Here is a 230686-nt window from a genome sequence, read left to right as displayed (position 1 = left end):
GCCATTCAAGCGAATCGAGCACGCTCGAACCCGGCCCTCCAGCGGCGTTGGCGGCCCGGACTGGGTTGGCGCCGGCCAGCAAAAGGCCGGCGATCACGATGACGGGGCAAAGCGCATGGCGTTTCAACATGGGGCGTCTCCCGCGGCGGAATGGCGACATCGTTTGGCAAGGGTAGGGCGGGCGAGCGGTGGCGTGCCGCATCGCCCCTCACAGGGTGAGCTTCACGCCGGTATACCAGGTGCGTCCTGCCGCCGGCTCCAGTCCCGTCTGCCACACCCGGCTGTAATACTGCCGATCGGTGAGATTGCTGACACCCGCCAGCAGCTTGACGGTGCGATTGAGCTGCCAGTCGCTCGCGAGATCCAGCACGGTATAGGCGGGAATTCGCGCCGGCAGATAAGTGTTGCCGCTGCCCAGCGGCTGATTGGAATCCTGCCAATACTGCGCGGCCGAGGACACCGCCGTCAGACTGAGCTTGACGCGCTCCTCGACGCGCCAGGTCACGCCGGCCTTCAGCAGATAGCGCGGCGCGTAGGCGGGTATCTTGCCGACCTGTCCCGGGATGGCGCTGGCGGTGAAACGGGCATTCAACAGGCTGGCATTGAGGAAGCCCTCCAGGTGCTCACCGCGATCAGCCAGCGTGGTACGCGCGAAGAAGTCGTAGTTGAGCTGCCCCTCCAAGCCGCGGCTGCGGGTGTCGCCGGTATTCACCTCGATCACGTCGGTGGCGTTGATGTGCTGCGCCTCGATGCGGTTCTTGAAGTCGATCCAGAACACGCTCACGTCGTAGTAGAGGCCGGTGACGGGCACGCCGTGTACGCCGGCTTCCCAGGACAGCGATTTGGACGGGTCAGGCGCATGCCCCGGCACGATATTGGCGAACGGCGAGGCCATGTCGAAGTAGCGCAGCGGCCGCCAGCCCTGCGACACGTTGAAATAGGTCTCGTTGCCGTGGCCAAAATCGTTGCCGATGCCCAGCCCGAACAGCGGCACCGTGCGCGCATCCGCCTCGTTGATCAGCGGACGGCGGAGGAAGGGCGGCTTGACGGTTTCCTCCACTGCTACCCGTTCGTGCTCCAGTCGCACCGAGGGGACGATATGGAAGCGGTGCGGCAAACGGAACACGTTCTCGGCGAACACCGAGGCGTAATGCGAGCTGCGCGCCTGCACCAGCCGTGGCGTGCCGCTGCGGTCGTCGCGGTCGACGTAGAGGTCCGTGCTGGTCCACTGCCGGAACGGATCGTCGCCGTCGAACAAGGTGGTGCCGACGGTGAAGGCATTGCCCTGGCCCCAGCGCTTGCGCAGGCGCAGATCCACGCCGCTGCTGCGGAATTGCTCGTCCTGGAGCGTGGTGGTGGACGGTGGCGGCTGAGGCGGCAGCGCGCCGTTGGCCGCACGACTGGCGAGGTCCTGATAGGCGAACCACAGCTTGCCGGTGAACAGCCAGCCATCGCCGAACTCGCGACTATGCCCCAGCACCAGTTGGTCGCGATCGACCCAGTCCCGGTTGTATGGCGTAGGCGTCGCCCGCGGGTTGGCCTGCCATTGCGGATAGCTCAGCCGCCCGGCATCGCCGGAGGCCGCATCGATCACGTGCAGGTCCAGCCACCACTGCTGCTGCGCAGTCGGGCGGTAGGCGAGGTAGAGATCCGCCTGGCGCATCTGCGAGTCCGCGTTGGGACGGGTGCCGTCGCTGCCGACATAGCCGGCGTCGACGCGGTAGCTCCAGCGCCCGCTGCTGCCTTCGAGCACGTTGTAGGTCGAGTACAAGCCGCGGTTGCCCACCACTTGCTCGGTCGTGAACGACAACGGCGCGTCGGCAGCCGGGCGGCGCGACACCAGGTTGAGCACGGGTGCGGGTTCGGGCCCATACAACAGGCTGGAGCCGCCACGGATCAGCTCCACCGAGGCCAGGCCCTGGGTAAGCGGCATGGCATACAGGGTAGGGAAGCCGATCCAGTCGCTTTCCAACGGAATGCCGTCCTGCATCACCAGCACGTATTCGGATTCTTGCGGATTGCCGAGGCCCCGATAGCTCAGGTTGAACTGGGTCGGGGTGGGCTGCTGGGATACCTGGATGCCGGGACTGCGTGCCAGCAGCTGATCGAGGTTATTGCCTATCACCGTGGGCTGCTGGTCCAGGTGCGTCACCGTGGTCTTCTTGGTCACGGTGATCAGGGTGCCGTCGACTTCGGCCAGCATGTGCTCGAGCTTGGCCTTGAGGGTCTGTCGCCAGCTCTGGGCTTTGACTTCGACGGCCGGAAGATTGGTCGCCGGCTTCGGCGAGCCCTGGGCATGCTCGACGGGCGTATCGGGCGCCTGTTGCGCCAGTGCGGTCATGGAAGCCAGGGACAGGGCCAGGACCAGCGGCCGGGCGGTGTGATGAGGCATCGACAAGGGCTACCCAGGGTGACGAGGCAAAGCGCTCTTTATCTTGCATCGGCAAGCGCACTGCCATAGGCCAAGCGTTTAGTTCCATGACTTCTGTCCCATCGTGCGGCTACTGTGACCTGTGTAGTGTCAGAGTCAGCGGCGCCACCAGGGGATCGGCGCCAGTCTTGCATCTGTCTCCTTGGCCGGTCGCGCTGCGATCGGGTGTGGGCAGTTGGCGCAGGCTTCATCAGCGGGAGGGTTGGTTTCATGCCTACACGATCGTTGTTCCTGGTGGCCGGGCTGTTGCTCATGGCCACGTCGGCGCACGCCTTGACCGCCGATGAGCTGGTGGCCAAGAACGTCGACGCCCGCGGCGGGCTCGACAAGATCCACGCCATCAAGTCGATCAAGCTCGACGGCAAGCTGCGCGTCGGTGGCCAGTTCGAGCTGGCCCTCGCCCAGTACAAGAAGGCGCCCGATTCGGTGCGCACCGAGGCCACCATCCAGGGCCTAACGCAGATCCAGGCCTGGGACGGCAAGAGCGCCTGGCAGATCTCCCCCTTCGAAGGGCGCCGGGACCCCGAGGCGATATCCGGTGACGATGCCAAGAGCCTGTCCGACGACGCGGCGATAGGCGGGCCGCTGGTGGACTGGCAAACCCAGGGCAACAGGCTCGAATACCTCGGCACCGAAGACATCGACGGTACCGAGGCGCACAAACTCAAGGTCACGCTGAAAAACGGCGATATCGAATACGTCTATCTCGATCCGGATCACTACCTCGAGATACGCACGATCGCCGACCAGGTCGTGCGCGGCACCCACGTCGAGACCGTGACCGACTACGGTGACTATGAACAGGTCGACGGGGTGTATTTCCCGTTCTCCATTTCCTCCTCGACCAAGGAGGCCGGCCCGTTCGCCAAGCAACAGATCACGATCGAGAAGGCCGTAGCCAACGTGGCGATGGACGACACCCTCTTCGCTTTTCCGCACGCTAACGGGGCCGCGCACGCCGCCGCAGGAGCGAAGCCATGAGACATCTTCCGTGCAAGCTCGCGGCGCTGCCCGCTATCGTCCTGCTCTCGTCATTTTCGTACGCTGCGGCGGCGCAAGCGACAGCACCCGACGCAGCGAAAACGCCGGCCAAATTCGACGCTGGCGTGATCTCCGGCCTTGGCGCACGCAACATCGGCTCGGCCGCCATGAGCGGACGTATCTCCGCGCTCGCGGCCGTGCCGGAGAAGGATGGCAAGCTGACCGTCTACGTCGGTGCGGCGAGCGGTGGCGTGTGGAAATCCAGCGACGGCGGCACCACCTACAAGCCGGTGTTCGACAAGCAGGCGGTGCAGTCGATCGGTGATATCGCGATCGATCCGTCCAACCACGAAACGATCTGGGTCGGTACCGGCGAGTCGTGGACGCGCAACTCCGTATCGATCGGCGACGGCATCTACAAGTCCACCGATGGCGGCGAAACGTGGACCAACATGGGCCTGAAGGGCTCCGAACGTATCGCCAAGATCCTGATCGACCCCAAGGACAGCAATACCGTCTATGCCTGTGCTCCGGGCAAGTTATGGAGCGATTCGTCCGATCGCGGCCTGTACAAGACCAGCGATGGCGGCAAGCACTGGAAGCTGGTGCTGACCGGCAAGAATCTTTCCACGGGCTGTGCCTCGATCTCGATGGATCCCAAGGACCCGAGCGTGATCTTTGCCGGCCTGTGGGACTTCCGCCGCAAGGGCTGGACCTTCCGTTCCGGCGGCGAATCACCGGCCGCACCGTCCGGCAGCGGCCTGTTCCGCTCCGCCAATGGCGGCCAGTCATGGACCGAAGTCACCGCCACGGCCAACCAGGGTTTCCCGAAGCAACCGTTTGGCCGTATCGCGGTGACGGTGGCGCCTTCGAACCCAGCCATCGTCTACGCGCTGGTCGAGTCGACGGATTCGGCGCTGTACCGCTCCGACGATGGCGGCAAGACCTGGCAGCAGCGCGACAAGAGCCAGCTGATGGTATGGCGGCCCTTCTACTTCGCCAGCCTGATCGTCGATCCGAACAATCCGGATCGCGTGTTCAAGCCCGATCTCAGGCTGATCCAGAGCCTCGACGGCGGCAAGAGTTTCTCCAATGTCGGTGGCGGCGCCCACGGTGATTCGCATGTGCTGTGGATCGACCCGCGCAATACCCAGCATGCCATCGTCGGCGACGACGGCGGACTGTGGTATTCGACGGATGGCGGCAACAAATGGTGGAAAGGCAACAACCTGCCGGTATCGCAGTTCTACCACGTGAGCGTGGATGACGCCGATCCCTACCGTGTCTATGGCGGTATACAAGACAACGCCTGCTGGGCAGGCGATTCCGCCTATCCCGGTGGGATCACCAACCAGCAGTGGACGAACTATTGCGGTGGCGATGGTTTCTGGATGTTCGCCGATCCGGCCGATCCCGATTACATCTACATGGAGACGCAAGGCGGCAGCATCACGCGCGTCAACCGCCATACCCATGAAGCGCGCGATATCCAGCCCAAGGCGAACTACCACGAGAAGCTGCGCTGGAACTGGAATACGCCGATCGCGTTGAGCCCGAACGAGAAGGGCACGATCTACATGGGCGCGCAGTTCCTGTTCCGCTCGCGCGACCATGGACAGAGTTGGCAGCGCATCTCGCCGGATCTGACCACCAACGATCCGAAAAAGCAGGAGCAGGAGAAGTCCGGCGGCGTCACGGTGGACAACTCCGCGGCGGAAACCTATACGACGATCTATTCGATCAGCGAATCGCCGAAGCAGGCCGGCCTGATCTGGGTCGGCACGGATGATGGCAATCTGCAGCTCACCCGCGATGACGGCAAGAGCTGGACCAAGATAAGCGGGATCAAGGGCCAGCCTGCCGACACCTGGGTGTCATGGGTGGAGGCGAGTCCGCATGAGGCCGGCACCGCCTATGCAGCGTTCGATCGCCACAGCTTCGGCGACATGAACCCGTATATCTACAAGACCACCAACTACGGCCAATCGTGGACTCCCCTGGTGACAGGGCAGGACAGCAAGGGCCTGCGAGGCTATGTACACGTCATCCGGCAGGATCCGCTCAAGCCGAACCTGTTGTTTGCCGGCACCGAGTTCGGCCTGTGGATCTCGATCGATGGCGGCGCCAGCTGGGCGCAGTTCAAGGGCGGGGACTTCCCGGCCGTGGCCGTGCGCGATATCGCCATCCAGCCGCGCGATGGCGACCTGGTGCTGGCCACCCACGGCCGTGGCATCTGGATCGTCGATGACATCACGCCATTGCGTGCGCTCGATCCCAAGATCCTCGGCAGCGAAGCGACGTTCTTGCCCTCGCGGCCGATCCAGCAACGCATCGATGCGTTTGGCGGCTGGCCGGGCGGAGACGCCGGTTTCGTCGGCCAGAATCCGCCGGAGGGCGCGGTCATCACCTACTACCAGCGCGATCGTCATCTGTTTGGCAAGCTCAAGATCGACGTGCTGGATAGCAAGGGCAACCTGGTCGACACCATTCCGGCCAGTGTGCGTCGCGGCATCAACCGGGTCCAATGGTCGATGCAGACCAAGGCGCCACGCGTGCCGCCGGCTGCGCAGATCGCTGGCAACTCGATCCAGGGACCACGCGTGCCGCCGGGCACCTATACGGTGCGCATGACCAAGGGCAAGGACGTGTTCGAGAGCAAGATCGAGGTCGGCCTCGATCGTCGTAACAAGTTCAGCGTGGCCGATCGCCAGGCACAGTTCGACGCCGCCAACCGGGTCAAGCAGCTGTTTGGTGACATGAGCGACGTCGTGGCTCGGATCAACTCGGTGCGCCACGACGCCGAGGCCGAAGCCGCCACGTTGCCCGCCGAGGATGCGACCCGCAAACAGCTCGCCGATCTCGGCGACAAGGCAAACGATATTCGCAAGAAGATCGTGGCGACCACCGAAGGCGGGGCGATCACGGGTGAGTTGCGCCTGCGCGAACACACCGACGAACTGTACGGAGCGATCATGTCGTACGAGGGCCGACCGTCGGACTACCAGCTGGCTTCGCTCGACGCGCTCAAGCGCGAGCTCGGTGATGTGCAGAAGGCCTATGCCGACTTCACCGCCAACGACCTGCGCAAGACCAACGCCGTGCTCAGCGCGAAGCACCTCAAGGAAATCACTGTGCCGGAGACGACGCCGGAGGAGGAGGGTGCAGCAGGCGGCGGCAAGGCGGCGCTCGAGGCGGCCATGCGTGGCCTGGAGCAAGAGCGCGATTGAAGACGGCTCACCGTGAAAGTCGAAAGACGGCAAGAATCGGGGCGCCCTCGGCGCCCTGATTCATTGCGACCTGGCCAGCGGTTGTCAGCGTCGCCTTAACCCTTTGACTCGTTTTGTACCAAGGAATTGCCCATGCTCTTGCGTCGCCAGCTTGCGCTTCTTGCCCTTGGGATCTCCACAGCGCTCAGCGCGCATGCGGCCGTTGATCCTTCGTTGTACCAGGATCTGCACTGGCGCCTGATCGGGCCATTCCGCGGCGGCCGTGTGCTGACGGTCGCCGGCATTCCCGGGGACAGCCGCCACTTCTATTTTGGCGCGGTCAATGGTGGCGTATGGGCGACCCAGGACGCAGGACGCACGTGGCAGCCGATCTTCGACGGGCAGCAGGTTGGATCGATTGGCGCGTTGGCCTTGGCGCCATCCGACCCGCACACGATCTACGTCGGCTCGGGCGAAGCCGACATGCGCTCGGACATCGCCCATGGCGATGGCATGTACAAGTCGACGGATGCCGGCAAGCACTGGACCCATATTGGCCTGGAAGACACACGGCAGATCGCCAGCGTGCTGGTGGATCCACGTAACCCCAAGGTGGTGTTCACCGCCGCACTTGGCCACGCCTACGGCCCCAATGCCGAGCGCGGCGTATTCCGCACGACCGACGGCGGCAAGCATTGGGACAAGGTGCTGTTCAAGGATGCCGACACCGGCGCGATCGACCTGGCCTTCAGGCCCGGCGACCCCGACACGATCTACGCGGCGCTGTGGCAAACGCGACGCCCACCATGGAGCGTGTATCCACCGTCGAACGGACCGGGAAGCGGGCTGTATGTATCGCACGACGGCGGCAATCACTGGAGCCAGCTGCAGGGCAACGGCTTTCCTGCGCACCCGGGTCGCATTGGCATCGCACTGGCGCCGAGCCAGCCCCATCGCGTGTATGCCCTGGTCGACGCGACGGAGGGCGAGGGCGGACTGTACCGATCCGATGACGACGGCGCACACTGGAAGCACCTCTCCGACGATGAGCGCATCTGGAAGCGAGGCTGGTACTTCTCGCGCCTGACGGTCGATCCGAAAGACGCCGATCGCGTCTACGTGATGAATACGATCGTGTTGCGCTCCGACGACGGTGGAAAGCAGTTCATCGCCATGAAGGGCGATCCCACCGGCGACGATTTCCACCAGATGTGGATCGACCCGACCGAGCCGTCGCGACAGATCCTGGGCGTCGATCAGGGCGCCGTGATCACGCTCAATGGCGGCAAGACCTGGAGCACCTGGTTCAACCAGCCGACGGCGCAGATCTATCACGTCAGCACGGACAACCGCTTCCCATACTGGGTTTACGGTGCGCAACAGGATTCCGGCGCCGTGGCGCTACCCAGCCGCGGCGGCGGCGATGGGATCACCATGGCGCAGTTCCACGAGATCACGCCCGGCGGCGAGAGCGGCATGATCGCCCCTGATCCCGACGATCCGGACATCGTCTACGGCGGCACGGTCGACAAGCTCGACACGCATAGCGGGCAGACGCGTGACGTCGATCCCACGCTGGCCTATCCGGCCGCGCACTATCGTGGCGCGTGGACGCTGCCGCTGACGTTCTCCAAGCGTGATACGAAGGTGCTGTACTTCGCGAACCAGCGACTGTTCCGCACCGCCGATGGTGGCGATCACTGGACGCCGATCAGCCCCGATTTGACCCGCGAGGACGCCGGCATACCGTCCAATCTCGATGCGGCCACGGCGGCCGACGACAATCACATCGATGCGCGCCGTGGCGTGATCTACACCATCGCACCCTCGCCACTCAGCGCCAACACGCTGTGGGTGGGCACGGACGACGGACTGGTCTGGCGTAGCGACGACGACGGCGGACATTGGCGTCAGGTGACGCCCGACGCGCTGACGCCATGGTCCAAGGTCGGCGGCATCGAACCGTCCCACTTCGACGCCAAGGTTGCCTATCTGGCCGTTGATCGCCATCGATTGGACGACGATACGCCGTACATCTACCGCACCGGTGACGGCGGCAGCAGTTGGACACGCATCGACGCCGGACTTCCCGCTGGCAGCTTCGTCAACGTCGTGCGCGAGGATCCCGCAAAACGTGGCCAGTTGTACGCCGGTACCGAAAAGGGCATCTATGTGTCCTTCGACGATGGCGCGCATTGGCAGCCGCTACAGCAAAACCTGCCGATGACTTCGGTGCGCGACATCGACGTGCATGGCAACGACCTGGTCATCGCCACGCACGGTCGCGGCTTCTGGATCATGGACAATGTCACGGCGCTGCAGCAGCTCAACGACGTGCACGCCGGCGCGGTCACCTTGTTCAAGCCGGCCGACGCGATCCGCGTGCGACCGCCCGGCTTCACCGGCACGCCGTTCCCCAAGGACGAGCCGATGGCGGCGAACCCGCCCGATGGTGCCGTCATCGACTACGCACTACCCAAAGGTATCAAGGGCAGCGTGACGCTGACCGTGTTCGACGCACAGGGCAACAAAGTGCGCAGCTTCAGCAGCGCCGACGCGGTGACACCGCCGGATGCGAGCAAGCTCAAGGCCGCGCCGGAATGGATGCCCGAACCGATACGCCTTTCCACGAGCGCCGGCATGCACCGCTTCGTGTGGGATCTGCACTATCCGAAGCCGGCGGACGCCACGCCGGACCCCGAGCAGGAAAGCCTGGGCGTGTGGGCGCCACCCGGCAACTATACCGTCGAGCTCAATGTCGATGGCCAGCGCTATCGACAGCCATTGCGGCTGCTTGTCGATCCCCGCGTGAAGGTTTCCGACGCCGCCTTGCAGCGCGAATTTGCGCTGGCACGCAAGGTCGAGGAGGCTGCCGAACAAACGGGGGCGGCTACGGCCGAGGCCACCCGCTTGCTCAAGGAGCTGGATGCACGGCAGGCGCACGCCGACAACACGCTGCATACCCAGATCGCGAGCCTGCTGGACAAGACCAAGGACCTGTCCGGCGTCGAGCTGCATCCCGATCCGCGCAACAGCATGGGCGCACCACCTCGGCGCACCGATAGCCTGAGTGCGCTCTCGATCAACCTGGGCAAGCTCAAACAGGCGGTCGATGGCGCCGATGCCGATCCCAGCAAGGATGCCCTGGCGTCGTACGCTGCATTGACGCAGACACTGACCGCCACGCTCGACGCATGGAAGCATTTGAAGGATGCCGATCTGGCGGCGATCAACGCACGGCTCAAGGCGGCCGGGCAAAAACAGATCGCCTTGTGAATGCATCCAAGGCCACGCGCTTGCGGGCGCGTGGCCTACCAACTTGAGAAGCCGTCTGAATATGTCCTTGGCTCGTCAATAGACGCAAGCGGCACGTGCCTTTCGGCCTGTGTTTGTCGACGCGCCGCAACGTGTTGGCGCTGGAGTCATCGGCCCCGGGAGCAATGAGCGGAAAACCGCGAGACGCTATGTACCGCGTCCCCTATCGTTAGTCTTCGGTGCAGCATGGGAGCGGCATCAATGACGCCGAAGGCTTGTTGATCGTCCTCTACGAGCCTGGAGCGCAACCTCTTGCGGCAACCAACGAGTGGCTCGGGGAGGTAGGGAGGGTAGTGCGAAGCAAGAAGGGCGCGGCGCTCGCCAAGCGCACGGGGCGAGTAAACTAATCCGCGCACCGTCCGGTTTGCCTGCTTCCCTGGAGTATGGCCATGAGCGCGGAAGACCTTGATGCAGGTATGGCACCGCCGATGCCCATGGCGGTCACGGCGTCGCGCAAGGTGATCTATCGGCATCCGTTGCCGATTCGGATCATGCACTGGATCAACGTGGTCGCGCTGACGCTGATGTTCCTCAGCGGGCTGCAGATATTCAACGCGCACCCAAGCCTGTATTGGGGCAATCGGTCCGACGACGGCACTGAAATCCTGTCCCTCGGTGCACGACAGGACGCGGCGGGAAACCTGGTCGGCGTAACGCGCATCGGTCGGCACGAGTTCACCACGACTGGCGTCCTGGGCGTATCGAAGGGGAGGGACGGTGTCCCCCAGGTGCGCGGGTTCCCATCCTGGCTGACCGTGCCTGGTCCGCAATGGCTGGCGATGGGGCGCCGCTGGCATTTCTTCTTCGCCTGGGTGTTCGTGCTGAACGGGCTTTGCTATGTCGGCTACGCCCTTGCCACCCGGCACCTGCAGCGCGACCTGTGGCCCACAGGCACGGACTGGCGCGGGATAGGGCGCTCCATTGTCGATCACCTGCGCTTCAAGCATCCGCATGGCGAGGAGGCGCTGCGCTACAACATCCTGCAGCGACTCGCCTACCTGACCGTCATCTTCGTGTTCGGCGTGGGTATCGTATTGATGGGCCTGGCCATGTCGCCACGCATGGATGCCGTGCTTTCGCCCATGGTCGAAGCCGTCGGTGGGCGGCAGTCTGCACGAGCCATCCATTTCATCATCGCCTGGGGCTTCGTTGCCTTTGTGCTGATCCACCTTTTCGAAGTGCTGATCACGGGCGTATTCAACCAGCTGAGGGGCATGATCACCGGCTACTACGCCATCGATGTCACTCCCGTCGATGAAGACGTTCCCGGCCAAGACCTTCCCAATGAATCCGTGCCGCCGGAGGAACGCCCCCATGACTGATCGCCGATCGTTCCTGCACATGACCCTCGTGGGTGCGGCGGGCATCCTGGTTGCCGGATGCGACCGCATTTCGCAGACGATGTGGGGACCGGATGTGCTTGGCAAGGCCGAGGGTTTGAACCGCCGCGTGCAAGCCTTGCTGTCGCCATCGAGCAGCATGGCCAAGGAATACACCGAAGCCGACATATCGCCGACGTTCCATCCCAATGGCACCACCATGCCCACGACGCCGGCCTATCGGGCCTTGATGGCCAACGATTTTCGCGACTACAGGCTTCAGGTGGGCGGAATGGTGAATCGACCGGCGATGCTTTCGATGGACGACCTCAAGCGCCTCGACCTGCGCACACAGATCACCCGGCACGACTGCGTGGAGGGCTGGAGCGCCATCGGGAAATGGCAGGGAACGGCACTATCGGCCGTGCTGGACCATGTCGGCGTCGACCCGAAGGCCCGATACGTGATGTTCCATTGTTTTGACGAGATGGACGAAGACACGCCTTACTACGAGAGCATCGACATCACCGAGGCCAGGCATCCGCAGACCTTGCTGGCCTTCGCCTTGAACGACAAGCCGCTGCCTGTGCCGAACGGCGCGCCTTTGCGTTTACGGATTGGACGCCAGCTCGGTTACAAACAGGCCAAGTATCTCGCGCGTATCGAGCTGGTCAGTTCGTTCGAGGATATCGGCGACGGCCAGGGCGGCTATTGGGAAGATCAGGGCTATGAGTGGTATGCCGGCATCTGACCCGAGGTGCGTAATTGCGCATAATGTATAGACGTCGCACTATTTGAGACGTCCGCACGCGCGGTGATGGTCTCGGCGTGAGCCGGGTAGAGGCCGACCGCTAGCGTGATCGCCGCAGCCATTTGCGCAAGTCGAAGCCACACCTTCTTGTCTTCTGGCGTGCGTGCGCGCTCGGCCTCGATTAACGGCAGCCAGTGGGCCACCTGCTCGCCCGTTGCCTCGCACATGCGCGCAACGCTCTTCGCGTCGGGGTGGGCGCGACCATTGCGCCAGTTGCTGACCGCGCTCTTCGTGACGCGCAGCTTGACAGCCAAATCCTTATCCTGAGCGATGGAGCAGGCTTTGCAGTATTTGTCAAGCAAAATATTTGAGGCGTTCACGGTTCAAGACCCTTGACTTGGACAGTTCAAGGGTACTCTACTGCGGCCTGAGTTGAGGAGTCTTGAACTCGATAAGGGGCCTCTGATGACCATTCTGTTCGCGCTGTGCGTTCTTCCCCCCGTCGTCTGGACGTGGTGCCGCTTGAAACCCCTCCTTGATCGTGATGCCGCCCTGCGGTCAGAGGGCTGGCTGTGAACGTCATCACACCTGAGCAGTTTGGCGAGGTGGTTCTCGTCTGCTGGAAGGCCTTCTTCTTTGGCGCCGTTGTGGCGGTCTGGGTGGGCAAGCTTTTTGCCGACGCGACGGTTTCCTTGATCTTTGAGTTTCTCTGGCGCTGGCCGCGTTGGCGTCGCTTTCGTCGCGCTGCGCGCAAGGTGATGGCATGAGCAACGTTTCGCGCTGGTACGGCATCTGCGCGCGTCGCGCTGCTCTGCGAATCGGCGAGGAAGTGTTGACCTACTTGGGTTGCGCTTTTCTGTTGGGCGCGTTCATTGGTGGCGTCGCTGCGGGCTTCAAGGTCGTTTGCCACTTCGCGGGAGTCGAGTGATGGGCAGCGGACTGGCGGCTGTCTATCTGCTGGTGGTGGCCGCTGCGCTGGTGGGCATTTTGCTTGCTCAGCGGGATAGCCGGCGATGAGCGGCCCGGTGCGCTCCATCTCGGAATCCGCGACGGCATTCGACCGTCGTCTCTGCATGCACGTCGGGCGCATGAGCCAGGGCGAATGTGTGACGCGCGATGCCTCGGTTATCTACGCCGAAGGTGTCGTTTCCGGTCTGTCTCTCGGCGTTGCTGCGCTTCAGCGCAAAGAACGGCTTATCGATTATCTGCGCCGCTGGGAACACCAGTTGCGTCTGCGCGTGGAGCGCGATCATGGCTGACAGGGACGTGAGCGAGCACATTGCCGCGATGAAGTCGCGCGCTGACAGTTACGCATTGATGGGGCGGGATCATCTCGCGGGCGCCTACTCTGCGTGTGCAGTGATGCTGCTCGATGCCGCGCTTGAGGATGGCATTGAACTCGACACCGAGTTGCTCGGTGATGCCTTTGGGGTTGCCTATGATTGCTGACGGCGCAGCCCCGTGCCTCTACACAATGCGCGACGGGCAGGGCGGTAGCTCTCTCGATCTGGCGCCGCCTGCCATGTCACGGCGCACACGTGCATGGGCGAATCCAGCCATGCACGCGTTCCGTGGCTTCACCGCTGACGCAGTGCGCGAGCGCGCGGCTCAACAGGACGCGATGGATGCGCCATTCAAAGAGATGGCGCGCACTAAGTTTTTTGAAGGCGTGGCTGTTGAAGACGGCGGCGACCGGCGCGACGCGCGTCAGCGCGGCGCGCAGGGCGCGGACGGCTTTACGGAACTTGACCCATATAAAACAAAGGGAGCAAGGCCCCGCGAAGTCTTGGAAATAGACGTCTATTCCTCCCGTGTGCGAAAGCTTCAGAAGGCGGTGCGCAACTCGGCGCACATTCTGGACTCGGCCGCGCACGTGGATGAGCAGGGCGTGCGCTGGCGTCGCCTGTTCGTGACGCTGACCTATGCCGAAGATGGCGCGTGGAAGCCTGGGCATGTGGGTGACTTCCGGCGCGGCGTGCGCGACTGGTTCAAGCGCAGCTGCCAAGGCACGCGCATGCGCATGGTGTGGGTGATGGAACTCACGAAGCGCGGTCGTCCGCATTATCACTGCATGATCTGGGTGAGGGCACGTGACTACTTCCCCAACCCGCATAAGGCCGGCTGGTGGCCGCACGGCTTTGCGCACGTGTTGAGCAGCAAGGTCCATATCAATCGCCCGGTCGCCTACATGGCGAAGTACGCGAGCAAGTTCACGGCGGAGCAGGCGAAGCATGTTCCGAAGGGCGCGCGCCTGTATGGCGTGTGCGGTGCGACGGAAGAGGGCAAGCGTGTCATTCGCTGGTGGCGTGCGCCGATCTTCGCTCGCGATGCCATGGGCGGGGCTGCGGATATTCGCAAGGTCGCGGGCGGTTACCTCAACCGCGTGACCGGCGAGTTTTTGGCTTCCGAGTGGAAGGTAACGATTACGCCAAGTGGGCGTGTATTTGCATGGCGGTACATACCGCCTCTAACGGAGACGATTCAATGAACGGTTTGACTTTCAATGTGCTTCCGCGTGAGCCGGAAGCGGCGAAGTTTGAGCGCGACGGTGTGGTGCGCCACTACTTCAACCAGTGGGCAACGGTCGAGATCGACGGTCTGCCGCAGTCGTTCCAGTTTTCCAGTGATGAGCCGCTGCCTGCTGGTCCGGCCACGCTCGATCCCAAGTCGTTCGGCACGATGAACGGCAAGCTCGCGCTCGGTCGCGTGAAGCTGGTCCCGCTCAAGAAGTCGGCGCCTGCGCCGGCTGCGCAGCCGAAGTAAGGGGCTGTCATGTCTTACCTGTACTGCCCTGACGAAGCGATCGATCAGACGACAGGGCAGTGCTCGGACCCGCATTGGGTTCAAGTACCCGGGGGGATGCCGCCCCTCTCCGCTACTCAAGGCGCAGCCATTGCCGCAGCAATTGCGACGGCGTGGGCCTTGGGTTACTGCGGGCGGCTTATTCGAAACGCAATGAGAGGTAGAGCATGAATCTGAAGTCCAAGGGTCTGGCCGTTGTTTCCGTGCTGTCGGGCGGCTTCATTGCCGCGCCGGCATTCGCCGCTGACGACATGAGCACGGCAGTGGTTACCGCGATCTCGGGCGTCAACCCGCAGATCATCGCGGTGGTGGGTGCGGTTGCTGGTGCGCTCGTGCTGATCGTGGCATGGCAGCTGATCAAGAAGGCCATGCACTAATCCAGGGTAACGGCGTGACACGGCGGCGGGGTAACTCGCCGCCTTCTTCTTGGGAGCCGGTGATGACGATTGCTGACTACGCAGGCTACTTCGTGCTGATTGCGTTCTTGGGGGCGGTGTGGCTCACCTTTTCGGGCGACTGACGTTTGCGCTTTTTGCGCTTTTTCTCGCTCTGCCGTCTTTTGCGGCGAACACGTGTGGCGCAATTTATGACACGTCGAATCAGGCTTATCAGCAGTGCCTGATTAATAAATCTTTTAACCAAGGGCCGGGCTGGACGTGTCAGGACCGCACGATGTCTTCCACTGTCCATTACTGGACAGTTGTGACGCCGCAGGGCGTCGATTCAACGCAGGTCCTTTCGTATTGCTTTAACCCGAGTGCTGATTGCAAGGCTCGCCCTCCGCTGCATCAGGCTTTCGACGGTGTAAACACGACCGTTGTTAATGCAGGCTGCAAGTATTCGCTGAAGACCGATGATGACTCAGCGGTGAAGGTGTGCGGCGTTTGGAGCGGCAAGCAGTACTGCACAGGTTCCGCTACTTGGACGCCGACTGGCGATTACACAGGGTCACCAGCACCGGTTCCTGATCCTCCACCTACCGCACCGAAGGTGTGTAGCGGCGGCTCGTGCTATGACCCTGCGAGCAATCAATATTGCGCGGGGACTACATCAGGGCAGGTATGTGTGCCGGCGCCTAACTCGACCAGTTCGGGCGCGTGTTCATCGTCTTCCGGCACGACTCTTTGCGCTGGCTCGCCGGCGCCGACGCCGCCAAATCCACCGATCTCCGACCCCGCATCGCAAATCGCGGCGTCAGATAAGTATTCAAACCAGTCGGGCAGCGGGCCGATCAGTAACGTTACGGTCAACAATTACAACGGCTCTGGGTCGGGCGCTAAGAATGGTGCCGGCACTGGCGATACGGGCGCTCCCGCGTCGAGTAGTACAGCGCCAACGCCTCCAGGTGATGGCACGTCGGCCGGTGGCGGTGGCGATTGCAATACGCCGCCGATGGTGGAGGGCAGCCCTGCGCTTGGCATGATCGCGCGGCAAACGTGGTTGGTGCGCTGCGCGGAAGCGGGGCAGGTGACGGATGACAGCAACACCACGGTCCCGGGTCTGGATTCGATTCCGAATCAGCCGGACGCGTCGATCAACAAGGAAATCACCGTTACCGATAAGCTCGATTTCTCGGGCTTCGGCGGTGGCGGTCAGTGCCCGAAGCTACCGAATGTCGATCTCGGCATGTTCGGTCACTACGACTTGCAGTCGGATTGGTGGTGCGATTTCTTGAACAAGCTGAGCTTCGTGATGGTGCTGCTTGGCGTGTGGCGGGCGCTGGTTATCCTCGGAGTTAAGTAACATGTTCGATGGCTTGAAGGCATGGCTGTGGACGCACTTGAAAATGCTGACCGGCATTTTCATTAGCACGATGCTGCTTAAATCGGGCGGCATCATCGGCAAGATTTTCGGCACGCTTGGGCTGGCGTTCGTTACCTACAAGTACGTGATGCCCGAAGTGAAAGGCCTGTTGTTGCAGTACGCGTCGGGGCTGAGCACGGAGGTATACAACCTCATCACCTACACGAAATTCGACGTGTTCATGTGCCTCATCATCTCGGCCGTGGCGACCAAGCTTGCGTCTAACCTGATGGTCGGCAAGGTGGGCACGTAATGGCGATCACGCTGGTTACCGGCCAGCCTGGGCACGGCAAGAGCCTCTACGCGATCTGGCGCGGCCTTCAGTACGTCAAGGAAGGTCGCGAGGTCTATGCATCCGGCTTCAAGGGGTTGGATTACGAAAAGACCGGTTTTAAGCCGCTTCCGCATGACTTCCGCGAGTTCGATACAGCGGATAGGGACGATCAGGGTCGCGTGATGCCGAAGTGGCAGCTGTTGCCGCATGGCTCGGTGATCCTGCTGGATGAGTGCTACGACTACATGCCCGCGCGGGCGAATGGGTCGAAGGTGCCGCCGCACGTGGATGCGTTGGCGAGGCATCGCCACCATGGCTATGACATTCTGCTGGTGTGTCAGAAGCACGACCAGCTAGATAGTTTTGTCAAGGGTCTGCTGGATCCGCACATTCACGTGCGGCGCAAGTTCGGGTTCAACGTCGCGATTTTGAAGACATGGGATCGCTACGAATCGAACTGCGCAAAGGACACCAGTCCGCTGACGGCTCCGTCGTGGCGCTATCCGAAAGACGTGTTCGGGCTTTACACCAGCGCGACCATGCATACGGTCAAAAAGAAGCTGCCGTGGTATTTCTTCGCGCCGTTTGTGCTGTTGCCGTTGATTGGTGGCGCCGCGTGGTACGCGAAGCATTCCTTCGCGACCATGGGCCATCCTGACGGTGCGCCTGCGTCGGCGAGCAACGTTGTGCATGGCGATACGGCCGCGCCATCGGGTGAGGTGAAAGACGCTGACGACGGGCTTCGCCGTCGCGATTTTGTGGCGTGGCTGAAGCCGCGCGTGCCTGGGCAACCATGGACCGCGCCGGCCTATGATCAACTCCAGGTGCAGGGCGTTCCCGATCTGTTCTGCATCGCAGTGGATGATGGCCGCTGCACGTGCCACACGGAGCAAGGTACGAAATACGAGGTCAACGCCGGCGTGTGTCGTGCCATTGCTCGCGATGGCGTGTACAACCCCTTCCGTAAGCCACTGGAGCGTGCCGTAAGGCCGAACGAGCGTGAGCGCGAGCCGAGCAAGGGGAAAGAGCAGGGCGCGGCCGTGGTGGCGGCGGATGGTGCTGGAGGCGGCTACTGGCCGAAAGACACCATTCCGCAGGCCTACAGCCCGCCTCAACATCAAATTGCCACGGGGATGAACTGATGCCGATTGTTGCGTTGCTTGCTGATCTAGGCTTGATCCCTGAGGCTGTGGCCGCAGTGTGTGGCGCTATAGCTGGTGTTGTAGCTATCACGCATGCGTGGAAGTCATTCGCGGCACGTTCTCAAAGGGGGCGGCCTGAGGGGTGTAGGGGTGTAACCCCTACGGATACGCTTTCGGGCGAATGACCCGGCTGAAACCGTTGCTGCGCAAGGCTTGCGAATGATCACCGATCGAGGAAACCCCTTCCCGCCAAACCTGTTTTTGGTAGGCTTCCACCCACAGGGAGGAAGCCATGACTAGGCAAGATGCTGGGTACTACGTGCTCGCCGCGCTGTTGTTTGCGGCGTCGATCCCGCTTTACCGGATCATCCTTGAGCACGCTCACGCCGGCGATCAGCCAGCACAATCACCTCCGCGCGCCGTCGTGGAGCGTATGCCGTCTCCGGCGATGGCTCGGGCGCCGTTTGTGGCGTCACGGGAATTTCCACAGGTGGAGTGCATCCATGGGAGGCTGTATCGGCGGGACTCGTCGGGCGCGGCGTATGCTGGGGAGTGTCCAGAGGTAGTTGGGCCTGCTGACCCTCAAAACTCGCCAACCAGCGGCGATAGCCAAGCGCGTTCGATGCGGTGATGTTGGAGCCGCGGTACGTACCACCAGGTGCGATGAGGACGTGGCCACGCATTCGCCAGCCGGACCAAGGGCCGCTGAAATCGAAGTGGCAGCTGACGTGATCCTGTAGAAGTTGCGCAATTTCGCGCAGCGTCACCACGCGCCCCGAAGGTGTGGTGAACTGCTGTAAGTCGTTGTCGTAGAGCCAATTTAGGCGAGAGCGGCTGCGTGGCACTGGCGCTTTCCATGCGTCAAAGAAAGCAGCCATGCTAGGGCTGTGCCAAGGCGGATGCGTCGGCGCAGGACCATCCAGAATTTCGCATAATGTATATTATGTAAAATTATGAAACACCCATCAGATCTCGATAATGCCGCGCTTCACTGCCGTCACTACGGCGTGAGTGCGGTCGTTGGCGTCCAGCTTCGAGAAGATGCTTTTCAGGTGGGCTTTGACGGTGTCGGCGCTGACGTTGAGTTCGGTGGCGATTCTCTTGTTGCCGTAACCCAGGGCAACTGCGCGCAGGACTTCCAGCTCGCGCTGGGAAAGCATGTCGCCACCGATATGTGCCGCCACGTCGGATGCCGCTTCGGGCGAAAGTACGCGGCGTCCGGCATACACGGCGCGGATCGCATCGCGCAGTTCTTTCCGGAGCGATGCCTTGAGCAGGAAACCGCTGGCGCCCCTTCGCATCGCGTTGGTGACCTGGGCGTCGCCTCGGTACGTCGTCAGAACCAGAACGCGGGCTTCCGGAAACTCCGCCCGTATGGCGCACATCGCGTCGACACCGCTCATGTCGGGCAGCTGCAGATCCATCAAAGTCACATCGGGCCGATGCTCGCGGAAAGCTTCAATGGCCGACCGGCCGTCTGTGGCATTCGCCACGATGCGCATGTCGGGCTCGCCGGAAAGCGCGTATGCGACACCATCCCGCAGCAATGGGTGATCGTCGACGACAAGCACGGTAATGATCTCGGGTTCGCTGGCTGCCATCGGCGTCTCATGCATCTTCATGATCCCACGCCCTTACCTTCGAGCCGCGGCTGGCGAACATCATACGGAGAACTGCCATGAAACGGCGCCATCCGCTTTTGGGGCGACGAAATGCGATGGAAGCCGGCACCGACAACTCAACGGCCGTGCCGGCGCCTGGTCGGCTCGAGAGCGTCAATCGCGCTCGCAGGCTTGCGGCGCGTTCGTGCATGCCTTTCAAACCCCAGTGTCCCGCCGACTCTTCTTTGGCGACCGCATCCACGTCGAAGCCGGCGCCATCGTCAACGACGCTGAGCGTCAGCCGCTTTCGCTCGTAAGCGACGCTGACGTCGATACGGCCGGGTTGCGCATGGCGAAACGCATTCGCCATGGACTCGCGTGCAATCTGCAGTACTTCATCGCCGACGGCGGGATGGAGCGGTCGTGGCAGGCCCTCCACCGTGAGCCTGAAGACAACGCGCCCGTCGTGAGCCATCGCCTCCCCCATCTGGCGAAGCGCACTCTCCAGATGGGTTCCCTGCTCCATCGCTCGCAAATTCGCCACGCGATCCCGGCCTTCGATAATGACTTCGTCCGCGTGGTCCAGGGCTTTTTCCATGAGTTCACGAGCGGGTTCCGAGGGCGGTATACGCTCCATGGCGAACTGAAAGCGAAGCATCAAGCCCTGCACGGCCTGCAAGAGCGTGTCGTGCAGTTCGCGCGCAATGCGCTCACGTTCGGCGTGCCTTTCCTCGAAGATGGTGCGCAGTTGAGCCTTGACGTGGGTCACGCGCAACGCGAAAAGCAGCCACAGCACCAATGCGGCTGCGGCGACGACAAGGAACATGAACCCGTTGGTCTGATAGAACGCGGGGCGTACGGTGAAATTCAATGTCGCCGTTTCTTTCCACGTGTTGTCGCCACTGTCCGCGGCGACGTGAAAGCCATATGCACCAGGCGGCAGGTCCGTGTAGAAGGCCTGGCGACGCTGCCCCGCATCCACCCAGTCCTCATCATGGCCATCGAGACGGTAGCGGAAGCGAACGTGTTGAGGGACGGCAAGGCCGATCGCCGTGTAGTCAAGTTGGATGTCTCGGGTCAATGCCGGCAAGGCGAGCTCGCCAGTGAGCCCATAGGCCTTGCGGTCCGCCGTCAAGCTTTCGATGTGGACAGGCAGCGCGCGGCCGCCGGCCAGGCCCTTGCGCGGATCCAATGCCTGAAGATCGACGCCATTGGCGAACCACAACGTGCCGTCCGGGGCACGCGCGATCTTTTTCTGGAACGGCGCGCGGCCGGGGCGCACGCCGTCCAACATATCCAGAACGCCGGCCTCGACCCCGTGCGCCGGATCGCGAACCGCGTTCTCGACATCCGCAAGCGCGAGCTTGACCAGTCCGCAACCGGTAAAGAGCCACAGCGCGCCGTCCTCATCATCGATCACGCCATTCACCGAGTCACACGGAAGTCCGTCCTTGACGGAAAGGACGCGAGGCGCCCCGTTCTTGAAGGCAACCAGACCCTTGCTCGTCGCCCCAAGCACAAGGCCGTCTCCCGTGATGGCGAGGTCGATGATTGGCGTATTCAACTGCGTCGATATCCGCTCTCCGTTCGGTCGAGCCAGGTCGCCGTTCTGAAGCCCAAGCCATACGGCGCCGGCGCGGTCCGACGCCAGGGATCGCACTGACAGATACTTTGGGGTGGCGAATTCATCGACGACCTTGTCGCCCACAATCCGCACGAGCCGGGACGGATGACCACGCAGCGTCGCCCATAGGGCGCCGCGCGCATCTTGCGCCAGCGCAAATACCATCCCGCGCAGGGGTTTGTCGCCCCGGTCGAGAACAGCTGAAAACTTGCCGTCCGCATAGATCCAGAGGCTCTCGTCAAGGCCCACCCAAAGGCGCCCTGCCTTGTCTTCGAACAGCGACGTGACCTGAGTGCCTGGCAGTTCCTTGCCGGCGCGGAGCGAATGGAACTGGCCATGATCGAGGACATCCAGGCTGTTGGCGGTGCCCGCCCAGACCCTCCCTTCCCTGTCGGCGAGCACGGCGTCCACTTCATCGACGGCCAAGCCCTCCCGGGTGGTGTAGCTCCACGCCTTGAAGTCGCGGAATTGGTCGATACCCGCCGACGTCGTCACCCACATGTTCCCTTCCCCGTCTTCGAAGAAGGAATAGATACCGTCGCTGGTAAGGCCGTCTTTACTGCCAAAGTGTTCCACTCGGCCCGACACGATACGGTAGATGCCGTGATCGATGGTTCCTATCCATAGCGCGCCCTCGCGATCGCGGAACAGGGCCTGGACAGCGATGGAACTTCCTTCCATATCCGGCACGCGGAAGGAACGCCATTGATCGCCCTCCAGGCGCTGGAGGCCAAGACCCGAGCCGGTGATGGGCAGCCCCGCCCATATCTCGTTGCCGGGCTCGCGCGCGAGGACGAGCATCCCGGGCGTGCCCGCCTTGATCTTTGCATCGATGGGAAACGACTTGGATGGCGTGTGTTCGCGCCATCGCACCAGCGATATGTCCGAGCCCATCCAGAACGTGCCGCGGCCGTCGGTGACCATCCGGTCGCAACACGCATCCGTGACGTCCAGGCCGTCCTCCTTGCCATGGCACGACACGCCATTCCCCGAAACCTCACACAGCGGCTTGAGGTGCTGGTTTGCCGCCAGCAACCAGATCTTCCCGCGCTCGTCTTCGGCCAACGCAGACACGGTGCCTTCGATTCCCGCGTAATCCGTCAGCTTGCCGTCTTTCCATCGGCTCAGGCCGCCCGGCGTGCCGATCCACAAGCTGCCATCCCTGGCGCCGAGCAGCGCAATGACAAAGGGATTGACCAGACGGCTCTTTGTCAGGGTATCGAGCGGCACGAAACGCGCGCCGTCGTATCGAACGACGCCCGCCTGGGTACCGATCCACACGTACCCGTCGGCCGTCTGGGCCATGGGAAAGGCAGGTGCGGGAAGCTGCCCATCCTGCAGCCGCCACGCCGTGTGTCCGTATTGCGACAGCAGGCGACTGGCGTCGACGGCGCGAGCGAGCTCGCTGGCCCCAGGCATCAACGCCAGAAACAGCACGACCCCGCGCCCAAGCCAGCGAGAGACGTGGCGGCGCCAGCCGAGCCTTCTTTCAAATCGGTGCGCCACACCTTTTTTCACTGAATAGGCAAACATGGCGGCGATCTTCGCCGAAGATGTCACGATTGCAAGTCCTTGCGGACTATCTGCCTGCGTTGCGGCCTCACGCCATGACCCGAAAGGGTGATCTCGGCTTTCCTCCAAGTGGGGAAGATGCTTCGAGAGAAGCCGCCTAGGCTGTTGTCATGCAGCGCATATTCTCCATGTTTCCCGTCGGCCTGCCCGGTGTCGGCCTCGTTTGCCTGCGCCTCACCGCAGCACTTTCGCTATGCCTGGCGACCCAGGGGATGCGGGCGGAGTTTCCGGCGATGGCGTGGCTACAGGAAATCCTTTGCTTGCTGATGATCATCGGCTTCGCCACGCCGGTGCTCGCGACACTGTGCGCGCTGATGGGGATCTATGCGCTGATCAGCACGGGCGGCGCGGCGTGGAACTGCGCGGGGATATCGATTCCCGTCGCCCTGGCGCTTGCACTGCTGGGGCCGGGTGGCTACTCGGTCGACGCCCGACTGTTCGGACGCCGAAGCGTCGTGATCAATGACCCGAACGAGCCACCGGAACGAAAGCACTGAACGCCAGGCCGCACGCGATGCGGCAGGCAACGCCTGACACCTCATCCACTTCAACAAGGCAGGATCAGCCATGAAGCGCAAGATGAAACTGTTGATTGCGGGATCGCTTTTGATGGCCGGTACGCTGGTTGGCACCGCCCTCGCCGTAGCCACCCAGGACAAATACGCCTTGAAGGTGCCGGGAGGCCTCGCATTCTCCGAGTTCAGGGGATACGAGGGCTGGCAGGTGGTTTCCGTCAGTGAAGACGGCGGGCTGCTCGCGGTGGTCATGGCCAATCCCACCATGATCGACGCCTTCAAGTCCGGCATACCCGGCAATGGCAAGCCGTTCCCCGACGGCTCGAAGATGGCCAAGGTCCACTGGAACACCAAGAAGCTGGAAACCTTCCCGGCGGCGACCGTACCGGCGACGCAACACGACGTCGACTTCATGGTGAAGGACAGCAAGCGGTTCGCGGACAGCGGCGGCTGGGGTTACGCCGTATTCGACCACGACGTGGCAACGGGCACGTTCGCGCCTGGCACCAAGGCGAGCAATCCGCCGCAGGACAACGATGCGAAATGCGGATACGCCTGCCACACCCTCGTGAAAGGTCGTGACTACGTGTTCACCGAGTTCGCCAAAAGGTAATCGCACGGGTCGCGGATCGTGTGGCGCCGTGTTGCGCCCCGTACTTCGAGGCGAACCATGTGACCTCGCGGCACCGGCAGCCATCAGCCATGCCTTTCCCGACCTTGCCCTCATGAATCACTTCCTCATCGGAGCGCCCACATGCACGTGAAAACGAACTTCTCGGGTCGCGGCTTGCTGCGCATCGCGCTTGCCGCCGCGCTGGTCACCCAGATTGGCCTGCCGGGCCATGCGCAGTCAGCACCTAGCACGCCGGTGGCCAAAGCTGATGCCTGGGGCCCGCTCAAGCATGTCCACGCCGGCGTGCTCGATGTCGCCTATGCGGAAATGGGGCCGGCGGACGGCCCCGTGGTCATCCTGCTGCATGGCTGGCCCTATGACATTCACAGCTATGACCAGGTGGCGCCTGCGCTGGCAGCCAAGGGGTATCGGGTGCTGGTGCCCTACGCGCGCGGTTATGGCGATACGCATTTTCTGTCCGCCGATACGGTGCGCAATGGCGAGCCTGCCGCGCTCGCGCAGGACGTCATCGACTTCATGGATGCGCTTCGCATCAAGCGCGCCGTGTTTGGCGGTTTCGACTGGGGCGCCCGCTCCGCGGACATCGTCGCGGCACTTTGGCCGGAGCGCGTGAAAGCACTGGTCAGCGTCAGCGGCTACTTGATCGGAACGCAGGCCGCCGGCAAGGCGCCGTTGCCGCCCAAGGCCGAATATCAGTGGTGGTATCAGTTCTACTTCGCCACCGATCGCGGCCAGGAAGGTTACGCAAAGAACCGCCGCGACTTCGCCAAGCTGATCTGGCAGCTGGCGTCACCCAAGTGGAACTTCGACGACGCCACCTTTGAGCGCAGCGCCGCGGCGTTCGACAACCCGGACCACGTTGCGATCACCATCCACAACTATCGCTGGCGCCTGGATCTGGCCAAGGGCGAAACCAGGTACGCCCCACTCGAAACTCGCCTGGCGCAACTCCCGAAGATCTCGGTGCCCACCATCACCATGGAAGGCGATGCCAACGGCGCACCGCATCCGGCACCGGAAGCGTACGCCAAGCAGTTCACGGGCAAGTACCAGTTTCGCCTGATCGAAGGAGGCATCGGCCACAACCTGCCGCAGGAAGCGCCACAGGCGTTTACGCAGGCCGTGATCGACGCCGACCACCTTTGACCGGATGAGGGACACCTCCATGAGCGCCATGCACGCTTCACTGCTTGCTGCGGCTGCCGGCTCCCTTGCGCTGGCCGCCGTGGCATTCGCTGCGGAGTCACACGACAAGGGCCTGGTATCGCCGATCTATGGCGTCTCCTTGCCGGAAGGTTATCGCCACTGGGAAGTGATCGCTCCCGCGATGGAAGCGGCGCCGCTCGATGAGCTGCGCGTGGTGGTTGGCAATGCGACCGCGATCAAGGCCTATCGAAACCAGACGTTGCCGTTTCCGGACGGCAGCGTGCTGGTGAAGCTGGCGTGGAAACAAAAACCTTCGCCGGAGTTTGCGCCGGCAACGATCCCGGGTGCAGCGACCACGGTACAGGTGATGGTCAAGGATTCCAGGCGATACGCGGCGACGGGCGGCTGGGGCTTTGGCCGCTTCATCGATGGCAAGCCGGCGGACGAGGCGCAGCACCGCACCTGTTTCGCGTGCCATCAGGCCAAGGTGAATGGTCACGATTTCGTGTTCACCCGCTTCGCGCCATAGCTCGCGTCGCCACGCGCACAGGAGCACCTCATGTCTCAACGATGGTTGATTACCGGATGTTCGCGCGGTCTCGGGCGCACCCTGGCAGAGGCTGTATTGCAGGCAGGACATCGCCTCGTGGCAACCGCACGTGATCCTCGGCAACTGGATGAGATCGTGCAGCGCTACGGTGACGCCGTACGGGCAGTGGCGTTGGACGTGGTCGACGAAGCCGCCGCCAAAGCAGCCGTCCAGGTGGCGATGGATGCCTTCGGTGGCCTCGACGTGCTGGTGAACAATGCCGGCTACGGCAATATCAACGCGATAGAAGACACATCGATCGAGGAATTTCGCCGGCAGGTCGACACCAACCTGTTCGGCACGATCATTGTGACCAAGGCAGCCATACCCCTCATGCGCGAACAGCGCAGCGGCCACATCATCCAGTTTTCCTCGGTGGGTGGCCGCATCGGCGCGCCGGGGCGGGCGCCCTATTCCGCGGCTAAGTGGGCTGTCGAAGGCTTTTCGGAGGTGCTCGCGCGCGAAATGGCGCTGGTCGGGGTGAAGGTGACGGTGATCGAGCCGGGCGGCTTTCGCACCGATTTCGCCGGCGCATCGACCGTGCTGAAGGAAGGGCGCTCCGAATACGACGCTGTCGTCGGTGCAGCAGCGCGCATGCAGCGCGACTACAACGGACGACAACCCGGCGACCCCGTGCGCGCGGCACAAGCCATCCTCAAGGTGGCAGCCGTGGCGCAACCGCCGCTGCGGCTGGCGCTGGGCAGTGATGCCGTGGCTGCGATTGCCGGCGCAGACCAGGCTCGGCTCGCCGAACTCGAGCGATGGCGTGAACTGAGCATTTCCACCGATTTTCCCGCCTAGCTGCGCGTACTCAAGCGTGGCGCGATGCAAGGCTTCGCGTTCATTCCGGCCGGCCTCCCTGCCCGGCCACCACCTCAGGAGATCAACATGAGAAAGATAGTCGCCGCGCTCGTCATGGGCATCGCCACCACGCTGGCCATGAATGCGTCCGCGCAGATGTCGAAGCCGATGCAGAAACCGGTCATCGTGCTGGTGCATGGTGCCTTCGCCGACGCATCGAGCTGGAATGGTGTTGTGAACGTGCTTAAGAAGGACGGCTATTTCGTGATCGCCGCGGCCAATCCGTTGCGTGGCGCGAAGAGCGATGGCGCGTACATCGGCAGCCTGGTGTCCGATCTCAAAACGCCCGTGGTGCTCGTCGGCCATTCGTACGGTGGCAACGTGATCACCGAGGCCGCCAACGGACGCTCCAACGTCAAGGCACTGGTCTACGTCAGTGCGTTCGCGCCCGAGACGGGCGAGACGCTGGGCGAGCTGACGGGCAAATTCCCTGGCAGCACGCTCGGCCAGGCGCTCGCACCCGCGGCCGACCTCGCCGATGGCGGCAAGGATCTGTATATCCAGCAGGATAAATTCCACGCGCAGTTCGCCGCGGATGTGCCGACCGCCGAAGCCACGTTGATGGCTGCCACGCAACGCCCGCTGCTGCAGAGGGCGCTCGATGAAAAGGCTGGCGCGGCGGCGTGGAAAACCATCCCGTCGTGGTGGATCTATGGCGACGCGGACAAGAACATCCCGCCGCAGGCCATGGCTTTCATGGCCAAGCGCGCGGCAGCCAAGGATGTCGTGGTGGTCAAGGGCGCATCGCATGTCGTGATGGTGTCGCATCCGGACGCCGTGGCGCGGCTGATCGAAAAGGCGGCTGCAGCGAATTGAGATAGCCGTGCCGTTAACACGGCCGAGTCCGGGGCGGGAACGATGGATCGCCCCGGACTGTCGCGCGCCTTATGGCGATGACTGGCGCAGCGAAATCCACTTCCAGCTTACGCACCGTCCGATCCGGTCACGCGCAGTGCGTTCGCGAAGATCCGAACGCGGACATGGCGGCAGGAGCATCCGTGGTGCTTATGCGTTCCGAAACGATGCCTCGGTGACATGTCGTCTCGCCAGTTGCGACGCGACGTCCGCTTTGCGGCGAACGCCTGCGGAAAGGCCATGCAGTCCGAACTCACTCATCCGATTGCGTATGCACTCTCGATCAGCCGGGCTCTTTGGGAGTTCGCCAACGATGCCGTGAACGACGGCGAATGGCCGAAGCCCTTGGCCGCCGCCATGTCCGGCAGGGCCAGCATGGCGGCCGTCCGGCTAGGGCAGTTCCTTGCTGCCGGCCCTTGTCCGGCAGATGATTGCGCCCGCGGACTCAGGCGCGCCATGGTCAACCTGAAGGCCATGTCTCGTCTGGCCGAAACAGTGGTCGAGCAGGACATGACATCGCCAAATACGGCGCGCATCGCGAGGATGGTCCGATGCACCGCGTTCCAGACGACGATGCGACTCAAGCACATAGACCACGCGCTGGATCTCTAGAGCGGCCCGGCTCCGGGCCATACAAGGACCGCATGCATCGCGCCCTTCCCTGACCCACTCAAGGCCGATCATGTGTCGGTATGTTTTTTCACATCCAACGAGCCGCCAACGTAGGCAGCGAGTTCGTCCGGCGTGCCCTTCGGGAAGGCCTCGCGGAGATAGTCCAGAAAGGCCGACACACGAGCGCTGAGCAGTCGGCGCGTGGGATAAAGCGCCCAAAGTTCGATCTCGGGACCCTGCACGTCCGCCCATAGCACCAGCGTGCCCGTGGCCAGATCGGGACTGACCAGCGACAGGGGAAGACGCGCAGCCCCGACACCCATGCGCACCGCATCGCGAACCATGACCAGCGACGAAAGGCTGAGCACCGGCGTGACCGCCATCGTCGATGCCCCCGAAGGGGTCGTCACCGACCAGGCCTCGGATTGCTTCATGGATCCGCGGGTCACTGCGGGCATGGGTGCATCGTTCTTCGGCTGCGCCAGCTCAGGGCTCGCCACCACCACCAGGCGATCACGAAGAAAAATGCGCCCGATGAGGGTGGCATCGGGTTCCGGATTGACGCGAATGACCAGGTCATAGGCTTCCTCGATCATGTCCACGGCGCGGTCTTCCGCGGTGATCTCCAGCCGTACCTGCGGATAGCGCCTCGCGAATCCGGCCGCGAGCTTGCCCATGGCGGTCTGCGAGAACAGCAGCGGCGCGCTGATGCGCAATCGGCCACGGGCGACGCGGCCGCCGGAAGCGATGGCGGTAGCCGTTTCCTCCAACTCGGTCAGCAAGAGACCGGTGCGTTCGTAGAGGGCCCGCCCCTCCTCCGTGAGCTTGAGGGATCGCGCTCCTCGTTCGAACAGGCGAAGGTCGAGGCTGGTCTCCAGCTCGGCCACGCGCCGGGACAGCGTGGCCTTGGGTCGGCCAGCCTCGCGGGCGGCCCTGCCGAACCCGCCGTGGCGGGCAACCAAGTTGAAGTCGGCCAGTGCGAGCAGGTCCATGTGTTCCACTCATGAGACGGAGCGTCCAACTTTAGCGGCTATGCCAGCGAATTTGGATCAATAACATGCCGGGTGTGTTCTCAACCCACCCGGAGTCATTGCCATGACCATCCTCGTTACTGGTGCCACCGGCCGCGTCGGCCGCCATGTCGTCGACCAGCTCGTCAAGCGCGGCGCCGCCGTGCGCGTGCTTACCCGCGACCCTTCGAAAGCCTCCTTCCCCGCCGGCGTCGATGTGGCCCGGGGCGACCTGCTCGATATCGACGCGCTGCGGGCCGCCTTCGATGGCGTCCGCACGCTGTTCCTGCTCAACGCCGTCACCGGCGACGAATTCACCCAGGCGATCCTCACGCTCAACGTCGCCCGCGAGGCGGGGGTGAAGCGCGTGGTCTATCTCTCGGTGATCCACGCCGACCGCTTCGTCAATGTGCCGCACTTCGCGGTGAAGTTCGGTGCCGAGCGCATGCTGCAACAGATGGGTTTCAGCGCCACGATCCTGCGGCCGACCTACTTCATCGACAACGAGCACATGATCAAGGACGTGGTGGTCAACCACGGCGTCTACCCGGTGCCGATCGGCAGCAAAGGCGCCGCCCTGGTCGACACCCGCGACATCGGCGAAGTCGCTGCCATTGAATTGATCCGCCGCGACCAGGCCGCCGATACCTTGCCCGTCGAAACCATCAACCTCGTCGGTCCGGATGCACTGACGGGTACGGAAGTGGCAGCGATCTGGTCGGACGCGCTGCAGCGCCCCGTGGTGTACGGCGGCGATGACCCGACAGCTTTCGAGCAGAACCTCGCCAGCTTCATGCCGACATGGATGGCCTACGAAATGCGCCTGATGGTCGAGCGCTATGTCGCCGACGGCATGATTCCCGAAGCTGGCGACATCGAACGACTCACCGGACTGCTGGGCCGGCCGCTGCGCTCTTATCGCGGCTTCGTGCAGAAAATCACGGCCGCTTCCTGAGCGAGGCTCCGAAAGCCAGCCGTTCACCGATTGCCGCGGCCACCAGCGCGGTGCCATGCGGGGTCGCGAAGAGGCGATTCGCGGCGACCGAAACAGAGGCGGCGATGTCCTGTCGCCGCCTCATTATGTCCACCCTTTTGCGCGACACGTAAATAACGGAATTTCTCCTCGCTCGAGGATCGCGCTGCCACTGCGGGCGGCGAAGCGAGCCGAACAGCACGCTCTATTCAACGATGCATGGCGCTTTGCCCTCGCACCCACCGCCCAGACCACGGTCAAGGCGTACCCATCCACAGGCCTGTCACCTGATGATCGGCACATTGCGAAGCGCCCATCGCATGGCCTGGCCAACGGTGGAGTTCGATGGCGATCAGAGTGGCCGGCATGGATCAACAGCAAATAGGACGCGAAAAGGGGAAAGACACGACGTGGCGCGAACTGCTGGCGTCAACAGAACCCCTCGTTCTGCCAGCCGCACACGATGCGCTCACCGCGCGCCTGGTGGAGCGAGCTGGATTCAAGGCCTATCAGGTAGGCGGCTTCGCGCTTGATGGAAGCCATTACGGTTTTCCGGACATCGACCTGACGCACTTCGGCGAGAAGTCGGCCGTGATCCGGCAAACCATAGGCGCCTCCTCGCTGCCGGTGCTGGTGGATGGCGACAACGGCTACGGCGACGTCAAGAACGTCACCCGGACGGTGCGCGGCTACGAAGCGATGGGCGCGTCGGCCATCTTCATAGAAGACCAGGTATCACCCAAGAGTTGCGGCCAGGAAGGGAAGAAAGAAGTCATCCCGGCCGAAGAAATGATCGGTAAGGTCAAAGCCGCCGTGGCGGCTTGCCGGGTGTCGAGCACGTTCATCCTGATTCGCACCGATGCCCGCAGCGCTATCGGGCTCGATGAAGCCATTCGCCGCGGTGAACTCTATCGGGACGCCGGGGCGCACGACTTGTATATCGAAGGCCTGGAAAGCGCGGCGGAGCTGGAAAAGGTCGGCAAGGCGCTTGCCGGCACGCCGCTGGCCACCACCATGATGGAGGGCGGCGGCAAGCTGCCTTGGTTGTCTCCGCAGGAAATCGGCAGCTACGGCTTTTCGATGATCCTTTATCCGACGACGGTGCTTTTCCGCATGACGCGTGCGATCGAACGTGCATTGGCGGATCTGCATGCCGGGCGCCCCATGCCGCAGCAGGAAGCCGTAGACCACGCCACTTTCGATGACATCGTGGGCAAAGACGCCTGGGCACGCATCGAGGACGAATTCAAATAGCGGCCAAGGTTGAAAGCGCGTCGGGTGGAACGGACCCGGGCGCCCAGGGAATGGCACGGGTTCGCCTCGCTCGTATAGGGTCAACCCGCAACGATGGCGCCGCCAAAATCAGCATGGCACGTGCAGCCCACCTTACAAGTCGATCGACCAGGTCTGTCCGACCAGGTCTTTGCCAAAGCTGTGGTGAGCCTCTTCTTCGATGAGTTGGAATCCGGCCTTCTCATAGATCCGACGTGCATCGACCAGCACGCTGTTGGTCCAGAGCATCATCTTTTTGTAGCCCGCCTGGCGGGCGAAGCGCAGGCATTCGTCGACGAGGCGGCGGCCGATGCCGAGGCCGCGCGCGTTGGCGTCTACATAGAGAAGGCGCAACTTTGCCGTGGTCTCGTCCTGGCGGACGACGAAGACCGAGCCCACGACCTGGCCGTCCTTTTCGGCGATCCAGCATCGATCGGAGCGTGGATCGAACTGCTGGACGTATTTCGCGACGATGTCGGCGACGAGGGCCTCGAATTCGGCGTCCCAACCGTACTCCTGGAAATACAGCAGGCCCTGGCGATGGACAATCCAGCCCATGTCGCCGGGCCGCGGATCACGCAGCACGTAACTGGGCGTTGCCTGGTCGCCCAGCAGCCCGTGGATCTGCCCCATGGCGTGGACGAGTTGTTCCTGTTGCGGTTCGGACAACTGACGAAGCATGGCCATGACTTCTTCGCGCGAGGCGTCATTGAGCGGCTGGAACGTCCGGCGGCCGTGGTCCGTGAGCTTCAGCCGGGTCGCGCGGGCATCCTCGTTCGACCGGCTTTTCGCCAGCAGGCCTTTCTTCTCGAAACCGCCGATCACCCGGCTGACATAGCCCGCGTTGAGGCCAAGCATCCGGCAAAGATCTGCGCTGGTAAGCGTGGGATGGCTTGCAAGCTCGTAGAGCATGCGCACCTCGGTCAGCGAATACTCGCTTTCCAGCAGGTGTTCGTGCAGGACGCCGATGCGACGGGTATAGAAGCGATTGAATTGGCGGACTTTTTCCGCCTTTTCTTGCAGTGGAGTCATGGGCACGCCCTGCTCTTCATTTGCCTGAGGCAATCTTATAGTTGCCTTAAGCAAATATGTAAACAGGTGACCTTGCCTGCTGCACGGGGTATTGCGTTCCAGGCTCTACCGGATTCGCTGCCATCCACAAAGCCAGGCAGGGTCGCGCCGGTCGAAATATCTGAACCATGCACCTCGTCCGCGATGGCGACGCTACCGATGCGCGACGTTCATGACGGCCACCAGCGAATAGCCGTGTGCGTGAGCTTGGTCGTGAGCGGTTGTGATCGACGGACGTCATGCCTCGTCGCGCGCTGATCGACGCGTGGATGGCACGCCGTCTTTCAGGGCGGCACGCTGAGCCTGTTGGCCTCGCGCGAAAGTGGATATTCCCGACGCCGAGCTCATCGCCTCGGTCACTCCGGCCGGGATCGGTGGACGGCTTCACCTCGCAACGCGCATGCGGCCCACCACCCTAAAGACCGCCGTGGCTCCTCGATCGGTGGCAGGCGACGCACTTCCATGTCGTATAGCCGATCATGAGCACCAGCCCGGCACCTACGGCACTCACCGAACCCGTACTGGCAAGTCCCCGTGGAGCGAACGCCCACAGCAGCGACCACACGAGAAACGCCAGGGTCATCGACCAACCGCCAACGCGCCCGATGGACTGCGCCAGCGTGGCGTGCTGAACGCTTCGCGGCGATCCATGCAGCCGCTTCGGCATCGCATTGCAAAAGACTGCGAGGGCGAGCCCGATGACGACGTTATGCCCGCGCACGACCTGTTCCTGGTCGATCCAGCCCAGCCTGTGCGCCAGTGCGAGCAGCGACGCGCCGGCGAGCATGGCGGCCGCGAGCTTGAGGCCGAAGAGGATCTCCCTCTTCGCGCGAAGAAGATGGATGTTCTCGCTCATGTGCGGATTCCTTTGCGGGTTCCCTTGGGTCGTGCCTTGCGGGCGGGCCGAGCAGTCGCGCGACCGCCCTCCCCGATGCCGAACAACTGCGTGAAGGTGAGCAAGGCGTCTTCCAGCACCGAAAGCTTCAGCTGATAGATGATGCTGGTGCCGACCTTGCTGGCCTCGATCAGGTCCGCCTCGCGCAGCACCGCAAAATGCGCCGACATGGTCGGTCGCGATACCGGAAAATGATCCGACAACTCCCCCGCCGTCATCGCGCCCTGGCGCAACAGCTCAAGCACCTTGCGACGGGTGGGGTCGGCCAGCGCTTTGAATACGGCGTTCATCGCTACTATTTAGCCGATCATCTAATTAGAGGCAAGTAAAATTTCGATGATTGGCTAAATTAGACGGCGCCAACCCAGGGGAGGCCGTCAGATTTGCCGGGCCCTGCTTTTTCCGTCGCTCATGCCCGTATCGGAGCACACGTTTCGTTCGCATGTTCCGTGCCGATGCGCTCCTTCCACTTCGCGACATGGACGCCCTTGATGAGCAACCACAGGCAAAAGGATGTTTCGCCGATCAGCGCGGGAAGGAGGATGGCTGGCGTTATCGAATCGGCGAAGGTCGGGGCAAGCAGTGCGGCGAAACAGGCGATCAGGTAGCTCAGGCCCGCGAGCTGCATCAGCAAACCAATCAGCTTGGGCAGGTAGCGGGACTTGATGATCAGATAGCCGTCCACCAGGCAACCCAGCCCGAAGAAGATCAGGGCGATATTGAACGCGATGTCATGCAGGACCAGCGAGAGATGGGCAAGCGCCGGCGCCTGCAGTGGCTCGAACGCGCCGGGATGATGGCCGCCCGTGAGGATGGGCATCACCGCCAGCAGGAACAATTTGCTGACAGCCTCGACAGACAGCGACACCAGCATGAGGAACACGGAAAGCAACACGAGCTGCCTGTTCACCGGCCTCAGCAACAGATAGAAGATCCAGGTCTGCGCCACCGCAAGCACCGGCACCAGCAGATTGCCTGCGACGCTCAGGTTCCACAGCCCCGGCGAAGCCAGGATGTTGTGCGCCGTAGCAGCGGCGTCACCTGCAACCACGAGGCTGTTCATCACGAATCCCTCGGCGAAGCCGCCGAACACGATGATGAGCAGGTACAGCAGGCCGGCCGATCGTGCATAAAGCTGTGGCGAGGTCTCTATCGTTGTCATGGCACGACTTCCTTGATGGGCACCAGCCGAGCGTGCCCGCTTCCGAACCAAAGGGAAAGTACGGCCTGCAAGCCTTTCGCCGGGCCTTCACGCCTGGCCGGCAGCCACCCGAGCTATCTTCCAGCCACCGGAATGGAGGTCTTTCCATGGCGAAGTTCGTTTTCGGATTGAACATGTCCCTGGATGGCTACATCGACCACCAGGCGTTCGCACCCGGGCGCGCGCTCTTTCGCCACTTCATCGAACAGGTGCGCGAAGCGGCGGGCATGGTGTACGGCCGGCGCATGTACGAGGTCATGCGTTACTGGGATGACGACACGCATGAATGGGATGCGGACGAGCGCGAGTATGCGATGGCCTGGCGAAGCAAACCGAAGTGGGTCGTGTCGCACTCGCTGAGCTCCGTTGGCCCGAACGCCACGCTGGTCGCCGATGGCGTCGAAGCGGCGATGCGGAAACTGAAGGCCGATCTCGCAGGCGACATCGACGTCGCTGGACCAGGGCTGGCGCAAAGCCTGGGTGACCTCGGGCTCATCGACGAATATCGGCTCTACCTCCACCCCGTCGTGCTCGGCCACGGCAAGCCCTTCTTCGCGGGACCGCGACCGCCGCTGCGCCTTGTCGCCAGCGACGAGGTCGACAAGAACGTGATTCGACTGACCTACGTTACCGCCTGACTGCAGGACGCGCGCAACCGGCTACGGGCGTCGAGCTGCCGCCGTATCGACGGGATGCGCCCGCGCCATGGGTAGTCGAAGCGTGGCGAGCAACCCCGCTCCTTGGCACGTCAGCGTGAAACTAGCCTTCATGGTGCGCGCCGCATCGGACACGATGGCCAGGCCAAGCCCACTGCCGGTTGCTCCCGAGGCCTGACCCCGGAAGAACGGTTCGCATGCCCTGGCCAGTTCGTCCGGCGTCATGCCCGGGCCATTGTCCTGGACGTCGACACGCAGTTCATCTCCATCACGCTCGACGCGTATATCCACCCGCCCTCCCCTTGGCGCATAGCGGATGGCCGCCGCGTCGGCCGCATCGGCGTGGCGACGGCCGAGCTCTATCCGCAGTTCTCGCTCGATGCATCGTTGGGATTGGCGAGCTTCACCGCGAGCGACTTCTTCAACCGGCAGAGCGCGCTGTGGTCCGTCGGCCCCGCTTTCAGCTGGCCGGTGTTCCGGCATGGACAGATCAAATCCATGATCCGCGTGCGTGACGAACAGGCGCAGCAGGCCTTGATCGCCTATCGGCAGTCCATTCTCACCGCCACGCAGGAGGTCGAGGACGCGCTGGCCGCCAATGAGGAGGAACACAAGCGCCAGGCCATGCTCGCCGCCTCCCATGCCGCCCAGTTGCGCGCACTGGACCACGCCCGCGCGTTGTACAAGGGCGGCATGACGGATTTCCGCGCCATACTGGACCAGCAACAGCGCGCACTGCAGGCCGAAAGCGCGGTGGACCAGAGCATGGCGAAGCAGCGCCTTGATCGCATCGCCCTGTACAAGGCACTCGGCGGCGGCTGGAACGGAGAGATGCGCTGATGTTCCGCCTCGCGATCCGCATGTTGCTGGGTGACCGTGCAAAGTACGCCGGCCTGATCTTCGGCATCACGTTCACGTCGTTCCTGGTGACGTTCGCGCTGTGCTGCTTCAGCGGCTTCATGACGTGGGGTTTCGCGCTGATCTCGGAGCATCCTTACGCGGACGTATGGGTCATGGACCCGTCGGTGGCCTCGGTGGAGCAGACCGCCAACCTGCCCGATGCCGCGCTTTATCGCGTGCGCAGCGTGGAAGGCGTCCGTGGCGCCGTGCCGATGACGCTGGGCAACGTGGACATCCATTTTCCCAACGGCAGCTTCCAGTCCTATCAACTCATCGGCCTGGACGATGCCTCGCTCGCCGGCGTGCCGGCGACGACGCGGTTCGCCACGGCCCTGCTCCGGACGCCCGATGGAGTGCTGGTCAGTGCCGGCGGCACCGACGACAAACTCAATACGCCCTCTCGCGCCCGGGACCAGTGGCCCTACGGCCGCGTGCACCTCGACGTGCCCATACGCGAACTGCGCGCCGGCGATACGTTGCAGATCAACGACCGGCGGGCGCTGGTGGTGGACAACGTGCAGGCGCTTCCGCGTTACCCGGCACGCCCCCTGCTCTACACCACGATAGCCAACGCCAGCCGCTTTCTTCCGGCGGAACGCCATCGCCTGACCTTCGTGCTCGCCAGCGCGGCGCCCGGCACGGACCCGCGCGTGCTGGCACGTCGCATCGAGGCACGCACGGGCTTGCGTGCGCGTACCGCCGCCGAGTTCAAGAGCGATACCGTGTACTGGTTTCTGCTCAACTCGGAAGACGTGGGCGATGTCGCCACCATGCTTTGCCTGGCGATGATCGTGGGCTTCGGCGTCACCGGCGTGATGCTCTACATCTTCACCAGCGAAAACCTGCGGCAGTACGCCGTGCTGGGCGCCATGGGCGCCACCTCCAGGCAACTGGTGCACATGCTGTTCGCGCAGGCAGGCGTGTGCGCCTTGCTGGGTACCGGGCTGGGCCTCGGGCTGTGCAGCGTCGCGGGCAGGTTTTTGGGCACGCTGGACTATCCGTTCCGCATGATGTGGTTCACGCCCATCTTCGGCATGGCCATGGTGACCGTGGTGAGCCTGGTCGCGGCGCTGCTGAGCGTGCGCCCCGTGTTGAAGCTGTCACCGGCGGTCGTATTCGCCGGACGCTGATGTCGGGTCAGCGGTCGGCGAGCCGCCTCATGCCGTATTCGCCAACATCTTCTGCGCCATCTCCGCCACGTATTCCAGGAAGCGTGTCTGCACGCCGCTGAGGGGGCTGTCGGGGCGATACACGACGTACAGGACGACGTCCATTTCCAGTTTCAGGGGGCGCTTCTGCACGGGCTCCCGGCTGCATTGCGCGGTGAACGGATCCACGAGGGCCAGGCCACCGCCCCGTGCGACCAGCGAGCATGCCAGCTGGTAGGTCTGCACCCAGACACGCGTCACGGGTGCGGGGTCGACCTTGGTGAGATGGTTCTGCAGCATCGCGCCCAGCGCATCCTGCACGGTGATGCCGATCATCGGCTGGCCTGCCAGCGCCTTGATCGGCAAGGGGCGGTCGAGTTCGCGCGCCGGCCACCAGCCGGGCGGTGCGACCACCTTGATGTTGCCGCGGCACAGCGGCTGCTGCACGAGGCCGTGGTGATTGATGTCCTGCAGGGTGAGGCCGATGTCCGCTTCGCGCAGCATCAGCGATTCGCACATCACCGCCGAGTGCTGCGTGAACAGCTCGACGATGGTTTCCGGGTAGATCTCGCCCAGCCGCGCGATGACGTCTGGCACCAGCACCTGCGCGAGCGCGGGTGTGCAGGTAACGCGCAGCGGATGGCTTTCCGGACGGGTGATGTTCACGGCCAGGCGTCGCAGGTCGTACAGATCGCGCATGAGCTTGTCGATCTGGTGACGCATCAGCAGCGCCTGCGGCGTTGGCTGCAGGCGGCCACGCACGCGGCTGAACAACGGGAAGCCCAGGTGGCTCTCGGCCTGCTGCAGCGCCTTGCTGGCGGCAGGTTGCGAGACGTTCAACAGGCTGGCTGCGCCGGTGAGGCTGCCCGTGCTAAGGACAGCATGGAACAGCTCGATGTAACGCAGACGCATAGCCCGCTCCCCACCTGGTCCACTGCGGCGACCGCCCCGCTTTCAGTGCAGCACATTACCCAGTGACGGACAAATCCGGCGGTGCCAGAAGGCATGGCGTAGTCCGCGACGCACGGCACCCACAACCGCCGGTTATGCCTCGTGCCCATCTTTTCATTGGCTGCGCGCTCGGGCCTTTGACTATGCTCGCCCCCGGCACGGATGCGCCGACGCGCGATGGCCGCGTGCCGCAGGCCCGCTGCAGCCGTCGCAACAAGCCGACCTGTGCCGCCCCATGCAGGGAGCGTCTACGCGACCGTCGCGCATGGGCTTTCCACGAACGGAACGATCTGCCCGCAAGGAGGAGCCGCCGATGTCCGCTCAAGGCGTAGAAGTCGCCCCGTGGGGACCGCCATACCTGCTGTACCTGGGCAGCGCCCCCGATGACCTGTCGATCAAGACGGCGCGCGGGCTCGCGTATTGGCGGCCACAATGGTGCCTTGGCCAGCACCGCCGCGACGACTGCGCGGTAACCCTGGGCCTGCCGGATGTCGGCCTGGCGCAGAGCCGGGACAACGGCGCCGATACGATGGTGATCGGTGTGGCCAATGCCGGCGGCGTGATGAGTCCGGAGATGGTGGCCGACACCATCGCTGCGCTGGAGGCGGGACTCAACGTGGTATCGGGCCTGCATCACCGGCTGAACGACCAGGCGGAGATCGTGGCTGCCGCGCGCGCCAATGGCCGCGCGTTGTTCGATGCGCGCGCGCCGCAGCCGGGCCTGCCGGTGGGCACGGGTAAGCCGCGCGCGGGCCGGCGGCTGCTGACGGTGGGCACGGACTGCTCGGTGGGCAAGATGTATACCGCGCTCGCGCTGGAACGCTCGTTGCGTCAACGCGGGTGCCCGGCGGACTTCCGCGCGACCGGGCAGACCGGCATCCTCGTCGCGGGCGCAGGCATTCCGATCGATGCGGTGGTGGCGGATTTCATCTCCGGCGCAGCGGAAGCGATTTCGCCGGCCCGCGGCGACCACGGCTGGGACCTGATCGAAGGCCAGGGCTCGCTGTTCCATCCTTCGTTCGCCGGCGTTTCGCTGGGCCTGCTGCATGGCTCGCAGCCCGATGCGCTGGTGCTCTGCCATGAACCGACGCGACGCCACATGCGCGGACTGGCCGATTACCCCATTCCGGATCTCATGGCCTGCATGGAGGCCAACCTCGCTGCGGCCCGGCTCACCAACCCCGCGGTGAAACCGGTGGGCATCGCGCTCAATACGTCCAACCTGCCCGCGGACGAAGCGCAGGCCGCCTGCGAACGCATCGGCGCCCTGTTCGGCCTGCCCTGCCAGGATCCGGTGTCCATGGGCGTGGAAGCCATCACCGACCACCTCATCGCCAGCTTCGGGAACTGACATACTCACCCTCGCTGTCGACCTGGGTAACGCGCGTGCTGACACTCGATTCGATACAGACCCTGGCCTGCGGCGGCCTGCTGCTGCTCGTCGGCTATGGCATCCGCCGGCGCGTGCCGTTGCTGGCGCGCTTCAGCATCCCGGCGCCGGTGATCGGCGGCTTGCTGGTGGCGCTGGCGATGCTCGCATGCCGCCACTGGAGCATCACGCCGATACGCTTCGACACCGGCTTCGAGCAGCCGTTGATGATCGCCTTTTTCACCGGCATCGGCTTCAACGCGAGCACCACGCTGCTGAAGATCGGCGGACGGCAGATCCTGTTGTTCCTTGGGCTGGCCAGCGCGCTGGCGGTGATCCAGAACCTGCTTGGCGTCGGCATGGCCAAGGCGTTCGGACTGCCGCCGCTGTTCGGTGTGGTGACCGGCTCGGCCACGCTGGCCGGAGGCCCCGCGACCGGGCTGGCGTTTGCGCCGCTGTTCGCCAGTGCCGGCGTGCAAGGCGCCAAGAGCGTAGCGCTGGCCAATGCGATGGCCGGCATCGTCTGCGGCTCCATCCTGGGCGCGCCGCTGGCGGCGCTGCTGATCGAGCGGCTCAAGCTTTATCCCGCCAATGCCGCGCCTGCCGAGGACGAATTGCCCGCGATCACAGTGCCGCCGAAGCGCCGTTTCGTGGACCCGGCCTATGCAGGACTCAAGAGCCTCGTATTCATGCTGATCGCCATGGGCATCGGCGCATGGATCAGCGCGGGGCTGGGCATGCTGGGCCTCACCCTTCCCGCCTATATCGGCGCGATGCTGGCGGGCGCGGTCATCCGCAACATCGACGACCGCCTCGGCTGGTTCGGCCTGTCGGCAGGCAGCATGGAGCTGATCGGCAACATCAGCCTCTCGCTGTTCCTCGTCATGGCACTGATGGACCTGCACCTGTGGGATCTCTCGGGCATGGCCGCGCCGCTGCTGGTGAACCTGGCGCTGCAAACCGTCCTTGTGGTGGCCCTGTGTTGCTGGCCGCTGCTGCAGCTGATGGGTCGCGACTACGATGCCGCCGTGATGGCCAGCGGTTTTACCGGCTTCATGCTCGGCACCACGGCCAATGCGATGGCTTGCATGAGCTCGTTGACCGAGCGCTTCGGTCCTGCACCGCGTGCGTTCCTGGTGGCGCCGGTGGTGGGCGCCTTCCTCATCGACTTCACCAACGCCGTGATCATCACGGTGTTCGTCAACGTCTGGAAGTAGTTCAAGGTCGACGTACTGCAGGTGCACGCATGATTCGCTGTCCGCGCGTCGACTGATCCGCGCCCTTTGGACGCTGCAACACGTCTCAGGCATGCCCGCGCCGATGCGGCCTCCCCGTGGAAACACGCGGCCCAGGACGTCGCGCCGTCGTCCAACCACGAACGCCGCGATCTCCATAACCCCCAGTTATGGTGAGCCGATGTTTTTTCATTGGCGGCTCGCGCCTGCCGGAGACTACGCTCCTTCACGCACTAGTGGGCTGGTTGGGGAGAGCCGCTCGCAGCGCATGCCAACACAACGCAGGATCTGTCCGCGGGCCGATCCATGTCGTGATGTCGTGCCGCGCTGTTGCCGCCTGTTTGCCCGGTCATGCCTGGGTTTCGTCTGCCGAGCCGCGTGGCTCGCATGACTTTCGTTGCCGCGAAGCCACCCGCGTCCTGTTGCAGTCGTGAAGACGGACGCACGCTCCTCGGCTTGAAGACGCAGTACGGGCGTATCAACAGAGTGGAGTGCACATCGTCATGAAGGGCAAATCTTTGCGTACGTTGCGTCCCCAGCATGTACTCAAGAACAAGGCACTACCGTTTGCCATTGGCTCGATCCTCTTCGGCGTCGCCGGCGGCGCATGGGCACAGGCGACCAGCGGCACCATCTACGGCACGGTGCCCGCGGTGGCCGGCGAGTCCGTCCAGATCACCGGCGGCTCGGGCTTCAACCGCACCATCGACGTGGGCACATCCGGCAAATATTCGGTGACGCTGCCGGTGGGCACGTACACCGTGTCGCTGCTGCAGAACGGCCAGGTCGTGGATTCGCGCAGCGGCGTAAGCCCGGCGGCCGCCGGCGCGGTGGCCGTCGATTTCGCCGCCCCGGGCGCGACCACGGGAGCGCGTACGCTCGGCACCATCAGCGTCACGGGCAATGCGCTTCCGCCGATCGACGTAAGCACCACCAACCAGGTGACCACCATCACGGCAAAGCAGTTGCAGCAGCTGCCGTTGCAGCGCACCGCCGAGGACATCGCCCTGCTGGCGCCGGGCGTCAACCTGGGTTCGCCCGAAATCGGCACCGGCCCGCTGGGCACGCCGAACCTGGTGTTCGGCGGCGCATCGACGGCCGAGAACGCGTACTACCTCGATGGCATGAACACCACCGAGCTGCTCAACAACCAGGGCGGCATCTCCCTGCCCTATGGCGCGATCGAGCAGCAGCAGACCTTCATCAGCGGTTACGACGCGCGCTATGGACGCTCCATCGGCGGCGTGATCAACCAGATCGGCAAGAGCGGCGACAACGAGTGGCATTTCGGCGCCCGCGCCCTGTGGCAGCCGGGCAGCCTGCGCAACGATCCCGACAACTACTACTACGCCAACAAGCTGGTGAGCAGCCAGGGCAACCGGCCTGGCGATCTCGCCGTCTATCGCAACAACAACGACAGCAGCGAGACGATCTACGACGCCTACATCAGCGGCCCGCTGATCAAGGACAAGCTGTTCTTCTACATCGGCCTGGAGCAGGACGACTCCCACTACCGCACCACGTCGGAGTTCAGCAGCACCGCCACGACCGAAACGTGGAAGGTGCACGATCCGAAGTTCTATACGAAGTTCAACTGGAACATCAACGACAGCAACGTGCTGAGCGCGAGCTACGTGCAGAACTCGCACAAGACCGCCGGCACCATCTACGACTTCGACTACGACACCCTGAAGCCGGGCGACTTCAACAGCCTCGACCAGATCAAGCGGACCACCTTCAAGGTCTGGGTGGCCAATTACACCTCGTACCTCACCGACAACCTGACCCTGAACGCCATGGTCGGCAAGATGCACGGCTCGTACTACACGAGCCAGCCGGGCTACGAGGGCTTTGACCCGTTGCTGCCGCACATCGCCAGCAGTTCGGTGCAGGATCCGGCGTTCGTGCCGCCTGGCGGCATCTCCAACTCGCAGATCAACTCGACGATCACCGACCCCAACCACAAGGAGTCGGTAACCAACTACCGGCTTGACCTCGACTACAAACTGGGCGACCACGATTTCCAGGTCGGCATCGACAACATCAACTCCAGGGACATCAACGACGGCTCGGTGAATCCGGGCCCGGGATACCAGTGGATCTACGGGCAGAGCGACCCCGGCTCGCCGGTGTTCGGCGTGGACCCGAACGTTCCGCCCTACGTGGCGCCATCGACCCAGTGCCATCCGGATTCCACGGGCACCGTTCGCTGCTATTACGTGCAGCAGCACACCGACATCAGCGTGGCGTCCGTGCGCGTCGCGCAACGTGCGCAGTACATCATGGACAACTGGCAGGTGACGCCCAACCTGCTATTGAACCTGGGCATTCGCAACGACCAGTTCACCAACTACGACGCCTCGGGCGTGCCGTACATCCGCCTGACCAAGCCGCAGTGGGCGCCGCGCCTGGGCTTCAGCTGGGACGTGCACGGCGACTCCTCGCTGAAGGTGTTCGGCAATGCGGGCCGCTATTACCTCGCGCTGCCGGAACAGGTGGCGCTGTCCATCGCCGCGCCGGTGACGAACGCCGGTGTGTATGGCACCTACACCGGCATCGATCCCGCCACCGGCGCGCCGACCGGCTTCACGCCGCTGCCGCAGAATCCGTCGACGGGCGTATCGATCGACAGCGAATACGGCCAGGCCAAGGATCCGCGCGTGTCCGCCTCGCGCAACATCAAGGCCGAGTACTCGGACAACTACGTGCTGGGCCTGCAGCAGCAGTTCGAGATGCTGGGGACGCCGTGGGTGTTCGGCGCGACCGGCACGTACCAGCGCATGAACCGAATCATCGACGACTTCGACGACATCCAGATCGAATGCGCGGCCGGGCGTGCCCAAGGCTATGCCTACATGACGCCCGACACCTGCAGCCAGTGGGCGCAGAGCCTGGTGCTGATCAACCCGGGCGAGACCAGCAACCTGTGGATGCAGTCGCCCACCGGCGCGCTCGTGCCGGTGACGCTCAGCGCCAAGGACCAGGGCTTCCCGAAGGGACCGACGCGCCGCTACTACTCGCTCGACCTCTCGCTGGAACACGCGTGGGACGGCAAGTGGTTCGCCAAGTTCGACTACATGTTCTCCCGCACCTGGGGTAACGACGAAGGCCCGGTCAGCACGTATTCGCAGCAGGGCGGCTCGTACGAATCGCTCACCACCGGCTGGGACTTCCCCGAGCGCATGGAGTACTCCTCCGGCGTGCTGCCCAACGATCGCAGGCACCAGTTCAAGATCTACGGCGCCTATCAGGTCGCTCCGGACTGGACGCTGGGCGCCAACCTCTACATTGCCTCCGGCACGCCGGTGCTTTGCCGCGGTGGCTACGGCCCGAACCAGCTGGCGCTGCATGGCTCGCACACGTATTACTGGTGCGGCGGCGAACCGGTTCCGCCGGGTTCGCTGGGACGCCTGCCGTGGACGCATCAGGTGGGCCTCAACGTGGATTACAAACCGGGCTGGGCCGATCACAAGCTCGATTTCAACCTCGCGGTGTTCAACCTGCTCGATCAGCAGACGCCGGTTTTCTACAACGACTTCTTCGGCACCACCTCCAGCCCCAATCCCGACTTCGGCCGGGTGCAGGACACGCTCTCGCCACGCTATGTCAGGTTCTCGGTGGCCTACGATTTTTGACGACCCGCAGACCTCCCTTCCCCGCGCCGGGCCCTGCCCGGCGTTTTTTTGCGGCGCTTGCGCGACTTGTATAGTCTGCTGAATCGATTCTTGCCGGTGACGACATGACAGAACCTCGGTCAGCGCACGACATGCCGCGGCAACCGCTTTCCGCGCAGGCCGAGCGCATGCTGGCGCAGGCGCGCGAAGCATGGTCGCGCCATGCCTTCGATGCGGCGGAGCGATCCCTGATCGGCGTGCTCGCCCTCGTGCCGAACGAGCCCACTGCCACCCGCATGCTGGGCATGGTGTCCCAGCGCCGCGGCAATCACACGCAGGCCATCGACTGTTTCCAGCGCGTGCTGCCGGTGTGGCCCCACGATTCCGACCTGCATGTCTGCCTCGGCATCGCATTGTTCGAGCGCGGCAGCATCGACCAGGCCCTGGCGCATATGCGGCAGGCGTGCGAACTGCAGCCGCAATCGGCCCCGGCCTGGTTCAACTTCGGTGAAGCACTGGCCAGGGTGACACGCACCGCCGAGGCGGTTGCCGCCCTGCACCGCGCACTCGAACTCGATCCGGCGCACGTGCCGGCCCGACTGTCGTTGTCCAAGGCGCAGGCTAGCCTCGGCGAGATCGATCACGCCGTGGCGGGTTTTCGCGAGGTGTTGCGAAGGGATCCGGTCAACGCCGAAGGATGGTTCGGCCTGTCGAATCTCAACACCGTGCGTTTCGACGCAACGGACGCGGCCAGCCTCCAGCGCGCGCTGGCTCGTGAAGGCTTGCCGGCGCGTCATCGCGAACTGCTCGGCTTTACCCTGGCGAAAGCGCAAGAAGATCAGGGCGACTATCGCGAAGCATTCGAGACGTTCCGGCGCGCCAATGCCTCGCGCCGCGAACGGGTGACGTGGGACGCCGCGGGAGAACGCCGGCGCGTGGACGCGATCCAGCGCATCTTCGCCAACGACATGCCGGCGCCGCTGGATCCCGGGCTGGGCCGCGAAGTCATCTTCATCGTCAGCATCCCGCGTTCCGGCTCGACGCTGGTCGAGCAGATCCTCGCGTCGCATCCGGACGTCGAGGGCGCGAACGAGATCAAGGACATGCCGGAGGTGATCGACGCGGAAACGCGCCGCCGCCATTCGGCCTTCCCGTTGTGGGCGCCCGACGCCAGCGCCGGTGACTGGCAACGGCTGGGCCGCGAGTATCTCGTGCGCACCGCTTTGTGGCGCAAGGTCAAACCGCGCTTCACCGACAAGAGCCTGGTGACCTGGTACCTCGTGGGAGCGGCACTGACGATGCTACCGGCCGCGCGCGTGGTCATCGTTCGCCGGGATCCGGTCGAGACCTGCCTGGCGTGCTATCGCCAATGCTTCACCGAGCAGACCGGCTTCACCTGCGATCTCGACGAGATGGCCGACTACTGCATCGACTTCACGCGCCTTACCCGCTTCTGGCTGCAGCGATATCCCGACCGCGTGCTCGATCTTCCCTACGAATCGCTGGTGGATGAGCCCGAGCCCGTCATCCGGCGACTGCTGGACTTCTGCGACCTGCCGTTCGACCCCGCCTGCCTCGCCTTCCACAAGACGGCGCGCACCGTATTGAGCGCACCGAGCGCCGCGCAGGTGCGCCAGCCGCTGCGCCGTGACACGGCACGCAGCGCACGGTACGGCGACAAGCTGGATGGCCTGCGCCAACGCCTGCGCGATGCGGGACTGCCGCTGGAGTAGACGCATCGATGAGCAGGCAGCTCTGGCGAAATGGCATCGGTACGATGCCGTTCCACGGAGCGGAGTTCTCTCGTGCACGCGATGCGCCAGCGGTCATGCATCGAAAGTCGCGGCAGGACACCGGCATGGGCGTCGCGATGGCGGCTTCCGCGTCCACGCAAATCATCCATGAGCATCCTGTCGCACAGCGAACTGAAGCATTCGTTCCCCTCAAGACTCGCCCATGAGTAGCGAGTGGTGGACTTTTGCAATGCAGCAAGCATTGCAGCACCGAAGAGGGTTAGAGTTGCGCGGAGGCATGATCGCCAAGTATCCGAACGCCGGGTCCATGACGTGATGGCCTTTTTTTAGGTATCTAATTTAGATCGATCTAAATGCCGTTGAAACAGGGGAAGTCGTCGGCCGCCCATGGTGGATGGCCGGCGATGAAGGGTTTCACTGCGCTTTTGGGATAGCCGTCTAGACGGCCCCATGCGTGCACGCTTCCAGGCCGGATCACCGCCCACGCTCCGGCCGTGGACTGAGGGGCAATGCCGCCCCATCCCCTCGTGGGTATCCGAAAGGAGCGCTTCCGATCATGAATCTCGAAGCCTTGCATATACGAGTCCGGACATTGCTCGCCGCGGCCAGCCTGATGGTCGTGGCTGCCGCCTTCCCTGCGGCGGCAGCCGACCTCGCCTCTCCCGACAGTCCGCGAGCAGACGGCTCGACCGCCGTCGCCCGCGCCAGGGTCGCGGCGGACGTGCTGATGGGGTCCTACGATCCCAACAAGGCATGGTTTCCCTCCAGCTGGTGGAATTCGGCGGTCGCACTGCAGACCATCGGCGACTACATGCGGCGCACCGGCGACCGCCGCTATCTCGGCGAGCTGGACAACACCTTCGAAAAAGACAAAGGGGCGTTTCCCGGAGGCGTATTGTCGGGCGACCCGCTGCTGGGCAACTTCACCAGCCGGGCGATCGACGATTCCGAATGGTGGGGCCTGACCTGGGTGCAGGCCTATGACCTGACCAGGAACCCGAAGTACCTGGACATGGCCGTGACCATCGCCAACTACGTCGACGGATTCTGGGACACCAGCACGTGCAGTGGTGGCGTGTGGTGGAACGCCGAGCGCACCTACAAGAACGCGGTCACCAACGGCCTGTGGATTCGCCTCACCGCCGAACTGCATAACCGCATCCCGGGCGACACGGTATGGCTGAGCCGTTCACGCACGGCATGGTCGTGGTTCCAGAACAGCGGCATGATCAATGCCAATGGCCTGGTGAACGATGGCCTCACCAATGCCTGCACCAACAACGGGCAGAACGTGTGGAGCTACAACCAGGGCCTGGCCATCGGCGCAGGACTCGAGCTGTGGCGCGCCACGCGCGATCCCGGCATCCTGGCGAGCGTGCGGCAACTGGCGGATGCGGCCATCGGGCCCAACGCGCTGGTGACCAACGGCGTCCTCAGCGAAGCCTGCGACGTGATCACCCAGACCTGCGACGACAATGCCAAGCAGTTCAAGGGCATTTTCATGCGCTACTGGACCGACCTGGTCGACACCACCCACAATCCGCGCTATGCGGCGTTCCTCGCCCAGCAGGCCGAAGGCATCTGGAACAACGACCGCGACGCCGCCGGCCGGCTCGGCACGCGCTGGTCCGGCGCCACCGGCAACGACCATCCCAACGTGTTCGACTGGCGCACGCAGGCCAGCGCACTCAGTGCCCTCGTCGGCAACGTGCCGATCGTGACGCCGCAGGAGTCGCTGGCGGCGACGATGTCCCCGGCACAACCGGTGATCATGCCGGCCGCATCGGGCATCACGACGATCGCCATCGACCTCGGCGCATCGGCGACCGGCTTCTTCCCGCTGCAGGCGCTCGCTTCCATCGATGTTCCGGCCGGCTGGAACGTCACGCCGCGCGCCACCATGCTGCGCCTGCAGCCGCATGGCAATGCCATGCCGGTCAGCAGTACGGCCCCGTTGACCGTCACGGTGCCCAGCTCCGCCACGGATGGCCATCACATGGTCACCGCGAACGTCGCCGCGGCCGGGCTTTACTTCAACACCCAGGCCGACGTGCTGGTCGCGCACAAGATCGATTTCGATACGGGTACGGTGGATGAGGTTCCGTGGCTGTTCGATCCCGATGGATCGCAGAGCAACGGCGTGCAGAACCGCTTTGCCGACGGCAATGCGCACTTCACCTATCGGTTCCCCCTGCCGGCCGATACGACGTCAGCGCAGGTCACGCTGACCATCGACGCCGAGTTCGTGGTGCAGGTCAGCAGCGACAACGCGCACTGGACGACCGTGCTGCAGGAGACCCGTCGCATCACTGATGGCTCGAACAAGGCCGATCGCACCATCGACCTGACGCCGTACCTCGGCGCCGCATCGAACGGCGCCAAGCCGGTCTACGTGAAAGTGTCGGATGCCTTCCCCGATGATGGCTGGGGTGGGCGCGTGTACCACGTCACGGCGAACATCGTCGAGTAAACCCCGTGGCGCCTCCGTCCTCGCTCATGCGGGAAGGAGGCGCCAACCTCGTGCGGGTACACGCACGACCCGTCGGCTCCCTTTGGCCTGCCGGTTGGCGGACGCCTGGACGTCCATTCGCGAGCACGGCGCCCAACCGATGACGCCGGCAAGGAGTGCCAGGTATTCGTTGGCAGACTCAGCCATGCGGCGCCTCGCGTTCCGCGTGTTCGGCGCTTCGTGCCGCCGCCATGACCTGTCCGATGGGCGTCCGCGATACGCCGGGCACCGCAGCGCATGGATGCCGACAGTGCTTCCTTGACGACCGATCCCTCCCACACACCCCTGCCCGGCATCCCCTGCCAGGCCCATCCCCACCCATGTTGCGCCACCGCTTGACACCGGTGTCAACAAGGCTCCAACCTGATGACAGTTCCAATGCGGGGGCGCTCGGGACGTGGCCACGGACTTTCCGGATCGACTGGCGGGGATAGCAGCCGTGCCGTTTCTGGCGGCCGACATCGGCGGCACGCACGGTCGTGTCGCATGGATGCGCGTCTCGCATGACGCGCCACGCGGCATCGAGACGCTGGCCTACCGTGTGTTCGCATGCGCGGCGTTTCCGTCGCTTTCGACGCTTCTAAAAGCCTTCATCGACGCCGAAGTGCGGGCTCCGGTGAAGCACTGCGTGCTGGCCTGCGCGGGTCAGATCGTCGGCGACGAGGTCGCCAACGACAACCTGCCCTGGCCCATCCAGTTGACCCCATTGCGTCACGCACTTGGCCTGGATGACGTCGCGGTGCTCAACGATTTCGAAGCACTGGCCTATGCCCTCGATGGTCCGCTCGCTGATGGCGGGCGCCACTTGTGCGGGCCGGACGCGCAGCTCGGCGGACCCACCCTGGTGATCGGGCCGGGCACGGGCCTGGGCGCCGCCGTCCACATCCCCGGTGCGGCCGGCGGCGTCGTGCTCGCGACGGAAGCGGGCCAGATGGATTTCGCGCCGAACTCGGTGCGCGAACGCGAAGTGCTCGCGCATCTGGCACCCGATGGCGGATACGTGCCGTTCGAACACCTCGTGTCAGGGCCAGGCCTCCTGACCATCTATGCCACGCTGTGCGCGCTGCAGGGCGAAACGCCGAAACTGGCAACGCCCGAGGCAGTCACCGCGGCCGCCGTCGCGTGCACGGATGCCCTCGCCGTGGAAGCCGTGGAGATGTTCTGCGCGGCACTGGGCAGCTTTACCGGCAACCTCGCGATGGCATTCATGGCGAGCGGCGGCGTCTATCTCGCCGGCGGCTTCCTGTCATCACTGTTCGATCTGCTCAAGCGCAGCGCCTTCGCCGTACGGTTCCTGCATGGACGAAGCGCGCGCACGCTGCTGGCGCAGGTGCCGGTGTGGGTGACGGAACACGGCCAGCACGGCGTGCATGGCGCGGCGCAGTGGTACCTGAGGCATCGCATGCAGGCATCGCTGCGCCAAGCCGCGGAAGGAGGCGTCAGCGCATGAGCCGCGTCGCGACAGCCCGCCTGCTCCGCTGTGCCGCCGTCGCCTGGCTGGTGGTGTGCGGCGCGGCCATGGCGTCGCCCGTCACGCCTGCATGGTCTCTGCTGCCACAGCCGGCCATGGCCAAAGCGGCCGGATCGGGTGTGGTCCAGGTCGCGGATGGCGCCATCGTTCGCGTGCACGGCCCGGATCAGCCGGAGGTGCAACGCATCGCCGAGCGACTGGTGCAGCGGCTGGCCGACACCCATGCGCTGCACTTGCGGACGACGACGACGGATGCGGCGCACCCGACGATTACGTTCGAGATGGACGCGGGTGCCGATATCGCGGACGCATCCGGCTACCGCATCACCGTGGATGACGAAGGCATCCGGGTGACGGCGCGAACGCCGCGCGGCGCGTTCTACGGCAGCGTCACCCTGTGGCAGCTGCTCACGCCGCCCGGATGGGCGCGAGGCAAACCCGTCGACGTAGCGTACGGCGTCATCGACGATCATCCACGGTTCGCATGGCGTGCCCTGCTGCTCGATTCCGGGCGGCATTTCCAGAGCGTGGCCGACATCAAGAAGCTGATCGACTGGATGTCGCTCAACAAGTTGAACGTGCTGCTGTGGCATCTGACCGAAGATCAGGGCTGGCGCCTCGAGATTCCCAAGTACCCTGCACTGACGACGATCGGCGCATGCCGCAAGGCAGTCGGCCTCGACGCCGAACTCACCGGCTCGACTGAACAACCCTATTGCGGCTACTACACCGAAGCGCAGGCGCGCGACGTCGTGCGTTATGCCGCCGAGCGCTACGTGGACGTCGTGCCGGAGTTCGACCTGCCCGGACATTCCCAGGCGGCCATCGCCGCCTATCCATCGCTTGGCGTCACCGGCGCGCGTCCGCCCGTGTGGACCGACTGGGGTGTCAGCCCCTGGCTGCTCAAGCCCGATGAAAAGACCCTGCAGTTCGTCGATGACGTGCTCGACGAGATGATGCAGCTGTTTCCCTCGCGCTACATCTCCATCGGCGGCGACGAAGCCGACAAGCAGCAATGGAACGCATCGGCCGAAACGCGTGCGCGGATGCAGCGGCTCGGCCTGGCGAACATGGATGAGCTGCAAGCCTGGTTCATGCAGCAGGTAGCGGAGCATCTGCTCAAGCATGGGCGCATACCGGTGGGCTGGGACGACGAGCTGGCGGCCGGCGTGACGCTGCCGCAGTCGCAGGTGGTGATGTCGTGGCATGGCGACCACAACGAGCGCGTGGCGCTCGCCGCCCTCAAGCAGGGCCACGACGTGATCATGACGCCACAGGAATCGCTGTACTTCGATCACATCCAGTCCGACCTGCCCGACGAGTGGGCAGGCCCGCCTCCGGCGGTGACGTTGCAGCAGGCCTATGACACGGCCGTCGTCCCGCAGGGCGCGAGCGCGGACGAAGCCAGGCACATCATCGGCGTGCAGGCCGGACTCTGGGCCGAGCAGATGCGCAGCTTCGCGCATGACCAGCATGCGGTGTTCCCACGCATCGCGGCGCTGGCAGAGCTTGGCTGGTCGCCCGCCGAGGCGCACGACTGGAACGGCTTCCTTCAGCGCATGCCGGCCGAGCTGGCACGTTACCGCGCGCTCGGCATCGACTATGCCGACAGCGCGTTCGCGCCCTCCTTCCAGGTATCCGCGGCATCTCGCGGCACACTCCGCGTCGAGCTGTTCAACCAGTCGCATTTCGGAACGATTCGCTACACGACGGATGGATCCGATCCCACCAACCAGTCCACGCGGTACACGCAAGCCCTCACGCTGACGGGCCCCGTGACCCTGCGCGCCGCCACCTTCGCATCGGACGGTTTCGAGCTTGCCGCGCCACGTACGCAGGTGGTGGACGAAACCGCCTTGCAGGCTCGTGACGGCAGCGCGCTTGAAACCTGCTCCCACCAGCCCGGCTCGCGCCTCGATGGCAGCAAGCCGGCGAAGGGACCACGGCCGACCTACAGCGTGGACATCGGCAATGCGTGCTGGTCATGGCCTCAGGCGCCGGTGGGCGGCGTCACGCATGTCTCGCTGCTGGTCGAACGCATCGCGTGGCGCTTTGGCGACGAAGCCAGGGACGCCGTGGTCCGCAACAAGGCAGGCGCAGCCGGCGAGTTCGAGATCCATGGCGATTCGTGCACGGGTCCGCTGCTCGCGCGCCTGCCGCTGGATGGCGTGACACACGCCCAGGGACAGCACCGTCTTGATGCCAAGGTCGCCATGCCGCCGGGGAGCGACGTGCGTGACCTTTGCATTTTCGCCACTGGCGATCCACGCGATGGCCAGTGGGCATTGGCACGCGTGACGTTATCGAAATAGCGGGTCGCGGAGCAGGCGCTCCGCGAAGTAGTGGCAGGAGCAGCCCGGGCGCACGACGTCCGGACTGGGGAGGCAGACACATCGCATCACGGTGGCGTGCCGACGGCACCGTCGCGCGGTACGCATTTCGGATTACCCACGGAGCAGTTGAGGTTCGACAGGCAACACCAACGAGGTCAAAGCCCATGTCCACCGTACTTCGCAAGCATCCTTTGTCTTTTGCCATCACCGTGTCGCTGTTCGCTGCCGTATCGGCATCGGCCTCGGCCTCGACCTTCGCCGACATGCAGCCCGACGGCCCGGCGCCGCAGGCCACCACGCCACAGACCACGCCCGCGCCGGCAACGCCATCTCCCGACGCCAAGAAGACCGACAAGAAGGAAAGCGATGCCGAGAAGAGCGCGGCGACATTGGCGACGGTGAACGTATCGGGCGTGCGCGCGTCGCAGATGCGTGCCATCGACCTCAAGCGTGAGGCGCCCAACATCCAGGACAGCATCACCGCGGAGAACATCGGCGCCCTGCCCGATACCACCATTACCGACTCCCTGCAGCGCGTTACCGGCGTGCAGATCAATCGCGACGCCGGTGTCGGCACCTCGGTGGATGTGCGCGGCCTGCCCCAGGTCGGCACCATGCTGAACGGCGAAGTGTTCATCACCGCCGACCAGATCGATTCGCAGCAGCCGGACTTCACCATGCTGCCGTCGACGCTGTTCCATGGCGTGGACGTGATCAAGTCGACCACCGCCAGCACCACGGACGGCGGCATCAGCGGCGCCATCGACCTGCACACGTATCGACCGTGGGATCTGCCCAGCGGGTTCACCTACAGCTACTCCGCCAATGGCGAACGCGGCAGCACCACCGAGCATACGGGACCCGAAGCCAACGGCCTGATTTCCTACAATGACAACGGCCATTGGGGCCTGCTGGTTTCCGCGGACTACTCCGACACCCGCCGCATGAACGCCACCGAAGGCCTCGACCAGTACGGCGTCGTGTTCAATGGCGAGAACGCGGCCAGCGCAGGCGGCTACAACGGCTTCCTGACGCCGTGGAATGGCGCCCCCATTCCGTCGAAGATCGTGCAGAACGCGGACGGCAGCGTGGACGTCAACGGTGATGGCAAGTCCAATGGCGTCTTCATGGGCAGCCAGGACATCGGCCTCAACGACATCATCACCCAGCGCAAGCGCAAGTCGGCCAACGCGTCGTTCCAGATGGATCTTGGCAGCGGCTTCACCGCGACCAGCGACTTCTTCTACTCGCAGCAGCACGAGTACAACCGCAACTTCGGCATCCAGTTCAACTCCACCAACTGGCAGGGCGCAACGTATGTGCCGCTGCAGTCGCGCAACACCGGCAGCCCGGCCCTGGGCTCCTACGGCACCCCCGAACCAGGCTGGGAGGGTTCGCAGATCTACACCACGCAGGTTTACCAGAAGTGGCCGGGCGACGTGGAGTCGTACTCGTCGATGATCCAGAAGGATTCCATCGCGAAGAACTTCAATCTCCAGCTGGATTACGACAACGGCGGGCCATTCACGGCCAGCGTGCGCGGCATCCACGATACGGCCTCCCAGTCGTACCAGGAAACCGACATCAACATCTCCGATTCCGATGGCGCGTTATGGCCCAACGTGCTGATGGATGGCGTCGATCCGAACTCGGTGCCGCCGGGCACCATGGTCTATCCGGCACAACTGGGCGGCAACCGCGTATTCAATGCCAACGGCATTCCGCAGAACACGGTGCCTATCGTCGCCAACTTCAATGGCCGCTATATCACCGTCAGCGTGCCTTCCTCGCTGGCGGCGAATTTCGCCAACCCCAGCGACTGGACGATGAAGACACTGGAGTCTTCCGGCGATTACGACCGCAAGGTGGCGTTGAACGCGTTGCGCTTCGACGGCAAGTACGATTTCCAGGATGGCTTCAAGCTCGAGTTCGGCCTGCGCAACAGCATCCGCAGCGCCGACAACAATGGCTGGACGCTGGAAACGCCGGTTTATGCGGGCATGGGTGCGAGCGATCCCAACGGTTGCCTGGTGCGCTATGTCGGCGCCGACGTGGTGCTCAACAGTGGCGACTGCACGGCGGGTAACGACGTGGGCTACTTCCGCGCGGGCCCGCTGTCCGCGGTATCGATGCCCAACACCGCGGCGCCACTGGCCAACAACTTCAAGCAATACACCAACCTGCTGGGCTCGGGCATCAACTTCTGGGCGATCGATCCATCGGCCCTGAAAGATCCCGTGTCGTACTGGAAATCGCTCTACCCCGATACCGTGAAGGTGGCCGAGCCTGGAACGACCTGGGCCGTACGACTGAAGGAGCTCACCGGCTACCTGCAGGGCGACTTCAACGGCACCCTGTGGGACATGCCATACAGCGGCAACCTCGGTGTGCGCCTGATTCGCACCCATCTTGACGTGACCCAGCACCTGACGGGAGCCCCCGGCTCGTACGGCGACGAACCGATCGACGCCGGCACGGCCCTCACCAAGCGCAGCTACCAGGATGTGCTGCCCTCCTTCAATTTCTCGCTGGATATCACCGACAGCCTGAAGTTCCGCCTCGCCTACTCCAAGAACATGATGCCGCTGGACCTCAGCACCTGGGGCGGCGGCCTGCAGCTGAACTACTCGCTGGCCGAAACGCCGCAAGGCCCGATCTTCCGCGTCTCCAATGGCACGTCGACCGGCAACCCGGACCTCAACCCCTGGCGCTCCACCAACTACGGCGCATCACTGGAGTACTACATCAATCCCACCAGCATGCTCAGCCTGGCCCTGTTCCGCATCAACGTGGACAGCTTCATCAAGAACGGCAGCGTGACCAACTGCGACCTGCCGGACGAGGACGGCGTCGTCCGCAACCATTGCATCGTGATCACCCAGCCCGTGCAGGGCACCGGCAACAGCATTCACGGCGCGGAGTTCGACTACCGCCAGGGTTTCACCTTCCTGCCGGGCTTCCTGTCCAAGACGGGCATGGAGATCAACGCCACCTATGCGCCGAGCAACTCGGGCGAGAAGGACCTCGCCGGCAAGGAGATCCCTTTCCAGGACAACTCCACCAAGTCCGGCAACCTCATCCTGTGGTACCAGGACGATCACTTCCAGGCCCGCGTCGCGTACAACTACCGCTCGCGGCGCGCGGTGATGGACAGCGTGGGCGGCATCACCGGCATGGAGATGTACGAGGCGCCGCAGAAGTACCTCGATGCGTCGATCTCGTACAAGTTCAGCAAGTACGCCGAGGTGTTCCTGGACGGCACCAACCTCACCAACGAGTACCAGCGCTACTACCTGGTGTGGCCAGATCAGCCGGGGCACTCGACGTTCTCCGAGCGCATGTTCATGTTGGGCGTACGCGGCCAGTGGTAACGAAGGCCATGCCCTCTTCGGCGCGTGCCTGCCGGCGACTTCTTCCCACCCGGGAGCGATGTCGCCGACGGGCACGCTGAATGCTTCGTAGCACCACCATCGCCACTGGGGCACCGACATCGACACTTCACTCGCCAACCACGACAAGGCCCGCATGAAGGATTCCAGCGCGCAGCCGCCTGTTCGCGACAACGCCTTTCACCGTTCGATTGGCTTGTTCGCGGGCACCGCGATCAACATGACGCAGATGTGCGGCGTCGGGCCGTTCATTACCATCCCCATCATGGTCGCCGCCATGGGCGGGCCGCAGGCCGTCATCGGCTGGATCGCAGGCGCCATCCTGGCGATGGCCGACGGCCTGGTCTGGGCCGAACTCGGTGCAGCCATGCCGGGTTCCGGCGGCACCTACGTCTACCTGCGCGAAGCGTTCCAGTACCGCACCGGCAAGCTGATGCCGTTCCTGTTCATCTGGACGATGCTGCTGGCGATTCCGCTGCTGATGTCCACGGGCATCATCGGCATGGCGGAATACCTGGGCTTCTTCTTCCCCAACCTGGGATGGTGGCCGGTGCACCTGGTGAGCGTGGCCGCGACCGCGCTCGTCACCTGGATGCTGTACCGGCGCATTGAATCGGTGCGGGCGATCACGATTGCGCTGTGGATCGTCATGCTGGTGTCGGTGATCGGCGTAGCCGCGGCGGGCTTCTCGCATTTCAACCCGAGGTTCGCCTTCACCTATCCACCCGACATGTTCGGCAGCCACTTCTTCGTGGGGCTCGGCGCAGGGCTGATCATCGGCATCTACGACTATCTCGGCTACAACACCACCGCCTACATCGGCGACGAGCTGCGCGATCCGGGCCGGACCATGCCGGGATCCATCATCATCTCGGTCATCGCGATGATGTTCGTCTATCTCCTGCTCAACATCAGCGTGCTCGGCGTGGCGCCGTGGCAGGACATCGCCCAGTCCAAGTCCGTGGCATCGCTGGTGGTGGAGCGCAGCTGGGGCCACGTTGCCGCCGCCGTCATGACCGTCCTCATCATCGTCACGGCATTTGCCTCGGTGTTCACCGGCCTGCTGGGCGGCTCGCGCGTGCCGTTCCAGGCGGCGCAGGACAAGGTGTTCCTCTCGGTGTTCGGCCATCTGCATGCGCGGCACGGTTTCCCTCACGTGGCGTTGCTCACGATGGGCGTGGTGACGGCGATCGGCACCTTCCTCGACCTCACCGAGGTCATCAACATGCTGCTGGCCGCGACCATCATCGTGCAGTCCATCGCGCAGATCGCGGCATTGGTCGTGCTGCGCAAGCGGCAACCGAAGCTCGCGCGTCCCTACAGGCAGTGGCTCTACCCGGTGCCCTGCGTGATCGCGCTGCTGGGCTGGGCCTATGTGTACATATCCGCTTCCACCTTGTCGCTGGTCCTGTCGGGCGTGTGGATCGTCGCCGGCCTCGTGGTCTTCGCGATCTGGGCCAGGGTCAACCGGTCCTGGCCGTTCGCACCCGTTGAAGTGCACGAAACCTATCTCGGGAAACAGTAACGCCATGCAGACTTCGACCAGGCTGGCACTTTGCATGATGGGCGCGCTGGCGTGCGCGATCGCACCCGCCGCCCACGCCCAGGCGAGCCGGGAGCCCATCCGGCTCGCTGCCGACGCCGGCGTGGTCACGCCCGTCGATCGTTGGCAGATACAGGACAGCGCGAAGGCACAGCAAGGCGGCGCGGACATCTCGTTGCCCGGCTATTCCACCAAGGAGTGGTATCCGGTGAGCGGTCACGCGACGGTGATGGCCGGGCTGCTCGAAAACGATGCATTCAAGCATGACGTGTTCTACAGCGACAACCTGCGCGCGGTACAGGTGCCGGAAGCGAGCGGGAATCTTTTCGTGACCCCATGGTGGTACCGCACCGAGTTCACGCTGCCCAAGGCACCGGCGGGACGACACACGCTGTTGCGCACCAACGGCATGATCGCCAGCGCGGATGTGTGGGTGAACGGCCATCAGGTCGCCGACCATGCCGACCTGGCCGGCGCCTATCCCGTGCATGAGTTCGACGTGACGCGCTGGCTGCACGCGGACACCAACGTGCTCGCCATGCGCGTGTACCCCGGCGATCCGCGGATGAGCCTGTCGATGGGCTGGGTGGACTGGAACCCCACCCCGCCGGACAACAACATGGGTCCGTGGCGCGGCGTGGACATCGTGCAGACCGGACCGGTCCAGCTGAGCTTTCCGCACGTGCTGTCGACGTTGTCGCTGCCGGATCTCTCGCGTGCGGCGTTGACGGTGAAAGTGACGGCAAAGAATCTCGATACGGCCGCCCATGATGCGACCATCAGCGGTACCGTGGCCGGCGTCGCCGTGCAACAGACCGTGCATCTGGCGCCCGGGCAAACCCAGGTAGTGTCGTTCTCGCCCAGCACGACGCCGGGGCTCGCCCTCGATCATCCGAACATCTGGTGGCCCATCGGCATGGGCGATCACCCCTTGTATCCGCTTGAACTGACCGCAGCCGTGGATGGCGCCACCTCCGACAAGACGGAGGCGACGTTTGGCATACGCAGTGCCAGCTCGAAGCTGACCAAGCAAGGGTATCGCCAGTTCTTCATCAACGGCAGACCGCTCTTGATCCGCGGCGGTGGCTGGGCTCCGGACATGTTCCTGCGCGACGACCCTGCCCGCATGGAAGCCGAATTCAGCTATATCGCCAACCTTGGCCTCAATACCATTCGCAGCGAAGGCAAGCTGGAGAACCAGCGCTTCTACGATCTGGCCGACCGTCATGGCATCCTGATTCTGGCCGGCTGGGAGTGTTGCGACAAATGGGAGTCGGCCGCCAAGACCGGTGGCGCGCCCTGGACCGATGCCGACATGAAGGTGGCGAAAGACTCCATGGCCAGCGAAGCGCGCCTGCTCCGCAACCATCCTTCGGTCATCGGCTTCTTCATCGGTAGCGACAACGCGCCGCCGCCAGCCATTGCCAGGATGTACGCCGATACGCTGCGCGAAGAGGATTGGCAGCTGCCCGTCATCTCCGCCGCCGTGCCCCAGGCGACGGCCGAGGCTGGCCCTTCGGGCATGAAGATGGCCGGGCCGTACGACTGGATACCGCCATCCTATTGGTATGCAGACAAGCTGGGCGGAGCCTTCGGCTTCGACTCCGAGGTCAGCGCGGGCGCGGATATTCCGCGCATGGAAGACCTGACGCGCATGCTGTCACCGCAGGAGCAGGAAGCGCTCTGGAAGTATCCGCAGGCGCGGCAGTTTCACGCGTCCGCCGACTGGTCCACGTTCGCCGTGCTGACCCCATTCGACGACGCGCTGGCGCATCGCTACGGTGCACCCACCAGCCTCGCCGACTACGTCGCCAAGGCCCAGCTCGACAACTACGACAACGTCCGCGCGCAGTTCGAAGCCTTCAACGCACGCATGGATGCCGCCAAGCCGGCGACCGGCGTCATCTACTGGATGCTCAACAACGCGTGGCCATCCCTGCACTGGCATCTGTACGACTACTACATGAACCCGGCGGGTGCCTATTTCGGCGCGAAGAAGGCCAACGAGCCGGTGCATATCCAGTACTCGTACGACACGCGCGACATCGTGCTGGTGAACCACACGCTGGAGGACGTCCGCGGGCTCAAGGCCCATGTCCGCGTGCGCAACCTGGACGGCGACGTGCGCTTCGACAAGCAACTGCAGGACATCGATCTGGGAGGCAACCGCACACGAACGGTGGCGAGACTGCCCGTCATCGCCGGCTTGTCCACGGCGTATTTCGTCGAACTGGATCTCACTGGCGCCGATGGCACGCCGGTCAGCCGCAATGTCTACTGGCTCTCCACGCGACCGGACGTGCTCGATTGGGCGAACTCGAACTGGTACCTCACGCCGTTGACGCAGTACGCCGACCTTACGGCGCTGCGCTCGCTGCCAGTCGCGACGAGCGACATCCACGCCACGACGCGGCATGAAGGACATGACGAAGTCACGACGGTCACGCTGTCGGTACCGGCAGCGTCGAAAGCCGTCGCCCTGTTCCAGCATGTCTCGATCCATCGCGGCGCCCACGGCGATCTTGCGCTGCCGATACGCTGGACCGACAATGACGTGACGCTCTGGCCCGGGGAGTCGATCACGCTCACGGCGCGTTACGCCATGCAGGGAACCGCCGAACCCGTGGTCGAAGTGAGTGGATGGAACGTTCCCGCCCGAACCGTCCCGGCAGCCGTCACGCAGGACACCGTCCATTGAAGATGCAAAGGCTTCCATGTCTCGCGTGACCATCAACGACGTCGCCCGCGCGTCGAGCACCTCGAAGAAGACCGTGTCGCGGGTGCTCAACAACGAGCCGAACGTGCGCGATGAGGTGCGCGACCGCGTGCTTGCGGCGGTGGCGGAGCTCAACTACCGGCCACTGACCTCGGCGCGCAGCCTGGCGACGAATCGTTCCTTTTCGATCGGCCTGCTCTACGACAATCTTTCGCCAAGCTACATCATGGAAGTCCAGGCTGGCGTACTGGAGGCGTGCGAAGCGAACCAGTACAGCATGATGGTGCAGCCGCTGGTCTCGACGGCGCCGGATTTCGTGGAACGCGTCGAGGGCATCCTGTCACGGCACCGACCCGACGGTTTGATTCTCACGCCCCCCATCACCGACCACGCGAAACTGCTCGAGCACCTGCGCAAGAACGATCTTCCCTTCGCCTCCATCGCACCGCGCCAACCCAAGGGCTGCATCGGCGTGATGCTGCGGGAACGCGAAGCGGCCGCGGCGATGGTGGACCACCTCGCCGCGCTGGGTCATCGCCGCATCGCCCACATCATCGGCGACCCCAAGCACGGCGCAGGCATCTGGCGCCTCGCCGGCTATCGCGACGGCCTCAAGCGTGCGGGGCTCAAGGAAGACCCCGCCTACATGGTGCAGGGCCAGTTTTCCTTCGAATCGGGGGTGGCCGCGGCTCGCCGGCTGCTCGCGCTGAAACGCCGGCCGACCGCCATCTTCGCGGCCGACGACGACATGGCCGTCGGCGCCATCTGGGCCGCCGCGGAAGCGGGTGTATCCGTTCCGGCCGAGATATCCATTTGCGGCTTCGACGACACCACCATCGCGACGCAGGTGTGGCCGCCACTGACCACCGTGCACCAGCCCGTCCGCGACATGGGCCGGCGCGCCACCGACGAGCTGCTGGTGCGCATACTCGGCAAGGGCGAGGCGCGCATGGTCGAAGTGGGTTATGAAATGCGCATGCGGGCGTCCACGGCACCTGCGCCCTGAGCTTCGCGCCTACCGCCATCCACGTCACCGAACGAGAGGAGCTGCCCCATGCCAGACGCCAGCACGCCGCTGAGGAAATTCCATTTCATTTCCGGGCTGCCGCGCTCCGGCACCACGCTGCTGGCCGCCATCCTCAACCAGAACCCGCGTTTTCGCGCCGGCATGACCAGTCCGCTCGCGGACATCATGGGCGTGGTGATCGCCGAGGCGAGCAGCAAGAACGATTTTTCCTTCGACGTGTCCGACGAGCAACGCATTGCCCTGCTGCGCGGCCTGGTGGAGAACTTCTATTCCGTCGGAGCCGCTGCCGACGTGGTATTCGACACCAGCCGGCTGTGGTGCAGCCGGATGCAATTGCTCGACACGCTGTTCCCGGGCGTGAAGGTCATTGCCTGCGTGCGCCACCTGGCCTGGGTGCTGGACAGCATGGAACGACTCGTGCGCCGGCAGCCGGTGAGCGTCAGCAAGGTGTTTCGTTTCGACACCAATACGACGGTGTATTCGCGCGTCGAGGCCATGACCGATCCACGCGGCATGGTGGGGTTCGCCTACCAGGCCACCAAGGAAGCCTTCTATGGTCCGTACGCGCAAGACCACCTGCTGATGCTGACCTACGAAAGCCTGGTGAGCGATCCGGCGAAGGCTGTGCGCGCGGTCTATCAGTTCCTCGGCGAGCCATGGTTCGAACACGATTTCGACCACATCGAATACCACGCGGATGAATTCGATGCGCGCGTAGGCATGCCCGGCCTGCATTCGGTGCGACCGAAGGTGGAGGCCGTCGACCGCCAACCGATCCTGCCGCGCGAGATCTTCGGGCGCTTTGCGAACGAAGCGTTCTGGATGGATCCCAAGAACAACGTCAACCAGGTTCGCATCGTGTAACGACAGGACGAGATGAGAGGCTGCATGCGTGGCCTTTCCTTGTCCCCGCGTGACAGGCGCCTGCTTTCGTTCGACGGCTTGCCGGCATCAACCTTTGGCTACCGGGCCGGAGACGTAGCGACTGTTCGGCACCCGCCAACGCCACGGCAGATCGACGCCCACCCGGATCCCGATGCGGGGCGTGCCACTCACGCCCGCCGGCGGCGCGACGCCATCGTCCAGGATCGCAAAACCATCGAGCGCGCGTATCAGGTCGATGCCGTTCTGCGCGCCGGTAATGCCCAGCGCCTGGGTCAGGCGTCCTGGCCCGCGGCATAGATCGCGATGCGCCGTGCCCCCGGGTCGCGCTTCCTGCATCAGTTCCAGGCCATGCATGGGCTCGAGCGCACGGATAAGCACGCCCTCACCTGCCGGACTGCATACGCAGTTGCAGCACCAATGCATGCCGTAGGTGAAATAGACGTACAAATGCCCGGGAGGGCCAAACATCACGGCGTTTCTCGTGGTCTTGCCGCGAAAGGTATGCGCCGCGGGATCAATGGAGCCGGCATACGCCTCGACCTCCACGATCCTTCCCGCCCGGCCGTCCGCCCGGGCCAGGATCTTGTTGAGCAATTGAGGCGCAACCGCGATGGAAGGCCGCTCGAAGAACGACCTCGCCACCGGCGTGCCCGGCCAGGAGATTCGTCGATGGGCATGGCACGGCATCGCGGCTTCTTCCTGTCGATTCCCCGCGCAGCTACCGTCGACCACTCAGGGCTGCGCACCCGCCCGTATCGTCGCCTCATTGATCGCGCGCACCTGGGCTTCATCCACTTTCTCTACCTTGCGGTCGTAAGTGTAGAGGCCGTTGTGCTCGCCTTCGACATCGGTGATCTGCGTGTACACGCTGCCCGACATGCCCTTGGGTACGCCCTTGTCGCGCAGTACGGCGGTATTGGCGACGTAACCGGCATTCAAGGCGTCGCGGTCCTTCACCGCACCATAGGGGTTGATCGGCGTATTGGGCCATACGTGGCCCTCGACGCCCAACGTCAGGCCGCCGTGCTCGCCGTCGATGGCCGCGCGCGTCGCGTCTGGACTCGGCAAGCCGGGGCCCTGGTAGTCGTGCACGTCGATGACGTCGCCGGCATGTGGGTCGCCCTTGGTGTCGCAGCAGTTCGCGCCGCTGCGGGCGTCCACCAGGCGCGAAGGATCGAGCTGCTTGATCTGTGCTGCCAGCTCGGCCGCGGCCGGAATGCTCCACTGGCCCCAGCCCTCGTTGAACGGAATCCAGCCGATGATCGACGTTTCACCCTTGAGCTGCTCGACGATCGCCGACACATCCGAGCGGAAGCCGGCCTTGTCGGCGTCGCTGAGCTTTTCGTTGTGGCCGTTCGGCAGCGCAGGCATGTCCTGCCACACCATCAGGCCGATGCGATCGGCCCAGTAATACCAGCGCGCCGGTTCCACCTTGATGTGCTTGCGGATGGTGTTGAAACCCAGGTCCTTGGTCTTCTGGATGTCGAACTTGAGCGCGGCATCGGTAGGCGCGGTGTAGATGCCGTCCGGCCAATAGCCCTGGTCGAGCGTGGCGAGCAGGAAGGTCGGCTTGCCGTTCAGTACGATGCGGTTGCGCCCGCCCACCTTGGCGATGGCGATGGTGCGAAGGCCCGCATAGCTGGTCACCTCATCGCGTTGATCGCCGTGCGTAAGCGTGGCCTTGAACGTGTACAGGAAAGGATCCTCGGGGCTCCACGTATGCGGATGCGCAATGGCCAGGTGCAGCGGCTGACCTGCCGGCCCGCTTGCCTCGCCCACCGCCTTGCCATCGGCGTAGGCCGTGACATGCAGCGTGGCGCCATCGCGATGGCCGTCTATCTTCGACGTGACCGTGAACGCATCCAGGCTGCGCGCTGCCGTGAAATCCAGCTGCGCGATGCTCGTGGCCGCCACCGGTTCCAGCCACACGGACTGCCAGATGCCGGAAGCGGCGGTGTAGAAGATGCCTTCAGGCTTCAACCGCTGCTTGCCGACCATCACGTTGGCGCCATCCACCGGCGCGTGCACCGCGACCACGATCTCCTGCGGTCCCTGCGGTCGCAGCGCCGAGGTAATGTCCGCACCGAAGGACGTATAGCCGCCTGAATGATGCGCCACCTGCGTGCCATTGACGTAGACCGTCGCGTCCTGCGCCACCGCACCGAAGTTCAGGCGCACATGCTGGCCGTGCGAGACGAACGCAGCGGGCACGTCCACCAGTCGACGATAGAGCATGAAGTCCGAATGCTTCTGCACGCCCGAGAGCACCGACTCGACCGGATACGGCACCAGCACCTGGCCCTTCAGCGCCTGGCCGAACGGTGGCATGCCGAGGCTGTCGCTGGAGGCGAATTGCCACAAGCCGTTGAGGCTCATCCACTGCGGATGCTCCAACGACGGTCGCGCCAGTTGTGGCCGTGGGTAATCGGGCAACGCGTGCTCGGGCGACACGTCGGCTGTCCATGGCGTCGCCAATGGCGCCGCCTTGCCATTCCAGACGGCCGCCTGATCCGGCGCCGCCATCGCCATCGCGGCGAAGCCCATGGCGCCAGCCATGGCCATCCAAACGCCCGCATTCCGAACCTTGATCCCCGTCATCCGCCCTTCCCTCATCGGCCTCGCGAGTGGCGGTTTGTTCACCGCCGTTCTTTTAGGTTGTCCGATTGTCAGACAAATATGCAAGCCCATCGAAGCGATTCCGTGACGCGTACGCGGGCCATCGATGAAGTGGACGAATGCGGCTCGTCCTGTCCGGGCGACCTCCATGAAAACGCCCTGGTCCACCGCACACGTGAAGTGGTTCCGGCCGACGAACGAGGCGCGGCTACGCACTTCTGGACGGGAAGGACGAGCCCGCTTACCTCCCCTACAGCCAACCGCCGCTAAAGAAGCCGGCGATCACGGCGTGCATTTTGGGAGCGCCACCGATGCGAAGCCCATGCGATAGAAGCCGCGTTATTGCGGCGCAGCGTGACAGCTTGCGCGTTCGGCGTCTTAATTTGCGCCGAAGGGGTTTAGATCGATCCAAACCCAGGGTGAAAACAAGCACCCGGGCGGGAGGGATCTAAAGGATCGTACGAGGCAGAGCACGGAGCACGCGCAAGCGCTGCACCGGTCTCGCCGCTTCGTGCCGGACAGGTTGATGTGGAGTTGGGAAGCCGCCGCATGAAACCAAAACTCGCCCGCGTTCCATTCATCGTGCATCCTCGCGCGGCACGCGCAGCCACGTCTGTGGGGACTGGCGTGCGCTGCCGCGCGGGGTCTTGCCGCCCCGGCAGTACGGCCAGCCCTGCAGCGAGCGAAAGCAAATGGAAACCGGGCTTGTCGCGCGCCCGGCCATCGCAACATCGATCGCACCGCTCGCCTCGACATTCGGCCCACGCGCCCGCCAGGTGCAACAGCGTCCCGTCGAAGCGCAATACCTATCACGCCGCCACTCACGGACGGCGCGCATCCCATCTCTTCGCGACAGCACCTCCGGGCCATTGAGCGTTCACCAACGAGCGCGCAAGGCCTTTCGTTCACCACGAATTTAGATCGATCCAAGTTAGGGACAGGAGGACGCCTTCGGCATGAATACGAAGCAGTGATCAAACGGGGGATCACCGCGCCGACCGTAGAAGGGCGCACATCAAAAGTATGGGGAGAACCAAATGACTTACCTGCCACACGTATCGCGCAAGCCGTTGTATGCCGCCCTCACCATGGCCATCCTCGGCGGTTGCCTTGGAATGCCGGCGGTCGCCTTCGCCCAGCAGACGCCTGCTGCAGCTCCGACGGCGACGTCGGGCCAGGCATCCGACACCACCAAGTCGACCAAGCCGGCGGACCAGAAGAGCGCCAAGGACAAGGCCGATGAAGCCAAGACCCTGGGCACCGTGGTCGTCACGAGCTTCCGCCAGTCGGTCGACCAGAACATGCAGGACAAGCGCGATTCCAATTCCATCGTCGAGGTGATCAACGCGCAGAACATCGCGCAGTTCCCGGCGAAGAACATCGCTGATGCGCTCGCGCACGTGCCTGGCGTGGTCATTACCCGCGAATCGGGCGAAGGCAAGACGGTCAGCATCCGCGGCCTCGCGCCCGAACTGACGCTCACCGAGTTGAACGGCAACTACGTCGCCTCGGCCGATACCTCGGCCAGCCTGACGCGCTCGTTCAACTACACGCTGATGCCCGCCAACATGTTCTCGGACATCAAGCTCTACAAGAGCCTCGAAGCACGCCTGGACGAAGGCGGCATCGGCGGCAACGTCGACCTGCGCACGCGCCGTCCGCTGGAAATGAAGGCGAACGACGGCTTCGTATCCATCAATGCCGCAGGCTCGGACAACAGCAGCAAGATCACGCCGCAGGGCTCCGCGCTGTGGTCGTGGAAGAACAAGGACGAGACCTTCGGCGTCCTCGTCGCCGGTTCGTACCAGAAGCGCCGCGATGTCGACTACACCGCCAATGCGTCGAGCTGGCACTGGTGGTCCAACGACTGCACCGACCACGCGACGTGTACCGCCCCGCCGACGGATGTGCACGGCAGGCCGTATAGCGCGGACGTAGCGCCGAACATCGACCTCTGGTCCGGCGGCGGCGTGGTCGACCAGGGTGGCAACAGCCATTCGGGCTACTGGATGCCGCAGCAGTTCGCCACCAGCCGCAACCAGCTGGATTTGAAGACCAAGGGCGCGCAGGCGACCATGCAGTTCAAGCCCAGCGACCACTTCCTGCTGACGGGCAACTACTTCCGCTTCCAGCGGCAGCAGACACAGATCACCAACACGCTCGAAGTTCCCGAGTGGGGCCTGCCCACCGGCAGCTATGCCGACCAGCAGGGCCGACTGCTCGCTTCCAACGGCCTGACGTTCGACCCGTCGCACACGGTCGTTACCGGCGCGAACTATGTGCTTCCGCCGGCGGGCACCGGATGCAATTCGATCACCAACCCGGTGACCGGCGCGACACGTCAGCCGGTCGATGTGTGCTCCACGGAAATCCCCTGGCTCAACGGCAACTACTCCGTCGAAAAGGCCACCTCGCAGACGATCAACCTCGAAGGCGAGTGGGACAACGGCGGCAACCTCAGCGGTTCGTTCAACGTCGGCCGCACCTGGGCGACCGGTGGTCCGTCGATCGAACTGGGCATGGCCGCCAAGCCGCGCAACTTCGTCAATGGCCAGTGGGTGGACGGCAGCAACGGCGCCGCGTGGACGCTCAATGGCAAGCCGACCCTCACCGCTTCGCCGCAAGTGTTGCAGAACATGCTCGCCGGCGCGGGACAGGTGGACCTGGGCTCGACCGGTTCCAACATGGTCAACACCTCCAACTCGCAGAACTTCGCGCAGCTGGACTTCACCTGGGCCTTCGACAACAGCTGGCTGCAGTCGCTGCAGTTCGGCGCGAAGTACCGCGACAACCACGCCGAACAGCAGCAGAACGAGCTGCGCTGGTACTGCAAGGGCACCACCTCGCAGTTCCAGACCTGCGATCCCAATGCCGGCCAGCTGCCGGCGGGCTTCCTGCTGCCGAGCATGCTCGATGGCAGCAACGAGGCGTACAACGACAGCGTCTTCCCGGCGATCAACTTCCCGGCGTACTACAACCACCTCAACTCCACGTATGACCGGGTGGTCTACAACCATCCGGAAGACAAGTCGACGATCCAGGAAAAGATCTCGGCCGCCTACGTGCAGGCGAACTTCGCCACGGAATCGCTGCGCGGCAACGTGGGCCTGCGCTTCGTCAGCACGCAGCAGGACCTCACCGTCGCCGACCAGATCACCACCAACAACGCGGTGTACTACCACGACGCGAACGGCAACATCCTCATCTGCCCTGCCAGCGGCGTGAACGCCGGCGGCGGCGCGTGCGCACCGGGCGACTTCCAGTATCTGCCGCGCGAGCAGTCGGTGATCCAGACGTACTCCAACGCGTCGACGTCCAAGCGCTACAACAAGCTCCTGCCGAGCTTCAACATCGCGTGGACGTTTGCCGACGACTTCGTGCTGCGCGCCGCCGGCTCGCAGGCGATGGCCCGCGCCAACTACACCGACCTCGCCCAGCTGGGCAACCTCACCAACAACACCCAGGCCTACTACAACGACCGCAAGCAGTTCGGCGCTCCCCTGCCCGGCTGGTACGGCAGCGGTGCCAACGCTGACCTGAAGCCGTTCACGGCGACGCAGTTCGACCTGGCGGGCGAGTGGTACTACGCGCCCGAGTCGGTGGTCGGCCTCGACCTGTTCGAAAAGAAGGTGAAGAACTTCGTCGTCCCGGTCACCGTCAACAACATCACGGTGAACGTCGGCGGCACCCAGGAGAACTTCATGCAGTACAGCACCAACGCCAACGGCCGTTCCGGCACGTCCAAGGGCGTGGAGCTCTACACGCAGCACACCTTCAACTCGGGCTTCGGCTACATCGCCAACTACACGCTCAACAAGACCAACGAAACGCCGGTCTCGCTCGGCGACACCATGGTGGGCAAGTCGGAGCTGATCGGCAGCGCCAAGTACGCGGCGAACGTGTCGCTGTTCTATGAAAAGAACGGGCTGCTGCTGCGCGCAACCAGCAACTGGACGGGTCGCACCATGCAGGGCCTCGCTGCCGGCCTGCCGATCTACACGGAGCCGTACAACCAGATCGACCTGAACGGCGACTACGAGTTCAACAAGCACCTGATGGTGACCGCGTCGATCATCAACGTCACCAAGTCGTTGCCTCGCCAGTACCTGGGTGGCGACACGACGGCGCGCCTGTACCAGCTCGAATACGCCGGGCGCCAGTACTACGTGGGCCTGACGTACAAGTTCGGTGATGGCGGTTAAGCAAGAAAGCGTGCGTGGGGCCGGGTTTCCTGCCCGGCCCCACGATCGATCCGTCTTCTGGAAGAGCCCATGAAACCATCGTTATACCGACTTCGTCGTCGCACATTGGCACTGACGATCGTCGCGCTCGGCAGCATCGGCGCGGCGTATGCCACGAAGGGCGATGCGCCTTCCGCGACGTCGAGCATCGATCTCGCCAATCCGTTGGTCGGCACTGCACCGCTGGACCGGCAGGAATTCATCGGCAATTCGCCACCTCCCGGCGAGCCGCTCTATTCGGGCATGACGTCCCCAGGCGCGACGCTGCCGCAAAGCTCCACCGAAGCGACACCGGTCAACCTCAACGTCGACCTCAGCTATCCCGCAGGCGTCGGCATGTCGTACTACTACCCGAGGCCGACGATGATCGGCTTCACCGGTGGCGGCTCGACCTACGGCGGCCGCGCTTCGCCGATGATCATGCCGGTGGTGGGCGACTGGACCGTGCCACCCGACTACGCGCAATCGACCTACGACAAGGCCAGCGAGAAGGCTTCGCCGGGCTATTACGCGGTGGATCTCGCCACTTTCCGCACCAAGGTGGAACTCACCGCGACGCAGCGCACCAGCCTGATGCGCTTCACCTTTCCCGAGAGCCACCGCTCGAACGTCGTGATCAACCTGCGCCGCTCCGGCGGTGACGTGGAAGTCGTTGGCGATCGCACCATTCGCGGCGTCTCCAAGATGGGGCGCCCGGAGCGCGATTCGGACGGCGATTGGTTCGTGGCCGAATTCTCGCGGCCGTTCGCCGCCTTCGGCACCTTCCGTGCTGACCACGACCATGAAGGCTATGGCATCGGCGATGCCGACGTGCAGCCCGCACGCCGCACGGTGTCCGGCAGCTATGCGGGCGCCTACGTCACCTTCGATACGAAGGCCGGCGAGCAGGTGCTGGTGAAGGTCGCCCATGGCCATAGCGCCGAGGAAGCCGAGCAGCGGCTGCGCAACGAGGATCCCGATGGGAACTTCGAGCGCGTGCATGCACAGGCGCGGGCGGCATGGCAGAAACTGTTCGACCGCGTCGAAGTCACCGGCGGCACGTCGAAGCAGCGCATGCTGTTCTACTCGACGCTGTACCACTCGTTTGCCAGCCCGCGCCTGCTCGCGCGCAAGGGCGAGCACTTCACCGGCACCGACGGCAAGGCGCAGGTGGCCAGTTACGACCGCTATGGCCCCGTGCCCTTCTGGGATACCGGCCGCAACCAGATCACGCTGCTGATGCTGCTCGAGCCGGATGTCGTGCAGAACATCATGCATTCGGAACTGGACCGCGCCCGCGAACGCGGCTACATGGACACCTCGTTCCATGGCGACCATGCCGTGTTCCTCTACGACGGCGCCTGGCAGCGCGGCATTCCATTCGACTATGCGGCCGCGTACGAATACCTGCGCAAGAACGCCACCGACCCCAAGGGTCCGCGGGGCTATCTGGCCGAATACATGAAGAACTGCTGGATCTCCGACATCGTGCCTCCGGGCAATCCCAGTCCGCCCTATGCAGGCGGCAAGGCCGGCGCCGCCACCACGCTCGAATACGCCTGGGATGACCATGCGCTGGCCGATGTCGCCCAACGGCTTGGCAAGGCGGAAGACGCGCAGATGTTCCTGCGCCGCGCCGGCAACTACCGCAACGTGTTTGATCCGTCGGTCGGCTTCGTGCGTGGGCGCACCGAGGACGGCAAGTGGATTTCGCCATTCGACCCGGGCGAGCCCTACTACAACTTCATGATGAAGGAAGCCTCGGGCTGGTCCACGCTGTGGCTGGTGCCGCACGACGTGCAGGGCTTGATGGATCTGCTGGGCGGGCGTGACGCGTTCAACGCCAAGCTCGATGCGTTCTTCTCCACGCCGTATACGGCCAAGGGTATCTGTCGCGATTGCACGGGCCTGATCGGCCAGTACGTGCAGGGCAACCAGCCCGACCAGCAGGCGGCGTACCTGTACGCATGGGGCGGCCAGCCCTGGAAGACGCAGGCGCTGACACGCCGCATCCTCGACGAGATGTACGGCAGTGACGCCAGCGGCTACGGCTACCCCGGCATGGACGACCAGGGTTCGACGTCGTCTTGGTATGTGCTGAGTGCGATGGGTTTCTATCCGGTGGATCCGTCGACTCCCGACTACATCCTCGGCAGCCCGATCTTCGATCGCGTTCGCCTGCATCTGGGCAACGGCAAGGTCTTCGAGATCGTCGCGCGCAACAACTCGGCGAAGAACATGTACATCCAGTCGGCCACGCTCAACGGCAAGCCGTGGACCAAGCCCTGGTTCAGTCATGCCGATATCGCGGACGGCGCCACCTTGGTGCTCACCATGGGCCCCGAGCCGAACAAGCGCTGGGGCGCCGACCCGCACGACGCGCCGCACTCGATGTCGGCGAGCAAACCCTAGTCCACGCGCATGACGCCCTTTTCCGCGAGGGAGAGGGCCAAGGTTCGATCATGAGCGAGGCAGCCTGGCATTGATCCACCCCTCCCCGTGCCAGGTCTGCCTCGCTCATTCCTTTCCATGCCTGCCGAGATGCCTGCGATGCCGAAGCACCGCTAAGATGCAGCGGAGCATTCGACGGGTACAGGCATGCCAAAGTCGCGCCACTCCAAACCGACCAAGCCGGCAGTCGCCACGGAAGCGACGACGCGGCGCAAGCGTGGCCGTCCGGCGCAGGACGCCAACGAAGGTTTGCGCAGGGAGCTGATCGAGCAGTCGGCGCGACTGTTTCGCGAGAAGGGTTACGGCAACACCACCGTGCGTGACATCGCCGCCGCGGCCGGCGTGCATGCGGGCAGCTGGTTCTACTACTTCAAGACCAAGCAGGACATCCTGCAGGCGGTGATCGAGCACGGCCTGACCGTGGCGCTCGCCGATATCGAGGCGATCGCTGCCGACAGCCTGCCACCGCGTGAAGCACTGCGGCAGCTCGTGCGGGCGCATCTCTATACTCTGCTCGCGCCGAACCAGGACTTCATCCCGGTCATGCTGTACGAGTGGCGCTCGCTGGACACCTCGGCGCAGGCGCACATCATCGCGCTCAAGGATCGCTACGAAGCCATCTGGGCGCGCGTGATCGAACGCCTCCACGCCTCGGGCGAGTGGGCACAGCCCACGCGGGTGGACCGACTGCTGATGTTCGGCGCGCTCAACTGGACGGCCCAGTGGTACCAGGAAGGTGCGGGCATCAGCATCGACGCACTGGCCGACCAGGCCGTGCGGTTCATCCTTCGCACGCCATCCTGAGCCTGCTCAGGCCGCGGCGATTTCCATCAACACGCCGCCGGGCGCGACCTGCGCCCCGACCTGCGCGTAGATCCCGGTGACGGCGCCGGCGAACGGCGCCGCGATGCTGTGCTCCATCTTCATCGCCTCGACCACCAGCAAGGGTTGCCCCGCGACCACGGCGTCACCCTCGGAAACATGCAGCGCGACGATACGGCCATTCATCGGGGTGCTGATGCGGCCGCTGCCTGACAGCGCGACCCGGCGCTCGGGCGCCGCGTATGTCGTGTCGATGGCAAGGTGTTCCACGCCGTCGAGCACGAACCAGCAACCTGAGTCGACGGCGGCATAGTCGATCGCATGCGGCGCCTCGCCCAATCGGATCACCACGTGATCCGCCGCCTCGGCAAGGACCTCCGCATCGATCGACATGGCGCCCGAGACGAGACGCCAGCGTCGCGCGGCGAGCGTGTGGACACGCATCTCCATGGGCGCGCCATCGAGCGTGAACCGGCAGGTCGCAGGATACGCACGACTGCTATGCCAGCCCCGCAGCTCTGCGGGGTAACGCACGCCCGAAGCCTCGCGAAGATAGGTGAGCAGGACGGCGGACACCTGGCTCGCCGAGGCCGAAGGTTGGCTCCGCTGCCGCGCGGCCGCAGGAATGTGCTCATCGATGAACGACGTCGACACCTCGCCCGACAGGAACGAAGGATGCGTGATGCACTGCCTGAGGAAAGCGCGATTGGTGGGAAGACCGAGCAGCAGGCAGTCTTCCAGCGCCTTCGCGAGGCGCCGGCAGGCATCCGGGCGATCGCTGCCATGCGCCACGATCTTGGCGAGCATCGAATCGTAGAATGGCGACACCACCAGCCCATCGGCCAGGGCGTGATCGGTACGTACCTCGCGCGGTGCGCGCCAGCGCGCAATCGTTCCGCTCTGCGGGAGGAAATCCTGTTGAGGGTCTTCCGCGCACAGGCGGACTTCGATGGCATGGCCACCGCGTGAGCGGCGGGCATCGATCTCGCCCTGCGTCATCGGCAAGGCCTCGCCCATGGCCACGCGCAACTGCCATTCCACCAGGTCGATGCCAAGCACCGCCTCGGTCACCGCGTGCTCGACCTGCAGGCGCGTGTTCATCTCCATGAAGTAGAACGCGCCGTCCGGGGCCAGCAGGAATTCCAGCGTGCCCGCACCCACGTAGCCGATCGCGCGCGCCGCCGCCGTCGCGACGGCGCCCATGCGCTCACGCAGTTCGGGCGATACCGCGGGCGATGGCGATTCTTCGATCAGTTTCTGGTGCCGGCGTTGCACCGAACAGTCGCGCTCGCCCAGGTGAACCACGTTGCCGTGCTGGTCGGCGAACACCTGGATCTCGATGTGGCGCGGCTCGATGATGGCTTTTTCGAGGATCAGTTCGCCGGACGCAAACGCATGTTCCGCTTCCGAGCGTGCGGATCGCAGCGCTGCGGAAAAGTGCTCCGGCTGATCGACACGCCGCATGCCGCGGCCGCCACCGCCAGCGGCGGCCTTGATCATCACCGGATAGCCGATGCGCGCCGCCTCCTGCGCCATGCGGCTTTCCGATGAATCGCCGCCCTCATAGCCCGGCACGCACGGCACGCCAGCCGCCTGCATCAATCGCTTGGCGCCGGCCTTGCTGCCCATCGAGCGGATGGTCGCGGCCGCCGGCCCGATGAAGACCAGGCCGGCATCGACGCAGGCAGCCGCAAAGGCCTCGTTTTCCGCCAGGAAGCCATAGCCGGGATGCAGGGCTTCCGCCCCGGATCGTCGCGCGGCATCCAGCAGCGCGGCGATGTTCAGATACGAAGCCTGCGGCTGCGATGCGCCGATCGGCATTGCGACATCTGCCGCGCGGCAATGCGGCGCATCACGATCGGCCTCCGCATACACGGCGATGGTGCGCATGCCCAGACGCCGCGCCGTGCGCTGGATGCGCAACGCAATTTCACCGCGATTGGCGATCAGCACCGAACGAAAGGCATGCGGCGTGGCCATCGCTCAGTCCTTCCTGCCCGGCAGCGTGTTCATGTACTTGCAGATGATGCCGAGCATCACCTCGTCCGCGCCGCCGCCGATGGACGCGAGGCGGCCGTCACGATAAAAACGCGAGACCGGGTTGTCCCAGGTGTAACCCATGCCGCCCCAGAACTGCAGGCAGGTATCGGGCACGATGCGGGCGAGCCGGCCCGCCTTGAGCTTGGCCATGGAAGCCAGCTCCGTCACGTCCTGGCCGCTGACGTAGAGTTCGCAGGCGCGATAGGTCAGCGCACGCAGCGCCTCCACTTCGGTCTTGAGTTCCGCCAGCTTGAAATGCACCCATTGGTTGTCCAGCACGCTGGCGCCGAACAGCTTGCGTTCACGCGCATATTCGATGGTGGTATCGATGCATGCCGTCAGCATCTGCAGGTTGCTCGCCGCCGCCCACATGCGCTCTTCCTGGAACTGCAGCATCTGGTAGGTGAAGCCCCTACCCTCGTCGCCGATGCGGTAACGCTGCGGCACACGCACGTCGTCGAAGTAGATCAGGCCGGTATCCGACGCGTTCATGCCGATCTTGCGGATCTTCTTGCCAACCGACACGCCCCTGGTGTCCATCGGCACGATGATCAGCGACTTGTTGCGGTGCGCGGCGTCATCCGACGTATTGGCCAGCAGGCACATCCAGTCGGCCTGCAGGCTGTTGGTGATCCACATCTTGCTGCCGTTGATGATGTAGTCGCCGCCATCCTTGCGCGCGTGGGTCTTGATCGCCGCGACGTCGGATCCCGCGCCCTGCTCCGACACGCCGATGCATGCGACGGCGTCGCCGCTGATCGCGGGCGCGAGGAACTGCTTGCGCAGCTCGTCCGAGCCGAAGCGCGCCAGCGCCGGCGTCGCCATGTCGGTCTGCACGCCGATCGCCATGGGCACGCCGGCGCAGTGGATGTGGCCGAGTGTTTCAGCCATCGCGACGGCATACGAATAATCGAGCCCGAGGCCACCAAACGAGGTCGGCTTGGCGATGCCGAGAAAACCCAGCGCCCCCATCTTCTTGAACAATTCCTTGGCGGGAAACATCTCGGCCGCCTCCCATGCATCGACGTGCGGATTGATCTCGCTGTCGATGAAGCGCTTGAGGCTGCGCTGCAGCTCCTGGTGCTCGTGGGTGAACTGCATGGTGTCTCGCTCCGATGAGCCTGGGCCAATGGATAAGGGACTTACGGTCGAGCGACGGCGAACTGGATGGGGCGTACCACGCGGCGACGCGCTTCATCGCAGACGGCCAGCGCACAGGCCAGTACCTTGCGCGTGTCGCGCGGATCGATCACGCCGTCATCCAGCAGGCGGCCCGAGAGCGTGAAGGCGTCGGATTGCCGCTCGAAGGTTTCGATCACCCTGGCTCGCATCGCCTCGATGGCTGCATGGTCCACGGCCTGTTCCTTGCGCTGCATGCCGGCCGCCATGACCGTGGCCATGGTGTCCGCCGCCTGCTCGGCGCCCATCACGGCCGTCCTGGCGTTGGGCCAGCTGAAGCAGAAATCCGGGAAGAAGCCGCGCCCCGACATGCCGTAATTGCCCGCGCCGAACGAGGCGCCGCAATGCACGGTGATGCGCGGCACCGTGGCGTTGGACATCGCCTGGATCATCTTCGATCCGTGCTTGATCATGCCGCCCTGCTCCGAGGCCTTGCCCACGATGAAGCCCGTGGTGTTCTGCAGGTACACCAGCGGCAGATCGGATTGGCAGCACGCCTGGATGAAGTGCGTCGCCTTGGCGGCACCCGCCGGATCCAGCGGCCCGTTGTTGGTGATGATGCCCACGCGCATGCCGCAGATGGCCGCATGCCCGGTGACCGTGGCCGGCCCATAATCGGGCTTGAATTCGAGGAACACCGAGCCATCTGCGATGCGTGCGATCACTTCACGCATGTCGAGCGGCTTGCGGTGGTCGGCGGGCGCGATGCCGAGCATTTCGTCCGCGCTGAAGCGCGGTGGCGCATAGGAGCGCGTCGGCGATGGCAGGTCGCGGTTCCAGTCCAGCGCCGCAAGCAGTTCGCGCGTGATGCGCAACGCGTCCGCATCGTCTTCGGCCAGGTATTCGGCCTGGCCCGATACGGTGGCGTGCATCTCGGCGCCGCCGAGTTCTTCTTCCGTGGCGACTTCGCCGGTGGCGGCCTTGAGCAGGGGCGGCCCCGCCAGGAAGGCGCGGGCCCGCTCGCGCACCATCACCACGTAATCCGACAACCCGGGCATGTAGGCGCCACCCGCCGTGCTGGAACCATGCACCACGCTGATCACCGGAATGCCGGCTGCCGAGAGCCGCGAAAGCCAGTAGAAGATGCTGCCACCGTTGACGAAGGTCTCCACGCGATAGGCCAGCAGGTTGGCGCCCGCTGATTCGACCAGATGGATGAACGGCAGTTTCTGCGCGAGCGCGATGGCCTGCGCACGCTGGAATTTCTCGATGCCCATCGGCTGCACCGCGCCCGCATCGATGCCTGAGTCGTCCACCACGATCATGGCGCGCACGCCGCTCACCCAGCCAATGCCGGCCATGAAGCCAGCGCCCGGCACGGAGCGCTCCGGATCAGGGTGGTCGAGGCAGAAGCCGGCCAGCGTGGAGAGCTCCAGGAACGGCGCGCCCGCGTCGAGCAGCCGACCCAGCCGGTCGGCCGGCAGCAATTGTCCGCGTCGCTCGAAGCGCTCGCGAGAGGCTTCGGATTTGTCTCGCGTGCGCGCTTCCAGTGCACGCAGGCGATCGACCAGGTCGCTCACCGCGGCATGGTTCTGCCGATAGGCTTCGCTCTCCGGAACGATGCGCGATTCAAGCGCCGGCATCGGCAACCCCCTGATCAAAGTGGCGACACGAGCCCGGCGCGCAGGTCGTCCGGACGTTCGATCATCATCGCGTTGTCTCCAGACGTTGCCGCGGGATGATCTGCCGGAACTCGCACAGGCATCGAAAGCAGTACCTGGGCCATGCCCTTGCCCAGCGGATCGTTGCGCAAGGACGCCATGCCGCCACCACCCAGCGCCTGCTCGCAGGTGAAGTTGAGCGCATGGATGCCTGGCAGCTCGTAGCGTGTCACGCGGCCCTTGACCAGATGCGCGAGATAGGCGGCGACGAGGCCCTCGGTCAATTGCGCCTTCAGCCAGGGAAAATCCTCCGGCCGACGCGCGATCACGCCGATATTGGAGAGGTCTCCCTTGTCGCCGCTGCGCGCATATGCAAGCGTGATGAGCGGTACCTCGCACGCAGGCTCGGGCACGGATACGGTCGCCTCGCGCCCGCGTGGCGCAGGCGGCACGTCGCGAGGCGCTCCCGCAGGGACGCCCACCGTGATGCGCTCGCCTGCCGGCAACGTCACGCCCGGTTGCATGCGTGACTTGTCGAGCAGGAAGGCGAACTGCTTGATTGCAGGCACCACGCCGGGGCGCCCGCTCGCACCGGTCGTGCCGGGCGCCCACGACGTGGCGGCCGGCGCAATCTCGCGGGCGAAGATCTCAAGCGCCGCCTTGTGCGCATGCGCCACGGCAAGCCACATCACCGATTCGAAACGCGGCGCGCGCGGCTGATGCGGACCAAACGCATGCGCCGAACCCAGCGTCTCGATATGCGTCGCGCTGTAGTCGGGCAAGCCCAGCCTGCGAAACAGTTCGCGCGTGCGCTCCAGGATCGCCTCGGCCGTGCGTCGCGCCTTCCTGTCGGCATCGAAACCCACCACGGTGAGCTGGCCGGTGGCGCGATAGCCATCGGCATAGGTGGCACTGACCTTGTAATCGGGCGTCGGCGCGCGACCGCGGGCGCCCCGTACCTCCACGCGATGCTCGCCGGCCTGCGTCATCGTCACGCCGGTGAAATCGCAGACGACGTCCGGCAGCAGGTAGCTCGCCGGGTCGCCGATTTCATACAGCATCTGCTCGCCTACCGTGGCAGGCGTAACCAGGCCACCCGTGCCCTCGGGCTTGGTCACGATGAAGCGGCCATCGGCGTGGCATTCGACCATGGGATAGCCGCTGTGCGCCCAATCGGGCACGGCTTCCCAATCGGTGTGCAACCCGCCCGCACCCTGGCAGCCGCACTCGATGATGTGCCCGGCAAGGCTGCCGGCCGCGAGGCGGTCATAGTCGTCCACGGCCCAATCGAAGCCGTGCATCAGCGCGCCGAGCGTGACGGCGCTGTCGACGCAACGCCCGGTGATCACCACCTGGGCACCGGCGTCGAGCGCGGCCTTGATCGGCAAGGCGCCGAGATACGCGTTGGCGCTGAGGATCTTTTCCGGCAGTGCCTCTCCGGTCTGCATCTCGCGCACCGCTTCGTCACGCAACGCGGGCAGCAGCGGCATCACATCGTCGCCCTCCACCACCGCTATACGCACATCGACGCCGAGCTCGCTGGCCAGCGCCTGCAAGGCTGTCGCGCAAGCCTGCGGGTTGACGCCACCGGCATTGCTGATGATGCGGATGTTCTGCGCCAGCGCATCCTTCAGCACCGCACGCATTGCCACGCTGACGAAGTCGGTGGCGTAACCCTGCGAAGCGTCCTTCTGGCGCGCCGATGCCAGCAGCGACATGGTCAACTCGGCGAGATAGTCGAACACCAGGAAGTCGAGGCGGCCCGAGGCGACCAGTTGCATGGGACCGACGACGCTGTCGCCCCAGAAACCGCTTGCGCCACCGATGACGATGGATTCCTTCGGCATGTCAGCGCCCCATCATGCGATGGCGGCCCGCGGCCGATGATGGAAACCGTCCGTGACGGCCAACAAGGAGTTCCAGACCCGTGTTCACGCGATGCCGCCTCGCCAGGAAGAGTCGACCGATCAGCTTGCCGGGCAATACTAAATCATTTGCTTGAATAAATAACCATGCACCTCCGCCAGCATCCGAGGCTTGGGCGTTCTCAACCCTTTCCGGGCTGTACGGCACGACCTGCTTCGCCTGGGCAGGCCCGTGCCCACTAGGCCGACAGCATCATGGAGCTTCTGTCCGGCCCGGCGCGACAAGCTCAACCTCGGCGGCCCGGGCCACCGTGTTGACGCGTCCGGGATAGGCAAGCCAGCGCATGGCTGCATTCAGTTCGGTCACGATATCGCGCGCCGCGATCACACGATCCTCGGAGAGGCGAAGGTCCTGCGTCGTATGCGCATCCTGAAGCAAGGTCAGGTCATAGCCGCGATCGAGGGCGGCATGCGCGGTGGACCGGATGCACCAGTTGCTCATGGCGCCGGCAAGCACGATGCGCGTGACGCCCAGCCGGTCGAGCTCGCCTTCGAGATCGGTCTGCTCGAAAGCGGAATTGAAATGCTTGTGGATCAGCGGCTCGTCGCTGGGCGGCCGCAGCTCGTCGACCCACTGCCAGGCGGCCGAATCCCGTGGCAGCTCGTCATCATGGTGCTGCACCCAGATGACCGGCACGCCCACCTGGCGTGCGCGCGAAACCACATGGGCAAGCTGGGCGATCACCTTCTCCCTGTTCCATGCCGACGCCATGATGCCGACCTGTACATCGACGACGAGGAGCGCGGTTCGGTTTCCGGAACGGACGGTTGCCATGACGGGAAGCTCGCAGGAGTGAGGTACGCGACCGGCATGCGTGATCGGTGATCGATACGCGAGGAAGGCCCGGAACCGCCGGGCCATCTTCGCATATCACCGTCGGCCGACAACGCGACCGACCCGCAGGCATCCTCAGGACGCGCCGGCCGGCCTCAGGTCCTGCAGCGTCGTCGGCAGCAGCTCCGCGACCGTCGGGTGGATGTGCACGGCGTGCGTTACCGTCTGGTAAGGAGCCTTGGCATACATGGTGTCCAGCAGGCAGTGGATGGCTTCGTCGCCGTTGACGCCGAGAATCGCCGCGCCAAGCAGCTGGTTGCTGCGGCCGTCCACGATCACCTTCATGAAGCCCAGCGTTTCGCCCCGCTCGATGGCCCTGCCCACGCGCGCCATCGGTCGCACGCCGACGCGCACGTCGTGACCCCTGCGCAAGGCTTCCTGTTCGGTGAGCCCCGCCCGCGCGAGCGGCGGATCGATGAACAGTGCGTAGGTCGCGATGCGATCGGATATGCGTCGCGGCTCGTTGTCGAGCACGTTCGCGGCGACGATTTCGTAGTCGTTGTACGAGGTGTGGGTGAACGCGCCCTTGCCATTGCAATCACCCATCGCCCAGATACCCGGGACATTGGTGCGGCAGGCATCATCCACCACGATGTAGCCGTGCTCGTCGGTCGCCACGCCCGCCTTGTCCAGGCCCAGCGTGTCGGTGTTGGGGCGCCGCCCGACGGCCAGCAGCAGATGCGTGCCGCGCACTTCCATGCGCGGGTCCGCGCATCGGGCCACGATGGCCACGTCGCCGGCGCAGCCCTGAAGCTCGATGCATTCGGCGCCCAGGTGCAGCGCGATGCCTTCGCGCTGCAGGATGTCCACGATGGCAGCGGATACCTCGGGGTCTTCGCGCGGCAGCAGTCGCTCGCTGCGTTCGACGATGGTCACGTCGGAACCGAATCGCCGGAACATCTGCCCGAATTCCAGCCCGATGTAGCTGCCGCCCACGATGATGAGATGACGCGGCAGTTCGCGCAGATCCATGATGCCGACGTTGGTGAGGTACGGCACGCTGTCGACGCCGGGAAAATCCGGCTTGACCGCGCGGCCGCCGACATTCAGGAAGATCTCGTTCGCCTCGATCACGTCATCGCCCACCCGCAGGCGGCGTGGCGATTCGAACGTCGCGTGGCCACGCAGCAGCGTGACATTCGGCATGCCGCCCAGCCAGGATTCGACGTTGCCGCGGGAACGGTCGGAAATGCCCCGGGTGCGTTTCCACACCTGCGCCATGTCCACGCGGACGCTCCCGCCGTGATGCACGCCGTATTCCTCGCCGCGCCGCGCCAGTTGCGCGGCGTACGCGCTCGCCACCATGGTCTTGGTAGGGATGCAGCCGGTGTTGACGCAGGTGCCGCCTACCAGCTTGCGTTCGATCACTGCCACCTTGCGGCCCGACTTGCCCAGGCGCTCGGCCAAGGACGGCCCGGCCTGCCCGGTTCCGACGACCACGGCATCGAAGTGCTGGTTCATGAGGTGCGCCTAAGCATCGACAAGGCCTTGAGCGTCGCATCCGGCGCTTTAAGGAACCGTCAATGCAGGCAGGTGCGCGGGCTAGCGACGTTTGATCAATGCGTACAGCGGCGTTGAAATCAGCAACACCAGCAGCGCCTTGCGATCGAGCTCGGCCGACTGCCCCAGCACCACGCTCAGGCAATACAGGCACGCCACCAGGCCCACCACGATGAAGAGCTGCATCTTGCCCGTGGCCATGTGCAACGTGCGGTTGAGTCGCCACATCGCCACCACGGAGTAGATATAGGGCACCGACATCAGGATCACGGTAGCGTCGGTGATATGGGCGAACTGCGTGGCGACGTCCGGCGATGTCGACACCAGCAGCGTCACCATCATCATCAGCCCGGTGACCACCAGGTTCTGCACCGGCATGCCATGGCGGTTGGTCAGTGCAAAGCGTTCGGGAAACATGCCGTCGTTGGCGGCCGCCTGCGCCGACTGCGCGACGATGAGGATCCAGCCGACCAGCGAGCCGGCCGCCTTCAGGATGGCGGCCAGCGAGATGCCGATGGCGGCCCATGGCCCCAGCATCATGCGGGCGGCCTCGGCGAACGGCGCACCGGAAATGCGCAGCTCCTTGCCGGGAATGACCCCCATCAGCACGGTGCAGCATGAAATGTAGATCACCGTGGAGACCAGCAGGCCGATGATCGTGGCGAGCGGAACATTGCGCTTCGGGTTCTCGATCACGCCGGCCGATACGGCCGCGCTCTCCACGCCCAGGAACGCCCACAGGGCGATCGAAGCGCTGCGCTCGATCGCCGAATGCAGTGGCGCATCGCCCGGATTCCAGCTCTCCATGAACACCTGCGGCTGGAACCAGAACCACCCGAACAGGCCCACGAACGCAATCGGCACGATGCCGGCGATGGTGCTGACGGTGGTGAACCCGCCCACCAGTTTCGCGTCACGGGTATTGACCCACACGAACAGCCAGATGATGGCGGCCGTACAGCCGTTGGCGATCCACGGGTGTTTCAGTGACGGGAAGAAAATGGCGAGATATCCCGTCACGGAAACCGCGATGGCCACATTGCCGATCACGTTCGCAAACCAGTACAGCAGATTGGTCTGGAACGCCGGGAACCGCCCGACGTGATCGCGCGCGTAGGCGTACGGACCTCCCGCCTTCGGCTCGACCATCGCCAGGTGCGCGAACACCAGGCCCAGCGCACTAGCGCCGACCGCCGCGACCACCCAGCCCAGGATCGAGACGCTACCGACACTGGCCAGGCTGGAGGGCAGCAGGAACAGGCCGGTTCCGACCATGTTGGCGACCACCAGGGAGGAGGCGCCAACCAGGCCCATCTTCTTGCCGCCCCCTGTCACCATGGCAAGGGCTCCTCAGGACTTCAGGCACTGCACGTAATACTCCCCGCCCTCCGCCTCCACGCCGTGCGTGTCGTGCCCGAACCCGGGGAAAGCGTGGTCCCAGCTCTGCAGTGCCTTGAGGTAACCGATATAAGGGCCGTCCGCAGGGCCGGCCGCCTCGCCCGGCATCAGCATCGGGATGCCGGGTGGATACGGCACCACGCTCGTGGCGAGGGTGCGATTCGCCAGGTTGCCGAGCGCGACGCGCTCGACCTTGCCACGGATGAGCTCCTGGTATGCATCCGCCGGCGACAAGCGGATCTCGGGCAGGTTCGAATACGCGCTCTGCAGATGGCGCGTCTGCCCGGTCTTCTTCAGTTCGGCGAACATCTGGTCGCCCAGGTCGCGCAGGCCGAGGCCGGCATAGCGTTCCGGATGGCTCGCGACCAGATTGGGCATCACCCGCTCCAGCGCCCTGTTTTCGTCGTAATCGCGCTTGAAGTCGAGCATGGCGGTGACCAGCGTGCTCCACTTGGCCTTGGTGATGCCGATGGAGAACAGGAACAGCACGGCGAAGTCGCTGGTCTTTTCCACCTCGATGCCGCGTGCATCCAGGTACGCCGTCAGCAGCGTGGCCGGGAACCCCTGGTCGGCGAACGACTCGTCGTCCTGAACGCCCGGCGTCAGCACCGAGACCTTGATCGGGTCGAGCATGCAATAGCCGTCTTCCAGATGGCCGAAGCCGTGCCAGTTCTCACCCGGATGCAGCACCCAAGCGTTGGCGTCGGTTGCGAGCCATTCCGGCGACGCATCCGCAAACGCGACCCGCTTGCCGGATTCGTCGGTCACCTCCTCCGGGTTCCAGGTGCGGAAGAACCATTCGCCCTTCTTCGCGAAGTCGCGATGCAGGCGCCCCACGATCTGGCGGAAATTGATGGCCTCGTCGATGCTTTCGCGGGTCAGCGAAAGGCCGCCCACGCCATCCATCATCGAGGCAGCCACCTCGTTGGAGGCGATGATCGGATAGAACGGCGACGTGGAGCCGTGCATCATGAACGATTCGTTGAAGCGCGCATGCGGAATCGCGCTTCGCCCGTCGCGCACATGGATATACGACGCCTGCGAGAACGCAGCGAGCAGCTTGTGCGTGGAATGCGTGGTGAACACCGTCGGGCCATTGGGGTCGTGCTCGGACGAGGGGCCGTGCATGGCCAGTCTTCCGGAGTACAGCGGGTTGAAGCGCGCGTAGCCGTACCAGGCCTCGTCGAAGTGCACGCGATCGACCCAGCCACCCACTTCCTCCAGCACGCGCCTGGTGTTGTAGCAAAGCCCGTCATAAGTGGAGTTGGTGACCACCACGAATACCGGCTGCTGGTCGGACAGATCCCTGGACAGGCTGTTGCGGGCGACCGCATCCCGCACGCTGGCCTCGACGAACTTGTCCGGATAGATCGGGCCGATCAGTCCGTAGCGGTTGCGCGACGGCACGAGGTAATGCGGCACGCCGCCCGTCATGGTCAGTCCGTGCTCGATCGACTTGTGGCAATTGCGGTCGCACAGCACCACCTGGTCGCGACCGACGCATGCCATGAAGATGATGCGATTGGATGTCGACGACCCGTTGGTCACGGTGTAGCTACGATGCGAGCCGAAGATGCGCGAGATGTACTTCTCGCTCTCGCCGATGGGCCCCGTGTGGTCCAGCAATGATCCGATCTCGCCGACGCTGATCGAGAGATCGGTGCGGAACACATGCTCGCCGTAGAAATCGTAGAACGCGCGTCCGGTCGGATGCTTGAGGAACGCCGTACCACCCGTGTGCCCCGGCGTATGCCACGAATATTCGTGGACCTGGTTGAAGTTGGCCAGCGCCGTGGTGAGCGGGCCGAGCAGCGCGGCAAGATAAATCTTCATGGCTGCCTGCACGCGACCGGCCACGAACGTGGCCGAATCCTGCGAGATCCATACCAGCTCGTTGATCGCCTGCACGATTTCCACGTTCAGCGTGCGCGCCTTGCCGGGCTCCGTCATCAGGAAGATCGGCACGTTCTCGTTGCGCGAGCGCACCGTATGGATGAGGTCGATGGCGGCGCCGTTGTCGCTGTCGCGGCCATCCGAGCCTGGCAGCGACCAGTCGATCAGCATCGCGTGCAGCGCCGTATCGGCCATGATCATCGAACGGCCGTCGTCCACGTTGGCTGCCACCACCGTTTCGATGTTCCGGTCCGCGAATTCATTGGCGAGCGTACGGCAGGCCCGCCCGCCTGCGCTTTCCGTGCCGACATGGGAATGGACCAGCAGCACGCGGAATTTCTGGCGCAGGTTTCGACGTTCGAGCATGACGATTCTCCTGGTTGGCAAGCCTGAAAGGCGATCGATGGTTGGGCGTGGATGCGTCTACGTCAGGCGTTCAGCGGCGCCTCGTCATGAAGGGATGCGCCGGGACGCGGACCACGCGACCAGGCATCCCCGGGGCTGGCTCAATGCTTCTTCTTGGGGTCCTTGGCCTTCTTGGCGGGCGCGCCCTTCTCTGCAATGACGCGCACCCACATGTCGCCGTTGCCGTCCGCGTGCACGTTCTGCACTTCGCGGCCGAAGCCCGGGAACCTCTTTCCATAGGCTTCGACGGCCTTGAGGAAATTGACGATGGTGCCGCCCTTGGGATCGACGCGCTCGCCCGGCATCAGCACGGGAATGCCAGGCGGATACGGCACGATCATCAGCGCTGCCACGCGACCGGCCAGCTCGGTGATGCGCACTTCCTCGGTATCGCCGTGGATCAGGTGCTGGTACGCCTCCGCGGGCGTCATGGCCTGTTCCGACAGCACCTCGCCGGCCTGGTTCGCCATGGCCTGCAGATCCAGTTCGCTCATGACGGCGTGCATTTCGTCGCACAGCTGCGGAAGCGTCATCTCGCGGTAGCGCTCGGGATAGGCCTGCACGAGATCGGGCAGCGCCTCCTCCAGCATGGCTTTCCGGTCGAACAGGCGCTTGAACGACATCAACGTCTCAAGCAGCGTGCCCCACTTGCCCTGCGTGGTGCCGACGGAGAACAGCACGAGCACGGTGTAGTCACCGGTGCGCGCGATCGCCTGCCGGCGCGCATCGAGGAACTTGGCGAGGATCGCGCCGGGAACGCCGTGCTTCGACAGCTTGCCCTTCGCATCCGTGCCCGGGCAAAGGATGGTCACCTTGGTCGGGTCGAGCATGCAGAAGTCGTCTTTCACGACATCGTCGGGAAGGCCGTGCCAGGCCTCGCCAGCCCTCAGCGTCCAGCATTCCGGCGAGGACGCCAGCACCTCGAGCGGCGCTTCGTGGAAGGCGACCTGCTTGCCCTTGATGGTGACCTTCGGCGGCTGGAACAAGGTGAAAAACCATTCGCCCTCGTCCTTGAACCGCTGATTCGCGATGGCGACCGCACGCCGGAACGCCACCGCAAGACTCACCGTTTCGCGCAGCAGGGCCGGGCCCGACGGCTCGTCCATCATCGCCGTGGCGATGTCCAGCGACGCGATCAGCGGGTAATACGGCGAGGTCGTGCCGTGCATCATGAAGGCTTCCTTGATCGGCGACCACGCGATCTTGCCGCGCTCGCTGTTGCTCACATGGATGTAGGACGCCATCGAGAACGCCGGCAGCATCTTGTGCGTCGACTGCACCGCCACCACGGTGGGCCGGTTCTTCATGTCCCGTGGCACGCCCATCGCGTAACGATGCTGGTAGATGGGATGGAACTTGCCGTACGCGTACCAGGCCTCGTCGAAATGCACGCGCGGCACGCTGGCCGACAGCAGCTCGGTGACCTTGTCGACGTTGTAGAGCAGGCCGTCATACGTGGGGTTGGTGACCACCGCGTACACCGGCTCCCTGGACTTCGCGCCCGCAGTGAGCGGCGACTCCTCGATCAGGCCCTGGATATGCGCGCGCGAGAAGCGCTTGGGCGGGATCAGCCCGATCATGCCGTAGCCGTTGCGGCTCGGCTGGAAGTACACCGGCCGCGAACCGGCCAGCGTCATCGCATGGTTGAGCGACTTGTGGCAGTTGCGATCGGCGATGACCATCTCGTCGCGCCCGACGGCCGCCTGCACCACGATGCGGTTGGACGCCGACGAACCGGCCAGCACGTAGAAGGTCCAGTCGGCGCCGAACACGCGCGCCGCCATGCGCTGCGATTCCGCCGGCGGCCCTTCGATATCCAGCCACGAGCCCAGCTCGGCATTGGAGATGCCGATATCGGCGCGCATGATGTTTTCGCCGAAGAACTCGTGGAACTCCGCGCCTGCCGGATGCTTGAGGTAGGCCGCGCCGCCCATGTGGCCTGGCGCATCCCACTGGTAGGCACCCTCTTCCGTGAGTTTCTTCAGCGCCTTGAAATACGGCGGAAGCAGGCCGCTGTGGTAATCGTCGATGGCGAAGTGCAGGCGCCGGGCAAAGAACTCGGGCGTCTCGCTGCCGATGTTGACGTATTCCCGCACTTCGCGGATCAGGCTCAACGGAACATCGGGCGCTTCCACGCTGCGCGTGATCAGGAAGATCGGCACCCGCAGGGATTTCTCGCGCACCGCCCGCACGATCGACATCACCGGCCCCTCGGACATGTCGGCGGTTTCGCCCAGGTTCCAGTCGATCGCCACCGCGGAAAACGAAGGCTTGCCGCGCGCCACCGCGAGGCCATCTTCGCAGCTCAACGCCTGGACCACCTCGATGCCTCGTTGCCGAATGGCGTCGCCGAGTCGCGTCAGCGCCAATCGAAGCACCGACCCCTCGTCCGGCAAGTCGCTGGTGACGTACAGAATCCACGGGCGGTTCATCGACATGAGCAAATCCTCTCGTGAAGGACGCCGGCCTGTCGGGCCGGCGTGGAGGGCGCATCGGCATCAGGGGTTGAGGTCGTATCGCAAGGTGGTCTGAATGCGCTGGCCCTGCCCCCGCGCATCCGTCAAGTCGATGTTCTGTCCCCACAGGTATTCCACACCGAACATCGCGCGCTCGCTGAACTGCCAGGCCAGGTTGAGCGAGGCGAACTTGGTGCTCTTGGGCATGGTCGAGTCGATCAGCAGGTTCGACTGCGGGCTGATGCGCAAGTAGCCGTAGGACATGCTGGACGTGAGGTTATCGAGCCATGCGTGCGTGTAGCCCGCGCCATAGCCGCGCGCGCGGATCGCGCGAAGATCGCCCTGCGGATTGAACGCCGCATCCAGCCCCAGCCCGGAAATGTCCTGCAGGAAGTTGGCGAACCCCTTGCCGTAGCTGAACCACCCTTGGATGCTGTCGTGCTCGAACAGCTTCGTCGTGCCGGTGAGCTGCGTGGCATAGCCGGTCGTGCTCCGCGTGCGCGCATCGGCGTTCTCGACGCGCAGGTCTCGGAACAGGTTCGCCCATTGGATGTGCCAGTCGGGCGCCTGCCAACGCAGACCGAGCGTGATGTCCGGACGACGCGAATAGGTCTGGTATTCGGCAAGCACGGGAACGCCGGGCACGGTGATATCCGCGTTCGGTTTTTCCAGCGACATGGGCAGGGTCAGCACGCTTTCGCCGCTCCTGTAGAGGATGGGCGCGAAGCGGATCTGCGGCCCGTACTTGAAGGTGAAGGAGTTCGGGCCTTCATAGTCCAGCGTGTTGGGGAACACGTCGATGTCGGTGAAGGCGGAAATGTTGTAGCCGGCCAACAGCGTGTAATGCTCGTTGTCCAACTCGCCGTAGAACGCCTGCAGGTTGTACGGCATGTCGCCGCTGCCGCTGCCGAAGAAGTTGTTCTTGTAGACGATCTTGAGCGTGCCGTAGTCGGTGTCACGCCGGTAGTCCATGCGGAAGATGCTCTGCTTGGCGCTCATTTCCGAGCGCCTTCCACTGTCGTAGAACGGCTGTCCGCGCACCGGAATCGACGAGGGCACGAACAGATCGGGCGCTCCCATGTAGGTGCTGTCGGCCATCGCATCGAGCTGCGCGACGAGATCGACCTTCAGCAGGTTGCCGGTATCGCCGAGGCGGATGTAACCCTCCGGCAAGGGCTCGGACGCACCGGCCATCGCCGAAGGCGGCCGATACGCAGGCGGGCCCGATGGCGCCCGTGCCGACGCCGCACTCACCAGTGGAGCCGCCGGCGCCGCGGCCGGCTTTGCCGCAGCCTGCTCGCGCTCCTTCGCCTCCAGTTCGTCCAGGCGCGATTGCATTTTCTGCATCACCTGTTGTTGCGCCTGCATCTGCGCCCTCACCTGTTCGAGCTGCGCCTTGAGTTCGGCGGTCTCGGACGATTGCGCATGCACGCCGGGGCTTGCCGCAACGACACCGCAAAGCAGGAGGGGCGCCAGCGTGCGCGCACCTCTCGACGAGGAACCGGAATGCTTCCCGTACATGACGACACCCCTCAGATCGATTGACAGGAAATGACATGCGATCAGCTTCGATCACTTCCGGATTCACCTTGCCGGAATGACTGCGTGATAGCCGTGGAGTCGACGACCTTCCCTCAAGGTCGTGCAAGAAGAAATGCCGTTGCGTAGATACACCAGAGGATGTGTAGACGCGTTGAAAACAGCGCTTTTTTGCAGGCATCCGACGAACTACGTAGCAGCATCGCCACTGCCCTGACGAACTACCTACGTAGAACTACGGAGTGTTTTTCGTGGATGGAAAATTCGTGTCGACGTTCGCGTCTCACGCGCGGTTTTTCACGACGCTTCCATGGAAAAGGCCCATGGCGGAGCAGACAATGACCTGCAGGAAACACGATGGTTCCGACGTTGCCGTTGGCCCGCCATCGACCGAGAAGGAAGCGCCGAACCATCCATCACGGCGCGACCGCCATGGACACAAGCACGGGGACGACCATCAACGCTTAGGGGGCCTTATGTCTTCATCGCGCTTTGCATTGCCGGCATGCGTTACCTGCCTGGTTCTGGCTTCGACGCCCGCGCTCGCCGACGACCACCCCATGCTCGATTATTTCTCGGTGAGCGGCGGCGTGTTCGCCAACAGCTTTTCCGGCAGCCTGCGCGCGGACGGGAGTCTGAAGAATTCAGGGACGACGCTCAGCTTTTCGCGTGACCTTGGCGAGGGCGGCACGCGCTACCTGCCGTTCTTGAACGTGTCCTGGCGCCCCTGGGACCGCCACGAGTTCGAGTTCGACTACTACCACGACTCTTCCAACCATTCCCGCACGCTCAACCGCTCGCTGGAATTCAACGACCAGACCTTGCTCGTCGGCACGACGCTCAAGTCGGATTTCACGTTGGACGCCTACGGGCTTACCTACCGCTACTGGGCCTGGATAGGCGACCAGGGGGCATTTGCCGTCGCCGGTGGCCTGCAGGCCTACAGCTTCGATCTCAAGCTCACCGGGACCGTGTCGGCGAACGGCTCGGGCGCGAGCGGATCGGTATCGCGCGAGGGGCATGCCAAGGCGTCGACCAACCTGCCCGACCCTTCGATCGGCGTGTCGTACCGTTACCAGTTCGAGCCGTGGGCGCGCCTGGTCACCGACGCCGGGGCCTTCAAGGCGAACATCGGCAGCGTGGATGCCACTCTGTACAACTTCCGCCTGGGCGTGGAGTTCTACCCCTGGGAGAACTGGGCCGTCATCACGCAGTACTCCTACAACAAGATCGACGCGGACGTGGACAAGGACCGCTTCCATGGCAATGCCACTTTCAGGTTCAGCGGCGGACAGGTACTGCTGAAATATCGCTTCTAGTCGCCGCATGGCCAACGATATGACGACTCGACCCGCCATGGCGCAGCCGACGCCATGACCGGCCCGCATGTGTCGCTCATGTCATGGTTGCGCGGATGCGAGCGCGCATGGGTGCGAAGCGACCTGCTGGCCGGCATCACGGCTGCTGCGATCGTGCTGCCCAAGGCGCTGGCGTATGCCACGGTGGCCGGCCTGCCGATACAGGTGGGCCTGTACACCTGTTTCGTGCCGATGCTGGTTTACGCGCTGCTGGGCACGTCGCGGCCGCTCAGCGTGAGTACGACGACCACGCTGGCGATTCTCACCGGCACGGCGTTGGCGCAAGCGGTTCCGGATGGTGATCCGGTTGCGCTCGCGAAGGCCACGGCCACGCTGTGCCTGTTGACGGGCAGCATGCTGATCGCCGCGGCGGTCCTGCGCCTGGGTTTTGTCGCCAATTTCATCTCGGCGCCGGTGCTGACCGGATTCAAGGCAGGCGTGGCGGTGGTGATCGTCGTTGACCAGCTGCCCAAGCTGCTCGGCCTGCACATCGCCAAAAGCGGCTTCATCCGCGACCTTGGCGCACTCGCGGCGGCGTTGCCGCATCTCTCGGTGGCCACCGCAGCCGTGGGCTTGCTCGCCATCCTGCTGCTGGTCGCCATGGAGCACATGGCGCCCAAGGCGCCCGCACCACTCGTGGCCGTGGCGCTGGGCATTGTCGCGATGCCACTGCTGCATCTGGGCGTGCACGGCGTCACCGTGGTGGGACATGTGCCGACGGGCTTTGCTTCGCTCACGCTGCCGGACCTGTCGCTGGCCGGCGCACTGTGGCCGGCCGCCGCCGGCATCGCACTGATGAGCTTCACCGAGTCGATCGCCGCTGGGCGCGCCTTCGTTGCACCCGGCGAGTCCTATCCGCAACCCAACGGCGAACTGTGGGCGACCGGATTGGGCAACGTGGCAAGCGCCCCCTTCGGATGCATGCCGTCGGGCGGCGGCACCAGCCAGACCGCCGTCAACCGCCTCGCCGGCGCAAAAACCCAACTCGCAGGCCTGGTGACGTCGCTGGTGGCGCTGGCGACCATGCTGCTTCTGGCGCCCTTCATCGGCATGATGCCCAACACGATTCTCGCGGCCATCGTCATCGTCTACTCGATCGGCCTGTTCAAGCCGGCGGACTTCGTGGCGATCCGTTCGATTCGCCGCACCGAATTCTGGTGGGCAGTGGCGGCGCTGCTGGGCGTGGTCTTGCTCGGCACGCTCAAGGGCATCCTCGTGGCGATCGTGGTGTCGCTGATGTCGCTGTCGTACCAGTCGCTCAATCCGCCGCTGTACGTGCTGCGGCGCAAACCCGGCACGCGGGTGTTCCGCCCCGTCTCCGATCGCCATCCGGACGATGAAGACACGACCGGGCTGCTCATCCTGCGGCCCGAGGGCCGGCTGTTCTTCGGCAATGCCGATCACTTCGGGCAGCGCATCCAGCCCATGCTGGCGGAGCAGCGGCCACGCGTCCTCGTGCTCGATATGAGCGCCGTCTTCGATGTCGAATACACCGCCCTGATCGCCCTGATCGACGCCGAGGAAAAGCAGCGCCTGGCGGGCACGGAGCTTTGGCTGACTGGCGTCAGCCCGGGCGTGCTGGCCACGCTGCGCAAATCGCCTCTCTACGACACACTGGGCAAGCGACGGATGTTCTATACGGTGGCCGATGCCTATGCGGCGTGGCTGGAGCGCGCGTCACCCTGAGGGCTGGCATCAACCGCAACAACAGCCGTCACGCAAAATGGAGCTAATGGTTCTGCGCTTCCGCGACGGCATCCTGCCCGGTAGGCCAACCGTAGCCCAGCGCCTTGTACACGTTGATCACTTCGATCAGCCGTTGCGCCTGCAGGCCCGACTGGGTGAGCTGCGCATTGAACAGGCTACGCTCGGCGTCCAGCACTTCGAGATAGCTGGTGTAGCCACCTTCGTAAAGATCGCGCGCCAGCGACGCGTACTTGTGCAACGAGGTCACCTGGCTGTCGGTAAAGGCCAGTTGCTCCTTGGTGCGCTGCTCGCCGACCAGTGCATTGTCGACGTCCGCAAACGCACTCTGGATGGCCGACTGGTAAGCCAGCAAGGCCTGCTGCTGGCGTGCCTCGGCCTGCTTCACCGAACCGGAGATGGCGCCACCCGTGAAGATCGGCTGCGAGATGGCTGCGGCGTAGGACCAGGTTCGAGCCGGCCCTTTCCACAACGAGTCGAGGCCGGTGCTGGCTTGTCCAAACAATCCGGTGAGACTGATGGACGGGAAGTACTGCGCCTTCGCCGCACCGATCAATGCATTGGCAGATACCAGTGCCTGCTCGGCTTCGCGGATATCGGGGCGCTGGTTGAGCAGGTCCGACGGCAGGCCCGCGGGAATCGATGGCACCGCAATCTGGTCGATCGGCTTGCCGCGCGGGATCGGCCCCGGATTCTGGCCCAGCAACAACGACAGCGCATCCTCCTGCTGGGCGATCTGCTGTGCAATGGCGGCCTCGGAGGTCTTGGCGACTGCGTACTCCGACTCGGCCTGCGAAAGCTGTACCTGGGACACCACGCCTCCCTGGAAGCGTTCCTGGAACAGATGCAGCGCGTCTTCGCGTGTGGCGACCGTGGCCTGGGCTATCACCAGCCGCTGGTCGAGATCGCGCAATGTGATATAGCCGGAGGCCACGCTGGCCTCCAGCGACACCAGCGTGGCCTGCCGTGCGTATTCCGTGCCCAGCAGGTCGGCCTTGGCCGACTCGCGCAGCCGGCGCAGCTTGCCGAACAGGTCGATCTCCCACGACATCGCCGCATTCACCTGCACCTGCGAGGTTTCGTACGACGGCGTCAGCGGCGTCTGCGCGATGCGCTCACGGCCTGCGCCGGCGTTCGCACCCATCTGCGGAAACAGCGCCGAACTCGTGGTGGTGACACGCCCGCGGAATTCCTCGATGCGGGCGACGGCGATGGCCAGGTCCTTGTTCTGGGCGATGGCCTTGTTGACCAGGTCGTCCAGCACGGGGTCGTTGAATTGCGACCACCAGCTGGCGTTGAAGCTGCTGGTCGCGTTCTGGTCCGCGAAACGGTAACCCAGCGGAACATCCACGTCGGGACGATGGTAGTCCGGACCCATCAGGCAACCGGCCAGGGCGAAGCCAAGCAAGGAAGGCAGCAGCAAGCGACGAAGCGGATGCATGATCAACCCTCCTGCCCCGGCGATGCCAGCCCGTCCGCAGGCTTGGCATGCGAATCCTCCGGCGTGCCCTCCTTCTTCGCCGCCTTCCGGCCGGACATCACTTCCAGGCCCCAATAGAACATCGGTATGAAGAACACGGCGATCACCGTGGCGCCCAGCATGCCGAAGATCACACCGGTACCCAGCGAACGACGGCTCGCGGACGACGCGCCGCTGGCGATGGCCAACGGAATACAACCAAGCACGAAAGCCAGCGAGGTCATGATGATCGGGCGCAGGCGCAGCTTGGCCGCGTGCAAGGCCGCCTCATACGGTGACATGCCTTCCTTCTCGCGCATCTCCACCGCGAACTCGAAGATCAGGATCGCGTTCTTGGCCGCCAGCGCGATCAGCACGGTGAGGCCGATCTGGAAGTAGACATCGTTCTCCATGCCGCGTATCAGGATGCCGATCAGTGCACCGAACAATGCAAACGGCACGGCCATGATCACGCCCACCGGCAACGACCACTTCTCGTACTGCGCCGCCAGGATCAGGAACACCATGAGGATGGCGAAGCCGAACACCGCCGCGGCGGTCGAGCCGGCGCTCTTTTCCTCATACGCCTGGCCGCTCCACCCATAGCTGTAACCGGAACCCAGCACCTCCTGCGCCGTCTCTTCCATCGCAGTGAGCGCCTGGCCGGAGCTGTAGCCTTCGGCGGCATCACCGGTGATCTTCGCGGCCGGGAAATTGTTGAAGCGCGTGACGATGTCGGCGCCGGGCACATAGCGCGTGGTGATCATCGACTTGATGGGCACCATGTCGCCGGCCTTGTTGCGCACGTACAGGTCCATCAGGTCGTCGGGCTTCATGCGGTTGGCCGGTTCGGCCTGCAGGATCACCTGGAACAGGCGGCTGCTGCGGGGGAACTGGCTGACATACAGCGACCCGAACATGGTCTGCATGGCCGTGTAGACATCCTGCACGGCCACGCCCTGCGATTCGGCGCGTTCCCTGTCCACATCCACCAGCAGTTGGCGCGAACGGGTATTGATGGTGGTGTTGACGCCGCGCAGCTCGGGTCGCTGCCGCGCCTTGGCAAGGAACTCGCGCACCTTGCCTTCCAGTTGCTGGTAGCTCGCATTGCCCGTGCTCTGCAGCCAGAACTCGAAGCCGCCGGTGGTGCCCAGGCCCGGAATGGAAGGCGGATTGATCGGCACCACCACGCCATCGGTATAGCTTCTGAAGGCCTTGCTGCCCTCGCGTATCAGGTCGGCGGCGGTCTGGCCTTCGCCGCGATCGGCAAAGCCCTTCAAGGTGACGAACAAGGTGCCCGCGTTGGTCTTGTTCTGCGAATCGATCAGGCTGTAGCCGACCGGGGCCGCCACCGACTTCACGCCGGGCTGCTTGAGGAACCACTCCTCGGCACGCTTGGACAGCTCACCGGTGCGATCGAGACTGGCCGAATCTGGCAGCACCACGGCGCCAAACAGGTAGCCCTGGTCTTCCACCGGAAGGAACGATGTCGGGATGGATCGGAACAACCCGATCGTGATCACGATCATGCCGAGGATCAGCAGCAGCGAAGCGGTAACGCGCTTGATCGACAGCTGGACGCCACGCCCGTAACTGTTGGTCATGGCGTCGAACTTGGTGTTGAACCAGGTGAAGAAGCGGTTCTTCTTGTGGCTACCCGGCTTGAGGATGATCGCGGCGAGCGCGGGCGACAGCGTCAACGCAACAACGCCCGACAGCACTACCGAAATGGCGATCGTCACGGCGAACTGCTTGTACAGCTGCCCGGTAATGCCCGACAGGAACGCCACGGGAATGAATACCGCAAGCAGCACCAGCACGATCGCCACCACCGGTCCACTGACCTCGTCCATCGCCCGCTTGGCCGCCTCCTTCGGCGGCAGATGGAATTCGGTCATGTTTCGTTCGACGTTTTCTATCACCACGATCGCATCGTCGACCACGATGCCGATGGCGAGCACCATGCCGAACAGCGTGAGCATGTTGATGGAGAAACCGAACGCGCTCATGCCGATGAACGCACCGATGATGGACACCGGCACGGCCAGCAGCGGCACCAGGGTGGCGCGCATGCTCTGCAGGAAGATGTAGACCACCACGATGACGAGGACTACCGCTTCGAGCAGCGTATGCACCACCTCGTTGATCGACTCGTGCACGAACTCGGTCGTATCCAGCGCCACTTCGTATTCCAGCCCCGGCGGGAAACTCTTCTTGAGCTCCGCGAGCGTCTTGTTCACCTGGGTCGCCACGTCCAGCGCATTGGCGCCGGGCTGCTGGTAGACCGCCATGAGAGTGGCCGTCTTGCCGTTGTAGCGGCCACGCAGCGCGTATTCCTTGGAACCCAGCTCGGCGCGGCCGATGTCCTTGATGCGCACGAGCGCGGCCGCATCGTTGGTGCCGCCGCGGAGAATGATGTTCTCGAACTCCCTGGGCTCGGTCATCCGGCCTTTCGTGGCGATCGGAAAGGTCTGCTGCACCGGGCCGGGCGTCGGTGCCGCGCCGATGCGGCCCGCGGAAAACTGCTGGTTCTGGTTGGCAACCGCCTGCTGGACATCACCCACCGTGATGCCGAGCTTGGCCATGCGATCGGGCTTGAGCCATATGCGCATCGCGTAGTCGGCCGAACCGAAGATGGATGCCTGGTTGGCGCCGGGAATGCGCTTGATCGCGTCGAGCACGTAGACGTTGGCGTAGTTGGCAACATAGGCCGGGTCGAGCGAGTTGTCGGGCGAATAGATGGCTATCACCATCATGAACGCCGACGACCGCTTCTGCACCGATACGCCTTGCGCGGTCACCTCGCTGGGCAGGAACGGCAGCGCCAGGTTCACGCGGTTCTGCACGTCCACCTGCGCCAGCGACGGGTCCGTGCCGATCTTGAAGTACACGGTGAGCGTCATGTTGCCGGTCGATGAACTCGTGGAGTTCATGTACATCATGTTGTCGGCGCCGTTCACCTGCTGCTCGATGGGCGCGGCGACGTTCTGCGCGATGATGTCGGAACTCGCGCCTGGGTAGGTGGCCGATACCGTGATCTGCGGCGGCGCGATTTCCGGAAACTGCGCAATGGGCAGGTTCAACATCGCCACCCCACCCGCCACGGTGATGATGATGGAAATGACCGAGGCGAAGATGGGGCGGTCAATGAAGAACCGTGACATGCTCATTGGGCGCCTCCGGTGGGCGCCGCCTTGGCGGTGGTGGGCGCCGCGGCAGGCGTGTACGGATGCGGGTTCACCGGCATGTCGGGCGCCAGCTTGACCAGGTTCTCCACGATGACGCGGTCGCCCGGCCGCAATCCCGAATTGATAACCCACTCGTTACCGTTCCAGCCGCCGGTTTCCACGGCGCGCTGCTTGGCCTTGCCCTGGTCGTCGACGGTCCACACGAAGGCGCCGCGATCACCCTGCTGCACCGCTTCCTGCGGCACGGCCAAGGTGCTGGACAGGCTTGCGCCGCGCACCTTGACGCGCACGAACTGGCCCGGGCGCAACACGTCGTCCGGATTGGCGAATTCCGCACGCACCAGATACGTGCCCGTTTCGTTGTTGAGCGCCGCATCGGAGAACGAGATGCGTCCGTGCTTGCCGTACTGGCTGCCATCGGCCAGCACGATGTCGATCTCCAACCCGCCCTCCTTGGGCATCTTCAGCTGACCGGATTGCGACTGCGCACGAAACTGCAGGAACTCGTTTTCAGACAGGCTGAAGTTCACCCACATCGGGTCCAGCTTCGCCACGTAGGTGAGCAGGCTGTTGCTCGCGTCGATGTACGAGCCATCCTGCTTCTTGGCGAAACTGGAGAGCCCGTCGACGGGAGAGGTAATGGTCGTGTAGCCGAGATTGAGTTCGGCGGTGGTGACATCGGCGCGCGCCTGTTCCACTGCGGCCGCCGCGGCCTGCTGCTGGCCGGTGGCGTCATCGAGGTCTTTCTGGCTCAACGCATTCTTGGCAGCCAGCGGCTTGACGCGATTCAAGTTCGCCTGCGCCGTATCCAGCCGCGCCTTCTGCTGCCGGTACTCGGCTTGCGCCGCATCCAGCGCCGCCTTGAAGGGCTTGGCATCCATGCGGAACAAGACGTCTCCGGCATGCACCATCGCGCCCTCGTGATAGACGCGATGATCGAGGAAGCCGTTGACGCGCGCGCGGATCTCGACCTCCTGCGAGCTCTGCGTCTGTCCCACGAACTCGAACACCACCGGCACATCCGCCTTGCTGACGGTGATGATGCCCACCGGCAGTGCCGCGGCACCCTCGGGCGCCGTCTTGTCGCCCTTGCACGCCACCAGCGCGACAAGCGCCAGGATACAAACCACGCCAATACCCCGAAATCCCGTCTTCACGCTGCCCTCCCCCCAATGACGGGTCGGTTTGACAGTCACGCTCGGGGCTTGCGCTGCTTGCCGCGCGGCCAGGCGTTGCTACGCCCGGCGTCACGCCCCTTGCGCCACAAGAGGCAGGTGCGACCCTGCCCCATCCCTTTACCTGTGCAGCGCGCTCGTGGTCCGCTATTGCGGTACGGCCGTCCTGCGGAACCAGTCCTGCGCCGCTTTGTCCGGCTTGCCGAGATACTGCTCGTAGATGCCGCTGATCTTCCCCGAGCGATACAGCTCGCTCAGGGCGGTGTCGACAGCCAACCTGAAATCCGCATCGTCGCGACTCAGCGCGAGCGCCAGCGGTTCATAGTCGAAGACCCGGTTGAGCACGACGAGCTTGCCCGAGGTGTCGCGCTTGGCGAGATCGAGCAACACGTTGCGCTCGGCGACGAAGGCATCCGACTTGCCGTCCTGCAACTGCTTGAGGCCTGTGGCCAGGTCCGGCACCAGCGAGATCACGCTGTTGACGTTCAGTTCTTCGCGGCGGTTCTTGAGCAGCTGCTCCTGCAGCGAACCGGAGATCACCGAAAACGTACGCTGCTGCAAGGCGCTCAGCATGGGCGAACCGCGCCATATGGGATGCCCCGCGGTCTGGCCTGTTTCCAGCAGCTCGCGGAATGCCACCGGTGCATCCTTCCTCACCATCACGCCCGTGCCGCTGCCGAGGATCGGTATGGAAAAGCTGACGGTGACCCGATTGCTCAAGGTCGGCACGGCGGGGCCGCACAGCAGGTCGATGCGCCCATCCTTGACCGCGTTGAATCGCTCGGCCGCATCGACGGCAACGAATTGCGTCGACAGGTTCGGCAGCTTCAGCTCTTCCTGGACGGCGGTGGCCACGGCGCGGCACAGCGCGATGGCATAGCCGTCCGGCGATCCTGACGATCCCTGGTAGGTGAACGGCTGGGCTTCGTTGTAATAGCCCATCGTGATCTTGCCGTTCGCCCGGATGCGATCGAGTGTGCCCGACTGGCCTTGGGCCAACGCTGCCTGCACCGGAACAAGGCATGCAGCCAGAAGCACCCAGTGAAGCAGATGGTTTCGCATTGCGACACCCTTCATGCGTGACATGTGTTCTCTCCTGAGACCGGGGTTTCGTCCACCACGTGACTAACCGCGCACCGGTTCGGTAACCACCGGCGAGGGGAACCGCGGAGCCAGGAAACCGTAGATCAGGATCGTGAGCGCCAGGACGATGGTGCCGCCCAGCACGGCCTCCATGCCCGAGGCATAGATGGCGTAGGTGCTGTAGAGCATCGCTACCGTCGCGACGAACGTGTTGAGCTTGTACGTGTGATCTGGAACGCCTGCCCTGCGCATCATCACCATCAGGGACGAGAGTGCGATGATGTACGGGATGACGTTGGTCACCACCGCAAGGTTGACCAGCACCGCGAACTGTTCGCCCAGGCTGGGCGATGCCGTGGAAAACGCCAGCAGGGTCTGCACCACGCCCATGACGATCATGCCGATCACCGGCGCGGTCATCTTGTTGACCCTGGCGAAGAAGCGCGGGAACAGATGGTCTTCCGCCGCCGTCTTCGCCGTCTGCGCGATGGTGAACTGCCAGCCGAGCAGCGAACCGAGGCAGGCCAGGATGGCCAGCGCGCGGATCACCGAACCCACGGCGGGGCTGAACATCTGCGAGTACGCCAGCGCGAACGGACCGGTGGATTCAGCCAGCTCCTTGTTCGGCACGATGCCCTGGATCACGGTGGTGGACAGCACGTAGATCACAGCCGCACCGAGCGTGCCCAACATGCAGGCCATGGGCACGTCGCGCTTGGGGTTCTCCACCGCATCGGAGTTCTGCGCCGCCGACTCCATGCCGAGGAAGGCCCACAAGGTCAGCGCGATGCTCGAATCCATGCCCTTCATCAGGCTCATGCCCTGCGGATTCCAGGCTTCGGCAAAGGTGGAACTCTTGAACCAGAACCAGCCGATGAGCGACAAGCCCGCCACCGGCACGATCACGCCCCACACGGTAATGGCGCCGATGCGGCCGGTGATGCGTGGCCCGCCGAAGTTGGCGGCGGTGGTGATCCAGATGAGCAGGATCACGCCGATGCAGGTGGACATCGGCGAGGACGACAGCCAGGGGAAGAACGCGGCGAGGTAGCCCACCGCCGAAATCGCGATGGCGACGTTGCCGATCGCCAGCGAGAGGAAATAGAGGAAGAACGTGAGGAAGTAGCCGCCCTTGCCGTACGCATCCTCGGCGTAGGCCGCCATGCCGCCCGTTCGCTGGTTGAGCAGGCCGGCCTGTGCAAAGCCGTAAGCGATAGCCATCGACCCCAGAGCCGTCACGATCCATGAAAGGAGCGATATCGCGCCGACCTTCGCCATGTTGGCCGGAAGCATGATGATGCCGGACCCCATCATGTTGACCGCCACCAGCACGGTCAGCTGCATCATGCTCATCTTCTTCGTGCCGTCCATCAGTGCCTCCAGTGCGTGGTTCCGGAGCCTGAGCGGATGGCAACGCGAGCATGCGCAACCAGCCGACCAAACGACTGACACTCATCATCAAGAAAACCTGCATCCCCCAACTTCAACGGGTATTGCACCCGCGGCAAAGAATGGTCGCGCCCGGATCAAGGCGACGTGAATCGTTTGCGCCGAAAATACCGAAAAATTTCGGTGTTTCCCGCGTGTAACGACGAGCACTTGGAGTTGCACGAAAACCCTTGTTTAAAGGGGTTTTCACTTTAATGGCAAACATCATTCGATGTGAAATGTACTTAAGTAATCGTCGCACTAGGTTTACGCCGCCATCGACTCCGTTGACGAAAACGATGCTTTCGACGGCAATCCATTTGGACGCCCATTTGACGATTTGCGACGATCGATGCGTCGCCGAGACGCAGAGACGACAGCGAGAAGTTTCAGCCGCCGCCTGCTCAGCGGCAGATCAGCACGGGAACGTCGGTGCTCACCAACAGCTTGCTCGCCTGGCTCCCCAACCGAAGCCTGTCAAGGCCGGTTCTTCCGTGCGAACCCATCACGATGAGGTCGCACTGTTGCTTGCGGGCGGCGGCCATGATGGCCATGTAGGGGCGCAGGTCGAACTCGTAGCCGCTATGGCATTGCACGTGCGCCGCCTCGGCCCGCTGGCGCACTTCATCGAGATAGGCCGTCGCCCGGCGCGTGACCTTCATTGCGCGCTCGTCTTCCTGCAGGACGAGCATGTCCGACAGGTGCTGCACGCCCGGCGGCGGCTTGATCACGTGGAGCGCAAAGACGCTGGCACCATGGCTGACGGCGATGCTGATACCCATATCCACGGCTCGCAGGGAGAGCTCGGAGCCATCCGTAGGCAACAAGATATGCTTGAACATGTCGCTCACCGCAGGTCAGCAAGACATTCCCCGGGAATCCGCCCACCCCTCGCAGGAAAGCAGCGATCGCCACTCGGGCGTCGCCAGGCGGAAAGCCACCATCGCGATGTCGCAGAGCGTCCCGCCTCGCCCCGGCAGAACGGACGCTCATGTCTCACCGTGCGCAGGATCATGCCAGTTCATTTGCGAAGACCATGCATGCACCCCGCGTCTTCGCCAGGCTGTTTCAGGGCTGGCACACCCGACAGCGTCGTTGGCCAGGCCCGCCCACGCAACTCAATGAAAATCCCTGGAGCGGCTATCCAGATCACCCAGGAAGGAACTGAAATCGATCAGGCGATGCGCGATGAGATGGCTGACACCATCCACCTGCTCCCAACGCCCCTCCACCCCCATCAGGCGAGCCTCGAGATAGATGCGGCGCTGTCGCGCGGCCACATGGCTCCATACCACCACGTTGATCGGTCCGAATTCGTCTTCGAGCGTGATGAAGGTGACGCCGCTCGCCGTCTGCGGGCGCTGGCGCTGAGTGACGAGGCCCGCCGCACGCACGTGGCTGGCATGCGGCCGATACCGCAGCGCGCGCGAATCCACGCAGCGCACTGCCTGCAGTCGGCCGCGGATCTGGCGAACCGGATGCGGCCCGAGGCTCAAGCCGGTACGCGCATAGTCGGCCAGCGTGTTCTCCGCCTGGGTCGGCGGCGGCAACGAGACATCCTCTTCTTCAGGGCTGGCATGACCGAACAGCGGAAGCTGCGCCTCGATGCCGGCGATGGCCCAGCGGGCACGATGGCGATGGCCCGCGATGCCGCGCAAGGCGCCTGCCTCGGCCAAGGCTTCCTGGTGACGCGCATCCAGTCCGGCACGCGCGCATAGATCGGCCACATCGGCAAACGGCATGCGATCACGCACTTCCGCGAGGCGCAGCGCCACATCCTCGCGACAGCCACGCACCTGGCGAAAACCCAGGCGTATCGCATAGCCGCCGTTGGACGTTGCATCGGGCTCCAGCAGGTTGTCCCAATGGCTGGATCGCACGTCGACCGGGCGCACGTGCACGCCATGGCGCTGCGCGTCCTGCACCAGCTGCGACGGCGCGTAGAAACCCATGGGCTGCGCGTTGAGCAAGGCGCACAGGAAGGCGCCGGGGTAATGGCACTTCAGCCAGCTGCTGACGTAGGCGATCTGCGCGAAGCTGGCGGCATGGCTCTCGGGAAAACCATAGGAACCAAAACCCTTGATCTGCTCGAAGATGCGCTCGGCGAACTCGCGCGTGTAGTTCTTTTCCAGCATGCGTCCGATCAGCTTGTCGCGATGCTTTTCCAGGCCGCCGTGCCGTTTCCATGCGGCCATGGCGCGGCGCAGTTCGTCCGCTTCGCCGCCCGTGTATTCCGCGGCCACCATGGCCAGCTTCATCACCTGTTCCTGAAACAGTGGCACGCCAAGCGTGCGCTCGAACACGCCTCTCAATTCCTCGGATGGATAGGTGACCTCTTCTTCCTTGCGCTTGCGCCGCAGATACGGATGCACCATGTCGCCCTGAATGGGCCCCGGTCGCACGATCGCCACCTGGATCACCAGGTCGTAGAACTTCTCCGGCCGATGTCGCGGCAGCATGGCCATCTGCGCGCGGCTTTCGATCTGGAACACGCCGATGGTGTCGGCGTTCTGGATCATCTCGTAGGTATCTTTGTCGGTAGGGTCTGCGCCGATCTTCGCCATGCTGAGGTCGCGCCCATGGTGCGAGCGAAGGAGATCCAGGCATTTGCGCACGCAGGTCAGCATGCCCAGCGCCAGGCAATCGACCTTGAGCAGGTTCATCTTTTCCAGATCATCCTTGTCCCACTGGATGATGGTGCGGTCCGGCATGGCCGCGTTCTCCACCGGCACCAGGCGCGACAAGGGCTGGTCGAAAATGACGAAGCCGCCCACGTGTTGCGACAGATGCCGCGGAAAATCCAGCAGCTCGAAAGCAAGCCGACAGATACGCTGAATCAGCGGGTTGTCCGGGTCGAGCCCATGCTCGCGCAGGTTGTCTTCCAGCACGTTCTCGCGATCCCACCCGAACACCTTGGCAAGCAGGTCGACCTGATCCATGGGCAGCCCAAGCGCACGGGCCACGTCGCGCACGGCGCTCTTGCCGCGATAGCTGATGACGGTCGCGGCCAGCGCAGCGCGCTCACGCCCGTACTTGCGGTAGATGTACTGGATGACTTCTTCGCGGCGCTCGTGCTCGAAATCAATGTCGATGTCGGGGGCTTCATCGCGTTCGACGGAAATGAAACGCTCCAGCAGCAGCTCGTGCGTATCCGGGTTGACCTCGGTGACACCCAGCGCAAAGCAGACGGCCGAGTTCGCCGCCGAACCTCGCCCTTGGCAGAGGATGCCCTGGCTGCGCGCGAAATCCACGATGTCCTTCACGGTAAGGAAGAACGGCTCGTACTCGCGCTTCTCGATCAGCGCCAGTTCGTCGTCGATCAATTTGCGCGCCTTCGGGGTTACGCCTTGCGGCCATCGCCAGCGCACGCCTTCTTCCGTAAGGTGGCGCAACCAGCTGATGGCCGTTTGCCCTTCCGGCACCAGTTCCGCCGGATAGCGATATTTCAGCTCGGTGAGCTGGAAGGTGCAGCGCTCGGCAATGCGCACGCTTTCTTCCATCAGCGAACATGGATAGATCGCCGACAGCGTCTCGCGCCTGCGCAGGTGGCGCTCGCCATTGGGAAACAACAGCGCACCCGCTTCGGCCACCGTGCAGCGATGGCGCGTGGCCGTGAGCACGTCCTGCAGGGTGCGGCGGCGGCGCACGTGCATGTGTACGTCACCGGCCGCCACCAACGGCATGTCGAGCGACTGGCCCAGCGCTTCCAGTGATTGCAGCCGCCGCGCGTCATCAGGACCACGATGCAGCTCCACGACGATCCAGGCACGCTCACCGAACAACGAGCGCACCCATGCGCCCTCTTCCTGCCGCAGCTCCATCGCGGGCACCCACAAGGCCAGCGTGCCGGGCAGGCCGTCGGCAAAGTCCTCGCGCGTCACGCGATACGTACCCTTCTCGGCCACGCGTCGACGCCCGCGCGTGATCAGTGCGCACATCGACTCGTAGCCTTCCAGGTTTTCGCACAGCAGCACCAGCTTGGGGCCGTTCTCGATCTGGAACTCGGCGCCGACGATCAGCGCAACACCGGTTTCCTGCGATGCTTCCAGCGCGCGCACGATGCCTGCCAGCGAACACTCGTCGGTGATCGCCAGTGCGCGATAGCCGCAGTCCTTCGCTCGCTCGAACAGCTCCTGCGCACTCGACGCGCCGCGCTGGAAGGAGAAGTTCGACAGGCAATGCAGCTCGGCGTAGTCGTTCATGCGAACCACCCGTGCAGCATCCACCTGCCTTGCTCGCCCGGTGCGCCATAGATCCAGGCGTATTGGCCTTGCGCGGTGCGTGCCACGTAGTAATCGCGCCGGATCTCGCCGCCGTCCCACCAACCGGTTTCGATACGCTCCGGCCCTGCCAGCAGTTCCGGCGGAGGGCCGCGCCACGGACGTGGCTGGTCCAGCAGCCAGGCGGGGCGCGGCAGGCCTTTGCGTGGCGGCGCTTCCTTGACATAAGGCGCCGAGGTCTGCGCCAGCTCGGGGCGCGGATCCACCGTGCGCCTGAGATGCTGGATGGCCTGCTCGCCCAGGCGCGAACGCAGACGCTCGCGCAACTGATCCAGCGGCATCGCGTTCGCCGGCCGTGCATCGAACAAATCACGGCCAGCCGGCACGAAGGGAGGCAGGTCGGGCGCAAGCAACTGCATCGCCACTACGGGTTGCGGCAACTCCACGCGCTCCAGCCGGCCGCGTGCACAATCGAACAGCAGCGAGGCTTCGCGCGCCGCGGCCAGCATGCCTACGCTCACGCGCGTCGGCGGCCTATCGCGATGTTCCAGCAGCAGCTCGAAACGTTGCACGCCACCATCGCGCCCGGCGAGATAGGCAGAGAGATCACCCGTCAGTCGGCGCAGCGGGAACATCAGCGCCTCGACGTGCTCGATCTCGTGCGTCCACTCCATACGCTGGTCGAACGTGTCGGGCGGTCGGTAGCTTTCCATCGGCGAGGGTTCGTCGCCGAGCAGGCGATCGATCTGCGCCACCAGTTCGCCGCCGAAGCGGCGCTGCAGGCTGGCACGCGGCAAGGCCAGCAGCTGTGCCAGCGTGCGGATGCCCATGGATTGAAGCGATGGCGCCACGCCTTCGGGCAGGCGCGCACGCGCCACGTCGATGAACGACAAGGCGCCGCGCAGCTTCGGCGCATCCATCACCGCCATGCCGTCTTCCACGCCGGCGAGTACATAGGCGGCCTGCGGCGTCGGCGCCAGCGCGACACGATGGCGAAAACCCAGGCCGACCAGGTCTTCGCGCAGCAGCGATTCGAAACGTGGCCACGGACCGAACAGGTTGAGGCTGCGGCTGACTTCCAGCACCACCGCGTGCGGCAGCAACCCCACGTCGCCGCTATAGCGATACGCCCAGGCCGCGAGCAATCGATGCCAATGCGATTCGTCGCCGGTGCTGTATTCCACCATGGCGAAGGACGGCAGCAACGCCTGCGCCGCGGTCAGCCGCTGCCCGCGATAGATGCCCACCGCACGCGCGGCGGCATTGGCCGCGTGCACGATGCGACCCTGCGCCGGGCCGCTTACCAGCACCAATGGCTCGTCCGATGGCGGACGACGGCGGAGGACGCCGTCCAGCGCCAGTTGCGGCAGCAAAATGCAGGCCCATAGCATGACGAGGCCTCGTCACGACCAGCCGGCGGCCAGCGCGATCGCCTGCGCAGGCGGATTGCCGCCACGGCATTTGCGCACGTGCACGCGCGGCGATGGATCGCTTTCCAGCTCCAGTCGCAGGGCGGCGGGTGACGCGTGCGCCACATGGCGGCGATCGCGAAACACGAAGGCCAGCGCCTTGCCCGTGTCGGCCGCCACCTGCAGGCGGCGCAGCGCGCGATCATCCGCGTGCATCGGCCACGCCAGCACGGCGGCGCAACTGCCCGAACGCAGGCATTGCTCGGCAGCCCACAGCACGTCGCGATCGGCCGCCTGCACGATATCCACCTGCGCCATCACCACGCCGCGCGCCTCCCATCCGGCGACACAGGGCACATAAGGCGGCGCGATCACCATCACGTGTCGCTGTGCCTGCGTCATGCGCGCCAGCGTGGGCAGCACCAGTTGCAGCTCGCCGACGCCATCGGCGGGCAAGAGGATTTCGGTCATCGCATGCTCGGGCCAGCCGCCGGTAGGCAGGGCTGCATCCAGCATCGGCCAGCCGGTCGGTTCGCTGCTGCCCGGCAAGGGCGCCGCACGGCCATGCCAGACCTGGCGACTGTGGAACAGCGAATCGAGCGCGACGACCTGGCCCATGGCCGCCTCAACGCAGCGTGCGCAGGCAGCGCGTGACCACGCCCCAGATGCTCAGCGTCTCTCCTTCGCGGAACACGATGGGCTTGAAGTGCGCGTTCTCGGGCAATAGCGCGACATGACCATCCACCTTGCCCAGCCGCTTGATGGTCAGTTCGTTGTTGACCGCAGCCACCACGATGTCGCCCTGGCGCGGCGCCAGGGCGCGATCCACCAGCACTTCGTCGCCATCGAAGATGCCCGCGCCGATCATCGACCAGCCCGACACGCGGATGATGAAGGTGCTGGGTTCATGCCCCGGCAGCACCAGGTGTTCGTTGAGGTCGACGACCTCGTCGACGTCGTCTTCCGCCAGCGAGGGCACGCCGGCGGGCACGCGGCTGAGGAAGGCGGTCAGCGCCACCGTCGAGGGCATCAGCGATACCGGTCGCGGCGCATCCAGGGAGGCCGGTTCGCGATAGGCATCCAGATAGGCCAGCACCGCCGGCACCTGGCTTTCAGGCACACGGATGCGCTGACTGGGCTCACCGGCCGGGCGACCGGCGCCGGGGCGGCGTCCACCATGTTCGGCAGGAGGCATAGGGTTGTCTTGATTACTGGGCCGGTAATCAAGATAGCACGGCGCCGCTCTCACCGCTTGAGATACGGTGCCCTGCCCCGATCGCCGGGATCAGGTCACCAGCTTCGCGATCAGGGTCGTGTCGGCGACCCCCGTCGCGGGCAACTGGTTCCTGGCCTGGTACGCCTTGATGCCATCCGCCGTACCCCGCCCGAAGATGCCATCCGCCTTGATGTCGGGCTGGTCGCGCGACAGATTGAGCTGGACCAGCCGCACGTCCATGCCCCGCACCAAGGGCGTGGCGAGGCTGAGCGAGCGGCTTCCCGACACGGGCCCGTCGAAGCAACCGGTCGGCGTGGCATTCATCGTGGCCACGGATATCTCGGAGCCACGCACGACCAGGGGAAGCTCCAGCCCCCACTGGCCCAGCTCGATCAGCCGCTTCAACGCATCCATGCGGTAGACCGTGGGTCGAAGCGACGCATTGGCGTTGTTGGCCAGCCAGGCGCGGCGCGTGTCGACGTAGGCGGAAATCCAGGCCTTCTCTCCCAGCGCCTGGATATCGCCAGCCTGCTGCGTCGTGCTGTCGCGAAGCCTGGGCCAGGAGCCGTGCACCGTGCTGTCGTAGACCACGGCCATGCCTAGCGGCAAGGTGATGCCCAGCTTGGTGGCGGCACGTTGTGCCGGCGCCCAGTACACATCATCGAAGAACTGGTCCTGCGTATCGCGCATGACCGGATCGTCCGCCGTCGCCCGCAGCAGGTTGTGCAGGTACTTGTCGTCGTCCAGGCCAAGGTCGCAATTCACCAACGGCTGGATATAGGGGTTCAACGCCGCCGAGAAGCGGGCCGCCGCATTGGCGCAATAGCGCTGCACCAGCGTGGCGAGGTTGCCCGAACTCAACGTGGTCTGCGAACGTCCGAACGTCAAATGCCCGGTGTCCCCCGCAGCAAGAGTGACGTTGCTGTAGTCGCCGCGCACCGAGCCGGTTTCGAAGAGGTTGACGATGGCTTCGGCGGCGCATTTCTGGGTGGCAGTGATCATGTTTCCCTCCGTCAGGTTCCGCCCTGAAAAGCCATCCGGCTGGATGGACGATGCGGCTACTCAGGCATTCCAGGCGCTGATGTCGAAGACCAGGGTCCCGCTGATGCCCGGCGCACTGGCGCTGGCGAAAGCCACGGTCAACTTCGCGCTGTCGCCCGAGAATGGAATGGGGTGGTAACCATTGAGCGTCGGCGCGGCCGCCTCGCTCTGCCAGCGGTAGCGCACTTTCCAGCCGTCGCCGCCAGCGGGCGGCAGGATTTCCACGATCAAGGTGTCGCGGAACAGGTAGGCGCCTTCGTAGTGCTGGTCGAACCACAGGATCTGGTCGACCTTGTAGTCGGGCACCCGCACGCCAAGCGTCAGGCTGTAGGAAAGCGACGGGTCCTGCGGATTGACGCGTGATATGTCCGCCAGGAACACGCTCGAGAGATAGACCCTTCGCCGTGCACTGGTCGCCGGATCGGTCAGTTCGTCATGGCTGCGGCAAGCCACGGAGTCCTCTTCCGAGGTCCGGCGCGTCAGGAACCAGGGCTTGCCGCGCGGCGACGCCAGTACTTCGAACTGGTAGAGCGCATCGACCTTCCTGTCCTTGATCGCCGGCGGAAGCGTGACGCTGCCCACGTCGACGGAAATATCGATGCGGACATCGCCGAACAGGAAACGCGTGAGGTTCTGGTAGGCCTCTTCGCTGTTGACGATGCCGAAGTAGCCCGAATGGGAGCGATACGCATAGGCCGTGGCGACCGGCACCTCGTTGCCGGTGCTGTCGATGCTGCACAACGCGGCATTCTCGATGCGCACGAGCCCGTCGCTGCCGTGGCCGGAAAAGGTGCGCGAAAGACCCTGCGCCACTTCGTAATCGCTGCGATTGGAGCCGATCATGCAGAAGCAGCGACGGATGTCGAGATCCTTGCCGGCACGCAGGTAATCCGACCTGCCCTTGCTGCACAGGTTGGCGTCGTAGCCGAACAGGCCCGCGAGATAGTCGCGGTTGAAGTTGCTCATGTCGAAAAGGCTCAGCCACTTCGGCACATTGACGCCCGCCATGTCGATGCCGTTGTGCGGCGTGGCGTAGGTAAAGAACTTGTCCACCGCAGCCCGCGCGACGGGATCGCCAAGCGCCGGGTTCTGCAGGAAGGCACGGCAGATCAGGCCGCCCATCGAATGGGCCACCAGGTAGCAGCGAAAACCATCGGGCGACATGCAGTTCGTGGCGTTGCCGCACACGTGGTCGCGGACCTGCAGGATCAGGTCGGACAGGCCCTTGGCAAAACGCTCGATCGACGCATCCTGCTGCCCGCCCATCAAGGGCGCCGTATCGTCGTAGTAGCGATAGATGATGATGGACTGCGGCGACAGCAATCCCTGGAAGCCCGGGTCGGGAAGGTCCAGCCCGTTGTCGTAGATGTTGCTGTATCCGAAATCCTTCATCAGCCGCACGACGGGGGATTCGAACACGAAGCGCTGGGCGGGCTTGTTGCGGTCCGACACCGCACGGTAGACGGTGGACCCGACGTTGAAACCGCAGAAAGGATCGGCAGCCGTCTCGTCCTTTTCGCTGCCGGTCATGGCATAGCCACGAACGTAGATGATGGGATAGCGCGCCTTGACCTTCGTTCCATCCGTCATGATCCACCTCCCGGTGGCCAGGCTGGTCGCGCGCGGCATTCGCAGGCGCGACAACAGTGGACGATTCAACGCCGGTCGGTGCTCCCTCTCAATACGACGGAAGCCATAAATGCTGGATATGCTGGTATGCCTATGCGAAAGACGCCGACACGAGAGACGCGAATGGACATTCCGATGAAAGTGATCGGCCTACTGGGAGGCATGAGCTGGGAAAGTTCCGCCGAGTACTACCGCATCATCAACGAACGGGTTCGCGCGCGGCTGGGCGGCCTGCACTCCGCGCGTTGCCTGATGTGGTCGTTCGATTTCGCGCAGATCGAAGCCTTGCAGCACGCCGGCGACTGGGCGGCCGCCACCGAGCGCATGATCGAGGCTGCCCGCCGGCTCGAACGCGGCGGGGCCGATTTCATGGCGATCTGCACCAACACGATGCACCGGATGGCCGACGAGATCCAGTCGGCCATCGATCTGCCTCTGCTGCACATCGTCGACCCCACCGCGCAGCGCATCAAGGCCGCCGGCCACCGGCGCGTCGGCCTGCTCGGCACCGCATTCACCATGGAACAGGCGTTCTACAAGGGGCGACTGCAGCAGGTGCACGATCTGGAGGTGCTGGTGCCCGGCGACGAAGACCGCCGCGCCATCCATCGCATCATCTACCAGGAACTCGTACTGGGTCGCGTCGAACCCGCATCGCGCCAGGTCTTCCGTGCCGCCATGCAGGATCTCACCCAGCGCGGTGCGGAGGCGATTATCCTGGGCTGCACCGAGATCATGCTGCTGGTGAGCGATGAGGATTCGCCGCTTCCCCTGTTCGACACCACCACCATCCATGCCGAGGCCATTGCCGACATGGCGATGGCCTGACGCCATCCACACCGACATGACGCGCGCTGGCGATAATCGGCGGGCGGCTCGCACCTGCAGCCTATTTCCAAAGCATGACGGCCTGGCACGAACCGACGCGTGGCAACGAGATGAAGAAAAATTCATCTGCGCCCACGCGTCCTTGGATTGTCCCTGCCTGTCCCCATCGACAAGACTCCACTCCCAAGAGGTCATCCCATGGAATTTCGTCAACTCGGCGCATCGGGCTTCAGGGTCCCGGTGCTGAGCTTCGGTACCGGCACGTTCGGCGGCAAGGGGGAATTCTTTGGCGCCTGGGGCAGCACGGATGTGGCGGAAGCCAAGCGCCTGGTGGACATCTGCCTTGATGCCGGGCTCAACATGTTCGACAGCGCCGACATCTACTCCGACGGCGCCGCCGAATCCGTGCTGGGCGGCGCCATCAAGGGCCGTCGCGATCGCGTACTGATTTCCACCAAGGCGACGTTCCGCTCGGGCGACGATCCGAACGATGTCGGCTCCTCGCGCTATCACCTGCTCAAGGCCTGCGATGCGGCGCTCACGCGCCTGGGCACCGATTACATCGACCTGTTCCAGCTGCATGGTTTCGACGCGATGACGCCCGTGGAGGAAACCCTCTCGACGCTGGACGACCTGGTACGCGCCGGCAAGATCCGCTACGTGGGCGTGTCCAACTTCTCCGGCTGGCATTTGATGAAGTCGCTCGCCGCCGCCGATCGCCATGGTTATCCGCGCTACGTCGCCAACCAGACCTATTACTCGCTGATCGGCCGCGACTACGAGTGGGAGCTGATGCCGCTGGGCCTGGACCAGGGCGTGGGCGCCGTGGTGTGGAGCCCGCTCGGCTGGGGTCGCCTTACCGGCAAGCTTCGCCGCGGCGCCGCCCTGCCCGCCGTCAGTCGCCTGCACAAGACGGGCGATGTCGGCCCGCAGGTCGACGACGAGTACCTGTATCGCGTGGTCGATGCATTGGATGAAGTGGCAGCCGAAACAGGCAAGAGCGTGCCGCAGATCGCCCTGAACTGGCTGCTGCAGCGTCCCACGGTGTCGACCGTGGTGATCGGTGCACGCAACGAGGAACAGCTGAAGCAGAACCTCGGCGCCGTCGGCTGGAATCTAACTAAGGAACAGGTGGCCAAGCTCGATGCCGCAAGCGAATTGAACCCGGCCTACCCGTACTGGCACCAGCGCGGCTTCGCGGAGCGCAATCCGCCGCCGATCTGAAGCTGCCGTGGAAATCCGCTCGCCATTCCCGTGGGAACAAGGCGAGCGGAACTGCATGCAGCAAACGGGAAAACGCCGACCGTATCAGGCGGCGTTCAATGCGCCATCCACCATGGCCTGCGCTTCCTGCAGCAGCTGCTCCAGGTGCGCCTCGTCCTTGAAGCTCTCGGCGTAGATCTTGTAGATGTCTTCGGTGCCCGAAGGGCGCGCGGCGAACCAGCCGTTGGCCGAGGTCACCTTGATGCCACCGATCGAAGCGCCGTTGGCTGGTGCGCGATCGAGCACGCTCTCGATCTTCTCGCCCGCCAGGCTCGTGCTCTTTACCTGATCCGGAGAAAGCCTGGACAGCCGCGCCTTCTGCTCGACATTGGCCGGCGCATCCACGCGCTGCGACAGTGGCCGCCCCAGCTCCGCGGTCATCTGCGTGTAGAGCTCGCCCGGATCGCGGTCTGTGCGCGCCGCGATTTCGGCGGACATCAGCGCAGCAGCAATGCCGTCCTTGTCGGTGCTCCATACCGAACCATCGCGGCGCAGGAAGGACGCACCGGCGCTTTCTTCGCCGCCAAAGCCGAGCGAGCCATCGAACAAGCCGTCGACGAACCACTTGAAGCCAACCGGCACCTCGTAGAGACGACGGCCAAGACGCTTGGCCACGCGATCGATCAGCGCCGTGCTCACCAGGGTCTTGCCCACGGCCGCATCGCCACGCCATTCCGGTCGGTGGCGGAACAGGTAGTCGATCAGCACGGACAGATAGTGATTGGGCAGCAGCAGGCCGCTGCTGCGCGTGACGATGCCGTGGCGATCGTGGTCGGTGTCGCAGGCGAACGCCACGTCGTAACTGTCCTTCAGCTCGATCAGGCGTTGCATGGCGTACGAGGACGAAGGATCCATGCGGATCTTGCCGTCCCAGTCCACGCTCATGAAGCGGAACGTCAGGTCGACCGCGTCACTGACCACGGTGAGGTCGATGCCGTAACGTTCGGCAATCGGACCCCAATAGTGCACGCCCGAACCGCCGAGCGGATCGACACCCAGGTGCACGCCGCTGCCGCGGATCGCATCGAAGTCGATCACGTTGCCGAGGTCGGCGACGTACGCGGCGATGAAGTCGTGCTGGTGCGTGGTCGATGCATGCATCGCCTGGTTGAACGGCATGCGGCGCACTTCGCGCAGGCCGCCTTCGATCAGGGCGTTCGCCCGCTTCTGCATCCAGCCGGTGACGTCCGTATCCGCCGGGCCGCCATTGGGCGGGTTGTACTTGAAGCCGCCACCGTCAGGCGGGTTGTGCGAAGGCGTGACCACGATGCCGTCGGCCAGCCCATGCGTGCGGCCGCGGTTGTAGGTGAGGATGGCGTGCGAGATCGCCGGCGTCGGCGTGTATTCGCCGCCTGCGGCGATCATGGTCTGCACGCCGTTGGCCGCGAGCACTTCGAGCGCACTCTCGAACGCGGGCTGCGACAGCGCATGCGTATCGATGCCGATATACAACGGACCGTCGATGCCTTTTTCCTTGCGGTACTCGCAGATCGCCTGGGTGATTGCCAACACGTGCCATTCGTTGAAGCTGCGGTCGAACGAGGTGCCGCGATGGCCCGACGTACCGAACGCGACGCGCTGCGACGGCACCGCGGGGTCGGGGCGAAGATCGGCATACGCATCGCGCAGGCGCTCGACGTCCACCAGCAATGTGTCCGGGGCCCGCTTGCCGGCCAGCGGGCTCAGGCGCCCGCTCATGGCTGCGCTCCAGGGATGATCGAAGCAAGGGGGAGCCTGGCGCGGAACGGCATGGTCATGTGATCGAACACTCTTGAGTGCGAGTAAGTCCTGTATTGACCAACGCCGCACGCGCCAGTGTCAAGCTCAGCGCAGTTGGCTGTCCTTGCTGCCACGACGGTTGTAACCGCTGTAAGCGGCCTCGTCACGGTCGTGCGCTTCCTGGCAGGCCACGCACAGGCGCACACCGGGCACAGCCACGCGGCGAGCTTCCGGAATCACCGCATCGCATTCCTCGCAGCGCGTGAGCCCGGGGCCTTTCTGCAGGCGACTGCGGGCACGCTTCACCGCGTCTTCCACGGTCGCGTCGATCTGGTCCTGTACGGCGCCGTCGCCGGCCCAGCCTGTAGCCATAGGATCGCCTCCCAACATGCAGTGGCGATGCGCCTGCCACGGCGCAACGAAGCCATGCGGAGAATTCCGGCATGGCGGCACCACTCCAATATAGGGATGCCGCGCCTGCTTTTCACGCGCGGCGCCCGCGTGCGTTCAGCGAGCGCCCCGCGCATGGCTTACCGCGCGGCGGATGCCTGCGGGGCCTTGCTGGCGTCGATGTCGGCCACTTCCGCCGTACCGTCGAAACCGCCGCCCAGCGCCTCGATGAGACGAACGGAAATATCGATCTGCTCGCTTTCCAGCGCGGCCAGGCGCTGCTGCGCCGTCAACAGCTGCTGGCGGCTCGTGAGCGGCGTGAGCGGGCCCTTGAGGCCGCCCTTGTACGCAGTCATCGCGTCGTCCCAGCTCTTCTGCGCATCGTCCACCGCGCGCTTTTCCAGCACGATCTGCTGGCGCACGGAAGCAAGCGCGGAAACCTCATCGGCAACATCGTTCAACGCACTTACGACCAGTCCGTTGTAGCGCGCCACCATCGCGTCGTACGCCGCATCCGCCACGGCAAGACGCGCACGGCGATGACCCCCATCGAAAATGGGCAGGCTCAGCGCCGGACCAAACGCATACTGGCGCGCCGGCAACTGCAGCACGTTGGTGCTGCCGCCGACGGCGATGAATCCCGCCATGGCGCTCAGGCTGATGTTGGGCAGGAATTCGGCTTTCGCCGCCTTGATGTCCTTGTTCGCCGCCTCGATCTCCCAGCGCGCGGCCACCAGGTCGGCGCGACGCCCGATCAGGTCCACCGGCAACTTGTCGGGCAGCACTGCGGGGCCGCGATCGAGCATGTGCGGACGCTCGATGGCAAGGCCGCGGTCCGGCCCCTGCCCCAGCAGCACCGAGAGGCTGCTGCGAGCCGCGTCGATGGCGCGCTCGGCAGCCACCTTCTGCTGCTCGGCGCTGGCCTGCTGCGAATCGGCCAGGTGTTCCTGTTGCGGCGTTTCCAGTCCGCCGGCGACCAGCTTGCGCGTGACATCGAGCGATTGGCTGGCGCGCTGAAGTTCGGCTTCGGCCACGTCCTGCTGCGCGAACGCATAACCCAGCCGCACGTAAGCGCGAGCCACGTTCACCGACAACTCGATGCGGGCGGCATACGCGTCGATCTGCGCGGCACGGCTATGGCCAAGCGCGCCTTCCCATTCCGCCCGCTTGCCGCCCCAGAGATCGATGTCCCACGAGAACTCGCCCATGATGGACTTGCTCCACGCGAAGGTACCCAGCACATACGGCGGATAGATCGGGTTCTTCTTGGAGAGGTAGGCACCGGTGATCGAGGCGTCGAGCTTCGCCTGCGGCATGCGCCCGGCATTGACGTTGTCCGCGACGGCCTGCGCCTGCCGTGCACGCGCCTGTGCCTGCTCGAGGCTGGGGTTGGACTTGAGCGCCTCTTCGATCAGCGAAGAGAGCTGCGGATCGCCATACGCGACCCACCAGTCCTGCGATGGCCACGCCGTGGGGCTGAGCTGCACGTCGGCCAGGCTGCGTTCGGAGGCCAGCGAGCCTGGGTCGGTCATGGTGCCCGTGGTGTGCAGGCCGCGGCTGGTGGCGCAGCCCGTGATGACGAGACAGAACGCGATGGCGGCTGGAAGTGCGAAGAAACGCATGGCGAGGATCATCCGGAAGCAGGTGGGCGCCGCGAGGCGCCTGGTACGGCGCGAGGAACGGCTGTGTGCGGGCAACCCGGGCCGGCATGGATCAGGCCGGCGGCGCCATATGCACATGCAGCAAATTATATCGCTGCCACAGCGGCGTCGCATCGCAAACTGAGCCCAGGGCACGCAAAAACCGCTACTACCATGGTCCAATGGCGCGAGATGGACGCACGCGCTTCGGCGCACGGGTCCATACCTTGCGATCTTCCAGCCATCGCCATCACTTCGGGAGCTTCAAGCCATGCCACGCGTTTCATCCGCCACGATCGTGTCCACCGACAGCAACTATCTCCATCACATCCACGCCGGCCATTACGCGATGGACACGGATGAGCCGCTCAAGCTGGGCGGCCAGGGCGCCGCGCCTGCACCGTTCGACTATTACCTGGCGTCGCTCGCGGCATGCACGGCGATCACGCTGCGCATGTATGCGCAACGCAAAGGGTGGGATCTCGGCGAGTTTCGCGCCGAGCTCGAGATGCAGCGGGACGACGACGGCAAGCTGCACGTGCATCGCACGCTGCACGCCACAGGTCCGCTCACCGATGAACAATGGCAGCGGTTGCTCGAGATCGTTGCCAATACGCCCGTCACCAAAGCCATGCGTGAAGGCGTCGACATCACCAGCGCGCGAGCCGGCGCCGATGCAACGAATTGATTCCCGGGCCCTGGCAATGTGATCGACTGCACAAGCACAACCATGCACGGTGCCTTGGCACATGGCGCCACGCTTACTTTCACCGTAACGTCACCCGTCGCCATGGCAAAGTTCGGCATGGAAAATGGCCTGCGTCGCCCTGACGATCGCAAGATGTAGCGGAACCCGCTTTTTGGCATCATGCGCGACCGGTTGCCCACGGTCGTGCGAAGGGCAGCGCTCCAATGCAAGACCGGCTTCGACGTCTTTCGTCTTGCCGGCCGCGAAGCCGGCGATCCATGAGAACCGGCGAATGGCGGTAGACATGGGGAGGTAGTCATGGGGGAAGCGAGGGTGCTGCGTGAGTGGAGTCGCCATCTGGCGATTTGCGTCGGCTACGCATTGGGTTACGTGCTGCTCCGCGACATCTCCGTATCGCACTGGAATCTTCCCGCAGGCCTGCGTGTCGCCTGCCTGCTTTTGCTTCCCTATCGCTATTGGCCCGCGCTGTTCATCGGCGAACTGTTGCCCGTCGGGTATCACGCATGGGATTGCCGCGATCAGTTCGGCTGGCGCTGGGCGGTGCTCGCGGCCGTGCCGCCGATCCTGCCGATCTCGCTGGCGGTCGCCTGGGCGAAACGCCATGCACGGCTGATGCTGGGCGCGCGCCAGGTCAACATGGCGATGCTGCTGGGCGTCATTCTTGCCGGTGCGCTGCTGACCGCGGCGGGCAATGCGCTCACGCTCGCCGCGACGCAGCTGCCGCCGGACAGTCCGCCGATCACCATCACGAGTCAGATCCTGTTCGGCTATTTCCTTGGCAACTATCTGGGCGCCATTGCCGTGGTGCCGACCATTCTGGCGATCCAGCTGGCTTTTTCGCGGGGCACGCGTCTCACGCCAAGCGCCTCGCGCTGGTACGGCCACCTCACCCGCGACTGCCTGATCGGCGTGCTGCTTCCGCTGTTCGTGCTGGTCGGCCTGGTATTCAGCAGCCAGGGCGACGGCATGCAGGTGTTCCGCATCGCCATGTTCCTGCCGGTGGCGTGGCTCACGTCACGCTACGGCTGGCAAGGCGCTGCCATCGGCGGCACGCTCGCCAGCTTCGCGGTGACCATGACATCGACCATGGTGCGCGACCCGGGCGTCATCCAGGCGCAGGCGCTGATCGCGTTCGCCGTCACCACGTTGCTCCTGCTCGGTTCGCGCATCGCGCACCAGGCCCATACCGGCGATACGGAACAGCTCGATACATTGCGTGGATTCCAGCTGGCCCAGCAGGGCCTGTATCTGGAAGAGCTGCGCATGCGCCAGGCCGCCGATGCACTCGAACACATCGGCCAGAGCATCCGCGAGAACCACAATCGCCTGCTGGATCGGCTGCGCCACGTGCTGCCCGCCAATGAAGAGCACATCTACTCGCGCCACGTGGTGCTTGCGCAACACGAAATGCATCGGCTGGCCAATGCGCTGCATCCGCGCGGCTGGCGCGAACGCGGCGTACCCGCCACGCTGCGCGAAGGCCCGTTTGCCCAGGCCATTCACCTGACCGGCGCCACCTACCAATGCGACCTGTCGGGGCGCGGCCTGAGCCAGCTGGCGCCCGACGTTCATCTCACGCTGTATCGGCTCGCCTGCGAGGTACTGGTGTACGTGCTTTCGCGCGCACCGATGCAGCACGTGCACCTGCAGCTTCGCGGCGGTTACACCAGCAGGAGGCGATGGGTCGTCATGCGACTCGTCGGCGAACTGGCGTCGGCCGAGGAAGGCGGCACGACACCGAAGCCCGAGAACGATTCGTGGAAGCAGGCGATGACCCTGCTCGGTGCCAGCGGCCTCGGCATGAACACCATCCGCGATCGCGCGCACATCTATGGCGGCGTGGTCCATGTGCGCGACACGCAGCGCGGGCTCAGCGTGACCTTGCTGCTGCACGACTCGCTTCGCTCGATGCCGATCCACCAGGGCGCCTCTGCCTGACGGCGCCCCGGCGCGACTACACCCGCATCATTGTGCGCGGGAGCTGCACTCGATCGGATCCTTGCAATCGCCATCGGCAGCGTAGACGCGCGCCGTACCGTCGGGCTGCGGCGACACCAGCACCGTGGTGGTTGCATCCCGATAGACGATCTCGCCGGCGGCCTGGGTGGTAGCGGCCAGCGGCTCCTGCGGCGTGCCCAAACGCGAGGCGTCCACGCCCACCGGCAGCGCAAGGAAGCTTCCGCCCGACCTTGCGAACGCCGCGCGGACCCTTCCGCTCAGATCGTTGACCTGCACGTAGCGGATGCCATTGCGCTCGAAAAGATAGACGTGCCAATGCGGACTGCTACTGACGTCGGTGGCGTTCGGCCACGATTGCCCCAGCCCGCTGGCCGGTGCCCCCACCTGCGCCATGGCGGGCGCGGAGGCCAGCGCCACGAGCGCCAGCCCTGCGGCGGCGAGACTTGCAAAACGACGGTTGCGTGCATGCTGCATGTGTATTCCCTCCTTAGCCATCCCAATTCCGAGACGCGTTGAATCAAGCGAGAACCGGGCAACTTGCGGCAAACCGTCTGCCCGGTCCGGCGAATGTGCCCTAGGCAAGAGCGCTCGCGTAAGTCCTCGCCGGACCCGACACGTGCCGAGCATTCAGATTCGCTACGCACGACGCATCGGTCCTCACGATACGTTCACGGCATCGGCACGCGTGCGCAGCGTTTTTCACGCAAACGTCACAAGAGTCCGTTGGCGCGATCCGCGGACGGTTTCCGCCGACCGCGGTCGGCATCACTGCATGGATAAAGCCCGCACCCGATCGGCGGGTGATCCACGCGACCGGTTCCGCCGAGTTGCGCCGCGTCCCCAAGGAACGTACATGCAGTTGGACCGCGACAGCACGTTCGCCGCGCGCTTCGATGCGCAACGATGCGACTTCAATGTTCCGTGCGGCGGCGCGCTGCTCGATGTCGGCCGCGAGGCCTCTTAGGCGTCATGCCGGGCACGAACGTATCGCAGGACATCGGCACCGTATTCGTCCTTTACCCATGCAGCAAGCAGCGCGACGTTGCCGCCATGGGCTGACTGACGCGCATCGCGGCAGCACCCTTGATGAAGCAAGATGTACGTGCCATGTGCCTGGCAGGCCATGACACCAACCTGGCGAATCTGGCCGGCGTGCTCGACGTGGATTGGCACGACAGCCGGCAGCCCGATGACTATCCGCCGGGTGGCGCGTTGGTATTCGATCTGTGGCGCGAGCATGGTCGCTCCGTCGTGAAGGTCTCGAGCGTCATGCCGACGCTGAATGCTTTGCGTCACGCGGATTTCGGCCCCGACGCCGCGCTCGTGCAACACACGCTCGCCTTGCCGCCATGCCACGGAACGACCTCGTGTCCGCTGGATGCGGTGAGTGCGTGGCTCGCGACGCGACTTGACGCGCGGTATATCGAACACGACGTGCCTTCCCTGTCGAGCTGGCCCGACGCGTCGCGTTGAATCACGGGGAGTCGACGTACCCCTGCTTCATCATGGCGACGCCCCACCGTCCGGCATGGTCATGAACACCGCATCGCTTCCAGCCACGATGATCGAGATAGGGATTGCCGAACACGGCGGTCCGGAAGCGCTGCAACCACGCGTTGTACCGATGCCCACGCCGGGCCCTGGCGAGTTGCTGCTGCGGGTTGCCGCGGCGGGCGTCAACCGGCCCGATGCCTTGCAGCGCGCAGGACTGTATCCGCCACCACCCGGCGCCAACCCGACACCGGGACTCGAAGTGGCCGGCACGGTGGTCGCACTGGGTGAAGGCGTCGCGAGCAAAGCGACAGGCGATACGGTGTGCGCGCTGACCAACGGTGGAGGGTATGCGCAGTACTGCGTCGTGCCTGCAACCCAGGCGCTGCCGATTCCACGCGGCTTGTCCATGGTGCAGGCGGCGGCCGTACCCGAAACCTTCTTTACGGTATGGGTCAACCTGTTCGAGATCGGACGCGCGCAACGGGGCGACATCGCTCTCATCCATGGCGGCACCAGCGGCATCGGCACGACCGCGCTGATGCTTTGTCGCGAATTCGGCATCCGCACGTTCGCCACCGCGGGCGGCGTGGAGAAGTGCGCGATGGTCCGCGAGCTTGGCGGCGACCCCATCAATTACCGACAGGAGGCCTTTGCCGAAGTGGTGCTGGCGAAGACGGAGCATCACGGCGCGGACATCATCCTCGACATCATGGGCGCCAGCTATTTCGACGACAACCTCGCGACGCTCGCGCGCGACGGACGACTCCTCCTGATCGGCTTCCTGGGCGGTCCTGTCGCCGAGCGCGTCGACCTGCAGAAGATCGCGGTGAAGCGGGCCATCGTCACCGGCTCGACCCTGCGCACCCGCACCATGCAGGAGAAGGCCGCCATTGCCCAGGCGCTTCATCGGCATGTATGGCCGGTGCTGGCCGAAGGCCGTTGCCTGCCGATCATCCACGCGACCTATCCGCTCGAACGCGCGGCGGACGCCCATCGTGATCTGGAATCAGGCCGGCACATCGGGAAGATCGTGCTGGAGGTAGCTCAGTAGGCGCCGGCTTCCAGGCTGCCCATGGACGGGAACGGCGTGCAGCCCCGCGTGGCATCCGTCAGCTCCTCCATCAGCCGCCGGGCTTCCCGTATCTGCATTTCCCCGGCGGGATGCCGACGCAGCTGGGCGCAGAGCAGTTCGACCTCTTGTTGCAGCAAGGCATTTTGCTCGAGCAGTTCGTCGCACGCTCGGGAAAGGAGGTCATTTTCGCGGTCCTGTTCCATACACGCACCGCTTCTTCGGCACAGGGGACATTTAAGCTGCCTGCGCGGCCGTTAAGCGGTCGTGACCCTTTGGATAAGGCTTTCGCGCCTCATTCATGGGGTCGGGGTGTAGGGTGGCTGGCATGGCCAAGTCACGTGCAGAACTCGATCAGATGCTCGACGCGCTGGACAGCTTCGTGCCCGGCCTGGAAAGCAGCAAGCCGCATGCGGCCGACTTCTGGGAAGCCTTCAACAAACTGGCCGAGGCAGTGCAGGAAAATGCCGGGCCGGATGACCATGGCTGGGTATGCGAGCGGCTGGACGCGATCCAGGTAAAGCACCACCTGGTGCCGCCCGCCGACCAGATCTGATCGACGACTTCATTGCAGTGCAGCACAACGCGGGGCGCCGTCGCGCTGCGCCCGTCGCGGCGGTGCCCCTGCTCAATGGCACACGAGCACGGGTACGTCGCAGCTGATCATCACCTTGTGCGTCACGCTGCCGAGCAGCACGCGTTCGAACCCGTGGTAGCCACGCGAGGCCATCACGATCAGGTCGCAGTGATGCTTGGTCGCCGCGGCGACGATGGCGACGTAGGGCCGCAGATCGAACACGAATTCCGTCTCGCAGGGCACGCCGGCTGCAGCGGCCCGGCGACTGATTTCGTCCAGGCAGGCCTGGGCGCGCTCCCTGGCGAGATCGGTGTAGGAGTCGCGCGACTGGATCAGTTCGGCCACGTACGAAATGGCCGGCAGCGGCGGTACCACGTGGACGCCGTACACCTTCGCCTGCAGCCGTCTGGCGAGCTCGATGCCGGTATCCACCGCCTTGAGGGCATATTCGGATCCGTCGACGGGTAAAAGGATGCTCTGGTACATGGCTTCACCCCCTTGTCCTTTCGTACCCAGTGTAAACAGCGATCGTTTGCGCGGCGTGCATGCCGACGGATCGATGGCGCTGCGATCATGCGGCAGATTGACGCCAGGGCGGTCCGCTGACTTGCCACAGGTCTACGCTGACAGCAGGCATCGTCACGACGGGCGTTGCACAGGGCATACGCGACGCTAGATGTCACCCCTTTTGCCGCCACCGCGGCTTGCAGCGAGGCATCCATGTTCAAGCACATCCTCATCCCGATCGACGGTTCCGAGCTTTCCAGGCGCGCCGCGACGAAAGGCATCGAATTGGCCAAGTTGTGCCAGGGCAGAATCACCGTCCTGCACATCATCCCGCCCTTCCAGACCATCGCCTACATGGGCGCGCTGCTGGCCGCCACCGAGTTCGCCTACAACGAACAGGCCAAGACGGACGGCGAGCAGTATCTGCAAGAGGTTCGCGCCATGGCAGACGCCGCAGGCGTTCCGTTCGAGGGCGAAGCCGACTTTGGCGAGCAACCCAACGAAACCATTCTCGAAGTGGCGAAGGCCAGGCAATGCGACCTGATCGTGATGGGCTCGCATGGGCGCCGAGGCATGACGCGCCTGCTGTTGGGCAGTGAAACGCAAAAGGTCCTGCTGGGCAGCCCCGTGCCTGTGCTGGTGTGCAACTGACCGCCCCATCGGCGCGCGCGAAGCCGGACCCGTCGGCTGAACGTGCATCGCAGCGATCATCATCGTCGGGACACGGAACAAGCCCTGGCGAACCCAAATTCTCCAGGAGGTTTTATGTCACTCATCACTCATGCCACCCATACGAGCCAGGCTTCGCGGCTTCATGCAACCGGGCATTTCCACCCGGGCACGGAACACCGGGAGACCTTGGACGACGGCACGGCCGTGCTGATCCGCTCGCTGCGCGAGGATGATCGTCAGCTGGAAACGGACTTCATCCGCCATCTCTCGCCCCATTCGCGCCGCCTGCGCTTCCTGTGCGACTTCAAGCAGCCGAGCGACGCATTGATCGACCAGATGATGGATGTCGACCACGACCGGCGCGAGGCGCTTATCGCCGTGGTGGTCGTCGAAGGCATGGCCCGGGAAGTCGGCGTGGCTCGCTACTGCGCCACCATGGATGGCGACACCTGCGAATGCGCGGTCACCGTCGCCGACGCGTGGCAGCACCACGGCCTGGGCTGCCTGCTGATGCGATACTTGATCGACGAAGCGCGTTCACACGGTTTCAGGCGCATGATCTCGATCGACGCGGCGAGCAACCAGGCCATGCGTGCACTGGCGCTTGCACTGGGCTTCCAGCGACGCCTCGATCCGGACGACACATCGCAGGTCGTCCACAGCTTCCAACTTCAGGCACGGCCGTCATGAACACGCCTTCCGCCATGGCCAGCGGTGCACCGGCAGACGTACTGGCGCTGGTGACCGCCACGTCCCCGTGGAGTCCTGCCGCGCTTGCCGCCGCATCCCTGGCGGCTGCTTTCGGTGCGCGATTGAGCGGCTGCTACATCGACCCGGGCCTGCGCATGTTGCATGGCGGTGAGCCAGAGCCGTCGGTGCTCGCGCTGTTGATCGATCCGCCTCGCGAGCATCCAGGCGACCAGGCGTCGTTTCTGGCGATGGCCAGGGAATCAGGCGTGCATCGCGCGTCGTGGATGGTGACCCGCGCAGGCATTGCGCAGACGATGCGTCAGCTCGGTGCCTGGCACGACCTGATCGTGATCGAGCGCGACATGGTCGATGACACCATCGCCTTCGACGTGCTGGGCGAAGCATTGCTCACCTGCCGCACGCCTTGCCTGCTCCTTCCTCCGTCCTGGCAGGGCCCGGTGCGGGCGGAGCGGGTTGCGCTGACGTGGAACGGCAGCATCGAATCGGCTCGCGCCATGCACGCCGCGCTGCCGTTCGTGCACGGCGCAGGCGACGTAGTGCTGCTCGACGGCGAAGCGCCCACGTACGACGACGACCCGCAACACGCGCCACGCTTCGACCCGGCCGTCTACCTGGCCAACCACGGCATCAAGACGCGCGTGCGGCGCGTGCATGCCACGCCCGGCGAAGCCGGTGTCGCCTTGCTGCGGGAAGTCGAAGGCGCCAGGTCGGACCTGCTCGTCATGGGCGCATACGGCCATTCGCGGGTGCGCGAACGCGTACTCGGCGGCGCCACCCGGCATGTCTTGCAGCACGTCAACGTGCCGGTCTTGATGCAGCATTGACCGGCGACAGGCCACGCTGCATTCGCAACGCTGGACCTTCGGCACCATCGCCAATCCACCAGGAACACGACGCATGCATCCCGCCATGTTCTACAGCTGCCACGGCGCGGCCAAGCAGGTCACTGGTTCGTGTCACCTGGTGCGCTGCGGCGACAAGCAGGTCTTGATCGATTGCGGCATGTTCCAGGGTTCGCGCGAAGAGGAACAGGCAAACGCCGAACCCTTCGGCTTCGACCCCGGCCGGATCGATGCGCTGCTGCTCACCCATGCGCACCTGGATCACGCCGGACGCATTCCCCGCCTGGTCCGCGAAGGATTCCGCGGGCGCATCCTGGCAACCTCGGCCACCCGCGACCTCGCGCGCATCGTGCTGCTGGATGCGGCACGCCTGCAGGAAGAGGATGCCGCCCGTGCCGAACGCAGCAGTCGACGGCGCGGTGAATCCGTCCAGCCGCCGCTCTTTACGCTGGACGACGCCTTCAACGCACTCGAGCGCTTTTCGGACCCGGTGGGTTACGGTGACACCGTCAGTGTCGTTCCTGGCATCCAGGCCCGGTTTCTGGATGCCGGTCACATTCTCGGCTCGGCCAGCATCCTGCTGAACCTGCAGGACGGCGACCAGGCACGCAGCATCCTGTTCTCCGGCGACCTGGGTAGCCCCGGGCGTCCCATTCTTCGCGACCCGACGCCGGCCCCGCCCGCCGACTTCGTGGTGATGGAAAGCACCTACGGTGACCGTGACCATCGTGCCCTGCCCGACTCCGTGGACGAACTCTACGAAGCGGTGAACAGCACGTTGAAGCGCGGCGGCAACGTCATCATTCCCACCTTTGCGCTCGAGCGCGCGCAGGAGGTGCTGTATTACCTGCACCAGGGCATGCGGCAGGACCGCATTCCCGCGCGCACGCCTGTCTTCCTGGATTCGCCGATGGCGATCTCGGCGACCGAAGTCTTCCGACGCCATCCGGAGTGCTTCGACGATGAATTCACCGCCGTGCTGCGCAACGAAGATCCATTCGCCATGCCGAATCTTCGTTTCTCGCACGACAGCGCCGACTCGATGGCGATCAATCGCATCGAAGGCGGCGCAGTCATCATGGCCGGCTCCGGCATGTGCAATGGCGGACGCATACGTCACCATCTTCGCCACAACCTGTGGCGCGAAAAGAGCAGCATCGTCTTCGTCGGCTACGCCGCGGAGGGCACGCTGGCTCGACGCATCGTCAATGGCGCGCGACGCGTGCAGATCTTTGGCGAAGACATCGCCGTCAACGCGAAGATCTGGACCATCAACGGCTTCTCCGCCCACGCCGGCCGTGACGAACTGCTGGCATGGCTGGGTCAAAACCGCCGCCGCGGCGTCTTCCTCGTCCATGGCGAATACGAGCGCGGCATGCAGGCACTGGCAACCTGCCTCACGGGGAAAGGCTTCACCGTACGCCTGCCCGGCAAACACGAACCCATCCTGCTCGACTGAAGCCCTGTCGCCGCCCCTGTAGGAGCGCACCCGGTGCGCGACCGCAACGCGGCATCGCACCGGGCGGGCATCCAGCTCACAGACTCAGCTTCACATCCGCCACATACGTACGCTGCGGGAACGGGTGGTACAGGAAGTACTTCTCATTGGTGAAGTTGTCCACGCCGAACGAGGCGGCCAGATGGTCGTTGATCTGGTAATGCGCACGCAGGTCGAACACCCGGAAACTGTCGAACGCACCGAACACGTGCGAGGTGTTGTCCGTGTTGTCCAGCGTCGAATACTGCTTGCCGCTGTAGCGCCCGGCCAGCGTAAACGACCAGGCTTCATCGGGACGGTAGGTCGCCACCACCGTGGCACGCCAGCGCGGCACGTAGGGCGCATGCTTGCCCTGCGAGGTGGTGCCCGTGGCGCTGACGAAGCTGTCGTTGGAAAGGATGGTGGAGTCGACGAAAGTGACGCTGCCGGACAGATCCAGCCCGCGGACCAGCACGTTGTCCTTCTGCGCCACCAGTTCCACGCCGCGATTGCGCAGCTCGCCCACGTTCATCACATAGGTGACCGGTACGGCCACGTTCGGCAGCGTCGACGTCTGCGAGATCAACGCCTGCCGGGTGTTTTCCTGGAACAGCGACAGCCGCAGCAAGCCCTGGTCGATGCCGTGCTCGATGGCGAGCTCGCCGCTACGCACGTTTTCCGGCTTCAGGTCGGGGTTGGGCACGCTGTAGGTCGAGCCCGTGGATACCAGCTGGTACAGCTCGCCCACGGTCGGAAAGCGCACCGCCTTGGCGAGCGAGCCTGTCACGCGCCACTCGGGCGTCACACTCCACTGCAGGGTCGCTTTCGGCGAGAACGCATCCGCCTTCTCCACCGGCTGGTTCACGGCGGTCTTGCCGCTGTAGTTGTAACCGTCGCTCGCCTTCCACCATTCGTAGCGCCCGCCCAGCGTCAGCAGCCATGACGGAGAAAGCTGCCAGGCGTCCTGTATCCAGAGCGCTTCGGTCTGGGTCTTGCCCCGACCCGCCGAGTACAGCGTGGTGACGCTGGACGGATCCTGCCAGTCGGCGAGATTGCGGGTGGGGTTGTCGAGCTCGTAGCGATCGCCATGCGCGCCCACGGACACTTCGTGCGCGCCCCCGTAGCCCTGCGGTCGCCAGAGCCCGGTGGCGTCGACCGTCGTCCATTGCGTGCCGCCGTAACTCGCCAGCCTGCCGTTGCTGGTGAAGTCCGTGCCGGTGGTGACGCCCGCCGGCGACCACTGCTTGTCCTTCAGGAAGTCGTAGTGGGTGATGACGAACGAACCGTCGTAGTCGCCCTTGGTATCGGACTTCAGCGAGAGCGCCTGCATCAGGTGATGCGCGCTCAGGTCATAGTTGTTGCTGGCGAACCCGGTCACCTTGCCGTAGGTGGTCTCGCCCGAGGCATCGGTCAGATAGCTGTCCACATCCGACTGGCCATGATTGCTCCAGTAGCCGACGAGGTAGGTCGCACGCCACTGCGGGGTGATGTCGTAGGTGAGCTTGCCGTTGAGATCCAGCATGCGCGTATGCAGCAGCCCACCCGCGCCGTACACGTTCGCCACCTGCCCCAGCTTGTTCAGCGCGGGGATGGTGCCGCTGGTGCCCGCGGGCGTGGCGGTACCGGTGATGAGGGACAGCGGCTGGCTGAAGCTGTTGGTCGCATTGGCGCCGACGAACCAGCCGAGATCGCCACTGCGGCCGCCGGCCGTGAGCGTGGTCTGGCTGGTGCTGTAGTTGCCGTGCGTGCCGTAGAGATCGAACGATTGCACCGCCTCGGTCTGCTTTACGGTGACCTCGGTCTTCTCCGGCATGCGCGTGACGATGCGCATCACGCCGCCCATCGAGTTGCCCGCGTACGCCGCCGAAAAGGGCCCATACAGCATGTCGATATGGTCGATGGCGTCGGGCGAGGTCATGCCCCAGCGCGGCGCACCGATGGTGTTGTTGTTGGCGATCAGCGCCGAGATGGGAATGTCATCGACATAGACCAGCGTACGCGCGCTGGAATTCACGCCCCAGGTACGCGTGGCCAGCACCGGCTGCGTATCGCCGTAGTTACGCTTGCGGATGAAGATGCTGGGCAGGTACTTGGCCGCATCTTCCACGTCGACCGCATTGATGGTGGCCTCCACCCGCTCGACCGGTACGGTGACCATGCTCGCCGGGAAGCCGGGGGCCACGAGCGTTGGCGTGTCGGCCGTCACGCGGACGGCACCCAGGCTGGTCACCTGCCCATCGATTGCATCGGGATTGTCGGCGCCAGGCCCACCCTGGGCCAGCGCAATGGAGGACGCGAGCACGCTCAGCGGCAAGCCGAGCAGCGCACTGCGCAAGAAAGAGGAACGCATAGCAGGACATCCTAGGTTCACCGGCACCGCCGTGCGTTGCCGGGATAACTGCAAGCCATCGCGCCCGCACGGCAACGAGCGGCGCGCTTCTTGCGCGACGCCTGCCTTCATTCACGAGTGGCCTTCCGATGCGGGGTCAGCATGCGTGCTGGACGCATCACCCCGCCTGGCGATGTGCAGTCAGGCCCGTGGTGGTCCGCGCGGATGTGCGCTCAGCCATGGCAGCGCACGCCAATGCCCGGGGGCTTCATGAACCGGCGCGGCGGCCGGCAGAAGGGCGGCCATGGGCGCGGCCGCGGAGTGGCCCGTCAGGGCCGGACTGTGACCGAGCAGCGCGCAGTACCCGCACTCGTCGGTGTGTAGGCCCGGGGCCTCCGGGGCTGACGGATGGTGCTGGTCGAGCCCGTGGCCCGTGCACCAGGCGCCCAGCTCAGGCCAGGCATCCGTGGCAGCCAGCGTGCGGGACACCGTGGGCGCAGCCACCAGCAGCCACACGGCCGCGATCGCCAGCCATGCAACCCACCGATGTGCTGTCCTTCCACGGATCACGTCGTCCCCATCCAGCCAAGTCTTGAGTAGGCTCAAGACATCTTCTCACGTCCGGTCCCTGCCGGACAGCGCAGAAGGCCTGTGGCATGACGTCACGTAGTCTCATAACGGGCCAGAAGTACGCGAACCCCGCACACGCGGCGGGTCGTGCGTGCGGGCCACCCCGCCCGACTTTCCGGTTCAGCCCGTCTTCTTCTTGCGGGTGGCCTTCTTCACGGCAGGTGCCGCCTTGGCGACGGCCGCGTTCTTCGCGGCGGCGCCCGTCGCGGTATCCAGCGGTTTGCGGGTCGCGCTGTTGCGGAGCAGCGTGCAGAGCGAGTCGAAGCGGCAACAACACTCCGCATAGCCCGCGGCGGCCGTATACGCGCCAAGTACCGCGGCATGATGCATGCCCCGCGATGGCAGCGGCACGGGTGCACCGTTCACCTGCGGCCATTCGATCATGCCCTGCCCCGAAACCCGTGCGGGAACCAGCCAGTAGTCGCCGGTGGCGTACAGGCCGCCCGGCTCGAAGCTGACCTGGATGCCATTTTCTAGCGTGACGTATTCGCCCTCCGCCAGGATCACGTCGCCGCCCGCCGCTACGCCGTCGCGCTGATCCCAGCGGCGCAGCAAAGGGTGCTTTCGCGCATCGTTGCTCAACTGATAGGGCGTCAACCCTGTTGCCAATGCCAGTTGCACCGTTCGCCGCGTGGCGTCGACCGCTTTCACCTGCAGCAGCGGATAGGCGAGCTGCGCCAGGGTATAGTCGTCGTCCACCAGTTCGACCCAGTCGCCCGTCGCCAATCCCAATCGCTGGTCGCGTCCCACGCTTCCCAGGGTAACGGTCATGATCGCGCTGCCGTCGTCCGCCTGGCCGACCACGCTGCTCAGCGCGGGAAAGACCACCGACCCGTTTTCGCGCGACCACTTGAAGCTGGTCGTGGCCGGTGCCGCCTCCGTGCTGGCCAGCCCGCCGCGATGGATCTCGACGCGATACAGCTGGTTTTCGCAGCCCCGGTAACGCGCATCGGCAGCGATCACGCACGGATCGCTGTCGCTGTCGACGGGGCCCAGCTGCGCTCGCATCCGTGGCCACGCGTAGTTGGCGCGCACGCCAACCCACTGGCGCAATGCATCGCAGATCGTCGTGTTCGCCGCGCCCTGCCCGTTCAATGCATTCGCGAGGGCATCGAGATTGGCCAGATCCTGCTTGAGCGTCGCCGCATCCAGATCCTTGCGCAGCCCCAGTGCCGTACGGACGTTGGCCAGGGATGCCGTGGAACGCTCGGGATCGAGGTCGAGCATGCGCGTCTGCCAGACCACCTGCGCGCGTGACGCCGTGTCGATACCGTCGAGCGCCGTATCCGCGATGGATGGCGCTTCCACGGCGCACAGGTGCCGCTCCCACACGTCGAGCCACAACGCGAAGCTTGCCGGCTGGCCTGATGAGCCGTCGCTGCCCGTGATCGTGTCGGGCGTCGGCACATTGGGTTGTGTGCCGAACGTGCAGGCGCCTTCATTGACGCAGAGGATGCCGTCGACGTAGAAGTGCCCGGGCGTCAGCGGCCAGTCGGGCAACTTCGGCGCAACCGTGAACCGGAAGCCGTTGCCAGGCGCCCAGCACGGACCTACCAGGTCCATCGCCAGCGTGCGCAGGAGGTTCAGCTGAATGCTGGCCTGCTCGTTCCAGTCCGCTTCCAGCATGACGCGGCCCTGCTGCTGGAAGACCTGGCTGTAATGCAGCGTCGAGTCGAAGGTGACACGTGCAAAGTCGCCTTTCATGATCGATCTCCTAACTCGCGAAGAAAATGCCGGGAGCGGCGCCGGCGGGCACGTATTCTTCGAGCCGCAACGCGAGATTCGCCCGGCGCTGCGGCTCATACAGGTCGTGATACACGCCCATCGAAGACTCATCGGATGCGCCGCTGCGAATCTCTTCGCAACACGCATCGGACAACCTCATGTAGTGCGGTGAGCCGTAACGTCGACTGCGGAACAACGGCACGACACGCAGTCGCGTCTGCGCCGCGTCGGCACTATCCACGGCGGCCACGGCGAGATCCGGCTGGCAATGGAAGCGTTGGGGCGTGCGCGAACCCGTGGGCACGAAACAGAAGCGAACGCATCCGGCCTGCCTGCGCAACACACGCAGCGGACTGGCGAAGATCGAATTCTCCGCCAGACGCAGGCCATGTACCTGCACTTCGCCGATCACGGTGCAGCGGGCGAAACTGGCTACGGCATAAGCCACCACTTCGTCCGGCGAGGAGACGGCCAGCCGTTGCGGGCCGGTGGCGTCCAGCACGCTGTCACGCAACGAGATCGATGGCGGTTCGCCACGCTTGGCCGGCGATATCACGCTGATGCCGCCAAGGATGCTGCATTCCACGCGCAGCGACGCCCGCGTGGCGTCGAGCGTGACGCTCGGCTCGCCCGGGCGCTTGGGGTCGCAATCGCACTGCAGCGACCATCCCGGCACCAGCGTGCAGTGCCTTATCACCAGTTCGCACAGATCGCCGACGGGCACGGCCGCTGCATCGCCGTCATCCTGCGGCCCGTGCACCTCGATGCCACGCCCCGAAACAAGCAGGCCATCCAGGATGAAGCGACTGCCCGGCCCGCCACCCACGGACAGTGCATCGGGCTGACTGGCACGCACGTCGAGCAGGCGAAGTACCGGACGGGCGCGATCGGCTGCGCGGATCTGGATGGCTTCGCCGGGATCCAGCTGCAGATCGATGCCGCCTTCGTAGACGCCGCTTTCCGCAAGCTCGATGATCAGCGCATGCAAGGTTGGCGTCGCGGCCTTCGCCTTCGCCCAGGCATCCAGCGCGGCCGTGATGCTGGCGAAGTGGCGGTCGGGCAAGGTGGTCTTGGCCGGATCACTGTCGGGCAAGGCGGCATGCACGACATAGCGCGTCGCGTTTTCCAGCTCCGGCGTGACGCGCGCGTACTCGCCGCCACCGATATCCGCCGCAAAACCGTACTGGTAATCCACCCAGACACCACGTTTGGGGCGCTGCCCCGCGGGGAACAGCATGCGTCCACGTTCCGGATCGACAGCGACGCGGCCACGCGGCACCTGGTATTTCCAGTCGCCAAGGTCGGCTGGCATCAGCAGCTCGATGGACACCGGCAAGCCCTGGCCTTTGGCCGGCCAATCGGGCGCGAAAATCTGCACGCTCCTGCCTTCACCGTAGAGGTTGGGCGACACCGACGCGTAGTCCGCCTCGATGCCGCGCTCGGCAAAGCGAAAACGCCGCAATGGCACGGGGAGGTTTTCTTCCTGCGCGATATGCGTGGGCGTGGGCTCGGCGACCGGGCGCTGGAACAGCGGCGTATCCTGCCCAAGCACGCTGAAGCTGTAGCACTGCGCACCTTGTTCTTCCACGCAATAAGCCGGCGTACGGGTGACGGAGTAGCTGCGCAGGCGAAACACGAACACGCCCACGCCGGGGATGGCGAAACGCCCGCGTCGATGCGTGCTGTCGATGCGGCGGATGTCCACGCTGTGCGCCAGGCGACTGAAGGCGCCGTCCTCCCACGCCAGGCATTGGAGCCGGCCAGGCTGGCGCAGGTCGGCCGTGCCGCCTCGCCACGGATGCTGGTGATCGAGATGCTGCATCCAGCCCAGCAGTGGATAGAACTCCACCGCACGCGCCGGCCAGTTCGCCGCATCGCGCGCAAGGTCTTCCAGCAAGGAGAGCGTACCCTTGCGGCGGCGCGCATCGATCAGGTTCGCCACGTCCGCACGCGGTGCGAGCACACGCCCCAGCCCGGCGGACCCGCAACCATCCATCGACAACGTGGCCGCTTCCGGCAGCAGCGTGTACCCGAGCAGATCACCGATGTACGGCACGACCCAGTCGTCACAGGTCTCGATGAACCAGTTGTCGTAGAGGCGCGTGATGTCCTGTTCCAGCACATCCGCCTGTGCCGACAGCACGCGCAGGAAGTCGCGCAACGGATAGCCCTGGTCCGCGTCCCGCATGCGGTAGACCACGGGCAACAGGTCGTACAGACGATCCGACTGGCTGTTCATGACGCGGCCTGCTGCAGCAAGAGGGTGTCTGGAACGCTCGGCAGGAAATACGCAATCTGCGCCGGCTGCGGGTTGCCCTGGTCGTCGAGGCGGGCGTCGAGCACGGTGATCCGCTGCGCTGCTGCGGCGTCTGTCACCTGCGGTGGGTTGCGCTTCAGCACAGCGCCCTCCCCGCCATCATCGCCGCCGACGCCAAAGCCAAGCAGCAGCGTGGCCTCGTCGAGGCTGCCGAAGGCGTCCACGTCCACCCAGGCCACGCCGCGCACGGCCTGGATGCACGACACGACGCTACTCAGGTAGACAGGGCTCGCCAGCCCCGCGCCCTCGAAGCCGAAACGATGCATCAGCGCGGCGCGTATCACGGGCTCCACGGATTCCCATTCGTAGTCCGGCAACAGGCCAACCTTGGCGCTCAACGTCAACGCAACCAGCTGACGCACCATCAGCGCCACCGGCAGCGAGGGGTCGCCGTAACGCTGCAGCGACTGCAGCAGGTTGCGGTAGAGGTCGGAGGTGTCGTCGATGGGCGCGTCGTCGGCGCCGGCGATGGTGACCAATACCTGCGAGCCGAGCTTGTTCGCGGAGGCCTTGCCCACGCCGCCATAGGTGCGCGAGAAGTCGGCGTAATCGGTAATGGACACGAGGCGATCCAGCGCAAGCACCGCCAGCGGTACGTTGACGCGTGCCTGGTCGCGCGTTTCCGGATCGGCGCCACCCGAGGCGCGCAAGGGATTGACCACCTGCTTGACGCCCAGCGGACGCGTCGCCGCAAGACTGACCTGCCCTGCCTGCACGTTGCCCGCCATGCCGATGCCCTGCCGGTACGCCGCACTGACGTTCTCGATACCGGTAGGCACTCGCGCGCCGTGCACGCCATCGCCGAACAGCACGCTCACCTTGCCGCCGTCGTCGATCGCCGTCGCGTAGCTGCGACTGGTCGCATCGACAAACGCCAGGTTGCGCACCTCGTGCCATTGCATGCCGTTGACGGATACCACCAGCGTGCTCTGCACGCCATCCACCGTGGGCGCGGAGACGTAGGTGAGTGGCTGCTGCTTCAACGCGAACGTAGGCATGGCCGTCGCGCCATTGCCGTTGCCGAGCACTTCGTTGCGTGTCTCCCCGTGCGTGGCGCGCACGACGTTGGCATGGATCGATACGCTGTTGCGGACATACGCGTAGGCCAGCCCCTTGCCGGCAAAGACCAGCGTGCTATGGATGGTGTCGCCGGGCAGGTTCGATGCCGCCTGTTCGACGGACAGCAGCATGACGGCCTCCGAAGCGTTCACGGCGTCGGTTCCGGGCACGTCGGCGCGCTGCCCTTGCACGATCACCCAACGCCCCGCCTTGAGGCCATCGACGGCTACATCGAGCGTCATGCGCGTGGCGCCATCCTGCGCCACGCCTGCGCTGCTGACGGTGGCGTTTCCCGTCTGGTCGACGATATTGGAGGCGGCCAGCGTCAGTGGCTCGCTTTGTGCGTAAACCTGCGTGCCGCGCACATCCGATTCGCCACCGACGCTCCAGGTGTGATCGCCCTGGTTCGGATCGATATCCAGGCGCGTGCTCTTGCCGCTCATCGTGTACATCGAGTGCGGTGCCGCGGTGGCGTGCGCCACGCGCACGGTGACGACGGGGTTGTTCCCGGACGGCCATATCACTGCGTAACTGCCGCTCTCCACATCGTCGTAGGCGTTGTCGAGCCAGACGGTACCGGCGATTTCGTGGCTGGTGTCCAGCGAGCCCGGCACCATGGTCGATACCCATTGCGAACCATCCCACTTCTGGTTGACCGTCATGGGTGCCGGCGCGTTGTAGCCGAACAGCGGTGCCTTGATGCGCAGTGCGAACACGCCCAGCAGGTCCGGCGAGGGGTCGCCATGGGGGATCGCCGTCCAAGCACGATAGAACGTATCCAGCAGTGGCGTGGCGAAATTGAGCAGCAGCTGCGGCCGAACATCGCTGGCTGGCGCGAGCGCCGTGGCGATCCCGCGCCGTAGCTGCAAGCTGTTCGCCGGCTGCAACGTGCGCGGCAGGATCAGTGCGCCGAACAAGGCGCCAAAGCCCGTCGCCCCGGGAGGTGTCACGGGTGAACCGCCAAAGGCCTCGTCGACAGCCTTCATGAAGTCCCTCACCGGCTGCGGCCCGCTTTGCCAACCTTCCAGGTAGCGCATGAACACTGTGGAAAACGCTTTGGTGGAGCCGCCGTCGTCGACCCCCAGCAGCAATTGCTGGCGCACGCCGAGCAACGCATTGAACCAGCGCGCATCGCCCGACGCCAAGGCAACGACCGCGCGGTTGGCCGCCGCTGCGATCGCCACCGTCGCCGCGCCCAGGGCTTGCAGGCGAACGCGACTGCGCTGATCGGCCGGCTGCAGCATCGCGCCGGTGGCAGGATCGGTCTGCTGGACGTCCACCGACTCCACCATGCGCAACACGCTGGTGCCGTTCGCCAGCTCGCCGAACTGGAACAGCAGCCGGTCGCTGTGCTTGAGCTGTGTGGCCGCACCGGTCAGCCATAGGTCCTGCAGTGCAGCGATGTTATCCAGCGTGATGTTCTGCGGCTGCGTCTGCCGCGGATGCAGGGTGTTCCATTCGTGCCGTGCATCCAGCGACTCCGCCGTCTCGAAGGTCTGCATCTGCTCGCCAGGTGCCGGCACGGATTGCGCCTTGGCGCCGGCCGGTATCGTGACCGGCGGCGAGTTGTCGTCGATGGTGTAGGCCAGGTAGACGCCGGCGGCAACGCCGGGGCGAAGGCGATAGTCCACCAGCCGGCCCAGCTGCAGCACGGAGCAGCGTTCCGTTGCGGTACGCAGGTAGCCTTCGTTGGCGATGCGTTCCTGGTAGAAGCTCAGCACGTCGGCGCCGATGGCCCAGGCGTCCATCAGGGCCATGGACGGATCGTCCAGTTCACGCGTGCGCAGCCCGGCCAAGGCCGGCAACGCGGACGAACTCAGGTCCATCTGCATGGTGGTGAAGAAATCGGCATAGGTGCCCACGCGATACGCGAGGCTGGCAAGACCCGGCCGGTTGTAAAGGGGAAGCGGCGTGCGTTCGCTGGCGCCGCATCCGCAGGCGCAGGCGTGCTGGCCACAGGCGCTGCAGCAGCTCATCGGCCACCTCCCATGATGAACGTGATGGAGCCACGATCAGGATGATCGGGACTGCTGTCGATCTGTGCGATCTCCATCGATGCCAGGTGCAGCACGCCATCCGCTGGCACATCGCCCGACACGCCGCCTTCCTCGCGGGCAAGCGTGATCAGCTCGACGTGGGCAACGCCGGCCACGGCCTGGGCTTCGGCGATGAGCGCGCTGGCATAGACCGGCGAACCAAGCAGCAGGCAATCGGGATGGAAGAAGCCCGGCACGCCGTCGCTGCGCAGGCCGGCGGTGAAGCGATCCAACAGGTCCGCCTTGACGTGCGCCACAAGGAAATCCGGCAGCACGCAGACGCGAAGCTCGATGAGCAGCGGCACGTACCGCGCGGCCAGCACCGCCAGGTCATGGCCGATGCGCCGATAAGGCCACAGGTCACGCTTCACCTTGGCAGCCAGCGCAGGCGCCAGGCTCTCCGCGCCGCGCGGGTCGACCACGACATCGGCCTCGTACCAGCCGCCAGTCCATGCCAGCTGGCACGACGCACCCTGCAATGCCGGCTCGCGCGCAGCGAACATGGCGTAGTCGTCGGCGGTGATCGCGCGCAAGGCATTCGCCCTGAAAGCGCCGGGCGCATACCGCTTCACCTCGGCCAGGCTCTCCGGATCGGTGCCGCCCGAAGCTGCCATCGGATTGCGCGGCACGATCCCCTCTGGCGCCGCACCTGCTTTCACCGCCAGCCATACGATGCTGTCGCAGCCCACGTTGCCCACGCTGCCGTTGCCGATGCGCGGCAAGGCGCGGAAGAAATCGCCCGCCTGCGGCTGCCGGCCGAGCGTGCCGTCACCAAAACGCAGATGGGCAACGCCATCGTCGTCCACTTCCACCACGAAATGGCGATCGTTCGGGCCGCTTTCGAGCAGGTCGTGTCGGGCAGCCCACTGATAGCCCGCATCAGGTATGCCGCTGATCAACACCTCGTCCAGGCGCCCGCCACACACACGGAGCTGCGGCTGCGCCTGCCGCGGATCGCGCGACAACAACAGGCACACGGGCACGCCGGAAGCGGTGGGTAGCGGCTCGGCCCAGGTCAGCGGTGAACCGTTCAACGCATGACCGGAGTCGCCTGCCGGGCGGATCACGTCCTGCACGGCGCCGTCGCACACGCAGCATTCGTACTGGGCGTTTCCCGGCACCAGCCAGCACTCTTCCTTCAACGACTGGCACCGCATGCAGGCGTCCGGCACGGATGCCATGGCGCTGGAGAGACCAGGGTAGTCGGCGTCGTCGATCGCCTCCGGCGGTACGCAGAGCGCATCGCACTGGCATTGCCCTGGTGGGTGATCACCGTGGTCGACCAGCAGCACGTTTCCGCGCGCGAGGCTCACATCATCGATCCAGCGGCAATCCGGCGAGGACAGGCGTACGGACAGGCACAGGTCGAACGGCAACGCATCGCACGCATCCCAGTTCACCTGCAACAACAGGCTGCCATCCAGCGGATCGACCCGTTCCTGCACACCGGTGAGGCGGACCGCATGGCGATGCGAAGGATCGGCATCCGCGGGATTGCCCGTGGACACGCCCAGCACTTCCTCGAAGATCAGGAAGTCGCCGGGCTTCAGTTTCAGCGCACGCCGCGGCGCATTCACCTCCTCCGACCTCACCTGCGGCAAAGGCGTACCGCCGCCATCGCTCCCAGGCGGCGTGCCAGGCGGAGGTGTTTCCGTCGGCGGCGCCGGCAACGGTGCGTCCAGCAAGACAGCCTGCGTACTACCGCGTGGCAGACAGCATCGCTGGTTGCCCCAGGTGTAGATGCGAATGGCACTCTGCGCGGCGACGACAGTGATGGTGTCTGCGCCATCCAAGGTCATGGGCTCGAAGACCAGCGCACCCTGCGCGCGCGCCGCATCGAGTGCCTTGGCATCGATCGGCCCGGGCGCCACGGGCAGTTGCCCGGGTGGAGGAACCAGCAGCAGGAGTTGGTCGAGCGCAAGTGTCTGCTCGCCCGCCGCCAACGCCAGCGTCACGAAAGCGCGCGCATTGCAGCCTTCGTGCATGCGGTAGTCCACCAGCCTTGCATGCCGCCGCACGGAGATTCGCCGCCGCGCCGTGGCGAGATAGGCCTCGGTGGCCACCGCATCCTGGTAATAGCTCAGGTGGTCGGCGACATACGCCATCACTTCCACCAGCGCCACGCCGATATCCGGCACGTGGCGTTCCTGCCACCCAGGCACGGTGATCGCCATGCGGTCAAAAAACAGCTGCCGGAAGCTGGCGTAGTCCTTGGCGAGATAGTTAATGTCCGGCAGGCTCGGCGCCGGCTTCACGCACGCCGTGGCCGCCGCGCAGTCGAGATCTTTCGCACAACCCAGCCGGAAGCGGAGCGGTGCACAGGCGTAACGCGGATCGAACCCGGGATAGGCACGCCAGTTGGCGGGATCGTCGCCCGATGATGCATCGACCAGGCACAGGCAATACGCGGAGTGGTCGCCTTCGCGGTCCAGCACGACGCGCAGGCAGACATCGTCGTGCATGTCCGGCTCGTTTTCCTCACTGACGCTGAGCACGCGCAGACCGGTGATGCGATCACCACCGCTGATGCGCACGTTGGCTACCGCGATGTCCGACGGCACGCCACCGAACAGATGGACGCACAACGTGACGCCGTCGTCGCCTACCTCGACGAAATCGATGCCATTGAGCTTGCCTTCCAGGCGAACCTTCTCCCGCCGCAGGTCGTCACTGCAGGCAGGCAGAAGCTGGCAGCTGATGCCGATCGCGGCAGGCGTGTTGTCCATGGTGCTCATGGCGCGCTCCGGCTGAAGCTGTCCGTGCGAGCCTCGCCCGTGGCGAGCACTACATAGCTCAAGTCCACGGTCAGCGTGGAGTCGATCGCCGTGACCTCCAGCGCGCTGACGCCGATGACGTCGCCGAGATAGCGCTGCAACGCCGCCTGCAAGGTGAATTGCAGGGCGGCCGCCACTTCCGGACTGTTCGGCGCAAACACCATCTGCAGCAGGCCGCTGCCGAAGTCGGGGCGGTTCACGCGCTCGCCGGGACTGGTGAACAGCAACTGCTCGATCAGGTCGCGCACGTGGTCGTCGTAGTCCGGCGCCGCCGTTCGCCCCGAATGATCGAAGTGATAGGGAAAGTCGATGTTGATCGCGGGATCCATGACGTCCTCACATGGCGCTGGCGCGCATCTGGCTGGCGACGATGAGCAGCGGCGTGCCCGTGGGCGCGCAGATGGCCTGGCTGTCGAAACAGAGCAACGGCTGTCCGTTCGACGTGACGCGCGTCGCGGCGGTCACGAACTGTGCCGTCACGCACGGCCCGTTCGCCGCCGGTGGCGGTGGCAATGCGCAACCGGCGACGACCCAGGGGCCGGCAAGGGTGACCGTGGGCTGTCCGCTCACCGCCACCCGTGGATTCGGCGTCATCGCCTGGGCCTGCCCCGCGTGGGAACACAGGACCGTCGCACCGACATGAAGGAGGAATCCTGGCATCGGTGATCTTCCTACGTCACGACCAGCGCGCCGTTGTTGATGGTCACGGTGGGACCGGCCAGCACGATGGTGGCGCCCTTGCCGTTGGAGATGGTGATGCCCACGTCGTTCACGACGATCATGGCGCCCGTGGTGCTCTTGATCATGATGCCGCCCGTGGGCCCCGGCACATCGCTGATGCACAGCGTGTTCTGCAGGATGGAACCGAGCACGATGCTCGGGCTGGCCGGGTTGCCGGCCAGCGCAAGCGCCGGTACTTCCGCCGCCACGCCCCAGTAGCCGCCGCTCCAGATCGGGTAGTCCGGATCACCCTGCTCGAACTCGATCCACACGCCCGCGCCGATCTGCGGCACCACGTAGACGCCACTCTGCTTGCCGGCGATCGGCACGCAGGGCATCGCCCAACTCGACGGAAGCAGGCCGGACACGTCAGGCACCATCGCCTGGATGCGACCCAGCTGTTCCGGATCGACGTTCTGGATCACCGTGCCGCGGTATTTGCCGTAGTACTTGCTCATGGCGGCACCAGTGGCAAGGTGGAGATGAGCCCTTTGCGCGAGAGGCTGAAGCTCTGCTTGTACTCCCCGCGCTTGATGGAATGGCGCACTTCCGTCACGTAATGCAGCCCGTCGAACGCCGGCCCTACACCACGAACGCCGACCAGCTGGCGCGATTTCAAGATCTGGCCATAGCGGGTCACGTCGAGGCTGCCCTGCCCCGTCACCGTATCCGCCGATTTCGCCGCTTCGGCCATGCCGAGCAACATCGCGCGCGTTGGCGAGTATTTCGCCGTTTCGGGCAGCGGTCGCAGGCGTTGCGGTGGCGGATCGATGAGTCCGAGCGGCGGATTGAGCGGGCCGATGTCCGGAATCGGCAGCGGCAACGGCACCTTGGTCTGCTGATTCTGGATGTACACCAGCGGCAGGCTGCGTGCATCGCCGTTGTAGCTGAAGTTGAGGCTTTCCACATTGCTGCCTGCATCCATGTCGGCATTGAGCGCCGGCTGCGGCACGCCCACCTTGATCTTCGGCCCCCAGTACGCCGTGCTCATGCCCGGCGCCGGCCCCGGCTCGATGTAGAACACATAGCCCACGCGCTCGGCGAGCATGCGGATGTATTCGAGGTCGCTGCCCTGCTGGGTGGGAATGCGATCAGTGGGGATAGGCACGTCGATCGCGATGCTGGGAATGATCAGCGGCACCACGCCCAGGAAGGCGTACTTCGCCAGCAGCAACGCGACGATCGCCTCGGCAGGCATGGCCGGGTACGGCGTGCCCGGCAGCCCGGAGAACTCCAGCTTCTGCATCACCGCGGTCAGGTCGTCGCCCATCACGTGCAGGCTGGTATGGCGCTGGTCGGAGCCAGGCGCCACCGTGGTCCTGTTGACCACGCCGTCGATCAGCACCTGCGGCATGCCGTTGATGGTGGCGATCAGGATCACGCGCAACAGTGGCACCACGCCGCCACCGCTCAGCAGGAACAAGGTATGCAGCGGCGACTGCACGCTCAGCGTGAACTGCAGCGTGAATGCACCGGCCGCTTCGTCGGGCTGCACCACCTCCACCTGCGTGAGTGCGTCGAGCACGATCTGCGGCACCGGAATCGGCACCACCGGCCCGACCATCAGCGTCAGGTGCACGCCCCCAAGGCCACGCTGACCAAATATCGCCATCGTCATGCCCTCTGAAAGGCTGGCACGCCGCGTTGCGCGGTGCAGGGAAGACTGGCGGTCTTGGCAAGCCGCGCGGCGCGGCGTGCCAGCCTTTCAGAGGACACCCCGTCGTTTGAACCTTCTAGCGTTGGGGCCCGTCCTGTCTGTGCGCAGGCCTTCGGCCCGCCGTCTCGACAGACAGCCAGTCTGCCTTCGCCACCGGTCCTGCGGCCTGCGCACAGACAGGACGGGTGACGCTGGCGATATTTGGTCAGCGTGGCCTTAGGCATGCGGCGCCCCCGGAATGCCTTCAGGCAAGGTGATGGCGATGCGCCGCCCTATGGTTTCGGTGAGTTCCTCTGGACGCAGTACACGATTCGCATCGCACAGCCGCCAGAACTGTTCCGGATCGCCGAGATACTTCGCCGTGATGTTGTCCAGCCGCTCGCCCTGCGTGACGCGATGCCACTGCAGCAGTGCGAAGTTCTCGGGCGTAGGCACCATGCGGCGCTTGAGGTAGGCGATAGGCGTGCCGTCGGCGCGAATGTAGGTGCAGGTCGGCGTCAACGCGTAGCGACTGGTGGGAGGGAAGTTCGTGGCCATCACGGCACTCCTGTCAGGCCCAATGCGGACAGCGGCATGGCGGGCGCCGCTTTCGCCAGCTGTTCCTTGCGCTGCAGGTAGCTCATGAACAGGCTGGCGGCCTTGTGGCCGGTCGGCACGTCATCCACCGAGAGCACGCGCAGCCCGAGGCTGATCTTGGCGCGTATCGGGTTGAGCGCGGTGTCGAAGGCTTCCTCGGTGATGCTCAGTTCCGTCACGCGCACGGGAAGGATGCGCGTCTGGCTCCATACGAACAGGGCCAGCGGCGTTTCCATCGGGATGATTTCGAGCGTACCGATCTGCGCCAGCGCATCGTTCGCGTTCAACTGCGCGCTGGTGGGATAGATCATCGTTTCCAGCGCGGCGAGCTGCGCAAACACGCCCGCTTGCGTCGCCACCGGGTTCCGCTCGGGAAATTCCAGCTGGTCCGCCGCATCGATCTCGGCCTCCAGCTTGATCGTCTCCACCGGCGGGCCTTTCAGCCGCAACACTTCGGATCGATCGCCGCCCGCGCCCATCGCCTGCACCTGCAGCGATCGCGTGATGGAATCGGGGTTGTACTGCAGCGCGATCACGCGCAGCACCGCCGAACTGTCGGGATCGATCAGCACGATGCCGCCCTTGAGGATGCGCGGCGAGCCGGGGAAGCTGCTCATGGTTTTCCTCCGCCGCCGGGTGGAGGCGAACCGCTGCCACCGCCGCTTCCGGGGTTGCCTTGCTGCTGATTGCCGGCAGCTGCGGGGGCGAGGTCCGTCTTCGTCACGTCGATGATGGTGACGTCGTGGTTGTTCAACTTTCCCTTGCGGAACTGGCGGCGAATGCTGTGCGAACCGATCACCACGCCGTCATACGAATAGTCCTGTCGGCACACCGATTCGCACGAATCGATACCCTTGGGATTGCGCGTGGCGTCGTGCAGGAAGCTCACGTCCTCCGATTGCGAGGTGTGGATGTCGTAGAAGCGATTGCGCGTCGCCGGAAGCTCCGGCCGCACGCCGCGAGCGCGCAGTTTCGCGCCGATCGGGAAGTGCGAATGGCCGTTGCACGGCCCCGGTCGCGTGAGCGTGTCCGGGCATGTCGAGGACACCTGCTGCAGCGACTCGACGACTTCGTTGCCATCCCACGTCGTGCTGTCGGGCAGCACCTGCATCCGCGCCACGATGCCCAGCCCCGACAGATACCCGGCCTGCAACGCGGCCTGCGTGTAGCTGGTGGTCGCATCCACCTTGGTGCCGGTGGGGCGCGGACGCGGCGGCGCGGGTTGCGCGTTGCTGCCGGAGCCGACCGGTGACGGACCGTCGACCGATTCCACGCCTTCGTCATCACCCTGCCCATTGCTGGCTTCGCGCGCACCGAACAGCGGCAACCGGCTGAAGTCATGCGCGGGCACGCCATGGACAGCGCCGGGCCATGGCGCGGCGCGCGAGTCCTTGCTCTCGCGACACCGTGGGCAGGCGTTCGCATGCTTGCCACAGCTGCATGACCCACGCGTGCCGGAAACGCGGGTCGATACAGGCGGCGCCCATGGCCGGTATGGCCTGTGATGCACGTACGCGCTCATGGCCGGCTCCGCCATGCACCGCCGTCGAAACGATCCAGCGCACGTACCACTGGAACGCAATGGCTCAGTCGTAATGGCATTGTTTGTCGGTCTCGGGAAGATTGGCGGGTTCGCTCGGACAGTCGACGTTCTTGTCAGGCTCTCGCTCGGCGGGACCAAAACTGTTCGTCGCCTCTGCCTTGATCGCGTAGGGCTTGCATACGGCCTCGGCCATCGGCGTCAACGAGCCCGTCGTGCGGTGATGCTCTGTCCCCGCCTCCTTGTGCGTGGTACTGAGCTCCACCGTCGCGTAACGCAGGAAGCCGAAGATGCCTTCCCACGGCCTGCGGCCGCGTCCGCGGTTCTTGCGGAACAGCTCGATGGCGGCCAGCAGCTTGGGGGCCGCCGGTGAATCAGCCCCCACGCCAAAGAGCTTCAGCCTGTCGGCAGGCTCGGTCACGCGATCGAGCAGCCCGAGGAACTGATCGGCCAACTTGGGGTTGGGGATATCGCTGCCGACGAGGAACTGCGTGACGTCTTCCGGGTCACCAAAGCCTGCATCCAGCATGGCCTGCGCAAGGCTGCTGCCCGGCGCGATCGTCGGCGCGCGCCCCAGCAGTTCGCCGCCGGCGGCGGGAGAAGGAAGCGAAGCGCTCGCCCCGAGGCGCGCGCCGAGCAGGTCATGCAGGCGCTTCGCACGATCCATCGAGAGCTTCTGGTTCGGCTCGGGCTTCTCGCGATTGTCCTCCGGCGAGGCATAGCCCGTGATCGAGCGAACCTTGCTTCCGGCAGCCACCTGTTTTGCTACCTCGTCCAGCGTCCTGGTCGATTCGCCCTTGAGCGTCGGATCGGTGGTGTCATCGGCCTTGTCGAGGCTGAAGTAATAGCGAAGCCGACCGCGCTGCTCGACGTCGTACGTGGTCGGCGTGTCGTAATCGCGCGGCACGACGTCTGCATAGCACTGGTACGAAAGCGGGCAATAGCACTCGCGACAGGTCTTGTTGCTCACGTTCTGGCCACCAAGAGGTATGTTCAGGCCCCCTGTGACGACGACGGGACCTCCTTGTTGGGCCGAAACCTGTCCACCGACAGTCGTCCCACCAGGCGTTTGATAGCCAATGCCGCCCTGGCCGCTCCACTTGCCAGACTGCGTACCCCTAAGTGCGCCGCCGCTCGCTCCGATCTGCCCACCGTTCGGTAGCTTCACACGCACGTCGGCCGACGGGCCCACCTGCGGCTCATTACCGGTGTTTTGGATCTGCCCCTGAACCCCGACATTCGCCTTGCCCGCGACGTTGACGTCCACGCCCACCTTGGCCGTGCCGGTGGTAGCGGTGCTGGGCACGATGTCTCCCGTCACGCGCGCAGTCACCTGCCCATTGCAGATTTCCAGCGTTACGCCGGGATTGGGCTGTAGCTGTGCCGACGCACTGGTACGAGTGACATTGCGCCCCCTGCAGGCACACAGATAGCGGATGATGCGAATCTTCACCTCATCGTCGCCGCGCTTGCCGGCATCGACCGACGCGGCCCGCCCTTGCGCGCCACGCTTCTGCGGCTGGCTGAAGTCCGGCTCGGACTTGGCGTCCGCGTCACCGCCGCCATCAGGCAGCGTCTGGCGCCGCAGCAACGGTATGGCGCCCGCACCAATGGCAGGAATCTTTCTGCCCGACATCACATGATCGGCCACGCGATCGGCCTCGACCTCTTCCGCCGTATCGCTGGCCCCGACGCTCAATCGCGGATTCAACGATGCCGGTGCCGTGCGTTGCTGGATGGTGTGGGTCAACTCATGGGCCAGCAGCCGTTGACCCGCGCCCGACTGCGGTGCAAATCGCCCCTCCCCAAACACGATGTGCTGCCCGACGGTATACGCAAGAGCGCCCACCGCCTGGGCGGACCGCGCGGCCTGCGAGTCGGAATGTATGCGCACGCCACTGAAGTCATGACTGAAGCGCTGCTCCATCCTTCCACGCGTTGCTCCATCAAGCGGCCGGCCGGTACCCGCCAGCACGTCGCTCACGATGCCCGGCGCCAGGGTGGGCCCAGCGGCGCCTTCACCCTTGCGCTGCACCCGCTTCTTGCACTGCTCGCACTCGCCACCACCCGGTGCATGATTCCCGCAGGCACACTTGCGCTGCAGCACATGACCGGAGGACGGCGGTGCGACATGCATCAGGTGGCGGGCGGTCTGCTTCTGCACGTGTCCTCACATGGCCTTCGTGGTCCGTTTCATGGCTTCTGGCGCGCGGCAACGCAGGTGGCGACGTCCAGCCCCGCGACACGGCATGCGTCATCGTTCAACGGATGCTGGCCTTCACCCATCAGGGACGCCGGGTTGTCGAAACCGGCAGGCTTGGTCAGCTGCATGGCAAACCAATGAACGCGTTCTTTCACGAGCATCGAGGCGTTGCGCGCATGGGACTGGATGTAGTCGTAGCGATCGAGCTCGTAGGCGAACATGTGCAGCAGCTCGTGGGCGAACCCGGTCGGATCGCCGCCGGACCAGTTCGTCGCGACTTCCCATCTCGACGGGTCCACTTCGGCCGTGAACGTGTCTGCGTCAGGCGCATTGACGAAACTGATGTCGACGATGAACCCGGGACGTGAGGCAGCCTTCTCGATGGCGTCTTCCATCGACGTGATGTTGGCCACGTCCGCCGCGGTGCCGCTTCCGGCCGCCTTCAGGAACACCTTCGCCCGAACGACGATGTTCTTCGGGTCGCGGTTGTCGACCTCATACGTTCCACCGCCGAACTTGCCTTTGATCTTGACGTACTTTCGCGCAGGATCGGCCGATGCCTTTTCCTCCACATTGAGGTTCTTCGCCTCGGCGGGCTTGGCGACGCGTGCCTTCTCGGTGCTGGCGGCCACCACGGTGGCTGCCTGCGTTTCCTTGGCGATCGCTGCCGGTGGCTTGTCCTTCGTGGTGAACAGCGCAAACAGCTCGCCGATGTAGTAAAGGCAACCCGCCTTCTTCTTGGCGTCGGTAATGATGCCTTCCGCCTCGGCCTTGTCCGGTGGATCCAGGGTCTTGAAGTCGGGCGTGTTGCGGATGGAATTCGCAACCGAGTCGTAGATGGGGTCGTTCTTCTTGGGATTGATGCAGCGACGGATCACGTTGGCCGCCGACTGCTGCACGACGTGGGTCAGCTCGTGCGCCAACAGCAGGCGGCCGGACGGCGTCTGCAGCGAGGAAGCACTCGAACCCCATACGATGTGGCTGCCCGCGGTGTAGGCGCTGGCATCGACATCGCGAGCCGACCGTGCGGCCGCGCCTCCGGTGTGCAGGCGCACTGCGCTGAAGTCATGCCTGAAACGCGATTCCATGTCGCTGCGGAGATCGCCCGGCATGGGCTCGCCGGGCGAGGAAAGCACCTCACCGACGCTGCCCGGCGCCTCCTGCCCTGCACTGCCATCCCCGCCACTGGCACGCTGGATTCGCGGCCCCGCGGCTCCGATACCGGTCGGCGCCGCCCCCGTCATCACCTGCGAGGCCACGCGATCCGCCTCGACTTCGAGCGGATCGTGACTCGCGCCGATGGCAAGCTTGCGTTGCAGACCGCCCCGCTTCCTTGCGCATTCCCCGCATTCGGCATGGCCATGGCTGTGGGTGCCGCAACGACACTTACGCTGCAGCATCCGCGCGGCCGTCACGACGGGCGACCTGGCAGCACCGGCGACAGCCGTGCGTTCAGCCATGACGTCCTCCCGGTCGCGCTGTTCGATCGCTCGCAGGCGCTACGGCACCCGCGCCAAGCCCCTTTCCCACCGCGGCTGCAATGCGTTCGCCCAGGCTGGTGCCCACATGCTTCGCATCGGGCATTCCGCAGGCCGGCAGGGACGTCACGGAGCCCATGCCTGACAATGCACGGATGGCGCCCGGATGCGACAGCGCTTGCGTCAGTTCACGCTCCAGTGCGACACGCACGCTGCTCGCCCGTTCGCCACCGAGTACCGCCTCGTCGATGACCAGGCGCTCGATGTGCAGTTCGATGCTCATGGTTTTCCTCCCGCTGTTTCCAGCCAGCGGAAGTCCGCCTCGTTGACGGGCTTGTCCAGCTTGCGGAATTCCGCGCGGGCGGCGTCGAGAATCAGCGGCATGGTGATCTGCACGCCGGCCTTGGCGGCGAGGAAGGCGGCATTCAACGCGATGCCCTGGATGCTTCCGCCCGTGAGCGCCAGTTTGGCAAGCAAGGCGACATCCAGTGGGCCGACCGCCGCCTTGGCGGGAAACACCGAGCGCCAGATGGCTTCGCGCTCGGCGACATTGGGAAACGGGAAGTTCACCACGAAGCGGATCCGTCGCAGGAAAGCGCTGTCGAGCGCGTTCTTCATGTTGGTGGCAAGGATGGCCAGGCCGTGGAAGTTCTCCAGGCGTTGCAGCAGGTAGTTCACCTCGATGTTGGCGTAGCGGTCGTGGCTGTCCTTCACTTCGCTGCGCCGGCCGAACAACGCATCGGCTTCGTCGAAGAACAGGATGCAGCCACCCTCTTCCGCCGCGTCGAACAGCTTGCGCAGGTTCTTTTCCGTTTCGCCGATGTACTTGCTGACCACCGCCGAAAGATCGATGCGGTACAACGACAGGCCCAGCGCATTGGCGATGACTTCCGCCGCCATCGTCTTGCCCGTGCCGCTTTCGCCCGCGAACAGCGCGGTGATCGAAAGACCGCGATTCATGCGTTCGCGGAAGCCCCAGTCGTCGTAGACGGTGCCGCGCTGCGACACCTGGTCGGCGATCTGGTGCAGCAGGTTCTTTTCGACTTCCGGCAGCTTGAGGTCGTCCCAGCTCGCCTTGGGCACGATGTGCTGGGCCAGCTGGTCCAACGAAGGGCGCGTGCGGGCCAGCGCGCCGTGCCAGAGGGTGTCACCCAGCGCAGTCGCGTCCTTTTCCGTGGCGGCAAGCGCCGCGTGCGCCACCTGCCCGATCTTGCCGAGATTGAAGTCGAAATGTCCGGCCAGCTGCTGGGCATGCTGCTCGGAGCCTTCGCCCAGCAGGCGCTGCCACGCCGAGCGCTGCTCCACGGACGTCGGCTTGGCGATGTCGGCACTGACCATCGGCACGGCACTGCTGCTCCACGGCTCGCGCGTATCGATGAAGGTGAGGCCGCCTGCGCGTGCCATGAAGCGCTTCACCGCAGCCGCACCTGCATCGGCGTGGTCGATATCGGCGGCATCGACATACAGCGCCACCGGCATCAGTCGGCACTCGCGCTGCCAAAGCCGGATCAGGTTTTCCTGCTCGGCCAGCGCCGTGGGCAGCAGTTCGGCCGACAGCCGGAAAGCCTGCGCGCCGAACGCCATGGCCACCACCTGCGCCATGGCCTGCTTGCTCGCGCTGTCGGCGCCCACCAGTTGCACCACGGGCAACGCATCCCCGGGTGGCACATGGCGCAGGCCATCGATGATGCGATCGGCCACGGCCTGCTGCGACGGCGGCAGTGACAGCGGAGCCAGCGGCGTGAGCAAGGGCGTCAGGCGATCGTCCAGGTAGTTCATGCCCTTGACGAAGTTGACGATGCGCTCGTCCGCGCTGAGCGCCGCACCGATCAGCGGCTGCGGCCCCGGTTGATGGATGTCGAGCAGGCGCCAGTAGCGCAGCGGCCGCTCGGGCGACAAAGCGTCCCAGCTCGGCTGATCGAGCACGGCAAACGCCAGTGCGAACGTGGGCCACGGTTTGTTCGCGTCGTGCTGGGCCTGGGCGCACAGGCCCGGCATGCGCGTATCCAGCTCCATGCCGATGCACAGCAGCAGCACGCTGCGCTCGAAGTCGGAAAGGCCCAACTGCTGCGCCAGCAGCTGCAAGGCGGAGATCGGCTGGCTGGCCGGCGGCGGTGCGGGCGAGGCCGCGCCGGAAGTCGGCGTCTCTTCCGGCACCTCGAACGACATGGACGACTGCTCCGGCGGACCGTCCTGCGCGGCCGGCGCAGGCAGGGGTGCCGGGGTGATCGCTTCCGTCGCGTGTTCACCGAACATGCGGGACAACCAGCCGGCATGCCGGGGAGCGACGGCGGGTGCAGCCACCGGCGGCGACATGGCGACCGGTGCCGAGGCATCCACGGTACGCGCCTCCGAGGGCGACGCCTTCTGCGATGCCGCGGCGCGCTGCAGGCGCTGCCGGATGTCCGCCAGTGCGGTGGCGAGGTATTGGTCGTTCGCGCTCAGCCACTCGGCGTAGTCGCTCATGACACCACCACCTGCTGGTTGCCATCGAACGCCGGCACGCTGCCGCTGAAGTCGACCGGAATGCTGTCCGCGCCATCCACGCGAAGCCGCACGGTGTAGGTGCCCTTGGCGACGCCCGCCACCTTGAATGCAAGCGAGCTGGGTTGATGCAGGTCGCCTGGTTGCGTGACGGTCGTCGGCACCACGAGCTGATCGCCGAACACGAGGAAGACGCGCTGCCCGTCGCGCAATCGCGGCATGCACGTCACCGTGAGATCGACGGTACCTGCGGGGGCCGTCAGCGGGCTCACCGTGATGACGGGCGCCAGTGCCAACGGAATTTCGTTGCTGATCAGCGCGGGCAAGTCCGGCGACTGCACCAGCAGCGAAAGCGTGTAGATCCCGGGCGTCCAGCGCGTGGGAGCGTCGGCGTCCTGCACGGGATCGGCAAGGTGCACGCGCAGCGTGCCGGCCACATCGCCCGCCACCGGCGCCACGTCGACGGGCGCATCCAGCCGCAGGCTTTCGAACCGGACCACGGCATTCATGGCGGTGAGCTGGCTGCCACCCAGCACCAGGTCGTCGCCGAGCCGCGCCGCGGACTGCTGGTGTGGCAGCGCCAGCGAGGACAACGTAGGCGCCGTGGACGGCACGTCGATCACACCGCGATCCTGCGCACCGCGCTTGAGCACCGGCAGGCTGGCTCGGGCCGGCGCCTGGCTGTCGATCAGCACCACGGTCGCCTCGTACGCGGACGACACGCGGTAGTTGGTCTGGAAGGCGGTCCACAACTTGGAGATGTCGTCCACGCTCTGCGGCAGCGGCGTGAAGCGCACCCGTTCGATCTGGTCGGCGAGATCGTTGTCGGGCAAGGCATTGCGGATGTCGTTGCCATCGAGCACGGCGCGGTCGTGCAGCGTGCTCATCGCGGCGGCCAGCACGCGATGGCTGATGGCATCACTGTCCGTGTCGCCACGCCCCCAGGCGGTCAGCAGGTAATGCAGGTTCAACGCCAGCGCCGGCTGCGCGGTTTCACCCGGCCGCGTGCGGCCCGGCATGTCCATGTTTCGCCACGCGGCGTTGAACACCACCTGGTAGAGGAAGACGTTGAGCTGCGCCTTGCTGATGCCCTTGCGCGCGATATCCGGCGGCTGCAGCGTCACTTCGAGATCGCTCAGCTCGTTGTCCAGCGCAGGCATCTGCGTCAGCAGCAGGTTGCGCAGCGTGCGCGTGGCGGCGGCGATGGCCAGTACGTTGCTCATGACGGGGCCTTGCCGCGCTCGCGCAGGTAGTCATCGAAGGCGTTGCGGCGAGGTGCATCCTGATGGCGCGATGCCGTCGCAGGCACCGGACCCGCTCGTACTTCGAGGCGCCCGATGCTCACGTGCACGACGGGCTCATGCTCCATGCCGTCCGCATGGCGATCCGCGCGCGTCTGCTGTCGCACTGCCTCGCCGCCCTGGCGATCGCGCCCCATCGGCTGCGCCGAAAACACGGCACCCCGGGGTGGAAGCAACGCCCCGTCACCGGCGTCGCGTACCGCTGGCGTGACGTGCTGATGCACGTGCTCGTGACGCACGCGGCTCTCCACGACTGCGTGAGCAGCGTCGGCGTTGCCGGACAGTTTCGTCGGACGCACTGCCTGTCGGTGTGTCTCCGTTTCACCGCGCGCCAGGGCAGGACGAACGGAAGCGGCATGACGAGCCGCAAGCTCTTCACGCACAGTCGTGGGTTGAACAGGCGGCGGGGTACTGTCCGGCACGGAGCGCAGCAGCACCTCACCCGCTGGAGCACGCCTCGCTTCATTGCTCGCGAAGCCGTTCGCCGATTTGGCCGCCACCGTGTCATGCGTTTCCATCACCGGCATCGCCACATCCCGCTGCGCCGGCTCGAACAGCGAGGGCAGCCGCGGCGCGAGCATGGCCTCGCTTCCCATGGCCCGTGATGCCACCCGGTCGATAAAGTCCCTCACGACGCGCATTGCTCCAGATAAGCCTGGCGGCGGCGCGGGCTCATCGCCAGGATGTCGGACTCGCGCCAGTGGTACGTGCGCGCCAAGGTATCGACGTCACGCAAGAGACGCAGCGCCCATGCATGCAGCTCCTGCCAGAGGAAGGCCGCAATGTCGAAGAGCGGCTGCCACCGATGCGCGCACTCCGGGCAGACACAATCGAGCTGGAGATCCGCCTGCGGGTCGGCGGCCGCCATGGCCGCTGCCAGTTCGGCTTGCACGTCGAGAGGAAGATCGGCGCCATCCGCGGGCTCTTTTCCGTCGACATCGATCACGCAACGGGCCAGCAACTGCTCACGTGCCTCGGCGACATCGCGGCACGACTGAAGCGCCAGCAGGTCGGCGCAATTCACCGGACGGAAGCGGATCACCATGTCCCGCCCTGTCGGATGGAGCTCCAGCACAGGCCCGACCATCCCCGCTTGCTCCCACGCGCTCAGCTGAAGCGCCCCACAGTCGAGCGCCAACTCCACCGTCGACTGGCATGCCGGGCACGTCGCCACGCCCTGCAGTGCATGACCGAACAACCTGGCGTGCAACTGCAAGAGCCGGGCGTCACGCCGCCCCAGCGGAAGATCCAGCCATGCGCTCTCGTCCTGCGCCTCGTCCGTCAACCGCAACATCCACAGGCCGCGCGCCGCGGCTGGCGCATCGAGTGCGCGCTCCCACACGTTCAACAGCTCGCTGGCCGTCGGCGTGCGCATGGCTCAGCCCGCGGGCACCGTGAAGCTGGGTTCGGTGGGCTCCTGGACGCCGACGTCGCGTTCCCAGCCCTCGTTCTCCAGCTTGATGTGCTGGATGGCCACCGCGTTGGCGTTGGCGTCCAGGTCCGGCATGGCCTGGTATTCCGACACCCAGCAACGGTAGATCTTGTAGGCCAGCGCAAGCTGGCCTGCCTCGTTGTAGACCTCGAGGATCAGGTCCTTGCGGAAATCCTTCAGCGACACTTCGGCGCCCAGCCCTGCGCCGTAGTTCCAGATCTTGTTCGCCCACTTTTCGAATTCCAGATCGTGGGTGACGCCACGCTCGATGGTGATGGCGTCGTACTCGGTGCGCCCTGGCGACTTCCGGCTGCTGCTCGGGTCGCCACCCTCGCGGTGCTTCACCACTTCGGTCGTGCGCTTCAAGCCCGATACCTTGCTGACACCCGCCACATAGCGGCCGTCCCACTTCACCCGGAACTTGAAGTTCTTGTAGGGATCGAAGCGCTGCGCGTTCACGCTGAACTGAGCCATGACATTGTCCTCAGGTCTGGATCTGGCCGGCCATCTGCTGCAGCTGGATGACCACGAATTCGGCGGGCTTCAGTGGCGCGAAACCGACCACGATGTTGACGATGCCGAGGTTGATGTCGTTCTGCGTGGTGGTTTCGCTGTCGCACTTGACGAAGTACGCGTCCTGCGGGGTCTTGCCCTGGAACGCGCCCTGGCGGAACAGGTTGTGCATGAACGCGCCGACGTTGAGTCGTATCTGTGCCCACAGCGGATCGTCGTTGGGCTCGAACACCACCCACTGCGTGCCGCGGAACAGGCTCTCTTCGATGTAGAGCGCGAGGCGACGCACCGGGATGTACTTGTAGTCGTCCGCCAGCAGGTCCGAGCCACGCAGCGTGCGCGAACCCCACACCACCGCGCCACTGGCCGGGAAGCTGCGCAGGCAGTTCACGCCGAGGGGATTGAGCTGGCCGTTCTCGCCATCCGTGAGCACCACCGAGAGCCCCTGGATGCCATTGAGTGCCGCGTCCAGTCCCGCCGGCGCCTTCCACACGCCGCGCTGCGTATCGGTGCGTGCCATCACGCCCGCGATGATGCCGCAGGGCACGAAGGTGTCGATCTGTCCTTGTCGTGCCGGATCGGATTCCAGCACGCGCGGGAAGAACACCGCCGCATTGCGCGCAGCCGTGCCGTTGAGGTTGAGGTCGGTCAGCGCCTTGTTGTTCTGGCCGGTGATCGCATTCGCGCTCGACCACGCCGCTGGCGCATCCACGATCAGCAGCGCACGCCGATCGACGCAGAACGCCATGGCCTGCTGATACACGCCAGAATCGGTGTCGCCGCCGCGCGTGTCGGCCGGAATGCACAGCAGGTTGAACAGGTCCACCTTCTTGAGCGCATACATGCCGGTCTTGTCGTCGGCGTTGCCCTCATAGGTGCCGGGCTGCAGTGCGGGGCTGTCCACGCCCTTGTTCTTGACGCCGACCGAACTGCCATCCTGGTCCCACACCGTCTTGCCGGTTGGCGCATCGCTCATTGCGGCCGGCACCGCGTTCGTCAGCGTGCCATCCTTCACGCGGATCAAGGACGACCCCGCTTTCAGCACGCGATCCACGCGGCGCGGACTGTCTTTGGCGGACACGTTGAGAAACGATTCCTGCGCGCCGCTGGTCATGTCGCGCACGGTCACGTTGAACAGGTCGCCTTTCGTCAGCCCATACAGCGCCGCCACCTCATCCGACACCTGGGTATCGATGCGTACGCGCAACGGGTTGGCCCAGGTTCCCGCGGAGGCCGCCTCAAGCGTCAGGTTCGTGATGTCGAAGTTGGCCTTGGCCTTGCTCGCATCGCCCTCGTACAGCCGCACGATGATCGCCTGTGCTCCGCCATTCAGATAGAAATCGCGCACGGCATAACCCATCGGATAAGCCGGATCGAGCGCGCCGAAATTGCGCTCGTAGTCGCCATAGCTGTTGACCAGCACGGGACCATCCGGATCGGCGTCGATGGGACCTTTCGCTGCCCGGCCGATGAAGGCGGTGATCGAGGTCGCGACGCCGGTGATGGTGCGGACGCCACTGGGAATCTCCTCGATGTAGACGCCTGGGTAACTCAGTGTGGCTGGCATGGGTGTTTCCTCGGTAAGGGCCGGGTGTGGCAGTCAATGCAAAGGCGGCCTGGCGGCTCGGTTCAGCGCATAGAGCACCGCGCCATCGGGAAGGCGATCGCAGCGCAGCTCGCCCCGCTCCACCAGCACGCTGAGCACGCTCTCGATGCGTTCGCGCTCGGTTTCATAACGCTGCTGCGGAAGCCACCAGCTGACGATGCCGTCGAGCGTGTCGGCGGCATCCGGGTGGCGATGCAGATAGGCAAGCACGGCATGCTCCACTTCCTGCCCCCCCGATTCGTCCTCACTTCGCCGATGACCCATGCCGTGCCTCCACGTGCACGAGGTCTGCTGGCAACACGCGTGCCAGCGCAGAACCGCAGCAACGCGGCGATACTTCGGCGAACCGGGTCGGAAATGACCCGTTTGGTGCGCGGCATGGGTCCGGGCACACCCAGGCGTCAGCCACGTCACGCACACCCTTGAGCACGCGATGGACACGCGCGCGTCATTCATTCGATGCCGGGAAAGCTACGACTGCGTGCGGAAGCGACGCGTATCGATGCCGTGCTTCTTGAGCAGCTTGCCAAGCTGCCGGCGCTCGGTGCCGGACAGGCGTGCCGCCGCCGTGACGTTGCCTTGCGTGCGCTCCATCAATCCCAGCAGATAGCCGCGCTCGAACACGTGGATCGCGTGGTGACGTGCCGCGTGATAACCAAACCGGTCATCACCATGCGCGGGCTCGCCGACAGGCGCCGACGCACCGTCGACCAGTTCGGCCACTGCGAAGGCTTCGATGACGTCGCCATCGGCCTGCATGTAAGCGCGAAGCACGACGTTCTCCAGCTCGCGCACGTTGCCGGGCCAAGCATGCGCACAAAGAATGCGCATGGCGTCCCCGCTCCACTGTTTGGAGCGCCCTTCGAGCCGGCGCGCCGTCACGTCCAGAAAGTGTTCGGCCAACAGCGGTACGTCGCCGTCGCGCTCGCGAAGCGGTGGCATGCGTACATTCAGGGCGTTGAGCCGGTATTGCAGGTCACGGCGAAAGCGGCCCGCCGCCACTTCTTCCTCCAGGCAACTGTTGGTGGCGGCGATGACCCGCGCATTCGACACGCGCGCGAGGCCGCCACCCACCGGGCGGTACTCGTTGTTTTCCAGGAAGCGCAGCAAGGTGACCTGCGCCTTGCTCGACAAGGTGTCCACTTCATCGAGGAACAGCGTGCCGCCGCGCGCGTGGTCGATCAGGCCTGGCTGCGCGCAACGCGCATCGGTGTACGCGCCGCGTTCGTGGCCGAACAGTTCGTTCTCGATGAGGTTGTCCGGCAACGCCCCGCAATTGACGGGTACGAAGGGACGCCCGCTCCGTGCGCTGGCGTAATGGATCTCCCGCGCGGCGAGTTCCTTTCCGGTGCCGGTCTCCCCCTCGATCAGCACCTGGATGTCGCATTCGGCGTAGCGGCGAAGCTGTTCACGCAGCCGCTGGAACGCCGATGATTGTCCTAGCATGACAGTCATCGTCCCTTCCCCGTGAGTCCGTCGAGGCATGGGCAAGCGAAGCCGCCAGGCTTGGGAATTCGCAACGACCAGTGGGCGGGCGGCAACAGGCGCAAATATATGCGGACTCAGCCGCCAATCCCATCCGGCCTAAGTGATAGGGGTGCCGATGTATATAGGCTTTTTGGGCAGCGCTGCTTCGTGGCCTGGCGCGACGACTGGCGCCGCGCCCCATCATCACCCGGCGCAACGGCGCTCTAGAGAGGCAACGCGTACGTCTGCTTCACGATCTGGCTCGGCATGTCCGTCTTCACGTTCTGGATGCCGTTCGCGCGCGTGAGATGCGTGGACTGGAAGTGCCGGTACGCATCCAGGTCGGAAACCACCACGCGCAGCAGCGCATCGCTCTCGCCCAGCATGATGTAGCACTCCATCACCTGCGGCAGCAGTTTCATCGCACCGATGAAATGCTCGATGGTTTCGGCGTCCTGTGCCGTCAGCCAGACGCGCGTGAACAACGTCAACCCGGCACCGACCATCGATGGGTTGAGAATCGTCACGTAGCGATCGATCACGCCCGCCTCCTCCAGCAGGCGGACGCGCCTGAGGCACGGCGACGGCGACAAACCCACCTTGCGTGCGAGATCGGTGTTCTGCAGCCGCCCGTCGTCCTGCAGGGCACGCAGAATCCGCTTGTCTGTCGCGTCGAGCTTGACCGGCATGAAAATTCACTGTTTAAAAGATAATTGGCATTATATGCCAATTTAAGTGCCATACGTGGAATATTTGGCGACTCATGCCTCGACGAACCGCGTAGCCTGTCCGCATGGACACACACACCCTGAGCCTCTTCGCCATTACGGTCCTGCCGCTCATCTGCGCGCCGGGTCCGGACATGCTCTTCATCGTTTCGCAGGCCATGTCGGGCAGCACCTTGGCCGGCTGGCGCGCGACGTCCGGCGTGTGCGCCGGCTACATCGTGCATTCGCTGCTGGTGGCCTTCGGCCTGGCCGCCGTGGTGGCCGCATCGCCGCTGATCTTCGAGTCGCTGCGATGGGCTGGCGTGGCCTATCTCGGCTACCTGGCGTTCCAGCTGCTGAGGTCGGCGTCGAAGCCACAGGCCACCCGCCTCGCCAGGGAACGCGCCGCGAATCCGTTCGGCCGCGGCTTTCTCACGGCGGCCCTCAACCCCAAGGGAATGATGATCTATTTCGCGATCCTTCCGCAGTTCATGCGACACGACCAGCCAGCAGCCGAGCAGGCCTTGTTGTTGTCGGCGATCTTCATCGGCCTGTGTGCCCTGGTGTATACGACGCTCAGCATCATCGTCGCCGCCGGTCGCGGCAAAGCCGGGGTGCTTGATGACCGGCGCAGACGATGCATCGAAGGCGTGTCCGGAGGCGTTCTCATCGCCGCGGCGGCAAAGCTCGCGAGCAACTGAATTGATGAGGAGCGCGCTTGTCCCAAGCCGAAGCGGTGACGCGTTCTTGCCGCGGCGCAGACCTATAATGCCGCGCCGCCATAGCCAACGACGCCCATGACCGAACCCGTTCGCCTCGCCAAACGTGTCGCCGCCCAGGCCCAATGCTCGCGACGCGAAGCGGAGATGTATATCGAAGGCGGCTGGGTGCGCGTCGACGGCGTGACCGTGGAAGAGCCCCAGTTCAAGGTGCTGGACCAGCAGGTGGAAATCGACCCGCAGGCCAGGCTCGAGCCGCCTGAACCCGCCACGCTGGTGCTGCACAAGCCGATCGGCGCCACGATCGAAGAGGCGCGCGCATTGATCCGCGCGGAAAACCATGCCGACGACGACGCTTCCGGCGTGCGCATGCTCAAGCGCCATTTTTCCCGCCTGGAATGGCTGTTGCCGCTGCCCGACAACGCCAGCGGCCTGGTGGTCTTCACGCAGGATTGGCGAGTGAAGCGCCGCCTGGAGGAGGACATCGACCGCATCGAGCAGGAGCTTGTGGTCGAAGTCGCGGGCAAGCTGGCGGCCAACGGCCTCGCCCTGCTCAACCATGGACTGAGCTTCGACAACTACGCGCTGCCGCCGATCAAGGTGAGCTGGCAGAACGAAAACCACCTGCGCTTTGCCCTGAAGCGCGTCGCACCCGACAAGATCGAGCGCATGTGCCATGCCGTGGGGCTGGATGTGCGGTCCATCAAGCGCATCCGCGTGGGGCGCATCCCGATGTCCAGGCTGCCATCGGGACAATGGCGCTACCTGTCCAGTTCGGATCGCTTCTGACGGTATTGGCGCGCCGCACGAATGCGAACGGCCCCTGGCCTCGGCACCGCCGGCTTCAAAGATCGCCGTGCCGGTCGCCCCGCGTCCGCCTGGATCCTGCAAGGCAGGGCCATCGCACATCCATGTGCGACTGCTCTGTCAAACAGCAAGGCGATGAACCTGCGTGATCAAAAAACGATTACTTGTTCTTGTGGCTCTGCTCGCCCGCCTTGACGTGTTGCTCATGGCTGCCGCCTCGCGAGCCTTGATTGCCGGACGACGCCTGCGATGAGCCACCGCGGCTCTCGCCACCCTTTGAGCCGATTTCCGCCATGTGCTCGCGATCCTCGCTCACGGCTTCGCCACCCTTGCGGCCAGCCTCTCTTGCTTCCTGAGAACTGAACTCCTGCGCATGACCGGATTCGTGGGCTGCCTTGCCGCCCTTTGATGCGATGTCGCGCTGCTTTTCGTCGTCCATCGAGGCGAAGCCCCGGTTCGATCCGCCTTGGTTTTCGGTGTTTGCCATTTTCGTTCTCCAAATGCTCTATGCCCCAGCACTGTGCTGGGGCAATGCCATTGTTGGACCGTCGGCCTCAGCAAGACGCTAGATATCCATGAAGCACGCCGTTATCTATGTCCATGGACCGCCATCGGCCCGTGAACAGCCTCCACCTCATTTGCGAATACGGTCGCACTCCGTGCCTGGAGATCGGATGGATGTACCGCAATCACCTGGATATCCGCGCACGCGGAAGCCAGGCTCGACTGTTTCGGCGGGGAGGTCGGCAGGCAGCACGAAGCGTGCTGGACGCCGCGACGTGCCATCAGTCAGCTTGACGCCCGATGCGCGGTTACGCCAATTTCCCGGCAAGGGATCAACTCATGCGGGCCGCCATGCGACGCGAGATCGCCATCGTCGTTTTTCCGGGTTTTCAACTGCTGGACGCCGCCGGCCCGGTGGCGGCCTTCGAGATGGCGGAACGTTTCCGGCCCGGCAGCTATGCGATCAGCGTGCTGGCGCCGGAAGGCGGCATCGTGCGCAGCTCATCGGGCGTGTGCCTGGCGGCGGCCGCCATGGAGCCGAAGCGTTTCGATACGGTCATCGTGTCGGGCGGCAATCTCACGCAACTTGAGGAAAGCCAGGCCGGTATCGTGGCGTGGCTTGGCCATGATGCATGGCGTCGGGTGGCGGGTGTCTGCTCAGGCGCGTTCTTCCTCGCCGAAGCGGGCCTGCTCGATGATCGGCGGGCCACGACGCACTGGGCGGCCGCCGAACGCTTCCGGCTGCGCTATCCGAAGGTTCGCCTCGATGCCGACCGCATGTTCGTCAGGGATGGCGACATTTGGACCTCCGCAGGCATTTCCGCCGGTATCGATCTTGCGCTGGCGCTGGTGGAAGACGACCTCGGCCCTGGCATCGCGCGCCGCACGGCCCAGCAGCTCGTCGTGCACCAGCGCCGCCATGTGGGGCAGTCGCAGTACTCCGTGCTGGTGGAGCAAGGCGGCAAGACCGGCCGCTTCGGCGAACTGATCCGCTGGGTGCGCGCATGCATCGCCGAGCCGCTGACGGTCGAGCGGCTGGCCGAGCGCGCCGCCATGAGTCCGCGCAACTTCGCCCGCGCCTTCGTGGCGGAAATGGGCGCGACACCCGCGAAGGTGGTGGAGGGCCTGCGATTGGAAGCCGCGCGCCTCGCGGTGGAGACCAGCCATCTGCATCTGGACCACATCGCCGTCTCCACGGGCTTCGGCGATGCGACCCGCATGCGCCGCGCGTTCGTCCGTGCTTTCGGCATGTCGCCACAGTCCCTGCGTCGCAGCGCAAGCGCCTGATCGCAGCGGCGCCGCCCGGGAAAGGGCCCGTTCGCTCGCTCCACCACGCTGGCGGTTTTTGTCCGGAACTTGTCCTTGCGGGTACCGCGCGAACTCTCCATAAAGATCGCGGCCGAGCTGCATGTCCGCGGTCCGGCTGCCGGCTTCCCTATCGCCCCTGGGCTCGGGAGCCCTGCGTGCTCCCGGCTTTCCCAAGGACCACCATCCCTTCACATGAGTCTCTGCATGCGCCTGATCCTGCTTGTTTCGGCATGGCTGTTTTGCCTGGGGGCCGCGCAGGCCTCGACGTCGCCACCCGCACCCACGCCTTCGGGCACGCGACTGGACCACATCCTCCTGTGGGGCCGCGGCATCGACCAGGTCACGTCGGTGATGGCCGTCAAACTCGGCTTCCAGGTCCGCCCCGGGCATGACACCGACGGCGTGGCCAATCGCTACATCCGGTTCTCGGACAGCAGCTTCATCGAACTGCTCGGCATCACCCGGCCCGACCCCACGTTCGACCCGGGCATGAAGGAAGACCAGCAGGCGTTGAAGGGCGGCCCGGGCTCGCGCAGCTTCGGCTTCCGCTCGGCGTCGCTCGATGCGATCCATCAGTCGCTGCAGGCGCTGCACTATGCCGTGACACCGTTCTTTTCCGGCCCCGACAGCGCCAAGCCGGGCTGGCGCCTGTTCGCCTTCGATCGTGCGCCGTTGTCGAGCAACACCTTCTTCATCGACTACGCCGCCAGCTACGCGCCCGATCAGTTCGATCCCACCAACATGGATGACAGGCGCGTCACGCGCGAGCATCCCAACAGCGCGCGCGAGCTCACATCGATATGGCTGGTGTCGGCAGATGCCGAAGCCGATCGTCGCGAACTCGAGAAGATGGGCTTCGGCCACGCGGTGTCGATCACGTTGCCCAGCATTGGCGCGAAGGGATTCTGCGTGCCGGTCGGCCCGACGGCCTTGCTGGCGCTTCAACCCGATGGCGCAGGGCTGGCCGAGCAGACCATGGCCCATGGCGGCCCACGCATCCTCGCCGTGAGCTTCGGAGTGAGCGACCTTCAGCGCGCGCGCCGCTGGGCCGAGCGTGGTTACGAGCGCACGCTTGCCATGTACAGCGGCCTCTCGGGCGAATCGTTCCTGGCGCCGACGCAGGACGACCTGGGCCTCTCCATCGAATTCCACGCGATGCAGGCAGGCGGCTCACCCTGCCCCTCCGTGGGCCATTGACGACGTCGATGGCAAAGGAACACTCGGCGCACACGATGACCTCCGACCTACGGGGCGAACTTCGCGATTGCGCATGAGTCATTTCAAACGACCGGTCCGAAGCGTCGCTCCGGATCGTCGTCCCTGGTCAACATGGAGGAGGCTCCAATGAAAATGCTCGTCTTGGCAGGTTGGCTCGCAGGTGCGTGTTGCGTCGTGTCGGCAGGCGCCAGCGCCGCGGATCGCGGACCCGATGAAGCAGGCGTGCGGGCGGTCGAGAACGCGTGGAGCCGTGCTTTCATCACGGGCGACGCCAAGGCCCTCGATGACCTGCTCGATCCGGCCTACGTGTCGGTCAACGCGGCCGGCGTTCCTCGCCCCAAGGCCGAGATCGTCGCCGCGGCAACGCGCTTCGCGGAACAACATCCCAACACGCCCGTTCAACCGCTGCCACCGACATCCACGATCAGCATCAAGGGCGATACTGCGGTGGTGACGCATCACGGCGACAAGGAAACCTCGGTCGACGTGTTCTATTACAGCCAGGGACGTTGGCATGCGTGGTATTCGCAGCACACCACGCGTGCGGCCACTTCGTAATCGCACGACCTCTCGCGGAACGCGAAGCCACTGTGTGCCGCACGACCGCAAGACGCGATGAATCCTGGCACGTCCATCCCAACCGGGATGGACGTGCCACGCGCCGACAAGCCATCGTCAGGGCTGGAGATTCCACTTGGCGATGGCTCTCACTTCGCGCTCGAAGCCGAGCACGCTGACGGTCGCCGTGTCGAGCACGAGATGCGCGCCCAGCGATGGCTCACCTGTCGCCCATACCGCGGCGAGTACGCGCAGGAAATGTGCATGTGAGAACAGCGCGATGTGGCTTGCATCGCGACTCAGCAGGCGATCGATAAGCGCCCGGGCCCGCTCGCCAACCTGTGTGGCGCTTTCGCCGTCGGGGATGGGCGAGTTCCATACGGACCAGTCGGGCACCTGTTCGCGGATCTCCGCCGTCTTTCGCCCTTCATAGATGCCGTAGTTCCATTCGTGCAGCGCGGGCTCGATCTCCGCCTTTTCGCCAAGACCCGCAAGACGACAGGTATCGATGGCGCGCTGCATCGGGCTGGTCAGCACTCGATCGAACGATTGCGCCACGAGCAGTGGCGCGAGTGCCGAAGCCTGCTTTCGGCCCTGCTCCGTCAACGCGATGTCGGTCGTGCCCGTGTGGCGGCCGGATGCGCTCCATTCGGTTTCACCATGGCGAATGAGCCAGATCTGTGGGCCGGATGTCGAGTTCATGGGCAGGCGCAATCAGCTGGAGGCGACGACGCCATTGTGCGCCATCAGGTCGATGGTCGTCCTTACGCACGTAGTGCATCGGTATCGATATCGGCGTGTCGCCAGCATCCAATGACCTTGACACGCCGCAGATTTTCCTTGTGGGAGCGCCTGCAGTCGGCAAAGTGCGCCGCTGTCTTTACAATGCGCGGCCTTTCGCCATTACCTCGCCCGCGTTCATGGACATCGTCGTCAACGAAGAACTGAAAGCCTATATCGACCCGATGACACCCGAGGAGTACGAGGCGTTGGAACGCAGCATCCTGGCCGAGGGCTGCCGCGACGCACTCGTGCTGTGGGGCAACATCCTGGTGGATGGCCATCATCGCTACAGCGTCTGTCGCAAGCACGACTTGCCATTCAAGACCATGCAGCATGCTCACTTCCAGAGCATGGACGACGTCCATCTGTGGATGATCGACCAGCACCTGGGTCGCCGCAGCGTTTCCCCGTTCCAGCGTGGCGTGCTGGCCTTGCGCAAGCGCGAAATCCTGGCCGAACGGCGAGCCCGCGCGCGGAAAGCCGAGGAGCCAGCGATCCAACCTGCCGCCGAAGAGAACACGGCCGACGACGCCGTCGTGGAAAGCCGTGCCGCGGTAGAGGTAGCGTCGGCCGAACCACTGAACCGTGAAACCCTGGCCCGCGAGGCGCGCCTCAGCAACAGCCAGATCGGATTGATCGAGAAGATCCAGAAGCAGGCCACCGAGGAGGTGGTAGCGGCCGTGAAATCGGGCACGCTCTCGATCAACGCGGCCGCAGCGGTGGCGACGCTCCCAGCCGAGGAGCAACGCGCTGCCGCGGCGGCCGGCGAACAGGAACTCAAGCAGGCCGCCAAGCGCGTTCGCGAGGCACGGCGCAAGCCGCGCGATGAAGCCGCCGCGCCGCAAGCCGCCAATGAAGACAGCGAGCTTCAGCAACTGCGTGATCGCGTGACGGAGCTGACCACCGAGAACGAAACGCTGCGTCGCCGGGTGGAAGCGCTGGAGGGCGAACTGGCTGAGCTTCGCAGCTGAGCCACCCGACTCGGGCGTCGGCTTCGATCGGCATCTGCCGAACGAACCCTGCGGTCAACCGAGCGCGGGGAACGCCGTGATACGCAATTTGGCCCCGGCATAAGGCACCAGCGTGAGGGATTGCACGTCCTCATCGGCGGATGCCTCGGCATGGGCCGGCACCGGATCAGCGCTGCCTTCCGACGCTTTCCATGCCGGAACGTACTGCCCCTGCAAGCTCAGCTTCACCGCGGCGGCGGCCCCCGCGAACGGCTTCTCGCCGATGGCGTACTCACTCACTTTCACCGGCACGTCCGGCTTGATGCCGACATTCCACCGCGAGCCGGGATAGACCTGCCAGTCATGCGTGGGGCCGCGCTTGCGCCACTCGACCCAGTTCTCCTCGATCGGCAGCGCGTACACTAACGCGCCGCGACTGAAGCTCAGCGCCCCGTTGTAACCATGTTCGACGATGACCTCGGCGTTGAACACCACCTCGATCGTATCGCCGGGTGCCCACGTACGTTCGATCGTGGTGAAGCCGGGCGTGGTCTCGACCGGCATGCCGTTCACCGCGATACGCGTGCCCCGCGACCATGCAGGGATGCGCAGCCGAAGGGGAAAGGCAACGGCATGCTGCGGCTTCAGAGAAATGCTGACGCTTTGCCGGAACGGATAGTCGCTGCTCTGCTCCACGACCACCGCGATTCCGCGTACGGTGGTCGTCACCGCGCACGGCGCATAGCTCATCGCGGCGAGGCCCTGGTCGGCCGTGGCCATCCACAGGCTATTGGCGAACTTCGGCCAGCCTTGATGGAAATTCGCCGTGCAGCATCGGAAATTGGGCTCGAGTCCAAACAGGTTCGATTCCGGCCCGTCGGTGGTCCATGGTTCGCGATGCAGGCTGCATTCCACCTGGTTGGGCTGCTGGTTGTACTGATGCGCCCACATGTCGTCGGTCAAGGCGCCGGGCAAGGCATTGAACGCGATGCGCTCCAGGCGATCTCCCAGCGCGGCATCACCGGTGAAGGCCAAGGCCAGCTCCAGCGAGAACATGGTCTCCACCACCGTGCATAGCTCGGTGCCTTGCGAAGGGCTGCGCCCGGCGAGATGTTCGTCGGCCGAAAACATGCCGTTGGGCAGGCCATGGTAGGTGTCCAGCATCTGCAGCTGATGATGGACGGCGTCGCGATCGGTCGCCTGGCCGGACACGACCGACCATACCGGCGATGCCTTCAACGACTGTGCGACGTTGACGCCGTGCACCTGCAGGCCCAGGTCCTGCATGAATGCATCCGACCCGCCCGCCTGCTTGCGCAAGGCCTCCGCGTCGGTCTTCTGCGTGAACGGAAAGTGGGCGAACATGCCTTGCCAGTCGTAGCCCTGCTGCTTGAGCAGGTGTGCGAGCTCGATCAACCTGGCATCGTTCGTGCGCTGGTAAAGCCACAGGACGGACAGCAGCTCGTCCTGCCAGCGCATGCGCCCCCAGTCGCGCAGCGGACGCGCGGGCAGCGCCTGCAACTGGTAGTGGAAGTAGCGCGTCATCAGCGGCACGACGCGGGCATCGCCGGTGAGCTCGTGGTACTGCGTCAGCACCTTGAGCATGACCATCCGCGGCCACCAGTCGTCATTGCTGCGCGGACCGAACATGCCGTTTTCCCACGGATGATCCAGCGTCCAGTCGATGAAGCGCATCGCCTTGGCCTTGAGCTGCGGCGAATCGAGCTGCCACGCTAGCGGTACCAGGCCATCGAGAAAGTACGGGCCGTCTTCCCACGATTCGCCCTTGCCGCCCGACCAGCCGCTGTCCGGTCCCACGATCGGCCAGAACTCATCGAGATGGCCGCCCAGACCGCCTGCCTGGATGCGCAGTTGCCGCATCAGCCAGCCGCTGGCCTTGATGGAGCCGGTGGGAAGAAGCGCGAAAGGCTGCTGCATCAAGGGCGCCTGCGGAAACAGCGGCGCCTGCTGCGCTCGGCCGGGCGCGGTTTCCGTGGCCGGCGTCGCCGCAGCGCGCAGCGGGCGAAAGGTCATCGCGCCCATGACACCGGCGAGGGCCATGCCCTGCAGGAAAACGCGACGGCTCATCGAAGACGACGACGACATGCGATGACTCTCGGCCTGTGGCGACCCGCCGAGTGTTGTCTAATTGTCATACAAATTCAACGGCGTGGGATTTTTTTGCCAACCACGACGGAAAAAACGGCGCCCGGGCACGCCATTGCCTAAGCGGGAAGACGTCCGCGAGCAAACGACTTGTCCACGGAGCGGCGTTTCCGCTGACCTGAATCAGAGACGTCGCATGCATGGGTGACCTACGTTGCCCTCCCCTCACCACCCACAGGTCTCCGCATCGCCATGTCCCATGACACTCTTCTCGACGCCGGCGTCCATTGCTTTGATGCCCGAGGCGTAGCTCGCCGCTTCCGCCACGCGGCCATTTTCGGTGCCCTGGAGGCTTTGCATCCCGGCGAAACGATGCGCTTCTTCAACGATCACAACCCGCTGCCGCTGATCGCCCAGCTGCGCGATCGCTTTGGCGACCGCCTGACATTCAGCTATCGCAAGACCGACCCTGACCTCACCGTCATCGACATCGGCGTCACCGATCCCGCGGCCACGACGCAGGACAAGCACGCGAATGGCGGTTGCTGCGGCAGCTGCGGCTGATGCGACGGCCGCGGGCTCGCTCGATCGCGCTTACGGCGAACCTTTGGCCACGCTGGCCGGAATAGTACGCCGCGTGTTGCGGCAGGAATGTCGGCGCACCCACCACCCGCACGATCGCATGGCCGCCATGCCGGCCATGTCGATCGATGGGTAGTAAGCTCCACCGGTCTGGACGCCGGTGGATGCCATGCCCCAGTTCGGAAAGCCCCCATGCGAAGACGGTGTCATCCTTAGCGGCGCACCGGCCGTACCGTGTTCGGCGCCATCGAAGCACTGGACATTGATCGCCGCGATCCTCGGCTCCAGCCTCGCCTTCATCGACGGCACCGTGGTCAACGTCGCGCTGCCGGCGATCCAGCGGCAACTGGACGCGACTACGTCCGACGCGCAGTGGGTAATGGAATCCTACGCGCTGTTTCTCGCCGCGCTCCTGCTCGTCGGCGGCGTGCTGGGAGATCGCTTCGGACGCAAGCGCGTCTTCATGATCGGCACGACCCTGTTCACGCTGGCGTCGATCGGTTGCTCGCTGTCGACCGCCGTCGGCCCGTTGATCGTGGCCCGGGCCGTCCAGGGCGTCGGCGCGGCGCTGCTGGTGCCGGGAAGCCTCGCATTGATCAGCGCAACTTATCCGCAGTCGGAACGAGGCGCCGCCATCGGCACATGGTCCGCGTTCAGCGGCATCACGGCGGCGATCGGCCCGGTCATCGGCGGCTTTCTCGTCGATCACTATTCCTGGACCTGGGCTTTCCTGGTCAATGCGCCGGTGGGCGCGATGCTGCTGCTGATCTGCGCGGCCAAGGTGCCGGAGAGCAAGGGAGGCACGACCACCGGCGCCATCGATGTGGCCGGCGCCAGCCTGGCGACCATCGGCCTGGCCGGACTGGTCTTCGCATTCATCGAAGCACCGTCACGCGGATGGAACGCGATGCCGGTCTGGACGTCCATCGTCATCGGCGTCCTGGCGCTGCTGCTGTTCCTGCGCGTGGAAACACGAACCCGCTCGCCGATGCTGCCCCTCGCACTGTTCCGCGAACGCAATTTCGCGGGCGCCAACATGCTGACCCTGCTGCTCTATGCCGCCTTGGGCGGAAGCCTGTTCTTCGTACCGCTGAACCTGATCCAGGTGCAGGGCTACGGAGCCACGGAAGCGGGGGCCGCGCTGCTGCCCTTCATCGCCATCATGTTCGCCATGTCGCGCTGGGCCGGCGGCCTGGTCGACCGCTTCGGCGCCAAGCTTCCGCTCGTCGTGGGGCCGTTGATCGCGGCATTGGGTTTCGCCATGTTCACGCTGCCATCCGTCGGCAGCAGCTACTGGATGGCCTTCTTTCCGGCCATCTGCGTGCTGGGGCTGGGCGTGAGCGTCACGGTGGCCCCGTTGACCACGACAGTCATGAATGCGGTAGGCAAAGAACTGGCAGGCACGGCATCGGGCATCAACAATGCGGTGTCGCGCACGGCTGGCTTGCTGGCGATCGCCTTGTTCGGCTTCATCCTGACGCTGTCGTTCAATGCAACGCTGGATCACGAGCTCGCCGCATTGCACGCGCCGGCCGAGTTCGTTGCGGCCGTGATGGCGCAACGTCAGAAGCTCGCCGGCATCGTGATCCCGCACGGCTATCCCGCAGGCATCGCGGCGGCGTTGAAACGGGCGGTGGACGACTCGTTCATCGCCGGCTTCCGCTGGATCATGCTGATTTCCGCCGCGCTGGCGCTGCTGAGCTCGCTCAGCGCGGCCGTCCTCATCCAGGGAAAGCCGCGCCCGCCACGAGCATGACCTTGGGGCCCCTATCCGCCCGGTTTCGTTGCGCCGGAGCGCCATGCCTGAGATCATGGAAGATTGCTTTTCCGCGCGCGGCCCCTCCATGCATATCGGTATCGACTTCGGCACCAGCTATTCCGCTGCAGCCGCCATCCGTGATGGCGAGCTCACCCTCGTTCGATTCGGCGACGCGGAGCAGTTCCGCACGGCGGTGTACTTCCCGGAACTGGTACCCGATCCGAACGATTTCGAGCTGACCCCCGAGCTCGAGTCGCAACTGGAAGCGCATATCCGATCGGCGCGCAACGACCTGCGCCAACGGGCGGCCGCCGCCATCGCCCGCAGCCAGGCGCCCGTGACGCGCACCGACGACGACCTTCGCCGCGAAGCCTTGCGCGTGGTGCGTCGTCAATGGATGGAGGAACAGGCTCGCGCCGCCACGGCATCCGTCGCCAGTTTCCAGCACGCGCTGTTCGGCGAGGAAGCGGTGGAAGGCTATCTTGAGAGCGGCGGCGGCAACCTGATCGAGTCGCCCAAGTCGATGTTCGGCTACCGGCTGGATCCGCAGGTGCGCAAGGTGATCGTGCATATCGCCACGCACATCCTCGAACACATCCGTCTTACCGCTAGCCGTCAATTCGACGAAGCGGTGCGTGGCGCGGTGATCGGCCGCCCCGTGGAGTTCCGCAGCTCGATGGGCGCGGCCGGCTCGGAACAGGCCATCGAGATACTGCGCGAGGCTGCGGCCGCCGCCGGTTTCGACGAAGTGCGTTTTCTCGAAGAACCGGCCGCCGCCGCGATGCACTACCACAAGAGTCTCTCGGACCGGCAGCAGGCACTGATTGTGGACATCGGCGGCGGCACCACCGACGTCACTCACGCGGAGCTCGGCGGCGCGAGATCGCCGCTCATCGCGCGCAACTGGGGCCTGCCCAAGGGCGGGACGGATCTCGACGTGGGCGTGAGCCTGCACAGTTTCATGCCGCTGATGGGCAAGGACATCGTGCGCGTACCGCAGCATCAGTTCGTGGAAGCGGCGAGCGTGCACAACCTGCCCAAGCAGCGCGAGTTCCGCAAACAGAACTATCGCCTCGTCGCCGCCCCTTACGGTCCGCGCCTGCGCGCGCTGCAGGAACTGGGCGCCACCACGCGCCTCAACCAGGCCGCCGAACGCACCAAGATCCAGCTGAGCGCCGAGACGACCTATCGCGCCCGGCTCGACTTCATCGAACACGACCTTGCCGTGGATGCGAGTCGCGACGACCTGGACGCGGCCATCGAACCGTTCCTCACCCAACTGGAGCGCACGCTCGCCGCCGTTCGCGCCGACCTGCCCGCGCTGCCCGCCAGCGTCTTCCTCACCGGCGGCACGTCCCGCTCGCCGCAGGTAAAGGCCAAGGTCGCCGCGTGTTTCCCCGAGATTCCCCTGGTGCACGGCGACCCCTCGCTCGGCGTGGTTTCCGGGCTGGCCGTGGCGGCAAGTGAAGTGGAACTGCACGCAGCCGCATAACGCGCGTCTGGCATCGAAGAAGCCAGCGGTCCTTCAATCGCCGGCCCGTTCAACGCGCCTCACCGATCGCCCAGTGCGGCGCTGAACTGCGCAGCGGCCGACGAGAAACCTGCGGCGCCCACGTCGAATACCCAGCGACGCAGTGAAGGCGGCGCGGCAAGCCCGTGCGCCGCAATGCTCATGTGGACATCGATGGCGCGCATGACGGCCTTCATCATCGCCGGCGCAACACCCACCGTGGCGCTTGGCGCCAACCCCGAGTCGAGAAGGCTTGGGGCAAACGCGGCACGGGTTGCGCCAAGATGCACGGCCGCGCCCAGGGCGACCGTGACTGCATGGGCCGTCACTGCCGGCGTCCACTGCGATGGCTCGCCCATGCCGATCATCATCACGGCCCGCGCAACCACCGTTGGCGGCGGCAGGCTGACCAGCAGGGTTTCGCCCCTGTCACCCGTGAACACGCCTTCATCGCGCAAGCGCACCAGCCTGCCCGAGAGCGCGTTGTCCAGATGCAGCAACCCGCCTCGCAAACCGTCGTCCAGCTCGCGGACGAACATGCACGCGATGGAGAGATCCACGTCGGCAGCCACACCATCCCACGCAGCGATGTCGATCGATACACCCTGCCAGCTGCCGAGCGTCTGACGTTCGGGCGCGGGGTTCCGGGCCTCCATCAAGGCTTGACCATATCGCGCGCATAGGCGAGCCCGATGCCATAGCCGCCGGCAAACTCCTCGACGATCGCACGAGCACCATCGTAGGTGTCGTGCCGCGTCCAGTCGCGTTGCCATTCGAGCAGCACCTGGATCCAGCTTGTCATACGGACGCCTGCCGCCTGCATGCGCAGCAAGGCGAGTTCGTGGCTCTGCGCCGTGAGTCCACCGCAGGCGTCGCCCACCACGAACACCTCATAGCCCTCGTTGGCGGCGGACAGCGCAAGGAAACTTACGCAGGCTTCGGTGAGCATGCCCGAAACCAGCAACTTTCCTCGACCCGTGCCAATGATTGCCTCACGAACGGCATCGTCTTCCCAGGCGTTCATGTTGCGTCGATCGATGGCGGCAACGTCCGGGATGGCGCGCTGCAACGCGGGCATCATCGGCCCGCTGTAAACCTTGGTGGCCGAGGTGGACGCCACGATGGGCACGCCAAACACCTTTGCCGTCCTGGCCAGGGCGATGGAATGGTTGAGCAGCACCTGGCGATCGATCGAGCCGACGCCAAAGGCCAGCCCGGCCTGCTGGTCGACGAACACCAGCGCGCAATCACCGGGGACAAGAAGTGGGAGATTCATGAGCATGCTCCGTTGAGACTGGCTGCACTTGCACCGCTCGCATGCCATGCAATGACACGCGGCGACAACTGACGACCCTCCATTGCCTGCGCGGGCAGCGCGAACGGGTCACTGCTGGCTCATGCCTTCGAACGAATGAGGCGCCCAACATTTACGCCACGTGCCGCGACGAAGATGTGCAGCCCCGTTTGATCGACTTCCGCACGCGCAGTGTCGCTCCTCATCGGCTTTTCAAACATACCCTTTCAGGTAGCACCGCTGGGAAAACGCGACCTTCACGCGCGGAGCCCGTACGGCTCCAGTTACCCGGCAATCCTTGGCAATTGCCAGCCAAAGCGGACGGCCGCCATCCGCAACAGGAAGCAGGCGACGAAGCCCAGGGCCGCCGCCAGGGCTGGCGAGCAACTGAAACGACGACCGACCACGACGACCGCCGCACCGGCCCAAGCCGCGCTCGCATAGATGTCGGCCACCAGGACGACGGGCACGCGCGCAAGCAGCATGTCGCGAATGACGCCGCCGCCACAGCCGGTCATCGCGCCCATCAACGTGGCCATGAACGGATGGATGTTGAAGTCCAGTGCCTTTTCCGCACCGGCTACCGCGAACAGCGCAAGGCCGACCGCATCGAGTGTCGTCAATAGTGCCGCCGGCACCGACTCGACCTGGAGATGCAGCAAAAAAGTCGCCAATCCAGCGACAAAGGCAAGCACGGGATAGCGCCAGTCGCGGATAGCACTCGGGGGCGTCGCACCGATCAAGAGGTCGCGGATGATGCCTCCGCCGAGCGCGACCACGAACGACAGCACCAGCACGCCAAGCAGATCCAGCCCCGCGCGAATCGCTGCATGGGCGCCCTCGATCGCGAACACCATGGTGCCGGCAAGGTCCGCCACAAGCACGACCTGCCTGCGGATCGTCACCGGCCTTCGATCCGGCGATCGGTCGCCTGCAACCGTAACGTCCTGCGGCTCGAAATCGGTCATGGCGCCCCCGGGGTTTCCGATCTGGATCTTGTCGAAAGCCTCTGGCCAGTTCAATGGCTGGACATCCATGGGACATGCTCGCCAGCGCACCAAGACGCGGCCAGGCGATCACACGCCGCTGGCGGCAGCGTCATATGCTCGTGAGCTGCAGCGGCTGAAGGAGTCGATCGAGGGCATGGTGATCAACCATGGCCGCAGCGTCACGTTTGGATGCCTCATTCGCCGCGCTCCACCATCCGCCTTCGATGCACTTTCCCGAAGACTCTCCTAGACTCCGGAAGACCCATCAGGGAGTGATGCGATGCGACGGCCAGGTCTCTGCGTTTTCCTCTACGTGCTTGTAGCCCTCGTCATGGCGAGCGGCCACGCGCGGGCCGAGCCTTCCCATGACGGACCTATCACCCTTGGCCATTCGACCGTTCCCTTGAACGGGCCGTGGCGGTTCCATCTGGGTGATGATGCTCGCTGGTCTTCTCCAGACTTCGACGACAGCGCGTGGGAAACCGTCGATCTCACCCCTGCTCCCGGCGCGCATGACGGCGACGTCGGCTTGCCGGGCTACGTCACGGGATGGAACCAGCGCGGCCATGCCGGCTACACCGGCTACGCGTGGTATCGAATGAAGGTGACCGTCGAGAGCGGCCCGGGAACGCAACTGGCCTTGGCGGGCCCGACACTGGTCGATTCGACCTACCAACTTTATGTCGACGGGAAGCTGCTCGGCGGCCCCGGCGTATTCACCGGCACGTCGCCCACGGTGTATGGCGTACGCCCGACCAGGTTTCTCCTGCCGCCAACCTCTTCGACAGGAGGGCAAACTTTTGTCATTGCATTCCGCGTCTGGATGGACCCCATGGACGCGGGCGGCGAAAGCGGCGGCATCCACGTCGCACCGACGATAGGAGACGCCGAAGGCGTCCACCGGTTGCTCCAGGTGCAGTGGCTGCAGACGTTCAAGGGCTACGTGGTGGACGCAGCCGAACCTTTCGCATTCGTCGTGCTCGCCATCATGGTCTGGGGCCTGATGGCGAGCCGGAGCGGCGATCGCCACGGGTGGCTGATCGCAGCGCTGCTGTCGCTGGCCCTCATGCGCGTCAACCAGGTGCTGTTCTACTGGACGCCCTACCTGAGCCTCCGCTGCTACGACGCGGCCGTCACCGTGATACTCAGGCCACTCGTCCTTGCGACATGGACGCTGGCATGGCGCGACTGGTTCCGACTGGAGAGGTCGCCATGGCAGCGGCGCCTCATCGGCGTGCTCACGCTCGCTTACATCGCCTTCGCGTTGGTCGGCCGTCCGTGGTTTCCGTTGGAAACGACGCATGCGTTCAAGGCGGCCACCGATATCGCCATCCAAAGCGTACGCCTGGCATTTGCCGCGCTTTATCTCATCATCATTGGCCTTGGCCTGCGGCGGCCGGCGAGACCGTCAACCTGCCTGGCCGCACTTGCCGCGATCCTGGTCGGCATCGGCCTGTTCGCCACCGAGCTCAATGCCTTGGGCATCCCGGGCATCTGGTTTCCCTATGGAACCGGCGTAGCCAGGGGCCAATACGCCTATGCGGCCTTTATCGCGCTCTTGTTCGCACTGATCCTGTTGCGCTCGACGGGCTATGCGCGAGCAAGGCAAAAAGACGATAGCGATGCCCTGCTTCACGCATCGCCGTCGGAACGAACACGCTAGCCGTCGACGGGATACTTCTGCAGCAGCGCTTTGAACTTCGGATCGTCGTGCAACGGATCCCAGATGGGATCGATCCGAAGCAACGCGCTCGACAGGATCATGCCGGTGGGCATCGACAGCACGCGGTCGAGCAAGGCAATGGCCCGGTCCGGCTCGCCGAGGCGTACATAGAGCATCGCCTGGTGCGCGAGCATATCCGCGCCGGTCAGCGCATCCTCGGCGACCGGCATCAGGGCGACGGCACGCTCGCCTTCCGCGATGGCGTCGGGCTTTTGACCGAGCCCGGCATAGGCGAAGGCCAGGGCGAGGTGCAGATCCGCATCGTCCGGCCGCTCGACGAGGGAGGCGCGAGCATGCTCGGCCACCTCCGCATACGCTGCTGCCGCCTTGCTCGTATCGCCCGCCGCCTGCAAGGCCCACGCGAGATACAAGCGTCGCGGCAAGGCGATATTGTCGGGATCGGACCAGTTCTCCGCCTTGTCCGCCTCGACCACCTTGATCGCGCCGGCATAATCGCGCGCCAGCGATCGATCGAAGTACATGGCTGCCACGTTGCCGGCATACGCATCGCTGCCCGGTGCGATTGACGCAAGCATGGTGCGCATCGGAGTCAGGTTGCCCTTCCACATCAGCTCATTGAAGACCTGCGCCATGCGTTCGCCGTCGGGGTTGTGGCTCACGGCAAGGGCCGCCCCGAAAGCCCGATCCGCGTCGGCATGGCGCCGCATGCTCTGGTAGGTCACGCCCAGCTGGTTGAAGGCGAATTCGCTGTGCGGGTCGAGCACGGTGGCGGAGCGAAACAGCGACACGGCCTCATCCCAATGCCCCTGGCGCCGGGCGATCGCGGCGATCAGGAGCTCTACCGTGGCACTGTTGGGAAGTGCCTGCCGCGCCAATGCGAGCTGCGTGGTGGCGCGGGCGTAATCCCGATGTCCCCAGTAGTAATACAAGCCCAGCGCGTAATGACCCTGGCCGAGATTCGGCTGCAAGGCCAAGGCGTGGTCGGCCGCACTCTTCGCTTCGGCCAGACGTCCGTTCGTCCGGTCTGGCGCGAAGAAATACATCTGCATGTGCGCACGCGCCAGCGCCGCCTCGGCGAGCGCGAAGTCCGGATCTTTCGCCAGTGCCTGCTGATACAGCGAGATCGCCACGGGCAATTCGGACGGCGACATGACCGGATCGTCGTAGGCGCGATTGGCATGTGCGCTGGCCTGCAGATAGAGATCGTAGGCAGCGGCATTGGAGGTGGGCAACCGGTCGATACGCGCGGTTTCGGCGGACGTCAGCCGTACCTTCAGTGCCTCCGCCACGTTCTGCGCTACCTCGCCTTCCACATTGAAAACGTTGTCCAGCGTGCGCGTATAGGCCTTCGCCCATAAATGGCTGCCGCTGCTCGCATCGATCAGCTGCACGTTGATCAGCACCTGGTTGCCGGCCTTCTGCACCGTGCCCTCGAGCAGCGTGGCCACGCCCAACTGCCGCGCGATGGTCTTCACGTCTTCCGGATGGCTCGGGTATTTTTCCGTCGACGTGCGGGAGATCACCTTGAGCCCCCCGATGCCCACCAGCTGGGTCAGGATCATGTCCTGCATGCCGCTGGCGAAGTACGCGTTGTTTCCGTCCGTGCTGAGATTCTCGAAGGGCAGCACCGCGACCGACTTCAAGTCGGCAACCTGCGCGCTGTCCGCGGAAGGACGCGAAAACTGGTGACGACCAAGCAACACGGCCGCCACCACGAGCACACCGATGACCACGGCAACGAGCCGGCCATCCAGCCGTCGCGTCTTGCCAGGTGGCACGGGCGCATCAGCAACAGGCGTCACCAATGTTTCGTCGATGGGCGTCACCGCATCCACAGGCAGCACCGATGCAAGCGCAAGCTCCGCGACAGCCATCGGCCTGTCGGCCATCAATTCCTCACGCGAGGCCGCAGACCGCACCTCGGCATCGAGGCGAAAACCGACGCCGTGCACGGTATGCAGATAACGGCATTCCTCGGCCGTTTCACCCAGCGCGTGACGCAGCAGGGCGACGACGCGACTGAGCGAACCCGGGGTGACGTGATGGTGTCCCCACACTTCGTCGAGGATCTCGTCACGGCTCAGCACGCGGCCAGACTCGCGGGCGAGCAGGACAAGCACGGCAAACGCCTTTCGCTCCAGCCCGATTTCTTCGCCGTCGACAAACAGGCGATGGCCGAGCGTGTCGATTTCAACCGTGCCGAACGCAATCCATGCAGCAGAGGCAGTCTCTGCGCTCATTTGCTCGACCTCCGTTGCCGCGCCGGGGTCCGTTCAGCTTACATCAAACCCGTCGCAGCCCTCAGTGGGTCATGCGTGTGGATTCTGTTATCGGCAGACGGCTTTTCGGCTCCTTCACCCAGGCTATCGGTTTGCTTAGCGCCGACGCCGGACAATAGGGATGCCTGGCGATGGCGCCAGCCACCTTGGAGAGCGACCATGACCGGTACTGACGATAGAAGCGGTTCACCCACGAAGACGGCTTCTCGCGAAATGAAAGATCAGGACGCCGAGCACAAGGCGCGTGCCGTCAAGAAGCCCGACGACGGCAGCACACCCTCTCACCATGTCGCGAACCAGGGCGCGCCTGGCGGCACCAGCGACGACGATGGCGACAGCGAGAATCAGCAGGACCCTGCGCGTCGTGCCCCGCGAGATGCCGACAGGAAGTAGAACCCAACAGACCACAGCCTAGGCCTCGATCGTGTTCGCGATGCCGTCACGGACATGATCGCTGCAAGCTCGGCGAAGTCACGCTGTCTGCGTCGGACGGCCAAACGCCCTATGTACGCTACGTCGCTGACCAGAACGGCGATATCGATTCGCTGAAGAGCGCTTCCCATCGACCGGTTGCCGTCATGATGGAACCGGCCTCTTGAGCGCACCCTGCTTTGGAGTTGGCCTTATCAGAGTTCCTCTGCCAGGCCGATGAGAAGCCCTTCCGGACCACGGATATAGCAGAGCCGATACACGCCCTTGTAATCGACCACCTCGCCCACGAGCTGCGCGCCATGCTTGCGAACGCGCTCCAACGTATCGTCGAGGTCGTCCACCGCGAACATGACGCGCAGATAGCCCAGAGCGTTCACCGGAGCATTCCGGTGATCCGCGACGACAGCGGGTGCGAGAAACCGGGAGAGTTCGAGCCGGCCGTGTCCGTCCGGCGTGCGCATCATGGCAATCTCGACGCACTGATCCCCAAGCCCCGTGACACGCCCGGCCCACTCACCTTCGATGGTGGCCCGCCCTTCCAGATCGAGGCCGAGTTCGAGAAAGAAAGCGATCGTTGCGTCGAGGTCCTCGACGACGATTCCCATGTTGTCCATCCGCTTGAGCGCCATGCGTCCCATCCCTCCGCTGGTGGTGATGTCGAGCGCCCTTCGGCGCCATCTGCGTCGATGTTTGGCCCCGGACGGCGCCAGCGTCAAGCACGCGGGAGCGCGCTCAATCAATGGGACGAGACATAGTTCGACGCCGCCTGCTCAGGCGGGACGGCGAAGTTTTCCCTCATGCGCCTCACTTCCGCCACGGGCGGCAGCCCAAAGAGCCGCTTGAACTCACGCGTGAATTGCGACGCACTGGCATAGCCCACCGCGTAGCCGGCAGCCTCTGCCGTCATACCCTGCCGCACCATCAACAGCCGCGCCTGATGCAGGCGCGTCGACTTCAGGTACTGCATTGGCGAGGTTCGCGTGACAGCCCTGAAGTGGGCATGGAACGAGGGGACGCTCATATCCGCTTCGCCTGCCAGTTCGGCGAGATGGATGGGCTCGGCATAAGCATCATGGATGCGGCGGAGCGCCTTGCCTATCCTGCCGAACTGGCCGCGCATTGCCAGGGCCGAACGCAAGGCCGACCCCTGCTCGCCGGTGAGCACGCGGAAATAGATTTCGCGCAGCAGGCCAGGCCCAAGAATCGCTGCATCCAACGGCTCGCTCATTGCCTCCAGGAAGCGCAGGACGGAACCCTGAAGCGCGCTGTCCATGGGGCTGGACATCATGCTCTGCGGTGCCTCCTTGCCGATCGATACACCTCGACGATCGATCTCGATCATCAGCTCGGCGGCCATCTGGAAGTCCAAATGCATATAGATGGCCAGCAATGGATGTTCCGGCGTCCCCTCCGATTCCATCGTGAAGGGAACAGGCACGGCGACCGCCAGGTAGTGCTGCTGATCGTAGAGATAGAGCTGCTTGCCGAAATAGCCGCGCTTGCGCCCCTGGCACACGATCACGATGCCGGGGTCGTACAGCACCGGCGTTCGTGACAAGGCGCGATCCGAACGCAGGATGCGCACGCCAGGCAAGGCCGTGAGGTTGTATCCCTCGTGAGGCGCCAGTCCTCGGGCAAGGGCCGTCATACGCCGGATGGCTTTGGTCGCCGGCTGCACGCCCGCATTCCCTGGATGATCGCGGCTCATAGAAATAGGCAAGAAACCAAGGAGAATGGGAGTCAATGTTGGGATAGATGACGCGTATTGTGCACCCTCCGCCTTTCAGGAGCAGTCACCATGCGCACAGCCAGAACATTGCTCATTACCGGTGTCAGCAGCGGGTTTGGCCGAGCGCTGGCGCAAGAAGCCCTCACAAGGGGGCGCCGCGTGATAGGAACCGTGCGTAGCGAGCAGGCCTTGCGCGACTTCGAAGCCATTGCCCCGGGCGCCGCGACAGGCCGCATGCTGGACGTCACCCAGTTCGACGTGATCGACGGTGTGGTTGCCGACGTCGAGGAAACCGTGGGTCCGGTAGACGTACTGATCAACAACGCCGGATACGGCCACGAGGGCATGCTCGAAGAGTCGCCGCTGCTCGAGCTGCAACAACAGTTTGCCGTGAACGTATTCGGCGCCGTCGCCATGATGAAGGCCGTACTGCCGTACATGCGTCGCCGGCGCCACGGGCATATCCTCAACATCACCTCGATGGGCGGTTACATCACCCTGCCCGGCATTGCCTACTACTGCGGCAGCAAGTTCGCCCTGGAAGGCATTTCGGAGACGCTTGGCAAGGAAGTAGCGCCCTTGGGCATCGCCGTCACCGCCGTCGCCCCTGGCTCGTTCCGCACCGACTGGGCGGGCCGCTCGATGTCCAGGACCCCTCGCTCCATCCCCGATTACGACGCGCTGTTCGATCCCATCCGTGCGGCCCGCGAACAAAAAAGCGGAAGGCAGCTGGGCGATCCTGCAAAAGCCGCGCAGGCCATGCTCGATGTGATCGACAGCCCTTCGCCGCCCGTCCACCTGTTGCTCGGGAGCGACGCGCTTGGCCTCGTGCGCCGGAAACTGAGCGACCTGACCGCCGAGATCGATCAATGGGAGGCCGTCTCGCGCTCGACTGATGGTTGAATTGGCCGGTCTGCCATGAGGCGCTAAAGGCATGTGCGCCTTTTGGCCCAAAGCAGATCTCGATTTCCCTTGAACGCGCGGCATCGCTATCAATAAGGTGCCGCCAGCTTTTCAGCGCATCAGTGGAGAATCACGCAGCAACTTCTCGCTGTGCAGTTCCTAGAGACTGCCTCCTTGCACGCAACAAGAGCTGCACACATGCCAACGCCACCTCCTCTGCGCGGCCGCAGGCGATCCGGGAACGGATCATTGAATGCCCGCCTTGGCGAGCCATGCCTTCCTGGTGTGGCAGGTTTCCATCGCGCGCTTGTAGCCTTCGCGTTGGCGCATGCGGGCCATATAAGAACGCTCGACATCGCCGAAGGTGACGCCACCACTTACCTGAGCCAGCTCCAGCGCGTAGGTCACCGAAATGTCGGCAGCCGTGAACGTGTCGCCGGCGACGTGGGGTGAGCGCGTGAGTTGCCGCGTCACCAACATCAGCCGGCTCTCGAAAACGCTCAATGCCTGGCCGGCACTCCAGTTGTTTCGTTCGGACTCGGGGGCGAAATGGCGTGCACCGACGACAAAGTAGATCGAGGCCGCGAGACCGGCTTCGCCGAGGTGCAGGAACTGCTGGTAAGCGGGAAAGGCAGCATCGCCTGGATCGGGCGCGAGCGATGTCGGCCCGTACCGAGCCATCAGGTATTCCATGATCGCGATGGACTCGACCATGGTGACATCCCCATCCTGGATCGCCGGGATGAAACCGGCCGGGTTGATGGCCAGGAACTCCGTGTCTTTGTCGACGCCCGCCAACAGGTCCACCGGCCTCAATCGGTAGGCGAGGCCCATCTCTTCCAGCAACCAGACGACCCTGAAACCCCTTCCCTCACCAAAGACGGTAATCATGTTCGCCATCCTTCTTCGTTTCGGCCCTATGAGCCCAGCATAGGAACGACGAATCGGGGTTTCGGAAATCGACAACCGATGCCTTGGCGCGCCGTGGCCGACGCACGGATCTCCCCAGGCACCCGCGCCTCGGTGAGTCAGTGCGCCAAGGCGTCGCCCGGCCGGCAGTTCTTGCGGAAGGCTAGAAATGCTGCCCCAGCGGTTCGTTGCACTGATATTTCTCGGCCTGCTTGTCGAGGTCTTCCTGTGTCAGGTGGCGTGCGATCAGCTCCTCCGGTGAAAGCTGTTGCAGGGCGTCGACATCCATGCATGCACGCTGGGTCACGCCAAACAGGCGTTGCACGTTGCGCATCACCGAACCTATGCCCTGTTTCCGTGGGTCGATCAGCGTGATGCCGCGAACGATGCGATGGTCTGACCCGGGTATGCCATGGACGTCCCGCGAGTGTTGGGCATCGTGCACGCGATCGCGGAATCCGGCATCGGCTACCGAACCCGGGACTGCGCTGGTCCGCCCCGGCAGGGCCAGCATGTTCGGCAGCATGAGGGGGTGACGTATCGCGCGTAGCGTCGACCGGCGCGGGCCGTGCCGCCGCTGGCTTGGTGGCGCGCGGTGGCGGCGACTTTGTGCCACCACCTGCAGTGGGTTCGACCCATGGCACGACCACCGGCGCTGATGCCGGAGCAGTGGGCTGCCGTGACGGAATCCATCGCACCTTGATCTGCGCGTCGCGTACTTGCGCCACTGCCCTCGGCCTCTCGTCAGGCGCAGCGGGCATGAGCAGCGCTATCAGCACGACGCCATGGCTTCCCATCGCCACGGCCAGCGCCAGGACCCGGCGGACGGAAAGGCGAGCGTATTCGGGTTCCATCCCCCTCTCCTCGACATGGACACTTCCATCCGCCCAGACTGATCGCTGACGTGCAGTCAGTTGCAGCCAGAAGACCGCGCCGTCCGGTCAAAGTTCTCATACGGAAAACGGAGAGTCACGCGCCGGAGCCCACATGCCGGGCCCGAAAAAGGGCGGCAGCTCGACGCTGCCGCCAAAGGAAACTACTTGCGAATGAGGACCCGATAGATGACAGGCGTCAGGCTGCCTGGCCCTGCAACAGTCGACGTTCGGAGCCCAGCTTTTCCGCGCCGCCAATCGGAATGACCCTGGGCTTCAGCGCTTCGGGCAACTCGCGCTTGAGATCGATGGTCAGCAGGCCATCGCGCAATTCCGCGCCGGCAACCTGCATGTGTTCGGCGAGCTCGAATCGCCGCGTGAATGGGCGATTCGCGATGCCCCTGTGGAGCACTTCGCCGATATGGTCGGCTTTCCGTTCACCGCTGACGGTGAGGAAGTTATTCTGGATTTCGATCTTCAGATCGTCACGAGAGAATCCGGCGAGGGCCATCGTGATGCGGTACTGATCTTCACTGATTTTGATGGAGTCAAACGGAGGCCAGTTGTCCTGCTGCGGAGCACGCGCGGCAGTTTCGAGCAGGTCAAAAACGCGGTCGAAACCGATGCTGGAACGATGAAGAGGCGAAAAATCGAGCACAGTACGCATTGCCATATCCTCTTGGAAGCAACATGGGAGTGAGGACTGCTGCCGCGCCGACCGGCGCGGTGTCCGCCGATCCCGAGGCGATCGGCGGTGCGAAAAGATAATCAGCCTGCGAAACTTGGCAAGAGGGTTCTGGACGTCCATTTAGCTTCCGTTTCTGGAACGACCCAGAACCAGCACAGCCATCTCACTCGACGCTTATCGGCCCGTGCTGATCAGCAAATGAAGCCTTTCGCAGGCGCCAGGAATCTGTTGCTCGCTTACCGTGGCGATACCCAGCAACAATCCCGATTCGGCCTGCGTGCCCGGGGCGAACCAGGATGAGAGTGGCGACGGCGCCATGCCGAGGTCGAGCGCGCTTCGCGTGACATCGATGTCGGACACGCCGCCGGGCAAACGCACGACGGCCGCGAGGCCGCCGATATGCACACGGTATCCCAGGCGCTCCCAGGTGGCCTTCAGCGCTTCGCCTCGCGCGGCATAGGTTCGCTTCAACCTGCGCAGGTGCCTCATGTAGTGGCCTTCGCGCATGAACTGCGCCGTCGCGTGTTGTACGGCGGGGCCCGGTGCGGAGCCAAAGTACAGCGCCGCTTCCGCAAACCGCGGCGCTAATGCAGGTGGCACCACGACGAAGCCGAGCCTGAGCGCGGGGCTCACTGTCTTGCTGAACGATCCGATGTGGATCACGCGCCCGCCACTGTCGAGTGATGCCAGCGCCGGCGCTGCCCGCCGGTTGAGCTGGAGTTCGCCGAGATAGTCGTCCTCGATGATCCATGCACCCGTGCGCGCAGCCCATGCAATCAGCTCCAGCCGCCGCTCCAGCGACAGCGTTCCACCGAGTGGCGCCTGCTGGCCGGGCGTCACCAATGCGAGGGCCGCGCCGGGCGATGTCCGCATTCCGCAACGGACGTCCAGACCATCGTCATCCACGGGAACGGCGACAGGCACTAGCCGTGCGAATTCGAGTGCCCTGCGGCTCTGGAAGAACCCCGGATTTTCCACCCACGCCTCGCGACCCTCCAGGCCCAGCACACTCAGCGTCAGGCCAAGCGCACCAGCGAAACCGGCAGTGATGAATACCTGCGATGGACTGCATGCAAGGCCGCGCGCCAACGCGATGTGCGCCGCGATTTCACGCCTGAATTCAAGCTCGCCGCCTGGATCGGGATAGACGGCAGGCGCCTCCACTTCCATGCGCGCGGCATGTGCGCGCAAGCGGGCCAGGAGGGGCTTGGGAAGGCTGTCCGGGGCGGGTACGCCCATCTGGAAAATGGCGGGAACGGCGAGTCGGCGCTGATGCGGCGCAGGTGCCGAATGCGCTGCTTCCGGCGCGACCATCCGACCGACAGGAGGATGGCTCGCCACGCGGGTGCCGCCCGCGCGCGACGAGACGATGACCTGCTCGTCGATCAATCGCTCATAGGCGGACTTGACCGTCCCCCGCGACACGCCCAGCTGCGCAGCAAGGGTGATCCACGACGGCAACCTGGCTCCGAGGCCGAGGGCGCCGCTGCTGATCGCCGCGATGACACCCTGGCGGATCTGTTCGGCCAAGGTGGTTTTGGCCGAGCGGTCGATCCGGATGTGCAGTGCTGACCCCATGCATCATGGTACATCGAAAAGTTCAATTCTTGGTTCTTTTCATTGCACCTGTGGCGTCGCAGGATAGCTCCAACCCAACTCCCTACGCCACTCATGAAAAAGCGATTCCGTTCAGCACTGCTGGCCTCCACCGCACTCATGTTCATGGCCGCCGCACAGGCGCACGCACCTGACGAGACGGTCACGCCGAACTTCTCCCACGCCATCACCAACATCCCCGGCAAATCCATCATCGCCGTGGAGGTGACGTATCCGCCGGGCGCCGCATCGCTTCCGCACAGCCACGCCAAGTCGGCCTTCATCTATGCCTATGTCGTCTCGGGCGCGATCGAGAGCCAGGTGAATGACCAGCCGGCACGCGTCTACACCGCGGGCCAGTCGTTCTACGAGGAGCCCGGCGCCCGTCATCGGGTCAGCCGCAACGCGAGCAAGACCGAACCCGCCAAGCTGCTCGCCGTATTCGTCGTGGATACCAACGACGCCCCCTTGACCACCACGCAGAAGTAGTCCCCATGTCTCAACGCATCAACTACGCCCAGGTATCGCCCGCCGGCGTCAAGGCGCTCGGCGATGTCTACGGCTATGTCGCCAAATCCGGTCTCGATCCCCGCCTGATCGATCTCGTCTACCTGCGCATCAGCCAGATCAACGGCTGCGCGTACTGCCTCGACATGCACACGCGCGACCTGCTGAAGAAAGGCGTCGCCATCGAGAAGCTCGCGTTGCTCCAGGCGTGGCGCGAAGCCGGCGCACTGTTCGACCTCAGGGAACGGTCCGCCCTGGCCTGGGCCGAGTCTGTCACGAACGTGGCGCACACCGGCGTGCCGGACGAGGATTTCGAGCAGGCCACCAAGGTGTTCAACGAAAAGGAACTGGTCGACCTGACCATCGCCATCGGCCTGATGAATGCCTACAACCGGCTCGCCATCAGCTTCCGCAATCCGCCGGCCGCGGCCCGCGGTGCGGATCACTGAGCGAGGGACAGAACCATGCCCAGCATTCACGGCGTACGCATCCCCGACAGCGCGATGGCGCGGGAGGCGACGCAACTTCTACGCGATACGGCGAGCGACCTGCTCTACCAGCACTCGATGCGGGTGTACCTGTGGAGTGCCCTGCTCGCCCGCCGCCGTGCGCTCGCCTTCGACCCGGAACTGCTGTACGTCGGCGCGATGTTCCATGACTTCGGCCTCACCGAAGGCTTCCATGCCAGCGCGCTGCGCTTCGAAGTGGATGGCGCCAACGCCGCGCGCGATTTCCTTCGCAGCCACGGCATCGCCGATGTGGACGTCCACAAGGTATGGACGGCCATCGCGTTGCATACCACGCCCGGCATCCCAGAATTCCTGCATCCGGAAGCCGCGCTGCTCCACGTAGGCGCCGGCATGGACGTCGCCGGCCGCGCGTACGACCAGTTCACCGCCGAGGAACGCGAAGCGGTGGTGGCGGCCTATCCGCGCGAAGAACGCTTCAAGCAGCGCATCATCGATACCTTCTACGAAAGCCTGAAGGATCGCCCGGCCACCACGTTCGGAACGTTCAACGACGACTTCCTGGCATGCAAGGACCCGGCATTCCAGCGCGTCGACATCTGCAGCGTCATCCTGCACTCGTCCTGGTCGCACTGAACCGCCCAGGCCCGGGTTGCTTTGAGGCGGTCAAGGTCGAGGCGCTACTCCGCCTCGACCTTGACCAGTCGCGCACGGCTGACGTTGCCGCGTGCGAGCGCGTGGAATTTCCACGTCTGTCCCGGCTTGAGGTTGTGCACCTGGTCGCTGGCGCGGCCCACCACGTGTCCCTTGGCGTCGTACAGCCGAAAGCTGACCTTGGCGGTATGCACGCGCACGTGCCCGGTATTGGACAGCGTGCCCACCACCTTGTTGCGTCCGGGCTTCACATCGCGCTCGACGCGGTACGACCCCACATGCACGGCATGCGTCAGTGATTTGCCGGCCCAAGCGGCGGGCGATGCCAGGCCGCAGGCGAGCGCGGCGACCAGAAGGGTGATGCGGAGATTCATCGGGCGATTCGCGAGACAGGAGATTCGAGGGCCGGCAAGCTTAACCGGGTTCACGACACTGTCCTACGGCGGCGTCTCACTTTTTAAGACCATAGGGCGGAACCATCAGGTGCAAGCAGCCGAACGCTCGCATCGCCGGTGCGCCGGTTACCTGATCCCACTAGGCGCTGCTCGCATCGGCCAGCGAGGCCGAAGGATCATCCTCGCCAGCAGCCTCGAAACGATTGCGGCCATTGCGCTTGGCGCGATACAGCGCGTGATCGGCTTCCGCCAGCATGGAGACCGGGTCGACCGGCGTGTGTTCGGCCTGTGCGGCCAGCCCGATGCTGATCGAGAGGCGTCCGAGGGGACACGCCGGATGGGCAATCTGCAACTGCTCGATCGCGACGATCAAACGGCGCGCAACCTCTTGGGCCATCTCCCGGCTGGTGTCGATCAGCACGATGGCGAACTCTTCGCCACCGTAGCGTGCCACCAGGTCGTGCACGCGCACCCGGCTGCGGCTCAGCGCGCCGGCCACCTGCACCAGACACGCGTCGCCAGCGATGTGGCCGAGGCTGTCGTTGTATTGCTTGAAGTAATCGATATCGATCATCAGCAGCGAGCAGAACCGGCCGGTCCGCCGTCCCTCTTCCAAGGCTTCACGCAGGCCCTTGTCCAGCGTGGTGCGATTGGCGATCCCGGTGAGCGGATCTCGACCGACCTGCTGCTCCAGTCGCCATGCGCTTTGGTCGATCGCGCGCTGGTGATCGATCTGGCGGCTCTGGATGAACGCCACGCGCAGTCCATAGAACAACACGGCCGACGCGCCGACCAGCAAGCTCGGCACGAAGTTGATGCGCGACGTGCTGATGCACAGCATGACCACCATCGTCGACAGCAGAATCGGCGCGAACGAGGCGATGGTCTGGGACACAGCCAGCGACGGATGATAGGAGCGCAACCACCGCGGCGGCTGACGCAGCGCCAGCACCACCAGCAAGGTGTGCGGCACATCGATCAGTGATCCTGCCCACCACGGCAGGCCGTGCATTTCGATCCGGTTGTAGATACAGGCCACGATCGCATTGACCAGCAGATAGGCGCCGGCCGTGTAGTAGAAGAAACGCCAGCGGAAGCTTCGCGCGCCAAGCAGGCGCACGATGGCCATGGCGGCCAGCGAAAAATCGATGGCGTCGGCCTGGGCGACTACTACCTGGATGCTGGCTGGATCGGCAGCCAGCGGCCCGCTCAACAGCGTGGTGAAGAAGTGGTAGACCAGCGCGGCCACCATGCACAACAGCAGCAGATCGAGGACGGCCACGGCGCGCGGCTCATGCTGCGTAAACGAGCGCGTCGACATGAACATGCAAGGGATGACGTACAGCCCCGACAGCACGGTCGCGAGCGCGGCCAGATAGCCGTCCGTATCTCCCAGCACGGTCGCCAGCACGTTCGTGCTGTCCCACAACATCTGCATCAGCACGGCCACGGCCAGCAGCAGCCACGGCAGGCGGATCAGCGACGGGCTGCGCCGATAGCGCGTGAATACCGCCCACGCCGCCATCGCCTGCACCAGCAACATGGCAAGCTGGGGCGGCACCGCCTCGGCACGACCACAGGCGTAGGCCAGCGCCAGATGCGCCGTGAGCAGCACGATGAGTAAGGCGACCGGCAAGCGCATGACTCCTGTGGATCGATGCCAGAACTACGACACGGAGCGCATGGAGTCAATGGACGATCGGAAATGCCCAGGCCGGATCACCTGCGCCCGCCTTTGCGCACCCTCCCGGACGCCCGCGGCCATGGTTCGGCGCACCGCCATGGCCGCGGGCGTCGAGACGCGTACGACCGGCGCAAGCGAACATCCCCCGGCGAATGGTGAGCTGGATGCAGCTCTCTGCCGTGTGGCTCAGCAATCGCCTCATCATGCCCGGATCAATCGCCGTGCGCGGACACGTAGGCCTTCAAAGGCACTTGGAAGATACGGCCATGCGCGTTGCCCTTCGCGATATCGTCGGCCTCGAAGTAGAGCGTCGTGAGGTCGGGACTAAGCCTCGCCTCGATGCCCTCGAGATGCGGATCGAGCGCTTGCGGCTCGCTCCATTGGCCGTCCTTCGCAAAGGCGATGAACAGCAACGCTTGATTCTTCGCCGCAGGCTCACGGTTGGCTGAGAACACAAGGAAGGATTCATCCGGCGCCACTGCCACGTCGTAGCCGGGATGCGTTCCGTCGCTGATCGACAGCGCCACGGGCTTCTCGAATCCATCGCCCTTGGCCTGAGCGCGATAGATGTGACTCTTCTTCGTTACCGGATCCGGCTGGTTGAAGTAGATGCTTCCATCGCCGGCAACGGCTGGCGAATAAATGGCCGAGTTGCTGTTGATGATGTCAGGCAACCGCTGAGGCTCGCCCCAACCATCGCCTCGACGATCGACGCGCCAGATATTGCCGCCCTTGCCCGATTGCACCTTGCCACCGAAATAACCGTCGAGAAGCGCACCGCCCGGCTTCGCAGGACGATTGGAAACGAACACCAGGTAAGAGCCGTCGGGCGCCATGGCCGGCTCGATGTCACGCCAGCGTCCGGAAAACGGCGCCACCTGCGGCTTGGACCAGGCGCCTTCATGCCGCGTCGCCATCATGATGGTGATGGCCTCGTCCCGATGGGTAAAGAACACGGTATTGCCGTCGGGCGTAAACGCAGGCGCCGAATCGTCACCACCAGGCCATTGGGTTTCAGGCGGGAACAATTTCGGCGCCGACAGAGGTTTGGTCACCGACCTCAACGGCTCGCCCTGTGCGAATGCCCATGCAGGCGAGGCACCGAGTATCAAAACGATACCTGCGTTCCTCATCAAAGTTGGAACATCCATCTTCCATTTCCGAATCGCCATATGGACCTCGCTTTTGGTCGGCCATGGAGATGCAGTGCGCATCATCAGACCGGCATACTGGCGTTCGACAATGGAGGAGCAAGACTGGAGCAACAAGAAGAACGTGACGAAAGGTGTCCAGTGGATGATGACCGGCTTCTCCGCACCGCGAGCGGCATAACGCAGGGACGCCATAGGCTAAGAGAGATCGCCCCTTCCCCTTGACTGGCGCGACCAGATCGCGGCGCGCACATAGTCGAAGGTGTCTACTGGTTACGACGGTTTCCGCGCCGATCCACGCCCTCTCGCACGCAAGCGCGAGTCAGCCGCTTCACGATGCCCAGTGCCTCGGACTCGTCCTCCCACAAAGCAAAGCGCACGCCTTGCTCGAACATCGGAAGTGCCACCTCCGGCAGGAGCAGCCAGACCTCGGCCTCGAACGATTCGCCCGGCACATGCTCCCCGTCGAAGTGGACGGTCGCGGACCAGAACTCGTGGTCTATTTCCAACACGGTCCGCCATGCGCCGCCCGAAAGGTGGCCCCGGCAGTCGCCGAACGCCGTGGGAAGCAGGCAAATCTCTGCAACGAAATCTGGCGATGCGTGTGTAGCCATGTGAGTTACCTGCTAACGGCAACGCCCCTGCCCGGTCGCTTTCATGCCAACTCGACATGCGCAACGAGCGCTTCGGAACCACTCGTTGAATGGAGATCGCTTTTCCACGGCGCAGCCAACCTGCTGATCATGCGCGCGAAAGCCCAAAGGGTGTGACGGCAAATCTACGTGGCTCTGGCAGCGTAAATTTACGTAGCTCTGTTCGCTGTATTCATCGGACACACACGGGAGGCATTCGGATGGCGAAGCGCTCCCGGCAGGCAGGCCGGAATGCGTCACGCCCGGCGACCTTTCGCATTTCTTTGGTCATGCCCCCCATCTTGGATGGGGTGGCCATGTTTCGGGTCGATAGCCTCGACAGGTAGTCATGTCGGAACAAGATTGAGGCGTACTGTGAGTCGCAAGGAATTGCGGTCGTGTGGCTAGAGAAGAAAACTACGCCGCCGTTGGTGAATCCCTTATCGGCCAAGCAGGCCACACAGCTCCTCGTACGATGACGCGGAAGAGACACAATTTCTCGCGCACTATGGATGGACGGTGCCTCCGCTTGCGAGCCTGCCGATCGCACCTGCGCCAGATAGCCCTGTCCGTTCACAGCGCCACGCTCCTTCGCCCTCGCTATCTGGAGGCTGCCGCAATCTCCTCCGGCGAATCGCTGTCGCGACACGTGCCGCGATCCGCGAACACGCGCGGAGCCACTTCGCTGCGACAGTCCTTCCGCGCTGGCGACCGCCGCCGACGCACCACTTGCACTCGGCCGCGGAACAGTGCTTCGAGCTCCACTCGCGAACTCTCACACCAACGGAAATGGGGTTGAAACGCCATGTGGCACCGATTGCGCAGCTGGTTGAACAGCACCCCCATTTCCGATCCGATCGGCCAGCACTACGCATCGTTCATGCAGCTGCTGTTCGTGACCGTCGGCATCGTCGTTCCTGCGCTTAAGGTCGCGTCGTATGGCGCGAAAATGCTCGGTGCCGAGATGCACAGGGAGCCACTTCTTTACCAGGTGCTGGATGTGGGGACGGACGCGCTGATCACGGCATCCGCATGGACCGGCCTCTTCCTGACGAGGCGCGGTCATTTCCGCCAAGCCGCCCTGCAATTCCTGACCATCCTCCTTGGTGTCTTCGCGAGCGGCGAAATGGTGACCGCTGGGCTAAATCAACCCGCGGGAGATCCGACCACCTGGATCGTTCTCGCTCTGGCCGGACAAATACTGGGCAGAAGAGCGTTGTGGATGACCTACCTGGCGCTGGTAGCCTGCATGACCCTGGGCTTGGTCGCAGTGGTCATCGCTGCTCATCCGGCGAGCCTTGTACCGCTCATCACGCTGCGAATAGAGCGCACGATGGTCTTCCTGATTACCGCGGTCATCGTCGACCAGACTATGGCACCTCTGCGCGCAGCCTTGACCGAGTCCCAGCTGCGAGGGCTGGAACTGGAAAAGCTCAATGCCCACCTGGGGCAAGAAATCGTCATGCGTGAGAAGGCACAGGACCACCTCATTCACGCCCAGAAGCTCGAAGCAGTGGGCCGCATCGCCACCGGCGTGGCGCACGACTTCCACAATGTGCTGAACGTGGTGCTCGGTTATGCCGCCCATCGCGATCGCCTGGCCGATCGCGGCATGCCTGCCGTCATGGGGGCGATGGAGGACATCGAGCTGCAGGCCAGGCGCGCGCTGTCCATCAGCCGAAAGTTGCTCACCTTTGGACGCAAGGATGTCGTTCGATCCGACACCTTCGATGCGGCGATCGCGGTGCATGAGTTGCAGCCGATGCTGCACCAGTTTTTCGCCAAGAACACACGTCTTCGCCTGGAAGCCCCGAAAACCGGCCTGCATGTCACGATGGATCGAGGTCAGTTCGAATTGGTGCTGCTTAACCTGGCAGCCAACGCCGCCGATGCCATGCCGCACGGAGGCGAATTCATCATTCGGCTGGGCGAGGATGTCAACGAGAAGATGCTGACGCTCGCGGTGCAGGACACAGGTAGCGGCATGAGCGAAGAAGTCCAGCAGCATGCTTTCGAACCCTTTTACACGACCAAGCCGTGGGGCTATGGCACGGGCCTTGGCCTTTCCGCGGTATACGACATCCTTGCCGATGCCGCCGGCAGCGTGACGATCGACAGCAAGCTTGGCGAGGGCACAACGTTCCAGTTGCGACTTCCTTTGCTGGAGCGCATTGAGACAGCCCAAGGCGCCGGCGCATGAAGCGGTCCGCAGACTCGTCACCGCGCCGGATGCGAGCCGCATGGGTAAAGTCTCCTATTGCCAGTGCATCCTCGGATGGCTTAGATCGACATCCCGCGTGTTCGTCCAGCGCACTCGATGGAATGACGATGCCCGGCCTGAAGCAACATGATATCCCTCCGGTAACAGCCGCCCTGCGCGTGGCGATCGTGGAGGACGAAGAGCGCTTTCGCGAAGCGGTGCTCGTCCCGGGGCTTTGCGATTTCGGCTTCGACGTGGTGGGCGCCGGTTCGGCCGGCGAGCTCTACAAGATCATGCTGTCGCGCCAGTTCGACATCATCGTGCTGGATATCGGACTGCCGGACGACAGCGGCCTCAATATTGTCCGGCACTTGCGGCAACTCGATGCAAAGATCGGCCTGGTCATGCTCACATCCAGCGTCGAGCGACAGGATTGCATTCAGGCCCTATCGGATGGAGCGGACATGTATTTGCCCAAACCGATGGATGTCGACGTGCTTGCGGTGACGTTGCGCAGCCTTGCCCGACGCCTTTCCGCAGCGAGTGGTGCGCCCCCGGCCGCGCCGAGCGAATGGCATCTGGACACCACCGGCTGGTGTCTCGTGGCGCCGAACGGGGCAATCTTCGCGTTGACATCGACGGAGCGTTCCATCGTGAATGCCTTGATCGGCGCCGATGGATCACCCGTGACGCGCGAAGCGCTCATCGAAGCGCTGGGTGAAGATCCCTTCTCCTTTGACCACCATCGGCTCGACATGCTCGTCTATCGCCTTCGGCGCAAGCTCGGCGATGCCAACTGCGGGCAAAACCCGCTGCTCACCTCACGTGGCACGGGCTATTTGTTCGTCAAGAGACCCTAGTGCCCGGGCTAGACATCTGTCATTTCGCCCTGCCCTTCGTGACGCCAACCGAAGGGCTTGAACGAAATTCGGTCATAGCATCCGATAGATCGATTTTCCCCGTCATTGCTCGTTCCTGTTGCATTGGCGACAGCGGTGCTGCCGCGTCCGGCGATCTCTAGAAACCGCCCATCGGCCAGGCACCGATTATCGCGGCCGCCGATTCCGTAACGCTGCGCCTGTCGCGCACCGAATCCTCGCGGTTCCCTCACCCATTCCGGCGCCACGCGGCACTCATTGCGCACTCGTGCCAACGGGCTCCGGGAACCACCTCGAACTGCACTCCCGCCCGTGGGAGTGAGACCGATTTCGCAGGAAGTTTCGAATCGAAACAATGAGCTCCGCTACTTCGTTGGCAGCTCACCGATTTTGGTTAGGTACCGCGATGTTGTGTGGATGACAGCCAACCACGCTTGGGCGGAATGTTGGCTCGGGAGGATCGCCGGTCCACTGGCGATTGGCGGACGGAGTCAGCAACGGCGAGCAGCGCTTGGTGGATTGCACTCACGGGGAGGTGGGTGATCCGGCGTAACGATGCATGCATCGCATCGGCAAGCAGCACGCCTTGTTCGCTTCACCGAATGGCGCCCTCTGCGCTTTGCGTACGCGCCTTGCGGCGCATGTCAAAAACGAGGCTTCCGGCAGCGTTCGCTGCGGCGGCCTTCCATTTCTTTTTTTCGGGGATAAAAGATGTTTGGACGTATTCAAGAGCTGAAGACCTGCAACAAGGCATTGCTGCCCATGGCGCTTGCCCTGGCAGTGAGCCCGTTGTGCGGCCATGCGGCCACCGCCACCTCGTGGGCTCCCATCAAGACGCACGCTGCGCTTTTGAAGGCCGCATCGGTGTCGCCCACCGGCGTCGGTCAGGCGTCTGCCTCTGGTTATGTGATCAATGCGCACGGCAAGCCTGCCGTGAAAGCGCAGGTCACGGCGCTGGACAGCAGCAAGGTGATGCATGTGGCCGTCAGCGTGAACCTGCGCAACGTCGACCAGCTGCAGGCCTTCAACAAGAGCGTGAATACGCCAGGCAGCGCCAACTACCGCAAGTTCCTTACCCCGGACCAGTTCAAGGCGGCTTACGCGCCGACCGACGCGCAGGTGCAGGCCGTCGTGGCGCACCTGCAGCAGTCGGGTTTCACCAACATCGAAGTTTCGCCGAACAACACCCTGGTGTATGCCGACGGCAATGCCGCCGCCGTGAGCACCGCGTTCAATGCGACGATGAAGTCGTACACCGAGAATGGCAAGCTGAAGTTCGCCAACGACAGCGACGCCATGGTGCCGCAGGCTTTGAGCGGCATCATCGGCGCAGTGACCGGCCTGCAGAACGTCAGCGTGAAGCATCCGCTCAGCCACATCGGTGCACAGATTTCCTCGGCGGCTCCGCAGACCACGCAGACCGGCCCGACCAATGTGCTGCATCCGCCGACGCAGTTCCCGCTGATCTATGACGCCGGCAACACGCCGACGGCCTACAACACCACGGTGGGCATCATCACCTGGGGCGACCTGACCCAGACGCTGGCGGATCTGAACACCATGACGACGGTCAACGGCCTGAATCCGGTCAACACCAAGGTAGTGAAGGTGACGCTTTCGGGTGAGAAGGACTTCTCCGATGATCCGGGCGGTGACGGCGAGTGGAACCTGGATTCGCAGACCATCACGGGCACCTCGGGCGGCGTCAAGCAGTTGGTGTTCTACGATGTGGCCAATGGTCTCTATGGCGGCGCAGATGACGAACTGACCGACGCCGGCATCACGGCCGCCTATAACAAGGCGGTCACCGACAACATCGCCAAGATCATCAACGTGTCGCTGGGCGAAGACGAGACGGCATCCCACGAGGCGGGCAACCAGGCGGCGGACGACGCGATCTTCGCCCAGGCCGTGGCGCAGGGTCAGACCTTCTCGGTTTCTTCCGGTGACCAGGGCGTGTACACCGCGACCGGTGGCGAATTCGAAACCAACGCTGGCGTGGTTCTGCCCGCACCGTTCAGCCTCAGCAACTATTCGCAGAGTGAGCCGGCGACGTCGCCGAACGTGATCGCCGTCGGCGGCACCGAAGTGACCACTAACGGTACCGCCTATGCGGGCGAAATCGCCTGGAATGACGGCATCGCGGATGCCGGTGATGGCAACAACCGCATCTGGGCCACCGGTGGTGGCGTGAGCGCGTTCGAGGCGGCGCCCGCATGGCAGGCCTCGGTGCTGGGCGCGACCGCGCGCCAGGTGCCGGACATCGCTTTCGATGCCTCGTCGGTCACGGGTGCTGTCATCTATATCCAGGGCCAGAAGTATGGCGTCGGCGGCACCAGCCTTGCCTCACCGATCTTCGTTGGTACGTTCGCGCGCGCACAGACCTACGCAAACAACTCGATCGGCTTCCCGGCGAGCCACATGTATGCGGATTTCCCGAGCCACCCGTCCGTGTTTCATGACGTGACAACGGGCAACAACGGCGTGTATTACGCTGGCACGACCTATGGCAACAACGCCGCTGCGGGTTGGGACTTGACCACGGGCTTTGGTTCGCTCGACATCAGCGCGTTCAACCTGCTGGCCTATACCTGGGGTGACGGCACGCCGCCGTCGGGCGCCACGCCGCCGCCGACACCCACCCAGCTGACCAACAATGTTGCAGTCACCACGCAGGGCACGCCCGGTGTTGCACAGCAGTTCTACCTGACGGTGCCAGCCGGCAAGACCACCCTGACGTTCCGCACCTCGGGCGGCACGGGTGACGTGTCGATCTATGAAAAGAACGGTAGCGCTGCCAGCGCCACGTCGTACGACTACATGTCGGCGCATGCGAACACCAACACCGAATCGGTGACAATCCGTCTGCCGGCGGCAGGTACCTACTACCTGACCGTCACGGGTGCCAACGCGATCTTCAGCGGAGTCAGCGTGGTGGCCAGCTACCAGTAAGCGGTCGGGCGCCTGCCTGAACTGCCAGGAGCTCGGCCTACCCCGGGCTCCTGACAGGTGGATCTTCCTTTCGACTTGGGTGGCTTCTTGAAGCCGCCGCGGGGACGGCTTGTCCTCGAGTCACGGAAGTCGGCGCCATCTCATCTCACTTCTGGACGACAAGACGTCCGACATCCGCTGTATGACGCGTCCCGCTGCCAACTATCGACGCGCGGGGACATCCATCGCGGATCCAACATTCCGAGAAATTCAATGAACAAGATTCACAGCAAGATCTGGAGCAAGTCGCTGGGCGCCACCATCGTTGCCAGCGAGTTCGCCAAGGCCAACGGCAAGGGCGGTCGTGCCAAGCGCGTGCAGTCCGGCGTGGCGGCGCTGTCGCTGGCCATCGGTATGGCGCTTTCGGCGACCCCTGCGATGGCAGCAGGCCAAGTGACGCCACAAACTATCGTACCTACGCCTGTTCCCGGCACGCCTGTCTATTTCTCTGCCGACGGCGCCGCCGATGGCACCGACAACGCCCAGTCGATCGGCGCCAATAGCGTGGCCGCTGGCGCGATGAGCATGGCCGTGGGCGACGGAAGCGTCACCGTGGGCTACAGCAGCCTGTCACTCGGCACCAACAGTGCCGCCATCGGTACGCTCAGCACGGCCCTGGGCGCCGAAAGCGCAGCCCTGGGCTACCACAGCTACGCTTCGGACGACTACACCACGGCGCTGGGCGGCAACACGCAGGCGATCGGCGTCGGCGCGTCGGCGATCGGCCATAGCGCTTACACCGGTGCCGACTATGCAACGGCGATCGGCTTCGGCGCAGGTGCCACGAACTTCAACACGGTGGCCGTTGGCGCCAATGCGCAGGCGACCGGTCGCAGCAGCGTGGCGATGGGTGGCGTGGCGGTCGACACTAGCGGTAACGCGGAATTCTTCGATGCATCCGGCAACCCGCAGGCCGCGGCCGCCACCGGTGATCTCGCCACGGCCATCGGCGCCAGTGCGGTGGCTTCGGGCCACGGCTCCATCGCTCTTGGCGTGGGCACCGTGTCGATGGGTGCGAACTCCGTGGCCATGGGCAACTCCGCTACGGCCACAGGCGATTACAGCATGGCCATGGGCGTTGCGTCGCTGGCGCAGGGCTCGGCCGCCGTAGCCACGGGCTTTTCGGCACAGGCGCTCGGTAACGAGAGCGTCGCCAGCGGCTACACGGCCACTGCAGCAGGCGGTGGGTCGGTGGCTGTCGGCCCTTACTCCTATACCAGCGGTACATCGTCGGTGGGTGTCGGTGCTTACTCGTCCGCCATGGGTGACCAGTCCATTGCGATCGGTTACTACGCGATGACTCAGACGGGCGCCTCGGTCGCGATCGGACTCAACGCCATGACCACCGTGGGAGGGTCGGCGGTCGCCATTGGTCCCTTCGCGCTCACTGGTTCGAGAGACACAATTGCCATTGGCAATTACTCCGAAGCGATGGGCACCTGGGGCATCGCCATTGGTAACAGTGCGGTCGGCGACGGCAGCGGCTCAGTCTCCCTGGGCAACAATGCGATGAGCCTGGCGTACCAGGATACCGCTGGGGTTAGTCACTACTACGCCAACACTACGGCCCTCGGTAACCAAACCATTGCAGCGCAATCCGGTACGGCGGTGGGTGCGCAGGCTTTGGCAGGCAAGAATGACGTTGCGCTTGGATCGGGTGCCTCGGTCTTCGATTTCAACGGTTTGTATAACTACCCGACAGCGCCGCAGAACTATATGCCGACCAACTCCGTGGCAATCGGCACTAACGCAGCAGTGAAGACGCAGTCCGGCGCGGCCGCGCAGACCACTGGCGCAGTTGCGTTGGGCTACGGTTCGCTTACCTCGTCCAGCAACTCGCTCGCGTTGGGCGCCAGTGCGCAAACCACGGCCATTAGCTCGGTCTCGCTGGGCGCCAGTGCCAAAGCCACAGCCAGTAACGCAGTCGCCTTGGGTGCCGGCGCCCTGGCCGAGACCAGCAACACGGTGTCGGTGGGTAATGACGGCAGCACGGGTGGCACCAAGTTCACCAGCCGTATCACCAATGTCTCCGCTGGCACCGCCGACACCGATGCGGTCAACGTGGCCCAGCTGAACCTGGCCCTGACTGGCATGGGTACCACCGTGAATGGCTCGATGGGCGCCATGGGCAGCGCCGTTGCACAGCTGCTGGGTGGCTCGGCAAGCTACGGTGCGAGTGGTTTCACCGCGCCTTCGTACCTGGTCCAGGGCTCGACCTATAGCGACGTGGGCGGCGCCCTCTCCGCACTGGACAGCAGCATGACGGGAGCACTGACCAGCATCACCAATCTGAGCAATCAGATTGCCACCGCAGTGACGGGTGGCGCCCCGATGGGCACCGGCAATGGCTTGGCCGTGGGTCACAGCAGCGTCGCCACCGACGGGCGCGACACCGCCATCGGCAACGGTGCGGTGATCGGCGCCAACGGCAGCACGGCCGTGGGCAGCAACGCCACGATCAGCGCAGCGGCGACCAATGCCGTGGCAGTCGGCGCCGACACCAGCGTCACCGCAGCCTCGGGTACGGCCATCGGCCAAGGCGCATCGGTGACGGCCAACAACGCCGTGGCCCTGGGCCAGGGCTCGGTGGCTGATACGGCCAACACCGTCTCCGTCGGCTCCGCCACCAACCAGCGCCAGATCACCAATGTTGCTGCTGGCGTGAATGCCACCGATGCGGCCAATGTCGGCCAGGTTTCGACCCAGGTGAACGCGGCGCTGCAGACGGCCAAGAGCTATACGGATGCCAGCTCCCAGCAGACCTTGAACGCCGCCAACGCCTACGCCAACCAGCTGATGAGCAAGACCAACGACCAGTTCCAGCAGGTCAACAGGCACATTGATGAGGAAGGTGCGATGAGCGCGGCGTCGACCCAGATGGCGATCAATGCGGCAGGCGCCACCGGCAACGGACGCCTTGCGGCAGGCGTAGGCATGCAGTCGGGCCGCTCCGCGATCTCGGTGGGTTATGCCGCACCGCTGGGCAGTCGCATGCACGTCAGCGTGGGCGCCACGGCCAGCAGCTCGCAGACGTCGGTGGGTGCCGGCCTCGGCGTGGATCTGTAAGCAACGCAAGACGAATGGGCCGGCGCAGCGTCTGTGCGCCGGCCCATTTCGCCAGGCACGTCTGCGAGGCGGCCCAAGGAGTGCGCCAAAAGCGGTCGGCATATCGATCTCCCACAAGTCGTCCCAGTGTCAGGCACTGCTCCAAGGCCCACCGTTTATCTGCAAAAAAACAAGAGCATCCGCGCGAAGCGCGATAACCGCCTCTTGAACGCGAGAACCAAAGTGCTTCATGGGCGACACGCGCAAGCGAACTCTTGGCGCCTTCTTCTTCCCTCTCGCGTGACTTTGTTCCCTGCGACGTAACCAACCCGGCAAGTCAGTCGAATAACTGATGACCGACATGTGCGGTCGCTGTTGGCGAACTGGCGCGGCAATTCGCATTGCCGCAATTACCTACGCTTGCATCGGGGAACAATCATGAACAAGGCAATCATTGGATCAGCGCTGCTCGCTTGTATGGTGGCGGGTGCCGTCCATGCGCGCGATGGCGCGCAATGGAACGATGGCGATCTCATCGTTACCGCATCGAACGCGACCAATAACGCGCTGCTTGTCTACAACACCCATGGCGTGCTGATCGAACAGGCGAAAACCGGCGGCACCGGAGGCGTGAGCGGCAACGCCGGTGGCATCGCGCAGAACCACGACCTGCTTGCAGTCGTCAATTTCGGATCAGGCAATGTATCGATCTTCCGAAAGAACAGCGACATCGCCCCGCTGCAGTGGGCCAAGCTGGTGCCGGCGATCAGCAACCCGGTCAGCGTCGCCTTCGGCCATCACCATCTCTACATTCTTACGGCCACCCATATCGAATCCCACGCCATCGATCGCCGCGGCGTCGACCCGGTCGCTGACGGTCATGCGCAACTGGTCCATGCCGACGGCTCTGCAGCCCAGGTGGGCGTCATCGGTGGTCAGCTGATCATCACCGAGAAAAGCAATGCCATCGAAACGGTCAACCTGGCGAACGGCGGCGCGGTGGCGGGCGCGACCCACCTGGTGGCCAATATCCCGGTGAACGTCAACGCACCCTTCGGACTTGCCACGCGCGGTGACAACGCCTACGTGACCATTGCGCACGCCAACGAAATCGGCCTCGTGCGCAACGACGCCGTGCTGACTGTCACCGGCTCCGGTACGCAGATGGCGCCGTGTTGGGTTGCCCTGGATGGGCCATACCTCTTCTCGGCCAATTCGCCCAGTCACTCGGTGTCGCGCTACGTGGTGTCAGGGCGCTCCATCGTGCAAGAGGCCGCTGTCATCGCGTCGTTCAACGGCGCGCCCACCGATATCACCTATCGTGACAATCTCGCAGCGGTCATCGACAGCAACGGGCCCGCATCGCATGTCTCCATCTTTAATGTCGATGACGACGGCAATTTCGATTTGAAGAGCAGCGTCACGCTCAACAGCGCCGCCACCAATGGCATCGCCATCGTCAAGGCCGACGACCTCGACGACTAGCAGGCATGACCGTGCCGAGGATGCACAAGCCTCCTCGGTGCGGTGAGCCCGATGTGGAAGCCAGTGCATGCACTCCGGATGTGTGCAGCTGCCCACGATGCCGCTTTATCCGCCCGCCCCTCTTTTGCCTGAAGACTGCCGGCCGACGGCGACTTCGAGGCGGCGCGCAAAGTCATGCTCGGCAATCACGGCGGCCGCCTGGGCTTCAAATCGCTCCGCCATGCTACGAGGCACCGTGAGGTGCACTTCGCGCCACTCCATGGGGGCGTCGTGTCTTGCGAGATGGGCCTCATAGATGCGGCGCACCGTGCGATCAATGGCGCCACGAGTCAATTGCGACTGGGCCGCCAGTACCGATGTCGGAACGCCATCGACCAAGGCTGCACGGGCAAGCTCGATATTGCGAGGCGACACGCGTAGACCACGCACGGCAACGGTGAACTGCGCCGCGCTGAGGCGGCGCCCAACAAAACGCTGGTTCATCACCTTCGTACTCCCTGGGCGGTGTGATGACACGCGCTCGCCCAACGCCATCTGGGCGATGTCCGACACTTGGTGCGTCCGTCAGCTTGGCGCAATGCCCGTGGAAACAGCGTGTAATCGCGATGGCAAAATAAGCACTCTGGCCGCGTGCGGTGGCCATGCGTATTGGCCACGAAATGGCACTGGTATCCGCAGTTCAACGGATTCCGCTTAAGTAGAACTACGGACTTCTAGGCGGCTACTTTTCGCGGGTCATACCCGCTCTGATATCTCACACCCGACCCTACTTCGGAGGCCGACGGCCTTCCCACAGCGCGCTCACCAACGCCAAGTCGTAGCGCGCCTGCAGTACCAGCCAGTACGCCGCCGTCGGCTCCAACGCCATCGACAGACGCAACGCCTGCTCGGCGTCGATGTGCCGTGCCCCGAGGCTGATCTGCCGCAACATGGTCATGGGAATACCAGTGCGGCGCGCGAAGCGTGCGAGCGGCATGGCATTTGGCTGGAGATAATCGGTCAGCAGCACCTCGCCGGGGCTGCGTAGCAATTCCGACGAGTCAAAGTCCATCAGCGGATCGATCTTGATGAGGTACATAAGGCTTCCTTTCCTGTCAGGCACGGCTCAACGACGGATCAAGCCCTACAGGCTTCCGTGTCGGCATATGCCGGGGACGATGTAAGTGATCGCTGAGATGCGGCGCAGCGGCAAGCAGGCCGATGCGTCGCGAAAACGATCACTGGGTGCGGGAAATGCTCACTTCCGGCTTGGTATCAAGCCTTGCAGCGGGGAGCGCGGGATTTATCCACCGCCTATAGCCGTTGTCGGCGAAAGCTGACACGCGCGGCTGTGAGCTGCCCTGGACTTGGCACGCTGGATGCCGGAACAGGAAGTGAGGGTGCCATCGAGGGGAATGGACGGGCGAATGTGTCCCGTATGATCGCGGATAGCCATGATCAACTCTAAGCTAGTTGGTGATGGTCAGCGGGTCGTATGAGTTGCCGCTCATGCGGCCCGCGCTTCTCGACATGGTGTCGAGGCCACTAGCGACGGCCTTCAGCAGAGCCGCAGTGGCTTGTCGAAAGTAGCAAAAAGCATCCGCCCGGCCTGTCAGTGATCACCACACAGCGAGTCGACTCTGTACCGACACGCACGTCAGCAGACATTGACTTGATGCCTATCGATCAGAATTCGATGTATCTGTGCGGCAGACCAACAATGCGCTCCGAATCATCCCGCGAACCACGCTCGCTTTTCAGGAGGCGGCGAGTCAGACCAACTGAACGCGGATACCGGGCGTAACTCACATGCCCCCATAGCCGCGCAACCTCACTATCGCACCCCACCTATAAAGGGTCACCGCAGGTAGCTGCGCAGCACCGCCATCACGGGCTCCAACTCTTTCAAGGCCTTCGGATTGCTGGCGGCCACATGTTCCCGCAGGTGATCTTCCAGCAGCAGGCTCATGAGCCCCTGGACCGCCCCACGGATCGAGGCCGCTTGTTGCAACACCACGTCACAGTCCGCATCGGCCTCCAAGGCATTCTCCAATGAGGCCACTTGCCCGCCGATCCGGCGCACGCGGGTGATCAGGGATTTCTTGTTCTGGACGGTGTGAGACATGGTGATCTCCTGACGAGGTGCATAGTATAGGGGGGTATACCTTCTTTGAGATAGCTCCTGTGACCATGCCCGACCCCAAGCCCTTCCAGCACTCCCACCAGTTCAACGAGGGCAATCCTCTGGCCGAGAAGAACACCCTGCGGGCCGTCGTCATCACCTCGATCATGATGGTGGTGGAGATCGTTGGCGGTTACGCCCTCAACTCCATGGCGCTCCTGGCCGATGGCTGGCACATGAGCTCCCATGCCCTCGCGCTGGGGGTATCGGCGGGTGCCTATGTGCTTGCCCGCCGGCTGGCCACGGATCGGCGCTTTGCCTTTGGCACGTGGAAGATCGAGGTGCTGGGCGGTTACAGCAGCGCCCTTCTGCTGGGCGTCGTGGCGGTCCTGATGCTGGTTCAGTCCGTGGAGCACCTGGTGCACCCGGCCCCCATTCACTACGACCAAGCCATCCCGATCGCGGTGGTGGGCTTGCTGGTGAACCTGCTGTGCGCCTGGCTGTTGAAGGATGCCCACCATCACGGTCACGACCATGGACATGCTCATGATCACGCCAGCCACGACCATCACCATGACCTGAACTTACGCTCGGCCTACCTGCATGTGATGGCGGATGCGGCCACCTCCGTGCTAGCCATCCTGGCGCTCGTGGGCGGCAAGTTCCTCGGCATCCAGTGGCTGGATCCCGTCATGGGCATTGTCGGCGCCGTGCTGGTGGCCCAGTGGGCGGTCAGTCTGATCAAGCAGTCCAGCCGCGTCCTGCTCGATGCGGACATGGACGCCCCGGTGGTCGAAGAGATCCGGGAAGTGGTTGCTGAAAAGCTCCCTGGCACAGCCATCACCGATCTACATGTCTGGCGTGTCGGCAAAGGCCGTTACGCCTGCATCCTCGGCCTGGTAACGGACCAACCTCTGTCGCCAGCAGTGGTGCGCGGGTATCTGGCGGTCCATGAAGAGCTGGTGCATGTCACCGTGGAGATTGCCAAGGCAGACGCGCCAGCCATGGTGTTCTGTCCCACCAAACAGCACGCCCTGACGAAAAGTCTCTGACTTATCCTTCAAGCGGCGCTTAAAACCACCTCAAAAACCGGGGTCAGAGTGCACTTTTTGACCCCGGTTTTGCTCACCGGCGCGCGCCCGATAGCTAGGATTCTGCCAGCGCGCTTTCATCAGCGCGGATATGTGCGCGCGGCAGTCGGGATCGGCCCATAGCCGGGCCATCGCCTCGCGCGTGCGTTGCGCTTGGCGTGAGCCAGCCTCGGCCGGCGCGCAGGCGCCATCACCCCGTCCCGTCTGCGCGCCGGCTTCGACTGTTTGGTCAGGGCTCCCCGCCGCCAACGGAGGCACGTTGCATGATGCATCCACGGCGGAGAGCCCCGATTCTTTCAGCGCGGGCACTTCGTCGCCGCCGCGCGCGTCTTGGGCTTGTTGATCTTTGCGGTGCGCTCCGCGCGCTTCGTTTCGTGGATCGCCTTCGCCTTGCGGACGTTCGGGACGGACCCGGGCATGTGCGAGCGGTTCATGCCCCCTCGGGCGTGGCTTCGGCAATCGCACGCGCGGCAAGCTGGTTGGAAAGGTTCACGAGCGGATCGGCCTTGCCGCGGACAAATTCGTTGTCGGCGGCGCGCGCGGTGCGTTCGGCGTGGATCACGCCCTTGAGCTTTGCCGTGACTTCGGCGTGCTGCCGGCCCCATATCCGCTCGGCGAAGTCGGCGACGGAAAACGGACGGTCATTGCGCGGAATGCGGTCCACAACCGTCACGATGGCCGCGGCAAGCACGACATCCTCCGTGGCAATCGCGGTGACCGCGGCCGTTTCGAGTTCGACCGGGCCGGCGCCTTTGAGCTGCATCTGATACTGCGTGCGCTTCGGGCTCAAGGCTGACGCGCTGAACTCGCTCGTGACCGGCGAGAACAAGACTTCCAAGGGTTGGTGTCTCGCCCCGCGGTCCCTATTGGGCGCGGGTCCCAAATGGGCTTTTCCATAAATCCGCCGCGGCCTTGAAAAGGGTCCACAAAGCCCGATGCAGACTGGCAGGGGAAGCCCATTTGTTCGACGCGCAGGCCTCTGCGCCCGGTCGATCTGAGTGGATCGCCCGGGCGAACGCTCCTGATTGCACTTCTGCTCTGGCGAAGCGTCTCAGATAGAGATACGGAAGAAATTATAAATTCATCGCAAATAACTGATGCGCAAGTAAATTATTTAAACGATCTTCTTCGATCACTTGCAATTAACAATCTTTTAACCAGATAATGCCAAACGTCGCTTGCAACTTCCGCTTCGTTGTGATGTGATGCGCGTCATCCGGCCTTCTCGGCACAGGGGTAGTCCATGAACGACAAGTCGCTCAAGCCGCCGTACACGTCCTATCGGAGCTTCCAGAACCTGATCGGCGAGCTGCGCGAATACGTGCGCGCACATCAAGTGGTGCCCTCCGTGATCGACCGTAGCCTGCTGCATAAGCGCTCCGGTTCTGAACAGTCCGCACTGATTGCAGCGTTGAAGTGGTTCGAGCTGATCGAGGATGACGGCACGCCGACGCAGCTCCTGCACGATTACGTCGAGACGGACGAAAGCAAGAGCGTGCCGATGCTCAAGTCGATGGTGGAAAAGTCCTACTCGCTGATCACCGATGGCAAGTTCGATCTGCGCCGTGCAACCACGAACCAGATGGCGGAGCAGTTCCGCCAATACGACATTTCCGGCTCCACGCTCTACAAGTGCATCAGCTTCTTCTTGGCAGCGGCGAAGGACGCAGGAATCCCGGTGAGTCCGCTCGTGAAAGCGCCCGTAGCGTCTTCAAACGGCGGCGCGAAGCGTAAGTCCAAGCCGGTGCTCGCCCCGGCGCCCATTAACCCCGTTGTCACTCCTGACCCGCACCTGGCACAAAAAACGCCGCGGGCGCCCCGGGAAGACATGGTCGCAATTCCGATTCCGATCTACGGCGGCTCCGATGGCGTGATCTATCTGCCCGGCAACATGACCGAGAAACAGTGGACCAACGTGATCAAGATGACCGAGTTCATCCTGCAGAACTACCGCGAAACGATGGCGGAGCAGGCCGCGGAAGCCGAGGAGGATTCATGACATTAGGTCGCGGCTTCCCGCTGACTACCGCCGCGGGAAGCCCAGAAAAGGAAACGCCCCAGCTCAAGTTTCCCGTCGCGAAATAGGCTTGAGTTGAGGCGTTAGGTAGGCAAACGCGGGGGCGGTGTCGTTTCGGCGTTGGACTCACCTCGGCAAAGGTGGTCTCAACGGTGGTCCGAAACGCCCGCACCGGCATCACGGCATGGCAGTGGGGGCGTCCCTCTGCCGGTCCGAGGCCCGGTACAGCAAGGGGATTATACCCCTCCAGGCCCGGAATTCCGATATCGCCCTCACAACCCCGTCTTGTGGAGGCCATATGGCCGGTGCGAAGACGGTGCATGTTTGCTCGTACACCCGGCTCCGGAAGGGCCGTCTGGAGTACGTCTGCCAACATTGGCGCAGCCCTCCGGGCTAAGCGCAGCACCTGGGAGCGCTCTTCGGGGCGCCTCCCGTTACTTCGAGCCGCATAAGCCTCCCGGGTACTGGAGAAGGCAATGACTGCTTCGACCGATGAGGAAAAAGCCGTTGCGTTGTCGATGCTTGAGCAATACCAGCGGTACAGCCGCTTGGTGCAATCCACCGCGGCGCACGGCATCCGAAAGAACTTCGGCGATCACCGTGTTTACAGGAACCGTCAGCGCAACTGGGGCATCAACAAGGGAGTCCTTGAAGAGTTCCGCAAGCTGACGCCTAACGATGTCGTGTGGAGCCGAAGCTCGCAAACGTGGCGACAACGTCGCGACTCTGATCCGCCTGATAAGCGGATGGTGAGGTAACAGATGATGCGGCGTCCGCGGGCGCCGCATCACTTCCATCAACGGCAGCGCAAGGGGAAGGAGGGGTACATGATTCTTGGAATCTTCAACAACAAAGGGGGCGTAGGGAAGACGACTTACCTCTACCACATCGCATATTCGCTCGCGCGTCGCGGGATTCGAGTCTTGCTGGTCGATGCCGATCCGCAATGCAATCTCACGGCGTATTGCTTGCCAGACAACGCGGTCGAGCGTGCGTGGAGACCGGATCGCGGGAACAGTATCTTCCTTGCGATTGAGCCACTCCATGAGAGCATGGGCGATATCCGAAATCGCGGACCTTTGCAGCCAAACCCCGACCATTATCCGACGCTCTGGCTCGTGCCCGGTGATCCCGCGCTCAGTCGCTTTGAAGACACATTGGGTGATACGTGGAATCGCGCGCGCGGCGGCAATCCCGCCGACTTGAGGAAGCAATCGGGCATCTATCGCTATGTGAAGTGGGCTGAAGCGCAGGTTGACGCTCAAGTCACCTTCATCGACATGGGTCCAAACCTCGGCCCGCTCAATAGGACAACGCTGACTTCCTGCGATGATTTCATTGTTCCCATTTCGCCGGACCTCTTCTCGATTCGCGGCACCCAGAACTTGGGGGAAAAGCTTGTCGGGTGGAGGCAAGAGTGGGACATCATTCGCACTGCCGGGCAGCTCGAAGATATCGATCTTCCGAAGGGCTCACCGCGCTTCCTTGGATACGTGCGTCAGCAATACAACACTAGGAACAACGAGGAGGGCATGACGCGCGGCTGGCAAATTTTCGGTGGGCGTGTAGAAGAAGCCGTCCAAGAAAACATCGTGAATAAATTGCGCCCGCTACGACAGGTCATCACTTGGGATGACGGTTCCTACGACTTGGGCGCCATCCCGAACTTGCATAGCCTTGTGCCGTATTCGCAGGAAGCAAGGAAGCCAATCTATGACTGCACAGCGCAGGATGGCTTGATGGGGGCGCATGTGCAGCGCGCTCGGAATACTGAAGAGCTGTTTTTTCAGATGACCGAGACGATTATCGGATTGGTAGAAGAAGCAGCTTGAAAGAACAAGCCGCCGGAAACGGCGGCTTTTTTTCATTCAATGGTCGCGCTAGTAGGGTAAGAGGACGGGGAAGTTCTTTATACGAAGAAAATTCCCACCTTTTTAGCTTGATGTGGCGGAAGCGGTGAGATTCGAACTCACGGAGGGGTTACCCCCTCGGCAGTTTTCAAGACTGCTGCCTTAAACCACTCGGCCACGCTTCCGTATTTTCTGCTGGCGATTACAACCTGCTTACTGGAACTTCAAAGACTGCCGCACTGCCCGCGCAATTCATTGTTTTTTCGCTGCAAAACGCGACATCAGCACTTCTAAACAGCCAATTTCAAGACTGCCGTCTTAAACCGCTCGGCCATCACTCCGGGCTTGTTTCCAGTTGAGCACTGCGGCTACTGGGTTCCGGCCTGCGCCGGAATGACGAGCTTTAAGGGTCGCCATCCTATCAGGAATGGGCTCTTCCCTGCCCCTTTTTCGACAACGCGATCATCGCCCACAGCATGATGCCCACCGGCACGGCGGCGCCGATTAGGGGCAGCAGCAACACTGGTTGGCGAATCACCATCGGCACCAGCTGGGTGGCTGAGGCGAAGGCGATCACGGCGAAGCGCAGCTTGCGGCTGTGGCGGGCGAACCAGAAGGCGCCGAGGACCAGCACGGTGGCGATGATGCTCAGCACCAGGTCCGCCATGGGGATCTCGAACATGCTGACCAGCCCGAGGCGGGTCAGCAGTTCGGTGGCCAGGATGGTCAGCAGCGTGTAGCTGGCTGCGAGTTCGACCTTGTCCCAGCGCTGGGTGCTCATGGCGTCGGGCTCAGGCAATCTGTTCGAGGTTGCGCATGTACGGGCGCAGCACGTCGGGCACGGTGATCGAGCCGTCGGCGTTCTGGTAGTTCTCCATCACGGCGACCAGGGTGCGGCCGACGGCGAGGCCGGAACCGTTGAGTGTGTGCACCAGCTCCGGCTTGCCGGTGGCCGGGTTGCGCCAGCGGGCCTGCATGCGGCGGGACTGGAAGTCGCCGCAGTTGGAGCACGAGGAGATCTCGCGATAGGTGTTCTGGCTGGGCAGCCACACTTCGAGGTCGTAGGTCTTGATGGCGGCAAAGCCCATGTCGCCGGTGCACAGCATCACCTTGCGGTACGGCAGCTCAAGCAGCTGCAGCACCTTTTCGGCGTGGCTCACCATTTCTTCGAGCTGGGCATGCGACTGCTCGGGCGTGGCGATCTGCACCATCTCGACCTTCTCGAACTGGTGCTGGCGGATCATGCCGCGCGTGTCGCGACCGTAGCTGCCGGCCTCGGCGCGGAAGCACATGGAGTGCGCGGTGAGGCGCATCGGCAGTGCGTCGGCTTCGACGATGGTGTCGGCAACCAGGTTGGTCAGCGCGACTTCGGCGGTGGGAATCAGGTAGCGCTTGCTGTCGCCCACGTGGGTGGAGAACAGGTCTTCCTCGAACTTCGGCAGCTGGCCGGTGCCCCGCATGGTCTCGGCGTTGACGATCAGCGGCACGTTGCATTCGAGGTAGGCATGCTCGCCCGTGTGCAGGTTGAGCATGAACTGCGCGAGTGCGCGATGCAGGTGCGCGAGCTGGCCGCGCAGCACCGTGAAGCGCGCACCGGAAAGCCTGGCACCGGCGTCGGCGTCGAGCCAGCCATGGCGGGCGCCGAGGTCGACGTGATCCTTCACTTCGAAATCGAATGCGCGCGGGGTGCCCCAGCGCAGCTGCTCGGCGTTCTCGGTTTCGTCCTTGCCCAGCGGCACGGACTCATGCGGGATGTTGGGAATGCCCAGCGAGATGTCGGCGAGCTTGGCCTGCACATCGGCAAGCGCGGCTTCGTTGGCCTTGAGCTTGTCACCGATGCCGGCGACTTCGGCCATCAGCGGGGCGACGTCTTCCCCCTTGGCCTTGGCCTGGCCGATCGCCTTGGACCGCGTGTTGCGCAGGTTCTGCAGCTCCTGGGTCTCGGTGGCCAGCTGCTTGCGCTGGGTTTCCAGCGACTCGATGGCGGACACGTCGAGCTCGTAGCCACGGGTTTCCTTGAGGCGCGCGGCAGTCTCGGCCAGGCGCGAACGCAGCAGTGCGGGGTCCAGCATGATGGGTCCAAATCAGGGCATCGGAACCGGGGATTATCGCCGCCGGGCGCCGGGGGTCGCAATGTTGCAGGCCGAAGCGGGTGGGAATGGCCCACCCCGGCCGACCGCGGCGGGCTGGCGGCTGGCCTGCGGCCGTGCCCGGATGGCGCTAGGACTGTTTCGCGGGCCGGTAGACGTGCGCGACCACGCCCGAGCGAAAGACGGTTGTTGAGCGAAGCTCCAGATCCATCGGCGTGGCGACCTGGCTGAAAAGCGGGAGCCCTTTGCCCAGCACGACCGGGTGCACGACCAACCGGTATTCATCGATGAGCCCGGCCGCCGCGAGGCTTTGCGCGAAGTTGGCGCCGCCGTGGGCCAGGATGAAGTTGCCCGGCTGCTGCTTGAGCCGAAGGACCTCGGCCGCCAGGTCGCCATGAGCCACCTCGGCCTCGGCCCAGCTCTTGAGGCTGGCCGACTGCGCCGGTGTCTCGCCAGCCCCTTCCTGCGCCTGGGCGTCGCGCAGGGCGGCGGTGGTCTGGCCCGCATGGAGGTCGAGGGATTCCTGCCGCGTGAAAACGACCTTGGGTATTTCGTTCATGGGCGCGGCCATGGGGTGGTTTGCCGTTGGCCAAAAGCGCGCCATGTCGAAATATGTCCGGCTGCCCATGGCATGCAGCCCCGCCTGCCAAAGCGTTTCTTCCACCCAGCAGCGGCTGCCTTCGTCGCTGCTGCGGAACAGCCAGTCGATCTCACCGTTCGGCCCGGCCACGAAACCGTCGAGCGATATGGACATCTTCAGGATGAGTGGGCGCATCGGCGGGTTTCCTTGGTTGTGGTGCTTTCTCTATGGCGACGTTTGGGTGGCGAGGGTTTCGACATGGGCGGGGATTTTTTGCTGGCTAGCGGATGCGGGAGGCGGGCCGGGTTGAGTGCCTTGCGCGTGTCACGCATGCAGGGGCCGATGGAATGATGATGGAGACCGGGGCGAAAGGGTGTCGCGCACAGGGCGCGCTCCCACAAGTGAAGAGGTGGCTACCAGCGAGGGCGACTGAGGCGAAATGCGATCGCGCACTGGGTCGCTCCTACAAAAGAGCAGAGGCCACCATCAGAACAGAGCCCTCCATCTCCGCAACGCGATGTGCCGCGCAGCGGCACGAGCCGTCACGCCCCCCCCTGTGTGGCGGTGAGGGGTGGACGATCAGGCCCCGCAGGGGTGCCCGACAGGACGTCGGGCACTTTTCGTCCGGGCAGGAGCCCGGTCGAAAAGCCCGGCCGCCCCTCGCGGACTGGCTGGGCGCAGCCCGGACAGCGCCATGCGGGGCGCGGTTCTCTTTGGTTACTTTCTGACGCGAAGCTAATCCCTGTGGGACTTGGGCAAGCAAGAGAAAGTGACCCGGGCCGCGGCAGCGGTCCGGAAGCCCGCGGCAGGCGAGCCAGGTCGCGTGAGGCAACAACCGAAGACCGAGGCCCTCGATGACCAGCCTGCGGCTGTTGTGAAGCGTCTCCGGCCTACGAATGACGAGCAAGATGGAGACCGGGGCGAAAGGCGATCGCGCACTGGGTGCGCTCCTACAAGGGAGCGCCACGCAAAGAGAAAGTGATCAGGCCGCGCAAAGATCCGGAAGGCCGCCGCCCCACAGGGACTCCCTTCGGTCGGAGGCAGGCACGCCGGCGATAACGCGACAAACGAAGACAGGGGCTCTGGGCCCCGGCCTGCGCCGGAGCGACGAACGTAAGGACCGGGGCGAAAGGCGATCGCGCACTGGGTGCGCTCCTACAGGGGAGCGCCACGCAAAGAGAAAGTGATCAGGCCGCGCAGAGGTCTGGAAGGCCGCCGCCCCACAGGGACTCCCTTCGGTCGGAGGCAGGCACGCTGGCGATAACGCGACAGACGAAGACCGGGGCTCTAGGCCCCGGCCTGCGCCGGGGCGACGAACGCAAGGACCGAGGCGAAAGGCGGTCGCGCACTGGGTGCGCTCCTACAAGGGGGCTCTACGCCATGCAAGGTCAGGTAGTGCGGCTGTGGTTGCGTCCCAGCCACCACGCCATCACCGCCCCGGCTATCAGCCATCCCACCACCTGCTCGACCAGCGCAGCGAGCGTGAAGTTGGTGGGGAAGCGGTACCAGTTCCAGTACGGCACCAGGGTGCTGAGCCAGGCGAATACCGCGGCGGCCAGCGCGATACTCACCCGGGTGGAGAAACTGAACGCGGCCAGGCCCATCACGAAGGCCAAGGCCAGCGCGGACAGCGTGTCCGAAGCCCACTGGCGCGGCAGCTGGGCGCCCATGTCGGACAGGTCTTCGCCCTGCGGCAGATAGACCATGAAGGCGTACGGCGAGCCCTTGGACTTGGCCGAATAGGCGTCCATCGCGATCTTGTCGTGCATCCTGGCCGGGTCGATGGAAGGCAGGATGTAGACGCCTGCCTGGTTGCCAAGGCCCGGCTGCAGTGCGGCGAGCACGATGTCTTCGCTGACCGGCTGGCGGATACCCACATTGCCCAGACCCAGCGCCATGTGTGCGATGGCGCCCCACAGGAACATCACGATACCGCCCATCAGAGCTGCTACGAGTACCCGCATGACGGCGCTCCCCGCGTGAGTGTTGGCCCGGCCAATCTATGACCGTCGAGACGGCGGCCGCAAGTCTCAGGGCTGGCGCGCGGCCCCGATGGGCAGCGAGGCGACGCGCTGCATTTCCGGCTCGTTCCACAGCGAAGGGTCGCGCAGGCAGGCCATCGCGAACGCGTGGGCGTCGTCGCCCCAGAACAGTCGGCCGTCGAGCGAAAGCGTCGGTACGCCGAACACGCCCTCTTTCACGGCGGCATCGAAGTTCTCGCGCAGCTGGGCTTTGACGGCGGGGTCGGCAATGGCCTTGGCCGGATCATCGATGCCGAGCGCTTCCGCCACCGGCGCCAACGCGTCGATGTTGTCGCCTGCCCGGCCATGGCCCCAGATCCAGCTGAAGATGGCTTCGGTGGCGGCGACGGTGGTGCCCGCCGCGATGCACAGCCGCAACGCGGCCAGCGGATTGAACGGATGCGACGGCGGAAAGTGCAGCGGCACGCCCGCCTGTTGCGCGCGCCACAGCGTGTAGCGATAGGTGAACTCGCGCTTGGCCGGAATTTCGGCGGGGCCCTTCTGTCCGCACAGATCGAGGATGCCCGCGAACAGGATCGGGCGCAGCGTGACCGGTTGTTCCGCGGCCAGCGCCTTGATCTTGGGCCATTGCAGCCAGGCAAACGGCGAGACGAAGTCGTAGTACCAGACGATCGACATGGCGAATCCTCAAGCGCCGCGTGGGCAACGGGTTTTACTTCTTGCGTGCCTGGCTGCGGGCTTCGCGCAGGCTGAGCAGTTTCTCGCGCAGCTTCAGTTCCAGGCCGCGTTCGACCGGTTCGTAGAACGTCATGCCTTCGAGCGCATCTGGCAGGCATTGCTGGTCGAGCGCGATGCCGCCTTCGGCGTCGTGGTCGTACTGGTAGCCCTTGCCGTAGCCCAGGCCCTTCATCAGCTTGGTGGGCGCGTTGCGCAGGTGCATGGGCACTTCCAGCGTGCCGGTTTCGCGCACCACGGCGCGGGCCTGGTTGTAGGCCATGTAGGCGGCGTTGCTCTTGGGCGCGATGGCCAGCCAGATCGCCAGCTGCGCGAGGCCCAGCTCGCCCTCGGGGCTGCCGAGGCGTTCGTACGTGTCCCATGCATCCAGCGCCATGCGCCAGGCGCGCGGCTCGGCGAGGCCCACGTCTTCCACCGCCATCCGCGTCATGCGGCGCGCGAGGTACAGCGGATCGACGCCGCCGTCGAGCATGCGGGTCAGCCAGTACACCGCGGCATCGGGATCGGACGAACGCACCGATTTGTGCAGCGCCGAGATCTGGTCGTAGAACTGCTCGCCGCCCTTGTCGAAGCGGCGCGTGCGATCGGCCAGCACCTGGGTCAGCGTGGCCTCGTCGATGCGATGGTCTTCGGCCAGTTCCGAGGCGATCTCCAGCAGGGTCAGGCCGCGGCGCACGTCGCCGTCGGCGGCCTGCGCGATGAGGCGCAGTGAGTCGTCGGAAATCTCCAGCTGCAGCGTGCCGAGGCCGCGCTCGTTGTCTTCCAGCGCACGCCGCAGCGCCATCACGATGTCGTCCGGCGTTACCGCTTCCAGCACGTGCACGCGGCAGCGCGAGAGCAAGGCGGAGTTGAGTTCGAACGAGGGGTTTTCGGTAGTGGCGCCCACGAAGATGATCACGCCGCGCTCGATATGCGGCAGGAAGGCATCCTGCTGGGCCTTGTTGAAGCGATGCACCTCATCCACGAACAGCACGGTGCGCCGCCCCTGTGCGAAGTTCGCCTCCGCCTCGGCCAGCGCCTTGCGCACCTCGGGCAGGCCGGAGAGCACGGCCGAGATCGCGCGGAAATCGGCGTCGGCATAGCGCGCCACCAGCAAGGCCAGCGTGGTCTTGCCGCAACCCGGCGGGCCCCACAGGATCATGGAATGCACACGGCCGGCTTCCAGCGCTCGACGCAGCGCCTTGCCGGGCGCCAGCACGCGTTGCTGGCCCACGATTTCATCGAGCGTGCGCGGCCGCATGCGTTCGGCCAGGGGCTTGAGATCGTCGGGCTCGGCAAACAGGCCCGGCGCGTCGTACATATCGCTGCGTGACATGCCCTGCATGATAGGGCATCGGCGCGACGCGGACGCCGATTGCGCCCGCGCTCGCTTGGGGACCCGGTCAGGGGCCCGTGTCTTCCCGCCTGGCCTGTCGCAGCAGGCTCAGCGCCATGCCTGCAACCGCCAGCGCACCAACCACCAGCACGCCCCACAGCAGCGGTCGCGTCCAGTCGTAAGGCACCTTGGGCGCCTTGAGTGCTTCCGCGCCCACCTCGTCGACACGCGAACCGATCGTCGCCACCGGTGGCGCCCATTCCTCGCCGTACCTGGCGCGCAATCGATTCCAGGCTTCGGTCACCGGATACTCGCCGCGGCGCGACGCGTAACTGCCGGCCAGCAGGCGATACGGACCGCCGCCTTCGGCCATGAAGAAGTACTGCGGTGGCAGCCAGCCGACACTGAGTACCGGTGCGGCGGCCAGCGGCGTTTCGCTGTGCAGGCGCAGGTGCTGCAGATTGCGCGCTGCAAATGGGCTCTGTGCATCACCGTCCTTGCCGGCGGTGCGCACGAGGTCGAGCGTGGCGATATCGAACCATGCCGACGCACCCTCGCCTTGCGACCCTTGCAGGTGCACACGTGCAGCCGTATTCGCGGCCGGCAGCTGGACCTTCACCGCTTCCAACGGCAGCGAGGCAGGCAAGGTGTAGTCGTAATCGTTGCCGTTGCTTCCCGTATGGGTTGCCTGCAGCCACTGCAATTGGGACAGGCGATCGGCAATGGCATCGGTATAGCTGCCCGCGAGCTGGACGGACGGCACATGGTCGTCGCTCCAGTCCACGTCGCCGTCGATCAGGCGGATGCGGTAGTAGCGGCCGGCCATCGAACCGCTCAGCGGCAGCGACAACTGTTCGACCTGGTCGCTCTCGCCGTGCACGCGGGTGACGCCGATGTCGCCGGACAGTGGCATCCACTGGCGCAGGTCGTTGCTGGCGTCGACGGCCAGATGCGCCTGGAAATCCTGCTTCAGCGTGGAGGCGTCAAGTTCCAGGTGATCGAGCGTGACGGCGCGCCCCGCATCGACCAGCCACTGCCGCGGATGCTGCGGCGATGGGTTGTTCGGCGGCTGGCTGATCACGATACCGCCGCTGGTATTGCGTTCAATCTGCACGCCTTCGTGCGTGGCGGCATTGACCGGCACCGGCAGCAGTCGCGCGTCCAGCGAAAAGTCATGCCGCGGCGGCGGCGATGGCGGCAGTTCGCCGAATGGCACCGGGCGGTTCAGTGCATTCACCACCACGAGATCGTGCAGGCCGGCGGATGGATTGACCGAGGCGCAGACCTCCGGGCTGAGCACCACGCGGTAAGCCTCGGCGGCTTCCTTGGTATCGAGCGGAAACGCGTAGGCGTAATCGTTGTCCGTAGCGGCCCGCGCGACGGCGAACGGCAGGCACAGGGTCAACGCGACCCAGCGAACATCAAGGCGCATGCCTGGTCTCCTCCATGGACGAACGGCGCGGCGGTGCCGGCGCCAGGTAGCCGATCACGCTGCACAGCAGGCCAAAGGCGATGAACGAACCGATGCCGAACAGGTTTCCGAGATGGCGGCGATCGACCACGATCAGCTTGACCAGCACCACGCCGAGAATCACCGCACCGGCCAGCCACGCAAGGCGCTGCGCATGGCGCGAACCCCACACCCACGCGAACAGGCCGAGCACGCTCCACACCACGGTGAGCGACATCTGCGCGAGGCTGGAGCTGGCCAGCGAGCCATCCCAGTCAACGCCAGCGAGTTGATGCACGTCGCGAAGGGTGAAGTCGGTGGCGAGCACGAGCACGATCCCGCCAAGCACGGGGCCGCGCCACGCCTTCCACATCGACGGCAAAGCGGGATCGGTCAGCCATACGGCGTAGCTGCCCGCGATCAGCAGCATCAGCAACTCGATGGGATTGAGCAGCGGGATGAAACGCAGCGGTGCGGCGTCGCCACCCTGGAACAGCGCGACCACGCCGAGCAGCCCCAGCACCGCCAGCAGCGAGTAACGCAAGGGCGGCAACCATAGCGGCATGCAGTCGGCCAACGGCGCTGCCAGCAGGCGCGGACGCCACCGTGCGATCGCAAAGGCGAACAGCAACGGCGCGATGCCCAGCAGCATCACCCAGTTGTCGGACAGCCAGCGCGAGCGGTCCAGCCAGACGTACAGGACAACCGCGGCGATCAACACCCAGCGCCACAGCCACGCCAGCTGCGCCAGGGCCGCGGGCGTGCCGAAGTCGCGCAGGCAGACCAGACTGCGCCAACCAAGCACCGCCGCGGCGGCGACGGCAAGCAGGTCCCAGCTCTTCAAAGGCTGTTGCGACACGATACCGGCGCCAAGCAGCAACGGCAGCGTGATGGCCATCCCTACGGCCGGACTGAAGGACAGCACGACGCCCAGTTCGTGAAGCGGCTTGCGGCGCGCCGCTTCCGCGGCACCCCATGCCGTCAGTGCGAGCCAGCCCAGCCACGCGGCGAATTGCCAGGTGGCCGGCACGAAGCGGGTGATCTCTTCCGCGCACGCACCCCACCACCACAGCACGCCCCACGCATACAGCAGCACGGCGAGCAGGCGAGACACGGCGCCGTCGCCACCCAGACGCGCATAGACGCGACTGCTCGCGAAACCCGCCGCCACCAGCAACAAGGCGCTGATGAAACCGCGATTGAGCAGAGGCAGCCAATCGCCATGACCGTGGTGGTAGCGATCCAGCAACAGCGCGCCGGCCGCGAGCAGCTGCAGCGCAAGGCCGCTCCAGCACGCGAGCCGCCGCTGTTGGCGCAGGCCCAGCCAGATCAGCCCTGCACCTTCCAGCGCGAAGATGCTGCCGGTCACGTCCGCGCGCAGCGCCAGGGGCACCGCCAGCGTGGCGAAGGCCACGGCCAGCACCGCCCAGGTATCGCGCAGCAGGCGCATCGCCGGATGTCGACGCGCCACGTACGCAACCGCCAGATAGATGGCCGCGGCGACCAGCGTCGAGATGGCGAGCCCCGTGCCGTCCCAGCGCAACAGCGCACCCTGCAGCAACAGGCTGATCAGCGGGTTGCCGAACATCAGGCAGCCATCGATGACCAGCTTGCGATCCACCGGCGCACGCAACACGTGCAGCCAGGGGATGACGAGATAGAACAGGAAATTCAGCACGAGGAACGGTTCGGTGCTGGCGAACAGCGCGGGCTCGTAGCGCAGCACGCCCCAGGCCGAGCCGATGCCGAAGGTGGCGATGAAACCCAGCAGGTTCAGCACGCGCCACGAACGCTTCCACGCGATGCCGAGGATGGCGAGGTTGAGCACCGCGTAATAACTGAAGAGCGCGACGTGGCTGCCCTGCCCGGTCGACACCAGGATGGGCGCGGCGAAGCCCGCGAGCAGGCCCAGCACCGCCAGCGCCAGCGCATCCTGCATCACCGCCAGCACGCCGATGCCGGCCACCAGCACGATCAGCAAGGCGAATGCGGCGCCGGCAGGCAGCAGGTCGTAAAGGCGGAACGCGGCGAACACGGTGATGACCAGCACGCCGATGGCGCCGCCCTGCACCGACAGCGCAAAGACACGATGTTCATGACGCCTGCGCCATCCGAACGCCAGGCCTGCGATGGCCGCGAGGGCAATCAGGGATACCCGCAGCGCCGGCGGTGTATGCAGCAGCCCCGCATCCGAGGCGTACTTCAACAAGGCCGCGACGCCCGCGAACAGCACGAGCATGCCGATCTTCACCGGCACGTTGCCTTCGGTGAACCAGTGCCACACGCGCTGCAGCAGGCGATCCAGGCCGGATGGCTGGCGTGGCGCCGAAGGCTCGGGCCTTGGCGGCATCGGCGCCGGGCGCATGGCCGGAGCAGGCGTTTCGATGCGCGGCGGTGTCGACAGTACGGCAGGTGGAATGGCCGGCGGCTCGGGTTCGCGCAAGGTGTCGCGTGCTTCAGTCGCGGTCATCGACGGACGCTCGTCGGCCGGCGCGGGCCGCGTGCGGGCTGCGGTCGACAAGGAAGCGAGACGCGTGCGTACGTCCTTCAGCTCACGCGACAACTGGCCCTGGCGCCCCCACAGCAGGCCAAGCGCCGCGCCGAACACGAAGCCGTAGAGGCGCCCCTCCGAAACGAGGCCGCCCAGCACTGCACCGATAACCATCCATAGAAACATCATGACCTGTCCGTCCCCTGCCCGCCTGGGCTGTCATGGCGCCAGTGTGCCATGCCGGGCGAGGCGAAGCCGGGACGTTGATCATCCCCCGAGATCGGGCAGTGCCGGCATGCCGGACGCCGGCGTTTCGTCGCCATCGCCGTCATGGCGATGCCAGATGGCGTGCGCGTCGACCTGCACGCGCGTCACCGCCTCCAGTGCATCGATGGCGGCCTGGCGCTCGGCCAGCATTGTTTCCTGTTCGATACGACGTGCGGCCAGCAGTTCGGCGATACCGGCTTCGCCGAGCGCATAGGCGCGCGCCGCCTTCGCCGCGCTCGCACTCGCGGCCTGCAGCGCGTCGCGCTGGCTTTCCCAGATGGCATGGCTGGCCCGCGCAGAGGCCACCACCGTGCGCGCGCCCTGCTCGATATCACGCCGCGCGACCGCCAGATCCGCCTCGGCCGCCAGCGCGTCGGCGCCCGCCCTCGCGGCTTCGGCCTGTCGATAGCTGCCACCCAGCGGGATGCCCAGCACGACGCCGTAGGCGCGCTCGCGCCCACCGAGGTCGTTGAGCATGCGGATGCCAACGCTGGGATCGGGCACGCGATCGGCGCGTGCGCGGCGTGCCTCCGCATCCTTCTGGCGCGCCAGCGCTTCGCTCGCACCCACTTCATGGCTGCGCGCCACGATCTGTTTGACCCAGTTCTCGTCGTCGCCTTGCAACGCAGGCGGCGCATACGCGTTGCCCGCTTCGCGCCCGGGCAGCGGCAAGGTGGGAAACACGCTGCGCCACGCCAGCTCCGCCTGCGCCTGGGCCGACTGCGCGCGCATCAGGGACGCCTGCGCCTGGGCCAAGGCGGATTCGGTGGCGAGACGCTCGCGTTCGGCGGCATCGCCCAGCGCCACGCGTCGCGCCACCGCACCGCGATCGCGGCGGGCGATGTCGACGAGTTGCTGCATCTGCTCGCGCTCCACCCTCGCCCGCTGCCAGTCCGACCATGCGGCCAACAATCGCCGGGCAGCCGCGTGGTGCGCATCTTCCAGCAAAAGCTGCGCAGCCTGCCGCCCGCTGGCGCCGATCTCGCGATCCAGCCTGGCCTTGCCCGGCAGGCGGATCGAACGCGTCACGTCCAGCTCCCACTCGTTGTACGTGCGGTCGCCTTCCACGCGACGGCGCTGGGGAATCACGGTGACCTGTCCTTCGTAACTGCCGGACGCGCGCATGCGTGCCTGCGCATCGGCCATGCCCAGGTTGGCTTCGGCGCGACGCACCTCCGGCGTATGGCCGATGGCGCTCAACACCAGTTCGGCGGGAGGCAACATCGGATCGTCCGCGTCGGCGGCGTGCGCGACGGTGCAACCGGCCAACAGCAAAAACGCCATGCATCGCTTCATGCCCGCCGCCCCATCGTTTCCACCGGCTCGACCCACCACACCACTTCGCTCTGCGGCAGCACGTCGCAAAGCCGGGCCAGCACGCGGTCCACGGTCTCGGCGGGCAATACCAGCCACAGCAGCACGCGGTCGATGCGCCCTTGCACCCGCTCCACCACCCGGGCCCGCTCGAAGCCTTCGCCATGGCCGGCGACATGCGCCGTGGTGAAGCCGGGCAAGGCCGGATGCATCTCCAGCAAGACGGACACGAGGTCTTCTTCAAGCGCGCGCGGCGCCACCAGGGTCAATCGTTTGAGTTCGTTCGGCATGGCTTATCTCGTGGCGCAAAAGCGTCGGAACAGCACGGGCAGCAACAGCAGGGTCAGCGCGGTGGATGTCACCAGGCCGCCGATGACCACCACCGCCAGCGGACGCTGCACTTCGGAGCCGGGGCCGCTGGCGAACAACAGCGGCACCAGCCCGAGCGCGGTGATGGAGGCCGTCATCAGCACGGGGCGCAACCGGCGCAAGGCGCCTTCGCGCACGACCTGCGGCAGCGGCATGCCGGCTTCGCGCAACTGGTTGAAGAACGACACCAGCACCAGCCCGTTGAGCACGGCGATGCCGAGCAAGGCGATGAAGCCCACCGACGCGGGCACCGACAGGTACTGGCCAGACACCCACAACGCGACCACGCCACCGACGAGGGCGAAGGGAATGTTGCAGAGGATCAGCAAGGCCTCGCGCACGGCGCCGAAGGTGAAGAACAACACCAGGAAAATCATGCCCATCGCGGCCGGCACCACCAGCCCGAGCCGCGCCGCGGCACGCTGCTGGTTCTCGAACTGCCCGCCCCAGCTGACGCGATAACCCGAGGGCAGATGGACGTCGCGTTCCACCGTGGCGCGCGCTTCATCGACGAAACCGACCAGGTCGCGCCCGCTGACGTTCGCCTGCACCAGCGCGTAGCGCGAGGCGTTCTCGCGGCGCACCTGCACCGGACCGCTGGTCGCTTCAAGCTTGGCGAGATGTTCCAGCGGCACCTCGCCGCCGTCGCCGCGTGCGACGCTGATCTGGCCAAAGCGCTCCGGCGCGTTGGCGACACGTTCGTCGCCGCGCACGAGGATCGGCGTGCGGCGCTGCTGTTCGATCACCACGCCCGCCTGGCTTCCTTCGAGCTGGGCGCGGAGTTCGTCCTGCACGGCCGTGACATCCAGCCCGTAGCGACCGACCGCCTGGCGATCGACCTGAACGCCGAGATAGCGCATGCCTTCCTGCGTCTGCGCGAGCACGTCCTGGCTGCCGTGCGTGCGCTCCAGCACGCCGGCGATGCAATTGGCCAGTTCGTTGAGCACCTGCAGGTCGGGCCCGAACACCTTGATCGCCACGTCGCCGCGGCTGCCTGTGAGCATCTCCGAGACGCGCATCTGGATGGGCTGGGTGAAGCCGTATTCGACCTCGGGAAACGCGCTCATCACGTCGCGCAGCTGCTGTTCCAGCCATGCGCTGTCCGGGCCGCGCCACTGCTTGCGCGGCTTCAGCTGCAGGAACATGTCGGTTTCGTTGAGGCCCATCGGATCGAGGCCGAGCTCGTCCGAGCCGAGTCGCGCGACCACGTGCTCCACTTCCGGCAGCCGGGCCTTGATGGCGCGCTCGATCTTCAGGTCGAGGTCGCGCGATGTTTCCAGCGAGACCGACGCCGGCTTCACCAGTTGCACCAGCATGTCGCCTTCGTCCATGGTCGGCATGAAGGTCTTGCCGGTGCCGAGATAGGCCACCACGCCCACGCCGAGGCCGACGGTGGCGATCACCGCCATGGCGCGACCATGCGCGAGCGACCAGTCGAGCAGCGGGCGATAGCCACGTTCGAGCTGGCGCATCAGCCAAGGCTCGCGATGCGCGCCTTCACGCAGGATCAGCGAGCAAAGCACCGGGATCACGGTGAGCGACAGCAGCAGCGAGGTCGCCAGGGCAAACACGATGGTCAGCGCCACCGGCGCAAACAGCTTGCCTTCCAGCCCCTGCAGGCTCAGCAGCGGCGCGAACACCAGCACGATGATGACGATGCCCGCCGTGACCGGCACCGCGACTTCGCGCGCAGCCCGGTAGACGCAATGCAGGCGCGGCAGCGGCGCGACTTCGCCATGCTCCGGCGGCGACAGGCGGCTCACCGTGTTTTCCACCACTACCACGGCGGCATCGACCAGCATGCCGATGGCGATGGCGAGGCCGCCCAGGCTCATCAGGTTGGCGCTCATGCCGACCAGGTGCATCAACAGGAAGGTGCCGAGCGCAGCCAGCGGCAAGGTCACCGAGACCACCAGCGCCGCGCGCACGTCACCAAGGAACAGCAACAGCAGGATCACCACCAGCACGCTGGCTTCGACCAGGGCGCTCTGCACGGTGCCGACGGCGCGCTTGATCAGGCCGCTGCGGTCGTAGAAGGTTTCGATGCGCACGCCGGCAGGCAGGCCACGCTGCAGTTCGGCCAGCCGTGCACGCACGGCGGACACGGTTTGCGAGGCATCCGCGCCACGCAGGCCGACCACCAGCCCTTCCACGGCTTCGCCTTCGCCATCGCGGGTGACGGCGCCGTAACGCGTCAGCGCGCCGTAGCCGACCTTGGCGACATCGCCCACGCGGATCGGCACGTCGCCGCGCATGGTCACCACCACCTGCCGCAGATCATCCAGCGTGGCGATGGCGCCCGCGGCGCGCACGATCAGCGCATCGCCGCCGTCACGCAAACGGCCCGAGCCATCGTTGCGGTTGTTGCGTTCGATGGCATCGACGACGTCACGAAAATGCAGGCCCGCCGCAGACAGCCGCGAACGATCCGGCGTCACGAGAAAACTGCGGACTTCGCCGCCGAGTGCGTTGAGATCGGCGACGCCGGGAATCGTGCGCAGCGCGGGCCGGATGGTCCAGTCGAGCAGGCTGCGCCGCTCGGCGAGCGACAGATGCCCGCCTTCGATGGTGAACATGAACATGTCCGACAGCGGCGTGGACATCGGCGCGAGCCCGCCGCTCACGTCGCCTGGCAATGCATCCGATGCGCCCGCGTACCGCTCGGCGACCTGCTGGCGCGCCCAGTAGATGTCGGTGCCCTCCTGGAAATCGAGCGTGATATCGGCGATGGCGTACTTGGCGGTCGAGCGCAACATCACCGCGTTGGGCACGCCCAGCAGCTCCATTTCCAGCGGCACGACCACGCGGCTTTCCACTTCCTCCGGCGTCATGCCGGGCGCCTTGAGGATCAACTTGACCTGGGTGGGCGCGATGTTCGGATAGGCGTCGATCGGCAGGCGCAGGAAAGCCCATACGCCAGCCGCCGCCAGCCCCACGGCCACGACGAGCACCAGCAGCCGCTGCGCGAGCGAGAACGCGATGAGTCGCTGCAGCATGTCACGGCCCTTCCGTGGTCGTGCGCGCGTTCAGCGCATCGAGCGCGCCGGTGGCCACCTCGTCGCCCGGCTTGAGGCTGCCACGCACGATGCGTTGCGCATCGCCGTCGCGGGCAACGGGCGTCACCTCGACCGGCCGGAACCCCGCAGCGGACCGCACGAATACGCGAAGCGATTCGCCCTCTCCCATCACCGCCTGGTTTGGTACCGCAACGGCGTCGGAGCTTGCGGGCAACCAGAGTGTGGCGCTGGTCTGCATGCCGGGCAGCAGACCGCCGGCCTCGCCTTCGGCGCGCACCAGCACGGTCTGGCTGGCGGCGTCGAGCGCACCGCCGGTTTCGCTGACCCGCGCGACGGTACCTTCGCGGGTACGTACTTCCTGGCCACGACGAACCTGTGCCGCCTGCGACGCGGGCACGCGCAGTTCGAGCATCACGCGCTGGCCGGCCATCAACACGAAGCCCTTGGCGAGCGCGTCGTAGCTGCCGCCCGGCTGCAATGCACGCTCGACCACGCGACCATCGATCGGTGCGCGCAACTCGTAGACGCCCATGCCCGCGCCGGTGGCTGCAGGCGCCCAGGCGCGCGCCGCCTGCAGTTCGCGCACGCGCGCCGACGCCGCATCGCGCGAGGCAAGGCTGGCCTGCACCCGCGCCTGCGGCACGATGCCTTCCTTCAGCAGCTGCTGGTCGCGTTCCGCCTGCGCCGCGGCGACGCGATAGGCGCCCTGCGCCGATGCCAGCTCAGCGCCTAGCGTCATCGCCTCCCGGCTCTGCAGGCGCGCCAGGGCCTGGCCGCGCTTCACCGTATCGCCTTCGCGCACCAGCACGTCGAGCGCGATGCCGCCCAGGGGCGTGACCACCACCGCCGTTCCTTCCAGCGGAAGTTTGACGGTGACCGGCAACGGCTTCAGCGGCATGCGATCGACGCGGGCGACGCGCGCCGTCGATATCGCAGCCACCGGCTCGGCCGCCCAGGCCACCGTACCCAGCAGGGACGCCAGCCCGAAGCCGGCCAACCAACGACGCATGGAACTCTCCCAAGGCAACTCTTTGGCGAGTATCCGAAGCGCGAGCTTTGAAGCCGCTTAAGACGACCAGGCCATCGCCGCGGCAGCGCGTCGCAGGCGATGGCATCGCGCCATCGTCAACGGAAGCGGTTCCGCTCCGCGGGCAGCATGCGCAGCAGTGTGTCGTCGCGCTGCACGAGGTGATGGAACACCGCGGCGGCCACGTGGGCGATGGCGAGCCACATCAGCACATTGCCGACGGTCTCGTGCATGCCCTCCAGGGTGTGCGCGAGATCGGGATCGGGCACGGCGGACACCGGCAACGGCAGGCCCAGCAGGTTCCACGGCTTGCCGGCCACGAACATCATCGATACGCCAAGCAGCGGCACCGCGAAAGCGAGCAGGTACAGCGCGAGATGTACGAGCTTGCCCAGCGCGGCCTGCCAACGCGGCGGCTCGGGCGTGATCGGCGGCGCGGCATGGCGCAGGCGGACCAGCAGGCGAGGCACCATCAACAGCAGCACGGCGATGCCGAACTGCATGTGGCCCCATTTGACCGCGGTACGCGCGGTCGAGCCCTTCGGGAACCAGCCCTTGGTTTCGATCAACACGAGGGCGAAGACGATGAACCAGGCGATCGCCCAATGAAGGCGACGCATCCATGGCGTGTAACGGGCAGCAGACATGATGACATCTCTCACAATGGCACGGGGCAAGGTCATCGAGACATGCCCGATGCCCAGCCAACGGCCAGCTTCGGATGCGAAGCTTTGGTTCTGCTTAAACTCGGGATCACATCAAGCGACTGCGACGGCGCGGTCGTGACACGGCATCAGGCCGAGATCGATTCGATATCCGGCAACGGGCCCAGCGTGGCCCACAACACACCTTCGCGCAGCTCGAAGCGCAACCCGGTGGAAAGCACGGCAGCCAGCGTGCCGGCCAGCGCCAGGCCCAGGCCGCCATGCCGCGTGGCCTCGCGCGCCGGCGACTTGCGCCAGAAACGCTGGCCGAAATGCGGCAGGTCCGCTTCCGTGAGCTCGGGCGCGGTATTGCCGATACGCAACAACCATTGCCCCTGCGACTTGGCCAGGGACACCTCGATGCGGCTGCCGACCGCGGCGTACTCGCGTGCATTGACCATGAGGTTGTCGAGGACGCGCTCCAGCAAGGCGGGATCGGACTGCACCCAGGCCTCCGCGGGCAAGGCCGCGTCGAGCCGTGCATCCGCTCCCATCGACCGGCGCAGCAAGGGCACCAGGTCCATCGGCTCCAGCTCCGGTTGCGCCAGGCCCGACTCGTAGCTGGAGACCGCCAGCAGGCTGTCGATGCAACGTTGCATGCGGTCGATCGCGGCGTTGGCGTTGTCCAGCGACATCGATCGCGCGGGGTCGCGTTGCGCCACTTCGAGCGCGGCGCGCATTTCGGCCAGCGGCGTGCGCAATTCGTGGGCCACGTCGCGTGAAAAGCGCCGTTCGCGCTCCATGCCTTCGTGCAGGCGATCGAAGGCGCCGTTGAGTGCTTCGGCGAAAGGCGTCAGCTCGCGCGGCAGCTGCTTCTGCGGCAGATGCGGGGTTTCATCCGGCGTACGCGCCGCCTCGCCGAATGCCAGCAGTGGTCGCAGGCCACGTCGCACCGTGATGATGGCAAGCAGTGCCGCCGACAGCGCGGTGGCGAGCACGCCCACCAACAGCGCCACATGCACGCTGCGCTCGAAACGGTCGACATGCTCACGCTCCTCGGCCACCGCCAGCGTGGCCGGCGTGCTCGTACCGGGGAACAACAGGCGCAAGGCCACGGCGCGGCCGCGATGATCGTCGGGCAAGGCGAGGTCGTAGAACAGCGGCTCGTTGGCTTTCACGCCCGACGGCAACTCGAGACGGCCCGCCGCGTTGCTGCCGGACACCACCAGGGTGCGGCCCTCGGCATCCCACACCTGCAGGTACTCCGTGTGACCACCGCCGGCGTAGGCGGGATGCAGGGTCTGCAGGCGGGCCATCGCCACATCGGTGGGCGGCGTTTCCAGCAGCGCCGCGATACCGCGCGCGCGCTGCAGCAGATCGTCGTCGAGCCGCTGGTAGATCTTGCGGTCGATGCTGTAGTCGAGCGATACGAACATGAGCGCCATCAGCAGGCTCAGGCCGACGCACAGCGTGAGCAGCAGGCGACCGTGGATGGATCGGAGCAGCCAGTTACGCCACGACATAGCCGAATCCACGCCTCGTCTCGATCAGCTCGGGCAAGCCGGCGCGCGCCAGCTTGGCACGCAGCGTGCTCACCAGCACTTCGATCACCTTGTCGGACGCTTCGCTGCGCGCGTCGTACAGCCGCTCGAACAGCTCGCCCCGCGCCAGCACGGTGCCGCGCTGCACGAGCAGGGCCTCCAGCAACGCATATTCCTTGGGCGTCAACGCCAGCACCTGGCCGTTGACGCGCGCCAGGCGGGCGCGTGAGTCCACCTCCAGCGCGTCAGCGCGAAGCAAGGGTTGCTGCGCTTGCCCGCGCCGCGAAACGGCAAGCACGCGCGCGAGCAGTTCATCGTAGGCAAAAGGCTTCACCAGGTAGTCGTCGGCACCCAGGTTGAGCGCCTGTACGCGGTCGGCCACCTGGTCGCGCGCGGAAAGCACCAGCACGCCCGGGCTGCCTTCGCCCTGGCGGATCCGCTGCAGCACCGACCAGCCATCCACCTTGGGCAGCATCAGGTCGAGCACCACCACGTCATACGCATAGGAGGCCACGAACGCGAGCGCCTGGGCGCCATCGACGGCGAGGTCGACCGCATGGCCATCGCGGGTCAGCGCAATGCGCAAGTCCGGCCCCAGCGTGGGCGAATCCTCGACGATCAACAGCCGCATGGGAACGATCGCCCGAACGACACGACGCCAGCCTGGGAAACACTCGATACGCAGGCGTCCGGAGCGACGCAACGTTGTAACACCGGTCGTGCAGTCATCCGTCGATCATAGGGCATATCGGGAAATCGCCTTCCAGCCGCTATCATGCGATCGACGCCCAGGGCGTTTTCTGCGGGGATATCGGTGGGGCGAAGGCCATGGCGATACAAGCGAGCTGCCGTCCCGGACCACGCGCCCGCATGCGGCAGGTGCTTGCCGCGCGCATGTCCCCGTCGCCAATGGCCACGCCGCTGAGCCGGCTCCTCCGCTGCTGCTGGCTGCTCCTGCTGTTCGCAGGACTATCGCCCCGCGCGCATGCCGCCGAGGATCCGTGGTCGCCGTTCGACATGCCCTGGTTCGACCGGGTCGGTGTCAACGATGGGCTGCCGCATTCGCTGACGACGGCGCTCGCGCAGGACCAGCGCGGGCTCGTATGGATCGGCACGCAGAGCGGCCTGGTGCGATACGACGGCTACCGCATGCAGGTGTTCACCGCGACTGGCGGCCCCAAGGCCGATCTTCCGGACACCTACGTGCGCGCCCTGCTGGCCCTGCCGGATGGCGGGCTGCTGGTGGCCACGAACTCGGGTGGATTGAGCCGCTTCGATCCCCTGCGCAACGCTTTCCACACGTACCCGGTCGGCAAGGGCGGCACCAGTTCGCGCAAGATCTATGCGCTCGCGCGCGACGGCAACGACGGTGTGTGGATCGCGGGCGAGCGCGGCCTGGACCATCTCGACCTGCGCACCAACCAGATCGTCGTCGTACCCACCGGGGCCGACACATCGCCGCGCAACTTCAGCATCCTGCAAGATCGCGCGGGCAATCTGTGGCTGGGCAACAACAACGGCCTGTTCGTCAGGCGGCGCGGCACGCACGCGTTCGAACGCGCGCCACGCCCCTCGGGCAACGCCGCCGTGGACGCCGTGCTCGACGATGGCATCTGGGCGCTGGACGAGGACCGCACCGGGCGCCTGTGGGTGGGCAGCACGAAGGCCGGCGCCGTCTATCGCGATGCCGACGAGCACTGGCATCCGGTCGTGGGCTTCAGCGGGTTGCAGCCGAATCGCGAACGACGCGCCACGGTGCGTGACTTCGTCGAAGTGGATCCGGACACGCTGTGGCTGGCCACCGACGGCAACGGCGTGCTGGCCTATACGCCCAGCGACGGGACGCTGCGCGCGATCACCCACGACACCGCCATGCCCTCCTCCCTGCCCGGCGACGCCGTGCGCGCGCTCATGCGCGATCGCTCGGGCAACATCTGGGCCGCCACCGACCTGGGCGTCGCACGCAGCAACGCCGGCGCGCGCAAGGCCTTCACCCTGCTGCCCTCCACGCACGACGGGCGCGCGCTCGCCAGCTCGAACGTGCGCACCATCTTCGTCGATTCGCGCCGACGCATCTGGCTCGGCATGAATGCGGGAAACATCGACGTCATCGACCTCGATCACGGCATGATCCGCCACCTTCACCTGGACGGTGACCAGACGCGGCGCGACGTGCAGGCTTTCGCCGAAGCACATGACGGGGCGATCTGGGTCGGCACGCAGGGCTTGGCGCGAGTGGACCCGGCGACGTTCCAGATCCAGAGTTCGGTCGTGCCGGCGCTGGAGGCTTCGCCGGTCCTGCACCTGATGCCCGATGGCGAGCGCCTGCTGGTGGCCACCTATGACGGGGTCTACCGCTACGACCTGCGCACGCGCGCCCTGACCCACTTCGGCAACGACCCCAACGACCCGCGCAGCCTTGCCAGCGACACCGTGCGACTGATCACGCGAGTCGGCAGCCAGGTCTGGTACGTGACCGGCCGCGGCATCAGCATCGCGGCCAATGGCGCGCAGGATCGCAACTTCGAGAACCTGCTCAATCGCCCCGACGACCCGACCAGCCTGCCCAACAACCTCGCCAGCTCGGTCACCACCGATCCGCAGGGCAATCGCTGGATCGGCACGTACGGCGGCCTCGCCATGCTGGAGCCGCACACGGGCGGCGAGCCCTATCGCTTCCGGCGCTTCGACACCAGCAACGGACTGACCAGCGACAACATCAACGCCGCACTGTCCGACGACCAGGGCAACCTGTGGGTCAGCCTGCCGAACGGCATCTCGATGATCGACGGCAACACCCATGCCGTGCACAACCTGGGCGCGCGCGACGGCCTGCATGTCGCCAGCTATGTATACGCCGCCGCGGCGCGCGCACCCGACGGCGAACTGCTGTTCGGCGGTTTGGGCGGACTGACCATATTGCGGCCGGACTGGCAGCCGCCCGAATCCACCGATGCGCCGCTCGCGGTCACGCAGGCGGCGATCAATGGCAACCCGCTTCCGTTCGGACGGCTGCCGCGTCCCGGCGAATCGTTCCATCTCACCGCGCACAACCGCAGCCTGCGCGTGGACTTCGCGCTGCTCGATTTCCAGGCGACCGCAGACACGACCTACAGCTATCGCCTCGACGGGCTGGACGAAGACTGGATCACCATCCCCCGCGGCAGCCAGCCCACGGCCATCTATACCAATCTTCCGCACGGCGACTATGTGCTGCGGCTGCGCGCGCAGACCCATGGCATGCAGCCGCGCGTGATCGAAAGCGCGCTGGCGGTCGGCATCGAGCCGCGCTGGTACGAAACCATCGCCGCCCTGGTCGGCTTCGGCGCGCTGCTGCTCGCGCTGCTCTACCTGGTGACCCAGCTGCGCACGCTGTACCTGCGCCGCCAGGCGCAGCAGCTGCAGCAACAGGTGGATCTGCGCACGCAGGATCTGCTGATCGCCAACCAGCGGCTGGACGAGCTGGCCAGCACCGATTCGCTGACCGGCGCATTGAACCGTCGACGCTTCTTCGAACTCGCCGAGGAAGTGAGAAAGGAGTCGCGCGAAGGCGAAGCCTGCATCGCGCTGCTCGATCTCGATGGCTTCAAGGCCATCAACGATACGTATGGCCATCTGGTGGGCGACGCGGTGATCCACCATGTGGCCCACGCGATGCGCATGCAGTGCCGCGGTGTCGACCTGGTCGGGCGCTATGGCGGCGAGGAGCTGGTGATCTGCCTGCCCAACACCGGATTGACGCAGGGCATGGTCATCGCCGAATGCATCCGCGGCAGCATCGCCGGCGCCCCGTTCGAGCACGAGGGCGAGGCCATTGTCGTCACCATCAGCATCGGCGTGGCGGCTTACCAGGAAGGCGAATCGCTCTCGCAGTGGCTGTCGCGTGCGGACAGTGCGCTCTACCGGGCGAAGCACGACGGGCGCAACCGCTCCAGGGCCGCGGAATAAGCGCTCGCGCGCGCTCAGCCCTCGCGCATCATGCGATGGCGATAGATCGTGTAGCCCAATCCCACCGTGCCGGTGACGGCAGCGGGCACCAGCAGCACGCGCTCCTGCCACAGGGCGAATCCCAGCGCACCTGCCGCGGCGCCGGCGATGAAATGACTGGCCACCAGCAGACACACCTGGATGCGCAAGCGATCCACTTCCAGCCCTCGCAGGCGCTGGCCCACGTAGATGCCCAGGTCGGTGAAGATGCCCGAGAGATGCGTGGTGCGGAACGTGGCGCCGCTATACGTGCTGACCATGGCGTTCTGCAGCCCGCAGGCCATCGAGGCGAGATACAGTCCAAGGTCGCTGGCGTTGTGCAGCAGCGGGGCCGCCACGAACAGCAGCGCCGATTCGATCATCAGCACCACACCGTAGCGCCGCCCAAGTTGCAACGTGCGCTGCTGCACGATGAAACCGCTCAGCACCGCGCCCAGCAGGAACGCGCCGATGGTGAAACCCCAGTGCAGGATCTCGCCAGCATCCAGGTTCGCCATCGCGATGCCCAGCTCGGTGCTGGTGCCCGTCAGATGCGTGATCGGCTGGTGCCGGAAACACAGGTAGCCGACGGTGTTGATGCTGCCGGCGATGAATGCCAGCAGCCCACCGCCCATCCAGGCCCAGCGCGGCAGCTGGCGCAACATGGCCCGGTCAGTTCTTGATCGGCTGGGTCTGGATGACCGGCAGGTCGCCGATCACATCGGCGCCCGGCGGCGGCACGAAGTTGAAGGTGGACGCAGGGACATCCACGTTGCGCTGCCAGCCCGAGAAGCGGATGTCCGTCGTCGCACCCAGCTGGTCTCGGAACATCATGCGCGCGAGGCCATTGGCGTCGAAGCCGAGGTCGGCGTAGTCGAATTGCGGGTCCTTGGCCTTGGAGGTGAGCCGCAGCCACACCAGGCCATCATGCTCGCCCTGCTCCACCGCGTTGAAGTCCTTGTCCATCTGCTTCACGTCGGTGAGCACGGTCAGCGGGCTGTGCGATTCCTCGGCGCTCTGCACGCGAACCGTCACCTGCTCCAGATCCGGGTCGTACAGCCATACGCGGCTGCCATCGGCCACGATGGTCTGCTTCGAAGGCGTCAGCGTCTCCCAACGAAACTGGCGCGGCGCCTGCAGCGCCAGCGTGCCGGCGCTGGGCTTGCCGGGATGGCCGTTGGCATCGGTCATGGTCTGGGAGAACTTGCCGGTCAGCGAATGCAGGCCGTTGGCAAAGGCGTCGAGCCGGGTGCGCGCCGGACCGGCGGCGTGGGCGAAGCTGCCCAGCGCGAAGGCGAAGGTGGCGGCAACGAGAAGAAGCGAGCGTTTCATAGGTGCCCTGGAGGGTAGGCGGATGGGCGAATTCTGGAGAGTGAAAGCTTAACGGCAAATCGCACGGTTCTCTGAGCCGTCATTCCGGCGCAGGCCGGAGGCGCTTTACAACGGCGAAGCCGGTCATCCAGTTGCCGCAAGGCGGGTTTGTCGCGAAAGGCAGCCGCGCCGTCTTTGGGCGAAGACCCGGCAACATCGCGACTGGATTCCGGCCTGCGCCGGAATGACAGTCAAGAGCGGCGGTGTCTCTCCGGTCAATGCTTCGGCGGAGGCGGTGCCAGCACTTCGCGGTTGCCGTTGTGCTGCGGCGCGCTCACCACGCCGTCCTGCTCCATCTGCTCGATGAGGCGGGCGGCGCGGTTGTAGCCGATGCGCAGGTGGCGCTGCACGCCGGAGATCGAGGCGCGGCGCGTCTCGGTGACGATGCGCACGGCCTTGTCGTACAGCTGCGCGTCGGCGTCGCCGCCTTCCTCGCCGTCCTGCGGCAGGCCGGAGTCGTTGATGAACTTGCCGTCGCTGGTGGCCTGAACCTCTTCCAGCACGCCTTCGATGTATTGCGGCGAGCCCTGCGCCTTCAGCCAGTTCACCACGTTGTGCACCTCGTGGTCGTCCACGAAGGCGCCGTGCACGCGGTCCGGCGTGGCCGTACCCGGCGGCAGGTAGAGCATGTCGCCGTGACCGAGCAGCGTTTCCGCGCCCGACTGGTCGAGGATCGTGCGCGAGTCGATCTTGGACGACACCTGGAACGCGATGCGCGTGGGGATGTTGGCCTTGATCAGGCCGGTGATCACGTCGACCGATGGACGCTGCGTGGCGAGGATCAGGTGCACGCCGGCGGCACGCGCCTTCTGCGCGAGGCGGGCGATCAGTTCTTCGACCTTCTTGCCGACGATCATCATCATGTCGGCGAACTCGTCGATGATGATCACGATGTGGTACAGCGGCTCCAGCGGTTCGGCCGCCAGGTTCGGCATCTCGGGGTTCGGACGGAACAGCGGGTCCAGCAGCGGCTGGCCGGCGTTCTCGGCTTCCTTCACCTTCTTGTTGAAGCCGGCGAGGTTACGCACGCCCACCGCCGCCATC

Annotated in this window: 188 protein-coding genes and 1 tRNA gene (2 of these 189 only partly in view); 80 read left to right on the top strand and 109 right to left on the bottom strand. The window is 64.9% G+C overall.

Annotated features, from left to right (window positions below; all coding sequences use genetic code 11):
• Positions 1–130, bottom strand: partial view of a WD40/YVTN/BNR-like repeat-containing protein gene (locus CA260_RS10430; RefSeq protein ID WP_172461779.1) — the 5' end (the start) only. 3104 nt of this gene lie to the left of the window's left edge; only the first 130 of its 3234 coding nucleotides appear in the window; it begins with the start codon at positions 128–130; its stop codon lies off the left edge, out of view.
• Between the two features lie 78 nt (positions 131–208).
• Positions 209–2392: a TonB-dependent receptor family protein gene (locus CA260_RS10425; RefSeq protein ID WP_111982815.1), complete on the bottom strand. Its 2184-nt coding sequence runs from the start codon at positions 2390–2392 to the stop codon at positions 209–211.
• Between the two features lie 291 nt (positions 2393–2683).
• Here CA260_RS10425 and CA260_RS10420 point away from each other — a divergent pair, with 291 nt between their 5' ends.
• The 5 genes from CA260_RS10420 to CA260_RS10400 all read left to right on the top strand — a co-directional run bounded on the left by CA260_RS10420 (position 2684) and on the right by CA260_RS10400 (position 12003).
• Entirely contained in the window at positions 2684–3412 is a 729-nt protein-coding gene (locus CA260_RS10420) for a hypothetical protein (RefSeq protein WP_146745319.1), read from the top strand.
• Positions 3409–6639: a WD40/YVTN/BNR-like repeat-containing protein gene (locus tag CA260_RS10415; RefSeq protein WP_111982811.1), complete on the top strand. Its 3231-nt coding sequence runs from the start codon at positions 3409–3411 to the stop codon at positions 6637–6639. Before CA260_RS10420 ends, CA260_RS10415 begins: the two co-directional genes overlap by 4 nt.
• Before the next feature lie 132 nt (positions 6640–6771).
• A complete protein-coding gene (locus tag CA260_RS10410) occupies positions 6772–9894 on the top strand; it encodes a WD40/YVTN/BNR-like repeat-containing protein (RefSeq protein ID WP_111982809.1) in 3123 nt (1040 codons plus the stop codon).
• 428 nt (positions 9895–10322) lie between these two features.
• Positions 10323–11255: a cytochrome b/b6 domain-containing protein gene (locus tag CA260_RS10405; RefSeq protein ID WP_238149674.1), complete on the top strand. Its 933-nt coding sequence runs from the start codon at positions 10323–10325 to the stop codon at positions 11253–11255.
• Positions 11248–12003 carry a molybdopterin-binding protein gene (locus CA260_RS10400; RefSeq protein ID WP_111982807.1) on the top strand — a complete coding sequence of 252 codons (756 nt, stop codon included), beginning with the start codon at positions 11248–11250 and terminating at the stop codon, positions 12001–12003. Before CA260_RS10405 ends, CA260_RS10400 begins: the two co-directional genes overlap by 8 nt.
• Here CA260_RS10400 and CA260_RS10395 read toward each other — a convergent pair.
• Complete coding sequence (locus CA260_RS10395) at positions 11979–12383, bottom strand: helix-turn-helix domain-containing protein (protein WP_111982805.1); 405 nt, start codon at positions 12381–12383, stop codon at positions 11979–11981. The two genes, CA260_RS10400 and CA260_RS10395, sit on opposite strands and share 25 nt — an antisense overlap.
• 192 nt (positions 12384–12575) lie before the next feature.
• Between CA260_RS10395 and CA260_RS10390 the strand changes: the two genes are divergently transcribed.
• The 10 genes from CA260_RS10390 (at position 12576) to CA260_RS10350 (ending at position 18024) form a co-directional block, all read left to right on the top strand.
• Positions 12576–12770 (top strand): hypothetical protein, encoded by a 195-nt coding sequence (locus tag CA260_RS10390; protein ID WP_111982803.1) that lies wholly within the window; start codon positions 12576–12578, stop codon positions 12768–12770.
• Positions 12767–12931, top strand: coding sequence for a hypothetical protein (locus tag CA260_RS21145; RefSeq protein ID WP_172461778.1), 165 nt, complete (start codon positions 12767–12769; stop codon positions 12929–12931). The genes CA260_RS10390 and CA260_RS21145 overlap by 4 nt, the downstream gene beginning before the upstream one ends.
• An 85-nt stretch (positions 12932–13016) precedes the next feature.
• Positions 13017–13262 carry a hypothetical protein gene (locus tag CA260_RS10385; RefSeq protein WP_111982801.1) on the top strand — a complete coding sequence of 82 codons (246 nt, stop codon included), beginning with the start codon at positions 13017–13019 and terminating at the stop codon, positions 13260–13262.
• Positions 13255–13452 carry a hypothetical protein gene (locus CA260_RS10380; RefSeq protein WP_111982799.1) on the top strand — a complete coding sequence of 66 codons (198 nt, stop codon included), beginning with the start codon at positions 13255–13257 and terminating at the stop codon, positions 13450–13452. The genes CA260_RS10385 and CA260_RS10380 overlap by 8 nt, the downstream gene beginning before the upstream one ends.
• A gap of 109 nt (positions 13453–13561) precedes the next feature.
• Positions 13562–14491, top strand: coding sequence for a rolling circle replication-associated protein (locus CA260_RS10375; RefSeq protein WP_146745318.1), 930 nt, complete (start codon positions 13562–13564; stop codon positions 14489–14491).
• A complete protein-coding gene (locus CA260_RS10370) occupies positions 14488–14766 on the top strand; it encodes a hypothetical protein (RefSeq protein ID WP_038618326.1) in 279 nt (92 codons plus the stop codon). The genes CA260_RS10375 and CA260_RS10370 overlap by 4 nt, the downstream gene beginning before the upstream one ends.
• A gap of 206 nt (positions 14767–14972) precedes the next feature.
• A complete protein-coding gene (locus tag CA260_RS10365) occupies positions 14973–15182 on the top strand; it encodes a major capsid protein (protein ID WP_111982795.1) in 210 nt (69 codons plus the stop codon).
• Between the two features lie 118 nt (positions 15183–15300).
• Positions 15301–16548: a hypothetical protein gene (locus CA260_RS20890; protein ID WP_146745317.1), complete on the top strand. Its 1248-nt coding sequence runs from the start codon at positions 15301–15303 to the stop codon at positions 16546–16548.
• A gap of 1 nt (position 16549) precedes the next feature.
• Complete coding sequence (locus CA260_RS10355; protein WP_111982791.1) at positions 16550–16861, top strand: DUF2523 family protein; 312 nt, start codon at positions 16550–16552, stop codon at positions 16859–16861.
• The gene (locus tag CA260_RS10350) at positions 16861–18024 is read left to right on the top strand and encodes a zonular occludens toxin family protein (protein ID WP_111982789.1); all 1164 of its coding nucleotides are present in this window, start codon (positions 16861–16863) and stop codon (positions 18022–18024) included. Before CA260_RS10355 ends, CA260_RS10350 begins: the two co-directional genes overlap by 1 nt.
• A gap of 965 nt (positions 18025–18989) precedes the next feature.
• Here the strand turns inward: CA260_RS10350 and CA260_RS10345 are convergent.
• Entirely contained in the window at positions 18990–19646 is a 657-nt protein-coding gene (locus CA260_RS10345) for a response regulator (RefSeq protein ID WP_238149673.1), read from the bottom strand.
• Positions 19633–22782, bottom strand: a complete 3150-nt coding sequence (locus tag CA260_RS10340; protein WP_146745316.1) for a sensor histidine kinase — start codon at positions 22780–22782, stop codon at positions 19633–19635. The genes CA260_RS10345 and CA260_RS10340 overlap by 14 nt, the downstream gene beginning before the upstream one ends.
• 149 nt (positions 22783–22931) lie before the next feature.
• Between CA260_RS10340 and CA260_RS10335 the strand changes: the two genes are divergently transcribed.
• From CA260_RS10335 to CA260_RS10305, 7 genes are all read left to right on the top strand, one after another.
• On the top strand, positions 22932–23318 hold the full coding sequence (locus CA260_RS10335) for a hypothetical protein (protein WP_111982783.1): 387 nt from the start codon (positions 22932–22934) through the stop codon (positions 23316–23318).
• A gap of 70 nt (positions 23319–23388) precedes the next feature.
• The gene (locus tag CA260_RS10330) at positions 23389–23949 is read left to right on the top strand and encodes a cytochrome P460 family protein (protein WP_111982781.1); all 561 of its coding nucleotides are present in this window, start codon (positions 23389–23391) and stop codon (positions 23947–23949) included.
• 141 nt (positions 23950–24090) lie between these two features.
• Complete coding sequence (locus CA260_RS10325; RefSeq protein WP_111982778.1) at positions 24091–25116, top strand: alpha/beta fold hydrolase; 1026 nt, start codon at positions 24091–24093, stop codon at positions 25114–25116.
• Between the two features lie 19 nt (positions 25117–25135).
• The gene (locus tag CA260_RS10320) at positions 25136–25645 is read left to right on the top strand and encodes a cytochrome P460 family protein (protein WP_111982776.1); all 510 of its coding nucleotides are present in this window, start codon (positions 25136–25138) and stop codon (positions 25643–25645) included.
• A 30-nt stretch (positions 25646–25675) separates the two neighbouring features.
• Positions 25676–26506 carry an oxidoreductase gene (locus tag CA260_RS10315; RefSeq protein ID WP_111982774.1) on the top strand — a complete coding sequence of 277 codons (831 nt, stop codon included), beginning with the start codon at positions 25676–25678 and terminating at the stop codon, positions 26504–26506.
• 87 nt (positions 26507–26593) lie between these two features.
• Positions 26594–27382 (top strand): alpha/beta fold hydrolase, encoded by a 789-nt coding sequence (locus tag CA260_RS10310; RefSeq protein WP_111982772.1) that lies wholly within the window; start codon positions 26594–26596, stop codon positions 27380–27382.
• 279 nt (positions 27383–27661) lie between these two features.
• Entirely contained in the window at positions 27662–28033 is a 372-nt protein-coding gene (locus tag CA260_RS10305) for a hypothetical protein (RefSeq protein WP_146745315.1), read from the top strand.
• 68 nt (positions 28034–28101) lie between these two features.
• On the opposite strand, the gene CA260_RS10300 is transcribed toward CA260_RS10305, so the two are convergent.
• Positions 28102–29025, bottom strand: a complete 924-nt coding sequence (locus CA260_RS10300; RefSeq protein WP_111982768.1) for a LysR family transcriptional regulator — start codon at positions 29023–29025, stop codon at positions 28102–28104.
• A 103-nt stretch (positions 29026–29128) separates the two neighbouring features.
• Here CA260_RS10300 and CA260_RS10295 point away from each other — a divergent pair, with 103 nt between their 5' ends.
• On the top strand, positions 29129–29998 hold the full coding sequence (locus tag CA260_RS10295; RefSeq protein WP_111982766.1) for an SDR family oxidoreductase: 870 nt from the start codon (positions 29129–29131) through the stop codon (positions 29996–29998).
• Between the two features lie 384 nt (positions 29999–30382).
• A complete protein-coding gene (locus CA260_RS10290; protein ID WP_172461777.1) occupies positions 30383–31270 on the top strand; it encodes an isocitrate lyase/PEP mutase family protein in 888 nt (295 codons plus the stop codon).
• 132 nt (positions 31271–31402) lie between these two features.
• On the opposite strand, the gene CA260_RS10285 is transcribed toward CA260_RS10290, so the two are convergent.
• The 4 genes from CA260_RS10285 to CA260_RS10270 all read right to left on the bottom strand — a co-directional run bounded on the left by CA260_RS10285 (position 31403) and on the right by CA260_RS10270 (position 34416).
• On the bottom strand, positions 31403–32320 hold the full coding sequence (locus CA260_RS10285) for a bifunctional helix-turn-helix transcriptional regulator/GNAT family N-acetyltransferase (protein ID WP_111982762.1): 918 nt from the start codon (positions 32318–32320) through the stop codon (positions 31403–31405).
• Between the two features lie 454 nt (positions 32321–32774).
• Positions 32775–33215: a hypothetical protein gene (locus tag CA260_RS10280; protein ID WP_111982760.1), complete on the bottom strand. Its 441-nt coding sequence runs from the start codon at positions 33213–33215 to the stop codon at positions 32775–32777.
• On the bottom strand, positions 33212–33544 hold the full coding sequence (locus CA260_RS10275) for an autorepressor SdpR family transcription factor (RefSeq protein ID WP_111982758.1): 333 nt from the start codon (positions 33542–33544) through the stop codon (positions 33212–33214). The genes CA260_RS10280 and CA260_RS10275 overlap by 4 nt, the downstream gene beginning before the upstream one ends.
• Positions 33545–33663: 119 nt before the next feature.
• Positions 33664–34416 (bottom strand): DUF4386 domain-containing protein, encoded by a 753-nt coding sequence (locus CA260_RS10270; protein ID WP_111982756.1) that lies wholly within the window; start codon positions 34414–34416, stop codon positions 33664–33666.
• 146 nt (positions 34417–34562) lie between these two features.
• Here CA260_RS10270 and CA260_RS10265 point away from each other — a divergent pair, with 146 nt between their 5' ends.
• A complete protein-coding gene (locus CA260_RS10265; protein ID WP_111982754.1) occupies positions 34563–35093 on the top strand; it encodes a dihydrofolate reductase family protein in 531 nt (176 codons plus the stop codon).
• Between the two features lie 21 nt (positions 35094–35114).
• Here the strand turns inward: CA260_RS10265 and CA260_RS21490 are convergent, their stop codons facing one another.
• The gene (locus CA260_RS21490; protein WP_172461776.1) at positions 35115–35402 is read right to left on the bottom strand and encodes an ATP-binding protein; all 288 of its coding nucleotides are present in this window, start codon (positions 35400–35402) and stop codon (positions 35115–35117) included.
• 51 nt (positions 35403–35453) lie between these two features.
• On the opposite strand from CA260_RS21490, the gene CA260_RS10260 reads away from it, so the two are divergent.
• Complete coding sequence (locus CA260_RS10260) at positions 35454–35951, top strand: TolC family protein (RefSeq protein WP_172461775.1); 498 nt, start codon at positions 35454–35456, stop codon at positions 35949–35951.
• Positions 35951–37141: an FtsX-like permease family protein gene (locus tag CA260_RS10255; protein ID WP_111982750.1), complete on the top strand. Its 1191-nt coding sequence runs from the start codon at positions 35951–35953 to the stop codon at positions 37139–37141. Before CA260_RS10260 ends, CA260_RS10255 begins: the two co-directional genes overlap by 1 nt.
• A gap of 27 nt (positions 37142–37168) precedes the next feature.
• Here the strand turns inward: CA260_RS10255 and CA260_RS10250 are convergent, their stop codons facing one another.
• Positions 37169–38071, bottom strand: a complete 903-nt coding sequence (locus tag CA260_RS10250) for a LysR family transcriptional regulator (RefSeq protein WP_111982748.1) — start codon at positions 38069–38071, stop codon at positions 37169–37171.
• A gap of 352 nt (positions 38072–38423) precedes the next feature.
• On the opposite strand from CA260_RS10250, the gene dgcN reads away from it, so the two are divergent.
• The 12 genes from dgcN (at position 38424) to CA260_RS10190 (ending at position 61934) form a co-directional block, all read left to right on the top strand.
• Positions 38424–39461: an N-acetyltransferase DgcN gene (gene dgcN / locus CA260_RS10245; RefSeq protein ID WP_111982746.1), complete on the top strand. Its 1038-nt coding sequence runs from the start codon at positions 38424–38426 to the stop codon at positions 39459–39461.
• Positions 39462–39496: 35 nt separating this feature from the next.
• On the top strand, positions 39497–40696 hold the full coding sequence (gltS, locus tag CA260_RS10240) for a sodium/glutamate symporter (protein ID WP_111982744.1): 1200 nt from the start codon (positions 39497–39499) through the stop codon (positions 40694–40696).
• 521 nt (positions 40697–41217) lie between these two features.
• A complete protein-coding gene (locus CA260_RS10235; RefSeq protein WP_146745314.1) occupies positions 41218–44349 on the top strand; it encodes a TonB-dependent receptor in 3132 nt (1043 codons plus the stop codon).
• Between the two features lie 104 nt (positions 44350–44453).
• Positions 44454–46061, top strand: a complete 1608-nt coding sequence (locus CA260_RS10230) for a tetratricopeptide repeat-containing sulfotransferase family protein (RefSeq protein ID WP_111982740.1) — start codon at positions 44454–44456, stop codon at positions 46059–46061.
• A 577-nt stretch (positions 46062–46638) separates the two neighbouring features.
• Complete coding sequence (locus CA260_RS10225; RefSeq protein ID WP_238149672.1) at positions 46639–48552, top strand: glycoside hydrolase family 76 protein; 1914 nt, start codon at positions 46639–46641, stop codon at positions 48550–48552.
• A gap of 478 nt (positions 48553–49030) precedes the next feature.
• Positions 49031–50041, top strand: a complete 1011-nt coding sequence (locus CA260_RS10220; RefSeq protein WP_111982738.1) for a glucokinase — start codon at positions 49031–49033, stop codon at positions 50039–50041.
• Positions 50038–52374 (top strand): beta-N-acetylhexosaminidase, encoded by a 2337-nt coding sequence (locus CA260_RS10215; protein ID WP_111982736.1) that lies wholly within the window; start codon positions 50038–50040, stop codon positions 52372–52374. The genes CA260_RS10220 and CA260_RS10215 overlap by 4 nt, the downstream gene beginning before the upstream one ends.
• A gap of 185 nt (positions 52375–52559) precedes the next feature.
• On the top strand, positions 52560–55766 hold the full coding sequence (locus CA260_RS10210) for a TonB-dependent receptor (protein WP_111982734.1): 3207 nt from the start codon (positions 52560–52562) through the stop codon (positions 55764–55766).
• Positions 55767–55920: 154 nt separating this feature from the next.
• Positions 55921–57309 carry an APC family permease gene (locus tag CA260_RS10205; RefSeq protein WP_111982732.1) on the top strand — a complete coding sequence of 463 codons (1389 nt, stop codon included), beginning with the start codon at positions 55921–55923 and terminating at the stop codon, positions 57307–57309.
• Between the two features lie 4 nt (positions 57310–57313).
• Positions 57314–60025: a glycosyl hydrolase 2 galactose-binding domain-containing protein gene (locus CA260_RS10200; RefSeq protein WP_238149671.1), complete on the top strand. Its 2712-nt coding sequence runs from the start codon at positions 57314–57316 to the stop codon at positions 60023–60025.
• Positions 60026–60041: 16 nt separating this feature from the next.
• The gene (locus CA260_RS10195; protein WP_111982728.1) at positions 60042–61049 is read left to right on the top strand and encodes a LacI family DNA-binding transcriptional regulator; all 1008 of its coding nucleotides are present in this window, start codon (positions 60042–60044) and stop codon (positions 61047–61049) included.
• Between the two features lie 48 nt (positions 61050–61097).
• Positions 61098–61934 carry a sulfotransferase family protein gene (locus CA260_RS10190; protein WP_111982726.1) on the top strand — a complete coding sequence of 279 codons (837 nt, stop codon included), beginning with the start codon at positions 61098–61100 and terminating at the stop codon, positions 61932–61934.
• Between the two features lie 87 nt (positions 61935–62021).
• On the opposite strand, the gene CA260_RS10185 is transcribed toward CA260_RS10190, so the two are convergent.
• Positions 62022–62642, bottom strand: a complete 621-nt coding sequence (locus CA260_RS10185) for a DNA-3-methyladenine glycosylase (protein ID WP_111982724.1) — start codon at positions 62640–62642, stop codon at positions 62022–62024.
• A gap of 45 nt (positions 62643–62687) precedes the next feature.
• Positions 62688–64511: a glycoside hydrolase family 2 protein gene (locus CA260_RS10180; RefSeq protein ID WP_202864052.1), complete on the bottom strand. Its 1824-nt coding sequence runs from the start codon at positions 64509–64511 to the stop codon at positions 62688–62690.
• Positions 64512–65608: 1097 nt separating this feature from the next.
• Here CA260_RS10180 and CA260_RS10175 point away from each other — a divergent pair.
• The 3 genes from CA260_RS10175 (at position 65609) to CA260_RS10165 (ending at position 72046) form a co-directional block, all read left to right on the top strand.
• Positions 65609–68773, top strand: coding sequence for a TonB-dependent receptor (locus CA260_RS10175; protein WP_111982720.1), 3165 nt, complete (start codon positions 65609–65611; stop codon positions 68771–68773).
• A 69-nt stretch (positions 68774–68842) separates the two neighbouring features.
• Positions 68843–71203: a GH92 family glycosyl hydrolase gene (locus CA260_RS10170; RefSeq protein ID WP_111982718.1), complete on the top strand. Its 2361-nt coding sequence runs from the start codon at positions 68843–68845 to the stop codon at positions 71201–71203.
• A 186-nt stretch (positions 71204–71389) separates the two neighbouring features.
• Positions 71390–72046, top strand: coding sequence for a TetR/AcrR family transcriptional regulator (locus tag CA260_RS10165; protein WP_111982716.1), 657 nt, complete (start codon positions 71390–71392; stop codon positions 72044–72046).
• A gap of 6 nt (positions 72047–72052) precedes the next feature.
• On the opposite strand, the gene CA260_RS10160 is transcribed toward CA260_RS10165, so the two are convergent.
• From CA260_RS10160 to CA260_RS10115, 10 genes are all read right to left on the bottom strand, one after another.
• On the bottom strand, positions 72053–74044 hold the full coding sequence (locus CA260_RS10160) for a biotin carboxylase N-terminal domain-containing protein (RefSeq protein ID WP_111982714.1): 1992 nt from the start codon (positions 74042–74044) through the stop codon (positions 72053–72055).
• A 3-nt stretch (positions 74045–74047) separates the two neighbouring features.
• Positions 74048–75205 carry an acyl-CoA dehydrogenase family protein gene (locus CA260_RS10155; protein WP_111982712.1) on the bottom strand — a complete coding sequence of 386 codons (1158 nt, stop codon included), beginning with the start codon at positions 75203–75205 and terminating at the stop codon, positions 74048–74050.
• 41 nt (positions 75206–75246) lie between these two features.
• Positions 75247–76866 carry an acyl-CoA carboxylase subunit beta gene (locus CA260_RS10150; RefSeq protein ID WP_111982710.1) on the bottom strand — a complete coding sequence of 540 codons (1620 nt, stop codon included), beginning with the start codon at positions 76864–76866 and terminating at the stop codon, positions 75247–75249.
• A 14-nt stretch (positions 76867–76880) separates the two neighbouring features.
• Entirely contained in the window at positions 76881–78731 is a 1851-nt protein-coding gene (locus tag CA260_RS10145; RefSeq protein WP_111982708.1) for an acyclic terpene utilization AtuA family protein, read from the bottom strand.
• A 271-nt stretch (positions 78732–79002) separates the two neighbouring features.
• Positions 79003–79584 carry an isochorismatase family protein gene (locus tag CA260_RS10140; protein ID WP_172461774.1) on the bottom strand — a complete coding sequence of 194 codons (582 nt, stop codon included), beginning with the start codon at positions 79582–79584 and terminating at the stop codon, positions 79003–79005.
• Between the two features lie 135 nt (positions 79585–79719).
• A complete protein-coding gene (locus CA260_RS10135; RefSeq protein ID WP_111982704.1) occupies positions 79720–81105 on the bottom strand; it encodes an FAD-containing oxidoreductase in 1386 nt (461 codons plus the stop codon).
• Positions 81106–81186: 81 nt separating this feature from the next.
• The gene (locus CA260_RS10130) at positions 81187–82482 is read right to left on the bottom strand and encodes an amino acid permease (RefSeq protein WP_111982702.1); all 1296 of its coding nucleotides are present in this window, start codon (positions 82480–82482) and stop codon (positions 81187–81189) included.
• Between the two features lie 12 nt (positions 82483–82494).
• Positions 82495–84801, bottom strand: a complete 2307-nt coding sequence (locus CA260_RS10125; protein WP_111982700.1) for an Orn/Lys/Arg decarboxylase N-terminal domain-containing protein — start codon at positions 84799–84801, stop codon at positions 82495–82497.
• A gap of 140 nt (positions 84802–84941) precedes the next feature.
• Positions 84942–87278: an Orn/Lys/Arg decarboxylase N-terminal domain-containing protein gene (locus CA260_RS10120; protein WP_111982698.1), complete on the bottom strand. Its 2337-nt coding sequence runs from the start codon at positions 87276–87278 to the stop codon at positions 84942–84944.
• Positions 87279–87338: 60 nt separating this feature from the next.
• Entirely contained in the window at positions 87339–88817 is a 1479-nt protein-coding gene (locus CA260_RS10115) for a DcaP family trimeric outer membrane transporter (RefSeq protein WP_146745313.1), read from the bottom strand.
• A gap of 494 nt (positions 88818–89311) precedes the next feature.
• On the opposite strand from CA260_RS10115, the gene CA260_RS10110 reads away from it, so the two are divergent.
• Together CA260_RS10110 and CA260_RS10105 are read left to right on the top strand one after the other, a co-directional pair.
• On the top strand, positions 89312–90154 hold the full coding sequence (locus CA260_RS10110; protein ID WP_146745312.1) for a hypothetical protein: 843 nt from the start codon (positions 89312–89314) through the stop codon (positions 90152–90154).
• 54 nt (positions 90155–90208) lie between these two features.
• A complete protein-coding gene (locus CA260_RS10105) occupies positions 90209–91879 on the top strand; it encodes a SulP family inorganic anion transporter (protein ID WP_111982692.1) in 1671 nt (556 codons plus the stop codon).
• Positions 91880–91922: 43 nt separating this feature from the next.
• Here CA260_RS10105 and CA260_RS10100 read toward each other — a convergent pair whose 3' ends face one another.
• The 12 genes from CA260_RS10100 to CA260_RS10045 form a co-directional block, all read right to left on the bottom strand.
• The gene (locus CA260_RS10100; RefSeq protein ID WP_111982690.1) at positions 91923–93338 is read right to left on the bottom strand and encodes an efflux transporter outer membrane subunit; all 1416 of its coding nucleotides are present in this window, start codon (positions 93336–93338) and stop codon (positions 91923–91925) included.
• 2 nt (positions 93339–93340) lie between these two features.
• Positions 93341–96526 carry an efflux RND transporter permease subunit gene (locus tag CA260_RS10095; RefSeq protein WP_111982688.1) on the bottom strand — a complete coding sequence of 1062 codons (3186 nt, stop codon included), beginning with the start codon at positions 96524–96526 and terminating at the stop codon, positions 93341–93343.
• Positions 96523–97674: an efflux RND transporter periplasmic adaptor subunit gene (locus CA260_RS10090; protein WP_202864051.1), complete on the bottom strand. Its 1152-nt coding sequence runs from the start codon at positions 97672–97674 to the stop codon at positions 96523–96525. Before CA260_RS10090 ends, CA260_RS10095 begins: the two co-directional genes overlap by 4 nt.
• A gap of 192 nt (positions 97675–97866) precedes the next feature.
• The gene (locus tag CA260_RS10085; RefSeq protein ID WP_111982684.1) at positions 97867–98805 is read right to left on the bottom strand and encodes an amino acid ABC transporter substrate-binding protein; all 939 of its coding nucleotides are present in this window, start codon (positions 98803–98805) and stop codon (positions 97867–97869) included.
• 39 nt (positions 98806–98844) lie between these two features.
• On the bottom strand, positions 98845–100173 hold the full coding sequence (gene potE, locus CA260_RS10080; protein WP_111982682.1) for a putrescine-ornithine antiporter: 1329 nt from the start codon (positions 100171–100173) through the stop codon (positions 98845–98847).
• Positions 100174–100634: 461 nt separating this feature from the next.
• Complete coding sequence (locus CA260_RS10075) at positions 100635–101072, bottom strand: universal stress protein (protein WP_111982680.1); 438 nt, start codon at positions 101070–101072, stop codon at positions 100635–100637.
• Between the two features lie 276 nt (positions 101073–101348).
• Positions 101349–104432, bottom strand: a complete 3084-nt coding sequence (locus tag CA260_RS10070; protein ID WP_111982678.1) for an error-prone DNA polymerase — start codon at positions 104430–104432, stop codon at positions 101349–101351.
• Entirely contained in the window at positions 104429–105841 is a 1413-nt protein-coding gene (locus CA260_RS10065) for a Y-family DNA polymerase (protein WP_111982676.1), read from the bottom strand. The genes CA260_RS10070 and CA260_RS10065 overlap by 4 nt, the downstream gene beginning before the upstream one ends.
• 12 nt (positions 105842–105853) lie before the next feature.
• Entirely contained in the window at positions 105854–106477 is a 624-nt protein-coding gene (imuA, locus tag CA260_RS10060; protein WP_111982674.1) for a translesion DNA synthesis-associated protein ImuA, read from the bottom strand.
• Positions 106478–106484: 7 nt separating this feature from the next.
• Positions 106485–107054 (bottom strand): LexA family protein, encoded by a 570-nt coding sequence (locus CA260_RS10055; RefSeq protein ID WP_238149670.1) that lies wholly within the window; start codon positions 107052–107054, stop codon positions 106485–106487.
• A gap of 90 nt (positions 107055–107144) precedes the next feature.
• Positions 107145–108077, bottom strand: coding sequence for a chitosanase (locus CA260_RS10050; protein WP_111982672.1), 933 nt, complete (start codon positions 108075–108077; stop codon positions 107145–107147).
• 60 nt (positions 108078–108137) lie between these two features.
• A complete protein-coding gene (locus CA260_RS10045; RefSeq protein ID WP_111983098.1) occupies positions 108138–109706 on the bottom strand; it encodes an esterase/lipase family protein in 1569 nt (522 codons plus the stop codon).
• A gap of 162 nt (positions 109707–109868) precedes the next feature.
• Here CA260_RS10045 and CA260_RS10040 point away from each other — a divergent pair, with 162 nt between their 5' ends.
• Positions 109869–110573 (top strand): aspartate/glutamate racemase family protein, encoded by a 705-nt coding sequence (locus CA260_RS10040; protein ID WP_202864050.1) that lies wholly within the window; start codon positions 109869–109871, stop codon positions 110571–110573.
• Positions 110574–110771: 198 nt separating this feature from the next.
• Positions 110772–111797, top strand: coding sequence for an aldo/keto reductase (locus tag CA260_RS10035; RefSeq protein ID WP_111982670.1), 1026 nt, complete (start codon positions 110772–110774; stop codon positions 111795–111797).
• An 84-nt stretch (positions 111798–111881) separates the two neighbouring features.
• Here CA260_RS10035 and pgm read toward each other — a convergent pair whose 3' ends face one another.
• The 3 genes from pgm to CA260_RS10020 all read right to left on the bottom strand — a co-directional run bounded on the left by pgm (position 111882) and on the right by CA260_RS10020 (position 115567).
• Positions 111882–113534 carry a phosphoglucomutase (alpha-D-glucose-1,6-bisphosphate-dependent) gene (pgm, locus tag CA260_RS10030; RefSeq protein WP_111982668.1) on the bottom strand — a complete coding sequence of 551 codons (1653 nt, stop codon included), beginning with the start codon at positions 113532–113534 and terminating at the stop codon, positions 111882–111884.
• Between the two features lie 126 nt (positions 113535–113660).
• Entirely contained in the window at positions 113661–113927 is a 267-nt protein-coding gene (locus CA260_RS10025; protein WP_111982666.1) for a DksA/TraR family C4-type zinc finger protein, read from the bottom strand.
• Between the two features lie 158 nt (positions 113928–114085).
• A complete protein-coding gene (locus CA260_RS10020; RefSeq protein WP_111983096.1) occupies positions 114086–115567 on the bottom strand; it encodes an efflux transporter outer membrane subunit in 1482 nt (493 codons plus the stop codon).
• Positions 115568–115856: 289 nt separating this feature from the next.
• On the opposite strand from CA260_RS10020, the gene CA260_RS10015 reads away from it, so the two are divergent.
• Positions 115857–116273, top strand: coding sequence for an OsmC family protein (locus CA260_RS10015; protein WP_111982664.1), 417 nt, complete (start codon positions 115857–115859; stop codon positions 116271–116273).
• 90 nt (positions 116274–116363) lie between these two features.
• Here the strand turns inward: CA260_RS10015 and CA260_RS20885 are convergent, their stop codons facing one another.
• Positions 116364–116579: a hypothetical protein gene (locus CA260_RS20885; RefSeq protein ID WP_146745311.1), complete on the bottom strand. Its 216-nt coding sequence runs from the start codon at positions 116577–116579 to the stop codon at positions 116364–116366.
• A 12-nt stretch (positions 116580–116591) separates the two neighbouring features.
• Here CA260_RS20885 and CA260_RS10010 point away from each other — a divergent pair, with 12 nt between their 5' ends.
• On the top strand, positions 116592–118232 hold the full coding sequence (locus tag CA260_RS10010) for an MASE1 domain-containing protein (protein ID WP_111982662.1): 1641 nt from the start codon (positions 116592–116594) through the stop codon (positions 118230–118232).
• Between the two features lie 27 nt (positions 118233–118259).
• Here the strand turns inward: CA260_RS10010 and CA260_RS10005 are convergent, their stop codons facing one another.
• On the bottom strand, positions 118260–118727 hold the full coding sequence (locus CA260_RS10005; protein ID WP_111982660.1) for a hypothetical protein: 468 nt from the start codon (positions 118725–118727) through the stop codon (positions 118260–118262).
• Positions 118728–119339: 612 nt separating this feature from the next.
• Between CA260_RS10005 and CA260_RS10000 the strand changes: the two genes are divergently transcribed.
• Together CA260_RS10000 and CA260_RS09995 are read left to right on the top strand one after the other, a co-directional pair.
• Positions 119340–119726, top strand: coding sequence for a hypothetical protein (locus CA260_RS10000; RefSeq protein ID WP_146745310.1), 387 nt, complete (start codon positions 119340–119342; stop codon positions 119724–119726).
• Positions 119727–119787: 61 nt separating this feature from the next.
• Entirely contained in the window at positions 119788–120798 is a 1011-nt protein-coding gene (locus CA260_RS09995) for an NAD(P)H-quinone oxidoreductase (protein WP_111983095.1), read from the top strand.
• Here CA260_RS09995 and CA260_RS09990 read toward each other — a convergent pair.
• On the bottom strand, positions 120792–121022 hold the full coding sequence (locus tag CA260_RS09990; protein ID WP_111982656.1) for a hypothetical protein: 231 nt from the start codon (positions 121020–121022) through the stop codon (positions 120792–120794). The genes CA260_RS09995 and CA260_RS09990 overlap by 7 nt on opposite strands.
• Before the next feature lie 122 nt (positions 121023–121144).
• Here CA260_RS09990 and CA260_RS09985 point away from each other — a divergent pair, with 122 nt between their 5' ends.
• A complete protein-coding gene (locus tag CA260_RS09985; RefSeq protein WP_111982654.1) occupies positions 121145–121372 on the top strand; it encodes a hypothetical protein in 228 nt (75 codons plus the stop codon).
• Positions 121373–121444: 72 nt separating this feature from the next.
• Here the strand turns inward: CA260_RS09985 and CA260_RS09980 are convergent, their stop codons facing one another.
• A complete protein-coding gene (locus CA260_RS09980; RefSeq protein WP_111982652.1) occupies positions 121445–121879 on the bottom strand; it encodes a universal stress protein in 435 nt (144 codons plus the stop codon).
• A 234-nt stretch (positions 121880–122113) separates the two neighbouring features.
• Between CA260_RS09980 and CA260_RS09975 the strand changes: the two genes are divergently transcribed.
• The 4 genes from CA260_RS09975 (at position 122114) to CA260_RS09960 (ending at position 125584) form a co-directional block, all read left to right on the top strand.
• A complete protein-coding gene (locus tag CA260_RS09975) occupies positions 122114–122551 on the top strand; it encodes a universal stress protein (protein ID WP_111982650.1) in 438 nt (145 codons plus the stop codon).
• 114 nt (positions 122552–122665) lie between these two features.
• Positions 122666–123262 carry a GNAT family N-acetyltransferase gene (locus tag CA260_RS09970; RefSeq protein ID WP_111982648.1) on the top strand — a complete coding sequence of 199 codons (597 nt, stop codon included), beginning with the start codon at positions 122666–122668 and terminating at the stop codon, positions 123260–123262.
• Positions 123259–124107, top strand: a complete 849-nt coding sequence (locus CA260_RS09965; RefSeq protein WP_111982646.1) for a universal stress protein — start codon at positions 123259–123261, stop codon at positions 124105–124107. The genes CA260_RS09970 and CA260_RS09965 overlap by 4 nt, the downstream gene beginning before the upstream one ends.
• Positions 124108–124180: 73 nt before the next feature.
• Complete coding sequence (locus CA260_RS09960; RefSeq protein WP_238149669.1) at positions 124181–125584, top strand: MBL fold metallo-hydrolase; 1404 nt, start codon at positions 124181–124183, stop codon at positions 125582–125584.
• A gap of 76 nt (positions 125585–125660) precedes the next feature.
• Here the strand turns inward: CA260_RS09960 and CA260_RS09955 are convergent, their stop codons facing one another.
• The 25 genes from CA260_RS09955 to CA260_RS09835 form a co-directional block, all read right to left on the bottom strand.
• Positions 125661–127952, bottom strand: coding sequence for a TonB-dependent receptor (locus CA260_RS09955; RefSeq protein ID WP_111982644.1), 2292 nt, complete (start codon positions 127950–127952; stop codon positions 125661–125663).
• A 180-nt stretch (positions 127953–128132) separates the two neighbouring features.
• Positions 128133–128501, bottom strand: coding sequence for a DUF2946 domain-containing protein (locus CA260_RS21485; RefSeq protein WP_425479730.1), 369 nt, complete (start codon positions 128499–128501; stop codon positions 128133–128135).
• A 180-nt stretch (positions 128502–128681) separates the two neighbouring features.
• A complete protein-coding gene (locus CA260_RS09945) occupies positions 128682–130265 on the bottom strand; it encodes a DUF6519 domain-containing protein (RefSeq protein WP_111982640.1) in 1584 nt (527 codons plus the stop codon).
• Positions 130266–130275: 10 nt separating this feature from the next.
• Complete coding sequence (locus CA260_RS09940) at positions 130276–132525, bottom strand: hypothetical protein (RefSeq protein WP_111982638.1); 2250 nt, start codon at positions 132523–132525, stop codon at positions 130276–130278.
• Positions 132522–135638: a putative baseplate assembly protein gene (locus tag CA260_RS09935; RefSeq protein ID WP_111982636.1), complete on the bottom strand. Its 3117-nt coding sequence runs from the start codon at positions 135636–135638 to the stop codon at positions 132522–132524. Before CA260_RS09935 ends, CA260_RS09940 begins: the two co-directional genes overlap by 4 nt.
• Positions 135635–138433 (bottom strand): putative baseplate assembly protein, encoded by a 2799-nt coding sequence (locus CA260_RS09930; protein WP_238149668.1) that lies wholly within the window; start codon positions 138431–138433, stop codon positions 135635–135637. Before CA260_RS09930 ends, CA260_RS09935 begins: the two co-directional genes overlap by 4 nt.
• Complete coding sequence (locus CA260_RS09925; RefSeq protein WP_238149667.1) at positions 138430–138801, bottom strand: GPW/gp25 family protein; 372 nt, start codon at positions 138799–138801, stop codon at positions 138430–138432. Before CA260_RS09925 ends, CA260_RS09930 begins: the two co-directional genes overlap by 4 nt.
• 7 nt (positions 138802–138808) lie before the next feature.
• Entirely contained in the window at positions 138809–139132 is a 324-nt protein-coding gene (locus CA260_RS09920) for a hypothetical protein (RefSeq protein WP_111982634.1), read from the bottom strand.
• Between the two features lie 11 nt (positions 139133–139143).
• Positions 139144–139650 (bottom strand): phage baseplate assembly protein V, encoded by a 507-nt coding sequence (locus CA260_RS09915; protein WP_111982632.1) that lies wholly within the window; start codon positions 139648–139650, stop codon positions 139144–139146.
• Positions 139647–140804, bottom strand: coding sequence for a hypothetical protein (locus CA260_RS09910; RefSeq protein WP_111983091.1), 1158 nt, complete (start codon positions 140802–140804; stop codon positions 139647–139649). Before CA260_RS09910 ends, CA260_RS09915 begins: the two co-directional genes overlap by 4 nt.
• Before the next feature lie 261 nt (positions 140805–141065).
• A complete protein-coding gene (locus CA260_RS09905; RefSeq protein WP_111982630.1) occupies positions 141066–141386 on the bottom strand; it encodes a LysM domain-containing protein in 321 nt (106 codons plus the stop codon).
• Positions 141386–142042: a hypothetical protein gene (locus tag CA260_RS09900; protein ID WP_111982628.1), complete on the bottom strand. Its 657-nt coding sequence runs from the start codon at positions 142040–142042 to the stop codon at positions 141386–141388. The genes CA260_RS09905 and CA260_RS09900 overlap by 1 nt, the downstream gene beginning before the upstream one ends.
• A complete protein-coding gene (locus CA260_RS09895) occupies positions 142039–142776 on the bottom strand; it encodes a hypothetical protein (RefSeq protein ID WP_146745309.1) in 738 nt (245 codons plus the stop codon). The genes CA260_RS09900 and CA260_RS09895 overlap by 4 nt, the downstream gene beginning before the upstream one ends.
• A gap of 235 nt (positions 142777–143011) precedes the next feature.
• Positions 143012–144949 carry an eCIS core domain-containing protein gene (locus tag CA260_RS09890; protein ID WP_202864049.1) on the bottom strand — a complete coding sequence of 646 codons (1938 nt, stop codon included), beginning with the start codon at positions 144947–144949 and terminating at the stop codon, positions 143012–143014.
• Between the two features lie 209 nt (positions 144950–145158).
• Positions 145159–146628: a DUF4157 domain-containing protein gene (locus tag CA260_RS09885; RefSeq protein ID WP_111982624.1), complete on the bottom strand. Its 1470-nt coding sequence runs from the start codon at positions 146626–146628 to the stop codon at positions 145159–145161.
• Positions 146621–146929 (bottom strand): hypothetical protein, encoded by a 309-nt coding sequence (locus CA260_RS09880; RefSeq protein ID WP_111982622.1) that lies wholly within the window; start codon positions 146927–146929, stop codon positions 146621–146623. The genes CA260_RS09885 and CA260_RS09880 overlap by 8 nt, the downstream gene beginning before the upstream one ends.
• Positions 146926–149112, bottom strand: coding sequence for an ATP-binding protein (locus CA260_RS09875; protein ID WP_111982620.1), 2187 nt, complete (start codon positions 149110–149112; stop codon positions 146926–146928). The genes CA260_RS09880 and CA260_RS09875 overlap by 4 nt, the downstream gene beginning before the upstream one ends.
• Entirely contained in the window at positions 149109–150353 is a 1245-nt protein-coding gene (locus CA260_RS09870; protein WP_111982618.1) for a DUF4255 domain-containing protein, read from the bottom strand. Before CA260_RS09870 ends, CA260_RS09875 begins: the two co-directional genes overlap by 4 nt.
• On the bottom strand, positions 150350–151072 hold the full coding sequence (locus CA260_RS09865; protein WP_146745308.1) for a hypothetical protein: 723 nt from the start codon (positions 151070–151072) through the stop codon (positions 150350–150352). Before CA260_RS09865 ends, CA260_RS09870 begins: the two co-directional genes overlap by 4 nt.
• Entirely contained in the window at positions 151060–151806 is a 747-nt protein-coding gene (locus CA260_RS09860) for a hypothetical protein (RefSeq protein ID WP_111982614.1), read from the bottom strand. Before CA260_RS09860 ends, CA260_RS09865 begins: the two co-directional genes overlap by 13 nt.
• Positions 151807–151809: 3 nt before the next feature.
• On the bottom strand, positions 151810–152337 hold the full coding sequence (locus CA260_RS09855) for a phage tail protein (RefSeq protein WP_111982612.1): 528 nt from the start codon (positions 152335–152337) through the stop codon (positions 151810–151812).
• 10 nt (positions 152338–152347) lie between these two features.
• On the bottom strand, positions 152348–153943 hold the full coding sequence (locus CA260_RS09850; RefSeq protein WP_111982610.1) for a phage tail sheath family protein: 1596 nt from the start codon (positions 153941–153943) through the stop codon (positions 152348–152350).
• Positions 153944–153976: 33 nt separating this feature from the next.
• The gene (locus CA260_RS09845) at positions 153977–154246 is read right to left on the bottom strand and encodes a hypothetical protein (RefSeq protein ID WP_111982608.1); all 270 of its coding nucleotides are present in this window, start codon (positions 154244–154246) and stop codon (positions 153977–153979) included.
• Positions 154247–154453: 207 nt separating this feature from the next.
• Positions 154454–155437 carry a sigma 54-interacting transcriptional regulator gene (locus CA260_RS09840; protein ID WP_238149666.1) on the bottom strand — a complete coding sequence of 328 codons (984 nt, stop codon included), beginning with the start codon at positions 155435–155437 and terminating at the stop codon, positions 154454–154456.
• A 236-nt stretch (positions 155438–155673) separates the two neighbouring features.
• Positions 155674–156138, bottom strand: coding sequence for an Lrp/AsnC family transcriptional regulator (locus CA260_RS09835; RefSeq protein WP_111982604.1), 465 nt, complete (start codon positions 156136–156138; stop codon positions 155674–155676).
• Between the two features lie 104 nt (positions 156139–156242).
• On the opposite strand from CA260_RS09835, the gene CA260_RS09830 reads away from it, so the two are divergent.
• Together CA260_RS09830 and CA260_RS09825 are read left to right on the top strand one after the other, a co-directional pair.
• Positions 156243–156857, top strand: a complete 615-nt coding sequence (locus tag CA260_RS09830) for a LysE family translocator (protein WP_111982602.1) — start codon at positions 156243–156245, stop codon at positions 156855–156857.
• A 96-nt stretch (positions 156858–156953) separates the two neighbouring features.
• Positions 156954–157664: an rRNA pseudouridine synthase gene (locus CA260_RS09825; protein ID WP_111982600.1), complete on the top strand. Its 711-nt coding sequence runs from the start codon at positions 156954–156956 to the stop codon at positions 157662–157664.
• Positions 157665–157842: 178 nt separating this feature from the next.
• On the opposite strand, the gene CA260_RS09820 is transcribed toward CA260_RS09825, so the two are convergent.
• Positions 157843–158169 (bottom strand): KGG domain-containing protein, encoded by a 327-nt coding sequence (locus CA260_RS09820; RefSeq protein ID WP_111982598.1) that lies wholly within the window; start codon positions 158167–158169, stop codon positions 157843–157845.
• 356 nt (positions 158170–158525) lie between these two features.
• Here CA260_RS09820 and CA260_RS09815 point away from each other — a divergent pair, with 356 nt between their 5' ends.
• The 3 genes from CA260_RS09815 (at position 158526) to CA260_RS09805 (ending at position 161270) form a co-directional block, all read left to right on the top strand.
• Positions 158526–159473: a GlxA family transcriptional regulator gene (locus tag CA260_RS09815; RefSeq protein WP_202864048.1), complete on the top strand. Its 948-nt coding sequence runs from the start codon at positions 158526–158528 to the stop codon at positions 159471–159473.
• 225 nt (positions 159474–159698) lie between these two features.
• A complete protein-coding gene (locus CA260_RS09810) occupies positions 159699–160691 on the top strand; it encodes a VOC family protein (RefSeq protein WP_111982596.1) in 993 nt (330 codons plus the stop codon).
• 147 nt (positions 160692–160838) lie between these two features.
• Positions 160839–161270 carry a nuclear transport factor 2 family protein gene (locus CA260_RS09805; RefSeq protein ID WP_172461773.1) on the top strand — a complete coding sequence of 144 codons (432 nt, stop codon included), beginning with the start codon at positions 160839–160841 and terminating at the stop codon, positions 161268–161270.
• A gap of 117 nt (positions 161271–161387) precedes the next feature.
• Here CA260_RS09805 and CA260_RS09800 read toward each other — a convergent pair whose 3' ends face one another.
• Positions 161388–161972 (bottom strand): histidine phosphatase family protein, encoded by a 585-nt coding sequence (locus tag CA260_RS09800; protein ID WP_111982592.1) that lies wholly within the window; start codon positions 161970–161972, stop codon positions 161388–161390.
• Positions 161973–162190: 218 nt separating this feature from the next.
• On the opposite strand from CA260_RS09800, the gene CA260_RS09795 reads away from it, so the two are divergent.
• Entirely contained in the window at positions 162191–163024 is an 834-nt protein-coding gene (locus tag CA260_RS09795; RefSeq protein ID WP_111982590.1) for a plasmid replication/partition related protein, read from the top strand.
• A 54-nt stretch (positions 163025–163078) separates the two neighbouring features.
• Here the strand turns inward: CA260_RS09795 and CA260_RS09790 are convergent, their stop codons facing one another.
• Positions 163079–165109 (bottom strand): beta-L-arabinofuranosidase domain-containing protein, encoded by a 2031-nt coding sequence (locus CA260_RS09790; protein WP_111982588.1) that lies wholly within the window; start codon positions 165107–165109, stop codon positions 163079–163081.
• A gap of 204 nt (positions 165110–165313) precedes the next feature.
• Here CA260_RS09790 and CA260_RS09785 point away from each other — a divergent pair, with 204 nt between their 5' ends.
• The 3 genes from CA260_RS09785 (at position 165314) to CA260_RS09775 (ending at position 168942) form a co-directional block, all read left to right on the top strand.
• Positions 165314–165673 (top strand): DUF2249 domain-containing protein, encoded by a 360-nt coding sequence (locus tag CA260_RS09785; RefSeq protein WP_238149665.1) that lies wholly within the window; start codon positions 165314–165316, stop codon positions 165671–165673.
• Positions 165674–165860: 187 nt separating this feature from the next.
• On the top strand, positions 165861–167447 hold the full coding sequence (locus CA260_RS09780; RefSeq protein WP_111983088.1) for an MFS transporter: 1587 nt from the start codon (positions 165861–165863) through the stop codon (positions 167445–167447).
• An 88-nt stretch (positions 167448–167535) separates the two neighbouring features.
• A complete protein-coding gene (locus tag CA260_RS09775; RefSeq protein WP_111982584.1) occupies positions 167536–168942 on the top strand; it encodes an Hsp70 family protein in 1407 nt (468 codons plus the stop codon).
• Positions 168943–169001: 59 nt separating this feature from the next.
• Here the strand turns inward: CA260_RS09775 and CA260_RS09770 are convergent, their stop codons facing one another.
• The 3 genes from CA260_RS09770 to CA260_RS09760 form a co-directional block, all read right to left on the bottom strand.
• Positions 169002–169616: a M17 family peptidase N-terminal domain-containing protein gene (locus tag CA260_RS09770; RefSeq protein ID WP_111982582.1), complete on the bottom strand. Its 615-nt coding sequence runs from the start codon at positions 169614–169616 to the stop codon at positions 169002–169004.
• Complete coding sequence (locus CA260_RS09765) at positions 169616–170236, bottom strand: hydrolase (protein WP_238149664.1); 621 nt, start codon at positions 170234–170236, stop codon at positions 169616–169618. The genes CA260_RS09770 and CA260_RS09765 overlap by 1 nt, the downstream gene beginning before the upstream one ends.
• A 302-nt stretch (positions 170237–170538) precedes the next feature.
• Complete coding sequence (locus CA260_RS09760; RefSeq protein ID WP_272946564.1) at positions 170539–171291, bottom strand: trimeric intracellular cation channel family protein; 753 nt, start codon at positions 171289–171291, stop codon at positions 170539–170541.
• Between the two features lie 283 nt (positions 171292–171574).
• Here CA260_RS09760 and CA260_RS09755 point away from each other — a divergent pair, with 283 nt between their 5' ends.
• A complete protein-coding gene (locus CA260_RS09755; RefSeq protein ID WP_146745307.1) occupies positions 171575–172906 on the top strand; it encodes a glycoside hydrolase in 1332 nt (443 codons plus the stop codon).
• Here the strand turns inward: CA260_RS09755 and CA260_RS09750 are convergent.
• Positions 172903–175167, bottom strand: a complete 2265-nt coding sequence (locus CA260_RS09750; RefSeq protein ID WP_111982576.1) for a winged helix-turn-helix domain-containing protein — start codon at positions 175165–175167, stop codon at positions 172903–172905. The two genes, CA260_RS09755 and CA260_RS09750, sit on opposite strands and share 4 nt — an antisense overlap.
• A 252-nt stretch (positions 175168–175419) precedes the next feature.
• Here CA260_RS09750 and CA260_RS09745 point away from each other — a divergent pair, with 252 nt between their 5' ends.
• Entirely contained in the window at positions 175420–175599 is a 180-nt protein-coding gene (locus CA260_RS09745; protein WP_111982574.1) for a hypothetical protein, read from the top strand.
• Positions 175600–175832: 233 nt separating this feature from the next.
• Here the strand turns inward: CA260_RS09745 and CA260_RS09740 are convergent, their stop codons facing one another.
• Together CA260_RS09740 and CA260_RS09735 are read right to left on the bottom strand one after the other, a co-directional pair.
• Complete coding sequence (locus tag CA260_RS09740) at positions 175833–176267, bottom strand: VOC family protein (protein ID WP_111982572.1); 435 nt, start codon at positions 176265–176267, stop codon at positions 175833–175835.
• A gap of 107 nt (positions 176268–176374) precedes the next feature.
• Positions 176375–177316: an AraC family transcriptional regulator gene (locus tag CA260_RS09735; RefSeq protein ID WP_238149663.1), complete on the bottom strand. Its 942-nt coding sequence runs from the start codon at positions 177314–177316 to the stop codon at positions 176375–176377.
• A 120-nt stretch (positions 177317–177436) separates the two neighbouring features.
• On the opposite strand from CA260_RS09735, the gene CA260_RS09730 reads away from it, so the two are divergent.
• Positions 177437–178270 carry an oxidoreductase gene (locus CA260_RS09730; RefSeq protein WP_111982568.1) on the top strand — a complete coding sequence of 278 codons (834 nt, stop codon included), beginning with the start codon at positions 177437–177439 and terminating at the stop codon, positions 178268–178270.
• A 246-nt stretch (positions 178271–178516) separates the two neighbouring features.
• Here the strand turns inward: CA260_RS09730 and CA260_RS09725 are convergent, their stop codons facing one another.
• The 4 genes from CA260_RS09725 to CA260_RS09710 all read right to left on the bottom strand — a co-directional run bounded on the left by CA260_RS09725 (position 178517) and on the right by CA260_RS09710 (position 182317).
• Positions 178517–179161: a glutathione S-transferase family protein gene (locus CA260_RS09725; protein ID WP_111983086.1), complete on the bottom strand. Its 645-nt coding sequence runs from the start codon at positions 179159–179161 to the stop codon at positions 178517–178519.
• Between the two features lie 181 nt (positions 179162–179342).
• The gene (locus CA260_RS09720) at positions 179343–179705 is read right to left on the bottom strand and encodes a hypothetical protein (protein WP_111982566.1); all 363 of its coding nucleotides are present in this window, start codon (positions 179703–179705) and stop codon (positions 179343–179345) included.
• 545 nt (positions 179706–180250) lie between these two features.
• Positions 180251–180718 (bottom strand): Hsp20 family protein, encoded by a 468-nt coding sequence (locus tag CA260_RS09715; protein WP_111982564.1) that lies wholly within the window; start codon positions 180716–180718, stop codon positions 180251–180253.
• A gap of 195 nt (positions 180719–180913) precedes the next feature.
• Positions 180914–182317 carry a PLP-dependent aminotransferase family protein gene (locus tag CA260_RS09710; protein ID WP_111982562.1) on the bottom strand — a complete coding sequence of 468 codons (1404 nt, stop codon included), beginning with the start codon at positions 182315–182317 and terminating at the stop codon, positions 180914–180916.
• Positions 182318–182410: 93 nt separating this feature from the next.
• On the opposite strand from CA260_RS09710, the gene CA260_RS09705 reads away from it, so the two are divergent.
• Genes CA260_RS09705 through CA260_RS09695 form a run of 3 tightly spaced genes read left to right on the top strand, consistent with a single transcriptional unit; the run spans position 182411 to position 183945 of the window.
• A complete protein-coding gene (locus CA260_RS09705; RefSeq protein WP_111982560.1) occupies positions 182411–182824 on the top strand; it encodes a cupin domain-containing protein in 414 nt (137 codons plus the stop codon).
• A 5-nt stretch (positions 182825–182829) separates the two neighbouring features.
• Positions 182830–183291 carry a carboxymuconolactone decarboxylase family protein gene (locus tag CA260_RS09700; RefSeq protein ID WP_111982558.1) on the top strand — a complete coding sequence of 154 codons (462 nt, stop codon included), beginning with the start codon at positions 182830–182832 and terminating at the stop codon, positions 183289–183291.
• A 15-nt stretch (positions 183292–183306) separates the two neighbouring features.
• Positions 183307–183945, top strand: coding sequence for an HD domain-containing protein (locus CA260_RS09695; protein WP_111982556.1), 639 nt, complete (start codon positions 183307–183309; stop codon positions 183943–183945).
• A 44-nt stretch (positions 183946–183989) separates the two neighbouring features.
• Here the strand turns inward: CA260_RS09695 and CA260_RS09690 are convergent, their stop codons facing one another.
• The 4 genes from CA260_RS09690 to CA260_RS09675 form a co-directional block, all read right to left on the bottom strand.
• The gene (locus CA260_RS09690; protein WP_111982554.1) at positions 183990–184337 is read right to left on the bottom strand and encodes an FxLYD domain-containing protein; all 348 of its coding nucleotides are present in this window, start codon (positions 184335–184337) and stop codon (positions 183990–183992) included.
• 160 nt (positions 184338–184497) lie between these two features.
• Positions 184498–185994, bottom strand: coding sequence for a GGDEF domain-containing protein (locus CA260_RS09685; protein WP_172461772.1), 1497 nt, complete (start codon positions 185992–185994; stop codon positions 184498–184500).
• Between the two features lie 260 nt (positions 185995–186254).
• A complete protein-coding gene (locus tag CA260_RS09680) occupies positions 186255–187388 on the bottom strand; it encodes a TolB family protein (protein ID WP_111982550.1) in 1134 nt (377 codons plus the stop codon).
• Between the two features lie 71 nt (positions 187389–187459).
• Positions 187460–187807 carry a hypothetical protein gene (locus tag CA260_RS09675; protein ID WP_191983771.1) on the bottom strand — a complete coding sequence of 116 codons (348 nt, stop codon included), beginning with the start codon at positions 187805–187807 and terminating at the stop codon, positions 187460–187462.
• An 823-nt stretch (positions 187808–188630) separates the two neighbouring features.
• On the opposite strand from CA260_RS09675, the gene CA260_RS09670 reads away from it, so the two are divergent.
• The 5 genes from CA260_RS09670 to CA260_RS09650 all read left to right on the top strand — a co-directional run bounded on the left by CA260_RS09670 (position 188631) and on the right by CA260_RS09650 (position 198424).
• A complete protein-coding gene (locus CA260_RS09670) occupies positions 188631–190025 on the top strand; it encodes a sensor histidine kinase (RefSeq protein ID WP_111982548.1) in 1395 nt (464 codons plus the stop codon).
• A gap of 128 nt (positions 190026–190153) precedes the next feature.
• Positions 190154–190885, top strand: coding sequence for a response regulator transcription factor (locus CA260_RS09665; protein ID WP_111982546.1), 732 nt, complete (start codon positions 190154–190156; stop codon positions 190883–190885).
• 729 nt (positions 190886–191614) lie between these two features.
• Complete coding sequence (locus CA260_RS09660) at positions 191615–193855, top strand: protease pro-enzyme activation domain-containing protein (protein WP_111982544.1); 2241 nt, start codon at positions 191615–191617, stop codon at positions 193853–193855.
• A gap of 252 nt (positions 193856–194107) precedes the next feature.
• On the top strand, positions 194108–196960 hold the full coding sequence (locus CA260_RS09655; RefSeq protein WP_111982542.1) for an ESPR-type extended signal peptide-containing protein: 2853 nt from the start codon (positions 194108–194110) through the stop codon (positions 196958–196960).
• 354 nt (positions 196961–197314) lie between these two features.
• Positions 197315–198424 (top strand): hypothetical protein, encoded by a 1110-nt coding sequence (locus tag CA260_RS09650; protein ID WP_172461771.1) that lies wholly within the window; start codon positions 197315–197317, stop codon positions 198422–198424.
• Positions 198425–198529: 105 nt separating this feature from the next.
• Here the strand turns inward: CA260_RS09650 and CA260_RS09645 are convergent, their stop codons facing one another.
• From CA260_RS09645 to CA260_RS09635, 3 genes are all read right to left on the bottom strand, one after another.
• Complete coding sequence (locus CA260_RS09645; RefSeq protein ID WP_172461770.1) at positions 198530–198907, bottom strand: TrfB-related DNA-binding protein; 378 nt, start codon at positions 198905–198907, stop codon at positions 198530–198532.
• Positions 198908–199190: 283 nt separating this feature from the next.
• A complete protein-coding gene (locus CA260_RS09640; RefSeq protein ID WP_111982536.1) occupies positions 199191–199502 on the bottom strand; it encodes a HigA family addiction module antitoxin in 312 nt (103 codons plus the stop codon).
• Positions 199503–200261: 759 nt separating this feature from the next.
• Entirely contained in the window at positions 200262–200528 is a 267-nt protein-coding gene (locus CA260_RS09635) for a metal/formaldehyde-sensitive transcriptional repressor (RefSeq protein WP_111982534.1), read from the bottom strand.
• Between the two features lie 65 nt (positions 200529–200593).
• On the opposite strand from CA260_RS09635, the gene dmeF reads away from it, so the two are divergent.
• Positions 200594–201577, top strand: coding sequence for a CDF family Co(II)/Ni(II) efflux transporter DmeF (gene dmeF / locus CA260_RS09630; RefSeq protein ID WP_111982532.1), 984 nt, complete (start codon positions 200594–200596; stop codon positions 201575–201577).
• 335 nt (positions 201578–201912) lie between these two features.
• Here the strand turns inward: dmeF and CA260_RS21135 are convergent, their stop codons facing one another.
• Both CA260_RS21135 and CA260_RS09625 read right to left on the bottom strand, forming a co-directional pair.
• Complete coding sequence (locus tag CA260_RS21135; protein WP_172461769.1) at positions 201913–202050, bottom strand: hypothetical protein; 138 nt, start codon at positions 202048–202050, stop codon at positions 201913–201915.
• Complete coding sequence (locus CA260_RS09625; protein WP_146745304.1) at positions 202047–202454, bottom strand: hypothetical protein; 408 nt, start codon at positions 202452–202454, stop codon at positions 202047–202049. Before CA260_RS09625 ends, CA260_RS21135 begins: the two co-directional genes overlap by 4 nt.
• 405 nt (positions 202455–202859) lie before the next feature.
• On the opposite strand from CA260_RS09625, the gene CA260_RS09620 reads away from it, so the two are divergent.
• The 3 genes from CA260_RS09620 (at position 202860) to CA260_RS09605 (ending at position 205465) form a co-directional block, all read left to right on the top strand.
• The gene (locus CA260_RS09620; protein ID WP_111982528.1) at positions 202860–203615 is read left to right on the top strand and encodes a DUF5343 domain-containing protein; all 756 of its coding nucleotides are present in this window, start codon (positions 202860–202862) and stop codon (positions 203613–203615) included.
• Positions 203616–204109: 494 nt separating this feature from the next.
• A complete protein-coding gene (locus CA260_RS09610; RefSeq protein ID WP_111982524.1) occupies positions 204110–204391 on the top strand; it encodes a DUF6953 family protein in 282 nt (93 codons plus the stop codon).
• Between the two features lie 69 nt (positions 204392–204460).
• Positions 204461–205465 carry a ParA family protein gene (locus CA260_RS09605; RefSeq protein ID WP_111982522.1) on the top strand — a complete coding sequence of 335 codons (1005 nt, stop codon included), beginning with the start codon at positions 204461–204463 and terminating at the stop codon, positions 205463–205465.
• Between the two features lie 113 nt (positions 205466–205578).
• On the opposite strand, the gene CA260_RS09600 is transcribed toward CA260_RS09605, so the two are convergent.
• From CA260_RS09600 to CA260_RS09525, 16 genes are all read right to left on the bottom strand, one after another.
• Positions 205579–205668, bottom strand: a tRNA-Ser gene (locus tag CA260_RS09600).
• A 236-nt stretch (positions 205669–205904) separates the two neighbouring features.
• A complete protein-coding gene (locus CA260_RS09595; RefSeq protein ID WP_111982520.1) occupies positions 205905–206264 on the bottom strand; it encodes an LrgA in 360 nt (119 codons plus the stop codon).
• A 10-nt stretch (positions 206265–206274) separates the two neighbouring features.
• Positions 206275–207555: a serine--tRNA ligase gene (serS, locus tag CA260_RS09590; RefSeq protein ID WP_111982518.1), complete on the bottom strand. Its 1281-nt coding sequence runs from the start codon at positions 207553–207555 to the stop codon at positions 206275–206277.
• 148 nt (positions 207556–207703) lie between these two features.
• Positions 207704–208348, bottom strand: coding sequence for a dihydrofolate reductase family protein (locus CA260_RS09585; RefSeq protein ID WP_111982516.1), 645 nt, complete (start codon positions 208346–208348; stop codon positions 207704–207706).
• 1193 nt (positions 208349–209541) lie between these two features.
• A complete protein-coding gene (locus tag CA260_RS09580) occupies positions 209542–210117 on the bottom strand; it encodes a hypothetical protein (RefSeq protein ID WP_111982514.1) in 576 nt (191 codons plus the stop codon).
• A 66-nt stretch (positions 210118–210183) separates the two neighbouring features.
• The gene (locus CA260_RS09575; protein ID WP_111982512.1) at positions 210184–210813 is read right to left on the bottom strand and encodes a 2-hydroxychromene-2-carboxylate isomerase; all 630 of its coding nucleotides are present in this window, start codon (positions 210811–210813) and stop codon (positions 210184–210186) included.
• Between the two features lie 34 nt (positions 210814–210847).
• Positions 210848–212194, bottom strand: a complete 1347-nt coding sequence (locus tag CA260_RS09570; RefSeq protein ID WP_425479715.1) for a replication-associated recombination protein A — start codon at positions 212192–212194, stop codon at positions 210848–210850.
• 58 nt (positions 212195–212252) lie between these two features.
• A complete protein-coding gene (locus tag CA260_RS09565; RefSeq protein WP_111982508.1) occupies positions 212253–213617 on the bottom strand; it encodes a DUF3999 family protein in 1365 nt (454 codons plus the stop codon).
• Positions 213607–216315, bottom strand: coding sequence for a DUF2339 domain-containing protein (locus CA260_RS09560; RefSeq protein WP_111982506.1), 2709 nt, complete (start codon positions 216313–216315; stop codon positions 213607–213609). Before CA260_RS09560 ends, CA260_RS09565 begins: the two co-directional genes overlap by 11 nt.
• Before the next feature lie 78 nt (positions 216316–216393).
• Positions 216394–217677, bottom strand: a complete 1284-nt coding sequence (locus tag CA260_RS09555; RefSeq protein WP_172461768.1) for a TolC family protein — start codon at positions 217675–217677, stop codon at positions 216394–216396.
• Between the two features lie 8 nt (positions 217678–217685).
• Entirely contained in the window at positions 217686–217997 is a 312-nt protein-coding gene (locus tag CA260_RS09550; RefSeq protein ID WP_111982502.1) for a DUF3240 family protein, read from the bottom strand.
• Between the two features lie 3 nt (positions 217998–218000).
• Positions 218001–221072 carry an efflux RND transporter permease subunit gene (locus tag CA260_RS09545; RefSeq protein WP_111982500.1) on the bottom strand — a complete coding sequence of 1024 codons (3072 nt, stop codon included), beginning with the start codon at positions 221070–221072 and terminating at the stop codon, positions 218001–218003.
• A 1-nt stretch (position 221073) separates the two neighbouring features.
• Positions 221074–222102, bottom strand: coding sequence for an efflux RND transporter periplasmic adaptor subunit (locus CA260_RS09540; protein ID WP_111982498.1), 1029 nt, complete (start codon positions 222100–222102; stop codon positions 221074–221076).
• A gap of 116 nt (positions 222103–222218) precedes the next feature.
• Positions 222219–222767, bottom strand: a complete 549-nt coding sequence (locus CA260_RS09535; RefSeq protein ID WP_111982496.1) for a cytochrome b — start codon at positions 222765–222767, stop codon at positions 222219–222221.
• A gap of 146 nt (positions 222768–222913) precedes the next feature.
• Positions 222914–224287: a histidine kinase dimerization/phospho-acceptor domain-containing protein gene (locus CA260_RS09530; RefSeq protein WP_111982494.1), complete on the bottom strand. Its 1374-nt coding sequence runs from the start codon at positions 224285–224287 to the stop codon at positions 222914–222916.
• Complete coding sequence (locus CA260_RS09525) at positions 224274–224936, bottom strand: response regulator transcription factor (protein WP_111982492.1); 663 nt, start codon at positions 224934–224936, stop codon at positions 224274–224276. Before CA260_RS09525 ends, CA260_RS09530 begins: the two co-directional genes overlap by 14 nt.
• A 263-nt stretch (positions 224937–225199) precedes the next feature.
• Between CA260_RS09525 and CA260_RS09520 the strand changes: the two genes are divergently transcribed.
• Positions 225200–228253 carry a ligand-binding sensor domain-containing diguanylate cyclase gene (locus tag CA260_RS09520; protein ID WP_238149662.1) on the top strand — a complete coding sequence of 1018 codons (3054 nt, stop codon included), beginning with the start codon at positions 225200–225202 and terminating at the stop codon, positions 228251–228253.
• 14 nt (positions 228254–228267) lie between these two features.
• Here the strand turns inward: CA260_RS09520 and CA260_RS09515 are convergent, their stop codons facing one another.
• From CA260_RS09515 to CA260_RS09505, 3 genes are all read right to left on the bottom strand, one after another.
• On the bottom strand, positions 228268–228936 hold the full coding sequence (locus tag CA260_RS09515) for a YoaK family protein (RefSeq protein ID WP_111982488.1): 669 nt from the start codon (positions 228934–228936) through the stop codon (positions 228268–228270).
• A 7-nt stretch (positions 228937–228943) separates the two neighbouring features.
• Positions 228944–229603: an outer membrane lipoprotein chaperone LolA gene (lolA, locus tag CA260_RS09510; protein ID WP_111982486.1), complete on the bottom strand. Its 660-nt coding sequence runs from the start codon at positions 229601–229603 to the stop codon at positions 228944–228946.
• A gap of 254 nt (positions 229604–229857) precedes the next feature.
• On the bottom strand, positions 229858–230686 hold the 3' portion of the coding sequence (locus CA260_RS09505) for a DNA translocase FtsK (RefSeq protein WP_111982484.1). 1502 nt of this gene lie beyond the right edge of the window; 829 of the gene's 2331 nt are visible here — the last part of the coding sequence; its start codon lies beyond the right edge, outside the window; it ends in the stop codon at positions 229858–229860.

This window comes from Dyella jiangningensis, from assembly GCF_003264855.1.
Classification (GTDB): domain Bacteria; phylum Pseudomonadota; class Gammaproteobacteria; order Xanthomonadales; family Rhodanobacteraceae; genus Dyella; species Dyella jiangningensis_C.
The sequence above is the reverse complement of the archived record's forward strand: the minus strand, read 5'-3'. Positions and strand labels throughout refer to the sequence as shown.

Excerpts from the sequence above, each read along its gene's own strand:
- CA260_RS10425 (WP_111982815.1), bottom strand. The coding sequence starts at position 2,392 with ATGCCTCATCACACCGCCCGGCCGCTGGTCCTGGCCCTGTCCCTGGCT.
- CA260_RS10420 (WP_146745319.1), top strand. The coding sequence starts at position 2,684 with ATGGCCACGTCGGCGCACGCCTTGACCGCCGATGAGCTGGTGGCCAAG.
- CA260_RS10415 (WP_111982811.1), top strand. The coding sequence starts at position 3,409 with ATGAGACATCTTCCGTGCAAGCTCGCGGCGCTGCCCGCTATCGTCCTG.
- CA260_RS10410 (WP_111982809.1), top strand. The coding sequence starts at position 6,772 with ATGCTCTTGCGTCGCCAGCTTGCGCTTCTTGCCCTTGGGATCTCCACA.
- CA260_RS10405 (WP_238149674.1), top strand. The coding sequence starts at position 10,323 with ATGAGCGCGGAAGACCTTGATGCAGGTATGGCACCGCCGATGCCCATG.
- CA260_RS10400 (WP_111982807.1), top strand. The coding sequence starts at position 11,248 with ATGACTGATCGCCGATCGTTCCTGCACATGACCCTCGTGGGTGCGGCG.
- CA260_RS21145 (WP_172461778.1), top strand. The coding sequence starts at position 12,767 with ATGAGCAACGTTTCGCGCTGGTACGGCATCTGCGCGCGTCGCGCTGCT.
- CA260_RS10385 (WP_111982801.1), top strand. The coding sequence starts at position 13,017 with ATGAGCGGCCCGGTGCGCTCCATCTCGGAATCCGCGACGGCATTCGAC.
- CA260_RS10380 (WP_111982799.1), top strand. The coding sequence starts at position 13,255 with ATGGCTGACAGGGACGTGAGCGAGCACATTGCCGCGATGAAGTCGCGC.
- CA260_RS10375 (WP_146745318.1), top strand. The coding sequence starts at position 13,562 with ATGCACGCGTTCCGTGGCTTCACCGCTGACGCAGTGCGCGAGCGCGCG.
- CA260_RS10370 (WP_038618326.1), top strand. The coding sequence starts at position 14,488 with ATGAACGGTTTGACTTTCAATGTGCTTCCGCGTGAGCCGGAAGCGGCG.
- CA260_RS10365 (WP_111982795.1), top strand. The coding sequence starts at position 14,973 with ATGAATCTGAAGTCCAAGGGTCTGGCCGTTGTTTCCGTGCTGTCGGGC.
- CA260_RS10355 (WP_111982791.1), top strand. The coding sequence starts at position 16,550 with ATGTTCGATGGCTTGAAGGCATGGCTGTGGACGCACTTGAAAATGCTG.
- CA260_RS10350 (WP_111982789.1), top strand. The coding sequence starts at position 16,861 with ATGGCGATCACGCTGGTTACCGGCCAGCCTGGGCACGGCAAGAGCCTC.
- CA260_RS10345 (WP_238149673.1), bottom strand. The coding sequence starts at position 19,646 with ATGAAGATGCATGAGACGCCGATGGCAGCCAGCGAACCCGAGATCATT.
- CA260_RS10340 (WP_146745316.1), bottom strand. The coding sequence starts at position 22,782 with ATGTTTGCCTATTCAGTGAAAAAAGGTGTGGCGCACCGATTTGAAAGA.
- CA260_RS10335 (WP_111982783.1), top strand. The coding sequence starts at position 22,932 with ATGCAGCGCATATTCTCCATGTTTCCCGTCGGCCTGCCCGGTGTCGGC.
- CA260_RS10330 (WP_111982781.1), top strand. The coding sequence starts at position 23,389 with ATGAAGCGCAAGATGAAACTGTTGATTGCGGGATCGCTTTTGATGGCC.
- CA260_RS10325 (WP_111982778.1), top strand. The coding sequence starts at position 24,091 with ATGCACGTGAAAACGAACTTCTCGGGTCGCGGCTTGCTGCGCATCGCG.
- CA260_RS10320 (WP_111982776.1), top strand. The coding sequence starts at position 25,136 with ATGAGCGCCATGCACGCTTCACTGCTTGCTGCGGCTGCCGGCTCCCTT.
- CA260_RS10315 (WP_111982774.1), top strand. The coding sequence starts at position 25,676 with ATGTCTCAACGATGGTTGATTACCGGATGTTCGCGCGGTCTCGGGCGC.
- CA260_RS10310 (WP_111982772.1), top strand. The coding sequence starts at position 26,594 with ATGAGAAAGATAGTCGCCGCGCTCGTCATGGGCATCGCCACCACGCTG.
- CA260_RS10305 (WP_146745315.1), top strand. The coding sequence starts at position 27,662 with ATGCAGTCCGAACTCACTCATCCGATTGCGTATGCACTCTCGATCAGC.
- CA260_RS10300 (WP_111982768.1), bottom strand. The coding sequence starts at position 29,025 with ATGGACCTGCTCGCACTGGCCGACTTCAACTTGGTTGCCCGCCACGGC.
- CA260_RS10295 (WP_111982766.1), top strand. The coding sequence starts at position 29,129 with ATGACCATCCTCGTTACTGGTGCCACCGGCCGCGTCGGCCGCCATGTC.
- CA260_RS10290 (WP_172461777.1), top strand. The coding sequence starts at position 30,383 with ATGGATCAACAGCAAATAGGACGCGAAAAGGGGAAAGACACGACGTGG.
- CA260_RS10285 (WP_111982762.1), bottom strand. The coding sequence starts at position 32,320 with ATGACTCCACTGCAAGAAAAGGCGGAAAAAGTCCGCCAATTCAATCGC.
- CA260_RS10280 (WP_111982760.1), bottom strand. The coding sequence starts at position 33,215 with ATGAGCGAGAACATCCATCTTCTTCGCGCGAAGAGGGAGATCCTCTTC.
- CA260_RS10275 (WP_111982758.1), bottom strand. The coding sequence starts at position 33,544 with ATGAACGCCGTATTCAAAGCGCTGGCCGACCCCACCCGTCGCAAGGTG.
- CA260_RS10270 (WP_111982756.1), bottom strand. The coding sequence starts at position 34,416 with ATGACAACGATAGAGACCTCGCCACAGCTTTATGCACGATCGGCCGGC.
- CA260_RS10265 (WP_111982754.1), top strand. The coding sequence starts at position 34,563 with ATGGCGAAGTTCGTTTTCGGATTGAACATGTCCCTGGATGGCTACATC.
- CA260_RS10255 (WP_111982750.1), top strand. The coding sequence starts at position 35,951 with ATGTTCCGCCTCGCGATCCGCATGTTGCTGGGTGACCGTGCAAAGTAC.
- CA260_RS10250 (WP_111982748.1), bottom strand. The coding sequence starts at position 38,071 with ATGCGTCTGCGTTACATCGAGCTGTTCCATGCTGTCCTTAGCACGGGC.
- dgcN (WP_111982746.1), top strand. The coding sequence starts at position 38,424 with ATGTCCGCTCAAGGCGTAGAAGTCGCCCCGTGGGGACCGCCATACCTG.
- CA260_RS10235 (WP_146745314.1), top strand. The coding sequence starts at position 41,218 with ATGAAGGGCAAATCTTTGCGTACGTTGCGTCCCCAGCATGTACTCAAG.
- CA260_RS10230 (WP_111982740.1), top strand. The coding sequence starts at position 44,454 with ATGACAGAACCTCGGTCAGCGCACGACATGCCGCGGCAACCGCTTTCC.
- CA260_RS10225 (WP_238149672.1), top strand. The coding sequence starts at position 46,639 with ATGAATCTCGAAGCCTTGCATATACGAGTCCGGACATTGCTCGCCGCG.
- CA260_RS10215 (WP_111982736.1), top strand. The coding sequence starts at position 50,038 with ATGAGCCGCGTCGCGACAGCCCGCCTGCTCCGCTGTGCCGCCGTCGCC.
- CA260_RS10210 (WP_111982734.1), top strand. The coding sequence starts at position 52,560 with ATGTCCACCGTACTTCGCAAGCATCCTTTGTCTTTTGCCATCACCGTG.
- CA260_RS10205 (WP_111982732.1), top strand. The coding sequence starts at position 55,921 with ATGAAGGATTCCAGCGCGCAGCCGCCTGTTCGCGACAACGCCTTTCAC.
- CA260_RS10200 (WP_238149671.1), top strand. The coding sequence starts at position 57,314 with ATGCAGACTTCGACCAGGCTGGCACTTTGCATGATGGGCGCGCTGGCG.
- CA260_RS10195 (WP_111982728.1), top strand. The coding sequence starts at position 60,042 with ATGTCTCGCGTGACCATCAACGACGTCGCCCGCGCGTCGAGCACCTCG.
- CA260_RS10190 (WP_111982726.1), top strand. The coding sequence starts at position 61,098 with ATGCCAGACGCCAGCACGCCGCTGAGGAAATTCCATTTCATTTCCGGG.
- CA260_RS10185 (WP_111982724.1), bottom strand. The coding sequence starts at position 62,642 with ATGCCGTGCCATGCCCATCGACGAATCTCCTGGCCGGGCACGCCGGTG.
- CA260_RS10180 (WP_202864052.1), bottom strand. The coding sequence starts at position 64,511 with ATGGCTGGCGCCATGGGCTTCGCCGCGATGGCGATGGCGGCGCCGGAT.
- CA260_RS10175 (WP_111982720.1), top strand. The coding sequence starts at position 65,609 with ATGACTTACCTGCCACACGTATCGCGCAAGCCGTTGTATGCCGCCCTC.
- CA260_RS10170 (WP_111982718.1), top strand. The coding sequence starts at position 68,843 with ATGAAACCATCGTTATACCGACTTCGTCGTCGCACATTGGCACTGACG.
- CA260_RS10165 (WP_111982716.1), top strand. The coding sequence starts at position 71,390 with ATGCCAAAGTCGCGCCACTCCAAACCGACCAAGCCGGCAGTCGCCACG.
- CA260_RS10160 (WP_111982714.1), bottom strand. The coding sequence starts at position 74,044 with ATGGCCACGCCGCATGCCTTTCGTTCGGTGCTGATCGCCAATCGCGGT.
- CA260_RS10155 (WP_111982712.1), bottom strand. The coding sequence starts at position 75,205 with ATGCAGTTCACCCACGAGCACCAGGAGCTGCAGCGCAGCCTCAAGCGC.
- CA260_RS10150 (WP_111982710.1), bottom strand. The coding sequence starts at position 76,866 with ATGCCGGCGCTTGAATCGCGCATCGTTCCGGAGAGCGAAGCCTATCGG.
- CA260_RS10145 (WP_111982708.1), bottom strand. The coding sequence starts at position 78,731 with ATGCCGAAGGAATCCATCGTCATCGGTGGCGCAAGCGGTTTCTGGGGC.
- CA260_RS10140 (WP_172461774.1), bottom strand. The coding sequence starts at position 79,584 with ATGGCAACCGTCCGTTCCGGAAACCGAACCGCGCTCCTCGTCGTCGAT.
- CA260_RS10135 (WP_111982704.1), bottom strand. The coding sequence starts at position 81,105 with ATGAACCAGCACTTCGATGCCGTGGTCGTCGGAACCGGGCAGGCCGGG.
- CA260_RS10130 (WP_111982702.1), bottom strand. The coding sequence starts at position 82,482 with ATGGTGACAGGGGGCGGCAAGAAGATGGGCCTGGTTGGCGCCTCCTCC.
- CA260_RS10125 (WP_111982700.1), bottom strand. The coding sequence starts at position 84,801 with ATGCTCGAACGTCGAAACCTGCGCCAGAAATTCCGCGTGCTGCTGGTC.
- CA260_RS10120 (WP_111982698.1), bottom strand. The coding sequence starts at position 87,278 with ATGTCGATGAACCGCCCGTGGATTCTGTACGTCACCAGCGACTTGCCG.
- CA260_RS10115 (WP_146745313.1), bottom strand. The coding sequence starts at position 88,817 with ATGTACGGGAAGCATTCCGGTTCCTCGTCGAGAGGTGCGCGCACGCTG.
- CA260_RS10110 (WP_146745312.1), top strand. The coding sequence starts at position 89,312 with ATGTCTTCATCGCGCTTTGCATTGCCGGCATGCGTTACCTGCCTGGTT.
- CA260_RS10105 (WP_111982692.1), top strand. The coding sequence starts at position 90,209 with ATGACCGGCCCGCATGTGTCGCTCATGTCATGGTTGCGCGGATGCGAG.
- CA260_RS10100 (WP_111982690.1), bottom strand. The coding sequence starts at position 93,338 with ATGCATCCGCTTCGTCGCTTGCTGCTGCCTTCCTTGCTTGGCTTCGCC.
- CA260_RS10095 (WP_111982688.1), bottom strand. The coding sequence starts at position 96,526 with ATGAGCATGTCACGGTTCTTCATTGACCGCCCCATCTTCGCCTCGGTC.
- CA260_RS10085 (WP_111982684.1), bottom strand. The coding sequence starts at position 98,805 with ATGTCACGCATGAAGGGTGTCGCAATGCGAAACCATCTGCTTCACTGG.
- potE (WP_111982682.1), bottom strand. The coding sequence starts at position 100,173 with ATGGACGGCACGAAGAAGATGAGCATGATGCAGCTGACCGTGCTGGTG.
- CA260_RS10075 (WP_111982680.1), bottom strand. The coding sequence starts at position 101,072 with ATGTTCAAGCATATCTTGTTGCCTACGGATGGCTCCGAGCTCTCCCTG.
- CA260_RS10070 (WP_111982678.1), bottom strand. The coding sequence starts at position 104,432 with ATGAACGACTACGCCGAGCTGCATTGCCTGTCGAACTTCTCCTTCCAG.
- CA260_RS10065 (WP_111982676.1), bottom strand. The coding sequence starts at position 105,841 with ATGCTATGGGCCTGCATTTTGCTGCCGCAACTGGCGCTGGACGGCGTC.
- imuA (WP_111982674.1), bottom strand. The coding sequence starts at position 106,477 with ATGGGCCAGGTCGTCGCGCTCGATTCGCTGTTCCACAGTCGCCAGGTC.
- CA260_RS10055 (WP_238149670.1), bottom strand. The coding sequence starts at position 107,054 with ATGCCTCCTGCCGAACATGGTGGACGCCGCCCCGGCGCCGGTCGCCCG.
- CA260_RS10050 (WP_111982672.1), bottom strand. The coding sequence starts at position 108,077 with ATGATCACTGCCACCCAGAAATGCGCCGCCGAAGCCATCGTCAACCTC.
- CA260_RS10045 (WP_111983098.1), bottom strand. The coding sequence starts at position 109,706 with ATGACGGATGGAACGAAGGTCAAGGCGCGCTATCCCATCATCTACGTT.
- CA260_RS10040 (WP_202864050.1), top strand. The coding sequence starts at position 109,869 with ATGGACATTCCGATGAAAGTGATCGGCCTACTGGGAGGCATGAGCTGG.
- CA260_RS10035 (WP_111982670.1), top strand. The coding sequence starts at position 110,772 with ATGGAATTTCGTCAACTCGGCGCATCGGGCTTCAGGGTCCCGGTGCTG.
- pgm (WP_111982668.1), bottom strand. The coding sequence starts at position 113,534 with ATGAGCGGGCGCCTGAGCCCGCTGGCCGGCAAGCGGGCCCCGGACACA.
- CA260_RS10025 (WP_111982666.1), bottom strand. The coding sequence starts at position 113,927 with ATGGCTACAGGCTGGGCCGGCGACGGCGCCGTACAGGACCAGATCGAC.
- CA260_RS10020 (WP_111983096.1), bottom strand. The coding sequence starts at position 115,567 with ATGCGTTTCTTCGCACTTCCAGCCGCCATCGCGTTCTGTCTCGTCATC.
- CA260_RS10015 (WP_111982664.1), top strand. The coding sequence starts at position 115,857 with ATGCCACGCGTTTCATCCGCCACGATCGTGTCCACCGACAGCAACTAT.
- CA260_RS20885 (WP_146745311.1), bottom strand. The coding sequence starts at position 116,579 with ATGTCTACCGCCATTCGCCGGTTCTCATGGATCGCCGGCTTCGCGGCC.
- CA260_RS10010 (WP_111982662.1), top strand. The coding sequence starts at position 116,592 with ATGGGGGAAGCGAGGGTGCTGCGTGAGTGGAGTCGCCATCTGGCGATT.
- CA260_RS10005 (WP_111982660.1), bottom strand. The coding sequence starts at position 118,727 with ATGCAGCATGCACGCAACCGTCGTTTTGCAAGTCTCGCCGCCGCAGGG.
- CA260_RS10000 (WP_146745310.1), top strand. The coding sequence starts at position 119,340 with ATGAAGCAAGATGTACGTGCCATGTGCCTGGCAGGCCATGACACCAAC.
- CA260_RS09995 (WP_111983095.1), top strand. The coding sequence starts at position 119,788 with ATGAACACCGCATCGCTTCCAGCCACGATGATCGAGATAGGGATTGCC.
- CA260_RS09990 (WP_111982656.1), bottom strand. The coding sequence starts at position 121,022 with ATGGAACAGGACCGCGAAAATGACCTCCTTTCCCGAGCGTGCGACGAA.
- CA260_RS09985 (WP_111982654.1), top strand. The coding sequence starts at position 121,145 with ATGGCCAAGTCACGTGCAGAACTCGATCAGATGCTCGACGCGCTGGAC.
- CA260_RS09980 (WP_111982652.1), bottom strand. The coding sequence starts at position 121,879 with ATGTACCAGAGCATCCTTTTACCCGTCGACGGATCCGAATATGCCCTC.
- CA260_RS09975 (WP_111982650.1), top strand. The coding sequence starts at position 122,114 with ATGTTCAAGCACATCCTCATCCCGATCGACGGTTCCGAGCTTTCCAGG.
- CA260_RS09970 (WP_111982648.1), top strand. The coding sequence starts at position 122,666 with ATGTCACTCATCACTCATGCCACCCATACGAGCCAGGCTTCGCGGCTT.
- CA260_RS09965 (WP_111982646.1), top strand. The coding sequence starts at position 123,259 with ATGAACACGCCTTCCGCCATGGCCAGCGGTGCACCGGCAGACGTACTG.
- CA260_RS09960 (WP_238149669.1), top strand. The coding sequence starts at position 124,181 with ATGCATCCCGCCATGTTCTACAGCTGCCACGGCGCGGCCAAGCAGGTC.
- CA260_RS09955 (WP_111982644.1), bottom strand. The coding sequence starts at position 127,952 with ATGCGTTCCTCTTTCTTGCGCAGTGCGCTGCTCGGCTTGCCGCTGAGC.
- CA260_RS09945 (WP_111982640.1), bottom strand. The coding sequence starts at position 130,265 with ATGAAAGGCGACTTTGCACGTGTCACCTTCGACTCGACGCTGCATTAC.
- CA260_RS09940 (WP_111982638.1), bottom strand. The coding sequence starts at position 132,525 with ATGAACAGCCAGTCGGATCGTCTGTACGACCTGTTGCCCGTGGTCTAC.
- CA260_RS09935 (WP_111982636.1), bottom strand. The coding sequence starts at position 135,638 with ATGAGCTGCTGCAGCGCCTGTGGCCAGCACGCCTGCGCCTGCGGATGC.
- CA260_RS09930 (WP_238149668.1), bottom strand. The coding sequence starts at position 138,433 with ATGAGCACCATGGACAACACGCCTGCCGCGATCGGCATCAGCTGCCAG.
- CA260_RS09925 (WP_238149667.1), bottom strand. The coding sequence starts at position 138,801 with ATGGATCCCGCGATCAACATCGACTTTCCCTATCACTTCGATCATTCG.
- CA260_RS09920 (WP_111982634.1), bottom strand. The coding sequence starts at position 139,132 with ATGCCAGGATTCCTCCTTCATGTCGGTGCGACGGTCCTGTGTTCCCAC.
- CA260_RS09915 (WP_111982632.1), bottom strand. The coding sequence starts at position 139,650 with ATGAGCAAGTACTACGGCAAATACCGCGGCACGGTGATCCAGAACGTC.
- CA260_RS09910 (WP_111983091.1), bottom strand. The coding sequence starts at position 140,804 with ATGGCGATATTTGGTCAGCGTGGCCTTGGGGGCGTGCACCTGACGCTG.
- CA260_RS09905 (WP_111982630.1), bottom strand. The coding sequence starts at position 141,386 with ATGGCCACGAACTTCCCTCCCACCAGTCGCTACGCGTTGACGCCGACC.
- CA260_RS09900 (WP_111982628.1), bottom strand. The coding sequence starts at position 142,042 with ATGAGCAGCTTCCCCGGCTCGCCGCGCATCCTCAAGGGCGGCATCGTG.
- CA260_RS09885 (WP_111982624.1), bottom strand. The coding sequence starts at position 146,628 with ATGGCTGAACGCACGGCTGTCGCCGGTGCTGCCAGGTCGCCCGTCGTG.
- CA260_RS09880 (WP_111982622.1), bottom strand. The coding sequence starts at position 146,929 with ATGAGCATCGAACTGCACATCGAGCGCCTGGTCATCGACGAGGCGGTA.
- CA260_RS09875 (WP_111982620.1), bottom strand. The coding sequence starts at position 149,112 with ATGAGCGACTACGCCGAGTGGCTGAGCGCGAACGACCAATACCTCGCC.
- CA260_RS09870 (WP_111982618.1), bottom strand. The coding sequence starts at position 150,353 with ATGAGCAACGTACTGGCCATCGCCGCCGCCACGCGCACGCTGCGCAAC.
- CA260_RS09865 (WP_146745308.1), bottom strand. The coding sequence starts at position 151,072 with ATGCGCGTCGTGAGGGACTTTATCGACCGGGTGGCATCACGGGCCATG.
- CA260_RS09860 (WP_111982614.1), bottom strand. The coding sequence starts at position 151,806 with ATGCGCACGCCGACGGCCAGCGAGCTGTTGAACGTGTGGGAGCGCGCA.
- CA260_RS09855 (WP_111982612.1), bottom strand. The coding sequence starts at position 152,337 with ATGGCTCAGTTCAGCGTGAACGCGCAGCGCTTCGATCCCTACAAGAAC.
- CA260_RS09850 (WP_111982610.1), bottom strand. The coding sequence starts at position 153,943 with ATGCCAGCCACACTGAGTTACCCAGGCGTCTACATCGAGGAGATTCCC.
- CA260_RS09845 (WP_111982608.1), bottom strand. The coding sequence starts at position 154,246 with ATGGGTCATCGGCGAAGTGAGGACGAATCGGGGGGGCAGGAAGTGGAG.
- CA260_RS09840 (WP_238149666.1), bottom strand. The coding sequence starts at position 155,437 with ATGACTGTCATGCTAGGACAATCATCGGCGTTCCAGCGGCTGCGTGAA.
- CA260_RS09835 (WP_111982604.1), bottom strand. The coding sequence starts at position 156,138 with ATGCCGGTCAAGCTCGACGCGACAGACAAGCGGATTCTGCGTGCCCTG.
- CA260_RS09830 (WP_111982602.1), top strand. The coding sequence starts at position 156,243 with ATGGACACACACACCCTGAGCCTCTTCGCCATTACGGTCCTGCCGCTC.
- CA260_RS09825 (WP_111982600.1), top strand. The coding sequence starts at position 156,954 with ATGACCGAACCCGTTCGCCTCGCCAAACGTGTCGCCGCCCAGGCCCAA.
- CA260_RS09820 (WP_111982598.1), bottom strand. The coding sequence starts at position 158,169 with ATGGCAAACACCGAAAACCAAGGCGGATCGAACCGGGGCTTCGCCTCG.
- CA260_RS09815 (WP_202864048.1), top strand. The coding sequence starts at position 158,526 with ATGCGGGCCGCCATGCGACGCGAGATCGCCATCGTCGTTTTTCCGGGT.
- CA260_RS09810 (WP_111982596.1), top strand. The coding sequence starts at position 159,699 with ATGCGCCTGATCCTGCTTGTTTCGGCATGGCTGTTTTGCCTGGGGGCC.
- CA260_RS09805 (WP_172461773.1), top strand. The coding sequence starts at position 160,839 with ATGAAAATGCTCGTCTTGGCAGGTTGGCTCGCAGGTGCGTGTTGCGTC.
- CA260_RS09800 (WP_111982592.1), bottom strand. The coding sequence starts at position 161,972 with ATGAACTCGACATCCGGCCCACAGATCTGGCTCATTCGCCATGGTGAA.
- CA260_RS09795 (WP_111982590.1), top strand. The coding sequence starts at position 162,191 with ATGGACATCGTCGTCAACGAAGAACTGAAAGCCTATATCGACCCGATG.
- CA260_RS09790 (WP_111982588.1), bottom strand. The coding sequence starts at position 165,109 with ATGTCGTCGTCGTCTTCGATGAGCCGTCGCGTTTTCCTGCAGGGCATG.
- CA260_RS09780 (WP_111983088.1), top strand. The coding sequence starts at position 165,861 with ATGCCCCAGTTCGGAAAGCCCCCATGCGAAGACGGTGTCATCCTTAGC.
- CA260_RS09775 (WP_111982584.1), top strand. The coding sequence starts at position 167,536 with ATGCATATCGGTATCGACTTCGGCACCAGCTATTCCGCTGCAGCCGCC.
- CA260_RS09770 (WP_111982582.1), bottom strand. The coding sequence starts at position 169,616 with ATGGAGGCCCGGAACCCCGCGCCCGAACGTCAGACGCTCGGCAGCTGG.
- CA260_RS09765 (WP_238149664.1), bottom strand. The coding sequence starts at position 170,236 with ATGAATCTCCCACTTCTTGTCCCCGGTGATTGCGCGCTGGTGTTCGTC.
- CA260_RS09760 (WP_272946564.1), bottom strand. The coding sequence starts at position 171,291 with ATGGATGTCCAGCCATTGAACTGGCCAGAGGCTTTCGACAAGATCCAG.
- CA260_RS09755 (WP_146745307.1), top strand. The coding sequence starts at position 171,575 with ATGGCGAGCGGCCACGCGCGGGCCGAGCCTTCCCATGACGGACCTATC.
- CA260_RS09750 (WP_111982576.1), bottom strand. The coding sequence starts at position 175,167 with ATGAGCGCAGAGACTGCCTCTGCTGCATGGATTGCGTTCGGCACGGTT.
- CA260_RS09745 (WP_111982574.1), top strand. The coding sequence starts at position 175,420 with ATGAAAGATCAGGACGCCGAGCACAAGGCGCGTGCCGTCAAGAAGCCC.
- CA260_RS09740 (WP_111982572.1), bottom strand. The coding sequence starts at position 176,267 with ATGGCGCTCAAGCGGATGGACAACATGGGAATCGTCGTCGAGGACCTC.
- CA260_RS09730 (WP_111982568.1), top strand. The coding sequence starts at position 177,437 with ATGCGCACAGCCAGAACATTGCTCATTACCGGTGTCAGCAGCGGGTTT.
- CA260_RS09725 (WP_111983086.1), bottom strand. The coding sequence starts at position 179,161 with ATGATTACCGTCTTTGGTGAGGGAAGGGGTTTCAGGGTCGTCTGGTTG.
- CA260_RS09720 (WP_111982566.1), bottom strand. The coding sequence starts at position 179,705 with ATGCTGCCGAACATGCTGGCCCTGCCGGGGCGGACCAGCGCAGTCCCG.
- CA260_RS09715 (WP_111982564.1), bottom strand. The coding sequence starts at position 180,718 with ATGCGTACTGTGCTCGATTTTTCGCCTCTTCATCGTTCCAGCATCGGT.
- CA260_RS09710 (WP_111982562.1), bottom strand. The coding sequence starts at position 182,317 with ATGGGGTCAGCACTGCACATCCGGATCGACCGCTCGGCCAAAACCACC.
- CA260_RS09705 (WP_111982560.1), top strand. The coding sequence starts at position 182,411 with ATGAAAAAGCGATTCCGTTCAGCACTGCTGGCCTCCACCGCACTCATG.
- CA260_RS09700 (WP_111982558.1), top strand. The coding sequence starts at position 182,830 with ATGTCTCAACGCATCAACTACGCCCAGGTATCGCCCGCCGGCGTCAAG.
- CA260_RS09695 (WP_111982556.1), top strand. The coding sequence starts at position 183,307 with ATGCCCAGCATTCACGGCGTACGCATCCCCGACAGCGCGATGGCGCGG.
- CA260_RS09690 (WP_111982554.1), bottom strand. The coding sequence starts at position 184,337 with ATGAATCTCCGCATCACCCTTCTGGTCGCCGCGCTCGCCTGCGGCCTG.
- CA260_RS09680 (WP_111982550.1), bottom strand. The coding sequence starts at position 187,388 with ATGGCGTCCCTGCGTTATGCCGCTCGCGGTGCGGAGAAGCCGGTCATC.
- CA260_RS09675 (WP_191983771.1), bottom strand. The coding sequence starts at position 187,807 with ATGGCTACACACGCATCGCCAGATTTCGTTGCAGAGATTTGCCTGCTT.
- CA260_RS09670 (WP_111982548.1), top strand. The coding sequence starts at position 188,631 with ATGTGGCACCGATTGCGCAGCTGGTTGAACAGCACCCCCATTTCCGAT.
- CA260_RS09665 (WP_111982546.1), top strand. The coding sequence starts at position 190,154 with ATGCCCGGCCTGAAGCAACATGATATCCCTCCGGTAACAGCCGCCCTG.
- CA260_RS09660 (WP_111982544.1), top strand. The coding sequence starts at position 191,615 with ATGTTTGGACGTATTCAAGAGCTGAAGACCTGCAACAAGGCATTGCTG.
- CA260_RS09655 (WP_111982542.1), top strand. The coding sequence starts at position 194,108 with ATGAACAAGATTCACAGCAAGATCTGGAGCAAGTCGCTGGGCGCCACC.
- CA260_RS09645 (WP_172461770.1), bottom strand. The coding sequence starts at position 198,907 with ATGAACCAGCGTTTTGTTGGGCGCCGCCTCAGCGCGGCGCAGTTCACC.
- CA260_RS09640 (WP_111982536.1), bottom strand. The coding sequence starts at position 199,502 with ATGTACCTCATCAAGATCGATCCGCTGATGGACTTTGACTCGTCGGAA.
- CA260_RS09635 (WP_111982534.1), bottom strand. The coding sequence starts at position 200,528 with ATGTCTCACACCGTCCAGAACAAGAAATCCCTGATCACCCGCGTGCGC.
- dmeF (WP_111982532.1), top strand. The coding sequence starts at position 200,594 with ATGCCCGACCCCAAGCCCTTCCAGCACTCCCACCAGTTCAACGAGGGC.
- CA260_RS21135 (WP_172461769.1), bottom strand. The coding sequence starts at position 202,050 with ATGAACCGCTCGCACATGCCCGGGTCCGTCCCGAACGTCCGCAAGGCG.
- CA260_RS09620 (WP_111982528.1), top strand. The coding sequence starts at position 202,860 with ATGAACGACAAGTCGCTCAAGCCGCCGTACACGTCCTATCGGAGCTTC.
- CA260_RS09610 (WP_111982524.1), top strand. The coding sequence starts at position 204,110 with ATGACTGCTTCGACCGATGAGGAAAAAGCCGTTGCGTTGTCGATGCTT.
- CA260_RS09605 (WP_111982522.1), top strand. The coding sequence starts at position 204,461 with ATGATTCTTGGAATCTTCAACAACAAAGGGGGCGTAGGGAAGACGACT.
- CA260_RS09595 (WP_111982520.1), bottom strand. The coding sequence starts at position 206,264 with ATGAGCACCCAGCGCTGGGACAAGGTCGAACTCGCAGCCAGCTACACG.
- serS (WP_111982518.1), bottom strand. The coding sequence starts at position 207,555 with ATGCTGGACCCCGCACTGCTGCGTTCGCGCCTGGCCGAGACTGCCGCG.
- CA260_RS09585 (WP_111982516.1), bottom strand. The coding sequence starts at position 208,348 with ATGCGCCCACTCATCCTGAAGATGTCCATATCGCTCGACGGTTTCGTG.
- CA260_RS09580 (WP_111982514.1), bottom strand. The coding sequence starts at position 210,117 with ATGCGGGTACTCGTAGCAGCTCTGATGGGCGGTATCGTGATGTTCCTG.
- CA260_RS09575 (WP_111982512.1), bottom strand. The coding sequence starts at position 210,813 with ATGTCGATCGTCTGGTACTACGACTTCGTCTCGCCGTTTGCCTGGCTG.
- CA260_RS09570 (WP_425479715.1), bottom strand. The coding sequence starts at position 212,194 with ATGCAGGGCATGTCACGCAGCGATATGTACGACGCGCCGGGCCTGTTT.
- CA260_RS09565 (WP_111982508.1), bottom strand. The coding sequence starts at position 213,617 with ATGCGCCTTGATGTTCGCTGGGTCGCGTTGACCCTGTGCCTGCCGTTC.
- CA260_RS09560 (WP_111982506.1), bottom strand. The coding sequence starts at position 216,315 with ATGATGTTTCTATGGATGGTTATCGGTGCAGTGCTGGGCGGCCTCGTT.
- CA260_RS09555 (WP_172461768.1), bottom strand. The coding sequence starts at position 217,677 with ATGGCGTTTTTGCTGTTGGCCGGTTGCACCGTCGCGCACGCCGCCGAC.
- CA260_RS09550 (WP_111982502.1), bottom strand. The coding sequence starts at position 217,997 with ATGCCGAACGAACTCAAACGATTGACCCTGGTGGCGCCGCGCGCGCTT.
- CA260_RS09545 (WP_111982500.1), bottom strand. The coding sequence starts at position 221,072 with ATGCTGCAGCGACTCATCGCGTTCTCGCTCGCGCAGCGGCTGCTGGTG.
- CA260_RS09540 (WP_111982498.1), bottom strand. The coding sequence starts at position 222,102 with ATGCGTCGTTGGTTGGCCGGCTTCGGGCTGGCGTCCCTGCTGGGTACG.
- CA260_RS09535 (WP_111982496.1), bottom strand. The coding sequence starts at position 222,767 with ATGTCTGCTGCCCGTTACACGCCATGGATGCGTCGCCTTCATTGGGCG.
- CA260_RS09530 (WP_111982494.1), bottom strand. The coding sequence starts at position 224,287 with ATGTCGTGGCGTAACTGGCTGCTCCGATCCATCCACGGTCGCCTGCTG.
- CA260_RS09525 (WP_111982492.1), bottom strand. The coding sequence starts at position 224,936 with ATGCGGCTGTTGATCGTCGAGGATTCGCCCACGCTGGGGCCGGACTTG.
- CA260_RS09520 (WP_238149662.1), top strand. The coding sequence starts at position 225,200 with ATGTCCCCGTCGCCAATGGCCACGCCGCTGAGCCGGCTCCTCCGCTGC.
- CA260_RS09515 (WP_111982488.1), bottom strand. The coding sequence starts at position 228,936 with ATGTTGCGCCAGCTGCCGCGCTGGGCCTGGATGGGCGGTGGGCTGCTG.
- lolA (WP_111982486.1), bottom strand. The coding sequence starts at position 229,603 with ATGAAACGCTCGCTTCTTCTCGTTGCCGCCACCTTCGCCTTCGCGCTG.